Raw genomic sequence first — 230,686 nt, 5'->3', positions numbered from 1 at the left:
CAATGTTTCGAAGTTGACGGGGCGCAGCAGCAGCGTAGCGGGGAGCTCTTTCATTGCATCAGCAAACACCAGCAGCGCACTGGTCACCAGTGCGGGGCGCAGCAGGGGAAGGTGCACGCGGAAAAAGGTGACGAATTCACTTTCGCCCAGCAGACGCGATGCCTGTTCCATCACGGGGGGAATGCGCGTCAGTCCGGCATCAAGCGCACCAATCCCAATCGCCATAAAGCGAATGGCGCAGCAGATTACCAGCAGGATACCGGCGGAAAGCAGCGGCAATCCCTTATAACCTATCAATTCAGCGAGAAAATTATCCGTCGCCATACCGGGCGTCAGCATGCCAATCGCCAGTACCGTACCGGGTACAGCATAGCCCAGCGAGGCAATTCTCAATAGGGTGCGACGGCGTTCCGGTGAACGGTCAGCGATGGCGGAATGACGGGCATACCACGCAATAATCAGGCTGACGAACGTGACGACCAGCGTGACGCCAACGGCCAGCAGAAGTGAGTTCTGCAATGACTGTATCAGGCCTGCGGAGATCGTCACGCTATCGCCCAGCCGCTTAGCGCTTTCCCATGCCAGAAAGAGGGCGGGGGCGATGAAGCCGAGCAGGATAGGCAACGCGGTCGCACCGGTTGCCAGCCAGGCGCGTACTCCTTTCAGCGGGGCGGGCAGAATGCCACGCATCTGTCGGCTGGTGCCGTAGCGCTGGTTTTTCCGGCCGTAATATTCCAGCGTCAGCAGCAGGATAACCACCGTCAGCATCGTGCAGGCAATCTGCGCGGCGGCGGGTAAATCCGAACGGGTGACCCAGGTGGTGTAAACCGTCACGGTCAGCGTATTGACCCCAAGGAATTCGGAGGCGCCAATATCATTCAGCGTTTCCAGCAAGGCCAGGCTGGTGCCAACGGCCAGCGCAGGGCGCGCCATCGGTAGGGCAACGTGCAGGAAGGTGCCTGTTGCGCTCAACCCCAGCGTGCGTGCGGCTTCCAGCAGGTGTGCGGGCTGGCTGATAAACATCGCACGCATCGTCAGATAAACGTACGGATAGAGCACCAGCCCGAGCAGCAGAATAGCGCCCGTCATGGAGCGCAGATCCGGCAGGCGGAACTGACGCGGGCTGTCATAGCCCAGCACACTGCGGATCGCTTCCTGAATCGGCCCTATAGGATGCAGCAGATCGAGCCAGGCAAAAGCGACAATATAGGTTGGCATCGCCAGCGGCAGCAGCAGCGCCCAGCTAACGAACTGTCTGCCGGGGAAATCAAATGCCGTCACCAGCCAGGCGCAGCCTGCACCAATCACCATGACGAGCACACCTACGCCGACGAGCAGAATCAGCGTGTTGAGTGCGGCATCGGGCAGCACGTAGCGCATCAGGTGATCCCAATGGCCGACGCCCGCGCCAGCGGCTAGCCAAAGCAGGGAAACCAGCGGAGCCAGTACGCCGAGAGCAATGACAACGGCAGCGATGCGAAGCGGAGAAAAAAAGAGGCGCGGCCGCCCGAAGGCGCCGCGCATGGTTGACGAACCGGTCTTATTGATCGAATCCAACTTTATCTACCAACTGACTGGCCTGTTTACGGAATTTAACGATGTCGGTTAGCGGAATGCTATCCACAGTAACGTCACCAATCGTGCTGCTAATGGTGGAATCCAGCGTGACGCCTTTGCGAACCGGATATTCATAGTTTGCCTGTGCGTAGATCTGCTGAGCCGGCGCGGAGACCAGATATTCCATCAATTTCACGGCTTGATCTTTATGCGGCGCGTGACGTGCAACGGCTGCACCGCTGATATTGACGTGTGTGCCGCCGTTTTCAAAGGTAGGCTGAACGACTTTGATGGCATCGCCCCATTTGCGGGCGTCGGTGCCTTCTTTGGCGTTCTTCATGTGGCCGACATAATAAGAGTTCGCCAGACCTACATCGCAGATGCCGCCGAGGATATCGCGCGCAACGTCGCGGTCACCACCGGTGGCTTTACGCGCCAGATTGTCTTTCACACCGCGCAGCCAGGTTTCGGTTTTGGCTTCACCGTGGTGGGCAATCATCGCGGCAACCAGTGCGGTATTGTAAGGGTGTTGACCCGCGCGGATACACACTTTGCCTTTCCATTTCGGATCGGCCAGATTTTCGTAAGTAATGCCGGTCAGCGGCAGTGATTTTTCTGCATAGAGCACGCGAGATCGCATCGACAGACCAAACCATTGGTTATCTTTGTCACGCAGCGCTGCCGGGATAGCCTCGGTTAATGCACTGGACTGAATCGGCTGTGTGACACCGGCGTCTACCAGATCGATCAGGTTACCGGCATCAACGGTCATCAGCAGGTCAGCCGGTGAGTTTTGGCCTTCTGCCTTCACACGCTCCAGCATGCCGTCCTTGATGAACACGGTATTAACTTTAACCGACGTCTCTTTGGTGAACGCATCCAGCAGCGGCTGAATCAGGCCGGGTTCACGCGTGGTGTAAAGCGTCAGAGAGTCGTCTGCGGCAGCAGCAGGCAGGGCATAGGCAACCATTAGCGATGACGCTAATGTCAGCAGGCGCGCTTTTTTGCGCAGAACAGACAGCATTTTTGACATGTTATTATCTTCTCCAGAGTGAATGTGATGCGTAACTGAATAAAATAAGGAGATATTTTCGGCAGGTGACTAAAACAATATATGATAATCACTCTTGTTTGCAATCTCATTAACGCGGTTTATTCACTATCGTGATGTGAGTCAACATACTCACTCCTCAGGAGCGATCTCGGTTTTATTTGTCAGCATCTCGATAAAAACCGTAATGATTGGCTGTCTTGAGTAAGGTTATTGCTATGGCGTCTGGCTTTCGGCCAGCCTGCTGATATGCATGGTCAGCCAGGTAAGCTCTTCTTTCGGCAAGGCCATCTGGTATTTTTCCTGCACGTAATCCCTGATGGCCCAAGAGATCGCCATCGCTTCAGGATAGTGTTTCAGCAGTTCCTGATAGAAATCGTCCGTGCGTCCCGGTGCGATTTTGCGGGCAATCACTCGTTCGGAGAAATAACGCAGATGGGTGATAAAGCGCAGGTAATCGACGGCGTTGACATCGATATTCTTGTTTAATTTGTAGCGGACAATCTCAGCCAGACGATTCACCAGTTGAACCTGCTGGTGGGCATCGGCAATTTCGGCGCTGCCAGCGGCATTAATGAGGTGAAACGCGATGTTGATGGCTTCGTCATCGGGTAGCGCGACGTTAAAACGCACCGACACGCGATCTTTTGCCTGCACGCCGAGGGCGTACTCTTTTTGGTAATAGCGTTTCACTTCCCAACTGAGCTTATTGATGAAGTGGTTGCCCGTTTTACAGCGTTCAACTGCAAAATAGAGATGTTCCGCCAGCGTAAAGAACAGCACCGAATTCAGCTTTTCAGCGTACTGACTTTGTGCCAGCGTGACGATCTCATGGGTAATGTCAAAAAAAGCCGCAGGAATCGTGTCGGTCAATGAAAGAAAATGCCGTGATTTCAGGTTTTCCAGCGGAATGAAAACCTGCTCAACGTGCGTCACATCAATCAATGAACCGGGTTTGGCACCAAATCCGATGCCTTTACCCAACAGGATCATCTCCTGATGTTCATGGTCGACTAACAGCATGCTGTTATTTAACGCTTTTTTCACTTTAATCACGTTTTTCTTCCAATCATGCTGGTTTTCTCATTACGTTTTTCCAATCACAGTCATGTCCTGTCATTGCACACGTAGTCTGCGGTAGCGCTGTCTGTCAGGTGAGGTCGGCACCATTGGTCGCGATGACTTTCTGATACCAGTAGAACGAATCCTTCCTCAGTCGCGCCAGAGAACCGTTGCCCTTATCATCCTGATCGACATAGATAAAGCCATAGCGTTTGGACATTTGTGACGTGCCCGCGCTGATGATGTCAATTGCTCCCCAACTGGTGAACCCCATCAGTTCAACGCCTTCGCCAATCGCTTCACGCATTTGCTCGAAATGTGAACGGAAGTAGTCAACGCGGTAAGGATCGTGGATTTTGCCGTTTTCGACAACGTCTTTTGCACCCAGCCCATTTTCGACAATAAACAGCGGCTTCTGGTAGCGATCATAAAGCTCCAGCAGGGAGATTTTCAGCCCGACCGGGTCGATCTGCCATCCCCAATCTGAGGCTGGCAGGTACGGGTTTTTTACGCCCAGAACGGTATTCCCCGGGATTCTCTCGGCGTCTGGCTGCGTGGACTCGGTAAGTGACATGTAATAGCTGAACGACACAAAATCAACGGTGTGTTGCTTAAGAATGGCCAGATCGTCGGGCTGCATGGTGAGGTGAATGCCACGTCGCTCAAGGTCGCGCTTAATGAGCGGCGGATATTCACCGAACACCTGCACATCGGCATAAAAGTAGTTTTCGAGATTCTTTTTCAGCGCGGCTTCGACATCTTCCGGGCGGCAGGAATGCGGATAGGTCGTCAGCTTGGTCAGCATGCAACCGACCTGGCTGCCTGGGATCTTCTCATGGCAGTCGCGGGTGACGAGGGCAGAAGCAACAAACTGGTGGTGCAGCCCCTGATAAATATCCTGCTTGGCCTGTCTCGGCGCGCTTTTCTCTTCACGGATACCCGCGGTGGTAAACGGATGACGATGGATACTGTCGATCTCGTTAAAGGTCAGCCAGTAGCGCACGAGATCCTTATAGCGATCGAAGCAGACATTGCTGAAGCGTACGAAGGCATCCAACACGTTGCGGTGCACCCAGCCATTGTATTTCTCACTCAGCGCCAGCGGCATTTCGTAGTGTGAAAGCGTCACCAGCGGTTCGATGCCGTGTTTGCGCATCTCGCGGAACAGATCGTCGTAAAACTGTAAACCAGCCTCATTCGGCGCGCTGTCTTCTCCGGTCGGAAAAATGCGCGACCAGGCGATAGAGACGCGCAGCACCTTGAAGCCCATTTCGGCAAACAGCGCCAGATCGCCTTGGTAGCGGTGATAAAAATCGATGCCGCGTCGTTTGGGGTAGAACGCGTCATTTTTTCCGTTGAGCGCATCAGCGATATTTTCGTCCGTCAGCGCCATGTGGGCATGGTAATTTTTCAGATCGAGATTCGGCTTCCAGGTAATGGCGTCCGCGACCGACGGCCCCTTGCCGTCTTCATTCCATGCGCCTTCGGCCTGATTCGCGGCAATCGCGCCGCCCCATAAAAAGTGTTCCGGGAATGCGATGTTTTTATCCATTACACAGACTCCTTTAAGGTCATGATGATGGTGTGGGGATGGATGACGACGTCAGTGGCTTCTGGTATCACGCGAAAGCGCTCGCTGTTGGTGATAACCATCATGACGACGGGATCGTAACCGGCGGCGATGAGGCTATCGAGGTCAAATTCAACAAGGATATCGCCGGTATTAACCTGTTGACCGGCCGTGACTTTCGGCTCAAAGCCCTGACCATTGAGTTTGATGGTATCAATGCCGATATGGAAAATCAGTTCAGCGCCGCTGTCGGTGAGCATGCTGACGGCGTGGCCGGTTTCAAATACGTTCTCAATGGTGCCGTTTGCGGGTGCATAAAGCACGCCTTTCTCTGGGATGATGGCGATGCCGTCACCCATAATCCGTTTGGAGAAAATCTCGTCATTCACGTTGTCCAGCGGAATCACTTTTCCTTCAATCGGGCTGGTGAACTGGCATTCGGTAATCGTGTGATGACTTTCTTCTACGGTAGCAGGCTTCTCTTCTCGCCAGAGGAACAGCGCAGAGAGAAAGGCGATGACAAAAGAGAGCACGGCACCGGCGATGGCATAGACGATGTTCCAGCTGTTTTCCGGTGAGATAAACATGGAGATGCTAGCCAGACCGGGGCCAACGAGCGCAAAGGCTTCAATCGCCATCCAGCCGATAAACGCGCCGCCGACCAGGCTACCTGCGATCACGCTGTAGAGCGCCTTTTTATTCAGTAGCGTAATTCCGTACAGCGCGGGTTCGGTAATGCCGAACAGGGCGGAAATACCGGCTGAAAGCGCCGTCGATTTTAGCGTTTTGTCTTTACTCTTGAGCGCAATCGCCATACAGGCACCCGATTCGGCAATGTTATGCGCGAGTGATGCAGGCAGATAGAGCATTTCCTTACCAAACTGGCTCATGGAGGACACCGCATAAGGCAGCATGGGCTTATGCATCCCCGACGCTACCATGAATGGCAGTGCAGCGGCGAGCAATCCCGTTGCTACAAAACCCAGCTTGCTGTACAGCCAGAGGATCACGCTAGCCAGACCCGCACCGAGTTCATAACCGAGCGGGCCAAGAACCAGCAGTGTGACGGGAACAGTGACCAACAGCGACAGCATCGGTGACAGGAAAATACGCAGGGAGCTTGGTGAATAGCGGTTGAAGAGCTTTTCGGTTTGCGCATAGAAAATGACGCACAGAATCGCAGGGAAAACCTGCGACGCGTAAGCGACGTTTTTCAGGTCGAAGGAGAGAAATTCCGCACCGTCCGCCAACTGTTTAGACATGGCCGGCAGCACCATGACAGAGACGGCGGAAACGGCGACCAGCACATTCACTTTCAGCTTCATCGCGGTGGTGATCCCCACCAGAATCGGCAGAAAATAGAGCGGGGCGGAGCCGATATTATCCAGCACTTTATACGTTGAGCTGTCTTTGGTGAGCCAGCCGAGCAAATCCAGCAGCAGTAACAGCGACTTGAGCACGCCGCCACCGGCAATCGCAGGCACCAGTGGCTGAAAAACGCTGATGATAAAATCGATAACAAAAGCCGTGCGGTTGGTTTTTGCTGGCGCGGCACGGCCTGTTTCCTTCCGGCCTGCCGCGAGGTTCTGCACCGCCTCGTACACCTGCATCACTTCGCTGCCGATAATCACCTGACACTGTACGTTAACCCGAACGCCCAGCACGCCCGGTACCTTTTCCAGCTCGCGTTGGTTCACCTGACTGTTGTCATAAAGGCTTAGCCGTAGCCGTGTAGAACAGTGTTCAATATGCTCAATGTTGTCAATTCCACCGACTAACGTGATGATTTTTTCCGCAGTGGTGGTATAGGTTGTCGCGTTATTATCTGCTGCTGTATGGCTCATACGACGATTCCCCTGATCCAGAAACGAAAAAAGACCTGAAGCTCTTCCCATGATGTTGAGTGGGAGAACTTCAGGTCTTGCCTAGAAAACTAGTTACACGCCTGTGCTGCTGTTGTAAGTCCTCGTACGCGGGAAAGTCAAACAGATCGTGCAGTCTTAATAGGTAAGTGTGATGGCAATAGCAGAATGGAGGGCTTAGCCTGACAGCGCCGATGAATCTCAGGCATGTTGCATAAAATAGGGGGCTTTTTAACCGATTATAGAAAACAGAACGAGATAAACTCGCCGAGTGCAAATGGGTAAGCGAGAGGCGAAAAGCACGTAGGATTTCTGGTCGTATAGGGAAGTCACCCGTTTGCACAGACGATAGGTTGGCGTACGTCATTTTTAGGTAGTTGATTGTTTTTTATTAAAAATATACACCGTTAGGATTTGTTGTTATGACTGATAATTTGCTTTCTCACCTTTCGAACACATTACGTTCAGAGGCTTCCTTCGAGGGGCTCGTTCGCCAGTTATTAGTTATGCTGGAACTGGTCACCGATCTGGAATCGACCTACCTGACGCAGGTTGACACCGAAGCGGGTTTTCAAAATATCCTGTTTGCTCACAACACGAAAACGCTCAATATTCCTGAAGGGATCTCGGTTCCGTGGCATGACACGCTGTGCAAACGTGCGCTGGACGAAGGGCAAAGTTACACGCCTAACGTGGCCGAATGTTGGGGGGATTCTGAGGCGGCGCAAGCGTTGGGCATTATGACCTATGCCAGTACGCCAGTGCGCATGGAAGACGGGCAGTTATATGGCACCCTCTGCGCTGCAAGCTCCGACCATAAACCGCTGACAACCAAGGGTGAACAGATCCTGAGTTTATTCGCGCAGCTTATTGCTCAGCAGGTGCAAAAAGAGTGGCTGGTGCAGCAATTGACGGCCGCGAATGCCGCATTACATGAATATTCTTACACCGATTCACTGACCGGATTGCTTAATCGCCGCGGCGTGTTTTACTCGCTGGAAGCGCTGTTTTCTCAGGCCGAGAATGACCATCAGCAGGCGCTCATTGTATTCATTGACCTCGATGGCTTTAAGAAAATTAACGACCAGTTTGGCCACGAAGCTGGCGATATCTTCTTGCAAGAGGTGGGGCAGCGTTTGCTGGCGTGGGGGAACCCGGGGGATGTTGTCGGGCGTCTCGGTGGCGATGAATTTGTTTTTGCCCGTATGGTCAACGTTGCGCCTGGAGAGAATGATCGCGTGATTGCTTCCTTCAGAGACGACATTACGCCTTTGTTGCAGGGGAGCTATTCTCTCGGTAAGGCCAGTTCGCTCGGTACGGTCAATATTGACTATTTGGGTGCAAGCATCGGGATTGTCACGGCAGCTCCTTCCGTCGAGGAGCCTGATGGCGTGATTCGCCGGGCTGATGCTGCAATGTACGCCAATAAAATCACGCGAAAAAAAGATCAAACCCGCGCTTTTGGCGTCATCACAGCACAACCGTAAATGCCTGTGCAGGTGTAATTATCAGGCATCTTTGGTGGCATCCAGAGTGAGTTTGCCATCTTCTAAATGAAGTTTGGTGGAGGAAAGAAGTTCAAACAGGCGGTTGAACGGATCGGCGTCTTTGCCTGATTCCCCAGTCATAAAGTTGAAGTCCATTTCTATCAGGTACTTCAGACGTGGTACATAGCCTTCCGGTGCCTGCGCTTGTTCGATTAATGGCAGACTCTCATGGTGATCTAACACCATTTTGAAAAATTCGGTTTGTTTAAACTCGCCGCGACTCCACTCCAGTTTGCTTTGTGCTATGGCCATCGTGCGCCACACTTGCTCCTGGTCATAAGCCTCGCTCCAGGCCGCGCGCCGCTCATTCACCGTAAAGGTTCCGCTGTCGTCATAGGTAATCAGCGCCAACTGTTCACGAGACAGGCCTTTGAAGGGGTTACTTCCTTGACCATTGGTATACGCTGTAGCTTGTTTCGCTCTGGCTAATCGCTCGGGGTCATCGCTATTGGGGACTTCCGCATCGTGGGTTTTTCTGTTGTTGGCGTAATTCACTCCGAGAATTTCATTATGCGCACTTTTGGCTTTGGCCGCCAATGCATTGCGATCGTTTGTTGCATCTCTGGCTTCGGCCCTGACGGCGGCGTCGCTGAGCTGTTTTGCCAGCGTTGTAATGCCGATATTTTTTTTATTTGAATAACCATCAGACACTGTAGACGCGGACTGTGTGCCTTCGGATACGTTTTCCTGCTTTTTTATCGAGCGACTGTCATTGGTGGACTGCGCATCTGCCACCGTACTTTTTGAAAGGCCATTGAAGTTAATCATTCGTTCTTCTCACTCGTTGTGATTAAGGGGTAAGTAACGACTCATGTTGCTTACCTCTATTCATAAAAAATGTCTGAGTGGTTGCTCAGCTATTTTTCAATACGGGTGTTATCTCATGGTAATTTCTACATCTGAGTCGTGAGTATTGACGTTGGCATACGTCACCCTCAGGTCACAGCGTGCGCCGTTGCTAGGCGTGGTGCTCTTAGTCCATTGGGGGATTTTATTTCCCAACACATACTTCACAGTATACGTCATATCAAACTGGCAAACTTTGGCCCCAACTTTGTAACGAACATGCATTGAACCGACGTCACTGATTGGATTGGAGATCGTATATTGATTTGAATTCCCAGATTTGACGAATTCACTCGGTGTAGGTGACGCATTCGCCTGTGAAAAAACTTCTGCTGTCGTCGTTGGCGAAAAAATGGCATCCGGAGCGCTTGATGCACCAAGATTTTTAAAGGTGACATTAAATTTCGGGCCCGCATTAGCAGCTGCTGATGCAAAAAGGGCTGTCATGAACAGCGAAGACAACAGAATATTGCTTGATTTCATTTGAAAAAACTCCATGTATTTTCATCTGCGACTACAGTCTTTTTATTCTTTCTATCCTGCTACGTGGAATACGACGCTGTGTGCTGTAGCCATAAACGCAGGCAGACCACGTGATTTGATAATAAATCGGCATTATATAAAAAATGTTTAAGTATTTATGGTTATTTTAATAACGCTTTATAGACTTTGAACGTATATTTTCTTCTCGCTCTTAATTTACTCATGCTAATAATAATCATGATAACTATTAAGTTACATGTTCTGCTCATCCAGAATGGGATGGTTGTGTTAGACGAACCGCTATAGACAGATTTCATTTACTGAATGAGATAATCAGCTAATACCCATGTGGCTATGCTTTCCTGATTAGTGATCGAGTCGGATAAACAAAGTGGTGAAATCGATGGTTGCCGTTGATAAGCCTGCATTACGGCATGAATGGCTATTTTTAATAATCGAAGGATAGGTAGGGTACAGGGGCGCTTGTTAAGTCATAAGACATCCAGCGCCTTTTTTTAATGAGTAGGGTACTAAAGGTATATCTTAAATAATCCGCGCTGCGGGGGGAACGATATTACCAGCCGCAGACGTTAGTGTCTTCATCCGCATCGTAGCCACGTACGATATTAACCAGATCTTTTACTGCTTCAGCTGAAATCGTCTTGTCTTTTAATTCTTCGGCCGTGGCGAGATCTTTATCAACGGACACGCCATTATTATTATTCGTGATTGTCAGCAAGAACCCTTTTTTATTCTCATTGGCTGCAGGCAGCTCGTTGAGTAATTCCACGACTGCACCTGCGGCGAAATCTGGCACATAAAAAGCCATCGGTTTAAGATGAATTTTTTCTGATTTTTTATTATTTTCGCGGTTCAACAGTGTTAATGAATAGCCTTTATTTTCACTTGTCATTATGTTTCCCTCAACCTTCTATCAAAATTTTTGGATCGACATAAAAGTCCACGTTGAATAGCGTATCATCAGATAACGCTTCTATTCTGTGCCATTTTTCTGGCGGGAATACGCCAAATTGTCCGGCTTCAATAGTCAGCGTTTCGACGGGTTCAGGACTTGTCTCATCCGCGTAGCCATAATAACGAATCGTCCCTTGCATCACGCACAAGCGTGGGTAGACGCCTTGCCGCGTCCCTGCATCTAAATGGCGCTTCCAGATAGATGGCGGGGCTGTTTCTTTTGTCCAGAAAGGCGTTGTTCGGGTATGAACATAATTCGCGGGTATAACAATTCGTTGCATGTTTAGACCTCATGTTTTACTCAGCCACATTGCAGGGCGGGAAGGAAAAAAACATATGGTGTATATCATATACCTCTTTTAATGTTTGTGAATTACTTTCTGCTAATTAATTTTTTATAATACCGCGACACTTTGCGGAAAGACCGTGTTTTCAGGGATGAACGTTTCTCTTTTTGGTTATTTATCTCACCTGATTGGAAGTGAGATAAAATAACACTAAGGAATAGTTACATTAAGTTATTTTTTTGTATTCCCCTTATTAGGGGCTAAAATAACTTCATTGGTACTCAATTAGGGTTATTGTTAAAAATAAACCAAAAGAGTAAAAATGAAAAAATACAACGCCACTCGATGATGAGGTTTGAACTCAAATGAAAAAGAACGTAAAACTCAGTTCGTTTTATTATGGTTTCCCCGTTTTCCTTGTTACGACGACGGATAAGAACAACGGAAGTATCAATGTTGCTTCTGTATCGTCGTCAATTTCTCTCGGAGATAAAATTATTATCGGTGTCACAAAAGGAAGTAAGACCTGCAGTAATTTATTATCCGGATCTGATGTTGTGATTAATATTCCTGATTACAAACTGTGGGAGAAAGTTGAAGCGCTGGGTAAATTGACTGGGAGCAATACGCTGTCTGAAGGTCAGATTAAATGGGGCGTTCAGGTATGCCACGATAAATTCGCCAAAGTCGGCCTTCATACTGAATCTTCCAGCGATATTACGTCACCTCGGGTGATTGAATGTCCTATTCAGGCGGAATGTAAAACCGTCAGTACGACAGACAAAGGTCGTTTTATTCTCATCGAGCTGGACATTGTAAATGTCTGGGTGGATAGCGAGCTATTAGGAGCGAATGATGTTGTTGATTCGTCAAAATGGAAGCCCCTGATCTATAATTTTCGTGAATACGATACGACGGGTGATGCATTAGGCTTTAATTTTAAATACGGCCATTAATAACATCGAGAATAACCATTTATCGGATAACCATTTATCTGGCGATACAGCTGGCGTTAAAAAACGGAGTACACCAATCCAAAGTTGGTGGCTGGCGATGAACCTTTTTATTATTAGGTTTGGTAATCGTTTAGACGACCATCCCACTAAAATGATAATTACACGAAACTATTTACAACGTCTATTGGTGGGTCGTGCAGGGTTCGAACCTGCGACCAATTGATTAAGAGTCAACTGCTCTACCAGCTGAGCTAACGACCCAACGGGGAGGATTATTCTCCTCCCTGAGACATCTGTCAAACACTTCATATTAATTTTTAATACGCGATAATCATATTGTTAGCGATCGGTCAATTTGCTAACCTGCTCAGCCTATTTTATCTAGCCTCTCATTGTTTTATACCCCTTCATTTTAGGGTGAAAAGTATACAACACCGTTTTACATCATTATCTGTCCTCTTTATGCTTGGCTATCTCAGACATCCGCTGTAATAAGTATCGCAGTTGCGTTATCTTATTTATTTAGATTTTTGCAAACGAGAGCCGTCAAAGAGCTCAAAAAACATCACAGACAGAAACAGGAATGTGTACTTAAATGGTCGAAAAATCAAAAGAAGCCGCAGGTCCCGCCCCCGAACAAGGAGAGGGACTGCAACGGAATCTGACTAATCGTCATATTCAGCTCATTGCCATCGGTGGAGCGATCGGTACCGGGTTATTTATGGGCTCGGGCAAAACAATCAGCATGGCGGGTCCTTCGATCATCTTTGTTTATATGATCATTGGTTTTATGCTGTTTTTTGTCATGCGCGCTATGGGGGAGCTACTGCTTTCCAATCTCAATTATAAATCATTCAGTGACTTCGCGGCCGACCTGCTCGGGCCATGGGCGGGTTTCTTCACCGGCTGGACTTACTGGTTCTGCTGGGTTGTAACCGGAATTGCCGATGTTGTAGCCATTAGCGCCTATTCTCAATTCTGGTTCCCCGATTTATCTCAGTGGGTCTCTTCACTGCTTTGCGTCCTACTATTACTTACGCTGAATTTGGCAACGGTGAAGCTGTTTGGTGAGATGGAATTCTGGTTCGCGATGATAAAAATTGTTGCTATCGTTGCGTTAATCGTAGTCGGTGTGGCGCTGGTGATGATGCAATTTTCGTCTCCATCAGGAAACGTTGCCTCTTTTACTAACCTCTGGAATGATGGCGGCATGTTCCCTAAAGGGATAAGCGGTTTCTTTGCCGGATTCCAGATAGCGGTATTCGCGTTTGTCGGCATCGAACTGGTTGGTACGACTGCTGCTGAAACTAAAAACCCGAAAGTCGTGTTGCCCCGCGCGATTAACGCCATCCCGATTCGCATCATCATGTTTTATGTTTTTGCGTTAATCATGATTATGTCCGTCACCCCGTGGAGTGCAATTACTGCGGACCGTAGCCCTTTCGTGGAAATGTTCGTTCTGGTTGGTCTACCTGCGGCTGCCAGTATGATCAACTTTGTTGTCCTGACGTCTGCGGCATCCTCGGCTAACAGCGGCGTGTTTTCAACCAGCCGTATGCTCTTTGGTCTGGCAAAACAAGGTGATGCGCCGAAAAGCTTCGGTATGCTTTCTAAACGTGCGGTTCCTTCGACTGGGTTGATGTTTTCCTGTATTTGTTTGCTTTCTGGTGTGGTGTTGATCTACTTGATTCCTAACGTGATGACGGTCTTTACGCTGGTGACCACCGTTTCCGCGATTTTATTCATGTTCATATGGAGCATTATCCTATGCTCTTACCTGACATACCGTAAAAAACGGCCTCAGCTACATGCCGAGTCATCCTATAAAATGCCGTTGGGTATTTTCATGTGCTGGATATGTCTGGCCTTTTTTGTTTTTGTTATTGTATTGTTAACATTACAGCCAGATACACGACAGGCGCTTATTGTTACGCCGCTGTGGTTTATTGTTCTGGCTATTGCTTATCAATTTATTCGTCGGAAAAAGCGGACTGTCGACGTGACGTAAAACGTATAAACGCAAGAAAGGCGCGGACACCGTCGGCGCCTTCAACTTTTTTTTTCTGCAAAATCACGCATAGCACAAGTATTCTCTATTATATTATTGGATATAAACAATTTTCGATTTGGTATGCGAAAGTTAATATAATGTAGTCGCCATTGATATAAAGGTTATTCTCGTAATGAAACGGTTGTGATTCGATTGATGTTTTTTGCCAATAGTTCGAATGCTAAGTAGTTGTGTTCATCTTTCCGATGCGAAGCATCAGCAACCACACCTTCTATTTTTTTGTTTAACTCATTGATTTTACTGTCATCAAGTGTTGAAACAATAGCGGAAATCAGCATCTCTAACGATTCAATCTTCGCATTAAGCGCTTTTTCTCCAACTTCTTTTTCTGCCAGCTTTATTAAAAGATGAGAGAGGATATTATTCATTTGAACTCCTTAATCAAAAAAATAACCGTCATACACCCATAAGGCAATACCTGTTCTTGGTGCACAGGATTAGAGAAAGCATAACGAAGATTAATGTAACACTGTGAATGGCCTGACCGCTAGTGTCTATTGCCATTTTAAGGAAATCATACTCACACGCCAGTAATAAAATGAAGGTGCAGATAAATAAATCAAATAAATAAAAAAAATAAAAAGCCTTTTTATTTTAAAGGGCGAAATTTCTGTTTGAGGAAGAACGATAATACTATGAATTGTGATGCCCTTCACAAAAATAATAAATGGCACTGTTTTGATAGAATGTCTGGCAAGAAAGTCTGAACAGGAGCCAGCCATAAGAAAATGGCTGGCTCTATGGCTGGCGCCTACGCACTCATTGATTGCCGTGTGCCACTCACTGCATCCTTTGCCTGTTCGCACTGTAACAATATCGTCTGTGCATGAGAATAAAGAATTTTTCCCGCCTCGGTGGGTGTAACACCACGCCGACTTCGTACCAGCAGCTGTTTTTCAAGCTCACTCTCCAGCGTCGCGACCTGCTGGCTCAGCGCCGGTTGTGCAATGTGCAACAACTCAGCAGCCTGTGTCAGGCTACCGATATCAACGATTTTCACAAAATATTTGAGCCGTCTAAGATTCATGTCTGCCTCCTGAATAGTTACCCTAAAGAGGTAGCAAAAAACGCGCCATATTATATTTTCTACCTAAGAAAAAGTGATACCTTGTTGATAAATGACGGGTAAAATAAGGAAAAACAATGATTCAGCTAAGCAATAACTCCCATTTTGTATGGGGAATTCGTTATCAAACCAATGTTAGTCTGCACCACCTTAAAGCAATCCTTGCTATTTTAGGGTGCAAGTCTGCCCGCTGCTTAGCGCATTTCATTGTTTTCCGTGCTTAACTTGGGCAATAATTTCAACATGTTGGTTATTAGTTCGGCAATCAAACGCACCAAGCGATAACAGCCTTTGACAACCTGAAACGCTCCCGCTATCATCCACCGCACTTAACCGATTCCTCTGTAGTTCAGTCGGTAGAACGGCGGACTGTTAATCCGTATGTCACTGGTTCGAGTCCAGTCAGAGGAGCCAATTTAGAGAATCCCGCTTAAGGTAACTTAAGCGGGATTTTTGTTTTTATCATTTTATTCAATGCCTTCACGTGCAAAAGTATTTCCGGTACACATTCCGTCTGTATCCCGCATTGGGAGAATATGGTGGTCAGATTTGGGGTCACGTTGGTTCGATGACGGGATGACCCCCAAATGTCTCTTAACGACTCAAAAATCCGCAATTTAAAATCATCCGCGAAACCCTTCAATGTTTCCGATTCTCACGGTCTGTATCTTCACGTTAAACTTACTTATGTTATGCCGAACAACAAAACCAAAACCGCGCTCATCAGGCTGTTTGACAGTATCAGGACGGTGGTAAGGAACGGAATTTCGATTCCGTTTGATGCGAAAAACCGGGAGATGTTTCTCTTCCGAACGATAAACGAACTTGAACAGGCTCCCATCAACCACGATTAAAGGCATGCCTGTTTAACCGCATAGAAAGAAACGTCAGAACCCGTCGATGAGGAAGTCTATTGCCGCCTTTACCTGAGTGCGGTACTGCGAAGCATCACAAAACACCGCCCCCAGTGCCTGGACAGGGATACTTGCCAGTTCGTGGGTCATTACGGCGTATTCTTTGCCATCCGTCAGCCTGACGACGGGGATAAGGCGATCCGGTCGGCGGCCTGCCGGATACTTTTCAATAGGGAGCAATGGGATCACTATCCGACGATTCAATTGCCCGATAATATCGCTCGTGACATCGAGCAACAGCGGGTAAACGACGCTTTTCCCGGTATTACCGTATACAGTGAATTGCATGGTTAAAACGCCCTGTATTCATCGCTGAAACACCCCTGCTCATCATGAAAATGATTTAGTGCTGCGAGAGCCTCCCTGTTTTCTTCCTGCCATTTTTTCGCTTCATGATAGCGAAGCTCTGCATCCAGGGCGGTTGTCAGGGTAGCACTCAGATTAATACCCGCTTCACGCGCTCTTACCAGTAAGGCACGCTCTACTGTCATGGTCACGCTCTGCGTGTTGCGCTGTTTCGCGGTCATGGTTTCTCTCCTGCATGAAATACGTGCAAATTACACGGCATAATACACTTATCATAACACCAAAAACAGGCTAGGCTACCGTTGCAGTCCAGCAAACTTCACAGTCAGTCGTCATACCTGAGCCGTCGTTTACAGCAATTACCGCTGTACAAACGCCGTTTGCGGGATGCGTGGGCTCTTTGCCGCCCGCACCCGCAGCCTGCAAATTTTCCGGGCATCAGATGCCCGGAAAATTTGCAGGGAAATTTAAACATCTGTCACCTTCCCTACCCCATATAAGGGTAAAGCCGCACTCCTTTGCGGCTTATCATCTTCAACTCAAATCTTACCCATCAGATAACAATGCGCTTTTGAGGCGGTGCTGGCCGCTTTGAAAACATAGCGCTTGTCGTTTTTCAGCGCCTGGAGCCATGAGGCAATATAGTTTTCATGCTGCACCTCTCCAACAATCCCCAAATCTGCCATCAGAAAAGCACTTCCCAGCTCAGCCACTAATTCCTCCTCCGCATAATCTGCACTGCCAAATTTCCCTTTCATTTCACGGTTAAGCCGTTTTTTACCACCACTCCAGTGAACCAGCTCATGCAAGCCAGTAGCGTAGAAATTAGCTGCATCTGAAAACAGATGGCGCTCTGGTAGCCAGACTTCATCGGTTGAGGGGCTGAAAAAGGCGTTTTGTCCTTTCTCAATGATGGTTGCGCCGCTCTTCTGGAACAGATTTTCAGCCTCCGGCAACAGGCCAAAGGTTGCTTCCGGGCTGACGGTTTCAGTTGTCAGAGGCAAGCCGTCAATTTGCTGAACGTTAAACACGTTGAAAGTTTTCAGCATCGGGATCTGGTCGATTTTTCCGTCTTCATTTTCTTTCTCTAAGGTTGTGTCGAAAATGGCTGTCGTGCCGTGCTCGCCTTTGCGAACCTGCCCACCTACTGCCTGTGCTTGTTTGTAGGTCATCCAGCGTGAATCATCGAAGCCCTGTTCTGACGCTCTGCACCACAACAGCATGATATTCATTCCGCTATACGCGATACCGGTTGCGAAGTTGGAAGGCAACCCAGACATACCCGGCACTCGTTGCCACGGGCAAGACCACGGTTTTACACCGGCTTCAAGTGCTGCAATGATGTTGTCGGTGACGGTCTGATAAATATCTATTCTGGATTTGGAAAATTTCGTTTTTGAGGAGCCTGGCTGCTCCAGCAGTGAAGTGGGTTTGGAAACTGAATAGCTGTATTAGATCAGGCCCGAGTTATGAATTAGTAGTATGGCCTACCCCTATCCCTCAAAGTTACTCACTTATCTGCGTGTACACTATTTCTGGATAAGATCACTTTATAAATCTAAGTCTTATTGAGCGACTATGGAATAAGAATGAAAGATAAAATAATATTAGCAGTCGATCATAATCCTGTGAACTCTTGCTACAGTGCCGGTGCCTGATTATATTCCATTTTGTCTGGTGAAAACGAAAGCAACATTTCTTTAATAAAATTAAATAACCTCTTCCTTTTCATAAAACCTAGTGGCGTGCCTAAATTACCGATTTTAGAAAAGGCGGGGATTTTATCAGTCATCACAAATTTTAAACAAAAAGAAATTACAAATATTGATACATTCATTTGTAAGAAAATAAACAAAAATTTATTTATTTTTATTTTACTAGATCATTATTATATTACTTGCAGCGATAAATACCTAAAAAAACATTACTCCCACGATCTTTGTTTGATATATGGATGTAATTTAGAACAGCGTTATTTTCATGCATCCGACAACTTTCAAAAATGGAAAATACGCTCACTTTAAAATACCTTTTGACGAGTTAAAAAGCTCACAAGAAAACATTAAAATGAAGGACGGCAAGACATCATTAATCGCCTTCAATAGTCGTTGCGCAAATAACTCCGTTGATGATTTTAATAGTAAAACTTATAACATCATTAATGATTACATTATCAGTGATTGCCAAAATATATTACAAATGAATGATAGCTTTATCGCTGATAATGTCTTTGGTTTTCATCCTGCGAAAACATCTCTATGCAATGAGAGGGAACAGTGTATTTTGGGTATGAATGTTTATACCGAAATGCTAAGGAGAGTAACGTACTATCATAAAAAAACCATTGATATTAGACCTTTTCATCTTTTATGGAATAATAAGGAAGTCGTTCAATTACTATTGAATTATCTTATTAGAAACCAAAATATAAACGAACTTAAGCAGTTAATACCACTTAGCAAAATCATTGTTCAATACGCGTTCTTGAATCGACAGATGGCTATTAAATATAATATTACGTCTAATTCCTCTCTGCTTATAAAGATAGCTAATAACTTAGTTAAAATGAAAAATGCCGAACAAAAACTTCTTGATTCAATTATTAAACGACTTTATTGAATAAAATTAATTTTTCGAGATTATAGAAACAGAGCATGTATTTTTCTTCTCGTTCAATAGTGAAGACATGGCTAAAGTGAGTAAATTATCAAGCAAGAGGTTGGCTTTTCATAGCACTTGCTATCTCTGAAAAAGAGTAATTTTGAGTAACAAACACCGGAACAGATTTGCTTTGAATTCTGCGCTGAAATATCCTCTTTTCATTAGTAATCTATATTGTTCTGCGATGAGTACATCGCCTTTGTTTAGGTGGCCAAATTTAGTACGTCACTACAATAATGCCCCAAGGGAATGGTAAAGGATGGCACCAAAGCAGGCGCACTGTATTCGGATACAGGATAAGCCCATTACGTTGGTGACAGCAGCAAATGTTCTATTTATTTATCAATAGATTAGAGGCGCATACCAGCGAGCAAAACACTTACGGTAGTAGTAATAACTACATTATTAGTAAAAGCCGCGAAGTGGGGCGCTGACTGGAAAAAACAAGAAATTCCTGTTACTACTTATTCGCAATGGCTGAATCCGATAGAGTTGCTGTGGCTATCATTACACGAAACCATAACACGTAATACAGTTTCGTGTTCCCAGGCCCTATGCTTCAATAATTTTAGTATTTAAAATCTTTCGCAGCTATGACTGCGATAAAAATGGCTGGTAATCTTTACGGAAAATAAAAAGGTGGTCATTCCGGTGGCCTTGACAGGAAGTGGATTTTTCTTTAGCCTAAATAGTAACCATTTACTGGCAAAGGCGATCCCAGTCAGAGGAGCCAAATTTATGTTCTTATGCATCCTTGCGAATTGCTATCTATTCTAGATTCAACAGATTAGTGTGAGAATGTTCCCCGATGTATTATTACTTTCCTCCTCCGTATCGGGCGAATTTAGTGGCCAGATTTAGGATCTTTCCGATTCAATAAAGAGGGTATATATTTCCCTTAACGACAAAAAAATTTGCACCTTAAAACTTTCTGTTACCTCATAAAACTGCCCGGTTCTCACGATCTGTATCTTCGTGTTAAGCCGACAGGTTCGTGCCTCTGGTATTTCAGATAGTATTTCGGTTGCCAAGAAACCTGCATTGGGCACGTGTCTGTTAATTAATCTGTCTGAAGTGCGTCAAAAGTGCGATGTACTTCGCAAAGAATCAACACAGGACATATCAACCCGGTGCAGCAGCACATCGCTGAAAAAGCCGCTCACCCCTGAAAAATATTTTAAAACCGTCGCACTTGATTGGTGTGGCAGCAACAATCCATGGCTCGGAAAACTACGCCGCCCGACGGCTTGCCTGCATGAACAACCATATATTTCCGGCAATTGGCACCATGCTCGTGGCGGAGTTAAAAACGCAGCATTTCACTGTTTTACCCTATGCGTCAGGCGTTTTTTCCACCTCCGTACGCTATTCCTCTGGATTCTTCCTCAACGTCTGGCGATAAACTCGATATCTGTTCATTCATCATGTCTACCGCTTTTCCTATTGTTGATACAAAGATGTCGTTTTCCGTTGACGAGATTTTTGATATAACTTAATGATTTTATGATAAAAATAGAGTTGATAAGTGCTTCGGGAAGTGCGAATGGTGTCCCCGACTGGAATCGAACCAGTAACTAGCCCTTAGGAGGGGCTTGTTATATCCGTTTAACTACGGGGACGTGAAGCCCAACCATTATACGCATTTTTGCTCTGAGAATAAGCACTTAACGGCGTGTTTGCTCAAAGTATCGGCAATCAGCGTTGCTGCCGATGTTCTTCTCCCTCATTTCCTTGCACCTTCTGGCGTTTTCCGTGGGATGAACTGCTCATGTTGTTGCGGAGTTGTGTGTGGCTGATGAGTGCAAAAATAAAGATGCCGCCGATAATATTCCTTGCCAGCGTGGGCAGAGCAAACGACCAAATGAAGTCCTGCCAAAGTATGTGACCAATGAACACAAGATAGAAAATCTCTGAGGCACTGGGCATGATGTAGGCGGTGTAACTGAAAGCAATCATCTAGGTCATGATGACGATAACTCACAATAAGGTAAGGGCAGCCAAGACTGTACCCATCAGGTTACCAGCCAGCACGACGAACCATAATCGACCAAGCCGATAGATATTGCGGTGCGTGGGCTGGAAGCACTGCCGTGAATGAGATTCCCCATAGAGCTCCCTGCTGCAACGTCCTTTTCTTTCTTTTGCTGACTTTGCCTGGATTCTGAAGATGGATTCATAGCGATTCTTTCGATGAGAGGGGCGGTTGGCGCCTTGGCTGAGGTGGAAAGGTAAGTACCGATTCCTCCGATAATAAGCGCCGTCAGTTTTTACAACACGGTATGGCGTGGCGTGATTCACTGATTTCGGTTGGCAGCGCTATGCTGTGAGAGGAATAAGAAAATACCGTGCCGTCGCCCACGCGGGCTCGCGTGCTGCAACGATGCCTCGAGTTGCCCCCCATAAAAAAATTGGCAACCCTCTGAAAATGCACTAATACGTAAGCCAACGTAGCGATGGGGCCATAAAATGTTACACTATTGACCGATATCCCGTCCTTGTCGCTCAGCCTGATAGGCTGGGGCTGATACTGAGAATACCTATTTTCGGTCGCGGGTATATGCCCTAAATAATTCGCGTTACGAGCCGGTGGTAAGTGAAGGGTGCCCGGTGAGCTTACTCAAGTAAGTGATTTGGGTGAGTGATCAGCCAGAGGCAGATTTGAGCGCTGCTTGCTGCGACCCTAATGGGGCGAGGTGTATGCAAGTGTGCCGAATAGCGTAACCAACGCACATGCAATGTGAAGTATGACGGGTATAGCACACTATAAATCAGGGAGAACAGATATGAATTACCGCCTGAGTGGGGTGGTGTTTGCCAGCGTGTTACTGATCGGCTGCGCCAGTTCCGGGGATCGAGCTCAAGAAGGACGTTCTGATCCGCTTGAAGGCTTTAACCGTACCATGTTCAGCTTTAACTATGACGTTCTGGATCCTTATCTGGTGCGTCCTGCAGCTGTGGCCTGGCGTGATTATGTGCCGACGCCCGCGCGTAACGGACTGGGCAACTTCTTCAGCAACCTGGAAGAACCTGCAACGATGGTGAACTACTTCGTTGAAGGCAAGCCGTATAAAGCGATGATTCACTTTAACCGCTTCTTCCTGAACACCTTGCTCGGGATGGGCGGCTTGATTGACGTGGCCTCAATGGCGAATCCGAAACTGGCGAAAGAAGAGTCTCGCCGCTTTGGTAGCACATTGGGTCATTATGACGTGGGCTACGGGCCTTATGTGGTGGTGCCGGGCTACGGTAGCGTGACACCTCGTGAAGACGGCGGTGGCGTAGTGGATACGCTGTATCCGATGCTGAGCTATCTGACGTTCTGGATGTCCGCGGGTAAATGGGCTATCGAAGGGATAGAAACGCGAGCACAGTTGTTGGATTCCGACGGGTTGTTGCGTAACTCTTCCGATCCTTACCTGATGGTGCGTGAAGCCTACTTCCAACGGCACGATTTCCTTGCCAGTGACGGGCAACTCACCCCACAGAAGAACCCGAATGCGGCAGCAATTGAAGACTCGCTCGACGAGATTGATTCAGCGAAATAGTGCTGTATCGCTCATTTTACAGGCACCTGCGGGTGCCTTTTGCTTTTATAAAACACTGCTAAACTTATTTTTACCCTACTGATTCTGTGGTTTGTTTCTTAAAAGTTATTACTTTGTTGTCCATTTATTTACTTACTAAAATTTATTTCCTTTCGTCAGATAACAATAATGCAACGTCGTTAACTGCTACTGATGTCCATCATGGCTGAAATGTGTCAGCACGCTGATTTTTTTGTTAGCAAGGTGATTAACAAAAAGGTCATAAAAATGACGCCGTTGACTGATGGTGGTGCGGTCGTGTGTTAATGAATGTCTGGAATCCTATTTACCTGCACTGATAAAAATAGAGATATAAGCATGAAAAAACTACTTGCTATGTTCTTCTGCCTGAGCGTGGTGGTTAGCGCCCCACAGGCGATGGCTGAAGAGGCTAAAACGACAGAGAAGGCAACGGATGTGGTACTGATCGGCGGGGGCATTATGAGCGCTACGCTGGGCGTGTATTTACAAGAGCTGCAACCAGATTGGTCTATCGATATGGTTGAGCGTATGGATAATGTGGCGGAAGAGAGTTCTAACGGCTGGAATAATGCCGGTACGGGCCACTCTGCTTTCATGGAACTCAACTACACGCCGGATAATCCCGACGGCCCAATCAATATCAGCAAAGCGCTGGAAATTACCGAAGCGTTTGAAGTCTCACGCCAGTTTTGGTCCTATCAGGTGAAAAACGGCGTGCTGAATAATCCGCACTCCTTCATTAACAGTGTGCCGCACATCAGCTTTGTCTGGGGTGACGAGAACACAGCCTTCCTGAAGCATCGTTATGATGCGATGCAGCACAGCACACTGTACCGTGGCATGGAGTTCTCTGACGATCCCAATACGATCAAAGAGTGGGCACCGTTGGTGATGGAAGGTCGCGATCCGGCTCAGAAGATTGCGGCGACCCGTATGCCTATCGGTACCGACGTGAACTACGGTGAAATCACGCGTCAGCTGGTTAGCGCAATGAAAGCCAAGCCCAACTTTGCGCTGCACCTGAATTCAGAAGTGCGTGATATCAAACGTAACGTGGACAACACCTGGAGCGTGACTTACGCCGATCTCAAGAACGGCGAGAAAGAGAGCGTGATTAAGGCGAAGTTCGTCTTTATCGGTGCAGGTGGGGCGGCGCTGCCGCTGTTGCAGAAATCCGGTATTCCTGAGGCCGATCTGTACGGTGGTTTCCCGGTTGGTGGGGAATTCCTGGTAACAGAAAACCCGGAAATCGTGAAACGCCACATGGCAAAAGTGTACGGTAAAGCCTCCGTTGGTGCGCCACCGATGTCCGTTCCTCATCTGGATACCCGTATTTTTGATGGTAAACCCGTGCTGCTCTTCGGGCCATTTGCCACCTTCTCTAGCAAATTCCTGAAAAACGGTTCGCTGTGGGATCTGATTGGTTCCGTGACCTTCTCCAACGTGGTGCCGATGACGCACGTGGGTTTGGATAACTTCGATCTGGTGAAATATCTGGTCGGTCAGGTCATGATGGATGACGACGATCGTTTCGCTTCGTTGCAGGAATACTTCCCGAACGCGAAGAAAGAAGACTGGAAACTGGCGATTGCCGGCCAGCGCGTTCAGGTTATCAAGAAAGATGATGACAAAGGCGGCGTACTGAAGCTGGGTACAGAAATTGTCAGTTCGCAGGATGGTTCGATTGCGGCACTATTGGGGGCTTCTCCGGGCGCGTCTACTGCCGCGCCGATTATGCTGAGCCTGCTGGAAAAAGTGTTTAAAGATAAAGTGGCGACGCCGGAATGGCAGAACAAGCTGAAAGAGATTGTTCCGTCTTATGGTCAGAAGCTGGACGGTAATATTGAAATGACCAATAAAATCCGCAGTTATACCAGCAGTACGCTGGATCTGGACTATATTGAGGTTAAGCCTGAGTAATCGGTATTAACCGGAGCACACAATGTAAGGCCGCGTAAGCGGCCTTTTTTCATGCCGACTCAAGAATCGTAACTCGTCGGACTACGATAAGGAAAAATAAATTTTATCAATCCTTTAGATATAGTAACGCTCTGTCGAATTTTTCGAAATAAGTGATGTATTACATGACTTCCAGCCAGTGGATTATGTGGCTTAGGCTATCTCATAGCTAAAACCTGCCTGTATCCAGAATTACTCATTCACCACCACACATTTTTTTAACATTAAAAAAATAAATTTTGTCTGTTGCTTTTTTTTGAAAATGGCTCTAAAACTTAAATTACCTCTTTTTGGGGTAGTGTTTTATCTTCTCAAAAACCAACGTTATTATATTCTTTAAGGATAGCGATTATGCCAAGTAAAGGTGTGGATTTTGGTGTTTATGTTAATGGTCTTGGTCTTGGTGTATTAGGATTAAAATATGATGCAGGAAGTAAAAATCCTGATTTTAGAAAAGAATTTTTTGCAAACGATTTGTTTCAATTTAATCAACTTGAAGTCAATACAGATTTACCTTTCCATGTGACAGGATCGTTTTCTTGGGTTATTGGCAGTGCGCCTCCCCATAGTCGCAAAGCTGAAATAAATGGTCTCACTGGCAATATGAGTGGAGACTTTGAAGACATGATGAAAACGCCTTCAATAATAAATAGAACGTCTGCAATATCTTATGGTTTCTACGATGCAGGTTCTGGTTCTTCTGGCTTAACTAATAGGGATCAGACTTATGTGTATCTGACAGTTAATATGAATAATTGGATGGGGAGAGCCGCAGAAAAAAATCCAAGTTTTAAATCATCACCATTTTACAATTTTGCATTGGCTGGCTCTCATGATTCAGGCTCTTTCGATTTAAAAGCCTTGGATAAAATACTTAATAACAGCGCTCTGTTAACTGCATTTTTAGGTTTTTTGGCGCCTTTTTTCGGTGTGACTATTCCAGTTTTAGTGGCTTTAGGGCTGCCAAAAATTAGACGATTACTAATAAAGCTTGCTGTTACGCAAAAAGATGATATAGCGACCCAGCTAAATTTAGGATGCCGTTATTTTGATTTTAGGCCAGGAAAACTTCCCTCCCCATTCAACTCTGTAGCGCCTGATTTCTATCATATTCATTCAATTATACCGGGATACTCCCTGAATGATTTCCTGACTGACATATTCGGATGGCTTGAAAAGAATCCAACTGAGATTGTTGTAGTCAGCTTGAACGGACAGGGTTTCTCTGACTCAATAATACCACCAACAAAAGAACAGTTAGAATCAATTGTATCCACGGTAAATGATAGGTTCAAAAGTATAAAAATAGGGAATTCATCAGATCTAGGTGAGAGCTATGATGGCCTTATTTCTGTAAATAAACGATTAATTTTCCTAAATCAAATTGCAGACTGGAATGTAGCACCAAAATATGATTCATACAGCGATGCTGATTACAGCACATTAAACCCAGAAAATATTATTAATGCGCTAAAACGCATCAAACCAACGCCTCCAGCAGGAGACGCCTATACCGTTCTTCAACTTCAGGATACGGCAACTAGTGCAATTAGCATACCAGCGTATATCTCTGAATTCCTCTCCCTCAGCGATGCGTCTTCTGTGTTAATGTCAACAAAATTAAATTTTGATAAAGCAACTTATCCGTGGGTATCAAGTAATGCTGCCAAAATAGCACCTAAAAAATTACCATTAATTTTCCTAAATGATTTTGTTGATAATGCACTGGCATTTATTGCATCAAATGTAACATTACAGCGCATTGAACAGAGTAAAGAATATTTCACTATTGAATCTGTGAACTTCGAAAATGTATTTTTACGAATAGATGGTTCGGGAAGTAACCAACAAAATTCTGCAGGATTCGGCACCGTTAATGCACAGTATGGGCCTCCTGGAGAGTATGAGAAATTTTCAATTGAAACGGGTGAGAATAATATTAGCCGAATACGTTCCTTAGCGTTTCCTAATGTTTATTTACGTCTGGATGGAAATAATGTAAACGAAAATATTTATTCAGGATCTGGGATTGTTAATTGCCAATATACTCCTCCCGGCCCTTGGGATAGATTTTATATAGAAAAAAATAGTGAAGAAAACTTTACTATTAGATCAGTGCAGTTTCCGGATGTTTATTTACGTTTGGATGGATCAAATATAGACAAATTCAATCCTAATGGTGCTGGGGTTGTAAATGGCCAATATACTCCTCCAGGCCCTTGGGAAATTTTTAAAATTAAAAAATTTAGTGATAACCAATAGTTGCATCTTGAGACTGACACGGGTCTTTTGAGGTTCTTTGCCTTGTTATATTAGGGCAATAAAAAAGCAGGTAAGTTGACTTACCTGCTTTATCACGTTCTGAGTAGTAGAGAGTAGAGCGTGTATATTTATTTAGAACGCATAGTTAAAGTTCACGCCGTACAGCCAGGCTTTACCTTTAGAGCTGAAGTTGTAACTTGGAGAACCTGCTCTATCAGAGATAGGTTCGCTAATATCAACTTGCTTACCATGCATATAAGATACGCCAACATCAACAGACGCATCTTTATTGAAGGCATAGGTCGTGCCCGCGCTCAACCAGAAACGGTCCTGATCGGGGATAGAGATAGAACGTTTGTCGGCCGGTACTGGGCTGTCATCAAACGCGATACCGCTACGGAACGTCCAGTTATCGTCATAATAGTAGGTGGTGCCGAGTGCGATACGGTAGGCATCACGGAAGCCTTCCTCTTTCTGGAACAGCGTGTTGCCACTGTTACCTGTCGCTTTCAGCTCCTGGAAATGGCTCCAACTGGTGTAGGTCAGGCTGTAGTGAACCGCCCATTTCGGCGCTACACGGTGGTAGGCAGACGCTTCCCACATTTCTGGCAGATTAAGTGTTAATTGACCTGGTACTGTTGCGCCATTGAGGGCACCAGGTCCAGCGGACCGTTGGTTACTGTAATCGCCATTGAAATCGATATCGACTTTGGAACGATAGGTCAGGCCGACGCGGTTGTTTTCATCGATTTCGTACAGGATACCGGCATTCCAACCGTAGCCCCATTCTTTGCCTTCCAGACGAGCCATCTCTGAAGACGGACCAGCAACGGCACCCTGAGCGCCACCCGCACCGGCAGGGACATTAGCCAGTTCACCAGCGCGCCGAATAAATTTGGCATCGGCATAAACGGCGTTAACCCCTAAACCAAAACTGAAATGTTGGTTCAGGCGATACGCGGCGCTCAGGTTCAGGTTTGACGTCAACAGGTCGGTTTCTCCGCCGATAGAACCTGCTGCATAGTTATCATTAAATTTAGTTGCCAGACCATAGTTAGTGGTGGCGGAAGCACCAATCGCCCACTGTTCATTCAGCGGCATGATGAAATGCAGGTTCGGTACCCAGGCGTGTGGCGCGATATTTTTGGCGCTGGTATCTTGCCCAGTCAGGGAGTTTTTCCCCTGAACATCGATATCTGGGTTGATATAGGTGACACCACCGGAGAATGACGGGCGGTCAAACATGGTCATGGTCGCTGGGTTACGGCTACCGGAGGTCGCATTATCAGCGACGGCACCTTCACCAGAAAACGCACGTCCCAGACCCGATGATGAGTATTCATTTAGCTGGAAACCAGCTGCGGACACATTTGCTGAAAACAGGGCCACCGCAACAGCAATTGTGGATTGTTTGAACAGGTTTTTCTGGTTCATGACCAAAACCTCTTTATATGCTTGTTATTTAACGTTGTTACACGAGGTAACAAGGGACGCGCATTGTAGGGGGCGCACTCAGCCTGACAAATCAGACCAGTTGCCAAAGTATAAGTTGGGAATACAATAATGTTGCATTTGTGTATTCGAAATATTTCTAGAATGATGCAAAATTTAGATCTGCTTAACGTTTTGGTTAATTTATGTGAAGAGATATAACTCAATTTTACTGCCGCATAACACCATAATGTGATTGATATCACTAAAATTACTGGTCAGCATGAAGTGCTAGCACTGCTTCAGGATGAGGGAGTAAAATATAAGGAAGATAAAAATATTTGAACTTGATCATATACGCTAAATAATTCGAGTTGCAGGAAGGTGGCAAGAGAGGGAGTCCCGATGAGCTTACATAAGTAAGTGATTCGGGTGAGTGAACGTAGCCAACGTACATGCAGCTTGAAGTATGACGGGTATATATCTCCCGCGTCTTAAGTCTTAAGAGGAAAGTAGCATGACGAACGTAATCAACAAATGCAGTGCTGAAGAAACCGCAGCCTGCTGCTGTGTCGATGTCGGCACAATCATGGATAACACGGATTGCACGGCGTCTTACAGCAACGTTTTCGGCGGTCGTTCTGAGGCGGAAGCGGCACTGTCCGCGTTGACGGAAAAAGCGCGTGCGGTAGAGTCTGACCCTTGCGAAATCACCAGCATGCTGGAAGACGTAGACGGCGGCGTGAAACTGGATATTGATTTCACATTCAGCTGCCAGGCCGAAACGATGATTTTCCAGCTCGGCCTGCGTTAACTATGCTCCCGCAGGAGCCTTGATCGGCTCCTGTCTATTTCATGCCCTGAGCTGCGTTTAATTTATCCCCCTTCAAATCTCGCTGTTTTCACTCCTGCTTATTACTTATTAATGCAAAAAGTTATAACGCAAAAGGTCACACTTTTGTGTTGCGCAGCTTTGCGTAATGTAACTATCTGGTTAACAATGAAATCAGGTCTGACCTGTTGTGCGCGTACATTATTTTTAGTTAACGGGAATATTTTCGGTTAACAGGAGCGTTTATGAGCGAGGTATTACCTCTGATAACCCGGCGTGGCGATCGCATCGCGTTTGTGAGCGGATTACGCACCCCATTTGCCCGGCAGGCAACGGCCTATCATGGCGTATCTGCCATCGAATTAGGGAAGCTCGTCACCAGTGAATTGCTGGTCCGAGCTGGTATCGATCCTGAACTGATCGAGCTATTGGTGTTCGGACAGGTGGTTCAAATGCCTGAAGCGCCGAACATCGCCCGAGAGATCGTGCTCGGCACGGGCATGAGTGTGCATACCGATGCCTATAGCGTGTCGCGCGCCTGCGCCACCAGCTTTCAGGCGGTTGCCAACGTGGCGGAAAGCATTATGGCGGGTACGGTGGAAGTTGGCATTGCTGGCGGGGCAGATTCCTCTTCTGTGCTGCCGATTGGCGTCAGCAAAGCGTTGGCCAGAACGCTGGTGGATATGAACAAGGCTCGGACACTGAGCCAGAAATTGAAACTGTTAAGCGGCCTGCGCCCGAAAGACCTGCTACCGGTTGCGCCCGCCGTGGCGGAGTATTCTACCGGATTGCGCATGGGCGATACCGCCGAACAAATGGCAAAAACCTACGGCATCACGCGTGAAGAGCAGGATGAACTGGCGCACCGTTCGCACAAACTGGCGGCTCAGGCCTGGGAATCCGGCGTGCTGCGCGATGAAGTCATGACGGCTTATGTCCCGCCTTATGACAAGGCGCTGAGCGAAGATAACAATGTGCGGCATGATTCCGCGCTGGAGCAGTATTCCCGCTTACGCCCAGCGTTCGATCGCCGACACGGTACGGTCACGGCGGCGAACAGTACGCCGCTAACGGATGGCGCGGCGGCGGTGTTGATGATGAGTGAGTCTAAGGCCAAAAGTCTGGGGCTCACACCGCTGGGCTACCTGCGCAGCTATGCATTCAGCGCCATCGGCGTGCAGCGTGATATGTTGCTGGGGCCGGCTTATGCCTCCCCGCTGGCGTTGGCCAGAGCTGGTGTGACGCTGGCCGATCTGACGCTCATTGATATGCACGAAGCCTTTGCCGCCCAGACGTTGGCAAATCTCAAACTGTTTGCCAGCGATGAGTTTGCCCGGAATCAACTGGGTAGAAACGCCGCGCTGGGCGAGGTGGATCGCGCTAAGTTCAATGTGTTGGGGGGCTCCATTGCCTATGGACATCCCTTTGCCGCCACTGGCGCGAGGATGATTACCCAAACGCTGAATGAACTGCGCCGTCGTGGCGGCGGGCTAGGGTTAACCACCGCCTGCGCGGCTGGTGGACTGGGTGCGGCAATGGTACTGGAGGTGACGCCATGAACGATCAACAGCCTTTCTCCGTGACAACATCGTCTGCAACGGAAAAAACAGCGCCCGTAACGGAAATCCCCTCAGCCTTTTCCCTAACGATTCGGCCGGACAATATCGGCGTTATTTGCATTGATGTCCCCGGTGAGAAGGTGAATACGCTAAAAAGTGAATTCGCAGAACAAATTCTCTCGGTCTTCGAGCAGGCGCGGCAGCATGCGACGCTCCGAGGGCTGATTCTCATTTCCGCCAAGCCTGATTCGTTTATCGCCGGGGCGGATATCACCATGTTGAACCAGTGCAGCAGTGCCGAACAGGCAGAGAATCTGGCTAAACAAGGGCAGGAAACGTTCGATCAGATTGCCGCGCTGCCGTTCCCCGTGGTGGCCGCGATTCACGGTGCCTGTTTGGGCGGCGGACTGGAGCTGGCGTTAGCCTGCGACTATCGCGTCTGTTCGCTGGATGACAAGACGGTGCTAGGGCTACCGGAAGTGCAGTTGGGTCTCCTGCCCGGATCCGGGGGAACGCAGCGTTTGCCACGGTTGATTGGTCTGGATAGCGCATTGGATCTTATTCTGACCGGTCGTCATCTCCGAGTGAGTCAGGCGTTACGGCAAGGGCTGGTTGATGAAGCTGTCTCGCGCGATATCCTGCTGGAGACAGCAGTAGACATACTTAAAAAAGGAAAACGAAAAGCGATGCCGCTGGGTTGGCGTTCACGCCTGTTGAGCAGCCCAGGCATTCGTCATTTGTTTTTCAAGGTAGTGAAACGCAAGACCCGTGCGAAAACACACGGCAACTATCCAGCCACTGAAAAGATCATTCAGGTGGTACGCTGGGGAATCGAAAAAGGCCGTGAAGAAGGGTATCGGCAGGAGGCGCGAGCATTCGGCAAGCTGGTGATGACGCCGGAATCTGCCGCGTTACGCCATCTGTTCTTTGCCTCTAACGCCTTAAAGAAAACCACTGGAGCGGACGCTGATGTGAAGTCGATCCACCGCGTCGGTATTCTCGGCGGTGGGCTAATGGGCGGTGGGATCGCTAGCGTTACGGCGACGCGCGGGCAGTTGCCGGTGCGCATTAGAGATATCAATGAACAGGGCATTAACCATGCGCTGAAGTACAACTGGCAGTTGCTGACCAAACGTGTTCAGAGTAAGCGGATGAAGCCGACGGAGCGCCAGCGGTTGATGACGTTGATTTCCGGCAGTACGGACTACCGCGGTTTTGAACATGCAGATATCGTCATTGAGGCCGTTTTTGAAGATCTGGCGCTGAAGCGGCAAATGGTAACGGAGATTGAAGAGCACGCTGCACCGCACACGATTTTCGCATCGAATACCTCCTCGCTGCCGATCCACCAGATCGCAGAGGGCGCGCGCCGTCCGCAACAGGTTGTGGGTCTGCACTACTTTAGCCCAGTGGACAAAATGCCGCTGGTTGAAGTTATCCCTCACGCTCACACCAGCGCAGAGACGGTCGCAACGACGGTGGCTCTGGCGAAAAAGCAGGGGAAAACCGCGATCGTCGTGGGCGACAGCGCCGGTTTTTATGTGAACCGCATATTGGCGCCTTACATCAACGAAGCGGCATACTGCCTGCTGGAAGGAGAGCCGGTTGAATCGATTGACTATGCGCTGGTGCGTTTTGGTTTCCCCGTCGGTCCGCTCGCGCTGCTTGATGAAGTGGGTATTGATGTCGCGACCAAGATTGTGCCCGTGCTGAGTGAAGAGCTGGGCGAACGTTTTACCTCCCCACCAGCGTTTGATGCGATCCTGAAAGATGGGCGCAAAGGGCGTAAGAATGGGAAAGGGTTCTATCGGTACAATAAAACGCGCCGTTTCTGGCATACGGGGAAAGAGGTGGATAGCTCGGTTTATCCACTGTTGGATGTCACACCGAAGGCGCATATCGACCCCGCGCTAATCAGCCAGCGCGCCGTGATGATGCTGCTGAATGAGGCGGCGCGTTGTCTGGATGAAGGAGTGATTCAATGCGCTCGTGATGGTGATATCGGCGCGGTATTTGGTATCGGTTTTCCGCCTTTCCTCGGTGGACCGTTCCACTACATGGATCGTCTGGGGGTGGACACGGTAGTGAAAACGCTGCTGGTGCTACAACAACAGTATGGCGATCGATTTGCACCCTGTGAACGTCTGCTCACGATGCGGGAAGACCGGCGGATGTTTTATCCGCCAGCCAATGAAGACTAGTTGATCGTGACGTTGATCGTCACAGTGTCTTTATACGTCCCCGATGGCCGGCTAGGCTGGCTGGCGTTAACCCGGGCGGTGTACGGAATACTCTGCGTAATCCCCGTCCCCATTCCGCTGTAATCGTTAGTTTCGGTCCAGGCGATGTTCCCGGTGCGATAGAGCTGGTATTGCAAATAGTAAGGCGTGCCGCCGACGGTGGCCGTCATCCTGCGCCAGTTAGCATCGTCGGGGTGGGTACTGACCAGTTTTACTGTATACGCCCCCAGCAGCGTACAGCGAACGCCGAGGCTATTACTGACCACCGCGAAATCGGCGGGAAACGCCGCCGTACCAAAACTGATATTCGGCGCACTGGTGATCTGGCAATCATTGGTAATGTTCATGGTAATGTTGAGGGTCGAGGTCGTTGTTCCTTCCTCGTAAACGCAGAGACCTAATGCGCCCAGCGAACAAAGCCGGTAATCCCATTTGATGGTCACTGTATCGGTATAGGTGCCAGCGGAAACGTTGTTGCCTGTACTGGTGCGGATATAGATCGGCATCGTGCCGTCAGTGGAATTGAACAGACCGAGTATGTCCAGAAAGGTCGCCCGGCTCCAGGTATAGGTTGAACCGATGTTATAGAGTGTACCGCAGCCAGAATCCATACACAGGCTGTAGGGAACGTAGTCTGAGCTTGTTCCTCTGCGCATCCGCATGGTAGTACCGCTGGGGTTGCTGTCACTCTGTATCGTCGCAATGATGGTATTGGTGCTGGCTAAACTCAATAGACTTCCCGTGCAGCGAAACCCACTCCCCGATGCCACGACCTGTGGCGTGCCGTTAACGCCGACCACGGACGAGCCATAAGGCCCCAGCGTCGTGTTGCTGGGGGGCGTGGTACAGGCGGCGTAGCTAAAGGGGGCGTAATATAGCGCCATCAGCAAGAAAGCCAGACGCAGCCAGCGGGCGGCTCGCCGATTGGCGGGGAAGATGTGCTGGATTGCTGGTATCGTGGTCAGCATCATTTTATCCTTTTGGGTCAATCGTCTGGCAGGTGAGTGGGCCGATGGTCGCCATCATGGTCTGTGATTCCAGCAGTGAAAATTCCACTCGGCAAAGCCGCCCGTCCTCTTGTTTAAAGCGTAAGCGGTTAGCCGTTCCCAGATTGGTGAAATAGACCAGACCATCGTAGCCGCTGATGGTGGTGTCGCCGCTGACGTCGTCTGTTATCCAGGTGCCGATGGTGAGCGGGTTTCCATCCGTATTGCGCAGCTTAATGTTGGCGGATCGCACGGCATGAACGGGGAACGTAACGACGGTGCCGCTGCCTTCTTTGACCGACACGCGCGATTCCACCTGTGGGGTGGCGACGTTGGCTGGCAGCTGTAACGTATCGATTTCCACTTTCGCGGGGTAGTTGGACACGACCCACGGCACGAGTAAATGGCCGCGTTTGTTGGTTTTCCCCACCAGTTGGTTTTCATATTTTACCGGGACGTCAGGGTATCCCTCGGTATCGACCACAATAAAGGCGTCGTTGATACGGTTACTGGCGAAAAGCCCCCTGTTCATGTAGATCAGCGAGCCGCTCAGTTCCCCCCACTGCGTGGTATTTCCTTCATTGCCATACGTTCCACCAGCAAGCATGGCATAAGGGCCGCGCCAGTTCAGCGAGCCTTGGTGATAAGGGGTTTTTCCTGCGCCATACGCGGCGTTCCAGCCTAATCCACCTTCTGTCGGCACGGTACGGTTCACTCCGACACGCGGTGAATAATCGCCATTGCTGTCGCGCTGAACGCCGGCATTAATGCTGCCGTTTGTACCAAAAGGCATTACGAACTGGATCTGGGCGCTGTAGCCGTTTTCTCCCAGTTCTTTGTTAAAGGCGAGGTAAATAGAGCTGTCTTGCCAGACCTGACGGCTGAAAGAGAAATTCAGCAGGCGGGTACGGGTTGAATCGTACGTACGGATATCGAAATACCCCACGCCGAATGAGCCGTTGCCTTCACCGAAGAGTTGGCTGCTGAGCGTTGCCTGATAGCTTTCCCGGCTGAGGCGACCTTCCGTGAGTACGGCGGTTAAATCGCGGTAGGCTTCACTGCGTTTAGCGTGTTGAACGCTCAGGCCAAACGCGGAGGTGTAGTAGGAGTAGCCCGTAGTGTATTGGTGTCCGGTGGCTTCTTTTTCGCTTTGGCTGTAGGACGAACTCAGCGTGCCCCAGCGGCCGACGGTAAAATCCGCCCCTGCGCCGAGCAGATAGAGATCCTGTACCGCTTCGCCATGCGCTGATACCGTCAGTTTATTGGTCAACCCGTAGCGATAGATGCCGCTAACGGCAGGATCGTCAGTATAGGCGTTATTCTTTACCCCATAGTCCTGACGCAACACGCCAACGGACAGATCGAAATCACTTAATCCCTCCCTCAGCAACGAGTTGGAGACGTAAAAGGGGATCGTGGTGGAAACTTGCCGCCCCTGCGCATCCGTGGTGATGACGGTCGCTTCCCCTGCGCCGTTAAGGTAAGGCGTATTCGTAAGGGTGAAGGGGCCAGCATTCAGGCTGGTGCTGTTCGCTTTATAGCCGTTGATAAACAGATCCAGCGTGCTGGGTACGGCAGCCGTACCGGTATATTGCAACATCGGATAGGTCACGATATCCGGGCGGAGGGCGAAATTGCGAGCGATGCGTAGGCCACCCATGCGCACCGAGTTGCTCCACGTCAGGGAGTTGCTGATCAGATCGCCAACCTGATAGGTGAGCATGCGTTCGTTATCGTTATAGCGCCAATAGGTGTCGAAACGCTGATAGTCACCTTGCTGTGCGGTATTGCCGCTTGATGTGAAATAGTAGATCCCCGTGTTGGATAAGGTTCCATAGGGACTGAAAACGCGCTGTTCCATCCAACTGTTGAGTGAATCTGCATTGCCGCGGGATGAGGTGTAATAAAGGTTATAGTTGAACAACAATCCAGGGCTGCTGTGGGCGGGGATACGTGCCATGTCTTGCCCTCCGCCTTCAATGGACTGTTCTGGTAGCCAGAGTGTGGGCACAGTGAGTTTTAGCTGCTGTATGGCCTGATCGTAATCGGCAGTCACCTCTGGCAGAGCGCTAACATTGACCAGCCCCGTACTTTGCTCCGGTAAGCGGATGTGATTCGAACGCAGCGTTGCTGCATCCACATAATAGCTCCCGGCACGATACGTGACAGGGACAACCGTGTTATCGCTCTGTCCGTTAACGGAAAGCGTTAAATAATAAACGGACTCGCTGAGCGAGGGCATGGCGCTGGGGGGCGCGGGAAGATCGGTATAGTCTTCCGCGAGAATCGTCGCAGAATAAAACAGCGCAAATGGAGCGTATATAAGCAGGGGGAAGGCAATGGTTTTACACTTCATACCTGGTTTCACCATAGCTTCATGGCCAATAGACACGCTTCTGCCGTTAACCGAGCCATCATTCGCGTTTAATCAAAATGGGATCGGTGATATCGATCAGGTTGGTGAAGAGCTGCATCGCCGCACCCGGTGTAGATACGCCCGCAGGCAACGGCCAACGCATCTCTTGTCCCGGTAGCACATAGCCTAAAAAGCCGTCGGTTACCTTTACCCGGCTTCCTTTCCCGCTTTGGTCGGTTGACCAATAGACGTTACTCAGACGAGCATGGACCACGCCACGATTGCGGACATAAAGATAGTTTTTCCCCCCAACCGCACTGACTCGCCAACTGAGCACGGGCAGCGTTGGTTCTGCGTTGGCACGTCGTTTACCTGGGCGAATATGCGTCCAGACGCCTGCACCATCAAGGAACAACGGCAGCAGATAGCGCATCTGGAATTGCAGACCCATCTGTGGTGAGTTTTGCTGGTTGGGGGCAGCAATTTCATCAACGATGATGCGATAAGCCTGCTCGGTATTGGCAGACGCGGGGTTGACGCGAATCAGGCGCACCATATTGCGCTTACCCGGTTCCAGCGTCATGAACGGCGGTGTGGCAATCACGTTACTTTGTTCAGCATAACGATCCTGAAAATCTATCTGCTTCCACGACATGATGCGGATTTGCAAGCCGACGGGCGCATTACCCTTGTTTTCCAGCCACAGCGCTGAGCTGCTCTCATCGGACTCAATAACCTGATAGATCGGCCAAACAAGAATAGAGCTGGCGGCAAAGCAAGACGAGGCGAAACCGCTTAATAAAAAGACCATTGCCCGAATAAAAAACGTCATTTTCCTTTTCATCCTGTGTTCACCCTGTTTTGTTTTTAATAAGTCAGGCTGACGGTCACGTTATCGGTATAAACCCCTGCGGGAGGAAGAGGCGTGCCGCCAAAATAGCGGGCATAAACGGTGTAGGTCTGGGTTGTGGCCGGAAAAGAGGCGATGTTGAGTGCCAGACCTCCCGTTCCCCATACCTGTGTGCGTGCCGCATCGCGGTAGAGTTGATAAGCTAACAGGCGCGTTCCTGCTGCATTTTTCAGATAACGTTGTGTGCTGTCACCGCCATTAGTGCCGTAGCTCAGTTCAATAACGGCGCTGATGCCTGGCGTACAGGTCGCGATAATTGACCCACCGCCGCTGGTGCTGGCGATATCCACGTTGGTCGCCGTGGCGCTGCGTGTCCCAAAATTCAACGTCCCCATGTTGGGCTGGCTGCTTGCCGTGCTAGTGCCAAAAACACAGCCTTTTTGTATCGTTGCCGTGACATCGAATGTACTGCTCACTGTGAGCGCCATCGCCACCGTAGGGACGATGGTGCCCGACAGCAGAAATGACAAAATCAGAACCGACGAAAAACGCATCGCAATACCAGTGGTTACGTAAATTGAAGGGCGACACGAGAAACGTCTGAAGTCAAAAGGAGCGACGTGGCGTTGTCAGTAAACGCAACATCGCGTATGAGATGTGGTGACATAACGGCTCCTTTTCTTGTGGATCAATGACCCTAAAAAGGCCGACAGGTGGGCATGTCGGCCTGTAAAAACTTACCACTCGATCGTTGCAGCGACGGTGTCGGTATAAGCTCCTGCGGTGGGGGCGAGCACGGCCTGGTCTGACGGTTGGATACGCGCATAAATCGGAATCAGCTGTGGGTTGCCGGTTGCAACAATGGCAATGCCAGTGGCGCTAGCAAGCGGAATTTCTGTCGAGCGGGTTGAATCACTGTATAGGCGATAAGGTACGTTGTAGGTGCCTGTACTCGGAGCAAGCCTGCGTAGCGAAGCCGTGGCGTTTGCACCAGCACCTATCTTTAATGTTGCAGGTGTGCCAACAGAGCAACTGACCGTAATCCCGCTGCCCCCAGTGCTGCTAACCTGGCTGTCAATATTTTCCGTCAGGTCTGAATGAGGGCCAAAGTCGATGGTTCCCCATTGGGTGCCCGCGCCTCCCCCGTTGTTGACCGTACAGGCCGCATTAATGGTCAGAGATACGGGGATTTGACCAGTAATCGTCACGCTATTGGCAGTGGTGGAGAGGCCAAATGTGGTGAATAGTGTAGCCAGGATAGGTAATGTTATATGCTTAGAATTCATAACGATTCCTTTATATGCATCTCACTTATTTTCATCGAAAGTGTCTTCACGAAAGTACATTGATTTCCGTGAAAACTGCTCATTACGAGTAACTATTACAAAAGGAGTCATAACGAGTCGTTTTAGTCAGTACGGATATTTGTATGGAATGGGTTAACCGATCGGGAAAATACAGAGGGATTATCCTCTTTCCTGATGGTATGAACCACTGACACAAAAATGCCACACTGCTGAAATATATATCATTAATACTTTCAGTACTTTCCGTATGATAAAAGTAACGATATAAAGGAAACGTGTTGCTAATTTTCTCTTCCGTGATGATGAATAATTTCGAGCATATAAAAATAAAAGAAAGATTCTTCGAGTTTTATCCTGAACTGCATGATTGTCCATAAATAGAAGAGCAATCTAATTTTATTATATGATGCTATATTCCGTATTATTATCTTTTTTATATAAAATGAAGAACAAAAAATCACTATTTAAAATAAAGATAGAAGTAGAGTGTGTGTTTAACAATATTGTAAAATTGATATGTGTTAAAATAGTTTAAATTTTTGTTAAAATTACAATAGCTAGTGTTTTTTGCTATTATTTTAACTTAATTGGTTTTTTATTCCAATAAATTGACTTTTTTGCAGTGACTATGATCTTCACCTTAAACTCATGGTTATATATGCTTGAGGAAACACATTCTGTTGTCCCCCTTTAAACCTTTTATTTATCATGGGATTACTACGAGTAAATGAAATAAGGGTGTGTCACCTACCGAAACCGAGTGCTTGGTGAGTTTATCAACGTGAGAAACTCAGGTAACCTACAGTAATAAAACGGTTGATACCCTACATAACTTGAATGGCAGAAAAGCCAGCGTGTATGCGGCGTGAAGTATGAAGGATATGCCATATATTTCATTAACATAGCGGTATAATATGCAAGTGTTGATAATGCGTCATGGTGATGCAGTACTTGATGCAGCGAGCGACGCTGTCCGGCCGTTGAGCGACGGTGGTCGTGATGAGTCTCGTCAGATGGCATGTTGGCTGAACGAGCAAAATATCGATATTGAGCGCGTTTTGGTAAGTCCTTATTTACGTGCCCAGCAAACGCTCGAGGTAGTGAAAAACGCACTGCCGTTGCCGGAAGAAGCGGATTGTCTGAATGAGCTGACGCCCGGTGGTGATGCCCAGCTTGTCAGCTATTACCTGCAAACGCTGGCGAGAGAAGGCGTTGGTGCTGCTCTGGTTGTTTCTCACTTGCCGCTGGTGGGTTATCTGGTTGCCGAATTATGCCGGAATGAAACCGCGCCGATGTTCGCCACATCCGCTATTGCCTGTGTGCAGGTGGAAGCGGAGTCTGGTCATGGCGTTCTGCACTGGCAAGTCAGCCCGGCCCAGTTGAACGCGAAATCCTGATACGACTAGCCCCAAACTCCTGACTTCATACGGTATGAGGCGTGTAATGAACTTACACGCTTCATCGTTTTTTGAAGAAGAGCGAGCTTATTCAAGCGAAGGCGCCTCTAGCGCCACCAACACCAGCAGCGCGGCATTCCCACCAAATTCTTTCGGAGCCTGATGAAAAGCCAGCACGTCAGGGTGTTGTGCCAGCCAGAGCGGCGTTTGTTGCTTAAGGATATGTTTGCCGTGCCCGTGCATCACGCAGGCGCAGTAAACGTGCTCCCGCCGACAGGCCGCTAGCAGCGCGCCCAGTTCCTGCTTCGCTTGAAGCTGCGTCAGGCCATGTAAATCCAGAAAAAGCTCCGGTGAATAATCACCCCGTCGAAGCTTCTTCAATTCATAGTGGCTGGCACCCGGGCGGACATAACGTGTCGGGCCTTCTGCATCCAACTGTGGCTGAAATTCATCCGAAAAATAGAAACTGGCATCAACCTGCTCCTGCAATGCCCGTTTGGCGGGTAATTCACCTGGTTTTTTGCGCAGTGGTTTGTGGGTATAGGTATCCTGACGCAACTTTTTTGTGCCAGTGATTGACGTGCGAAAAAGCTGTAATTCGTCGTCGTTCAGCAAATATTTATTACTCATGTTTCATTCATCTTGCGCCAACATTCGATCAGTTTACCTTGTCTCCCCGCTGTCGCTAAATAAAAGTCTGTATCGGGGCGCGTTCAGTCGGTTATATCTGCTGATTTGTCGCGGGCTTCATGGCAAACTAAGCGCCAATTTCCCATTCAGAACAGTCTGCGGAGGACACCCTTGGACAAAATTTTCGTCGATGAGGCCGTCAGTGAACTTCATACCATTCAGGATATGTTGCGCTGGGCTGTCAGCCGGTTTAACGCAGCCAACGTCTATTACGGTCACGGGACGGATAATCCCTGGGATGAAGCCATACAGTTAGTCCTGCCTAGCCTTTATCTGCCGCTCGATATTCCTGAAGATATGTACACGTCCCGTTTGATCACCAGCGAACGGCAGCGCATTGTTGAACGTGTGATCCGCCGCGTCAATGAGCGTATTCCCGTCGCCTATCTGACCAACAAGGCCTGGTTCTGCGGCTTGGAATTCTATGTGGACGAACGGGTGCTGGTGCCGCGCTCTCCCATCGGTGAGCTGATCAATAATTATTTTGATGAGCAACTGCCAAAAACGCCAAGCCATATTCTGGACCTGTGCACGGGCAGCGGCTGTATTGCGATTGCCTGCGCTCAGGCGTTCCCGGAAGCGGAAGTCGATGCGGTCGATATCTCCAGCGAGGCGCTGGCGGTAACCGAGCAAAATATTCAGCAGCACGGCCTGGAATACCGCGTGACGCCGATTCGCTCCGATCTGTTCCGCGATTTACCGGCGATTCGCTATGATTTGATCGTGACTAATCCACCGTATGTGGATGAAGAAGATATGTTCGATCTGCCGCAGGAGTTCCGTTTCGAGCCTGAGTTGGGGCTGGCGGCGGGTAACGACGGTCTGGATCTGGTGCGTCGTATTCTGGCCTGCGCGCCAGACTATCTGAGCGACGATGGCGTGCTGATTTGCGAAGTGGGCAACAGCATGGTGCACCTGATCGATCAATATCCAGACATCCCGTTCACCTGGCTGGAGTTTGATAACGGCGGTGACGGCGTGTTTATGCTAACGCAGTCACAGCTAGTTGATTGCAAAGCGCATTTCAGCGCTTACCGTGATTAAACGGTCGTAACGATATTTATTCGCCTTACTGTTTAGACGGTAAGGCTGAAACAGAACACATGCGAAGGAGTTGTGATGGCAGGCAACAGTATTGGGCAATTTTTCCGCGTCACTACATTTGGTGAATCCCACGGTATTGCCCTGGGATGTATTGTTGACGGCGTACCGCCGGGGATCCCGCTGACGGAAGCGGATCTGCAACATGATTTGGATCGTCGCCGTCCGGGAACCTCCCGCTATACGACGCAGCGCCGCGAACCCGATCAGGTCAAGATTCTGTCCGGTGTTTTTGAAGGCGTGACAACAGGAACCAGCATTGGCCTGTTGATTGAAAACACCGATCAGCGTTCTCAGGATTACGGTGCGATTAAAGATGTCTTTCGCCCCGGGCACGCCGATTACACCTATGAGCAAAAATACGGCCAGCGCGATTACCGTGGCGGTGGCCGCTCTTCCGCGCGTGAAACCGCAATGCGCGTTGCCGCAGGGGCCATTGCGAAGAAGTATCTGCAACAGCAACATGGTGTGAAGGTACGTGGCTATCTGTCGCAGATTGGCGATGTAACCTGCGAGCTGAAAGATTGGGAACAGGTTGAGAAAAACCCGTTCTTCTGCCCGGATATCGACAAGCTGGAAGCCTTGGATGAACTGATGCGGGCGCTGAAAAAAGAGGGCGATTCCATTGGTGCGAAGGTCAGCGTAGTCGCGGAGTCGGTGCCTGTCGGATTAGGCGAACCGGTCTTTGATCGTCTGGATGCTGATTTGGCTCACGCATTGATGAGCATCAACGCCGTAAAAGGCGTCGAAATTGGCGATGGCTTTGCGGTTGTCACTAAGCGTGGCAGCGAAAACCGAGACGAAATTACGCCGGACGGTTTCCAAAGCAATCACGCTGGCGGCATTTTGGGCGGGATCAGCAGCGGCCAGAATATTGTTGCGCATCTGGCGTTGAAGCCGACCTCCAGCATTATGGTACCGGGCAAAACGATCAACCGTCAGGGCGAAGCGACTGAAATGGTCACGCGCGGGCGTCACGATCCGTGTGTGGGTATTCGCGCAGTGCCGATTGCCGAAGCCATGATGGCGATTGTGTTAATGGATCACCTGCTGCGCCAACGCGCACAGTGTGGGGATGTGAACAGTCAGGTTCCTCGCTGGTAAAAAATAATGAAACAAGGGTTAATCGGGGTTCTCGCGCTGGCACTGAGCGCGCCGCTGTTATCGAACGCCGCGTGGGCGAAAACGCCCTGGCAGGAGATAGCGCATCCGGTTGCGGGTACGCCGCAGGCCATTGGTAGCTTTTCCAATGGCTGTATCATCGGTGCCCAACCGTTGCCGCTGCAATCGCTGGATTATCAGGTAATGCGTATCGATCAGCGCCGCTATTTTGGTCATCCCGATCTTCTGGCGTTTATTCACCGCCTGAGCAACGAGGTTAAGCGCACGACCTCAGGTAATGTGCTGGTGGGGGATATGGGGATGCCTGTCGGGGGACGTTTTAGCAGCGGTCATGCCAGCCACCAATCCGGGCTGGATGTTGATATCTGGCTACAATTGCCCAGACAGCGCTGGAGCGAGCAGCAGTTGTTGAAGCCGCAGCCTATCGATTTAGTTAACGCCAGTGGGCTTAGCGTCAATCCACGCGTCTGGCGACCGGAAATCACCACCCTGATCAAAACCGCTGCGTTGGATAGCGACGTAACGCGGATCTTCGTCAATCCGGCGATTAAAAAACAGCTGTGTGTTGAAGCTGGCCACGATCGTGACTGGCTGCGTAAAGTTCGCCCTTGGTTTGCACACCGTGCGCATATGCATGTGCGCCTGCGCTGCCCGGCGGACAGCCTTGAGTGTCAGGATCAGGACGAACCACCTGCCGGTGACGGATGCGGTGCCGAGTTAACCAGCTGGTTCCAGCCAAAACAGCCGAGTACCGAAGCCCCAGAAAAAACTACGCCGCCGCCGTTGCCTCCGTCTTGTCAGGCACTGCTCGACAGACATTTTGCTGCGAGATAACGAGTAACTATCTGTGCGAGATAAAAAATAATTATGGACTGGTTAGTGCTTGGGCCAGAAATGCTGGCCGTGCTGTTTTTTGTCGGGGCGTTGGCAGGGTTTATTGATTCGATTGCGGGCGGGGGCGGTTTATTGACGATCCCAGCGTTGCTGGCGGCGGGTTTATCCCCAGCGCAGGCGCTGGCAACGAATAAACTTCAAGCCGTCGGTGGATCCTTTTCCGCCAGCCTGTATTTCATCCGCCGCCGCGCGGTGAATTTGGGCGAGCAGAAGCTGGCGATTGCGCTGACGTTTGTCGGCTCGACCTTTGGTGCCTGGCTGATCCAGCAGATCAATGCTGATTTTCTGCGCCAACTGCTGCCAGTACTGATTATTGGCATCGGCCTCTATTTCTTATTAACGCCAAAAATCGGTGATGAAGATCGGCAGCGTCGACTGTCGCCGCTTCCGTTTGCGATTGTGGCAGGCGGCTGCGTCGGTTTTTATGACGGCTTTTTCGGCCCCGGTGCCGGATCATTTTACGCGCTGGCCTTTGTCACTTTGTATGGTTTCAATCTGGCCAAAGCGACGGCAAATGCCAAGATCCTGAACTTTACCTCTAACTTCGGCGGGCTGTTGTTTTTTATGCTCAGCGGAAAAGTAGTCTGGGTGGTCGGCGGCGTCATGCTGATTGGGCAAATCCTCGGCGCGCGGCTTGGAGCCAAAATGGTGATGACGAAAGGGCAAAAGCTGATTCGTCCTATGCTGGTGCTGGTTTCCGCCGTTATGAGTGGCAAGCTGATTTATGACAGCCACGGGCACGAGATTGCCGTTTGGCTGGGACAGTTTTTATGACAACAAATGATGATAACAACAGATAACATGACTACGACGCACCACTATCAACAGCTGATTGATATTTTTAATGATTGCTTTGGCGATGAATACAATACCCGTCTGGTAAAAGGCGACGATGAACCGATTTATCTGCCAGCGGATGATGACATTCCGTATCACCGGATTGTGTTTGCCCACGGTTTTTATGCCAGCGCGCTACACGAAATTTCTCACTGGTGCATTGCCGGTGCCCAGCGGCGCTTACAGGTCGATTTCGGCTACTGGTACTGCCCGGATGGCCGCGATGCCTCGACGCAAAGTCAGTTTGAGGTAGTAGAAATCAAACCGCAGGCCTTCGACTGGCTGTTCTGTGTTGCTGCGGGCTTTCCGTTTAACGTCAGCTGCGACAACCTGAACGGCGACTGCGAACCGGACCGTATTGATTTCCAGCGGCGCGTGCATGCGCAAGTGATGCAGTATCTGGAAGAAGGGATTCCCGCGCGTCCGGCCAGCTTTATTCGTGCATTACAATCGTTTTACAATACGCCACCGCTGACGGCGGCGAGCTTCCCGTATCCAGCCGATCTGTGATGCACGGGAACTGCAAAAATTTGAGGATAAGAAATGATCGCAGAATTTGAAACGCGCATTCTGGCGCTGATTGATGACATGGTAGAGCATGCCAGCGATGACGAACTGTTTGCTGGCGGCTATTTGCGTGGTCACCTGACGGTGTCGGTGGCAGAAGCGGAAGAGAACGGTGAACAGACGCTTGAAGCATTGCATGTGCGTGTTAGCGATAGCATTAATAACGCCATCAAAAACGGTGAGCTGTCACCGCCAGATCAGGTGCTGGTTAACGGGATGTGGGAACGCTTGTTCCAACAGGCGCAGAATAACACCCACTGATTTCCATGTGTGCTAATCGTTAATCTGTCAGTGCTGGTTTAGTAGAACCAGCACTGCTTTCTTCCTCATTAATCCTTCGTTACAGGCTTACCTTTCAGCAGTTTCCTTATCCAGAATCGATTTGGGTTTAGCGCGGCGAGCGTGTCGCGATCCAGCGGTAGCGGTTCGCCATACATCTGCGAGGCCAGGATTTCTGCCGCGAGTGGGGCGGAGCACAGGCCGCGTGAGCCTAACGCGCCGATAATAAACAGATCCTGCCAATAGGGTGCGCTTGGCACCGTGTCAGCACGGTGTTGAGGATGCAGTCGCTCTTCATAGTCTGTCAGCGTTTGTTCATAGTTCGGCACTGCGCCAAGCAGCGGTAGATGGTCGCGCAGCGCGCAGCGGACGCCCTGACGCGCCTGCGCATCGCTAACATCGACCGTTTTCGCCCAGTCTGCGTCGGGCAAACAATTCAGCAGGCGCTGGCGATTTTCTTGCTGCTCGTCTTCTCGATAATCACAGTGTGTTTCACCCCGTAAATAGCTCGCTCCGATGCAGTGCGTTTGATGTTGCGGACTCACTGGCGTCAGGTAGCCGTCGTAGCACAAGACCTGTTTGAGCTTCCTCAACACCGGAGTGGTCGGAATATGGCTGACCTGCCCGCGCACGGCGTAAGCGGGTAAATGGGATGTCTGTGGCCAGTCGGTAATGTGATGACCATTTGCCAGCACCACGACCGCATGGTTTACCTGCTGGCCGCTGTTGAGGGTAAGCTCCCAGCCGTTATTCGTTTTATCCAGTGTGGAAATGGCAGTACTCATCTGTACCGATAGGCCGTTTTGCTCTGCCAGCTTCAGCGCCGAAGCCGTCAGCTCCGCCGGGCACAGCCAGCCGCCGTCGGGATAGGTGATGCCGTCTACGCCGGGATTCAGGCCGCTCTGTTTTTCCAATTGCTGTGCATCCACGCTGACGACCAGTTCTTCCGGCCATTCCCCTTGTAGAATCTTTTCGATTTTACGCGCACTTTTTTCATCCCAGGCGAGCTGGCTGACGCCGCACCACTGATGCTCAAATGCCAGACCCTGCTGTGCCAGCGCGGTGTAGCGACGATGGGCAAAGTCAAAGGCGAGAGAGAAAAAGCGGGACACGGCATCGTGCCGGTTATTCAACAGAGGATAAAGCGCACCCTGAAGATTGCCGGAAGCACCCGTAGCAGGCTGTGCGTCCGCGCAGTAGAGCGTGACGTTTGCACCGCGACGTTGCAGCGCCAGTGCAGTGAGCACGCTGGCGATGCCGCCGCCGATAATCGCAATATCGTCAGTCGTGGTGGCGGCGGGGCGTGTATACCACGGTGTTGGCGACGTGACCGGAAGCGCATCAGGAAGGATGCCGCTCAGCATTTCGCGTTTCTGCCCGAATCCTTTGATTTTGCTGACCTGAAACCCCGCTTGTTGCAGACCGCGACGCACAAAGCCTGCGGCGGTAAAGGTGGCGAACGTGCCTTCTTTACGGCACAAACGTGCCATTGCCTGAAATAGATTATCCGTCCACATGTCTGGGTTTTTGGAGGGGGCGAAGCCGTCCAGAAACCAGGCGTCGACCTGATGGTTCTGCGTATCATCCAGCTCAGGCAGTAAGACGTTAACGTCACCGAACCATAAATCGAGCGTGATAGTACCTTGCGCCAGAATCAGACGATGGCAGCCCGGCAGCGCTAGCGGCCATTGCTCTCGCAGTTCATCTGCGAATGCGGCCAGCTCCGGCCACTGTGCGTGTGCGGTAGCCAAATCATGCCGACGCAGGGGGAATTTCTCGAAGCTAATGAAATGCAGGTGTCGCAATGTTGCCTGTGGCTGCTGTTGATGAAAGTCGGCAAAAGCCTGCCACAGCGTCAGAAAATTTAGGCCCGTGCCAAAGCCGGTTTCTGCTATCACACAGGCTGCGCGCGAGTGTGTAGCGAAACGCTCAGGAAACTTATTGCCCTTTAAAAACACATAACGGGTTTCTGCCAGCCCATCCTGATTCGAAAAATAGACGTCATCAAACTGTTGCGATACAGGTGTACCCTGAGTGTTCCAACTTAACGACGCGTGTTGGATGGGGAGGTTGGTCACGACAAAAAGCTCATTATTCAAGTGATGATGAGATTCTATCGAGCTGAATATTGTGGCGCAAATTTAGCAATGATTTCGCGATAGTTTGGCTGATCGGACTTGTTCAGCTTACAACTGTACGCTAAAGTGCGAAGCGAAATCCCAAACTCTATAAGTGGAAGAAGAGGTATTACATGAAACGTGCAGTGATTACTGGCCTGGGGATCGTATCAAGCATCGGTAATAACCAGCAGGAAGTTCTGGCATCATTGCGAGAAGGCCGCTCGGGCATTACTTTCTCTCAAGAGCTGAAAGATTCCGGCATGCGTAGTCACGTCTGGGGGAATGTCAAACTGGACACCACTGGCCTCATCGATCGCAAAATTGTGCGTTTTATGAGTGATGCATCGATCTATGCCTACTTATCCATGGAGCAGGCGATTCAAGATTCCGGACTGTCTGATGAGGTTTATCAGAATAACCCACGCGTTGGCCTGATTGCTGGTTCCGGCGGTTCTGCGCGCTATCAGGTGTTTGGTGCTGACGCGATGCGTAGCCCGCGCGGCCTGAAAGCCGTTGGCCCTTACGTGGTGACCAAATCCATGGGTTCTGCGGTGTCCGCGTGTCTGGCAACCCCGTTCAAAATTCACGGCGTGAATTATTCCATCAGCTCTGCCTGTGCAACTTCCGCACACTGTATCGGTAACGCGGTTGAGCAAATTCAGATGGGTAAACAGGACATCGTGTTCGCTGGCGGCGGCGAAGAGCTGTGCTGGGAACTGGCCTGTGAATTTGATGCGATGGGCGCGCTGTCCACCAAATACAATGAGACACCAGAAAAAGCGTCCCGTACCTATGACGCTGACCGTGATGGTTTCGTCATTGCTGGCGGCGGCGGTATGGTTGTCGTAGAAGAGCTGGAGCACGCGCTGGCGCGTGGCGCGCACATCTATGCGGAAGTGGTCGGCTACGGCGCGACGTCTGACGGTGCGGATATGGTTGCACCGTCAGGTGAAGGCGCGGTACGTTGCATGAAGATGGCGATGCAGGATATCGATACACCGATCGATTATATCAACACGCACGGCACCTCTACGCCTGTGGGTGATGTGAAAGAACTATGGGCTATTCGCGAAGTTTTCGGTGACAATGTTCCACCGATTTCTGCGACCAAAGCGATGACCGGCCACTCTCTGGGTGCTGCAGGCGTTCAGGAAGCAATCTACACGCTGTTGATGCTGGAACACGGGTTTATTGCGCCGAGCATCAATGTGGAAACGCTGGATGAGCGTGCTGAAGGCATGAATGTCATCACTGAAATGACCGAGCGAGAACTGAGAACGGTTATGTCTAACGGTTTCGGGTTCGGTGGTACCAACGCCGCGCTGGTAATGAGAAAATTCGATAAATAATCGGTTTATCATTCGAACACTATTATTCAAATAAATAAAAACCCCGTAGGCGCAAGCCGCGGGGTTTTTTGTTGGCGCTGGTTTTGTTGGTGATGGGCATGAGCGATAAGTCTGGCCTTAACGGTATTAGCGCTTAGATCAATACCCAAAGCAAAAATGCAGCCACGCAGATGCTGACAATCACCAGGAACATCGGCTTATGGAACAGGGATTGCCAACTAAGCGGTAGTGACGCAATCAGCGGGTTAAACAGCGGATGCAGCAATTGTGAGGTCGTGGTCCAGTCCGTTTCCTGTGAGCGCTGAATGCGCTGCGTAAACAGGAACGTCAGCAGATCGCTGACCTGCATCGGCGTCAGTGGAGTTTGTAATCCAATATTGAAGCGGTTTTGCGTGTAATCCATCAGTAAATGCTGTTCCTGCGCGGTCATAGGCTGTTGTAGCAAAGCCTGCAACGGGGCGAGATTCGGGGAAAGCAGCGAATTCTGTGCCGGTGGCGGCTGTGATGACAGATTCGCGTTAGCCGTATTGGTGGTGTTGGTTGTTAGCGGTTCTGGCGATGTACCCGCTGTGCCTGCATTGGTCGGTGCTCCCTGTGGCGCTGGCGAGGTGGCGCGCAGCAGTGTCTGCGTCTGTTGTAGCTCAACCTGCGCTTGCAGGAACTGCGTGATCAGCGGCAGATGTTTTAACGGGATGGCGTCGCCCGGGCTAAGATTCTGCATCATCATCAGATTGTTCAGCACCCTTGCAGGCTGTTCCCCGATCATGGTCGCTAACCGGGTGACTAACTGATTCAAGCCGCGCTGTTCCGCAGGAGAGAGCGGACGATCGGGAGAGTTGGCTGCTTGAGCGGTTTGCGACGCGGTGGTTGATGTCGTTGACTGCGGAATTTGCCCGTTTTGCAGCAGCGTGACAACCTGTTGTAGCTGCGTTTTAGTCAACGCGCTTAGTGTGGTGCTACCGAACTGTTGCTGGATGAAATTGCTGACTGCCTGACGATTATTTCCCTGAGACAGCATATCGGTCAGACGCTGAAGCAGCTGTTGACGACCACCGCTATCTTGCGCCTGCGTTAAACGCGTCTGGAGTATCTGCTCGGCAGGCTGGTAGTGGCGGGATAGCAGTTCATTATTCTCTTCCAGCCCTAATCCCTGTTTTACCGTCGTCCAGACTTCCGCTGCCTTTGACGTGGTCAGCGCGGCAACTTTAAGCACCAGATTTTCCAGCGTCGTGCGCTGCGCCAGCGTCAGCGGTCGATCGCCGTTGGATGAACCTGCGGCGTTAGCTGATGATGTAGAGGTTGACGATGTGGTGGTCGGCGTAACCGAGCGTTCGCCGGGCAGCGGGGCACCTGGGCCACTTACAGGTTGCATATCGGTTATCCTCACTGCCGTCATGATTGAGATGAATCATAGCAATCTCCCGTGACGGCCGATAGTCATGCGTTGCCTAAAACGGCACTAATCTCATGGGGGATTATGAGCTACGCGCTAATGGAATGCGCAAGCGCTGGGCGAGGATCACGCCTAGTAGCGTGATGCCCCCACCAACCAGATGATAATGGTGCAAAGGCTCGTGCAAAAAGCCAATCGCGATCATCGCCGTAAAGATCGGTGTCAGGTTCATAAAGATAGAGGCTTTGCTGGCTCCCAGACGCATAACCCCCTGAATCCACAGAAAAGGGGCAAAGATTGAGGCCATGATGCCAGCGAAAATCACCAGCGGCAGATTGTTGGCATTGAGCTGTACATTGTCCGTCAGCAGGAAGTTTGGAATCAGTACGACGACGCCAAAGGCAATCTGCACATAGAGCGACACCCAGTTAGGCAACGGGATACTCCAGCGTTTGGTCAGCACGCCATAGAGCGCATAGGACAACGACGCACAAAACATCATGAATTCACCGGGGCCGATACCCTGCGCCAGAATCTGTTCTGGATGTCCCTCACCGATCAACCAGACAATCCCAGCCAGCGACAGCAGGCTACCGAGCACGACGCCCAGTGTGGGAGCCAGGCGCAGCAGCGGAATGCTGAGCAAGACGGTGAGTAGCGGTACAAGTGACCCCATGATCCCCATCATCACGGCGCTGATTGTGTGTGCCGCGTAATAGGCCAGACTTTGATACAGCACCATGCCAAGCAGACCCAGCACGAGCAGTTTCCAGGCGTGTTGACGAATGGCTACTGCATGATGGCGAAGCGTTGGCAGCATGAACGGCGTCATGACGAGGAACGCAAGAAGCCAGCGATAAAACGAGATAGCGGCCGGGTCAATAACGCTCGCGGAAAGCTTGTTGACGATGACGTTAATTGACCAGATCAGGACGGCAATGGTAGGAAATAGGGCGTTCAACGTTGGGTTTCTCATAACAGACCAGACGGAAAACGCACCAATTGCCAGTCTGGTCGATAAAAATGGGGCAAGTGCGGCAATGGCAAACAACATAACAGAGCCATGTGACGACTATCAACCATGTATGACGTCGGCTTTCTATGGCGACCATCTTGTAAGATCTTCACGGGTGTGAACTGATGATGGAAAGATATCGCGTTGTAATTGCCTTGGGTTTCTGCACCATTCGGTGGCAAAATATCTCCCCGCTTTTTTTGGCTGGCTACCGATGTCGGAGAAGACAATGAAGATTCTGGTTGATGAGAATATGCCGTATGCCCGCGAGCTATTTAGCCGTCTGGGTGAAGTGCAGGCCGTGCCGGGACGCCCTTTGCCACGCGATCTGCTGGCAGACGCGGATGCGTTGATGGTGCGTTCGGTCACGAAGGTAAACGCGGATCTGCTGTCTGGTTCGGCGGTAAAATTTGTCGGCAGCGCGACGGCAGGCACTGACCATGTCGATGACACCTGGCTTAACGCCAACGGGATCGCGTTTTCTGCTGCCCCCGGCTGTAACGCCATCGCGGTAGTGGAATACGTCTTTTCTTCTTTGCTGATGCTGGCCGAGCGTGATGGCTTCCAACTGCGTGATAAAACCGTAGGGATTGTCGGCGTGGGCAATGTTGGCAGACGTCTGGATGCGCGTCTGAAAGCCTGGGGCGTGAAAACACTGTTGTGCGATCCGCCGCGTGCCGATCGCGGTGAGGCGGGCGATTTCCTGCCGCTCGACACGCTGGTGCGCGATGCCGACATTCTGACGCTGCATACGCCGCTGTACCTCGATGGCCCGTACCGTACTCACCATTTGGTTGATGCCGCCGTACTGAACGCGTTTACGGACGGACGTATTCTGATTAACGCCTGTCGTGGCCCGGTGGTGGACAATGCTGCATTGCTTGAGGCGCTGCAACAGGGTAAAAAATTCAGCGTCATTCTTGACGTATGGGAGCCGGAACCCGCGTTATCGACCGATCTGCTGGCGCGGGTAGACATCGGTACAGCGCATATCGCTGGTTATACCTTGGAAGGGAAAGCGCGCGGCACCACGCAGGTGTTTGAGGCGTGGAGCGAGTTTATCGGAACCCCCCAGCAGGTGGCGCTTTCGTCGCTTTTGCCTGCGCCAGAGTATGCTGAAGTGACATTGACCGCACCACTGGATGAGGCGCTGCTAAAACGTCTGGTGCATCTGGTGTATGATGTGCGCCGGGACGATGCGTTGTTACGCCACGTAGCGCATCAGAAAGGCGAATTCGATCGCCTGCGTAAACATTATCAGGAACGACGCGAATGGTCGTCACTCCATGTTATCTGCGCCGATGCTGACAGCGCAGATTGCCTGAACGCGCTGGGATTCACGGCGTCAGTGCGGGATGCACGTTAACGGTGTTCCTCTGACGGCGGTGTTGCGCGAGTATCACACTTTTTTATTCATAAATTGACAGATGGCGTCACTATCGTCTGTCGGTTCCATTCATGATTTGTGTTTCATTCAAAATTTGGGAGAGAACCAAATGTCTGACGGCTGGAATATTGCTCTGCTGGGCGCAACGGGCGCAGTAGGCACGGCGTTACTGGAATCATTGCAGGAACGCGAATTCCCAGTGGGTGAACTGTATCCGCTGGCCAGTGAACGTAGCGCGGGTGAAACCATACGTTTTAACGGCAAATCCTGTCTGGTCACCGATGTGGCCGATTTTGACTGGTCACAGGCGCAGCTGGCATTTTTTGTCGCCGGTCAGGATGCCAGCGCCCGCTATGCGGAAGACGCAGGGGACGCGGGCTGTCTGGTTATCGACAGCAGCGGTCTGTTTGCGCTGGAGCCGGATGTCCCGCTGGTCGTACCCGGCGTGAATACACATACGCTGGCAGATTATCGTAACCGCAATATTGTCGCGGTGGCCGACAGCCTGACCAGCCAACTGCTGACGGTGATTAAGCCGTTGACTGATGCGGCTGGGCTCTCGCGTCTGCATGTCGTCAATATGCTGTCGGTTTCTGCACTCGGTAAAGCAGCGATAGACGATCTGGCCGGACAAAGTGCCCGTCTGCTGAATGGTGTTCCACCTGAGGCTGGGCTTTTCCCGAAGCAGTTGGCATTCAATTTGTTGCCTTTATTGCCTGATGATGCGGGCAGCGTGCGTGAAGAGCGCGTTCTGGTCGATCAGGTGCGTAAAGTCTTGCAGGATGACGGATTGCCGATTTCAGTGACCTGCATTCAATCCCCTGTGTTCTATGGTCACGCGCAGGTTGTTCATCTTGAATCACTGCGTCCGCTGTCTGCGGAAGAAGCGCGTGACGAACTGCTCAATGCTGGGAATATTGAGGTAAGCGACGAGCAGGATTACCCGACGCAGGTTGGCGATGCGTCCGGCAATGGGCAACTGAGCGTCGGCTGTCTGCGTAATGATTACGGTATTCCTGAGCTACTGCAATTCTGGTCGGTCGCCGATAACGCTCGCTTTGGCGGCGCGCTGATGGCGGTGGAAACGGCAGAATGTCTGGTGCGGGAGTATCTCGGGTAATGTCGGAAACCACTCAGGCAGAGGCTACTCAGGCCGATGCCGCTGCGGAAAACGAACGCGCCCCGCTGAAAATCGCGCTCGGCATTGAGTACGACGGTAGCCTCTATTATGGCTGGCAGCGCCAGATTGATGTCGCTAGCGTGCAGGCCTGTCTTGAAAAGGCGCTGAGCAAAGTCGCGGATGAACCGATAGAGGTGTTTTGCGCCGGGCGAACCGATGCTGGCGTTCACGGCACCGGGCAGGTTGTGCATTTCACCACGCATGCAATCCGAAAAGATGCCGCGTGGACGATGGGCGTGAATGCAAATTTACCGCCAGATATCGCGGTGCGTTGGGTGAAAACGGTGGATGAGGATTTCCATGCGCGTTTCAGCGCGACGGCACGTCGCTACCGCTATGTCATCTACAATCACCGCTATCGTCCTGCGGTGCTTTCGCGTGGTATGACGCACTTTTATCACCCGTTAGACGTGGAACGCATGGAGCGTGCCGGGCAATGCCTGTTGGGGGAGAATGATTTCACCTCTTTTCGGGCGGTGCAGTGCCAGTCGCGCACGCCGTGGCGCTATGTAAATCATTTAAAGGTTACACGTCACGGTGACTATATCGTGGTAGATATTAAGGCCAATGCGTTCGTTCATCATATGGTGCGTAATATCGTGGGTAGCCTGATGGACGTCGGCTGTGGCAATCGCCCCGAGTCGTGGATTGCAGAGCTGCTGGCGGCCAAAGATCGTACGTTGGCTGGTGCAACGGCCAGAGCCGAAGGGCTGTATTTGGTGGCGGTAGATTATCCCGCACGTTTTGCTTTGCCGCAGCCTACGATGGGGCCGCTCTTTTTAGCCGATTGACGTTTTTGTTGTAACGAGAGCGCCTTTTAGCTATTGCACGCTGCCAGATGACCGTAGGTCAAAAAGCAGGGTGCGATGCGTATTAAAGACGATGCTATTCAGCGTGCTATACGCAAGGCAACACGGATAGTGCGGCTGCTTTGCGTCTATCGACCGCGTGCGTTCGATAGACACTTTGGGGAGAAGAAGTTGTGATGGAGTTTATACAGTTTATTATTGATTTTATTCTGCACATTGACGTTCACCTGGCGGAACTGGTGGCGCAATATGGTGTCTGGGTTTATGCCATTTTGTTCCTGATTCTGTTCTGTGAGACCGGGCTGGTGGTGACGCCGTTTTTGCCGGGAGATTCGCTGCTGTTTGTCGCAGGGGCGCTGGCGGCGCTGCCGTCGAACGATCTGAATGTGCACACGATGGTGTTCCTGATGATCGTGGCCGCGATTACGGGCGATGCGGTGAACTACACTATTGGACGACTGTTCGGTGAGAAGCTGTTTAGCAACCCGAACTCAAAGATTTTCCGCCGCAGCTATCTGGATAAAACGCATGCGTTTTACGCGCGTCACGGTGGCAAGACGATAATTCTGGCGCGCTTTGTCCCGATTGTGAGAACATTTGCGCCGTTTGTCGCCGGGATGGGGCACATGAGCTATCGGCATTTTGCAGCCTATAATGTTATTGGTGCGCTACTGTGGGTGTTGTCATTCACCTATGCGGGCTACCTGTTTGGCGATTTGCCAGTAGTGCAGGAAAATCTGAAATTACTGATTGTCGCGATTATTTTTCTCTCTATCCTGCCGGGCATTATTGAGATTGCCCGTCACCGTAGAGCGGCTTCGCGCGGCAATGTGAAATAAGTGAAGTATTTTAACATCCGGTTTGACCAGTTTTTTATCCACAGTACCGGAACGTTATGGTTTAATGGGCAGCATTTATGGTCTGTTCTTGGGAACACCCTTGGTGCCGATGCCTTTGTACCGCGATTGTCGTGCGTCTCAGGCATTTTTTCATTGGCAATGTTGTCAGGGAATAACATGAACAGCGGACTGGCATTTGCCAGGTTCAAGCAGAAAGGTTATCAATGAGCTGGATTGAACGAATTCTTAACAAAAGCAATATTACACCGACCCGTAAAGCGAACATCCCTGAAGGGGTCTGGACAAAATGTGATAGCTGCGGTCAGGTTCTTTATCGTGCTGAGTTGGAGCGCAATCTGGGTGTCTGCCCGAAGTGCGATCACCATATGCGCCTTTCCGCGCGCGCCCGTCTACAGGCTTTTCTGGATAAAGAAAACACTGTCGAGTTGGGAAGCGAACTGGAACCGAAGGATGTCCTGAAATTCCGGGATTCCAAAAAATATAAAGATCGTCTGGCTTCTGCACAGAAACAGTCCGATGAGAAAGACGCGCTGGTCGTGATGAAAGGCACGCTGTACGGCATGCCGATTGTCGTCGCGTCTTTTGAGTTTGCTTTCATGGGCGGTTCAATGGCGTCTGTTGTGGGCGCGCGCTTTGTACGTGCCGTTGAGCAGTCGTTGGAAGACGGTTGTCCGCTGGTGTGCTTCTCCGCCAGTGGCGGTGCGCGTATGCAGGAAGCGCTGATGTCGCTGATGCAAATGGCGAAAACCAGTGCCGCATTGGCCAAAATGCGCGATCGTGGCTTGCCTTACATTTCAGTACTGACCGATCCAACTATGGGCGGTGTTTCCGCGAGTCTGGCGATGCTGGGTGACCTGAACATTGCCGAGCCGAAAGCGCTGATCGGTTTTGCCGGCCCACGCGTTATCGAACAAACCGTGCGTGAAAAACTGCCGCCGGGCTTCCAGCGCAGTGAATTCCTGATTGAGAAAGGGGCGATCGATATGATCATTCGTCGTCCGGAAATGCGCTACAAGCTGGCCACTATTCTTGCCAAACTGACGAACCATCCAGAACCGGGCAACGATGACGTGGAAATCCGCAGCGATGCGCCGTCTGAATCATCACAGGATGACGCATAATTGACATGATGGGCAGGACGTGTGGTACTCGACCACGTCGTTCTCGACCGAGTAGTAATACGCACGCTCTGCCCGCAATGAACCGTAAGCTAGTGAACGGGACTCATGGATACTCTTCAAATACCTCAAGCCACGTCACCTTTGGTCACGTGGCTTCATTATCTTGAGCACCTGCACGCTCAGGCCATTGATTTAGGCCTGGATCGCGTTAAGCAGGTTGCCGAACATCTCCAACTGCTCCAGCCTGCCGCCACGATTTTCACCGTCGCGGGGACAAACGGCAAAGGAACGACTTGCTGTACGTTGGAGTCCATTCTGTTAGCTGCCGGGCTACGGGTGGGGGTGTACAGCTCTCCCCATCTTGTTCGCTATACCGAGCGAGTGCGTATTCAGGGCAAAGAATTGCCTGAAGCGCTGCATACTCAGGCCTTTGCGGATATCGAAGCCGGAAGAGGGGCGGTATCGCTCACCTATTTTGAATTCGGTACGCTGTCGGCGCTGCAACTCTTTAAGCAGGCGAATCTGGATGTCGTTATTCTGGAAGTCGGGCTAGGCGGGCGGTTGGATGCCACCAATATTGTGGATGCGAATGTATCCGTGGTAACCAGTATCGCGATCGACCATACCGATTGGTTAGGTAACGATCGGGAAAGCATTGGCCGCGAGAAAGCCGGGATATTTCGGCAGGGTAGACCAGCCGTTGTTGGCGAGCCGGATATGCCAGAAACGATTGCCGACGTTGCCGTTGAGAAAGGCGCGCAGCTGCGCCGCCGTGGTCGCGACTGGGAATATTCAATGCAGCGTGAGACGTGGAGCTGGCAGGATAAACAGCGCGAGCTGTCACGGCTGCCGTTACCCAACGTTCCGTTAGCCAATGCCGCCACGGCACTGGCTGCATTGCACTATTCTTCACTCAACGTGAGTGAAGAGGCGATTCGACAAGGCTTGCAGCACGCCGCATTACCCGGTCGTTTTCAGACCGTGCAGGCGTCACCGCGATTGATTCTTGATGTTGCGCACAACCCTCATGCGGCGGCGTATTTGGCAAACCGTTTGGTCGGGCTGTCGAAAACCGGAAAAGTGCGGGCTGTCGTCGGCATGCTGTCGGATAAAGACATCGCCGGTACGCTGGCCCACTTAACACCCGTAGTGGATGAGTGGTATTGCGCACCGCTGGAAGGGCCGCGTGGTGCAACGGCGCAGCATATTGCTGAGCACCTGACGCGCAGCCAATCGTTCCCCGATGTCGTGACCGCCTGGCAGCAGGCGATGTCCGAGGCGACGGAGCAGGATATCGTCATTGTGTGTGGATCTTTTCATACGGTAGCGCATGTGATGGAAGCGCTGGATGAGGAGAAGGCGAATGGCGAGTAAATTTCAGAATCGGCTGGTCGGTACGGTTATTCTGGTCGCGCTGGGCGTGATCGTCTTACCCGGCCTGCTGGACGGTAAGAAAAAGCATTACGAAGACGAGTTTGCATCGATTCCGCTGATCCCCAAACCGGGTGACAGCAATGAGATGGAAGCGCTGCCTGCGCTGAACCCGTCGTTGCCGAGTCAGCCGCCGGAAGGGGCGGAAGCGGCGATGCAAAACAGCGCGGAAGCCGAAGCGAGATCATCCACATCATCTACAACTACAGCACCTGAAACCACGACGCAGGCGCCGCCATCGTCCCATTCTGGCACGAATACGCCAGCCATGATGGCACCGCCAGTGGTGGTTGAGCGTCCGCCAGTTCAGACGCCCGCGCCAGTGACGCCGAAGCCTCAGCCAAAACCTGAGGTGAAGCCAGAAGTGAAACCAGAGGTGAAACCGAAGCCAGAGCCTAAACCGGAACCCAAACCGGAAGTGAAGCCTGAAACGCAGCCGACGCAGCAAGCGCCTGTCGGACAGGCCTATATTGTGCAGCTTGGTGCGCTGAAAAACGCGGATAAGGTGAACGAGATTGTCGCTAAGCTTCGTCTCTCTGGCTACCGCGCGTATACTGTGCCATCAACGCCGGTTTCGGGCGAAATCACCCGTATTTACGTGGGGCCGGATGCCTCGAAGCAGAAGCTGGAGTCTTCATTGGGCGAGCTGAAGCAGCTCAGCGGATTAAGCGGGCAGGTGCGAGCACATTCCGTTCGTTAAGGTCGTCGAGCGGATGATTACGTGATGGATGGTTCGCAGTCGAGCACGTAAATAAGCAAAAGCAGGCCGCGGGGACGAGGTTCACATCAGTGATACGTCGCCCCGCATCTGTTTTAAGATGCCTGCTGTGAGTTTTGAGATGCCGAGAGTTAATAGAATCAGGCATGACGTCTTGTCGGTTTTTTCGCCTGATTATCTATCGATGAAATCGGCGGAAATACGCTACGCAAACGTTTTCTTTTTCTGTTAGAATGCGCCGCGAACAGGATGACGTAGCGGCTTATCGGTAGCATCGTTCATTATTAGGATAGTTCATGGTTTGGGTTGATTACGTCATTATTGGCATCATCGGATTTTCGGCTTTGGTTAGCCTGATCCGGGGGTTTGTTCGCGAAGCGCTGTCGTTAGTAACCTGGGGATGTGCTTTTTTTGTCGCCAGCCATTACTACGCTTACCTCGCGGTCTACTTCACCCGTTTTGATGATGAGCTGGTGCGTAACGGCATTGCGATTGCCATTCTGTTTATTGCAACGTTGATTGTGGGAGCTATCGTCAACTATGTGATTAGTTCACTGGTTGAACGCACCGGATTATCCGGCACCGATCGCGTTCTGGGCATCTGTTTTGGTGCGCTGCGCGGGGTGCTGATCGTTTCCGCACTGCTATTCTTTCTGGATACGTTCACCGGTTTTTCACAAAGTGATGACTGGAAGCAATCCCAGTTAATCCCGCAGTTCAGTTATATTATCAGGTGGTTTTTTGACTACCTGCAAAGCACGTCAAGTTTCTTGCCGCAGCATTTACCGCTGCGGTAGCGCTGATGAGGAAAAGACACCATGTGCGGTATTGTCGGTATCGCCGGTTTTACACCGGTCAACCAGTCGATTTATGACGCGTTAACGGTGTTGCAACACCGTGGGCAGGATGCTGCGGGTATTGTGACCATCGATGCCTTTAATTGTTTTCGCCTGCGTAAGGCCAATGGCCTGGTGAAAGATGTGTTTGAAGCGCGGCACATGCAACGCTTACAGGGCAACATGGGGCTTGGTCATGTGCGTTATCCGACCGCGGGCAGTTCCAGCGCTTCGGAAGCACAGCCTTTCTATGTTAACTCTCCGTTCGGTATCACGCTGGCTCACAACGGTAACCTGACTAACGCCCACGAACTGCGTAAAAAGCTGTTCGAGCAGGAGCGTCGTCACGTTAACACCACGTCTGATTCTGAAATTCTGCTGAATATTTTCGCCAGAGAGCTGGACCGTTTCCAACACTACCCGCTGGAAGCCGATAATATTTTTGCGGCCGTTGCCGCGACCCACCAGCAAATTCGCGGTGCTTATGCCTGTGTTGGCATGATTATCGGTCACGGAATGGTGGCTTTCCGCGATCCAAACGGGATTCGTCCTCTGGTGATTGGTAAGCGCGATCTGGAAGATGGCCGCAGCGAGTATATGGTGGCGTCAGAAAGCGTCGCGCTGGATACGCTGGGCTTTGAATTTTTACGCGATGTGGCGCCGGGAGAAGCGATCTACATTACGGAAAAAGGGCAGCTGTTTACCCGCCAGTGTGCAGAGAATCCAAAGAGCAACCCGTGCCTGTTCGAATATGTCTACTTCGCTCGCCCGGATTCTTTCATTGATAAAATCTCTGTCTACAGCGCACGCGTTCGCATGGGCCAGAAGCTCGGTGAAAAAATTGCGCGCCAGTGGGAAGACCTCGATATTGATGTCGTGATCCCGATTCCTGAAACCTCTTGTGATATCGCGCTGGAAATCGCGCGCATTATCAACAAGCCGTATCGTCAGGGATTTGTGAAAAACCGCTATGTTGGTCGCACGTTTATCATGCCGGGACAGCAGGCGCGTAAGAAATCGGTACGCCGTAAGCTGAACGCCAACCGTGCTGAGTTCCGTGACAAGAATGTACTGCTGGTGGATGACTCCATCGTGCGTGGTACAACGTCGGAACAGATTGTGGAGATGGCGCGTGAAGCAGGAGCCAAGCGTGTTTATCTGGCCTCGGCAGCACCGGAAATTCGCTTCCCTAACGTGTACGGCATCGACATGCCAAGCGTCAATGAGCTGATTGCCCACGGTCGCGAAGTGGATGAAATCTGTAAGATTATTGGTGCCGATGAGCTGATATTCCAGGATCTCGACGATCTGATTGAAGCCGCGCGTGAAGATAACCCGGATATCGCTCAGTTTGAATGTTCGGTGTTTAACGGGATTTACGTGACGAAGGATGTCGATCAAGGCTATCTGGATTATCTGGAAGTCTTGCGCAATGACGATGCCAAAGCGCTGCGTAGCCAGAATGAAGTCGAAGATCTGGAATTGCACAACGAAGGTTAACAGCTAGTCGCACATTAAGGCTGTATTGAAGGGGGAGGGAGCGAAAGTGTCTTCCCTCTTTTTTTGTATCTGGAAAACAGTTGTATAGAGAAAATCGGATTTCGGTGCTTATCCTTGCTTATCGCTAATCAATGCGGCAAAGTTTGCGCAGATGATTTTTCCGCGTTTCTGCTTACGCGGCCAGCCAGAGGCAGTATGAATGAAGCGACTCATTGTAGGAATTTCCGGTGCCAGCGGCGTCATTTATGGCATCCGGCTGCTACAGGTTTTACAGACGCTGGAAGGTATCGAAACGCATCTGATCATGAGTCAGGCCGCCCGGCAGACGCTGGCGTTAGAAACGGATTTTAGCCTGCGTGACGTGCAGGCGCTGGCCGATGTGGTGCATGACACACGTGATATTGCTGCCAGCATCTCTTCGGGGTCGTTTAAAACGGCAGGCATGGTGATTTTACCCTGTTCGATAAAAACCCTGTCCGGCATTGTGCACAGCTACAGCGACAACCTATTGACCCGCGCGGCCGATGTGGTGTTGAAGGAGCGTCGTCCTCTGGTGCTGGGGGTACGTGAAACGCCGCTGCACTTAGGGCATTTGCGGTTGATGACCACCGCCGTTGAGCTGGGTGCGATAATCATGCCGCCTGTGCCTGCGTTTTATCATCGCCCAGAAAGTGTGCAGGATATTGTCGATCAGACGGTGAATCGTATTCTGGACCAGTTTGATATCGACCTGCCAAAAGATCTCTTTATCCGCTGGCAAGGTGCGTCCTAGCAGGATAGAGACCCAGGCACGCTATTTTTTTCTCTCAGGGCTGTAAACTTTTACTGCCCTTTTTTTGTGCCTTTTTATCACATTGCACTAATTTTGTGCACAAAAGCACCAAAATAGTGCAATTGAGTTTTTGTATTCATGCCAATGTTATCTATTCTTATTACTATGCGCCAAAAAAATCCTCTTAAAATATTGCAGAATCAAATGGTTAACTATTATTTTCTGTGCGCTTCGCTCATGAGTTTTTTACGACATCCCTACGTTCATTGTGGCATGAAAACTGCTACAAAAACTGTAATGGTCGGCGTAGAAAACAAATAGCACTCATATCGTTCATTTTTAAAGCAATACACTCTAAATAATTCCGACATTGACGACACATGACATCAATCACTCATGATAAGGGTAGCAATATGAAGAAACTGATCAAAGTCTTGCCGTTGGCACTCATTCTGGCTGCGGGTAGCGCGATGGCGGAGATTCCTAAGAATATTAAAATTGGTACCGATCCTACCTATGCTCCCTTTGAATCCAAAAACGCCAGCGGTGAACTGGTTGGGTTTGATATCGATCTGGCGAAAGAGCTGTGCAAGCGTATTCAGGCTAACTGTACGTTTGTAGAAAGCGACTTTGATGCGTTAATTCCGTCCCTTAAAGCTAAAAAAATCGATGCCATTATCTCTTCTCTATCCATCACCGAAAAACGCCAGCAGGAAATTGCCTTCACCGAGAAGCTGTATGCGGCCAATTCACGCCTGATTGCGAAGAAAGGGGCGAGCATTGAACCTACGTTAGCTTCTCTGGGCGGTAAACGTGTTGGCGTATTGCAGGCATCAACACAGGAAGCCTTTGCTAATGCTAACTGGCAGCCGAAAGGCGTTGACGTTGTTGCTTACCAAAATCAGGATCTGATTTATGCCGATCTGGCCGCAGGCCGTATTGATGCAGCCTTTCAGGATGAAGTCGCCGCAAGTGAAGGTTTCCTGAAGCTTGATGCGGGTAAAGACTATGAATTTGCTGGCCCGGCGGTAAAAGATGACAAATTCTTCGGTGTGGGGACCGGCATGGGTCTGCGCAAAGCGGATACTGAGCTGAAGGCCGCGCTGGATAAAGCCTTTGAAGAAATGCGTAAAGACGGTACCTACGATACCTTCGCGAAAAAATACTTCGATTTTGACGTCTACGGCGGCTAATGTCGCCAGTGTGACTCTCATTTCTTTATCACATGTGTAGCGGGATCGTAGGGCATGCGGCACGGGATCGTTCCTCTCGTGCCGTATTCCTGACTGATGACGCAGCGTGCCATTAACCGCTATTTCAACGGATATCATTGATGCTCTATGGCTATTCCCAGCTAATTCTGGATGGTGCCATCATGACGCTGGAGCTGGCCGCGAGTTCGTTACTGCTGGCGCTGGCTATCGGCCTGATTGGTGCGTCGGCGAAGCTGTCTTCCAACCGTCTGATGGCGGGGTGTTTTTCCTGCTATACCACGCTGATTCGCGGCATTCCCGATCTGGTACTGATGCTGCTGATTTTCTATGGTCTGCAAATTGTCTTAAATGGCGTGACGGAATCGATCGGTCTGGATCAGATTGACATCGATCCGTTGACTGCCGGGATTATTACACTGGGCTTTATTTACGGCGCGTATTTCACGGAAACCTTTCGTGGTGCCTATCTTGCCGTGCCGCGTGGGCAAATCGAAGCTGCCGTCGCGTTCGGTTTCTCTCCTATGAAAGTGTTCCGCCGTATTCTGTTTCCTTCCATGATGCGCTTTGCGCTACCGGGCATCGGCAATAACTGGCAGGTGATCCTGAAAGCGACGGCGCTGGTGTCATTGCTTGGCCTGAATGATGTGATTAAGGCGACGCAACTGGCCGGTAAGGGCACACACGAACCGTTTTATTTTGCGCTGGTTGCCGGGGCGATGTACCTGATTTTTACCACCATTTCTAACGGCGTGTTGTGGTGGCTGGAAAGGCACTATTCGCAGGGAGTCAAAAAAATAAATTATGAGTGAGATCCTGCAACAATATTGGCAGCCGCTCCTGTGGAGCGATGGTTACCGCTTAACCGGGCTAGCGATGACGCTCTGGCTGCTCATTTCTTCGGTAGTTATCGGCGGGCTGATGGCGCTGCCGCTGGCGATTGCCCGGGTGTCGCCGCGACGCCGGTTCAGCTTTCCGGTTTGGCTATTCACCTATGTATTCCGCGGTACGCCGCTCTACGTGCAGCTTCTGGTGTTCTATTCTGGCGTGTATAGCCTGGAGATTGTGCGCGGCACCGACATGCTGAATGCTTTTTTTCGCAGCGGGCTAAACTGTGCCATTTTGGCGCTGGCGCTGAATACCTGTGCGTACACGACAGAGATTTTTGCGGGAGCAATCCGCGCGGTACCTCATGGGGAAATTGAAGCGGCCAGAGCATACGGTTTCTCCCGCTTTAAGCAGTATCGCTGCATTATTTTGCCGAGTGCGCTGCGTATTGCGCTGCCCGCCTACAGTAACGAAGTGATTCTGATGCTGCATTCAACGGCGCTGGCCTTTACCGTAACGGTGCCGGATATTTTGAAGATTGCCCGTGATATCAATGCCGCAACCTACCAGCCGTTTTATGCCTTTGGCATTGCGGCGGTCATCTATCTGGCGATCTCGTTTGTGTTAATTGGGCTGTTCAGAAAGGCGGAACGGCGCTGGTTACGTCATCTTTATACCCGTTCATCTCATTAAACGCAGGAAAAAAGAGTATGTCGAATAACAAACTGATGGTGACGGAACTGCGTAAACGTTATGGCCAGCATGAGGTGCTGAAAGGGATCTCATTACAGGCGAAAGCGGGTGACGTTATTTCGATTATCGGGTCGTCCGGTTCGGGGAAAAGTACCTTACTGCGCTGCATTAATTTTCTGGAAAAACCCTGTGAAGGGGCGATTTACGTCAGCGATCAGGAAATTCGCATGGTGCGCGATACTGACGGACAGCTGAAGGTATTTGATAAAAAGCAGCTTCAGATGCTGCGGACGCGTCTGACGATGGTATTTCAGCACTTCAACCTGTGGAGCTTCATGACGGCGTTAGAGAACGTGATGGAAGCGCCAATTCAGGTGTTAGGGCTCAGTAAAGCGGAAGCGCGTGAGCGGGCGGTGTTCTATCTGAACAAGGTCGGGATCACAGATGCTGCCCAACAGAAATATCCGTCGGATCTCTCCGGTGGTCAGCAGCAGCGCGTTTCCATTGCACGGGCGCTGGCGATGGAGCCGGAAGTCTTGTTGTTTGATGAGCCTACGTCAGCGCTCGATCCCGAACTGGTCGGCGAGGTGCTGCGCATCATGCAGCAGCTTGCGGAGGAAGGGAAAACGATGGTGGTGGTGACGCATGAAATGGAATTTGCCCGCCATGTTTCCAGCCACGTTATCTTCCTGCATCAGGGCGTGATTGAAGAAGAAGGGCCACCGGATCTGCTTTTCGGTAGCCCGAAAAGTGCACGTTTGCAGCAGTTTTTGTCTGGGGCATTGAAGTAGGTTTGGGGGCTGATGATGTGCATTGAGCGATGATAATGGGTAGATCGTAAAGACGCTGTGAATACATCCCTGTACGCTCGAGCCGCGCCATCCTTGGCGCGGACGCTTTACTCTTCTATCCCATTATCATCGTTCTCGTTCTGCGAAAAGGCTACCAGCAACCTGAGATGGATAGTTATCAGCTCGGTTTCTTGATGACGTCCTGTAGGGCTTCTTCCAACTCAAGGAAGCGGAAAGTAAAGCCTGCGGCTTCTAACCGCTGCGGAATGGCGCGCTGTCCGCCCAGTACCAGCGTCGACGCTTCTCCCATCAGTAGTTTGATCACAAAAGCGGGAGCCCGCAGGAAACCGGGACGATCCAATACGTGTGCCAGCATGGCAGAAAATTGTTCATTATGAACCGGGTAGGGCGCAACCATATTGAAAGGGCCGTTCAGTATCGGCTGGTTCAGCAGATAAATAATCCCGTTCACCATGTCATCAATATGAATCCACGGCATATATTGCTTACCGGAACCCATCGGCCCGCCAAGTCCGAGGCGGAAAATCGGCAGCATTTTTGCCAGCGCGCCGCCCTGTGCTGACAGCACAATGCCGGTGCGCAGCAGGCAGACGCGGGTTTTATCACTTTCGGCGGACTGCGCCAGCGCTTCCCAGCGAGCGCACAGATGATGTGTGAATTCATCGACTGGGGATTCATCTTCCGTGACCAGCGCTTCTCCCTGATCGCCATAATACCCGACAGCGGATCCTGAGATAAAAACCGCTGGCGGCTCACTGCTGGCCTTTATCAGCGTGGCAAGCTGTTCGGTGATGTTCCAGCGGCTCTTTGCCAGACGCTGTTTTTGCTGTGGCGTCCACCGTTTGTCGGCGATAGGTTCACCCGCCAAATTGATGACGCCGTCAAAGTCGTTCAGTGAGGTGACATTACTCAGCGTGGACCAATATTCCACCTGATTGCCGAGAACGCCTCGAGCGCGCTCAGGATCGCGTGTCAGTACCGTGATGTCATGGGAAAGCAGCTGTAATCGTTGGATAAGATGGCGGCCAATAAGGCCGGTTCCGCCTGTTATGAGTAGTTGCATCGCTTCCCCTTATCTTTATGCCTTGTGATAACGCAGGGTCATGGAAACCGAATCGGCGTATCGCAAGGCAAACGGTTTATCTACTTCTACTTCAGCATAGGTTATCCATTCGTGATCGCTGGCGATGTTGAGCACATCCTGCGTTAATTTTTCCAGCAAAGCGAAGCGGTTATCTTCTACGTGGCGAATAATGTTTTTGGTGATGGTGCGGTAGTTCAGCGCATCGGCAATATTTTCGCTGTTGCGTGCTTGTTCTGCTGGGTAGTGAATCACAACGTTGATGATCACATCCTGCTTATTCGTGATTTCCTCATCTTTGATACCGATGAAGGTGCGCAGCCGCAGATTTTTTATACGAATAATGGCGTCAGAAGGATGATGTGGCATTGCTCGGCCCTCGGTTGCTTCTGTTGCTGCGACTAAACCGCAGCGTCAGGGGTATCGTTAACGACAATATGTTGATTACCATAGCAGAAGATACCCAAAGGCCGAATGAGATGATGCCAGAATTTTATTGCTCGGCGAGCTGGTAAGCCCGTTGCGTTGCCGGGCGCTCACTGATACGCGTATACCACGCCTTCACCGCTGGGTAATCATCAAGGTTGACGCGCTGGCGAGCATAAGAAACGACCCACGGGTAGGTTGCGATATCGGCAATGCTGTAATTTTCTCCTGCTAGCCAAGGGCTGTCTTGCAGGTGTTTATCCAGCACACGATACAGGCGCTGCGTCTCCTGCTGATAGCGTTCAATGGCGTAAGGCACTGGCTGAGGGGCATAGTGGTTAAAATGATGATTCTGCCCCAGCATTGGCCCGAAACCGGCGACCTGCCAGAACAGCCACTGTAGTGTGGCTGTACGCTCACGTAATGACGTGCTCAATAGCACGCTGTGCTTTTCCGCCAGATAGAGCAGAATCGCGCCAGATTCAAACAGGCTAATTGGCGTGTCACCTTCCGCGGGCTGCGTATCGACAATCGCGGGAATTTTGTTGTTAGGCGAGATAGCCAAAAACTCCGGTTTGAACTGTTCGCCTTTGCTGATATTCACGCGGTGGAGCTGGTAGGGGAGATTAGCTTCTTCCAGAAACAGGGTGATCTTGTGCCCGTTAGGGGTTGGTGCGTAATACAGGTCAATCATGAATCAAGTCTCCGTTTTAATTCAGAAAAACATCATGGACTGTATGGCAGTTGATCGCTTCAGAGAGCGATGCGCTGTCAGAATAGCGTATTGAGGAACGGGCCCTTACCCTACCACTTCTACGAGTGAAAAATAAACGATGGCGCACCTCGTTATACGATCTTTACCGGAAGCGTGCTGCCAACTTTGGTAGACTACGTCCGATGAAGGATGCGGGCGTTGTGGGTGTAGCATTGTTGATATAAACGTTGTGGAGATAACGATGAAGTTGATGTTTGCGTCCGACATACACGGTTCCCTCAGTGCGACGGAGCGCGTGCTGGAAATCTTTGAGCAGAGCCAGGCTGACTGGCTTATCTTGCTGGGCGATTTTCTCAATCATGGCCCACGCAACCCGCTGCCGGAGGCGTATCAGCCTGCGGAAGTGGCTACCCGGCTGAACGCTTATGCGTCACGTATCATTGCCGTACGGGGGAATTGCGACAGCGAGGTTGATCAGATTCTGCTGACCTTTCCGATAACGGCACCGTGGCAACATGTGCTATTGCCGCAGAATCGCCTTTTCCTGACGCACGGTCATCTTTATCATCCAGAGAATATGCCACCGCTACACGCGGGGGATGTGCTGGTATATGGTCATACTCATATCCCAGTTGCTGAGCAACGCGGGGAATATTACTTTTTCAATCCCGGCTCAGTGAGCTTGCCGAAAGGGGGATACCCCGCGAGCTACGGTTTACTTGAACAAGACGAACTGCGGGTTCTGCCGTTACACGGCGGCGAACCTATTGCACGGGTCACGATTAGGCACTAATTTAGCGTATACCCTGTTTTTGACCTTGAATAACAGCAAGGCAGCAGGGAATATTCACAGCAAAGTTCGATCATTTAAAACAGACGCGCGTAGCAACGTGCCAATACTAAAGGGTTTCAGAGGATGGCGGAACAAAGTCAGGCAGCAGGCACAGAGTGGGTTGATATCGTCAATGAAAACAACGAGGTAATTGCTCAGTCAAGTCGTCAGCAGATGCGTGCTCAGAGTCTTCGTCATCGTGCTACTTACATTGTTGTGCATGATGGAATGGGTAAAATTCTGGTGCAGCGCCGGACGAAAATCAAAGATTTCTATCCAGGCTGGCTGGACGCGACCGCTGGCGGCGTAGTGCAAAGCGGTGAGCAGATGCTGGAATCCGCACGCCGTGAAGCCGAAGAAGAGCTTGGCATTGCGGGCGTGCCGTTCGCAGAGCACGGCTTGTTCTATTACGAAGGCGAGAATTGCCGGGTATGGGGCGGGCTGTTTAGCTGCGTCACCCACGGGCCGTTTGCGCTACAGGAAGAAGAGGTTGATGAGGTCAGCTGGCTGACGCCGCAGGAAATCACCGCTCGCTGCGATGAATTTACGCCGGACTCGCTAAAAGCCCTGTCGCTGTGGCTGACGCGCTATAGCGATCAGGATTATGGCAAGCCGATTTCACGTAAGCTGAACGAGGCGCTAGACGCTGCTGAGACACCTGCTGTTAATAATAAAAATATTCATGATGAAAATGCTCATGATGAAAACGACAGCAACGTCGTTGCTCCATCAGACGCTGATTCACAGAAATAATTTCTTCCCTGTCTCGCCGCTGCTTTTTCTCCGCTGCGGCGTCTATTTTTCCGAGTGATAAACTGCGGGTTATCACTCGGGAACATGGATACTCTTCTTGATGTCCTTCAGGTAAATCACGATGGTGAACGTCATGATCACCAGCAAAGCCCACGAGCTCCATTTCCCTACGTGAACCATCGACCAGGCTCCGAGCTGTTCTGGATAGCTCCAGACACTGAAAAGCGTACTGATATTTTCAGCCAGCCAGATAAAAAAGCCGATCAGAATAAAGGCCAATGACAGCGGCATTCGTCGTTCCCGATCGTAAGGCGTAAAAATGACGGTGGTGCGTGCATAGAGCCCGACAGCCAGTGCGGCAATGTACCAGCGATAGTCGCCGATGTAGTGGTGGGTGAAGAAATTGGCATAAATGAGTAGTGCGACCAGCGTTGCCAGCCAGTAGGGCGGGTGATGGCGAATTTTAAGATCGAATAGCCGCCAGGACTGAATGATATAGCTACCGACAGAGGCGTACATGAATCCGGCAAATAGCGGCACACCCAGTACCTTGGTGTAGGCGAAATCAGGGTAAGACCAGGAACGAATACCTGATGAGGTTTTAAACACCTCAAGCGCAAAACCTACGAGGTGAAACAGCGTAACGGCTTTTAACTCATCCCAGGTTTCCAGCTTGCTGGCGATCATCCACCCCTGAATCACAATGGCGAATATCAACAGCAAATCATAGCGAGGGATAGCGAACCAGCCCGCTTTCGGCACGCTGAAAACAGCAAGAAAGAACAGGCCAACGAAGATACAGGCGCGGGCTTCTTTGACGCCGAAATAGAGAAATTCAATCAAAAAACGGGTTAACCCTTTTGGCGATGAAGGCGTGATCCCTTTTTCCAACTGCTGCTGAAAGTGTTGATCCAATAGTCGTATTACAGTCATCCATAGACCCTGTTTATGGTTATTTTTGTGTCTGCTGGTGTGATTTTTCGTGCGGATAGCAATAAAAAATGCCAGCGCTGAGGCTGGCATAGAAGATAACAGAATTAGTCTGAATATATTAGAGCTGTGTAGCCTGAATAGCGGTCAGGGCAACGGTGTAAACGATGTCATCTACCAGTGCGCCACGAGACAGGTCGTTAACCGGTTTGCGCATGCCTTGCAGCATTGGCCCGATGGAGATCAGGTCGGCAGAACGCTGTACCGCTTTGTACGTGGTGTTACCGGTGTTCAGGTCAGGGAAGATGAACACGGTGGCTTTACCCGCAACGGGTGAGTTCGGTGCTTTGGACTGTGCAACGTCTGCCATGATGGCGGCGTCGTACTGCAATGGACCATCGATGACCAGATCAGGGCGTTTTTCCTGCGCCAGACGGGTCGCTTCACGCACTTTCTCGACATCGCTACCCGCGCCGGAGTTACCGGTAGAGTAAGAGATCATCGCAACGCGTGGGTCGATACCGAATGCGGTAGCGGAATCAGCAGACTGGATAGCGATTTCAGCCAATTGCTCTGCGGTTGGATCTGGGTTGATGGCGCAGTCGCCGTAAACCAGAACCTGCTCAGGCAGCAGCATGAAGAACACAGAAGACACCAGCGAGCTGCCCGGTGCTGTTTTGATCAGCTGCAACGGTGGACGGATGGTGTTAGCGGTGGTATGAACGGCACCAGAAACCAGACCGTCAACTTCGCCCTGTTCCAGCATCAGCGTACCCAGAACCACGTTGTCTTCGAGCTGTTCGCGTGCAACCACTTCGGTCATACCCTTGCTCTTACGCAGCTCAACTAAGCGCGCAACATAGCGCTCACGCACGACAATCGGATCGACGATTTCGATGCCTTTGCCCAGTTCTACGCCCTGAGCGGCAGCAACACGTTGAATTTCTTCTGGGTTACCGATCAGTACACAGTGAGCAATACCGCGTTCAGCACAGATAGACGCTGCTTTAACGGTACGTGGTTCATCACCTTCTGGCAGAACGATACGCTTGCCTGCTTTACGCGCCAGCTCAGTAAGCTGATAGCGGAACGCTGGCGGAGACAGGCGACGTGAACGCTCAGATTCTGCGCTCAGTGAATCTATCCACTGGGTGTCGATGTGGCGTGCAACATATTCCTGCACTTTCTCAACACGTTGACGGTCATCAGCCGGAACCTCAAGGTTGAAGCTTTGCAAGCTGAGTGAGGTCTGCCAGGTGTTGGTGTCGACCATAAATACTGGCAGGCCAGTCTGGAAGGCACGTTCGCACAGCTTGGCAATGCTCGGATCCATTTCGTAGCCGCCAGTCAGCAGCAGGGCACCGATTTCCACGCCATTCATGGCAGCCAAACAGGCGGCAACCAGAACATCAGGACGGTCAGCGGAGGTCACCAGCAGTGAACCCGGACGGAAATGCTCCAGCATATGAGGGATGCTGCGTGCGCAGAAGGTTACAGACTTAACGCGACGCGTCTGAATGTCACCTTCGTTGACGATACGGGCATTCAGGTGCTTCGCCATATCGATGGCGCGCGTAGCAATCAGGTCAAAGCTCCACGGGATGCAGCCCAGAACCGGCAGCGGGCTGTTAGCAAACAGCTGCTTCGGATCGATGTTGGCTACGCTGGCTTTCGTGGAGTCATCAAAGATTTCAGACAGGTCAGGGCGAGTACGGCCCTGGTCGTCTACTGGCGCATTCAGTTTGTTGATGATCACGCCAGTGATGTTTTTGTTTTTGCTGCCGCCGAAGCTGGAACGCGCCAGTTCGATACGGTCTTTCAGCTGTGCCGGGGAATCGTTACCCAGCGCCAGTACAAAGACGATTTCTGCATTCAGCGTTTTGGCGATTTCATAGTTCAACGCGTTAGCAAACTGGTGCTTACGGGTGGGAACCAGACCTTCAACCAGAACGACTTCAGCGTCTTTGGTGTTTTCGTGGTAGCGCGCGATGATTTCTTCCATCAGCACGTCTTGCTGGTTGGAGCTCAGCAGGGTTTCAACGCGGCTCATCGCCAGCGGCTCGGCGGCGCTGATGGCGGAATTAGCACGAATAATGGTGGTCGTTTGATCTGGCGTATTGTCGCCACTGCGCGGCTGGGCAATAGGTTTGAACACGCTCAGGCGGACGCCTTTCTGTTCCATGGAGCGGATGACACCCAGGCTGACACTTGTCAGACCAACGCTAGTGCCAGTTGGGATCAACATGATTATACGGGACACGGCCGAACCTCTTTACGGTTGCTCGTTAGTCAAAAACAACACCGTCAGCCTTGGCTGACGGTGTTGGGAGTTACGTGTTTTACGCGGTCAGACGGTAAGCGTCTTCGGCGATGACCAACTCTTCATTGGTCGGGATAACCAGCGCCGCGCGGGTGCCATCTTTAGCGATGTTGCCACCTTTACCGAAGCGTGCAGCCAGGTTGCGTTCGTGATCGACGTCGAAGCCCAGCAGACCCAGTTTTTTCAGTGACAGCTCGCGAACCATTGCTGCGTTTTCACCGATACCACCAGTGAAGATCACTGCGTCCAGACGGCCTTCCATCAGTGCAGCGTAAGAACCGATGTATTTAGCCAGACGGTGGCAGTAAACGTCCATTGCACGTTTAGCATCTGCTTTCGTCTCGTAGTTATCTTCAACGTAGCGGCAGTCGCTGGTCACTTCAGTCAGACCCAGCAGACCAGATTCTTTGGTCATCAGGGTGTTGATGCGATCAATGTCCATGCCCAGTGCGTCGTGCAGGTGGAAAATCACAGCCGGGTCGATATCGCCACAGCGCGTACCCATCACCAGACCTTCCAGCGGAGTCAGCCCCATTGAGGTGTCAACGCATTCGCCATTACGGATTGCAGTAACGGAACCACCGTTGCCCAGATGGCAAGTGATGACGTTCAGCTCTTCTACTGGTTTGTTCAGCACTTTAGCGGCTTCACGAGAAACAAAGTAGTGGCTGGTGCCGTGGAAGCCGTAGCGACGGATGTGGTTTTCTTTATACAGTTTGTACGGCAGTGCATAAAGGTAGGATTCTTCCGGCATGGTCTGGTGGAACGCCGTGTCGAAAACAGCGACGTTTTTATCAGCCAGGTGTGGGAAAGATTTCAGTGCTTCGTCGATGCCGATCAGGTGCGCCGGGTTGTGCAGAGGTGCAAAAGGTACGGAATCTTTGATACCCTGAAGAACATCATCAGTGATGATCGCGGATTGGGTGAACTTCTCACCGCCGTGAACGATACGGTGACCAATAGCAACCAGTTGAGCTGACAGCTCCGGTTTCTGAGACAGAATGGTATTGACGATGAAGTTCAGCGCTTCGCTGTGAGCTGCACCGGCACCCAGTTCGGCGTCTTGTTTACCGCCGTCCATTTTCCATTTGATGCGGGCTTCAGGCAGGTTGAAACACTCGGCTAAACCAGACAGGTACTCTTCTCCGTTAATCGCATCGATGATAGCGAATTTCAGGGATGAACTACCGCAGTTAAGAACCAGTACTAACTTACTCGACATGGAAGTACCTACTTGTTATACATGGTTAAAAAAATGTCATACAGGGCATAGCGTATCGCATGCCGCCGCTGGCATTTATGATTAACATCATACCTTGGTGTGATACACCAGACACGATGATGAAATAGGGTCGATACTATGATGTAGGTTATATCGGATAATCGATACACAATTAATCGATATAACTAATCTCTATAACAACGTGACATCGACCTGATGTAAACCGCAGCTTTTAAAGCGATGGATAACCGCGTTATGGCCGTTGGCTGCGCTTATGTCGCGAAGGGAATTATACTCCTTGCGTGTAGTCATACTACTTTAGGTATACAGTATACAGCGGCCAAAAGGCCGATCTAGGATACCGATAGCGTAGGCTAAACACAAAATATATTTTAACCTTATCAACTTGAGTTGTTGATTTGCGCAAAAGTTTTATTTTTTATCTGTAAAGTTGAGGTGTGGCTATGGCGACGAAACCAGACAGTAGAATCAGTTGGCTACAGCTACTCCAACGTGGGCAGCATTACATGAAAACGTGGCCAGCAGAAAAACGGCTGGCGCCCGTATTTCCTGAAAACCGCGTAGCACGAGCGACGCGATTCGGTATCCGCATCATGCCGCCGCTGGCGGTGTTTACCTTAACGTGGCAGATTGCGCTCGGTGGCCAGCTCGGCCCGGCCATCGCCACCGCGTTGTTTGCCTGTAGCCTGCCGTTGCAGGGGCTTTGGTGGCTGGGTCGCCGTTCTGTGACGCCTTTACCGCCGACGCTGGCGCAGTGGTTCCATGAGATTCGCCATAAGCTATTGGAGTCAGGCCAGGCATTAGCACCATTGGAAGAAGCGCCGACTTACCAAGCGTTGGCGGATGTGCTGAAGCGTGCGTTTAACCAGCTCGATAAAACCTTCCTGGATGATTTGTGATCGGCGTCAGGCTGTGTGCGGGTTGATGGCTATTTTGTTCTTTCCCCTGTTTCAAATCAAAGAAGCGGTGGCTACCGCTACCGTGACACGATTCAGTATGCGATTCTGAGGCCAATACCTATTTAGCGATATTGGCTTACACCAAAGAGGTTCAGGAGAGCGACATGGAAATGACAAATGCCCAGAGATTGATCCTTTCAAATCAATATAAAATGATGACGATGCTCGATCCCGACAATGCCGAGCGCTATCGCCGGTTACAAACGATTATCGAGCGTGGTTATGGTTTGCAGATGCGCGAACTGGACCGTGAGTTTGGCGAGCTGACCGAAGAGGTTTGCCGCACCATTATTAACATCATGGAAATGCATCATGCCTTGCAGGTGTCGTGGACCAATCTGAAAGATAAGCAGGATTTGGATGAGCGACGTCTGACCTTCCTTGGCTTTGATGCCGCAACGGAAGCGCGCTACCTCGGTTTTGTACGCTTTATGGTACATGTCGAGGGGCGCTACCCCCACTTTGATGCGGGCACGCATGGGTTTAATGCTCAGACGAAGATGTGGGAAAAATACAACAGAATGCTGGCTGTCTGGCAATCTTGCCCGCGCCAGTATCACTTGAGTGCGGTGGAGATCGCTCAGATCATCAACGCCTGATTAATGAAAAAGGGGCTTTCTGTGGAGTGTAAAGGTTTTCTGTTCGATCTCGATGGTACGCTGGTCGATTCACTGCCAGCGGTAGAACGTGCGTGGATTAACTGGGCAAAAGATCACGATATTGAACCACAGGAAGTGCTGGATTTTATTCATGGCAAGCAGGCCATCACATCCCTGCGTCACTTTCTTCAAGGGCAAAGCGAAGAAACGATTCAACAAGAGTTTGATGCGCTGGAGAAAACAGAAGCCTCTGATACGCAGGGTATTGTTGCCATGCCAGGGGCGAAGGCGCTGTTGGATCGTTTGGATGCACTGGATATTCCCTGGGCGATAGTGACATCCGGCACGGTGCCGATTGCCAGCGCCCGTCATCATCGCGGAGAACTGCCTGCTCCTCGTGCCTTTATTACAGCGGAGCAGGTTGCTAAAGGTAAACCTCACCCCGATGCCTATTTACTTGGCGCACAGCAGCTAGGGCTGAAGCCAGAAGAATGTGTGGTCGTTGAGGATGCGCCAGCAGGGGTATTGTCGGGTTTGGCCGCGGGCTGTAAGGTTATTGCGGTGAAGGCACCCGCGGATACACCGAAACTGGATCTGGTCGATCTGAGTCTTGATTCGCTGGAGCAGATAGAAATAGAAAAATTATCGAACGGCGCTAAGGTGCTTCTGCGCCAGTAGGTTGTCTGTAACATAATGACAAAACTGTGACTAAATATGATCAAACCTCGCATCCGCGAGGTTTTTTTATGGCAGACTATCCCCGTCATACTTCAAGCCGCATGTGCGTTGGTTTCTCTTTTATGGCATGCGGAACCTATACCTCTCAATATGCATTTTTCCGTCAGGGGAACCGTTTTGAATAGCGAACTTCTCTGGGTTTTATCCCTGTTGCTGATCGCCATTGTGTTGTTTACCACCAATAAATTACGCATGGACGTCGTAGCGCTGTTGGTCATTATCGCGTTTGTACTGAGCGGCACGCTGACGCTATCTGAAGCGTTGGTGGGGTTCAGCGATCCTAACGTGATATTGATTGCTGCCCTGTTTGTGATTGGTGAGGGATTGGTTCGTACCGGCGTTGCTTATCAGGTCGGTGATTGGCTGGTTCGCGTGGCGGGCAGCAGTGAGATCAAGATGTTGATCTTACTGATGGTCACGGTTGCGCTGCTGGGGGCTTTCATGAGCTCCACTGGCGTTGTCGCGATTTTTATTCCCGTGGTGCTGAGTGTCTCCGCACGGATGAAAATTTCCCCCGGAAGGCTGATGATGCCGCTGAGCTTTGCTGGGTTGATTAGCGGCATGATGACGCTGGTGGCGACGCCGCCGAATATGGTGGTGAGCAGCGAGCTGATGCGTGAGGGTGTCGCGGGTTTTGGCTTTTTCAGCGTGACGCCGATAGGGATGGTTGCGCTGCTGTTGGGCGTGGCATATATGATGGTGGCGCGCTACTGGCTTGGCGACGCGGAAACGGCAACAGCAAAAGAGATATGGAAGCGAAGAACGTTTCGCGATTTGATTCGTGATTACCGGTTGACGGGTAGAGCACGCCGGCTGGCGATTCGCCCGGGATCGCCTTTTATCGGCCATCGTCTGGATGATTTACACCTGCGTCAGCGTTTTGGTGCGAATGTCGTCGGGATTGAGCGCTGGCGTAAGTTTCGACGAGTGATGGTCAGTGTGGCGGGCAATACCGAACTTCGTCTGAATGATGTTTTACTGATCGACATGTCGGCGTCTGAGGTGGATTTACGCGAGTTTTGCACCGCGCAGCGGCTTGAACCGATGGTGCTGCGCGGTGAATATTTTTCTGAGCAGGCACGTGATGTGGGGATGGCGGAAGTCTCGTTGATCCCTGATTCCGAGTTGTTGGGAAAAACGCTGTACGATGTCGGCTTCCGAAGCCGCTATGGCCTGAGCGTCGTGGGGATCCGTCGGGCAGGTGAAGCGATAGACGGTATTCTCGCCGATGAACCGCTCCAGCTCGGTGATATTCTGCTGGTGATGGGCGACTGGCGCATGATTCGGCAACTGCACACGCAGAAAAATGATTTTCTTTTGCTTAACCTTCCTGCCGAAGTGGATGACGTTGCACCTGTGGTAAGTCAGGCTCCGCACGCGCTGTTTTGTCTGGCGCTGATGGTGGCAATGATGCTGACGGATGAAATACCGAATGCGGTCGCCGCGTTGATCGCCTGTTTACTGATGGGGAAATTCCGCTGTATCGACATGGAAAGCGCCTATCGATCCATTCACTGGCCGAGCATTATTCTTATCGTCGGGATGATGCCCTTTGCGCTGGCGTTGCAACAAACTGGCGGTGTGGCGCTGATCGTTAAAGGGCTGATGGACATTGCTGGGAATGCCGGGCCGCATGTGATGTTGGTGTGCTTGTTTGTACTGTGTGCGACGATTGGTCTGTTTATTTCGAACACCGCCACAGCGGTGCTGATGGCACCCATTGCGATTGCCGCAGCGAAGCAGATGGGCGTGTCGCCTTATCCTTTTGCGATGATCATCGCCGTGGCGGCATCTGCCGCATTTATGACCCCTGTGTCGTCACCGGTGAATACGTTGGTACTGGGACCGGGCGGTTATAAATTCGGGGACTTTGTACGCATTGGTGTCCCCTTTACCGTTTTGGTGATGTTGGTCAGTGTGGTGATGGTGCCGTGGCTGTATCCGTTCTGACGAGGTTTGCCCGTTATAGCGGCGAATCCTGGCTGATTTCGTCAAGCGACAGGCTAAAGCTGGGAACGAACACCGTCATAAAATAGTCCATTTCTGGGCTGTGACGCTGTTGCAAGGTTTTTTCCAGCCGCGCTTTGGCAAGCGTGAATTCCGCGTTGCCTGCCGATAATTCTTCCAGACATTTCAGGTAGGCGCAGAGCGCGTCTGCCTGTTTAACGATGACGCGTTCTTCTTCGCTGGTGTAGTGGTCATCCAGCAGCATGCGATAATCCTGCTGTAACTCTTCCGGCAACATCTCAACCAGTTTCTGCTGTGCAATCTTCTCTATCTTCTTGTACTCATGTGCGATCTGCGCGTTGTAGTACTTGATGGGCGTCGGCATGTCACCGGTTAGTACCTCGCTGGCATCATGGTACATCGCCAGTAGTGCGATGCGTTCTGCGTTCAGGTTACCCTCGAATTTGCGGTTTTTGATTACCGCCAGCGCATGGGCGACAAAAGCGACCTGAAGGCTGTGCTCGGAGACGTTTTCCGTACGTACATTGCGCATTAGCGGCCAACGGCTGATGAGTTTCAGACGGGATAAGTGGGCGAAAAAGTGGCTCTGATTCATGGCGATCTCTCAGACAACAGTACGGTGAAATAGCGATATCGTGGGCGTCTATTGTGGCACTTGACGGAGATTATGCAAACGAAGGTCAGATTTTCGCCGGGCGACGATGGCCCGGCGAGAGTAGGTTCGATGACTGCTGGGCTATTGGTGATAATGCCCCAGAAATCGCCCTAATTTGTGGATTGCCATGTCCAGTTCATCAATACGCGGCAGCGTGACGATGCGTACGTGATCCGGGTAAGGCCAGTTAAACGCGGTTCCCTGCACCAGCAACACTTTCTCCTGCAACAGGAGATCCAGCACCAGTTTTTGGTCGTCGTGGATATTAAAACGCTTGGCATCAATGCGTGGGAACATATAGAGCGCGCCGCGTGGTTTTACGCACGATACGCCGGGGATCTGATTGATCAGTTCCCAGGAACGGTTGCGCTGCTCGTACAGGCGTCCGCCGGGCTGAATAAATTCGCTGATGCTCTGATAGCCGCCCAGCGCGGTCTGAATCGCATGCTGCATCGGCACGTTGGCACACAAACGCATAGAGGCCAGCATTTCCAGCCCTTCAATATACCCTTTTGCGTGCTTTTTCGGGCCGTTCAGTACCATCCAGCCTTGACGGAAACCCGCCACACGGTAGGTCTTGGAAAGCCCGTTGAACGTGACGGTCAGCAAATCCGGCGCGAGTGCGGCAATAGAGTGGTGCTGCGCATCGTCATACAAAATTTTGTCGTAAATTTCGTCGGCGAAAATGATCAGGTTATGTTCGCGTGCAATCGCCACGATATCCAACAGCAACTCTTTGCTGTAGACCGCACCCGTTGGGTTATTCGGGTTGATGATGACAATACCGCGAGTATTGGACGTGATCTTTTTGCGGATATCATCCAGATCGGGGAACCAATCGGAGGACTCATCGCAGAGATAGTGAACGGCATTGCCGTTAGACAGGGAAACTGCGGCGGTCCAAAGCGGGTAATCCGGCGCTGGAACCAGCATTTCATCGCCTGGGTTAAGCAGCGCCTGCATGGATTGCACGATGAGTTCGGAAACACCGTTACCAATATAGACGTCTTCAACCGTAATATCGCGCATATCCCGCGCCTGATAGTGCTGAACGATGGCTTTGCGGGCGGAATACAGACCTTTGGAATCACAGTAGCCCTGTGCGGTAGGCAGATTACGGATCACATCGACCAGAATTTCGTCCGGTGCCTCGAAGCCGAAAGGGGCAGGGTTGCCAATGTTCAGTTTAAGGACTTTATTACCTTCTTCTTCAAGCCGCTTGGCTTCCTTTAAGACTGGGCCACGGATGTCATAGCATACGTTCTCCAGTTTCTTGGATTTTTCAATCGGAGACATAAATAGTACGAGCCTTCTGCAGAGAGCGCATATTCCCAGACGGAATAGCATAACCTGCTTAATGTACTCTTCCTGCAGTACCTTTTGAAGAATGATTATCGCTTTTGCTGCAAATGGTTGCGCATCTGCACTATATGGTTGTGTACTCGTTGGATGGTGCGATATGGTAGGAGCGGACAACTGTTCATGCCGCACTTTTTTAGCGCCAGAATAGGGTGACAGGGAGAGCGTGTTTATTTAAGTGTGGAGCGTATTTATTTCGCAAGATGAAATAAAGGGAAGGTGCCGTTGTTATTGAATTAAGGATTAAGGCTGGTGAGCCATTTAATTAGTGATGTATTACCAATGGAAAGGCGATAGTGGTAACGAAATATAAGTATTTTTTTGCCCTTATCGTGCGTCTGCGATAGTGTCTTTAAATGTATCGGTCATTACCTGTACATGTAATAAAACACCAGGAATATTTTGTTAAAATTAAAATAGATAAGTGAAAAATCGTATGACCAGTGCAAATCGACCAGTACTTAATCTCGATCTTGATTTACTGAGGACGTTTGTTGCCGTTGCAGATTTAAATACATTTGCAGCGGCGGCGACCGCAGTCAATAGAACCCAATCGGCTGTCAGTCAACAGATGCAGCGGCTGGAGCAACTCATCGGAAAGGAGCTTTTTGCCCGACACGGGCGTAATAAATTGCTGACCGAACATGGTATCCAGTTTCTGGGTTATGCCAGAAAAATATTACAATTCAATGATGAAGCTTGTATTTCATTAATGTACAGCGATATTCAGGGTACGCTGACCATCGGGGCGTCTGACGATACTGCAGACACCATCCTTCCTTATATTTTGCATCGGGTGACATCCGTATTTCCTAAACTCTCCGTCAATGTCAGCGTAAAACGTAGCGCTGAAATGATGGAAATGTTGAATCAGGGGAAAATAGATCTGGTTATTACCACAATGAACGGTGTGGTGTTTCCGCATGTGTTATTACGCAGTTCCCCAACGTTATGGTATTGCGCGGCGGATTATCAGTTCCGATCGCAAGAACCTGTACCTCTGGTTGTTCTGGATGAGCCAAGTCCTTTCCGTACGTTGGCTACGCAGCAACTGACGGCCGCTGGGATCCCCTGGAGAATTGCGTATGTGGCTTCAACGCTGTCTGCTGTACGCGCCGCGGTGAAGGCCGGAATGGGTATTACCGTGCGGTCGGTGGAAATGATGAGCCCGGAATTGCGGGTGTTGGGCGAAGAGGAAGGGTTGCCGAGATTGCCTGAAACTCGTTATTTCCTCTGCCAGAATCCTAATCAGGAGAATGAGCTGGCAACGGCAATTTTCAATGTGATTGAATCAGGGAAGCCCTCTCACATTATGCCTGTCAGCATGTTAGCAAACAGCACGAATGAAAAACTGTCTTCCGACCCATCGCTGAAGGATGCGATCTAATCGTAATGGGTAGTTAACTATTATTCGGGGAGGGTAGGGACGCACCCCGAATGATGATGATTTATGACTAAGGTGTTAAACCCACATCGGCAGCGCCTTCTTGGCCTGATTTCTTCATGTCGATCCCACTTTGCGTTTTCCATTCCACATCAATAGGCTAGGCGCGGCGAGATTAATGATCATTTCTATGTTATAAAACACCGGTTCTATTTTTTTAAAATAATGTTATGGAAAATAGCGTCAAACCTTGTCCAGCATCATCTTGATTTTTTTACTAACTAAATTGGTAAAAATGTGTGCTGGATCAAAAAATACCCCTAATAACCACATGGGGGAACAGGCATTTTCTGTGAAAATGGTATAGTGACGCGGTGAACTTGCTTCCTGTGCTGCTACACACTGGTTAACTAACAAAAGTACTGACTCGATTTAGCTGCGGGTGAGAACACAAAATGTTAACAAAACAGCGTGCATGTAAAGTAATGTACTGTTATTTTTAGTAAGGTTGAAAAAAAGGTTACAAATTTAGGGGCTCAACCATACCAAGCAAGGCTTACCTGATACGTTTCCGTGCTTTTTTGTGGTTATTAATCCTTCCTTTTAATCGATGTGGCGCATTAACTGCCGATAATAGAGCAGAGATGTTACCCGCCACTTTTGATGAGTAAGCAAAGAGAATGTCAACAACTACTGAAATCCTCGCCCATCATTGGGCATTTGGGCTATTCCTTATCATTGCCGTAGGCCTTTGCGTCTTCATGCTGACCGGTGGATTCTTGCTGGGGGGGAGAGCAAAAGGCAGGGCCAAAAACGTACCTTATGAATCCGGTATTGACTCCGTAGGTTCAGCGCGGTTACGCCTGTCTGCTAAATTTTATCTTGTCGCTATGTTCTTCGTGATCTTCGACGTTGAAGCCCTCTATCTCTACGCTTGGGCTGTGTCTATCAAAGAAAGCGGCTGGATTGGCTTCATTGAAGCAACCATTTTCATTTTGGTGCTGTTGGCTGGTTTGATTTATCTGGTACGCGTTGGGGCACTTGACTGGACCCCGGTACGTTCCAAGAGACAAGTCGTTAAATCAGACATCATCAACACTACCAACAATCATCCGCAGTAACAGCGAGGCATTTTAAGATGGACTATACGCTCACCCGCATAGAGCCGGACGGTGAGAATGACCGTTATCCCCTGCAACGTCAGGAGATCGTTTCCGACCCTCTGGAGCAACATGTTCACCGCAGTGTCTATATGGGCAAACTGGAACATGCATTACACGATACGGTGAACTGGGGGCGTCAGAACTCCCTGTGGCCGTACAACTTCGGCCTGTCTTGTTGCTACGTAGAAATGGTGACGTCATTTACCGCCGTTCATGACGTGGCGCGTTTTGGTGCTGAAGTTCTGCGTGCGTCGCCACGTCAGGCCGACTTCATGGTAGTCGCGGGAACCTGTTTTACCAAAATGGCCCCCGTTATTCAGCGTCTGTACGAGCAAATGCTTGAGCCTAAATGGGTTATCTCTATGGGCGCATGTGCTAACTCCGGCGGCATGTACGATATTTATTCCGTCGTTCAGGGCGTAGATAAATTCCTGCCTGTTGATGTATATATTCCGGGCTGCCCGCCGCGTCCTGAAGCCTACATGCAAGCGCTGTTGCTGCTGAAAGAATCCATCGGTAAAGAACGCCGCCCTCTGTCATGGGTGGTGGGTGAACAGGGCGTTTACCGCGCCAACATGCAATCTGAGCGTGAGCGCAAACGCGGCGAGCGAATCGCTGTGACTAACCTGCGTTCGCCTGATGAGATTTGACCTGTAGATGATAAACCCGGTGACCGTGTAATACCTCGATAATAGTGTGCGGTCATTATCAGCTACAGAAATAGCACATTTAATGTGGTGACATATTTATGACAGATTTAACGACACACGATCTCGCTCAGCCAGGCTGGCAAACCCGCGATCACCTTAACGATCCGGTCGTTGGCGAACTGTGTAACCGTTTTGGACCAGATGCATTTACTGTACAGGCAACCCGCACAGGGATCCCTGTTGTGTGGGTCAAGCGTGAGCAATTACTGGATGTTGTCGCATTCCTGAAAAAACAGCCGAAGCCTTATGTCATGCTGTTTGACCTGCACGGTATGGATGAGCGTCTGCGCACCCATCGTGAAGGTTTACCTGCCGCCGACTACTCCGTCTTTTATCACATCATTTCCATCGAGCGTAACCGTGACATCATGCTGAAAGTCGCGTTAGCCGAGAGCGATCTGCATGTACCGACCGTGACCAAACTGTTCCCGAATGCCAACTGGTATGAGCGCGAAACGTGGGAAATGTTTGGTATTACGTTCAATGGTCACCCGCACCTGACGCGCATAATGATGCCGCAGACGTGGGAAGGGCATCCGTTGCGTAAAGATTATCCGGCGCGTGCGACCGAATTCGATCCTTTCGAGCTGACCAAGCAGAAAGAAGATCTGGAAATGGAATCGCTGACGTTCAAACCGGAAGAGTGGGGAATGAAGCGCGGTACTGAAAATGAGGACTTCATGTTCCTCAACCTCGGTCCGAACCACCCGTCTTCACACGGTGCCTTCCGTATTATCCTGCAACTGGACGGTGAAGAAATCGTCGACTGCGTGCCAGATGTGGGTTACCACCATCGCGGCGCGGAGAAAATGGGCGAGCGCCAATCCTGGCACAGCTACATTCCTTATACCGACCGTATTGAATACCTCGGCGGCTGCGTTAACGAAATGCCGTACGTACTGGCCGTGGAAAAACTGGCAGGCATTGAGGTGCCGGATCGCGTCAAGACGATTCGCGTAATGCTGTCTGAGCTGTTCCGTATTAATAGCCATCTGCTGTACATCAGTACCTATATTCAGGACGTCGGTGCGATGACACCGGTGTTCTTTGCGTTTACTGACCGCCAGAAAATTTACGATTTGGTTGAAGCGATTACAGGCTTCCGTATGCACCCGGCGTGGTTCCGTATTGGCGGTGTGGCGCACGATCTGCCACGCGGTTGGGAACGTCTGCTGCGTGAATTCCTTGATTGGATGCCAGCTCGTTTGGACACCTATGTCAAATCCGCGTTGCAGAACACCATTCTGAAAGGCCGTACTCAGGGCGTCGCCGCCTACAATGCGAAAGAAGCATTGGATTGGGGCGTAACGGGTGCGGGTCTGCGTGCCACGGGTATTGGTTTTGACGTACGTAAATGGCGTCCGTATTCCGGTTATGAAAACTTTGACTTTGAAGTGCCAGTGGGCGATGGCATCAGCGATTGCTATAGCCGCGTGATGCTGAAAGTCGAAGAACTGCGTCAGAGCTTACGTATTCTGGATCAGTGCCTCAAGAATATGCCGGAAGGCCCGTTCAAAGCGGATCACCCGCTGACGACGCCGCCACCAAAAGAGCGCACGTTGCAGCATATCGATACGCTGATTAACCACTTCCTTCAGGTTTCCTGGGGACCGGTGATGCCTGCCAATGAATCATTCCAGATGGTTGAGGCAACGAAGGGCATTAACAGCTATTACCTGACCAGTGACGGCGGCACGATGAGCTACCGTACCCGTATTCGCACGCCGAGCTATGCGCATCTGCAACAGATTCCTTCTGTAATTCGCGGATGTCTGGTATCCGACCTGATCGTTTACCTCGGCAGTATTGATTTCGTAATGTCAGATGTGGACCGCTAATTATGCATGATCATAACAATCACGATCATATTGACGCTCAGGGACAACCTGCTGACGATTCGCTGACAAAAGACAATGCTTTTGTATTGAGTGACGCCGAACGTGACGCCATTGAGCACGAAAAACATCACTACGAAGATGCACGCGCCGCGTCGATCGAAGCACTGAAAATTGTGCAAAAAGAACGCGGCTGGGTACCGGATGGGGCGATCCATGCGATTGCCGATCTGCTGGGTATTCCTGCCAGTGACGTGGAAGGCGTGGCAACGTTCTACAGCCAGATTTTCCGTCAGCCTGTCGGGCGTCATGTTATTCGCTATTGCGACAGCGTCGTGTGCCACATCAATGGCTATCAGGGCGTTCAGGCTGCACTTGAGCGTAAGCTCAGCATCAAACCGGGACAGACAACGTTCGATGGACGTTTCACGCTGTTGCCGACCTGCTGCCTGGGGAACTGTGACAAGGGGCCGTCAATGATGATTGACGAAGATACCCATACCCATGTGACGCCGGAAGGAATTGAATCGTTATTGGAGCAGTATCAATGAGTAAAGACATTGTTCTGACTGCTGAGCAGCATCCTCTGACCTGGCGTTTACGTGCAGACAAACAGCCGGTATGGCTGGATGAATATCGCAGCAAAAACGGCTATGTCGCCGCGCAAAAAGCGTTAACCGGCATGGCGCAGGATGAAGTGGTCTCACTGGTTAAAGACGCTGGCCTGAAAGGACGTGGCGGCGCGGGCTTTTCGACAGGCTTGAAGTGGAGCCTGATGCCGAAAGACGAAAGCATGAACATCCGCTACCTGCTGTGTAACGCGGATGAGATGGAGCCCGGTACTTATAAAGACCGCCTGCTGATGGAGCAAGAGCCCCATCTGCTGGTTGAAGGCATGCTGATCAGCGCCTTTGCACTGAAAGCCTACCGTGGTTACATCTTCCTGCGCGGCGAATACATCGAAGCTGCTGTTCATCTGCGTCGCGCAATCGAAGAAGCGAAAGCGGCTGGCCTGCTGGGCAAAAATATTCTGGGCAGCGGATTTGATTTCGAGCTGTTCGTGCATACGGGCGCTGGGCGTTACATCTGCGGTGAAGAAACCGCACTGATTAACTCACTGGAAGGCCGTCGTGCCAACCCACGTTCTAAGCCGCCGTTCCCGGCGTCTGCGGGTGTTTGGGGCAAGCCGACCTGCGTCAACAACGTGGAAACGCTGTGTAACGTACCGGCGATTATCGAGCACGGTGCAGCGTGGTATCAGGGGCTGTCTGCGGGTAAAAGTAAAGATGCAGGCACGAAACTGATGGGCTTCTCCGGCCGCGTCAAGAATCCGGGTCTGTGGGAACTGCCGTTCGGTACGACTGCGCGTGAAATTCTGGAAGACTACGCGGGCGGTATGCGCGATGGTCTGAAGCTGAAAGCCTGGCAACCGGGTGGTGCAGGTACGGATTTCCTGACGGAAAGCCATCTCGATCTGCCGATGGATTTTGAGCACATTGCGAAAGCTGGTAGCCGTATGGGTACCGCACTGGCGATGGCCGTCGATCACGAAATCAATATGGTTTCGCTGACGCGCAATCTCGAAGAATTCTTCTCCCGTGAATCCTGTGGCTGGTGTACGCCGTGCCGCGATGGTCTGCCGTGGAGCGTGAAGATTCTGCGTGCGCTGGAGAAGGGTGAAGGTCAGCCTGGCGATATCGAAACGCTGGAGCAGCTTTGCCGTTTCCTCGGGCCGGGCAACACCTTCTGTGCACATGCGCCGGGTGCGGTCGAGCCGCTGCAAAGTGCCATCAAGTATTTCCGGGAAGAATTCGAAGCGGGTATCTCTAAACAGTATTTAGGCAATGTCAAAGCGATTGGCGGTATTCAGCCTAACCTGTTGAAAGAGCGCTGGTAAGCTATCGCTCAACACGTGCGAGATGCAGTGAATGTATCCGCAGGGTGGCGCAAATAAGCCACCCTCATAAACCCAATAGATTTCAAGGCGCAGGTAGCCAACGCATTTGCGATTTGAAAGTGAGGGTATACAGAATTTTTGATTAGCGCTCGTGGTGACACGGGCCATTATGGAAGCATGCTGACTATGGCTACTATTCATGTAGACGGCAAAGAGTATGAAGTAAACGGAGCAGACAACCTTCTGGAAGCTTGCCTGACTCTGGGACTTGATATTCCTTACTTTTGCTGGCACCCCGCGCTCGGGAGCGTCGGATCCTGCCGCCTCTGTGCGGTAAAACAGTACCAAAACGCGGAAGACACCCGCGGTCGTCTGGTGATGTCTTGTATGACACCAGCAACCGAAGGAACGTTCATCGCGATTGAAGATGAAGAAGCGAAGCTATTCCGTAAGACGATAGTTGAGTTTCTGATGACCAACCACCCGCACGATTGTCCGGTGTGTGAGGAAGGCGGTAACTGTCATTTGCAGGATATGACGGTGATGACGGGGCAAAACTTCCGTCGCTATCGCTTCACCAAACGTACCCACCGCAATCAGGATCTCGGGCCGTTCATTTCTCATGAGATGAACCGTTGTATCGCGTGCTATCGTTGCGTGCGTTACTACAAAGATTACGCGGATGGCAAAGATCTCGGCGTTTACGGCGCACACGACAACGTCTACTTCGGTCGCCCGGAAGATGGCACGCTGGAAAGCGAGTTCTCTGGCAACCTGGTTGAAGTGTGTCCTACCGGTGTATTCACCGATAAAACGCACTCCGAGCGCTATAACCGTAAATGGGATATGCAGTTTGCACCGAGCGTCTGCCAGCAGTGCAGCATCGGCTGTAATACCAGCCCCGGTGAACGCTATGGCGAACTGCGCCGTATCGAAAACCGTTTTAACGGTAGCGTAAACCACTATTTCCTGTGTGACCGCGGTCGTTTTGGTTACGGCTATGTCAACCAGAAAGACCGTCCGAACCAGCCGCTGCAACGTCGCGGTAATGACTGGATCGCGCTGAATGCCGATCAGGCATTGCAAGGTGCGGCGGATGTGCTGCGTCAGGCGAAGAAAACGATCGGTATCGGTTCACCGCGTGCCAGCATTGAAAGCAACTTCGCCTTGCGTGAGCTGGTGGGTGCAGAGAACTTCTACACCGGTATCGCGCAGGAAGAACAAAATCGTCTGCAACTGATCCTGAAAGTGCTGCGCGAAAGCGGTGTGAGAACACCGGCGCTGCGTGAGATCGAAGGCTACGATGCAGTTCTGATTCTGGGTGAAGACTTGACGCAGACGGGCGCGCGTATCGCACTGGCCGTTCGTCAGGCCGTTAAAGGCAAAGCTCGTGAAATGGCGGCCGCACAGAAAGTGGCTGACTGGCAGATTGCGGCGATCATGAACATTGGTCAGCATGCCAAGCACCCGCTGTTTGTCACCAACGTCGATAACACCCGTCTGGACGACATCGCTGCATGGAACTACCGTGCGCCGGTTGCCGATCAGGCACGTCTTGGTTTTGCCATTGCACATGGTCTGGATAGCAGCGCTCCGGCAGTTACCGATCTGGCTGCGGGTCTCGACCAGAAAGTCGATATCATCGTACAGGCGCTGGCCGGTGCGAAAAAACCACTCATCATTTCCGGCACCAATTCAGGTAGCGAGGAAGTGATCTCTGCGGCGGCAAACGTTGCCAAAGCGCTGAAAAATCGCGGTTCTGACGTCGGTATTACCTTTGTTGCTCCTGCTGCTAACAGCATCGGGTTGTCAATCATGGGTGGCGGTTCGCTGGATGACGCGCTGGCGCAGTTGGAAAACGGCGACGCTGACAGCTTGGTGGTTCTGGAGAACGATCTCTACCGTCATGCCCCAATCGCTCGCGTTGACGCGGCGCTGGAAAAAGCTGAGAACCTGATTGTGGTTGACCATCAGCGTACTCGCATCATGGATAAGGCCAGCATCATTCTGTCTGCTGCCAGCTTTGCTGAAAGCGACGGTACGTTGGTGAATCAGGAAGGCCGCGCTCAGCGCTTCTTCCAGGTTTATGACCCAACGTACTACAACGACAAGATTGTGATGCTGGAAAGCTGGCGCTGGCTGCACTCGCTGTATATCACCTATAACAGCCGTCAGGTTGACTGGACGCAGCTGGATAACGTGATTGATGCGTGTGTTGCTGCTCTGCCGCAGCTTGCTGCAATCAAAGATGCCGCACCGGACGCGTCGTTCCGTATTCGTGGTCAGAAACTGTCACGTTCACCGATTCGTTCCAGCGGACGTACGGCAATGCGTGCCAATATCAGCGTGCATGAACCACGTCAGCCCGTCGATAAAGACACGATGTTTGCCTTCTCAATGGAAGGGAACAACAGCCCGACAGCTAATCGTCAGCAGATTCCGTTTGCTTGGGCACCAGGCTGGAACTCACCACAAGCCTGGAACAAATTCCAGGACGAAGTGGGCGGACATTTGCGTCATGGCGATCCAGGTGTGCGTATGATCGAAGCCGGCGAAGGTTCGCTGGCGTATTTCGATAACATTCCTGCGGCTTTCGTCCCACAAGCGGGTCAATGGCGCGTTGCGCCGTATTATCACCTGTTTGGTAGTGATGAAATGTCACAGCGTTCTGACGTGATTCAGCAGCGTATGCCAGAGCCTTACGTGATGGTGAACCCGGCTGACGCGGCAACGCTGGGCGTGAACGCTGGTGCGTTGCTTGAGTTGACCTGTGCAGGACAAACGCTACGTCTGCCACTGCGCTTAAGTGCGGCATTGAGTCAGGGACAGGTTGGTTTACCGCTGGGCTTACCGGGTATTGCACCGGTGCTGGCGGGTGCAACCGTTGAAAATCTGCGGGAGGCCGCACAATGAGTTGGTTAACGCCGGAATTAATCGAGATTCTGATCTCCGTCGGAAAAGCGATCGTGATTCTGCTGGTTGTGGTGACCTGTGGCGCATTCATGAGTATGGGTGAACGTCGACTGCTCGGTCTCTTCCAGGGACGTTATGGACCGAACCGGGTAGGTTGGGGCGGTTCATTGCAGCTTGTCGCTGACATGATCAAGATGTTCTTCAAAGAAGACTGGGTGCCTAATTTCACCGATAAAGTGATCTTCACGCTGGCACCGATGATCGCGTTTACGTCAATGCTGATTGCCTTTGCGATTGTGCCGATCACGCCAACCTGGGGTGTCGCCGATCTGAACATCGGTATCCTGTTCTTCCTGATGATGGCGGGTTTGGCCGTTTACGCGGTGCTGTTTGCCGGCTGGGCGAGTAACAACAAATACTCGCTGCTGGGTGCGGTACGTGCTTCTGCTCAGACCGTAAGCTACGAAGTGTTCATCGGCCTGTCGCTGATGGGGGTTGTCGCGCAAGCGGGCTCGTTCAACATGCGCGACATCGTCGATTCTCAGGAACACCTGTGGAACGTTATCCCGCAGTTCTTCGGCTTTATTACGTTTGCCATCGCAGGCGTGGCGGTGTGTCACCGTCACCCGTTTGACCAGCCTGAAGCTGAACAGGAACTGGCCGATGGTTACCACATTGAATACTCCGGTATGAAATTCGGTCTGTTCTTTGTCGGGGAATATATCGGGATCGTGACTGTTTCCGCGCTGATGGTGACCTTATTCTTCGGTGGCTGGCATGGTCCAATCCTGCCTCCGTTTGTCTGGTTCGCGCTGAAAACAGGCTTTTTCATGATGATGTTCATCCTGATTCGTGCTTCGTTACCCCGTCCGCGTTATGACCAGGTGATGTCTTTCGGTTGGAAAGTCTGTCTGCCGATAACGCTTTTGAATCTGCTGGCGACAGCGGCCGTCATTTTGTACAACGCTTAAGAAGGGGTGAATAAACCATGACATTGAAAGAGTTAGTGGTTGGTTTCGGCACCCAGATACGCAGTATCTGTATGGTGGGATCGAATGCTTTTAAGAAGCGCGAAACCAGAATGTATCCAGAAGAGCCTGTGAATCCACCACCGCGCTACCGTGGTCGTATCGTGCTGACGCGCGATCCAGATGGTGAAGAGCGTTGCGTTGCCTGCAACCTGTGTGCGGTGGCCTGTCCGGTCGGCTGTATCTCATTGCAGAAAGCGGAAACCAAAGATGGTCGCTGGTATCCAGAGTTCTTCCGCGTCAACTTCTCGCGCTGCATTTTCTGTGGCTTCTGTGAAGAAGCCTGCCCGACAACCGCTATCCAGCTGACGCCGGATTTCGAGATGGGCGACTACAAACGTCAGGATCTGGTGTACGAGAAAGAAGATTTGCTGATATCGGGGCCGGGTAAATATCCGGAATATAATTTCTACCGGATGGCTGGTATGGCAATCGATGGGAAAGACAAAGGCGAAGCTGAAAACGAAGCCAAACCCATTGATGTCAAAGGCCTGTTGCCCTAAGGAGCTAGCATGGAATTCGCTTTTTATACCACAGGTTTGATTGCGATACTGGCGACACTGCGCGTCATTACGCATACCAATCCTGTGCATGCATTGTTGTATATGGTCACCTCGCTCATGGCGATTGCGGGCGTATTTTTCTCGCTGGGGGCTAATTTTGCCGGCGCGCTGAGCATCATCGTGTATGCGGGTGCCATCATGGTGCTGTTTGTGTTCGTGGTCATGATGCTCAACCTCGGTAATTCCGTAGAAGAACAAGAGCGGAATTGGCTGAAACCCAGCGTCTGGATCGGTCCGAGCATTCTTTCACTGGCGTTACTGGTGATTGTCGTCAATGCCATTCTTAGCCTGAAAGAGCAGGGCATCACGGGTACGCCTGTTGAGGCGAAAGCCGTGGGTATCAGCCTGTTTGGGCCTTATGTTCTGGCCGTTGAATTAGCATCAATGCTGCTGCTGGCGGGATTGGTTGTCGCTTTCCACATTGGTCGTGAAGATAAACGTGGTGACGTTGTCAGTAAAGAAGGCGCGAACCAGGACGTTGAGAAGAAAATAACGGGGGAACGCGCATGATTCCGTTACAACATGGATTGATTTTAGCCGCTATTCTGTTTGTTCTGGGGCTGACTGGTCTGTTGATTCGTCGTAACCTGCTGTTTATGTTGATCAGTCTTGAAATTATGATCAACGCTGCCGCGCTGGCCTTTGTGGTCGCAGGCAGTTACTGGCAGCAGCCGGATGGTCAGGTGATGTACATTCTGGCGATTACGCTGGCAGCGGCTGAGGCCAGTATTGGTCTGGCACTGTTGCTGCAAATGTATCGTCGTCGTCAGACCCTGAATATTGATACAGTCAGTGAGATGCGCGGATGAACTTACTCTATTTAACAATACTCTTCCCGCTGCTCGGCTTTCTGTTGCTGGCATTTTCCCGCGGTCGCTGGTCTGAAAATACGTCCGCGACCGTCGGTGTTGGCTCGATTGGTCTGGCAGCGTTGGTTACCGCTTGGGTTGTGGTCGATTTCATGGGCCAACAGCACGGCGGTGTAACCTTCTTTAATCAGCATCTGTGGACATGGATGGCCGTCGGCAACTTCGACATCAGCGTCACGCTGACGCTCGATGGCCTTTCGGTGACGATGCTGTCCGTTGTAACGGGTGTCGGCTTCTTTATCCACCTGTTTGCCTCTTGGTACATGCGTGGGGAAGAGGGATATTCCCGCTTCTTCGCCTACACCAACCTGTTTATCGCGAGTATGGTTGTTCTGGTACTGGCTGATAACCTGTTGTTGATGTACCTCGGTTGGGAAGGGGTGGGGCTGTGCAGTTACCTGCTGATCGGTTTCTACTACACCAATCCGAAGAACGGCGCGGCGGCGATGAAAGCCTTCATCGTTACGCGTGTGGGTGACGTCTTCCTGGCCTTTGCGCTGTTCATCCTTTACAAAGAGCTGGGTACGCTTAACTTCCGCGAGCTGATGGTATTGGCACCGCAGAAACTGGCTGAAGGTTCACCAGAAATCACCTGGGCTACGCTGATGTTGCTGGGTGGTGCGGTCGGTAAATCGGCACAGCTGCCGCTGCAAACCTGGCTGGCGGATGCGATGGCTGGTCCAACTCCGGTATCTGCACTGATCCACGCCGCCACGATGGTTACCGCGGGTGTTTACCTGATTGCGCGTACTAACGGCCTGTTCCTGATGGCCCCGGATGTTCTGCATCTGGTAGGGATTGTGGGTGCAGTCACGCTGGTGCTGGCAGGTTTTGCCGCTCTGGTTCAAACCGACATCAAGCGCGTCTTGGCTTACTCTACGATGAGCCAGATTGGTTACATGTTCCTGGCGCTGGGCGTTCAGGCATGGGATGCCGCGATTTTTCACCTGATGACGCACGCGTTCTTTAAAGCGCTGCTGTTCCTCTCTTCTGGTTCGGTGATTTTGGCCTGCCACCACGAGCAGAACATCTTCAAGATGGGCGGCCTGCGTAAAACGATTCCGCTGGTTTATGTTTGCTTCCTGGTCGGGGGCGCGGCGCTGGCTGCACTGCCGCTGGTTACCGCAGGCTTCTTCAGTAAAGACGAGATTCTGGCTGGCGCATGGGCAAATGGTCACATCAATCTGATGGTGGCTGGATTGGCCGGTGCCTTCATGACCTCGCTGTATACGTTCCGTATGATTTTCATCGTGTTCCACGGTGAAGAGAAAACCAAAGCGCATGCAGGAAAAGGCATTTCTCACCACTTACCGCTGGTTGTGCTGATGATTCTGTCCACCTTTATTGGTGCGATGATTGTTCCGCCGTTGCACGGTGTATTGCCAGCGACGACTGAGCTTGAACATGGCCAGTTGATGACGCTGGAAATTACCTCTGGCGTGGTGGCGATTGCCGGTATTCTGCTTGCTGCTGTGCTGTGGCTGGGTAAACGTCAGGCGGTGAGCAGCATCGCGAAGAGTGCTCCAGGTCGTTTCTTCTCGACCTGGTGGTTCCACGCGTGGGGCTTCGACTGGTTGTACGACCATGTCTTTGTTAAACCGTATCTGGCTATCGCGAAGCTGTTGCAGCGTGATCCGTTAAATGCATTGATGACGCTTCCGGCTACGATTACTCGTTGGGGTAACCGTGGGCTGGCGCTCAGTGCGAATGGTCAATTGCGCTGGTACGTTGCTTCAATGGGCTTTGGTGCCGTGCTGGTGCTGGCCTTGTTACTGCTGGTCTAAGGCAGTATCCGGTAACGTACTAAAAGGTAGGGCATTCCGCAGACAGGGATGCCCGCCACGGCAAGTTTTCAGATTTCTTTAATTTAGGGACACAAAACGCCATGCTACTACCTTGGCTAATTCTTCTCCCCTTTATCGGCGGTCTGCTGTGCTGGCAGTTAGAGCGTTTTGGTACGAAAGTACCGCGCTGGATAGCGTTGATTGCAATGGGGCTGACACTCGCACTGTCTCTGCAACTGTGGTTGCAAGGCGGTTATTCGCTGACCGCACCGACAGGCGTGCCACAATGGCAATCTGAGTTTTATGTGCCATGGATCCCGCGCTTCGGCATCGGTATTCATCTTGCGCTGGACGGCCTGTCACTGCTGATGGTGGTGCTGACGGGGTTGCTGGGCGTGTTGGCAATCCTCTGTTCCTGGAATGAAATTCAGCGCTATCAGGGCTTCTTCCACCTGAACCTGCTGTGGATTCTGGGCGGCGTTATCGGTGTGTTCCTTGCCATCGACATGTTCCTGTTCTTCTTCTTCTGGGAAATGATGCTGGTACCGATGTACTTCCTGATTGCGCTGTGGGGCCATAAAGGCTCCGACGGTAAAACCAGAATTACGGCGGCGACCAAGTTCTTCATCTATACCCAGTCAAGCGGACTGATCATGCTGATCGCGATTCTGGCGCTGGTCTTTGTGCATCACAATGCCACTGGCGTTTGGACGTTCAACTATGAAGACCTGCTGAAGACGCCGATGTCATATGGTGTTGAATATCTGCTGATGCTGGGCTTCTTCATCGCGTTTGCTGTAAAAATGCCTGTCGTGCCGTTGCACGGTTGGCTGCCAGATGCACACAGTCAGGCACCAACTGCGGGTTCTGTTGACCTGGCAGGGATCCTGTTGAAAACGGCGGCCTATGGCCTGCTGCGTTTCAGCCTGCCGCTGTTCCCTAACGCCTCCCATGCTTTTGCACCGATCGCTATGTGGCTGGGTGTGATTGGTATCTTCTACGGTGCCTGGTTGGCGTTCAAACAGACGGATATCAAACGTCTGATTGCTTACACCTCTGTGTCCCATATGGGCTTCGTGATGATTGCCATCTATTCCGGTAATCAGCTGGCTTATCAGGGTGCGGTGATTCAGATGATTGCGCACGGCTTGTCCGCTGCCGGTCTATTCATTCTGTGTGGTCAACTGTACGAACGTCTGCATACCCGTGACATGCGTGAAATGGGTGGCCTGTGGGCGCGCTTGAAGTTCCTGCCTGCGCTGTCTCTGTTCTTTGCTGTGGCAACCTTGGGGATGCCGGGTACGGGTAACTTTGTCGGCGAATTCATGATTCTGTTCGGCAGCTATCAGGTTGTGCCGGTGATTACGGTGATCTCAACCTTCGGTCTGGTATTTGCGTCGGTCTACTCACTGATCATGATTCAGCGTGCTTATTACGGTACGCCTAAATCTGATGAACCATTGAAGAGTATGTCGCTCCGCGAATTGTCTATCGTGATGCTGTTGGTGGTATTACTGGTGTTGTTAGGGGTTTACCCGCAACCGATTCTGGATACCTCCAGTGCCGCGATGTCAAATATCCAGCAGTGGTTTATGTCGTCTGCTCCAGATTCAATTATTTCAACAACAAGGCCGTAATTCGCCATGACAATAACTCTTCAACAACTAATTGCGCTATCGCCGCTGTTGATCGTCGGATTGACGGTAGTGGTTGTGATGCTGTGCATTGCGTGGCGACGCAACCATTTTGTCAACGCAACCATGACGGTTATCGGCCTGAATATTGCGTTGCTGTCACTGTACTTTGTCGGCCAGGTTGGCCCAACGGACGTGACGCCGCTGCTGCGTGTTGATGGCTTCTCGATGTTCTATACCGGACTGGTTCTGCTTGCCAGTCTGGCAACCAGCACGTTTGCCTACCCGTGGCTGCAAGGCTACCCAGACAATCGTGATGAGTTCTACCTGCTGGTTCTCATTGCCGCGTTGGGTGGGATTTTGCTGTCGAGCGCCAACCATCTGGCTTCGCTGTTCATCGGGATCGAACTGCTTTCTCTCCCGCTGTTTGGTTTGGTCGGCTATGCCTTCCGCCTGAAACGTTCGCTGGAAGCCAGTATTAAATACATGCTGCTGTCGGCAGCCGCGTCTTCCTTCCTGCTGTTTGGTATGGCGCTGATTTATGCTGAATCAGGCGATATGAGCTTCGCCAGCCTCGGTAAGAGCCTGAGCGATCACCAAATCCATGAGCCGCTGCTGCTGGCAGGCCTGGGGATGATGATTGTCGGTCTGGGCTTCAAGCTGTCTCTGGTTCCGTTCCAGCTGTGGACGCCTGATGTGTATCAGGGTGCACCTGCGCCCGTGTCTACGTTTCTGGCGACGGCCGGTAAAATTGCCGTTTTCGGTGCAGTCATGCGTTTGTTCCTGTACGCGCCGATGGCTGACAGCGAGTCCGTCAGAATTGTGCTAGGTGTCATCGCGTTCGCGTCTATCCTGTTCGGTAACGTGATGGCGGTATCGCAAACCAACATCAAACGTCTGCTCGGTTACTCTTCTATCGCACACTTGGGCTATTTGCTGGTTGCCCTGATCGCGGTTCAGAGCCATCAACTGGCGCTGGAAACCGTCGGTGTTTATCTGGTGGGTTACCTGTTCAGCAGCCTGGGCGCGTTCGGTGTGGTTAGCCTGATGTCTAGCCCGTACCGTGGCCCGGATGCCGATTCACTGTTCTCTTACCGTGGTTTATTCTGGCATAAACCAGTCCTGTCTGCGGTGATGACGGTGATGATGCTGTCGCTGGCGGGTATCCCGATGACGCTGGGCTTCTTCGGCAAATTCTATGTGCTGGCGGTCGGTGTTAATGCTGAACTGTGGTGGCTGACTGGTGCTGTCGTGTTGGGTAGTGCCATTGGTCTGTACTACTATCTGCGCGTGATGGTGAGTTTGTTCCTGAATGCGCCGCAGGTGTTGCAGCGTGATACGCCAAACAACTGGGCTTTAACTGCGGGTGGTGTGGTCGTGCTGATCTCCTCCATCGTGGTACTGTTCTTTGGTTTGTATCCGCAGCCGCTTATCTCTCTGGTGCAATTGGCGCAGCCAATGATGTAACCGCTGACGAGAGTCTGCTTGAGTAATGAAGCGCCGTTGATGAGAATCAACGGCGTTTTTTTATGGCGAGCTTCCTGCTCGCCACTCTTCGGGCCGTCGCAAGCGATGTTGAAAAACGCTCCTGCATTTTTTTATGGAAGCAAAATACGTTTTAGGAATGATCTGGTCTGTTGCAGCCGTAGAAGTCGCACAAACTTGTCTATAGTTAATCAGGCAACGATTTATAACTAATGACTTTTCATAACAGAAGGGAGCACTTTATGGCAGCGACCAAAAAACAGCCTGAAGAAATTCGTGTCGATGATGATTTAAAACTTCTGTCTGAAACGCTGGATGAGGTATTGCGCTATACGGGCGATCAGGCAGACCAAGCCTACCTTGATTTGAAAAAGGGCGCGGAAAAAGCGCTGCTGGAAGTCAAAGCCCGCATTGGTGTGACTGACAGCTATTATGCGCGCGCCAAGCAGGTGGCTGACAAAGCCGACGTCTATGTGCATGACAAACCCTGGCACGGTATCGGTATCGGTGCCACAGTCGGTCTGGTGTTGGGATTGCTGCTGGCTAAGCGCTAGTTCCTGCCAATCTAGTTTCTGGTAATTGAGTTTCTGGTAATAATGTAGCGGGGTTACCCGCTACATCTCACGGTATCCTCTAGCCCTGAATCTTATCCTCTTTCTCCGGCATTCCTTGTACCCAATAGATGGCTTCAAACGGGCGTAGCGCCAGTATGGCGGGCTGAGGCTGTGCATCAGAGTAATTGCTGAATAACAGTCGCCAGCGGCGGTCATGAGTATCAATTGGAGGCTGCCAGCGCTGAGTCTGTTTGCTGAGATTTGCCAGAACCAGAAGCCGCTGTCCCTCCCAGATGCGCTGATAGCACCAGACGTTAGGGTGATCGGGGAGCAAATCCTGATAGTCCCCATACGTCAGCAGCGGAAGTGCTTTACGCATAGCAATAAGCTGCTGGTAGGTATAGAAAACGGAGTCTTTATCCGCCAGCGCCTGTGCTGCGTTGATGTGGTCGACATTCTGGCATGGGGTTATCCACGGCGTGCCGGTCGTAAACCCAGCATGATGGCTGTCATCCCACTGCATCGGCGTGCGGCCGTTATCGCGTGATTTGCTGGCGAGGATTGCTAAGGTTTGTTCGTCCGGCTGACCCCGTTCGCGCTGTTCAGCAAACTGATTCAGGCTTTCAATATCGCGGTATTGTTCAATCCGCGTATAGCCTGGATTGGTCATACCCAGTTCTTCACCCTGATAGATATAGGGCGTGCCTTGCATACCGTGAAGCACCATCGCCAGCATCTTGGCGGATTGCACACGGAATTTGCCTTCGTCACCAAAGCGCGACACGATGCGCGGCTGGTCGTGATTACACCAGAACAGCGCGTTCCAGGCATGGTTGTGCATCCCCTGCTGCCAGTGATTAAAGATCTGTTTGAGTTGGATAAAATCAGGTTCCGTCAGCGTCCATTTTTCCCCATTCGGATAATCGACTTTCAGATGATGGAAATTGAACGTCATGGAGAGTTCATTGCCGTCCAGCGCGGCGTAGCGGCGGCAGTGCTCCAGCGAGGTGGATGACATCTCACCGACGGTCATCAAGCCACGGGGCTGAAAAACATCCCGGCTGAACTCCTGCAGGTAATCATGAATCAGGGGACCATCGGTATAGAAACGGCGTCCATCGCCCTGAGCATCAGACGGGAAATCCTGCTGCTTGGAAACCAGATTGATGACATCCAGCCGCAGTCCGTCCACACCTTTATCCGCCCAAAATGCACAGACCTGCTTTAATTCATCCCGTACGCGCGGGTGTTCCCAATTCAGGTCGGCCTGTTCAGTGGCGAAAAGATGCAGATAGTACTGTTTGCTTTCTTCGTGCCACTGCCAGGCCGGGCCGCCAAATTTTGAACGCCAATTATTAGGTAGCGCTCCGTCATTACCATCACGCCAGATATAAAAATGACGGTACGGACTACGGCGATCCTGTGCGTTCTGGAACCAGTGGTGTTGCGTAGAGGTGTGGTTGAACACCATGTCCATGACGACACGTATACGGCGCTGATGCGCTTCCGCGATCAATGTTTCCATATCGGCCATCGTGCCATAGGCTGGGTCGATGGCGCAGTAGTCGGCGACGTCATAGCCGTTGTCAACCTGAGGAGAGAGGTAAACTGGTGTCAGCCAGATCGCATCGACGCCCAGCTGTTGCAGGTAATCGAGCCGGGCGGTGATGCCAGCGATGTCGCCAATGCCATTGCCGGTACTGTCCTGAAAGCTCTTCGGGTAGATTTGATAAATCACGCCATTTTGCCACCAGGGAAGCGAGGCGTTCATGGTCATGAGGTCGCTCCTTTATTACAGTGGGCCGTGCAAGCACGGCCTGAGTTGAGACAATAATTATATGCCGCTATGTAGGATCGAGTGTGCCATTGCGGGTTTTGCGCTTATAGACCAGCGATGTCAATACAATCGGAATGACGGTGGCAACCAGCGTGGCAAGGGCGAAGATTCCCCAAAACTGTGGCTTGATGGAGAGAATACCCGGTAGCCCACCTACGCCGATGCCGTTTGCCGTTACGCCGTACAGCCCGCAGATGAGTGCAGCCGCAGCGGAGCCAATCATGGCGCACAGCATCGGAAAGCGGTATTTGAGGTTGATACCGTACATGGCGGGTTCGGTCACGCCAAGAAAGGCGGAAATCGCCGCAGGAACAGAAATTTCGCGCTCGTTGGCTTTCCGGCTGACGAGAATCACCCCGACGACGGCAGCCGCCTGTGCAATGTTGGACAATGCGATGAGCGGCCAGACGGGGGTGCCGCCCATGCTTTGAATCATCTGCATATCAATCGCGAGGGTAGTTTGGTGTACGCCTGTGATGACCAGCGGTGCATACAGGAAGCCAAACAGCGCGGCGCCAATGGGAGCGAAACTGCCTGTCATGACCGCCTTAACGGCCCAGGCGACGCCATCGCCAATCATACGACCAAAGGGACCAATCAACGTGTGTGCTAGGAAAACGGCCAGAATGAGCGAGGTTACGGGCACGACCACCAGATAGAGGTAATCCGGCACGATTTTTTTCAGTCGCATTTCGATCAGGGCCAGCGCCATCCCAGCCAATACGGAAGGGATGACCTGTGCCTGATAACCTATCTTCTCGATCGTGAACCAGCCGAAATTCCACACTTCAGGCGTTTGTTGGCCAATAAGATAGGCGTTCATTAACTGTGGCGATACCAGCGTGATACCGAGTACGATGCCGAGGATGGGCGTGCCGCCCATTTTGCGTACGGTTGACCAACAGACCGCAACGGGAAGATAGAAGAAGATGGCTTCGCCCAGCAGCCAGAGGAAATCGTAGATGGTTTGCCAGGTCGGGTAGAGCTGTACCAGCGTTTGCCCGTCGCGCATCGGAATATCGCCAATTACGTTACGGGCTCCGAGGATCAAGCCCCCGCTGATGAGCGCGGGAAGCAGCGGAAAAAAGATCTCGGCAAAATGTGAAATGCTGCGTTCAAACCAGCTCATGTTCTGGCGAGCGGCGACTTTGGCTTCTTCTTTATTAATTTCGCCTTTTCCCGTGGTGGCGAGCAGCGCTTTGTAATACTCATCCACGTTGGTGCCGATCACGACCTGAAATTGTCCGGCGTTCGTAAAACACCCTTTAACAATACGCAGCTCTTCAATGTTCTTGGGATGGGCTTTGGATGAGTCGTGCAAGACGAAGCGGAGACGAGTAATGCAGTGCGTGACCGCCGCGATGTTCTCACGCCCGCCGACCAGTTCGATCAGACGGTCAATATCCTGTTGTTTAACTTTACTCATAGTCATGTCCTTTTTATACCCGTCATACTTCAAGCTGCTTGTGCGTTGGCTGCCCTTACTCACCCCAGTCACTTACCTGTGTAAGCTCCTGAGGATTCGCTCGGTTGCTGCCTTCACGCAACTCGAATTATTTAGGGTATATCTTTTAGCGCAGACGTCGTGGACGCGAAGCAAGTACAGCCAGAGAAAAGCATAGTCTGTTAACGGTGGTTTTGCCGTGAAAGAAAAACGCATTGGGCTGTTTTTAAAAGAGAATGTTCAGGCATGCGGTGTGCTGCACAAATCGGCGACGTGTGGGTAGACAAAAAGGAAAGGGGGATGAATAGGTATGAGAGAGGATGAAAAAACAAAAGCCGCCTGTAGGAGGCGGCTTCAGAGATTGTTTATATCACAATCAGAACGGGCTGATGATTGACCCAATACGTTCACAGTAACTGACATAAACATCTCCCATTCTTTTAAAGAATTTGCTGATTCTGCGCATCATTTTCATTATCAGGCTCCTCTAACGGGTTAGTTAAGTGTGATGTTCATCACGTTTTTAATGGTAGCGAAGATGAAATTGGATTTCAACATTTTTGTGATATCAGTCACAAAAATATAACGATATGGCAAAGGTAATGCGTCGTGAAGAGAAAGAATCTGATGCGCAGCCGGGAGGTCAGCGCATCAGGTGATGGAAGGTATACGGGGTAATATCAGGCAGGATAGTGATAAATATTGTGATTGAACCACTGCTCGCCAATCTGCTCGGCGTCTTTCTCTGTGTGGTGAAAGTGGAAGCCAAGCCGTTGAGCGACAGCGTTGCTACGCGTGTTGGCGGTTGAGGCTCTGATGACGCAGCGGTCAATGAGGCTCGCACCGGTATAGGCCGTTATCAGCGTGCTGACGGCCTGAGAAACGATGCCTTTGCCTTCAAATGCTTCGGCGATCCAATAACCGATGACTCCTTCTTTGTCTTGAATCGTGTTGAAGGAGACGATGCCAGCCAGCGCGTCGTCCCAGCGGATAAGATACACGGCGGCTGATTTGGCGAGAAATTCTTCTCTGTTGGCGCGAATGGTTTCACGTGTGTCATCGACGGTCTTAACAGAATCCGGCCAGGGTAACGTACGCCGCAGACGCGCTTTTTCCTGCTGAATCAGGGTAAAGAGCGCATCGGCATCGCTTTCTTCCTGGATCGTGAGGCACAGATGAGGCTGATGACGCAATGCATACAGTGCATCTGTAAATGACGTATCGGCAAATGGCGTTGCCATAAAATCCCTCCTTATCCCTGTAACGTACCGTCAACAATCGTGACGCTGTGCCCGCCGATCCACGGTTCATCGTTCAGGTAAGTGACGGTAATCTGGCCATCGCGCTGTAGCATAGTGCCCTGTCGCGCAAGGTAGCTAAGTGGTGCGGTGACGTTATTCGTCGAGTGCTGCTGGCGAAGCAGTGCAGCCAGACAGGCATTGGCACTGCCAGTAACCGGATCTTCCTTGAGATGACCGCGTTCGATGTAGAAGGCACGAATCTCATAGCCGGCAGGCGTTGCGCCATCGTGTGGGCCATAGACAGCGATGCCGTTGGTCTGGCTGAGGTTTTGCACGGCTGAGAGTGCTTCAGCATCTGGTGTGATGTTCAGACAGGTGTCGGCGCTGTCTACGCGAATCACGAGCCAGCGAATGCCCATGTGTACTGCGGTGGGCGGGTAGCGGGTATCGATAGCGGCACGATCAAAACCAGTAATGCCCAGCGTTTTTTCCAGCAGTGGCAGGTGTTCATCGTCAAAGGGAACGAGGGTGGCCTGAGGCGCGTGAAAAGCGAGGCTCTTATCCTCACCGATGTTGATCGGTACGAGGCCAATACCGCATTGTTGCACCAACTGGCCCGGAGATTTAGGGCGCAATCCTTCTTCCAGCAGGGCATGTGCAGTGCCTAGCGTAGGGTGTCCGGCAAAGGGCAGCTCCGATTCTGGCGTAAAAATGCGGACGTGGTAATCCGCTAAAGGATCGGTGGCTGGCAGGACAAACGTGGTTTCTGACAGGTTTGTCCAGCGAGCGATCTCCTGCATTTGCGCATCGGTTAATCCTTTCGCCTCCATAATGACGGCAAGCGGATTGCCCTTGAAAGGCTGCTGGGTGAAAACGTCGACCTGTTTGAAACGACGTAGTATAGGCATCGCATTTCTCTCCTGTATGCGCTATCGCTTAAATATTACTCAAAACTAACCGCGATCCTATCGCGCGCTTGTGGCATAATGCGCGCCAAATCACATTCCGACTCGAGTATAAGTGCTGTGTTAAGTACCAACAATATCACCATGCAGTTCGGCAGCAAGCCGTTGTTTGAAAACATTTCCGTTAAATTTGGCGGCGGCAACCGTTACGGTTTGATTGGCGCGAATGGCTGCGGAAAATCCACATTCATGAAGATTCTCGGCGGCGATCTGGTGCCGAGCGGCGGTAACGTCTTCCTCGATCCTAATGAACGTCTGGGTAAACTGCGTCAGGATCAGTTCGCTTTTGAAAAATACAGCGTGCTGGATACCGTTATCATGGGCCACGGTGAGCTGTGGGCGGTAAAAGAAGAGCGCGACCGTATCTATTCATTGGCTGAAATGAGCGAAGCCGACGGCTATAAAGTTGCCGATCTGGAAGTGCAATACGGTGAGATGGATGGCTACAGCGCAGAATCACGCGCGGGCGAGCTGTTGTTGGGCGTGGGGATTCCCGTTGAGCAGCACTATGGTTTGATGAGTGAAATTGCTCCCGGTTGGAAACTGCGTGTCCTGTTGGCGCAGGCGCTGTTTGCCGATCCTGATATCCTGCTGCTCGACGAACCGACCAACAACCTGGATATCGATACGATCCGTTGGCTGGAGCAGGTGCTGAACGAGCGTAACAGCACCATGATCATCATCTCGCATGACCGTCACTTCCTGAACATGGTGTGTACGCACATGGCGGATCTGGACTACGGTGAGCTGCGTATTTATCCCGGCAACTATGACGAATACATGACGGCCGCGACGCAGGCTCGTGAGCGCCTACTGGCCGATAACGCCAAGAAGAAAGCGCAGATTTCCGAACTGCAATCGTTCGTCAGCCGCTTTAGCGCCAACGCCTCTAAATCCAAGCAGGCGACATCGCGCGCACGCCAGATCGATAAAATCCAACTGGATGAAGTGAAAGCGTCCAGCCGTCAAAACCCGTTTATCCGTTTTGATCAGGATAAGAAACTGTTCCGTAATGCGCTGGAAGTTGAAGCGTTGAGCAAAGGTTTTGATAATGGCCCACTGTTTAGTAAGCTGGGTCTGATGGTCGAAGTGGGTGAGAAAGTCGCTATTCTGGGTGCCAACGGTATCGGTAAATCGACATTGCTGAAAACGCTGGTCGGTGATTTCGAGCCGGATAGCGGTACGGTGAAATGGTCTGAAAACTCAAAAATTGGCTACTACGCGCAGGATCACGAATACGAATTCGATGAGACGCTGACCGTTTTTGACTGGATGAGCCAGTGGAAACAGGAAAAAGACGACGAGCAAGCTGTGCGTAGCATTCTCGGTCGTTTGCTGTTCAGCCAGGATGATATCAAGAAGAAAGTGAAGGTGTTATCCGGCGGTGAAAAAGGCCGCATGCTGTTCGGCAAGCTGATGATGCAGCGTCCGAATATTCTGGTGATGGATGAACCGACCAACCACCTTGATATGGAATCCATTGAATCGCTGAATATGGCGCTGGAAATGTACGAAGGGACGCTGCTGTTCGTCTCTCATGACCGTGAATTTGTCAGTTCGTTGGCGACCCGCATTCTGGAAATTACGCCAAATAAAGTGATCGATTTCACCGGTAACTATGAAGATTACCTGCGCAGTCAGGGTATTCAGTAAGCGTTGTAATACGGCCTCATTATTGAGGCCGTATTGTTTAGGGATGTATTAGTCAGGATAGAAGCCACGATTCAGCGCTTGCACCGCCTCGGCGACGCGTGGTCCCATTCCCAATAAAATCGCCTGATCGAGCGCGATAATACGTTGGTTTTTCCAGGCTGCGGTTTGCGTCAAACCGGGTACAGCCGCCAGCGCCTCCACGCCGTTTTCCACACTTTGCGTCGTCACCACAACCACCTCAGGATTCGCCGCAATCATTGCCTCACCGCCGTAAATACGATACTGGCTATGTGTGGCAATATTCTTTCCGCCTGCCAGCGTTATCAGGCTATCCACCACGGTATTTTTCCCCGCGACCTGCGCTGCGGAGCTGCCGACACTCAGCAGAAACACGACGCTGACGCGATCCTTCCGCGTTGCCAGCCGCTCTGAGACTGCACTCAGTTGCTGAGAAAGGCGAGTAACCAACTGCTCAGCTGCCTCAGAACGATTGAGCAGTGCGCCAGCCTGACGAATATTGCTAAGCAGCTGCGTTGGCGTACTGGGCGTGCGGGTAAAACGCGCCACCTTTACGCCCGCCTGCTCAAGCTGATTAAGCACCTGCGGCGGATTGGCATCCTGCCAGGTCATCAACAGCGTTGGGTGAAGCGACAAAATGCCTTCGCTCGTTAACTGTTGCCAGTTGCTGACCTTTGGCAGCGTTGCCGTTTGTGGCGGGTAAGTGGTAGTCTGATCCACGCCCACCACCGTATCGCCTGCGCCGAGCGCATAAACGATTTCCACCAGCGATCCACCGGCAATCACCACGCGCGGCTCAGCCGCGCAGGTGAAGGAAGACAGCCCGAAAAGCATTAACGCGATTATCGCCTTCATCATCATGACTCTTAGAATGAGAACGCTGCGCCGATCGCGGTGCTGAAGCCGGATGCAGGAATACTTTCATGCGCGGTGGTATAGCGCTTATCCAGCAGGTTATTCCGCGCCAGCGTGACCTGATACTGATTCTCGCTACCGAAGGTGCTGGTAAATTCCAGATTGGCCGTTGCCCAACCGCTGCGCTGAACGGCAGTATCAGCCGTTTCATCCTTCGCTCGTGAGGCCGCCCGGAGGTAGAGATCGGATTCCAGCTCCATGCGCTCGAACAGCATGATGTTTTTGACCCCGACGCGACCGGTAAAGGTGGGTTCACCCGTGCGATAGGTGCTGCGAGTCGGCAGTTCCAGCTCACGGCGGATGATATTGCCGTTAACGTAAGGAGATAGCGTCCAGCCGAGGTATTCTGCATACATTTCCATCCCGTACGTGGTCGCACGGTTGGCGTTGGCGTAATAACGGCTACTGCTGTCCGTGCTGCCGGAACAGACTGCGTTACCGGCGCAGTTCAGCGTGGTGATGTAGTCTTTGGCGCGTGAGTGGTAGATCGCGCTGTCCAGCAGCCAGCTATCGTCTTTATAGCGCATGCCGACTTCATAGTTATCCGACTTTTCCGCCTGTAGATTGGCGTTGCCGTAAGTGGTGCTCCCGCCTGCCGCCGTATCGTAAAATTTATGCGTCAGGGTAGGGTAGACATAACCTTGCGCAAAGGAGGCGCGCAGTTGGATATTGTCAAAGCCGGAATAGCGCAGGCTGCTGGCGGTGACTAATGTGCTGTCACTTTCCTTCGCGGCGGCGGACGTACTGTTGTTTGGCATCACCATACCGTTCATTCTCACGGTGCCTGTCTTTTGTCCACCGTAGGAGAGTGATTCAACCCAGTATTGGCGCGCACCCAGCGTCCACGTCTAGTCCGGCGTTATTTTCCATTCATCCTGTGCGAACAGTGCCCAGCTATTCTGCCGCCAGTGGTTATTGGATATCGAGCTGGGGTTGACCGACAGAGAAGGCATTCCCATCGGCGATAATGATCCCTCTACCCAGACATCAGAAAAGGCATTTTGCTTCACGACATCGGAGAGCCATTGTCCCCCGGCAATCAGTGTGTGTCCGGCTAATGGCGTGATATCCGCCTGTAAGGTCAATCCCCGACTGGTCTGTTTGTCGTCGGTTCCTGTGCTCATCGCCATTTTGCCTTGATAAAGCGCCATGCCGTTATAGCGCAGCGGATTACCGCTCTGCGACAGATCGTTGCGGAATTCGCGTTTAATATTTTGCTGATAGGCGTCCAGATGCAGGTTTTTCAGCACATCGCCGCCGAGCTGCCAGTCATAAAACAGGCCGACCTTCTTTCTTTCCAATTCAGGAATGCGCACGCTGAAGCTGTCGTATTCAGTCGAATCGGTGTAGGTCTGCGTGCTGAGTTTGAAACTGTCCAGCGACAGGCCAAATTTATGATAGCCAAGGCGATAGCCGAGCCAGGCGGACTGCCCGCTGTTGCGGAAATGAGTATCCGGCAGACGGCCATCTGGCGTGCTGCGGTTGCCCTGATCGCTATAGCTGCCGCTGAGGCGATAGTCGAAATTGCCGATGGAGCCGTAGGCTAAACCCGATTCCTGCCAGCCTACGGTCACGCTGTCATAAACGGCTTTGATTTTGCCGCTCAGCGGTTTGTCTCCGCCTTTGCGGGTAATAAAGTTGATCACGCCGCCGATAGCTTGCGAGCCATATAATACCGAATGCGGGCCTTTCACGACTTCAATGCGTTCAATATAAGATGGATCGATTAATAATCCGAGGCTGTAGTTTGGCCCAGCGCGCTGATAAGTGACTTCCTGACCGTCAATTAACACTAATACGCGTGAGGCTTCTTCGCCGCGAATGCGTATTTGTTTACGACCGGCTAATGCGGTATCGGTAATATCGACGCCGGGAATATCACGCAGCGCTTCAGCAATAGAATCGCCGGTATATTTATTCAGCTTTTCATTATCGATAACCTGCATCGTGACCGGACTTTCCCATAAATTCTGTTCCGTTCTCCCTGCACTAATAACGGTTATTTCATCGCTGTTTGTGGTCGAATGATTTGTAGATGAATCGTTTGGCGCTGCATTAATTGCGCCGCTATAAATAGCAGGCAGCATAAAGAGAGCCCAGTGTGTGGCCTTTTTATTCATGGCTTTTTCTCTGAAAAGTTAATGATTATCATTTGGGCGGGGGCGGAGATAATTTAATTTGAATGAATATTAAAAAATGTGACTGCAATCTCATTTATTATTAAATAATGACTTGCAATATTTTATCGGTTGTTAAATTAACGAATTTTAATGTAGTGATTTTTGTTTTCATTTATTTAACATTTAAAGTGAGTGAAGTGGATTAATGCTATGAAAGTAATGAGAAATAACCGTGTTTATTTATATCGGCAATTTTAACCAAAATAAGCAAATCGGTTAATTTAAAGAGAAAATAACGCGAAAAAAATAACCCGCCTCCTTTCTGCCTACCGGGCAGGTTGCCAAATAAAAATAATTATCATTTAATTTATTTTATTGATTATTTGGGGGCCGTTAATGAACATCGATTTGACGCCGTATTATGCCGAGCCCGGTGAGCAGCCTTTTGGCGCCCGACGTATGGCAATGCCTTGGCGCAACCATGTGCCGCTTTCACCAGAACAGATTCCGGCCGGTTGGCAGACGCTGAAGCAGCAGACCGTGCCTGCGCGTAAGCGTCTGCTCTATCTGCACATTCCTTTCTGCGCCACGCACTGCACGTTCTGCGGTTTTTATCAAAACAAACTGCGTGATGACAGCACGGCGACCTATACCCGCTATTTGTTGCAGGAATTGGCGATGGAAGCGGACAGCCCGCTGCATCAGTCTGCGCCGATTCATGCGGTGTATTTTGGCGGTGGTACGCCAACGGCGCTGGCGGCCGATGAGCTGTCACAGATCATTCGCGCGATCCGTACCTCTCTGCCGCTGGCACCAGACTGTGAAATCACGGTGGAAGGGCGGGCGATGGATTTTGACGATGAGCGAATCGATGCCTGTCTGGATGCGGGAGCGAACCGTTTCTCCATTGGGATTCAGACGTTCGATACCCGTATTCGTCAGCGTATGGCGCGTACGTCGGATAAGCAGCAGTCAATTCGCTTCCTTGAGCGCCTGTGCGAGCGAGACAGAGCCGCCGTAGTGTGCGATCTGATGTTCGGCCTGCCGGAACAAACGCCGGAAATCTGGCGCGAAGATCTGGCGATCGTCAGTGATTTACCGTTAGACGGCGTCGATCTGTATGCGCTTAATCTGTTACTGACCACGCCGCTGGCGAAAGCGGCCGAAAACCAGCGTGTCGCGCTGCCTGATGTGGTGGCCCGTCGTGATTTTTACCGGACTGGCGCGGCATTTCTGGCCGATGCTGGTTGGCACCAGCTTAGCAACAGTCACTGGGCGCGCACCACGCGTGAACGCAACTTGTACAATCTGCTGATTAAACAGGGCGCGGACTGTCTGGCAATGGGAAGCAGTGCGGGCGGCAATATAAACGGGCAAGCCTACATGATGGAACGCAGCCTGGAGCGCTACTACCAGCAGATCGACCAGGGGCAAAAACCGATCATGATGATGACGCCAGCCAGTCCTACCGGGCCGTGGCAGCATCAGCTTCAGGCGGGAATTGAGGTTGGTCGTATCAAGTTGCCTCAACTGACTCGACATGCCCGTGAGCTTCAGCCATTGCTGAGTCAATGGCATCAGGCCGGCTTGACCTGTGACGATTCCACCTGCCTGCGTCTGACCAATGATGGCCGCTTCTGGGCGAATAACCTGATGCAGGCACTACAACAAATTATCCCTCAGCTTAATGCCGAAGAGCATGCGCACTAACCGGAGACGCAACCATGACCATGGCACTAAATGAATTACTGGCAACCAACCCTGATGGCACACTGGAAGAGATTGCCGGAAAGTATAATACCTCGCTGTTTGCTGTCGTAGAGGCCTTGCCTGCGGCGCAGCGTACGCTGGCAACGGGCGATCGTTTCGATCAGGTCTGGGACACGATTGCGACCTGGGGTGAAGTGACGCTCATCAGCCACACGGCAGACGCGATTCTGGAATTCAAGAGCGAGCTGCCAACCGGTACGCACCGCCACGGTTACTTTAACCTGCGCGGCAAAAATGGCCTGAGCGGGCATATCCGTGCAACGAGCTGTCAGCACATTGCATTTATTGAGCGTAAGTTCATGGGGATGGACACCGCGTCCGTGGTGTTCTTTAATGCCAGCGGTGCAGCGATGTTTAAAATTTTCCTTGGACGAGACAGCCACCGTCAGCTGCTGAGCGCTCAGGTTGAGGCGTTCCGCGCGCTGGCGAGTGAATTACAACCGGAGCAGGTATGACGTGGTTACTTTTCGGCGCAGGCAATGGGGTCGGCGCCTGCTTATTACAGCGCGCCATTGAGTGCGAGCAGGCGGTCGTACTCGTCTTGCGTAATCCTGAACAGGCCAAACACTGGCGTGAGCAGGGAATGACGGTAGTGGAAGGCGATGCCTGCGACCCGGAAACGGTAGCGGAAGCCTGCCGCGTGGCGGGGCCTTCTGCCATTGTGGTATCAACAATGGGCGGTGGCACGGTAAATTATCAGGGCCATCGCACGGTGATCGATGGCGCAGAGCAGGCAGGCATCAAACGTATGCTGCTGGTGACATCACTGGGCTGCGGCGATAGCTGGCCGCTGTTGTCGCCACGCGCCAGAGCCGCGTTTGGCTTCGCGGTACGTGAGAAATCGCTGGCAGAAAGCTGGTTGCAAAGCAGTACGTTGGATCACTGTATCGTTCGTCCTGGCGGCCTGCTGGACGTGGTCGCGACGCACAATGCAAAACTGACGCAGGGTGCTGCTACGCTGGGATTGGTGTCACGCTGGGATGTCGCGCTGGCGGTTGATCAGCTGTTGCAGCAACCCATGTTTGGCAATCACATCTACAATCTGATCGATCCCGATCTCACAATGCCCGCCATTCCGTAACCTTCGCTATTTTGTCGTCAATGTTGCCGGGAGAATTCATCCCGGCATCAGTCAAACTGTTATAGTCAATCTGTCGAAAACTGTATCTGTTATCTCTCATGTGGCTATGTTCTAATCGATGCAAGCAGTGTTGTATTCCTCAAGCACGATGGTGATGACGATGGATGAAGTAAAACGCCTTCTGACCGAAGAGATCGAACGTATTAATCGGGAAGAAAAACGCGACAATAAAATACGTTTTAGCCGCAAATTCATGCAGTCTCACCCCTATCTGTTTGCCGCGATGCTGGTGAGCTACGTGCCAGTCGCGATCATCCTTTTTTATGCTCCTTATTTTGGTTTGCCCTACCTGATCGGCTTTACCGTTTTCCTGCTGGTGATGACGCTGGCCCTCTCAGTGGATATCAACCCGACCTATCGCTTTGAAGACATTGATACCCTGGATCTCCGCGTTTGCTATAACGGAGAGTGGTTTACTGTCCGCCACGTGTCGCAGGACACGCAGGATAAGCTGTTACACAACGAGCAGGTGCCGTCAGCCGTGAAAGCGGGGATAGAGAAAATTCGACGCACGAAAGGTGACGTTGATTTCTACGACGTCTTCTCGCTGGCCTACCACCAACAGCCTTCCCGTTAGCAGGCTCTTTCTGTTTCTCACTACACTGTTCGCATTTTTTGTCTGGGCGATCGTTTGAATTTGCGAGGTCGCGCTAAATTTCACCCCGCGTCTTACCATGGAAGAGCGATTTGTGATTAAATTCAATGTATAGGATTATTTTTCTCAGGGCTGATTACATTGAGTTTTCGTTTTGCTTTTTGGAACTGTGCGATATCGCCTCCTGGTGTAAAAGATTGGCAAAATCGGGGTGATATCGCTGATGCCGTTGAGATCATCAGACATCTTTTTACTCATGAACACATTGATCTATTAGCGGTTTGTGAAGTGAATCAAACCTCTTTCCAATTACTGGTTGAAGGGCTTCTGGATATCGGTATTGCATCTGAATTTATGGATGACACTACGCCAACTGGAGGCCAATTTGATATCGGCTATTTTTATCGTTCAACTCGCATAGCGGTCACCCAAGGGAAGACCCATACTGGCCGAATTGGCAGCTCATCGCTCAAAATTGCACAGCAATTAAAAATAGCGTTTAAAGCGGAAGCGTCTTACGAAATAAACATGTTGGTTTCACACTGGCCGAGTCAGTTACGAACCATTGCCGAGGATTTTAGAAATAAATGCTCTATCGGGCTAAGAAGTTTTGTTGAGTCTCTTCTTGCTGATAAGAAGCAGGTGATTTTAATGGGCGATTATAACGATGAACCCTATGCCCACAGTCTGTTTAAAAACATGTCGGCAACCAACGATCGTGCACTGGTGCTCTCTCAGCCTGATTATTGGCTCTATAATCCCTACTGGAAAACGCTCTCGGCCCGAGTGCCATTCTCAATTGAGGAACAGCAACATGATTTTGGAACCTGTTATAGTAAAGCGGGAAATCGTAACGGTTGGTCGGCTTTCGATCAGATCATTTTTTCGGGTGATTTCCTCAGCACGGGGCCTTGGTATCTGGATGAAGCGGCGACAGGTGTTGTGCTAACGGATGTATTACGTGCTGCTATTTTGGATAGTCAGCATTATTTCGATCATATGCCTGTTATCGGTTGTGTCAGAAAAAAAGGGGCAGCGAATGTTTCAATTTAAAGAATTTATTAAGGCAGGACAGGAATCTGCCTCCCATGTTGAAAAAAATCACAAAGATATTGGGGATGTCTTTCGCTTATTAAATAAAGAGTTAGAAAGCGAGCTGAATGGGCATTTAACAATAAATCGAGTTCGTAAAGTCAACCCGTTTTCTGAATGGGAAAAAATAGAAGAATATGACAACGACTGTGAACTTAGCATCCGACCAAAAGGGGGCTTGGGCATTATATATGATGGTGTTATTTCAAATATTGCCATATGGGAACAACATGCCGATGGTTACCCTTTTACGATTGAGTATCAAGGGGAAAGAGTCGATTGTTGGGATCAGGAGTCATTAGCTAATGCGTTGGGGAAGATCGTCTCTTCCGCACAGTTTTGGTTGAAGGTTAAGGAGCTATCTTCCCGCGTTCAGGCAGATAAATCCCCTTTCTGATTTGCCAGGCTTTTGATCCTCAAATACGTTCATTATAAGCAGCGAACGCCGCATTCTTGTGATTTTTCAGACCGATGGTTTTTCAGGTTGATAGTTTTTCAGGTTGATGGTTTTTCAAATACGGGCAGAACAGGACGATGAGCGAAAAGGTATTGCTGGTGATTCAGTTGGGCCCACCGCCGGAAGGCATTGCGTCTCAGGTGGGACAACAGGGAAAGTGGTTTACCGATGCGGTGCAGGGTAAGACGCAGCCGGTGCAGGTGGTTCGTCCCGATCTTGGGGAGCCGTTACCGCCGTTTGATACGCTAGCGGCGGTGGTGATCTCAGGCTCGTGGTCGATGGTTACGGATCGGCTGGACTGGAGCGAATACACCGCTGGCTGGCTGCGTGAAGCGTATTACGCGGATGTTCCGCTGCTGGGCGTGTGCTATGGGCATCAACTGTTAGCCGATGCGCTGGGCGGCAAAGTAGGGGATAACCCGAACGGCAAGGAAGTCGGCGTTCAGGTTGTGACAACCCATGAAGCTGCTGCGCACGACATCTTACTGCGTGATTATCCGCAGCAGTTTGGCGCTTATCTTACCCATCAGCAATCCGTGCTGGAACCGCCTGCGGGCGCGCAGGTGCTGGCGAGTTCAGAGATGGATGGCTGCCAGATTATCCGCTACAGCGATAAAGTGTTGACCGTACAATTCCACCCGGAATTCAGCGCGGACATCATGCTGACGTGCCTGCGTCATAATGAAACGGCCCTGCGACAGGGCGGTTGGGATGTCGATCGGATGATGGATATTCCGCAGGAACCCGTCTGGGCGCGCAAGATCCTGCTGGATTTTGTACAACGCTACGCGGCGAAATAGCCCTCGAACAACGCATTATTGTCGATAAAGCGTCCTTCTCGATCGTCACTCCTCGGTGATGATCGAGCCAAAATCATGACAGACTCATCCACCGAAACCGTAGCGCTATGGCAAAGTTTGAACAGCTCGCTCACCAGATCCGTGAGCAGCTTCAGGAAGGGATCTGGCAGCCGGGCGACAAACTGCCCTCGCTGCGGGAAAAATCACTGCACTCGGGCATGAGCCTGATGACCGTGCTGCACGCCTATCAACTGCTGGAAAGTCAGGGGCTGATTGTGTCGCGTCCACAGTCGGGCTATTACGCGGCACCGCAGCTGTCCGCATTACCGGCAGACAGCCTGCATTTGCCCGTTGGGCAGGAGCGCGTTCAGTTGACCGAAGACGTGGACGTCAATGCGTTCATTTTTGATGTGCTTCAGGCCAGCAAAGATCCGGCGGTGATGCCGTTCGGATCGGCGTTTCCCGATCCGCAGCTCTTCCCACAGCGTCAACTGACGCGCTCGCTGGCCTCGGTGGCGCGTCATATGCAGCCACAGAGCGCGCTGGATAATTTGCCGCCGGGTAATGAGAGCCTGAGGAAGAACATCGCCCAGCGCTATGCGTTGCAGGGGATTGCCGTCTCGCCCGATGAGATTGTGATTACGGCGGGTGCGATGGAGTCCCTCAATCTCAGTCTTCAGGTACTGACGGAGCCGGGCGATTACGTGGTGATTGAATCTCCGGCTTTTTACGGTGCGCTACAAGCGATTGAGCGCCTTAAACTCAAAGCGATTGCGATAGCGACCGATCCGCAGCAGGGCATCGATCTTGAGGCGTTGCAGCAGGCGCTGAATGATTACCCGATCAAAGCCTGTTGGTTGATGACCAATTTTCATAACCCGCTTGGCTGCACGCTGTCCTGGGAAAAGAAACAGCGGCTGGTGGCGATGCTGGAGACACACGGTGTCGGGCTGGTAGAAGATGACGTCTACAGTGAGCTTTACACTGGCCTGCAACGTCCGCTCCCCGCGAAGGCGTTGGATAAAAAAGGGACGATTTTGCACTGCTCCTCGTTTTCTAAAAATCTGGTAGCAGGGTTCCGCATTGGCTGGGTGGCGGCAGGGAGCCATGCGGGCAGCATTCAGCGTTTACAACTGATGAGTACCTTATCAACCAGCGCACCGATGCAGCTGGCGATTGCAGATTATCTGGCGACCAGCAGCTATGACAGCCACCTACGTCGCCTACGGCGAGCGCTGGAGCAGCGCAAACATGCGGCATTACAGTCGCTACGCCGACACTTTCCGGGCGACGTCCGCATTAATCATTCGCAAGGCGGTTATTTTCTCTGGCTGGAGTTGCCTGAAGGTGTCAGCAGCACGGAGCTATACCGTCGTGCGCTGGAGCGGGGCGTCAGCATTGCGCCGGGGAAAATGTTCACGACCGGCGACAAATACGATCGCTATTTCCGCTTTAACGCGTCCTACGAATGGGACGATCGCTGCGAACAAAGCGTGATCGTCTTAGCAGCGCTGATTCGGTCACAGATAAGCGAGCGTTTGACCCGATCACCCCTTTAGAGGTGTGGAGATGTTTGCCGCTTTTCTGCTACTGTTTCCGTCATGGTGGAAGGTGACTGAATGGATGGCGAAAAACAGCCATAACCTTGCCGGAAATCAGGAAGTCGCCAGGCACGATGCGTATAATCCCGACTAAAGCTGAGCGATACCCGAATGCTGATTATTTAAGCTCGTTTTTAGGGGAAACACAGGGGGAGGTTCCCGCAGGGAGGCCTCACCCCTGTGGTCGCCCCGTGTATCTCGATCTTTAAGCGATTGGCATTAGCTATTATACCCGGACCGCGCTGGCGGCCTTCCTGCACCCCGAAACCTATCGGATAGACAACGTAAATAACAGGAAAAACCACCCTGATGAGTATTCGCATTGTTCCTCAGGAACAGTTAGAACAGAACGAAAAATCGATGCCGGAAGGGAACATCCCTCCGCTGCTTTTTGCTAATCTGAAAAGCCTGTACAGCAGCCGCGCGGCGCGTCTGCGTCAGTTAGCTGAAGCGCACCCTTTGGGGGATTATCTCACCTTCGCCGCAGGCGTGGTGGAAGCCCAGCAGAAGGTATTGCACGATCATCCGTTGAAGCTTGACCTGAGTGATGTGCTGAAACCGTCCGGTGAACGTCCACCGCTCGATATCGCGGTGTTCCCGCGTGATGCGCACTGGCATACGCTGCTGCGGGCACTGATTGAAGAATTAAAACCGGATGCCAGCGGACAGGTGTTATCCACGCTGGAGAATCTGGAAAAAGCCTCAGAGCAGGAGCTGGAAGCACAGGCAACGGCACTGTTGCAACACGAGTTTCGTGCCGAGAGCAATGATAAAGCCCCGTTCATCTGGGCGGCGCTGTCGCTGTTTTGGGCGCAGATGGCAAGCCAACTGCCCGGTAAAGCGCGTGCAGTACCCGGCGAGCATCGCCAGTTCTGCCCCGTGTGTGGCAGTATTCCGGTATCGGGCGTGGTGCAGTTAGGCACCTCCAGCGGGCTGCGTTATCTGCACTGTAATCTGTGCGAGAGCGAATGGCACATGGTGCGGGTGAAATGCAGCAACTGTGAAGAGTCGAGCGAGCTGAACTATTGGTCGCTGGATAGCGAAAATTCCGCTATCAAAGCGGAAAGCTGTGGTCACTGTGGCACGTATCTGAAACTGTTGTATCAGGAAAAAGATCACCGTGTAGAAGCCGTCGCTGACGATTTGGCATCGCTGGTGCTGGATGTGAAAATGGAGGAAGAAGGTTTTTCTCGCAGTAGCATCAATCCCTTCCTGTTCCCGGAAAGTTCGATCGAATAGCCAGTCTAATCGGTGAAGCACGTTCGGGCTTCACCGCCTTTCTTGCAAAAAACCTATCCTTGCCACACGCCGCTGAAGTGCAGCAACAAGACCAGCGCAGTTATCGCGATTGACGATGACGTAAGGGCGATCAGCCCGTGGCTGACGCGTGATAGCACCGGTTGGCAAGAGGCGTTAAAGCGGTAGCGCAGAATCGCCAGCACCGACATCAGAGCGGAGACGCACAAAAGCAGGATGGCGCAGGCAAAAACAGCGTGGCTGTCATCTACCATGCTTAAACGAAAACACAGCAGGCTATTTATCAACATCACAAACAGGGTGCGTGTCCAGGCCATGCCGGTTCGCTGCGGCTGTAAACCGGGATCGCGTGTTGTCTCCATGTGCTACCCGAACAGGATCATGGCGGCAAGCGCGATGGCAATGAGGGTGATAAACAGCGTCACGATCAGCAGCATTGGTGTGTACGGCATATCACTTTCCTGACGCATCGCCTTCTCATTGCTGACCCAGCGACGATAGGCCAGGCCGCCGAGCAATGCCGCGCAGACGACCAGCAGCAGAGCCAGCCCCTGACGCACCAGCGGATCGATATGCACGGTAAATTGATCGATACCCACCGCACCCGCAAGAAACGCCAGCGCGGTGCGAATCCACGCCAGAAAAGTGCGCTCATTTGCTAATGAAAAGCGGTAGTCCGGGGTTTTCCCCTGACTCCACCACGGCGTTTTGTCCTGTCTGGGTGTTGTCATGTCGTCGTCTGATTTCAGGTTAAAAGAGGGCATCCGATTGGGCGCAGCGTCTGCATTCTAGCGCCCTTGGCGAGTTTCGTCTGCCCTGATGACTGTCTCAGTACGAAATGATGAAGCGCCCGATGGCGGCGCTTCGTTCTCTCAAGGGGCGTCTTTGCCCGCTTCATGGTTCTCAACGGCCAGCGCGGTGACCAGCGCGAACGCGCAGGCCAGCAGCGTGCCCAGTATCCAGGCGAAATACCACATTTTCTTTCTCCTCAAATCGTTAGTAAACGGAGTGCTTATTTTCTTCGATGTAACGTGCATCGACCCGACCGAACATCTTGTAGTAACACCAACTGGTATAAAGCAGGATAGTGGGGACAAAAATGCAGGCCAGAATGGTCATCACCTGAAGCGTAAGCTGGCTTGACGTCGCATCCCAGATGGTCAGGCTGACATTGGGATCGAAGCTGGAGGGCATCACAAATGGGAACAGCGTAATTCCTGCCGTCAGAATCACGCAGACAATCGTCAATGACGAGGTCAGAAAACCCCAGCCGCAGCGGTTCACGCGCGAGAAGAGACAGGTGAACCACGGCAGAACCACACCCAATGCGGGGATCGCCCACAGCGCGGGATGCGCATTAAAGTTGGTTAACCAGGCACCGGCCTGCTGGACCACGTCTTTATTCAGTGGATTAGATGGAGCCGCTTTATCCAGCGTCGAGGTAATCAGGTAGCCGTCGATTCCGGTAACGACCCACAGGCCAGCCAGTAAGAAGGTGAGGCTCATCAGCGCGCTGGCTATTAGGACGGTTTTTTGCGCGCGACGCTGAAGTGCATCTGTGGTGCGCATTTGCAGGTAAATCGCGCCGTGTGCGACGATCATCGCGACACTTACGACGCCTGCCAGCAGCCCGAACGGGTTCAACAGGCCAAAGAACCCGCCGTGGTAGGTGAGGCGCAAATACTTATCGACGCTCAGCGGCACGCCTTGCAATAGGTTGCCTAATGCGATGCCGAACACCAGCGTGGGGACGAAGCTGCCGATGAAAATGCCCCAATCCCACATGTTGCGCCAGCGGTGGTTTTCCAGCTTGGAGCGATAATCAAAGCCAACCGGGCGGAAAAACAGAGCGGCCAGCACCAGAATCATAGCGAAGTAGAAACCGGAAAACGCGGCGGCATAAACCATCGGCCAGGCGGCGAACAGTGCGCCCGCCGCGGTGATCAGCCAGACCTGATTACCGTCCCAGTGCGGGGCGATCACGTTAATCATCACCCGCCGTTCGGTATCGGTCTTGCCCAGCAGGCGCAGCAGAATGCCCACGCCCATGTCAAAGCCGTCAGTGATGGCGAAGCCGATGAATAACAGGCCAATCAATCCCCACCAAATCAGACGTAATGTTTCATAATCCAGCATTATTATGGCTCCCGTTAAGGTTTTGCAGGTGTCGCGAGGGATTGTGTCATCGGTTGTTCAAAGTGGTAGCGGCCGGTTTTCAGGCTGCTTGGCCCCAGTCGGGCAAACTTGAACATCAGATACATTTCTGCGATCAGAAACAGCGTGTACAGTCCGCAAATCAGTCCCATCGACAGCAGGATGTCGTGTGCTTCCAGAGACGAATTGGCGATGGCGGTAGGCAGAACTTCACCGACTGCCCACGGCTGGCGGCCATACTCGGCGACGAACCAGCCGGATTCAATCGCGATCCAGGGCAGGGGGATGCCGTACAGCGCCACGCGGTGCAGCCATTTGCGCTGCCCCATGCGGCCGCGTATGACGCTCCAGAATGACAGCGCAAAAATGCCGAGCATCAGCACGCCACAGCCCACCATCAGGCGAAAAGCGATATACAGCGGCGCGACGCGAGGAATCGAATCTTTGGTTGCCTGCTGAATCTGATTTTCGCTGGCGTTGGCGACGTCGTCGGTATAGCGCTTAAGCAGCAGACCGTAGCCAAGATCGCGCTTGGCGGCCTCAAATTGTGCGCGAACGGCGGGATCGGTGTTACCTGAACGCAGTTCCTCCAGCAGGCCATAAGCCGTCATGCCGTTGCGAATGCGGATCTCATGCTGTGCCATCAGGTCTTTAATGCCGACGACGGGTTTGTCGAGCGAACGGGTAGCGATGAGCCCCAGCAGGTAGGGAACGTGGATCGCATAATCATTCTGCATCGTTTCCTGATTGGGGATGGCGAACAGCGTGAAAGAGGCGGGTGCAGGTTGTGTTTCCCATTCGGCTTCGATCGCGGCCAGCTTGGTTTTCTGCACATCGCCCATCACATAGCCGGATTCATCGCCCAGAACGATAACGGATAGCACCGAGGCCAGACCAAAACTGGCGGCAATCGCGAACGAGCGTTTGGCAAAGGCGATATCGCGGCCTCTCAGCAGATAGTAAGAGCTGATCCCGAGTACAAACATCGCGCCAGCGGTGTAGCCCGCTGCCACGGTGTGGACGAACTTCACCTGTGCGACCGGGTTAAGCACCAGTTCGGCGAAGCTCAGCATTTCCATGCGCATGGTTTCATAATTGAATTCGGCGGCAATCGGGTTTTGCATCCAGCCGTTGGCGACCAGAATCCACAGTGCGGAAAAGTTGGAGCCTAGCGCGACGAACCAGGTCACCAGCATGTGCTGGACTTTGGTCAGGCGATCCCAACCAAAAAAGAACAGGCCGATGAGTGTAGATTCGAGGAAGAACGCCATGAGTCCTTCCATTGCCAGCGGCGCACCAAAAATATCGCCCACATAGTGAGAATAGTAAGACCAGTTGGTGCCGAACTGGAATTCCAGCGTCAGACCGGTTGCCACGCCCAGCGCAAAGTTGATGGCGAACAGCTTGCCCCAGAATTTGGTCATATCCTTATAGATTTGCTTGCCGGTCAACACATAAGTGGTGTTCATAATGGCCAGCAGGAAAGACAACCCCAGCGTCAGCGGGACGAAAAGAAAGTGATACATGGCAGTCAGGGCAAATTGCAGCCGCGACAGCTCAACGACATCAAACATGTTAGGCTCCTAGCTTCAGGCAGGAAAATGCTGTTATTCCGATGCTTGCCGGAATAAATAGTGATGAATAAAATGCGAATAAATTACCGCCGACGGTATTTGCATCCGTCAGAAATTAACGTCACTGATTGAAGTGAGATAAGAATGAATAGTGAATAAAACGTGCGGGGATTATAGCGTGCAAAAACTGAAGGATAAATAGTACAGTTTGTTGATTCGGATTTTTTATCTTTAATGTTATTATTTTGGCTTTATATTTTAATTTTAATTTTCTTCTTGGTTTTTAATTTTATTTAACTTTGGTTTCTGGGTTTTTATTCTGCATTATTATTGGTGTTTAAAATTTAATTTAATTAAAATAGTACAGATTTGAGATGTATAAATATAACAGTTTCATTTTTTATTTAATTTTACATTTGGCGATAAAAATAATTGGGGATTATCAGAATATCCTTACTAATGATGCGGATATGATGCGCGTGTGCCGTATGCTAAATACGGCACACCTAATTGATATGATGAAATACGGGTGCCAGCGATTACACGGAAGGGGCTACCGGCCACACGACTGATGCTGCGGTGAGATCAATGCGGTTCAACGTCACCAGATAAATTTTCCATTGGGTTAGCCGCTCTTGCTCTTCATCCGTGGCAATAGCCAAATCCACTGCGTAGTTCAGCTCGGCAATTCGGGTATTTGCTGTCGCGCGCCGTGCTGCCAGTTCCTGCTGTAGGCTTTTGGTTGTAGCAAGCTGTTGCGCCTCCAGATTTGTCACCCAGGCAGCCCCATTCCACTGATCAAACTCGGTTGCTGGAGCCAGAAATGTCATGTTGTCAGGCAGTTCACCGAACTGCGTCACCGTCTGCACCTGTCGTGTTTCCGTACTGTAAACCGTCTGGCCGCGATAGTCTGGCACTGGTTCCCATGTCTTACCGTCTGCACTACGGCGCAAGGCTTGGCCGACAGGCGGCAATTGCGGTTCGTCTGCGTAGCTGTCGGCTGGCAGGCCAACACCTTGCATAACATATTCATAGCTCGCTGACAGGTATTCCCGTGTCTCGGAATTAACGTGATAAACCGTAATCCAGCCGGAATTGATTGCCAGCCCACGTTCGTTCAGTTCTGCGTTTTTGATTTGTGTTGAATAGTTGCTCATTATGCTGCTCTCACGATGTAGTTAAAGGCGATATTGCGGGGACGGTTTTCTGATGCTGTCGGAACGACTGTTGATGCGTCAAATGTGATTAACGCAGAATCATGAAATTGACCATGGTTCGATCCCCGCGTGTCGCCGCGAGAAAATACACCATCAGCGGTAATTCCCCACCCGCCAGGGTTAAATGTTCCTGTTATATTTCTGATTGCGTCGCCCTGCGCTGACATCAACGCACGCCCCGCATCAGCCCCGCGCCCGTCATCCCAACCGCGTACAAATTCTCCGCGTAGATCGGGTAAAAAACCGCTGGGATAGCGAGAGGTAAGAATGGGATACTGCGTTTTGTCGAATTGCTGACCGTTGCATTTCAGCCAACCAGCGGGCGCGACAGCACCGGGGAATAACTGCGGAAGACCCGCGATTTCACTGGCAGTTACGGGGGTTATTTCTGCGCTATTCGGTGTTTTATAATACCCGTTAGCATCTGCTACTACGTTATTTCCCGTAACAAGTGCCGTTCCTGTAGCTGCAGTTGGTATCGATATTACTGTTTGCCCTGTGATTGTTTCGCTATCTGTGCGGCTGTATATTTGAATAAGCGTAGCTGTGGGGGATGTCAGCAGCTTGTATCGCCCAACCACATTCGCTACTACAGACGAATTGGTAAATTCTATACCCGGAAATCCTGCACGAACGATGCTTGGGTTTGCTGTCAGGGTTTTCACGCCGCTAATTGTCTGCGCTGTGTCTGTCGTCATCGGGTTAGTGAGGTTTGCACTAGTCCAATGCTCAACCCATGCAGACCATGCATCGTTGTTTGTTGCTTTAAACCGAATAAATACGCGATTGCTCGCATGAGTAGTATATCGCTGAACAACTCCGACCCCTGTAGCCGCGTTGTAAATAACTTCCAGGCTACCTGCACTTGGAATGGGGTAATTTCTAGCTACGGTCGCGTTTGCTGTTGTACCCTGATCCCACACCCCGCGATACGCTGCTCCGAAAACCGTGTCCAAATCGACTGTTCCTAACGGGCCTCGATTACCGTACATATCAGCCGAGGTTAAATTTCCATCATGCCAAACTGTGCGCCAACCAGACCATTCACCAGCGCTGAGTGCTCTAAACGCTATAACGCCTAGCGCGCCAATCCCCATGGCAATTAGAAATCCATTATTGCTATCATGTCGTATCCATTGATAATCACAAATCGGTGAAAATGTTCCCGTAATATTTGAGCCAGCACGATAAAAACCGGTGGGGCGACTGTTAAAATATCCGGGTATTGCTGAACCGGCAGGTATAGCGATCGCCGCTCCACCCAACCCAAAAGACCCTTCACCATTCTCTGCTATGTTTAATATTCTATTAACAGTTGTGTCGGTTGGTGATGTCTGTTTCACCAATCCAACATTTTCACGAAACAGCGGTTTATTTGGTATATCCGCCCCATTCTGGTCTTTTGCCAGCTTCCCCGCCAGCGCATTCAACACCGTTGTACTGAAGTTCGGATCATTACCCAGCGCGGTAGCCAGTTCTTGCAGCGTATCGAGCGCCGCAGGAGATCCATTGACCAATGCAGTCACGGTGGCTTTCACAAAGGCCGTTGTCGCCAGTTGTGTGTCATTAGAACTGGATGCAGCCGTTGGCGCGGTTGGCGTGCCCGTGAATGCAGGGCTGGCTTTCGGGGCATACTGCGGATGCGCATCGAGGATGGAAGCATGGGCATTCAGCTTATTGGCTACGTCAGTTTTCACATCAGCAATGGCATTCACCACGGTGGTACTGAAGTGCGGATCGTTGCCCAACGCGTTCGCCAGTTCTTGCAGCGTATCCAGTGCTGCCGGAGAACCATTAACCAGTGCGGCAAGGGCCGATTTCACAAAGGCCGTGGTGGCAATTTGCGTGTTGTTTGCCGTTTGCGCTGTCGTTGGCGCGGTGGGTGTTCCCGTCAGCGTCGGGCTATTTTTTGGGGCATATTGCGAATGCGGGTCGCTGGCAGCGAGATGTACCTGCAAACTCTCACCCGTGGTTTCCTGCATTTTTTTCAGGTAAGCCGTGCGGCTGGCTAATTGCTCAGCCTGACGGTTAGAGATACCCCCTGGGCCTGCGACAACGGGATCCGATGTCTCAAGCTGATAAATTCCATCAATCCAGCTTTCTTGTTCAGATAAATTCGCCATGCTCATGCGCTCCTATGGTTGTGACGTCGCTACGATGCGGCTTTAACAGCGATTCATTCTGTTTTCACGCCGATGTCAGCATCATGCCGATGGCTATAAAACAGTTTTAGTAACGATGATGAGAATACCTTTTGCGATGGGGTTGGTTTAGTAACGGAGTTTAAAAATTGAAGTGAAACGTGTACGAACTCGGCAGCCATCGTGCGGACAACATGCCCTTGCTTCCCGCTAAATGTGAATGAGTGCAAATGGCGCGCTAATTGCATATTCCTGACTGTGGTTTTTTCAGGAGAGACGGCAATGGTGGCGGAGCCTTCAACGACAATTCGATTTTTACTTGCCTCGCGCCAGTGTGAGCTGAACAGCCTGCGTTACCTGCTGCAAAGTGGTGAGCTGGTGGGCAAAATCAGCCAACTCGTCCATCTATTGCAGCGTGAACGGGGAACGGCCAACCTGTTTCTTTGCTCCGATGGTCGACTGTTCGCCGACGAACTGGCGCTACGTGAGAAAGACGCGCAGGTGGCACAGATGCACTTGATGACACATCTGGCTGGATTGGAAAAAATGACGGCGGAATTACCGCAGGCGAGCCGTTTATTCAGCCGTGTTGCCAGCGTGGTTTATGCGCTGAGCCTGCTGCCCGCGCTGCGCCAGCAGATTCGCCAGCGTTTGCTGCCTCAGCCGCAGGCGATGACGTTTTTCAACGACATTATCCGCAACCTGCTGGCGCTGGTTTTTGAGGTCTCGGATACGGCAGCCGATCCGGGAATTTCCCGCGCGTTGATTGCCATGTTCAGCTTTATGCAGGGGAAAGAACTGGCGGGGCAGGAGCGAGCTATCGGCGCGGCGGCCTATGCGGCAGGCAGCGTCGATGAGGAAACTCGGCAAAAGCTGCTGGATTTGATTGAACGGCAGGATCGCTGTTTCGATACCTTTCTGAGTTTTAGCGATGAAGAAAACCAGCAGCGCTGGCGTGCTATCACGGTAGACAGCGAGTTTGAGCGCCTGCGCCGCATTGTCTGCACCCGCAGCCCGATAGAAAAGCTGCCGGAAGCCGATAGCCTGCACTGGTTTTCGATTGCCACGCGGCGCATTGATGAAATGAAGCAGATGGAGGATGAACTGGAGCAGACACTGATGCAGCGCTGCCGTACCCGTATTGCGTCAGCGGAGAAGGCATGTAGCGATCAGCGCGCAGATCTCGACGCACTGATGGCACAGCAGGAGCATGACGATCCCGGTTATTCGATATTTATCGCCGGTCATGGCGTGGAAGGACAACGTGCGCAGCCCGGCTGGCTACATAGCGATGGCGTCAGCCCACAGCTGGGGCGCTCGCTGCTGTCGTTGGTGCAGCAACAGTCGCGTCGCTTACAGGCGCAGGATCATGAATTAGCTGCGCTGCGAGCCACGTTGAATGAAAGAAAACAGATCGATCGTGCGAAGGGCTTGCTGATGCAACACCGTGGGTTAAGCGAAGAAGACGCCTACAAAACCCTGCGGCGCATGGCGATGAGCCAGAACAAAAAGCTGATTGACATCGCGACGGCGATGCTCGCGGTGGCCGATGTATTTGGTGATACCCCTTAAGAGGTATATGCACATGAACTGTGCGTGTTCTGCCAGTTGGCGGTGCAAGGAGTGCCCTCGTGGGAGGTAAAATAATGGAGTACCAACAGTATGAGGTGGTTTCGTGCGTAGCTGGTTCTCGCTGTCGTTGTGCTGTGATAAGCGTAAATAACGCTGAAGAAAAAACAGGCTTAGGATGAGCGGCAGGGAAGCCGCGAAAGCCGTTGCCGCGTCGGGAACGCGTCAACGGCGGTCCGTTAAGAGGCTGTTTTTTATGAAGGTATCGCGTAGCGACGTTATTTCTCGCGAAAAAGCCACGGGTCACGGGGCGGCGGCGACTGAGCGCCCCGTGTCGGGCGCGTGCTACGATGTAGCATAGAAATGGCAATATTCTGGCGCACGAAACAATAACCTTAAATTACATATTGTTACCTAAATTTCAGTTCACCTCACGATTAAACCACTCCCCTTGGCAATATGTAAAACTGTGATATCTGGCACAAACCTTGCTTTAACTCATTAGCAACAACCAAACATTCATAATGCGTTTCGGGCCAACGGCGGTGCGGAAGGTGTTAATCGGACAACGGCGTCCATAAGCGTGCAGATTCTGCATGGGCTTGTGGACGCCGTTTTTGTTTTTACCGCCTGAAAAGGTGTTTTGCGCAAGGGTGTCGTTGATGAGTGATTCCAAAACCAAAAGCATGACCGTCTCTCGCCGCCAGTTTCTGTTGGGGAGTGCTGCACTGGGAGGCAGCCTGATGCTGCCGGGGTTGATGAATAGCGCCTGGGCTGCCGGTTCCGACGCACCGGAGAAAAAGGAAATTCGGGTCGGGTTTATCCCGTTGACGGACTGCGCCTCGGTCGTGATGGCGGCAGTGAAAGGTTTCGATAAGAAATACGGCATCACCATTGTTCCCAGCAAAGAGGCCAGTTGGGCCGCGGTACGCGACAAGCTGGTATCGGGCGAGCTGGATGCCGCCCACATTCTGTACGGGCAACTGTACGGTCTGCAAATGGGGCTGTCTGGATCGCAGAGCAACATGGCTGCACTGATGACGCTCAACCAGAACGGACAAGGCATCACGCTGGCGAACCAGCTGCGTGCAGCCAACGTCACGGATCTCGCCGCACTGCAAAAGTATATCGCAGCTAGCCCTGCGGGCACTTATACCTTCGCGCAAACCTTCCCAACCGGCACGCACGCCATGTGGCTCTATTACTGGCTGGCCTCCGCCAGCATTCATCCGCTGAACGACGTGCGCACCGTGGTGGTGCCGCCGCCGCAGATGGTGATGAACATGAAGATTGGCAACATGGTTGGCTATTGCGTCGGCGAACCGTGGAACCAGCGTGCCATCAGCGAAAACATCGGCTTTACTGCCGCCACCTCGCAAGACATTTGGCCGGATCACCCGGAAAAAGTGTTGGGCACCCGCGCTGACTGGGTAAACGCCAACCCGAATAGCGCCCGCGCGCTGACCGCCGCGATCCTCGATGCCTCACGCTGGATTGATGCCTCTGATGACAACCGCCGCGAAACAGCAGGCGTGGTTGCCGGACGTGCGTACATCAATGCCAAAGAAGAAACCATCGTCGGACGTATGCTGGGCCAGTACGAGAACGGGCTGGGGAAAAGCTGGAAAGACGAACACGCGATGCGTTTCTACCACGACGGTTCCGTGAACTACCCGTACCTGTCCGACGGCATGTGGTTCCTCACCCAGCACAAACGCTGGGGCTTGCTCACCGAAGAGCCGGATTATCTGGCTGTCGCGAAGCAGGTTAACCGTATTGATATCTATAAGCAGGCAGCCGACGCCGTGGGGAATGTGCCATTGCCCGGTAGCGACATGCGCAGCAGCGTGCTCATCGATGGCCGTCGCTGGGATGGCAGCGATCCAGCGGGTTATGCCAACAGTTTTAGCGTGAAGAAATAAGTGAGGTTGATGATGAAAAACCAGGCCCAGGTCATTCCAATTACCTCGGATAACGCCCCGGAAACCGTACACAGCGCCGACATTACGCCGCTGCCAACTAAACCCGCAACGCCTGCAAAAGCACCGGCGGCACCGGCTTTCGCCTACCGCCCGCTGCTGCGCAAGCTGTTTCAACAACTTTTCCCTGCGGTACTGGGGCTGGGGCTGCTGGTTGCGGTCTGGCAAATTGCCGCGCTCAACAGCGAAAACTTCCCGACGCCGTGGACGACCTGGCTTGCGGCGCTCAGCCTCTTTGCCGATCCGTTTTACATCGCAGGGCCGAACGATCAGGGCATCGGTTGGAACGTATTGGCCTCGCTGCAACGTGTTGGTATTGGCTTCGGACTGGCGGCACTGGTTGGCATTCCTGCTGGTTTCCTGATTGGTCGTTTTACGTTTCTGGCCAACATGCTCAACCCGATCATTTCGCTGCTGCGTCCGGTCAGTCCACTGGCCTGGCTGCCTATCGGCCTGCTGCTGTTCCAACGTGCCGAACCGGCATCCAGTTGGACCATTTTTATCTGCTCCATCTGGCCGATGATCCTCAACACCGCTGAAGGCGTGCGCCGTATCCCGCAGGATTACCTGAATGTGGCGCGGGTGTTGAAGCTCTCTGAGTTCACCATCATGCGTAAGATTCTGCTGCCGGCGGTGCTGCCTAACGTATTGACTGGCGTGCGTCTGTCGATTGGCGTCGCCTGGCTGGTGATTGTGGCGGCGGAAATGCTGACTGGCGGCGTCGGTATCGGCTTCTGGATTTGGAACGAGTGGAACAACCTGAACGTGGAAAACATCATCATCGCCATCGTGGTGATTGGCGTTATCGGTCTGCTGCTTGAGCAGGGACTGGTGTGGATTGCTAACCGTTTCAGCTATGACAACCGCTAAGGAGCCGACGATGCGTACAACACCGATTATTCAAGTGCAGCAGGTGAGCCAGCGTTTCAATACCGCCAGCGGTGAATTTCTGGCGCTGGATCAGGTGAGTTTTGATATTCACACCGGTGAGACGATCAGCCTGATCGGCCATTCTGGCTGTGGCAAGTCCACGCTATTGAACCTGATTGCGGGTCTGACGCTGCCGAGCAGCGGCGGCCTGCTGTGTGACAACCGTGAAATTGACGGTCCTGGGCCGGAGCGCGGCGTGGTCTTTCAGAACCACTCGCTGCTGCCGTGGCTGACCACCTATGAAAACGTGGCGCTGGCGGTACGCCAGGTGTTTCGCGGTCAGATGAACAAACGCGAAATGCACGAATGGATTACCCACAATCTTGAACTGGTGCATATGGAGCACGCGCTGAACAAGCGGCCGAATGAGATCTCCGGCGGGATGAAGCAGCGTGTAGGTATCGCCCGCGCGCTGGCCATGAAGCCGAAAGTCCTGCTGATGGATGAACCGTTCGGCGCGCTGGATGCGCTGACCCGAGCACATCTTCAGGATGCGGTGATGGAGATTCAGCAGCGGTTGCAAACCACGATTGTGCTGATCACTCACGACGTCGACGAAGCGGTGCTGCTGTCGGATCGCGTGCTGATGATGACCAACGGCCCAGCGGCGACGGTTGGTGAAATTATGAAAGTTGAGCTGGAACGTCCGCGTTCACGCGTCGTGCTGGCCGACGATCCACGCTACCACCACTACCGTCAGCAGGTGCTGCATTTCTTATATGAAAAACAGCCTAAAGCAGCCTGACAGCGAGGCCGGAACGATGATGAAACCGCATCTGATTGTGATTGGTAACGGGATGGCGAGTGCGCGATTCGTCGATGTGCTGCGCCAACTGGCTGCAACGCGCTTCCGAATCACCGTGATTGGTGATGAACCGCGCGCCAGCTATAACCGTATCCTGCTGTCGCCGGTATTGGGCGGCGAAAAAGCGTTTACGGATACGCTGTTGACGCCAGCGACTCTCGACGACGATGCGGCGCTGCCGGTGAGTTATCTGCTGGGTGAGCGGGTAACCCATATCGATCGCCAGCAGCGTGAGGTGACAACGACGCAACGGCAACTGCATTACGATCATCTGGTATTGGCGACCGGCTCCACGCCGTTTATGCCGCCGATGCCCGGTATCGATCTGGCGGGCGTGTGCGGCTTCCGCACGCTGGATGATGTCGAACTGATGCTAACGACGATTCGCCAGTCCGTCCCAGCGGTAGTCATTGGCGGTGGCCTGCTCGGCATTGAAGCCGCAGCGGCGCTGCAACTGCGTGGTGCCGACGTCACGTTGCTGCATCGCGTCCCGGTTCTCATGGAGCGTCAACTCGACGCCACGGCGAGTAACTTGCTGTGCGACAGCCTGCGAGAACGCGGCATTGCTTGCGAAACGGATGTGCAGGTGGTGGCGCTGCATGGCGATGAACGCGGGGTGACGGCGGTCGCGCTGGCAGATGGCCGCACGATTCCGGCGGGGCTGGTGGTGGTGACCGCGGGCGTGATTCCTGCCAGCCAACTGGCGCGCGAATGCGGCTTGCCCTGCAACCGTGGCGTGCTGGTGGATGGACAACTGCAAACTGCCGACCCGTATATCAGCGCGATCGGCGAATGCTGCGAACTCAATGGCGAAACCTTTGGGCTGGTTGCCCCGTGTTTCGCGCAGGCCACGCTGGTAGCACAGCGCCTTGCCGGACATGCACCGAAAGACTACCAGCGTGAGCAGGCGGCGACGCGACTGAAGGTCACCGGTATTGGCGTGGTCAGCGGTGGCGATATTAACGTTACACCGGATGATGAGGTGTACACCCTTTCTGATCCGCAGACGCAGCACTATCGTCGTCTGCTCGTTCGCGACGGTCGGCTGAGCGGTGTCCTGCTGTATGGCGACACTGACGACAGCCAGCGCCTGCTGGCCGCGATGGATAGCGCGACAGAAGGCGAGATGATTCCGCCTGCCTCGCTGCTTTTCGGCCTTTCTTCCCCTGATTCTGACCCACAGCCTGAAGCTGTAAGGATTCCTGTCATGAGCAAACCTATTTTGGTGGTCGTCGGCCACGGTATGGTCGGCCACTATTTTCTTGAACAGCTGGTTGAACGCGACCTGCATCAGCATTACCACATCGTCGTATTTGGCGAAGAACGTCATGAAGCCTATGACCGCGTTCACCTCTCCGAGTATTTCTCCGGCCGCAGTGCCGCTTCGCTGTCGCTGGTGAAAGACGGCTTTTTTGCCGAGAGCGGCATTGAGCTGCGCAGCGCCAGCGAGATCGTGGCTATCGATCGTGAACGTCAGTGCGTGTGTGATGCGCAGGGCAGAGAAACCGCCTACGACAAACTGGTGCTGGCGACGGGATCTTATGCGTTTGTTCCGCCGATTCCCGGCAATACGCGCCCCGGCTGTCTGGTGTATCGCACGCTGGACGATCTGGATGCGATTGCAGCACAGGCTAAAAAGGGCAAGTCTGGCGTGGTGATTGGTGGCGGCCTGCTGGGGCTGGAAGCCGCAAACGCCCTGCGTCAACTGGGGCTGGACACGCATGTGGTGGAGTTTGCTCCGCGTCTGATGGCGGTACAGCTGGATGACGGCGGTGCCACCATGCTACGCCGCAAGATTGAAGCGCTGGGCGTACAGATTCATCTCAGCAAAGAAACGCGGGAAATCACCGACGGCGAGCAGGCGCTGCATCGCCTCTGCTTTGCTGACGGCAGCATATTGGAAACCGATTTGGTGCTGTTTTCCGCCGGGATTCGTCCACGCGACAAACTGGCGGATAGCTGCGATTTAGAGAAAGGGCCGCGTGGCGGTATCGTGATTGATGATCGCTGCCAGACTTCCGATGACGCGATTTTCGCCATCGGCGAGTGTGCGCTGTGGAAAGGGCAAATTTTCGGGCTGGTGGCACCAGGCTACCAGATGGCTCGCAGCGTGGCGGATACGCTGGCGCAGCGCGATACGCCATTTACCGGTGCGGACATGAGCACCAAGCTGAAATTGCTGGGCGTGGAAGTGGCTTCGATTGGCGATGCGCATGGGCGCACGGCGGGAAGCCAAAGCTACCAGTGGACGGACGGCCCGAACGAGGTCTACAAGAAAATCGTCGTGTCTGCCGACGGCAAGCGTTTACTGGGTGCCGTATTGATTGGTGACAGCAGCGATTACAGTACGCTGCTGCAAATGATGCTCAACGATATGCCGTTGCCTAAACAGCCGGAAGGATTGATCTTGCCCGCGCGTTCCGGTGATGCGCCGAAAGGGCTGGGCGTGGCAGCGTTACCCGCTAGCGCACAGATTTGTTCCTGCCATAACGTCAGCAAAGGCGATATCTCGGCGGCGGTGGCAGGTGGCTGCGGCGAACTGGGTGCGCTGAAAACCTGCACCAAAGCGGGAACAGGCTGCGGTGGCTGTGTGCCGTTGCTTAAGCAGGTGATGGAGTACGAACTGACGCAACTGGGCGTCGAAGTGAAGAAGGATATCTGTGAGCACTTCGCCTATTCACGTCAGGAGCTGTACCACCTGATTCGCGTGCATGAGATCCGTTCGTTCGACAGCCTCCTTGAGCGTTACGGCCATGGTTTGGGCTGCGAGGTGTGTAAGCCGCTGGTGGGGTCGATGCTGGCCTCCTGTTGGAATGACTACCTGCTGCAACCGCAGCACCTGCCGTTGCAGGATACCAACGATCGTTTCTTTGCCAACATCCAAAAAGACGGCACCTATTCCGTTGTGCCGCGCGTTCCGGCGGGGGAGATCACGCCAGAAGGCCTGATCGCTATCGGGCAGGTTGCGCAGCGCTATAACCTGTACACCAAGATCACCGGCGGCCAGCGGGTGGATTTATTCGGCGCTCGCTTAGAACAGCTTCCAGCGATCTGGCGTGAGCTGATCGATGCTGGATTTGAAACCGGCCATGCCTACGGTAAATCGCTGCGTACCGTGAAATCCTGCGTGGGTTCGACCTGGTGCCGCTACGGCGTGCAGGATTCCACCGGGTTAGCGATCCAACTGGAGCACCGTTACAAAGGGCTGCGTTCGCCGCATAAAGTTAAAATGGCGGTTTCTGGCTGTACTCGCGAATGTGCGGAGGCACAAAGCAAAGACATCGGTGTGATTGCCACGGACAAAGGTTGGAATCTGTATGTGTGCGGCAATGGCGGCATGAAACCGCGTCATGCGGATCTCTTCGCCAGCGATCTGGATACGGAAACCCTGCTGCGCACTATCGATCGGGTATTAATGTTCTATATCCGCACCGGCGATCGCCTCCAGCGCACCAGTACCTGGATGGATAATCTGGAAGGCGGTATCGACTATCTGCGTCAGGTGATTCTGGAAGACAGCCTGAATATCGGTGAAGAGTTAGATAAAGAGATGCAGCGCGTGGTGGATGCCTACCAGTGCGAATGGCAAACCACGCTGGAAAGCCCGGAACGTCTGGCGCTGTTCCGCGGCTTCCTGAACAGCGATAGCCCGGATGAAGCAGTGGTGATGGTGCCTGAGCGTGGGCAGATCCGTCCGGCACAGGATCATGAGAAAGCGATATCGCCAGAACCCGCGGTGCTGAAACCTGCCGCTCATGAAGCGGAGTGGGTGCTGGTCGCGACGCTGGGTGATATTCCGCGTCATGCTGGCATGGCGGCGCGCCTCGGACAGCAGCAAATCGCGCTGTTCCACCTGCCGGGTAGCGAGCAGCAGGTGTACGCGTTAGAAAACCACGAACCGGGCAGTGGGGCGAACGTGCTGTCGCGTGGGCTACTGGGTGACGTGGCGGGTGAGCCAGTCGTGATTTCTCCGCTGTACAAAAAACGATTCAAACTGCGAGACGGCGTCAGCCCGGATGACAGTGCGCTGTACGTGCGTGCCTGGCCGGTGCGTGTGGAAGACGACGAGATTTGGGTATGCCGTCAACCGCTGGCCGTGCCTGAAAGTGTCGCTCTGGCAGACACTGCGATGGCGAAAGCATCATGAATGCGCACGTCTGTCGGACAACCTGTCCGTATTGTGGCGTCGGCTGTGGCGTGCTGGCAGAACACGATGGGCAAGGTGGGGTAAAGATCAGCGGGGATCCCGTACACCCAGCGAATTTGGGGCGCCTGTGCGTCAAAGGATCCGCGCTGGGAGAGACGCTGGATTTGAAAGGTCGGCTGCTATGGCCGCTGGTGGAAGGGCGTCGCGTGAGCTGGGAGCAGGCGCTCGATACAGTGGCCGAACGGTTGCTGGCGACTATGCAGCAACACGGCCCACAGTCGGTGGCGTTTTATGGGTCAGGCCAGCTGTTGACGGAAGATTACTACGTCGCCAACAAGCTGATGAAGGGCTTTATTGGCGTCGCCAATATGGATACCAACTCGCGGCTGTGCATGGCGTCGGCGGTCATCGGCTATAAGCGCGGACTAGGGGCGGATGCCGTTCCCTGTAATTATGAAGATATCGAGCTGGCGGATGTGGTAGTGCTGGTCGGTTCTAATACCGCCTGGGCACATCCGGTGGTGTATCAGAGGCTGGTGCAGGCGAAACAGCAGCGGCCACAGATGCAGGTGGTGGTGATCGATCCTCGACGTACCGCGACCTGCGACATTGCCGATCTGCATCTACCACTGCAACCCGGTAGCGATGCCGGGCTGTTCAACGGCCTGCTGCATTGGATTGCGCAGGATCCACGTATCGATCGCGCCGAATTGGTTGAGCGTTTTTCCGGCGTGGAAGAGGCATTACAGTCAGCGCAGGCGTGGTCGGTAACGCAGGTGGCGGAGTTCTGTCGGTTAGATGAAGCCGATATCGAGTGTTTCTATCACCTGTTCAGCACCAGCGATAAAGTGGTCACGCTCTATTCGCAGGGCGTAAATCAATCGTCTTCGGGCAGTGATAAATGCAACGCCATCATTAATGCGCATCTGCTGAGCGGTAAAATCGGCGTGTCGGGTTCCGGCCCCTTTTCGATAACCGGACAGCCAAATGCGATGGGTGGACGGGAAGTCGGCGGGTTAGCTAATCAGCTTGCCAGCCACATGGGTTTTACGCCACAGGACATTGAGCGCGTAGGGCGCTTCTGGCAGAGCGATAATGTGGCGACGCAGCCCGGTCTGAATGCGGTAGACCTATTTCGCGCGGTTGAACGCGGCGATATTAAAGCGGTGTGGATCATGGGCACTAATCCGGTGGTGTCGATGCCGGATGCCGACCGGGTGAAACAGGCGCTGGAACGCTGCCCGCTGGTGATCGTCTCCGAGGTGATGCGTCATACCGATACCGCAGAAACCGCTGATATCTTACTGCCTGCGTTGGGCTGGGGAGAAAAAGACGGCACGGTGACCAATTCCGAACGCCGTGTGTCTCGTCAGCGCGCCTTTCTGCCCGCGCCGGGGGAAGCCAAAGCCAACTGGTGGATACTGAGTCAGGTGGCACAGCGTATGGGATTTGCTGAGGCATTTGCTTATCAGCATCCGGCGGAAATCTTTCGTGAACATGCGGCGTTGTCTGGGTTTGAGAATAATGGCAGCCGCGCGTTTGATATCAGCGGGCTGGCGACGCTCAGCAATCAGCAGTGGCAGCAGTTGGAGCCGATACAGTGGCCGGTGAATGCGGCATACCCACACGGGCGCGCCCGACTGGGTGACGATGGCCGATTCTGGCATGCCGATGGCAAAGCGCGTCTGGTGGCGGTAACACCGTCGCTGCCGCAAAGTCCGTGGAGCGCGGCTTATCCGCTGATACTGAACACTGGGCGTATTCGCGATCAGTGGCACACCATGACGCGGACTGGCAAAGCGGCTCGGCTGATGCGTCATATCAGCGAACCTTATTGCGAACTGCATCCACAGGATGCGCAGATGCATGATATTCAGGCGGGCGATCTGGTGCGTCTGTCGTCGGTGCACGGTTGGATGCTGGCGCGGGCGCGACTCGATGCCGGACAGGCACGCGGCAGCGTGTTTGTACCGATGCATTGGAATCAGCAGTTCAGCGCTCAGGCACGGGCTGACAGTTTAGTCGCACCGATTACCGATCCGTATTCCGGGCAGCCGGAAAGCAAACACAGCCGGGTGCGTATCCAGCCCTGGCATACCGCCTGGCAGGCAACGCTGTTTTTTGCCGACGAACCCGTTCCAGCGACATTAACCTTACCCGCAGAGCATGACGTTCTGCCGCCGCCCGCTACCTACTGGAGCAAAGTGCCTCATGAAGGCGTGACGCAGTATCTGTTTGCCGATCGTGTGCCGGTAGACGACTGGCAGGCATGGCTGACTGAACATTATGGGTTGGAAAATATGCAGTGTCAGGTTGCGCAGGGCAATGGTGTGTTTCACCTGATTGGCTGGTGCGATGGCCGCGTGGTGTTGGCCTGCTATGTGAGTGCACAGGCGCTGCGTATCGACAGCGATGCGGTGCGTCAGGCGTTTGCTACTCCACCGCAGCTACCGCACGAGCGCCATGCGCTGCTGGCGGGTCAGGCTCCACAAGGACAGGTGAAGCAGGGAGCTACGATTTGCAGTTGCTATAGCGTTGGCGAAGCGATCATCGTCGGTGCGATTCGTAAGGGGTGTCACAGCGTGGCAGCGTTAGGTGGCACGCTGAAATGCGGCACCAACTGTGGTTCCTGTATCCCCGAACTGAAGGCGTTATTGAGTCAGCATGTGCCGATAACGGTCAATGAATTGAAAAAAGCAGGTTGAGCGCCACGGCGTAATGAGGTGTGACATGATGACAACACAATCAATATTGGCGAAGGGCCAGGGGCGTCAGCCTGTACTCGGCGGTGAAATCTGGCTGGTAGGCGCGGGGCCGGGCGATGTAGAACTGCTGACGCTGAAGGCGCTGCGGGCAATCCAGCAGGCGGATGTGGTGGTCTACGATCGGCTGGTGTCGGCGGAGATTATGGATTTGGTGCCGGAGCAGGCGCTGTGTATCGATGTCGGAAAAACGCGCGGCTGCCACCGTTTGTCGCAGGAGAAAATCAATCAGCTGTTGGTTGAACTGGCGCAGGCTGGGCAGCGGGTGATTCGTCTCAAGGGTGGCGACCCCTTTATTTTTGGTCGCGGCGGCGAAGAGATGGACTATGCCCAGCAGGCCGGGATTGTCTGTCATGTGGTGCCCGGTATTACTGCCGCGACAGGCTGTGCGGCAGCAGTGGGGCTACCGCTGACGCACCGGGCCTGTGCGCAGTCGGTACGCTTCGTGACCGGCCATTCGCGCGATGGCGAACCGCAATTGGACTGGCCGACGCTGGCGGACAGCCAGCAAACGCTGGTGTTCTATATGGGGCTGAGCCACAGCAGTCGACTGTGCCAGCGCCTGATCGAACACGGTCTGTCCGCGCAGACGCCCGTCGCGATTATCGAACGCGGCACCCAGCCGGATCAGCGATTATTAACGGCAACGCTGGAAACCTTACCCGCATTGTTGGCTCGCTATCAGCCACAGTCGCCGAGCCTGCTGGTGGTGGGTGACGTCGTTCGCTTCTGCCGTCATCCTGCGCTGCACGTCGACGCTGCTCCTGCGCGCTTGACGATGGAAAAACATGCAGCCGCCTGACGGCAACGACTCCCTGCCTACAGCCAGCGCCTTGTTTTAAAAATGAATAGTTTTGCACGTGACTGGTACAGAAGCATATTCGTACCCGTGATATGCTGGAGTTGGCGCGGGAGATTGGGTTACTATTTGAACGCTGGTCGGTGCCGCTGACGCAGCGTCGGGCGCTGTTATTTTATATTGCACAAGCGGGAAACACATCCAAGCCCGCAGATTTCATTGACGCACTGGCTGCACCGCTATCAACCGGTCAGGAGGACATTATGACGATCGCCGAACAATTGAAAAAAATGGGATTCGAGGAAGGCATCCAACGCGGTATTCAGCAAGGATTGGAGCAGGGCATTGAACAAGGGATGAAAAACAGTGCCAGACAAATTGCCCGTAATTTATTGCTAACGGGAATGGATAAGAACAGCGTGCAGCAGGTCACTCAGCTTGAGGAAGAAGAGCTGGAGCAACTGGTCGCGGCCATCTTGCATGACACACAGCATTGATACCGTCCTAAACGATATCGCACTAAACAATACCGTCCTAAAAACCGAGCGTTGCTGATGCCTTTACAAGAAAAGGTCCGTCAGGCAACGCCCACGTCTTTCGTTAACGGCGCTTTTAGCCTTTGCGTACTCGTGCCGTCAGCCCTTTCAGGAAGTAGCGGATCACCTGATCGCCGCAGGTGCGATAGTTTTTATGGTCAGGCGCGCGCATCATCGCGGTGACTTCCGGCACTGAAATGCGAAAATTTTGTGCCAGCAGGATCGCCTGAATATCATCCGTTTTTAGTGAAAACGCGACACGCAGCTTTTTCAGAATAATATTGTTGGTCATCTTGCGCTCAAACTGCGGTGCAGGCTGGTTTTCATCTTGACCGCGTTTTTGCAGAATCAGCCCGTTCAGGAAATAACTCATCACGATGTCCGGGCAAGGCTGATAGCCTTCCTCTCCCTCTTTTTTGACGTAGCTCGCCAACTGCAGGGGAGGGACGGTCATCTCCACCAGCGCCAGGATCTTCAGCAGGTGGTCATTATTGAAATTCAGCATATAGCGCACGCTGCGCAGGACATCGTTGTTCATCATTACGGAGGGGGTCTCGCCATTCGTCTTCGTACAAAACGCACAGTATAAAGGGAACGGCGGAGAAATGCAGAAACGATCGTGGAATTAGTGAAACGGTTTTGATAGCGGTTCACTATGTGGATTTAGTCGTGCTATCTCTACGCCCTTCGTAACTTTACTCGGCAGGTTGAGACAAAATGGCGTCGAGCAGGCCGGGAAAGCGCTGTTGCATGTCGCTGTGGCGCAGTCGGTTGATGTGCGTGGTGCCGATGTTGGTGGTATGCAGCAGGCCCGAGTCACGCAAGACGCGAAAATGGTGCGACACGCTGGATTTTGGGCGACCGCCGTCAAGTTCGCTGCATGTTGCCTCGCCCTGCATAGCCAGACGGCGGACGATTTCCAAGCGCAGGGGATCGCTTAAGGCGTACAGGACGCGCTCAAGGGTAAACTCATCGGGGGTAGGGTGCTTAAAAGGTCTCATGGGCGAATTATAGTGTCAGGGTTGTCTAAAATCCATTATTCGAATAATATCGAAATATCGAATTAACCAAACAAGGTAGGAAATGTTATGTCCGCACTGTTTCAACCCTTCAAGCTGAAAGATATTACGTTACGCAACCGAATTGCTGTTCCACCGATGTGTACCTATTCCGCGAATGATGGCCTGATCAACGAGTGGCATCAGGTGCATTATGCCTCACTGGCGCGCGGCGGTGCCGGGTTGGTTATCGTGGAAGCGACGGCTGTCGCACCCGAAGGCCGCATCACGCCGCACTGCACGGGTATCTGGAACGATGAGCAGGCGCAGGCGTTTGCCAAGGTCGCTAAATCCATTAAGGATGCAGGCTCCGTACCGGGAATTCAGATTGCGCATGCTGGACGCAAAGCCAGCGCGAATATTCCTTGGGAAGGCGACGATCATATTCCTGCTGGCGACTCACGCGGTTGGCAGACCATTGCCCCTTCCGCAGAAGCTTTCGGCGCGAACCTGTCCAAACAACCGCAGGAAATGACGCTGGAAGATATCGCCCGCGTTCGTGATGATTTTGTCGCGGCGGCTCGCCGTGCACTGGAAGCTGGATTTGAATGGCTGGAGCTGCACTTTGCTCACGGCTATCTGGCACAGAGCTTCTTCTCCGTTCATTCCAACAAGCGTAACGATCAGTACGGCGGCAGTTTTGACAACCGCAGCCGTTTTCTGCTGGAAACGCTGGCTGCCGTTCGCGACGTATGGCCACAACACCTGCCGCTGACCGCCCGTTTCGGCGTAATTGAATTTGACGGCCGTGATGAAGAAACCTTGCAGGAATCCATTGAACTCACGCGCCGCTTTAAAGCCGCAGGGCTGGATATGCTGAGCGTCAGCATTGGTTTTTCTACGCCGGAAGCGAATGTTCCGTGGGCTCCTGCCTTTATGGGGCCGATTGCTAAACAGGTACGCGAGCAGGCCGATCTTCCTGTCTCTTCCGCCTGGGGCTTCGGCACGCCGGAACTGGCTGAACAGGCTGTCGCATCGGGTCAGTTGGATCTGGTGATGGTAGGCAAAGCGCATTTGGCGAACCCACACTGGAGCTATCAGGCCGCCCGCGAGCTGGGCATCGAGCGCGCCTCGTGGACGTTGCCAGCACCTTACGCCCACTGGCTGGAGCGTTATTAATCCCTGTCATTGCGGAGCAATATCTCTGTGGCAGTGATACGCATTCCAATATAAGAAATAATCGGGTTTTGTGGTGATAAACAGGGCTATTTTTCTGTCGCACTGATGCCACGCCCGACTGAGGGCGCCCAATCGCCGGCGCCCTAAAAATCCTGAATTTTGCATGAATGATGCCGCTAACGCGGTCCCTTCAATGCCCATACCCGCCTTCCGGACCGTCAGTGGTGCGCACCAGATGTATTAGATCTGAGCTGACCCCTTTGTTTCTCTGAATCATTCCTAATCCGACAGACTGCTTTGCCAGAAGAGCGGACGTTCTCATATCGCGGTCTATTGATTTAGGGGAGGGGAACTCACTCTCCCACACGTGTTGCACGCGTCACTTTTTGAAAAATGTTTTCAGGCTGATGCTTGACTAGGTAGAACGATCGTTCCACCATTAATTTATGAACAAAAAGCCGAACGATACCCGAGAAAAAATCCTGGCGACCGCTGAGCAACTTATCTATCAGAACGGCATTCATGCCACAGGCATGGACCTTCTGGTCAAGACCTCTGGCGTCGCAAGGAAAAGTATTTATCGCTATTTCGCGACCAAGGATGACGTGGCAGCCGCCGCGTTGAATGCGCGTGATGCCCGCTGGATGCACTGGTTCAGAACTGAATGTGATAAAGGCACTACCCCTCAGGAGCGCATCCTGAATATGTTCACTGTACTCAAAGGCTGGTTTGAGTCAGATGGCTTTCGTGGTTGTGCCTTTATTAACACGGCTGGAGAAGTCGGTGACCCTGCCGATCCCGTTCGCCAGATCGCGAAGCTTCATAAACAAAAATTGCTGGATTACGCGCTTGAACTCACAGGGCAATTAAACATCGAGCGACCGTCAACCCTGGCCAGACAGTTGCTGATTCTGATGGAGGGCGCTATCACCATGTCACACGTGATGGGTGATGACAGCGCGGCCGATAGCGCAAGAGAAGTGGCGCAGCTGCTGTTGAAACAGGCCTCTCACTAAGGCCTGAGTTTCAAAAAATCCCGTTCTACTGATGTATCTAAATTTTCTGGAGGCTTGAAGTGGTTTACTGAATTTGGCCACCTGAATAGAGGTGATATGCTCATCTCAGAACAACACAGGTGCACCAATGAAAAGAAAAAATTTTAGTCCTGAATTCAGACGTGAACCAGCCCAGTTGGTTGTCGATCAAAATTACACAGCCGCTCAGGCAGCTAAGGCCATGGACGTTGGCCTTTCTACGATGACTAAATGGGTAAAACAGCTGCGTGATGAACGGCTGGGAAAAACGCCAAAAGCCTCCCCTATTACACCGGAACAAACCGAAATACGTGAGCTAAAGAAAAAGCTACAACGTATTGAAATGGAAAACGAAATATTAAAAAAGGCTACCGCGCTCTTGATGTCAGACTCCCTGAACAGTTCTCGTTAATCGGGAAACTCAGGGCGCGTTATCCAGTGGCATCTCTCTGCCACGTATTCGGGGTTCATCGTAGCAGCTACAAATACTGGCAAAACCGTCCTGAAAAACCAGACGGCAGGCGGGTTGTATTACGAAGTCAGGTAATGGAGCTGCATAACATCAGCCATGGTTCTGCCGGAGCAAGGAGCATCGCCACAATGGCAACCCAGAGAGGCTATCGGATGGGACGCTGGCTTGCTGGCAGACTGATGAAAGAGCTGGGGCTGGTCAGTTGCCAGCAGCCGACTCATCGATATAAACGTGGGGGTCACGAACACGTCGCTATTCCGAATCATCTTGAGCGGCAGTTCGCGGTGACAGAGCCAAATCAGGTGTGGTGCAGCGACGTGACGTATATCTGGACAGGTAAGCGCTGGGCATACCTTGCAGTTGTTCTCGATCTGTTCGCGAGGAAACCTGTGGGTTGGGCAATATCGCTCTCCCCGGATAGCAAACTGACGGCCAAAGCGCTTGAAATGGCATGGGAAGCTCGCGGAAAGCCAGACGGAGTGATGTTCCACAGCGATCAGGGTAGTCATTATACAAGCAGGCAGTTCCGACAGTTACTGTGGCGGTACCGGATCAAACAGAGTATGAGTCGACGTGGAAACTGCTGGGATAACAGCCCGATGGAGCGCTTCTTCAGGAATCTGAAGAATGAGTGGGTGCCAGTGACTGGTTACGTAAGCTTCAGCGATGCTGCCCATGAAATAACAGATTATATCGTTGGGTATTACAGCGCGCTCAGGCCGCATGAATATGACGGCGGGTTACCCCCCAACGAATCGGAAAATCGATACTGGAAAAGCTCTAAAGTGGTGGCCAGTTTTTGTTGACCACTTCAAAACTAATATTAGGCTCCAAGTAAAGCGTTACCTGCAGGGCAAAGAACTAGCTGGCGATTCCGGGCGCACAGAACAGCATTAGCATCAGTGAAAAACATCGCCATCAGGTATATTTTTCTTACTGCCCGCCCACTATAAGCCGTGCCTCGGCAATGAACTTACTTAGCTTTTCCTGCTGGAACCCATTTTCGTCGAAGTTAGAAGGTGAGAGCCATTTTTCGTAAGCATTGCACAGCGCTATGTATTCACTATTTATTATGGAATGCCAGGCTGTGTCACGGTTGCGCCCATGGATGACGACTGCCTGGCGGAAAACACCTTCCAAGGTAAAACCATAGCGTATGGCGGCATCTCTTGAAGGTGCATTCAATGAATCACATTTCCACTCAAGCCGTCGATAGCCAAGCTCTTCGAAAACGTAGTTGAGCACGAGGTAGGTGATTTCTGTTGAGATCCGTGTACGTTTCATGAGAGAAGAATAGGTTACATAGCCCATCTCAATGACTCCGTTAGACGCGTCAATACGCATTAGAGCAAAAGTACCCACAGCTTGATCCGTGGCTAAATCGATGACGGCATAATGCATAGGGTCCGTCGCTTTCTCGATGTTCCTCAGATAAGCACACCACGATTCAAATGTTTCGAAAGGTCCTGCCGGGAGATACGTCCAGTCACGTCCATCTGTTGCTTCACCGTAAGCCTCGTAAAGTTCAGCAGCATGGCGTTCAACATTGATGCGCTCAGCGCGGCAGTAGCGTCCTTTCAGGTTTTTCCCATCGGGAACGTTCGCGCTGCGCCAGTCTGGCAGCTCTGCACCGACTGGCTGTTGAAAATTATTTACTCTCTGATTCATGAATATTATTAACTCCTCTATCACCGTAAGGAAATCACCAAATAAAGAGAATGAAGTATTTGTGGTATTATAAAAAGGTCCACAAAGTCTCATTTTTATGGGGCCATAAAATGTTTGATATAACTGAACCTCTGCATCCGGGAGCGACCACTGCGGATGGTGAGCGGATATCCTTACAGAAACAGCTCAAAGAGCGTATCCGTCATGCGATCCTGAGCGGTTTTCTGCCTCCGGAGAAAGAGCTTTTGTCCTCCCGTGCGCTTTCGAAAGAGCTGGGCATATCTCGTAATACTGTTGTGAATGTTTATGATCAACTGGCGGCTGAGGGATATATCCTGGCCGACCGCCAGGGTACACGTGTGGCTGCTCTGTCTGGTTCCGAGCGTGTAATAGCACCCGCGTTAAAACTGCACATGTCTGACGTTAAGCTAGCCGAACGTCTGAGCCCGTTTGTGGATAATGCCCGTAGCCTGCCAGCAGATGCCCTTCTGTCCCCCGGTATGCCTGCGCTCAGGGAGTTTCCTCTCTCTGCCTGGCGACGCTCCCTTGACCGCGCAGCCAGGCAACTGTTACCAAGCTCCTTGGGCTATGCCGAGCCAATGGGCGAACGCATCCTTCGTGAAGCACTCGCAACGCATCTCTTTATTGCGCGAGGGGTTCGCTGTGAGGCATCCTCTATAATCATTACCGAAGGGGCAAGGCAGGCACTGGAACTCTGCGTGAATTTGCTGACGGACCCCGGTGATACGGTTTGGATGGAAGATCCGGGTTATTACGGTGCCAGAGCGGCATTCAATGCGGGCAAGCTCAGGACGGTTATGATGGCCGTTGACGAGGATGGCATGCGGGTGCCTGATGAAGCCTGGCAGACTCCTATTCCAAAACTGATCTATACCTCGCCAGCACATCAATATCCCACTGGCGCTGTGCTGTCCGTTTCGCGAAGGCTTGCGCTTATCTCTGAGGCAGAAAAGACTGGGGCCTGGATCATTGAGGACGATTATGATGGTGATTTCAGGCACTCTGGCAGTCCAATATCGTGTATGCAGGGACTGCTTGAAAACGCGCCCGTCCTTTACATAGGGTCGTTCAGTAAAACTATGTTTCCCTCGTTGAGAATTGGATTTGTAGTGCTACCAGCAAGCATCATTGAGCAAGCAGGAAATATTCTTAATGAAGTACTGCGAAACGGCCAACATCTTCAACAACTGGCTCTGGCTGATTTTATGAAAAGCGGAGAGTTTGGCCGCCATCTGGGAAGAATGCGTCGCCTCTACCGGGAGCTTCAGCGGATTTTACGGGATGCGCTGACAGCAAATTTCGCTCATGATCAGATACTCGGTGGTAAATCAGGCATTCACCTGACGTTGAGGCTCGCACCGGGAACTGATGATAAAAGGATCGCCGAACTTGCCCGTCAGCGAGGCCTTGGTGTTCAGGCTCTGTCTTCATACTGTGAGAGTACCGGCTCAGCTAGCGGACTGGTCATAGGTTACGGAAATACCTATTCAGAAAACATCCCGGCTGCAGTCAACGTCCTTACATCGCTGATCAAACTAGTTAATGGTGAAAGAATGCGCTGACTCTATTATCTCCCTTAGCGTTTAATTCTGGCGCACCGCAACACTCGATTTTTTACTCATTGTCATATTAATGCCTTTATCCCGAGCCGCTGACGTCCGCTCTTCGCTCAAAGCAGACCTAACAACTCCTCGCTTTGGCCGCCTAGTGCCAAAACAGACGCTGTAAACATCACGGCGAGTTAGATCCGATTTGCCAAAAGCGGATGGGGCGGTTTGACGGGAGACTTACACTCTGAGTAACAGGGCATAAGCAGGGCGAGTGGGTGAGCTGAGTACCGCCCCATCATCTGAACTGGGGCGGTTCGAATGTGTACTGATTGACAGTGCATAGCCACAAGCTGCCTGGAAGCATGCGTCTAATAACGATCAGAAGCTATATGTCACCTTCAGGCTTCCGGTAGGCGATGCTTTTCGTTGAACAATTGGGCTATTGCGTGCATCACCAGTCAACTGCGTAAAGCCTGCTGCGGCAACCATGCTCCAATTTTGGTTGAACTTGTGCGTCCAGTCAGTGTTCAGTGAATAGGCATAAATCCCCGATCCGGCATCATGTTGGGCAAACCCCGATGCGGCCGACTGTGATGCATTTACCCCGTAGTAAGTCTGCATGTACTCGCTAGTCCCCCAACTGCTGGTCAGCGCCAGCGTGATGGAATTTTTCGATGACGTATAGAGCGGGCTGATAATGCCAAAATGCAGGGCTTCACCATTGCTTCGTTGAGAAACCGGCACCTCAGCCTGCAATTGCAAATTAAGCCAGTCCGTCACCTTATACCCCAGACCAAGCACACCGATGGCCGATCCTTTGATGTCACCCATACCTCGCAAGTGGTCGCTACCGTAGTTGATCGAGTCGCTGTCCACGTCACGGTCCTTACGGCCTGCGCGATAGCTCAGCGCCGCGCTGTAATCCAACTTGCCGATGTTGTTACCGTAACCGATACCACGCGTAGTGCTGACGAAGAAACCATTTACCATAGAGTAATCAATCACCAGGGCAGTCGTGACGCGGTTTTCATCCGAACCAGAATAACGTGGCGCAACATCCACGCCTCCTCCCAGGGTCAACTCGTTGCCCTGTTTCTGTTCTGCTGCCAATATTGGGGTGGCCAGTAACGCCAGGACAGCGCCCGACAATAATTTTTTCAGGGTACGCCCCGAGAGCGAATGAAGGAACTTATGATGCAGTTCGATGTTTCTCATTAAAGAAGTCCTTGTGGATTCAACTGATTACGATACAAGCGGTTTTAAACACCAGAACGCGCAGTTTGAATGCTCACCCTGAAGTTCTCATGAGCCAAAAATGAAGAAATACTGAAGTTAGCACCGGGTGGCAAATCTGGTAGATTTCCTGATACCGTTTTTTCTTCAGACGTTCTTCATTCACTGTTGATAAAGTAACTATTGTGAACATTCTCCTAATTGAAGACGACCTCGATCTCGGCAATGGCGTACGTATTGCCCTTGAAGATCAAGGATTAGATGTCATATGGGTGCGCCGTAAAGTGGATGCGCTGCATCAACTCGCTCTCTGCGTGCCAGAACTTGTATTGCTCGACCTCGGCCTGCCTGACGGTGATGGCATGAGCCTGATGGCGAACCTGCGTCAGCAGTTCAAGGGGATCCCCGTTATCATCCTGACTGCCCGAGGCACTCTGCAAGATCGTCTGGCTGGGCTGGATGCCGGTGCAGACGACTATCTCGTCAAACCTTTTGTTCTCGCTGAATTGTTGGCTAGGGTGAGAGCCCTTGCGCGGCGCAGTTACGGTTTTCAGAATGAGGTGATAGAAATTCGAGGATTATCTCTCCATGTGCCGACGCGACGCGTGACGGTGGGGGCACGTAATATTGATTTGACGGCAAGTGAATACGCGCTGCTTGAAACGTTAATGCTGCGCACTGACCGCGTGCTTACACGACGGTTTCTGGAAGAAAAGATATTCGGTGCAAAAGAAAACATGAGCAATCCTCTCGATGTGCATATGGGCAATTTGCGTCGCAAAATCGGCGAGGGCTATGTGCGAACGGTGCGGGGCGTAGGGTATGTCATTGATACCGTACCGATTCAGAAGGGGGCAGGTTGATGCGCAATTTTTGGCGCCACCTAAGAATCCCAACGCTCGTACGGAGAATGATGATCGCCCAAATGCTATTGCTTACGCTGCTTTGGTGTCTTTTTCTGACCTACATTTTATGGGAGAACTTGCGTAGCCCCTCTATGCTATTGGGCAATAAGACTTACGAAACCATTCTTACATTGGTTGATCGTATGGGGGATCGCCCGCAGGATCTAACCGATGTGCTGGAAAAGTTCAGCAAGGCGTTGCAGGAAAGTTATGGCGGAGGGGAAGATCCAGAACTGTCAATCAGCCTAATCGTTCGGAACAATAAAGAGATAATTTATTCATCTGATGGCGCTCCGGCAGGGGTGACAAACACCCGATATGGGAAAATACAGAGTATTCAGAGCGATGGTCGTACCTGGACTAGCCGTACGCTAAAGTCCGGGAGCTCCGACGCGGAGGTAACGCTGGTCACCCCTGCCGGAGGCTGGAACTTCTTTATATACCTGAACTCGCGTGGATACTACATATTGCCGCTGCTGGTATGCATTCCTTTTCTTTTGTTTCCCGCGTGGCTGTCAATCCGCATTGCAATGCGACCCTGGAACAAGGTGGTAAATGAAATTGCCTTACGAACTCCAGAAGATCTCTCCCCCTTAAAAGAAGTACCAAAGCACAGGGAGCTTCGCCAAATGGTGGACGCTATTCATATATTTCTTGCCAGGGTGCGAGAAAGTGCTGAAAGGGAAAGGGTTTTCATTGCCGATGCCGCTCATGAGCTGCGTACCCCCCTGGCTGCGATGCGAATCAATGTTGAGGCTTTGCAGGCCTATATAAGCAGCGATAATCAACAGGCGTTGCTTGCAGGGATTATCCGCAGCAATGGCCGTGCTGCTCGTCTCGTCAATCAACTGCTGCTGCTGATGCACAGCGAAGCACGCATTGACACGGTTATGGAGCCAGCGCCGCTGACGACGCTCATACAAGAGCGAATGGCCGTGTTGGCACCGCTAGCGGCTGGGCGCAGGATTGAGCTTGAATTCTACTCCCATGATGAAATATGGATTACAGGTGTTAGGGAACGCCTGATGTCGCTGATTGACAATGTCATTGAAAATGCCGTGAAGTACAGTCCTGAGGGCGGACGGGTTGAGGTAGATCTTCGATCATTAGATAAATCCACGCAGTTACGTGTCTCAGATGCAGGGCCCGGTATTCCAGTTGAATTGAGGGAGCGCGTGTTCGATAGATTTTTTCGCGATCCCAATCAGATGCAAAGCGGGAGTGGACTGGGACTGGCAATAGTCAAAGCGGTTGCCCAGCAACACAACAGCAACGTATACCTAAGTACATCTGCAGAAGGCGGGCTTATGGTAACGGTTGACTTTCCACACCACAATTCCGTCTGAAAGAAAACACAATGTTGTCCTTTTCCTTATTACTTGAGAAATCAGTCGCGCATTGCGGATCCAGCATCAGTGCCTCATCCGCTTCCGCCTGCAACGTCTGGATGAGATTAAGCCAAAGCGGCTTTCTGGCAATCCGGCAAAAAATGGTGACCGGATACTGAAAAGTGCACCGTCATATGTGGTTGGTTCAGTAAGTCCAACACGTGCACTGGTGCAAAAAAGCGTGTTCAGTGACGAACCGCCGAGCACCGGGCAGGTAGTCTGGATGGCAGGAGCAGACAGAATACTGTGCGTTTCTCCCTCTGGGCTGTAACGAACAACCCGACTGCCGCCCCATTCGGCGTTCCACAGATAACCCTGTGCATCAATGCAGGAACCATCAGGCGCGCCGCCACCTTCGACTTCAGTAAAAATTCGCTGATTGCGGAGCGAAGGATAATCACAGCAAAAGATTCGTCCCTGCATGGAGTCGCTGTAATACATAGTGCTTCCATCTGGGCTAAAGCAGATGCTGTTAGGAATGGCAACAGCGGGCAGGTCGAGTGTTTCCGTTTCCAGACTGACAGAATTTAGCCTGTGAAATTTACCGATCGGCTCCACCGGATAGCCGTCGTGCATCGTGCTGAAGACAAAGTTTCCGGCACGATCGCAGCGGCCATCGTTAATACGCGTTCCTGGTGCGCCGGGAGAGGCGGCAACCAAGGTAAACATGCCGCTCTGAAGATCGTAATAGCCCAGGCAGGATTCGAAACCCATCAGCAGAATGTGTTCTTCATCGGTCAGCGCAAATGAGCCGAGGCGCTCCGGTAAGGGCCATCGGCTGATTTCTTCACTGTCTTCCTGTATAGCGAGTAATTCACTCCCCTCAATATCTGTCCAGTACAGGCGATGTGTCCTTTCGCACCAGAGGGGACACTCTCCCAGTTCATTGCTGGCATAAGCTGCAATAGTAAGCATTGTTTATTACCTTAGAGAGGCGGGGATTCCCTGCCGTAAAGTGGATTAGTTTCTGACGCCACGGGCGTATGAGTTTTCTCTGTCAGCTCAGAAAACGTTGTGACAGGCGATCGCCAAAGAGCATGACGGCAAGCCCGGCCAGCATGACCAGCATTCCACCCAGTCTGAGCAACGAAACCGGCCTTCGTATGGCACCCAGCAGACCAAAATGGTCAATCATCTGTGATGAAAGTAACTGTCCGACAATCGCCAACCCGAGCAGGGCTGAAAATCCGATTTTTGGCGCGAGTACGACATAGCTGAACAGAGCGCAGGCCCCGATCAGGCCTCCCGCCAGACTCCACAACGGTTGTGACGAAATGGCTGCAAGAGAAGTCAATAATCCCCCGCGCAGCAGTGAATAAATCCCAAGGCTGAACGCTCCGGCAGCGAAGGAAAACAACGCGGCGGTGACAGGATCGCCCCCGAGCCCTCGCGCCAGCTGGCTGTTCAGGGTGGTCTGCAGAGTGATCTCGAGACCAGCTGCAAAAGCGATGGCGTAATAAATCATGCTCATGCGTTTACCTGTCAGTGTGCTTGCTTCAGGGGCAGGAAGGTTTCCGCAAAAATGTCAGGCTCATATCCGGCGGCGGCAAACAGATGCTCACGCGATTCATCAATGACTGCACGAAGACGTGTGCTGTCCACGCCCAGGACTTTGCCGTTCTGCTTGACGATGCGCCCGCCGATCATGACGGTATCGATGTTGCTGCGCTCCGTCGCATGTACCACTGTGCCAAAGGCATTCCCGGACGGGTAGAGGTTGATGTCGCCGGCGTTAATCAGGATCAGATCGGCCTGTTTGCCCGGCGTCAGGCTGCCAACTTTGTCCTGCAACCCTGCACAGGCCGCACCGTCGAGGGTCGCTGCTTTAAGGAGCTGTGCTGCCGGAAGAGTTTTCAGCGAATGTGCGGGATCGCAGCAGTGCTGCTGGTGCATGCCCATCACCCTTTGCAGGTAAAATGCCACGCGCATTTCCATAAACATGTCGGTACTGTAGGACGTTTCGTTATCAACGCTGAGTCCCGGGCTGATGCCGTGGCGATGCGCAGCCTCAATGGCATACATACCGCCTTCGATGCCATAGTGTGCATCGGAGCGGGGACAGACGTTCACGCGAACACCCGCTTCCCGCAGGATCTTCCATCCCTCGTCAGGCAGTGACGTGCAGTGATTGAAAATATTGTCCGGCCCAAGAAGCCCCTGCTGATGCAGCGATTCAAGCTCAGAGGCCATTTCAGCGCCAAAGAATTCAGTGACGATTGGCAGTTCCAGCCTGCGGGCCTCGGCCCACAACTCTGGCTCCAGCTGTGCCATGACGCCAAGAGTAACAAGCCCTTCGGGGTTGTTTTTGAAATATTTCTCCTGCAGGCGTTGCCAGTTGCCCGGCCAGTGCGCTCTGTCCCATTCGCCCGAGACCGGTGCACCGGAGGCGTGGATGGCGCGAATACCCGAATCAAGCAGGGCCTCTACGGCGGCGTCCGAATGCGCAGCGGTGCGGCTATTGTGCGAATTATCAATCACGGTGGTAATACCCGCGTCAATAGCCCCCAGAGCGGTAAGCAGGTTACCAACATAGATATCGGCAGGGTGGTAGTATTTGGCGAAAGAGAAGTGCGTGGCGTTACTGTAGTCGTCTAGGCAGGTGGTATTAGGGTTGATGCGGCGCAACTGACCTTCCCATGCGTGACGATGAGAATCCACCATCCCCGGCATGACAATCATGTTCGTGGCATCTATTACGTGCGCATCCTGTACGTCCAGGTTCTGACCTACAGCGGTAATGGTTGAACCACTGATAAGAATGTCGCCGCGTTCAATGTTACCCACGCTGTCATCCATGCTCAGGATTGTTGCGCCCCGAACCAAGGTTACAGGCGGGTTTACAACCTGGTTATTAACAATGTTTCTGATGTAATCGGTCATTTATACAGCCTCTTTCCTGAAAATCAGGAAAACGATACGTCACTCAATTAACCTTAAAAAGGTGCTCAAACCGTTTTCATAATTCATAATCTGCGAATAATAAGAGTCACTGATTGCCGGGGAGAGGAAAAATGGATCGTATACAGGCTATGCAGATCTTTATACGAGTGGCTGAAGCCGGAAGCTTCGTACGGGCGGCAGAAGCGCTTTCACTGCCTGCTTCAACGGTTACCAGTACCATTCAAAGTCTTGAGAAATATCTGCAGGTACGTCTGCTTAACCGGACAACGAGACGGGTCAGCCTTACCCCGGAGGGTTTGCAGTATCTCAGTGAGTGCAGAGAAATTCTCTCATTAATCGAACATGCGGAATCCGGCCTGAAGGATTCCGTCAGGCGACCACAGGGGCGTCTGCGAGTTGATATGCCGGGTGGGATAGCCCATTTCATCGTTATGCCAAATCTGAAAGACTTTTACCGGCTTTATCCTGATATTTACCTGATGATTGGGGTAAGCGATCGACAGGTCAATCTCGTTCAGGAGGGTGTGGACTGCGTAATCAGGACGGGGGAGCTGAATAACTCTACGCTTGTGGCCCGTCCGCTTGGTCGTTTTCGGTGGATCACTTGCGCCTCACCGAACTATCTCAGGGAGTATGGTATTCCTGATAGCCCAGAAGAGTTGTCACAGCATCGGGCCATTCACTACTTTTCCGGTTCTGCCAGGCGCGCGGATGAACTGCATTTCCTGCGTGGCACTGAGACTTTGTCCGTGCCAGTAAAGGGAAATGCCGCCGTTAACGAAACGGGGCTCTATATTAAAATGTGTCTTGACGGTTTTGGGCTGGCACAGCTTGCTGAAAGCATCGTCTTTGAGAATCTTCAGGAAGGGAGACTTGTCGAGGTTATGGCTGACTGGCAGCCGCCATCAGTCCCGCTCACATTACTTTATCCGCATCAGCGTTTTCTTTCACCGGCCGTTCGCGCGTTTGCTGACTGGGTTGCCACTATTCTATGAAGCACTCGTGCCAGCGCTATGAATGTCCGCTTCGCTCAAAGCGGACTGTGCCACGTTCGCAATGACTGCATTGTGCTAGGGGCGGACATCATTGCCTGACTATCCCTTTCTCTTAAATAATTGTAACAGTCCTTTTACTGTAACATCCAATTGACTCCCCTCATTATACAAAGCAGGAACAACATAATTAGCTCTCTCTTCAGCGATTAACTTCTCAACTTTTTCTTGCGTAGTCTGATTATTCCATTTTTTATTGTCAAATACAGCCAAAGAAACTCCGCCTTGATATCGAACCATTTTCATTGCTGGAATGTCTGTGTCTCCATCTCCAAAGTATATCATTTTTTGGAAAGGGATCTCGCGATCTTCAGGCTCAATAAATTTATTGATGGCTGCATTATCCCATGAGTTAGGAATGCCTTTATTTATTCTAAATAAAAATTGAGTTTTTGTAGTGTAATTGATTGCTTGTGCTGGCCATGTAACGGATTTACCATCAGGAGAATAATGATATTTACATGCATAGATATCACGGAATTTACAGCCTATGGATGTCCCTCTAATCATCGCATCTAAACCACTGGAAATTATGTAATGATATAATTCCAAACCGTGTTGTTGAGCATAATCATTTATTCGCTCAAACCAGCCTTCAACACCGGGGAATAGCGGGATTGATTTTCCATGTTTTTCCAAGTTGGCTTCAGTTAACTCTTGGGAACCAAGTTCACTTGCTTTCTCAGCAAGAAGTCCAAGATAAGACAATATTTCATCGCCATCATCATTCTTGGCCCGTTGTTTAACGGACTGCCAAAAAGAAGCAACATCATCAATTCCTAAAGCGGGCATAAGTCCGTGTTGGGCACAATCACCTTCTGCTAGAGTTCCATCAAAATCATAAATTAACGCACATTTCATTGGTTATACCTACTTAACGTAACGCAAAACTATGAAACATAGTATGCAATGGTTGGAGGCAACGCAGTGATGCCAAAGATCAACACTATATTAATAATGCTTCAGAGAATATATGCCAAAATATTAAGACCGATTTAAAATCGGTCAATAGAGATTTGAGCAATATGTCAAAACTATGCTCCACCAACTGACTATTTCCTTTTGATTAATACAACCAGATGTTATTGATGCCCTAACTAATTGGACAAATAACAGTGAACTTCCGCTGTTCGCCCAAAGCAGACAACTCCCGACGAGATCTTAAGCCTGAGTCGTCGTTGAATAATACCACTGAGCGACCTATAAACCTCGGCGACTCAATTTCCCCAAGAAAACGGCGGGGCTTATCGTTGTCCCATTGAGTGAGTCATGGAAAGCTCCTGCCTCCATATAACCTCACTCAACGCGGTGCCACTTTCGAAAGGATATGAATCATCCGCACATCCATGCAGAATCATCGATTACTGAGCGTTTCTCCTGTGTGGGATCTCATTGTTCATACTCCCATTTCGGAATCACGCAGCCTTTAGGGCCGGGGGCGGTCTGTTTTCCATTTTCATCGAAACGTGTTTCACAGCCTGTGGTTAGTCTGCCGTCTTTCCAGACCCCGCTGCTTTTGACTTTGCCATCGGGGTAATAACAGGCGCTTTCGCCTTGGCGCAGCGCGCCCTGATAATCTTTGTACTCTTTGCCATCGACCACCAACGGTTTGAAACCCTGCGCGCGACTAATGCATTGCATCTGGCCGTTAGGGTAATAGCTGATTTGGGTGTAGCTGTCATCGGTGCCGATACGCGTTTCATCCTGACGCTGACCGTTCGCATACCAGGTATTATTGGTTTGCTGGCGGTTGAACAGATAATCGGCTTCGGTGAGGGGCGTGCCGTCAGGGTTGAAGGTTTGCTGTTTACCGCAGTAGCCGCGACCGCTCATCGACAGAGGGCAGTAATTGCGCTCGGTAATTTTGACGCCAGTGGCGGTAAATTCCTGCATCAGTCCGACTTCATAACCGTGGTCAAGGGTTGATATGGACTTCGGTTTTCCGTCGGGGAAATTATAGATATTCAGGCCGTCGAGTTCGCCATTGCGGTAGCCGCGATCGGCGCGCACAGTGGTGCCATCGTCATAATATTCGATTTCACGGCCCTCCAGTTTGCCCATGACATAGTCAGCCTGATAAACCATTTTTCCGGCAGCGTTGAACTTCTGGTACAAACCGTGGGGAAGATTATCTTTATAATGAATGATTTGTGTCAGATGGCCTTTCTCATCACTCCAGCGAAGTTCTCCCTGCTTTACGCCAGCGATCAGTTCAACCTGTTGGTTCTCGCCGTCAGCCGTCTTTAGTTTCCACACACCATTAGCCACGCCTTTCACAAACGGGCCCTCGCCGTTTTCGGTGATCCACATGCCTTCAGGCTGGTCATCAACATAATCGCCTTTCGAGCGCAGCACACCCGCCAGACGGCGCTCGCTTGGGCCATGGCGCTGGCCATTGAGGTAAGTATCGAAGCCACCCAACTCTGGTGTATTGCCATCCATGCCGTCGGTGATCTCCCAGCGGCCTTCACGTTCATCGTCTTTCATCAATCCCGTTGCCGTTTCTTGCCCATCGCTGATGGTCCACTGGCCTTGCTGTTGTCCCGCTATATAGCTACCTGAACTGCCGAAGTTCTCGCCGACGGTGGTCCATTTTCCGTCAGGAACGCCATGCAGGAAAAAACCTTTTACTAAGCCATATTGCGGTGAGTAATAGGCATAAGGCCCATTCTCGCTGCCGCTGAATTTAGCCGGGTCAGCTTGCCAACTGATGGCTGTCGCGCGAAATCCGGGTGTTGCGCTGTCTTCCACGCGACGGAAGGTTACAGTAAGAAATAAACCGTCTTTTTCCGCGAAGGTTTTTTTATAGGCGTAGACGTTGTCTGCTGGCTGTTTCGCAGCATGAGAAGGTGTGCCATCGTCAAGATACCAGCCGACAACGTCACCCTGAGTAAAGTCGATGTTATCGAAATCGTGATTATCGAACTTAGGGTACTGCGCGCTGTAGTCATAAGGTGGAAGCTTGGCGAGGGCGCGTTTTACCGACGTTGAATTGAGATCCTTATTCTCGCGAACCAGCTTGTCCAGAACCGGCTGTAAACTCAGTACTGGAATATAGCTGCCGTCTTCAATGTAACGCCAACCGCGCAGGGCGAACTTGCCATTGCTTTTACTCAACACCAGCGTGATTTGACCCGCCTGGTCTACGTCGACATAAAATACGGATTCAATGGTGGAATCAGGGAAGGTACCGAGCAGATGGGGAAGGTGATCGACACTATGATCCTCTTCGCTACAGAAGCAATAATAGCCTTTGACCACCTGGTTTTCCTGAATGAAAACCAGAAGGGCGCTGCTGTCGCGTGCGCCCGAAATGATCGGATGCGCCAGCGTTTTACCCGCGTAAAAAGGGTGTGCGGTGTCGTCTGGGGCGGCGATAGCCGTGCTGACCCCTATGACCATATTCAGTAGTAGGATGCCAAACAGTAACTTTACGGCTTTCATTCCCTGACCTGCTCTTTTGAAAAAGTGGCGCTTAGGTTACATGAAATGTTTCTGGCGGTTAATATTTCGTTGAATCAATTCGTTGTTGAACGTAGCGCCTCAATCACTACGCGTGCAGATACGCCTCATACCAGCGGCTGAGCTGTTCGGTCACCGGGCGGTGTTCGGGGTTAAACGGGCGGCCATCCAGCGCTTTTACTGGGGTGATGCCCGCCAGCGTGCCGGTGACAAAGGCTTCATCGGCGGTGAGGGCTTCTGCCAGCGTAAAATCCTGAGCCCTGACCTTCAGCCCGTTGGCCTCTGCGAGGTTGATAAGGGTCTGGCGGGTAATGCCGTTGAAGCAGTAACATCCCGATGACGTCCACAGTTCACCGCGGCGGACGATAAAAAAGTTGGTGGAGTTACAGCTGGCGACAAAACCGTGTGGATCCAGCATCAGCGCCTCATCGGCACCGGCCTGCAACGCCTGTAGCAGTGCCTGAATAAGATTGAGGCGACTGTGCGAATTCAGCCGCAGATCGAAGACGTCTGGCGTGCTGGTGCGGTAAGTGGAGGTAAACAGCGCCAGTCCGCGTTTTTTCGCTGCGATATCGACGACTTTGTACTCCGCCACGCACACGATGGTTGCGCCGCCGATGATGAAGCGGGGATCCTGATTTGGCGTATGCTTTTTCCCACGGGTAATCATCAGGCGGATATGCGCGCCATCGGTCATGCCGTTGACGGCCAATGTCTTGTAGAGAATATCGGTCAGCGCCTCCCGGCTATGGCCGATATCTAACTGGATCGTGGCGGCACCCTCAAACAGGCGATCCAGATGCACCTCCAGCGCAATCAGGCGGCCGTTAACCAAACGCAATCCTTCCCATACGCCGTCACCGCACACGTAACCGGAATCAAAGATCGACACCACCGCGTTATCGCGATGAACAAATTCCCCATTCACATACACCTGTACGTCGTTGTTACGTGGATCTTGCAAATAAGCCTGACTGCTCTGGCTGGATAATGTGGGTTGCATCGTGCTGTTCCTGAATGTGAATGATGAGCTAAAAGGATCGCTCGGCAAAGCGAGCAAGGAAGGCTTGCGTACGAGGTTGCTGCGGATTTTTGAGCACCTGTTCGGCGCTGCCCATTTCATGGATCACGCCATTCTCGATAAAGATGACGCGGTCGGCGAAGTGATAGGCAAATCCCAGTTCATGCGTGACCAGCAGCAGCGTGCGGCCTTCCTCCGCGAGCGCCCGGATTGTGTGCAGCACTTCGCCCACCAGTTCTGGATCCAGCGATGAGGTGGGTTCATCGAACAGCATGATCTCCGGCGACATCGCCAGCGCACGGGCAATCGCCACGCGCTGCTGTTGCCCGCCGGACAGGCTGGCGGGACGAGCCTCTTGCTTATTGCCCAGCCCGACTTTTTCCAACTGTGCTTTGGCGATGTTATCCGCGTCATGCCGTGGCATTTTCTTTACCGACAGCAGTGCTTCACGCACATTCTCCAGCACGGTCAGGTGGGGAAACAGATTGAATTGCTGAAACACCATCCCTACGCGTTCCCGCACGGCGCACAGCTGTTTTTCCGGGTAATCACGCTGGCCTTTGGCATCCGTTTTCCCCAGAACCACACCATCCAGTTCGATGGTGCCAGCGCTGGGGATCTCCATGAAATTCAGGCAGCGCAGCAGCGTACTTTTCCCCGAACCGCTGCCGCCGATGATGGCGATTTTTTCACCGCGCCGCACATCCAGATCGATACCTTTCAATACCTCAACGGCACCGAAGCGCTTCTGGAGTCCGCGGATGCGCAGAACGACATCCTCATTCAGGTCTATATCTTCACGCAGAACTTTATCTTCACTCATAGCAATCCTGTGTTGCTGTCAGGCTAGGGGGTGGAACGGAAACGACGTTCAAGTCGTGCGGCAAGGTAGCTCCCCGGCCAGATCAAAACGAAATAGAGCAGTGCCACCACCGTCAGAATTTCCAGCGGACGATAATAGGTGCTGCTCAGCAGTCGCCCTTGGTACATCAGTTCATTGACGGCCAGTATCGAGGCCAGCGAGGTGACTTTAGCCAGCTCGATCATCCGGTTGGTTAAGGCGGGCAGCATGTTACGCAGTACCTGAGGCAGAACCACACGCCGCAAAATGACCGAGTGACGCATCCCCAGCGCTTTCGCGCCTTCCCACTGCCCGTGATCGATGGATTGCAGCCCGGCACGGAAAATCTCCGTACAGTACGCCGCGCTATAGAGCGTCAGTGCCAGCGCGGCGGCGCCAAACGTACTGAACTGCAAACCAACCAGAACCGGAAAGGCGTAATAGAACCAGATCAGTTGGATCAGAACGGGCGTATTACGGAATATTTCGACAAAGCATCTGGCAGGCAGCGATAGCCAGCGTTTGCCAAATACGCGAAACAGACCGAGAACCAACCCCAGCGCGGTGCCCAGCGCGCCGGCCAGCAACCACAGTTCGAGCGTGACGCCAAGGCCTTTCAGCAGCACGGGAATGTTGTGCCAGACCAGCGAGAAATCCCATTGATAATGCATGCTGTTCCTTACGCGAGTCGACGGTCTGCCAGTGACAGCCGTTTCTCAATATGTTGACTGAACAGGCTAATCAGCAGCAGCAGGGTGAAATACATCACCGCCACGAGACTGTAGACTTCCAGCGGTCGGTAGGTTTGGCTGTTGATCTGCATCGCCTGATAAAGCAGTTCGCTATAGGCCAGTGATGACGCCAGCGACGTGGATTTGATGAGTTCAAACGAGCGCTCAATAAAGGGTGGGATCATCCGGCGTAACGCCTGCGGAAGAATAACCCGTCGCAGCGCGGTCGATTTCGGCATCCCCAGCGCTTTTGCGCCTTCCCATTGCCCGGTGTGAATAGAAGAGATCGCGCCACGGTAGACTTCGGCGTAGAACGCGCCGGACTGTGCAGACAGCGCGATCACGGCAGCGGTGAAAGGCGAAAAGGTTAAGGGCGTAATGACGGGCAGGGCATAGTAAATCCAGAAAAAATGCACCAGCGCAGGCGTATTACGGTAAAAGCCGATCAGCATCACGGCGGGCAGACGCATCAGTCGTCGGGGCGACATTTTCATCGCGGCGAGAACCATGCCTGCCACCATACCGATCAGGACGCTGGTCGCACCGATCTTTATTGTTCCCCATAGCCCCTCCAGCAGTAGCTGGTGGTAAGGCCAGATGGCGGAAAAATCCCACTGATACGACATAAATATAGCGCCCCTGAAAAGTGCGTAATTAGGAAATACGTTTCTTATTTTGTTAGAACCTATGCATCTTAGCAGGTCGAAAAAATGATAAATAAATAATAAAACGTGGTGCTAATATTCCTTTTATGTATAACAAATGACGATTTTTTGATGACTCACTCTGCCGTATTACCTCTGACGCTGTGTCTGGCGACCTTTGCTCATCGGTTGACGATTCAGGACATTCCCGCGGCATTAAGAAGAAAAATCGTGCTGCATTTTATCGACAGTCTGGGCTGTGGCATTGCTGGCGCAAACAGTCAGGTGGTGCGGGACTGCGCGCGCGTCACCCGCCTGCACTACGCAGCAGGTAACAGCCCAATAGTGGATGGCGGAGCGCCGCTAGCCGCCATCGGCGCGGCATTTTTGAATGCGGCGGCGATCAATGCGCTGGATTACGATGATGGCTATGAGGTTGCTGGGCGCGGCATGGGGCACCCCGGTGCCACACTGGTTGCTGCCGCGCTGGCAGCATTAGGAACGCGCCCGATCGACGGCGAAACGCTGATTTGTGCGCTGGCTGCGGCGTATGAAATCAATGGGCGAATCATTCAGTCTCAGCAACCGACTCAGGCGCGTTTTCAGCAGGTCTATGGCGTGTGCCAGCATGAATCCATCGGGGCGGCGGTAGCCTACGGATTACTGACGGGATGTGATGCCGAAGGAGTAGAGAACGCAATCGGTCTGGCCGCGTCGTTGACGCCGTTGCCCAGCTTACACAAATACAACTGGCAGCAGCGACCGCTGGTGTCTTTCAAGGATTACAACGCCCCTGCGGCGGAATCGGGCGTCCGTGCTGTCGAGCTGCATCGTGGCGGGATTATCGGCCCAAGAGATGTGCTGTCCGGCGAGCACGGGTTCTGGCGCATGATGGGATCTGACCACTTTGATGAAGCGGCATTGATTACCGGTCTGGGAGAACAATGGGCGCTTCAGCACGCCAGTTTCAAAGCGTATCCGGCCTGTCGCTGGATACATACTGCGCTGGAATCCTTCGAGCGCCTACAGCACGAATTGGCGTTATTGCCGCAGGACATCGACGTTATTCGGGTAAAAGGAAGCCAGAGGCTGGCCGCTGATTTTATGGATACGCGACCGCAAAATGAAACGGATGCACAGTTCAGCCTGCCGTTTGCGCTGGCCTGTCTTGCCCACCGTATTCCGCGCCATCGCTGGAGTGCCGATGAGACCTTAGCCAACCCGGTGCTTCAAGCGCTGGCTGATAAGGTTCACGTTGAGGTGTCGCCCGAGCTTGACCAGCTTATGGCGCAGGAACGTCGTCCGGTGTTGCAGGTTGATGTTGTTACGCAGGGAAAGGTGGTGAACGGTGAACGCATTGCGTTTCCGCTGGGGTGTGCGGAACATCCGTTAGCGGAAAGCCGCATCATGGCGAAATTTGCGGAGAACCTATCGTCCCGACGTGCCCCAACACATGTTGCGGAGGCAACGGCGGCGTTATCCGAACTTGAGCACTGTCAGGATGTCGCCGCGCTGCTGACCCCGCTAATAAGTGTGTCCTGAATCCGTTCAGGACCGTTCTGTTATCCGATGCCAATTATTTCCAGTCTTCTTTAATGACCGATGGCACTTTGCTGACGTCCACGCCGCGCAATTTGAGCGCCTGCTCATAGTAGTGCTGCGTCTTGCCGGATTTATACAGTTTGGCAAATTCGTCATTTAGAAAGTTATGGAAGGTCTGGTCGGTTTCTTTACGGATGGCTCCGCTGGTGCTGACCTCGATAATCGGTTTCGGCAGAATCAAATTACCTTTACCGACTTTGGCCTGCTGCAATGCCAGAGCGGGGTGGAAGTAAGACAGAGCATCGACACGACCGGCATAAAACGCCGCTACGCCTTCATCCATATTCGGGAAACGTACCAACTGTGCCTTGGGCAGGCGTTTGGTCAGAATCAGGTCCGGGCTGGAACCCAGCGTCACGCCGATCTTAACATCTTCCCGATTGAGGTCGTCCCAGTTGGTCACAGCGATACCATCGCGAATCAGCACGCCTTGCGCATACCAAAAGAAAGGCTGCTCAGGAAAATCGACCGCTTTTTTCCGCTCTTCCGTCGGGTCGAGCACCAGCATGGTATCGATCTGGCCGGTTTGTAAGGCAGCGATAGCATTGCCCCACGTGGTTTCCACCGTCACCAGTTTTACCCCCAGATCGTTTGCCAGCTCTTTGCCGATGTTATAGCCGATGCCGTCCCATTCTCCGGTCGAGGGATTTTTAAAGTACCACGGCTCACCCTGTGCCACGCCGATGCGTAATTCACCGGTCTGTTTGATGTGCTGCCAGGTTGAGGTTTGCGTTTCCGCAGCCTGACTAAAGAAGGAGGCGCTAATCAGCGTTATCGCCATGAATACCTGGTGAAGAGAACGTTTCATTATAATTACCCTGATGGTTGAGTTTTAATCGAGGCGATATATTTCGCTCATGCAGAGTAGCGAAATACTTATAGCGAAATTAGTTCTTTTCGCCTTATCTCATTCCAGATAAATATAACGATTCATTGAGAGGACAATCACGTTGGCATGCGGTCAGCCCCCGCTGTAGCGCGTGGCGTCTGAGGTTGTTCTGTTTGTCTCGCCATGTAGCCGATGAGTATTGCCACGATCTACCATGTTTTTTCCCTGCGGCAGGGCATAGCAATAATTTCGCTATGCTTTTTAGTTATTGGCAATTGCCGACGGTACGCCGCTCTGTCATGCCGTACGCGGCAGGGTCATGATGATAACCAATCCACCGTTCGCCCCTCGTTCTGCATGACTTTTTGCATGGGATTCAGCCTTAATCGTGCCGCCATGTGCGGTGATAATGGCCGACGCGATGGAAAGCCCCAGCCCGCTACCGCCGGAGTGCCTTCCGCGTGAATGCTCGGCGCGCCAGAAGCGGTCGAAAAGCAGGGGCAATGATTCTGGCTCAATGCCCGGCCCGCGATCGGCAACGGTAATCTGCCAGCACGGTGCGCTTTCTCGTACCGCTATTTCGCGCACCTCAATCGCCAAATAGCGGCCGTCGCTGGCGTAGCTTAAGGCATTCTCGATCAGGATAGAGAACACCTGTCCCAATCTCTCGCGGTCGGCAATACAAAAGTCACTCTGTTCGATATCAACATGTATCTGAAACCCAGCTTGCTCTAACTGAGGCCGATACCACGTCAGCCGTTCCGTGATCAGTTCGTCGAAGTAGAAAGGCGTGTGCACCAGTGGCAGTTGTCCGGCTCTGGCCAGTGACAGGACGTGTAGATCCTGAATCACGTGATTGAGCTGTTCGAGCTGTTTAATGACCATTGCCAACTGTGATTTATCCTGCGGGAAGACGTCATCCATCATGCCCTGAACGCGGCCCATCGCCGCATTTAACGGTGTACGCAGTTCATGGGCTAACGCCGCGCTGGATTCGCGCAGTTCTCGCTCGTAGCGCTCCAACTGTGCGGTCATGTTGTTAAAGTCGTCCGCCAGCGTAATTAACTCCATCGGTGCCTGCTCAACGCGCTGTGTGCGGGTATCGAATTTCCCCTGTGCGACGTCGCGCGCGGCGTTGGCGATATTGGAAAATTGCTGTGATAGCGGGCGCGCTCGCCATAGCACCACAACCACCATGGTGGGTAAAGCGATAAGCACCATAATCGCGAGCACCAGCCAGTCGCTGCTGGCAATATTAGGGGCGAAGGCTTCTGGGCCATAGAACTGATTGATAATCTCTTGGTAGCGAGGGTTACCGTAATCTTTTTGTGCAGTGAATTGCTGAAATTCAGTACGTACTGCGTCCGGCATGTGTTGTTCAATATAGATGCTGTAGATGGCAAAGCGCAGCCACATTAGACCCGCGATGGTGATCACGGCGGCGAGCAGCAGAGAAATGATGCGAAAGCACAGCCAGCGCCACAGCGACATGTTTTCTGACAGAAAGAGCGACTTTTTCATCATACTCACCGGAATCGATAGCCGACGGAGCGGACGGTGACGAGCACATTGACGATGTTGTACTGATTGAGTTTTTTTCTCAGGTTGTGGACGTGGGTATCCACCACGCGTTCCAGCGCGTCGCTTTCTGGCAGACAGGCTTCGAGTAATTCTCCCCGAGTGAAGGCGCGGTTCGGCGTTTTGAGCAGCGTCACCAGAATATTGAACTCGGTTGGCGTCAGGTCGAGAAAGACGGAGTCTGATGGCGATACCGCAATGCTGGCCGTCACGGAGGTCGGATCAACCGAGAGATTTTCGAATGTCAGGATAGCGTCTTCCCGGATGGCGTAACCGGTTCGTCGCAACACGGCCTGCACCCGTGCGATCACCTCCTGCGGATTATAGGGTTTGACGACATAATCATCCGCACCGTAACGCAGTGCGCCAATTCTTTCCGGGTCGTCACCGATGGCTGAAACCATAATCACTGGGATATTGCTGCGCTGCCGCAGGGCGGACAGCACCTCGGAACCGTTCATCTTCGGCAACATCACATCCAGCAGAATCAAGTCGGGTTTACTGGTCAGCGCCATGTGCAGGCCCCGTTGTCCATCAGACGCAATAGACACCTGATAGCCATCGCGCCGGAGATAGGCTTCTAGCACGCTGGCTGCATCCATGTCGTCTTCAATAATCAATACCCGTTTTTCCGCCATCGCGAACCTCTTGATGAAATCTTAAAAAACCACACAGCGTTTCTTGACTATGCATCAGCATAATCCGCCACGGTGCTGAAAAGCCAATAACTGTTGTACTAAAAAGTGTACTGAAAAATGTGTGCTGACAATTCGGGAAAAGATGGCGGATGCACGATTACTGCATAAAAAGAGGTGCTGTGTGAACATAACAAAAATGATTTTATCCACCTGTCTGTCTACCGTCGCGCTGTCCAGCGCGGCATTTGCTGAGGCGGCGGAAGATGTACCTGCGTCATTTTGGGGCGACCATACGGACGTTACCGTGGGGGCTGTTGGACAGAATGCACCACGTTACTCGGGGAGCAAAGACCGTCAGGCCCGTTTGATGCCTACCCTGACCGTGCAGCGTGGCGCACTTTATGCGGATTCTTCGCACGGCATCGGCTGGCAATACCAGTCTCCTTCCGGTTTTTATTTCGATAACGCGGTGGGATATGACAGGGGAAGGGATGACAAAAAAAGTAGTTGGCGTGCGGGTTCGAACCACCTGAAAGGCATGGGGAAAATTAAAGGATCGGTAACAACCACCGTCACGGCGGGGTATCAGTTTGCACCCTGGCTGGCGCTGGAGGCGAGTGGCGAATTTGCACTGAGTGAGCGCGCGCGCGGTAATCAGTATCGCGTCGGGGCAAAGAGTACCGTGTGGCAATCAGCAGAAAAGGATGACGTGCTGGCACTGTCGGCGGACATGCTGATAGGGGATGCACGCTTTAACCAAACCTATTACGGCGTGACGCAGCAGCAGAGCGCTCGCTCTGGGTTGGCTGCTTATCATGCGGGAAAAGGCGTCTATGGCTATGCGCTGGGGGCAAACTGGACGCATCAATTTAGTCCCGCGTGGTCAACTAACGTGGCGGTGACGTCAACCTGGCTCACCGACAAGGTAGCGGATAGTCAGGTTGTGGAACGACGCAATGATACGGGCGCCACGTTGGCCGTTCTGTATTCGTTCTGATGCCATTTACTGAGAGGTTGTAATGATGGTTAGCCGTTTTGCCTTCTGTCTGCTGTCAGCCGTGTTCCTGAGCGGCTGCGACGGTGCTGATGATGCGCCCGTGCCTCCGCCTGTCAGGCCGGTGAAAACGCAGCTCGTCATGCCGGCGATGAATCGTGAACCTGTGTCGTTGACGGGAGAGATTCGTCCGCACGAAGAAACGGTACTGGGTTTCCGTCTGGATGGACGCGTGCTTAATCGTCTGGTGGATGTCGGTGCATCCGTGAAGCGCGGCGATGTGATTGCGACGCTCGACGCGCGCGACAGCGAAAACCAGTTGCGCAGCGCACAGGCGGATTTAGCCAGCGCAGCCTCGGCAGAACGGTTGGCGAAAAGCAATTTCTCCCGTATGAAGGTGCTGGCACCGGGTGGGGCAATTGCGCGGGTACAGCTTGATGAAGCACAGGCAAACTGGGATGCCGCTGTTTCCCGACGTGAAAGTGCACAGGCTATCGTCAAAGGTGCGCAGGAGCGCCTCAGCTACACGCAACTTACGGCAGCACAGGATGGCGTGATCACGACGGTTAGCGTGAACCCCGGTCAGGTGGTGAGCGCCGGGCAGGAGGTGGTCCGGCTGGCTTCGCTTGACGGGCGCGATGCGGTGTTTGATGTGCCGGAGCGTCTGGTCAATCCGTCGCTGCCTTCGCGCGTTATCCGCGTTTCACTGCTGTCTGAACCGAGCGTTCAGGCAGAGGGGCGCGTACGCGATATCAGTCCGCAGGCCGATCCCGTTACGCGAACCTTCAGGGTGAGAGTCACCTTAACCTCGCCACCGGCGGCGATGGTCTTGGGTGCCAGCGTGAACGGTGCGATACAGCAGTCCGACACGGCTGTCATTGAACTTCCCGCGTCTGCGCTCACGCGTCAGGGGGACAAACCTGCGGTTTATGTCGTGAACGTGGAAACTCAGACCGTGCGTTTGCAGCCGGTGACCATCGCGCGCTACAGCGACACGGCGATTTTCGTCGCCGAGGGGCTGAAACAAGGCGACCGCGTGGTGACCGCAGGCGTCAGTAAGCTGCGACCGGATGAAAAAATTCGGCTGGATGAAGAGGGGCGTCGCTAATGGCACAAGAACCGCAATCGGCCGCACGCTTTAATCTGTCCGCCTGGGCGCTGGCGCACCAGCAGTTTGTCGCGTTTATGATGCTGGTGATTATGGCGGCAGGCGTGATGAGCTATCAACGCTTGCCCCGTAACGAAGATCCGGCATTTACCATCAAATCTGCCGTGGTGTCTGCGGCCTGGCCGGGAGCCACGGTGAACGATACCGTGAATTTCGTCACCGATAAGCTGGAGAAAAAATTACAGGAAACGCCGTATCTCGATTATGTCGAGAGCTATACCCGCGCCGGGGAATCGGTGGTTTTCGTTAACCTGCGTGATGATACGCCGCCTTCCGCCGTGCCGAATATCTGGTATACGGTGCGTAAGAAAATGACCGATATCGCCAGTTCGTTGCCTGATGGTGTCAGCCCACCGGCCGTGAATGACGAGTTTGATGATACGTTTGGCACCATCTACGGCTTCACCGCCGACGGTTTTTCACCACGGGAACTGCGCGACAAGGTTGACGATATTCGCTCTGCGTTACTGAGCGTGCCGGATGTTGGTAAGGTCGACATGCTCGGCGTGGAGGAAGAGCAGATTGTGGTGACGTTCTCCTCCCGACGGCTGGCTGGGCTGGGGTTAGATCCGCAACAGGTGATTGATTCACTCAAGGCGCAGAATGCGGTCACGCCCGCCGGCATTATTCGCACCGATGATGAGAAGGTCGCCGTGCGCGTCAGCGGGGCGTTTACCTCCGAGCAGAGCCTGCGCCAGATTACGTTACGCATCGGTGGGAAATTTGTTCCGCTGACCGATATCGCCACCATTAGCCGTGAAACGGCGGAGCCGCCGTCGCCGACGTTTCGGGTGAATGGTGAGAAAGCGATTGGGCTGGCAATCTCTATGGCACCCACCGGCAACATGCTCAATTTCGGTCAGGCCATTCGCGATAAAATGAACGTGATTGCGACGCAGTTGCCGCATGGGATTGACATGACGCGCGTGGCCGATCAATCGGAAGTGGTGAAAGGGGCGGTCGGCGGCTTTATCAAAGTGCTGCTGGAAGCCGTTGCCATCGTGTTGGCGGTCTCGTTCGTCTCTCTTGGCAGCCGCGCCGGATTGGTCGTTGCCGCGTCCATCCCGATTGTGCTGGCGATGACCTTTATTGGTATGGAGATAACCGGTATTGGTTTACAGCGTATCTCACTCGGGGCGCTGATTATTTCGCTGGGGCTGCTGGTGGATGACGCCATGATTACGGTGGAAGCGATGGTGTCGCGGCTGGAAGAGGGCTGGGATCGCAAACGGGCGGCTGCCTGGGCGTATGAAAGCACAGCCTTCCCCATGCTGACAGGGACGCTGGTGATGATTGCCGGGTTTATTCCCGTCGGGTTTGCCTCATCAAGCGCGGGCGAATACTGCTTTTCACTCTTTGTCGTGGTGCTGATCGCCTTGCTCAGTTCTTGGATCGTGGCGATTCTCTTTTCCCCGTTGCTCGGCGTCTGGCTGTTGCCAAAAACGTTTCGTCACCAGCATAACGAACCGGGACGAGTGGGCCGTTTTTATCGCCAGTGGCTGCAACGGGCGTTGGCAAAGCGGGGAATGACGTTACTCATCGCGGTGCTCTTGCTGGTTGTTGCCCTGTTTGGTGCCACCCGACTGGAGGGCGAGTTTTTTCCCGCGTCGGATAGGCCGGAACTGCTGGTCAGCCTGACGCTGCCCGCGAATGCCTCACAGACGGCGACGGAAGCGCAGGCAAAACGGCTGGAAGCCATTCTGAAAGATGACCCAGACGTTGACCATTTCTCTACCTATGTTGGGTCGGGGGCGGTGCGCTTTTATCTCCCGATGGATGTGTTGCTGAGTCACGAAAATATCGCGCAACTAGTGGTGGTGGCAAAAAATCTGGAGGCGCGGGATGCGCTGGCGGCAAAACTGAATCAGGTACTTGAGCGCGATTTCAGCAACATTGTGGCGCGCGTGTCCGCATTGGAATTGGGGCCGCCGGTCGGCTGGCCGCTTAAATATCGGGTTGCGGGGCCGGATATTCATCGCGTCCGAGATATTGCCCAAGGGCTTGCCAGTCTGGTGGGCAATCAGGCCGATGTGCGCGAGGTCAACCTGACGGCGGGAGAGCCGGAACGTTCGGTGAACGTGGTGCTGAATCAGACTGAAGCCCGCGCGGTCGGTATCAGCTCACAGGATGTGGCTAGCATGCTGGCGGCGATATTCTCCGGTTCAACGCTGACCTCGGTACGTGATGACAATCGGCTGGTGGATGTGGTCGTTCGCGGTACGCCGCAGGAGCGTCGGGACGTTGCGACGATCGCGAATTTGCAAATCCCGATTGCAGATGGGCGTTCCGTACCGCTAGGGCAGATTGCTACCGTGGCGTACGGCGTCGACGATCCCATTATCTGGCGACGTCAGCGTGAACCGTTCATTACGGTGCAAATGGATGTCGCACCGGGCGTGCGGGCACCTGCTCTGTCTGAAAAACTGGCACCTGAAATTGAACGCTATCGCGCCGCGTTGCCTGCGGGGTATCACATCACGGAAGGCGGCGTGGCGGCGGAGTCTGATAAAGGTAATGGCTCAGTATATGCGGTGTTGCCAGTAACGCTGTTGGTCATGCTGGTGCTATTGATGATTCAGCTCCAGCGTATTTCCCGCATGGTACTGGCCTTCCTGACTGCGCCGTTCGGCCTGATCGGTATTGTCGCCGCCATGCTGCCGACCGGCACGCCGATGGGGTTTGTGGCGCTGCTGGGGGCGATTGCACTGGCGGGAATGATTATTCGTAATGCCGTTATTCTGATTGGCGAGGTCGATCTGAATGTGAAAAACGGACAGCCTGCGACAGAGGCGATTGTGAATGCCGCCCACCATCGTTCACGCCCGATAGTATTAACCGCGCTGGCGGCGATCCTCGGCATGATCCCGATTGCGCATCAGGTGTTTTGGGGGCCGATGGCGTACGCAATTATCGGCGGATTGATGGTGGCGACGCTGCTGACGCTGCTGGCACTGCCTGCCGCGCTGAGCCTGTTGATGCAGTGGGAAGGGCGGAAAGCGGTTAATCCTACGCAGTAGGTGAAACGCGAAAGGTCGTGGCGCGATGCGTGGTCGCCACGACCTTTCGATATGCCGCTATTGATCGACGACGGAACCGTCAACGTGCAGTCGGGTTTTCAGGCCGCGACGGCGATAGGGGAAGCGGTTCTCCAGATCGTCCGCCAGTTCGATACCGATGCCGGACTGCGTCGGTATTTCCATAAAGCCATCCACGCATTTGAAGGTGTTCTTCACCACGTCTTTTTTCCGCACGCCGTTCTCGACGCCCGTCGCACCAAATTTTTCCGACAGCGCCGGTTGGTCATCTCCCGGATACTCCAGCAGGGCAAAATTTGGGATGCTGACGGCGATCTGCAAACAGGCAGCGGTAGACACCGGGCTAAGCGGGTTATGCGGCACCACCATCAGATCATTGGCTTCTGCCAATGCGGCCACTTTCTTCGCACCGGTAATCCCGCCGCACATGCAGACGTCAGGACGCACATAGGCGACCGCGTTGCGGCGAATCAGCATCGCGAACTCCTGCGGGTTATTCAGGCGTTCACCGGTGGCGATAGGAATATTGATTTTGTCGGCCACTTCCGCCATCGAATCGAAGTTATCCGCGCCGATAGGGTCTTCAATAAAATAGGGGTAAAACGGCTCAATGCCGCGGGCGAACACCACGGCATCGGCGGGCTTCAGGCGGCGATGGACTTCAATACACAGGTCGACATCGTTCCCGACCGCTTCCCGATACAGGCCGATACGCTCGATGGCTTCACCGATTTCTTTGGCGTGGGTGGTGAAATAAGGCGTATCACGCGACTCATCCAGAAACGGTGTGAGATGACCAATCGCGGTAAAACCATCGGCTTTGGCTTTTTTCAGATTGGCGATGGTCTCTTCCGTGGTTCGTCCTCCCGCGTGGGCATAAACGCGCGCCTTGTCGCGGCAGCGGCCGCCTAGCAGGTTATAAACCGGCGTGTCGTAATACTTGCCCGCGATATCCCACAGGGCAATATCAATCGCGCTGATGGCACCCATGATGGCGGCACCACGGAAATGCCAGCAGCGATACATATACTGCCAGTGATGTTCGATGCGCAGCGGGTCTTGCCCAATCAGATACGTACGCAATGCCTCAACGGCACCTTTGGAGGCATCGAGAAAGCCCCAGGCACCGGATTCGCCAATGCCCGTCAGTCCCTCGTCAGTGGTGACCTCAACAAACATATAGCGGTTCGCGAGAATCACGCGCACGTCGGTAATTTTCATCAATCCTTTCCTTAAGTTAGCCTGCTTAGCATTGAGTCTAATCACAGAGGCGTGCGGGTTGTCAACGTTGACGTCAGCAGTGTGGTGAGCGTATCCGGTGCGTCGATCATCGCATCGTGATCGCTGTCGATCGTCAGAAATCGCCAGGTCGGATCGGTCTGAGCGCGTTGTACTGAGGTGGTGAGATAGTTGCCCGCCGCGCGCGTGCAGCGGATGTAGGTCTTCTTCAGCGTCGCTGGCGCAGGTGGTAAGGCTATTGGTTCAAAATAGGTGTTTACTGGCTGCGGTGTCAGGCGGGAATCGACCCACTCGCGATCGGCTTCGTTCACGCCAAACAGCAGTGACGGAAGCGGGGGAATGTGCCATGTGGGGTCGCGCGCCGCCTGTGTCTGGTAGGCAGCGATGAGATCGGGCGCGTGATCCAGCAGCTTTTCGCCCGATGTGGGTAAAAACGCATCCAGCAGAATCAGGTGGCTGACGGTGTCAGGCAATTGATACGCGGCGGCCGTAGCGGGAAAGCCGCCGTAGCTGTGGCCGACCAACGTCACATCGCGCCAGCCCTGTTGGCGGATCGTGTCGGTAATATCGTGAATGTGGGTGGACAGGTTAATACCGCGCGATAGCTCGTCACGGCGTTCTGCCAGCCCGGTGAGCGTCAATGCCGAAGAGGCAAAGCCTGCGGCGGTAAGCCGCTCGGTCACTCGCGACCAGCACCAGCCGCCGTGCCAGGCACCGTGTATCAACACGAAGGTGGTGGGCGATGCGTCAGCAGACATCGCGACTCTCTGGCGCGCTATCTGTTACAAGGTCGTTTTCTTGCAAAATCAGCGTTGTGGTCATGCTTTCCTCCTTTCAATGAGGAGATAAGATAAAGCATCTACCCGTCACGCTTTAGTTTGATTCCTGGTATTCATATCTACAGAAGATATATACGCCGGTTATTTTTGGTCATCAGCTGCCGCCTTGACCCCGCATAAACGCATGGGACAAGGCGGGTTCGAGCGGTTAGGTTAGAGATGTCCTGACAGGCGCTGGTGGATTTTGGTGCTGTTGGTATCTAGCCCGATGATAGTGACCTTCGCATCGTAGCGGTGATAGCGGGTTTCGATCGCGTCAAGCGCTGCCACGCTGGAGGCATCCCAGATTTGGGCGTGCGTCAGATCGATGGTGACGTCTTGCGGGTCTTGTGCATAAAGAAAGTGCTCGAAGAGATCGTTGCTGCTGCCGAAGAAGAGCGGCCCGCGTACCGTGTAGTGCACCGACTGTCCGTCTTCGCTCACCTGACGCTCCGCGTGAATGACGTGCGCCACGCGGCGCGCAAACAGCAGGATGGCAAAGATCACGCCGCCCGCCACGCCGATAGCGAGGTTTCCCGTAGAGACGGTCGCGACAACCGTCACGATGACCACCAGCGTTTCCGATAGCGGCATACGCTTCAGCGTGGTTGGGTGCAGGCTATGCCAGTTCATGGTTTTTAGTGCGACGATCATCATAATGCCCGCCAGCACCACCATCGGAATCTTCGCCATGATTTCGCTCAGCCCGGTCACCAGCAGCAACAGCACCAGCGCGGCAGCGAGGGTGGAAATGCGTGTTCGCGCTTTGCCCAACTCCACGTTGACCACGGTCTGCCCGATCATTGCGCATCCGGCAATCCCACCATAGAACCCGGCGAAAATATTGGAAACGCCGAGTCCCCAGCATTCGCGGCGCTTGCTGGACGGGGTATCCGTGATGTCGTCAACCAGTTTGGCGGTTAACAGCGATTCCATCAGCCCAACAAAGGCGATACTCAGCGCGGTTGGCCAGATGATGTGCAGCGTTTCAAAATTGAACGGCACCAGCCACTGGGTGAAACTCGGCAATCCGGGTTGCATAGGGCCTGCATCGCCGACGTTAGGCACCGTGATGCCGGTAAACATGGCAATCGCGGTCACCGTCACAATGGCAACCAGCGGTGCGGGAATGCTTTTCACCACATAGGGCAGCAGCAAAACGATCGCCACCGTTAGCGCAAACAGCAGCCAGACGAGCGAGGATTGCCCATAAACATGTGGCACCTGCGCGGCAAAAATCAGGATGCCCAGCGCGTTCACGAAACCGATCATCACCGAGCGGGGGATATAGCGCATCATCCTCGCTAACCCTGCTAGCCCAAACAGAATCTGGATGATCCCCGCCATGATTACCGCAGGCAGAATATAGGCTACGCCGTGTACGTGTACCATCGGGCCGATCACCAGCGCCACAGCGCCCGCTGCGGCGGTTACCATCGCCGGTCTGCCGCCGAGAAAAGACATGGTAAAACACAACACGATGGAGGCGAACAGGCTGACTTTGGGATCAACCCCCGCGATGATGGAAAAGGAAATCACTTCTGGGATAAGCGCCAGTGCGGTGATGGTGCCCGCCAAAACTTCGCGCATCAGCAGCGAGGGCGAGCGTAATACAGCAAGCGCTGACGTCGCAGATGGCACTGGCGTCGGCGTTGCGTCGGGTGATGAGATCATAAGTGCAGGCTCTGATTTTTTCTTATTTATCGGTCGATGACGAAAGGCGGGAGAGGATAAATTATTGGCAGGATAAAAGATACTTTCCGTCATCTGAGCTTATCTGGTAATGGTGGATACGAGATGGAGTGCTTAAATTCATTAACGGAGGAGATTCGCATGGAAAAACCAGCATCAGCTAGCAAGAAGCCGCGCAAACATCACACGCCTGAATTTAGATAGGAAGCCCTGGAATTTACCGAGCGTATCGGTGTGGTCGCCGCTGTCTGCGTGCTCAGCCTTTATACAGATTATGTCAGTCAATCTAAAAGTTCTGTCCCGTAAGAGTTGTCAATGGTACATAGCCATTTACCATCAGATTCTTGTCGGAAAACATAGGTAGCGCGGCGCGTTATTTGAGATATGGTTCCATCAGCGGCAGGTATATCAAGTACAGTTTCCATGATGACTAATGCATTTCCTGCACCCTCAATGACTTTCATCTCCCCTCAGCACACCAAGCAGCGTCAGAAAATCAACAAATCGGTCCAGAATACCGATGACGGAAAGAAACGTGCCGATAAAGCCAACCACCAGCGTTATTGACATGTAGCTGAGTTTTCTTCCTGTACTGCCTTCAACCGCATTGGCGATACCCAATGAGGAAGAGTACAGATTGATGTCATTAATGCGCAGAGTAGAGAAGACAACGGCGATTAGCCCGATACCGCCTGCGGCCTGTGACATGATATTCACGATATCGGCAGTGTTGAGTGCACGGGCGATCAGAATAGCCAGACCATTGACAAGGAATTCACCAACAACAATCGTCAGCATCGTTATCTAAAATACATTGCGTCCACTACGCACATACCGTGTTAAGTCCGGTGTGATGATACTGGCAACAATGCAGCCCCCCACAACCATGGTCGCCCCTGCACTGACTGAAATGGATTCACTGGCTGGTAATGAATTGAGCAACCCGGCAATGTTATGCCCGGTCAGCGTCATGACTGAGATGTATCCAATGGTCAGAATAAACAGCGGCACGGCTATTTTGGCAGTAAACTTCAACGCCCTAAAGCCAAAGGCAACGAGGATCGTCAGTGCTGCCCCTGAGAGCGCAGCCGACCAGCCAAAACCCAGTTTATCACCCATTGCAAAATTGAGTGCTTTGGCGAAAACGGCATTTTGTAACCCAAACCAGCCCAACAGACTGATGGCGATCACCACACCGATCATGACAGAACCGACACGTCCAAACCCGCACCACCTTGCCAGCAGACTACCAGACAGACCTTCTTTCATTCCGGCATAACCTAAACCTACGGTCACAATACCAAAAATTGTGCTGCCGATGAGAATAGAGAGAAATGCATCGGTCAATGTCATTGAGTTACCCAATACCGCACCGAGCATGAACTGATCCAGTGCGGTCAACATACCCAGATAAACCAGCGCAACATTCAGGAATGGCAATCTTGCCGTCACTGGTACCCGACTGACTGGGTAGTCATTAATACTTTCCATATTGTTTCGTTCCTGCTGTTGCTGATTATAAAAATAATGAACCTTTGCTGAGAAAATTTTGCGGAATATATCCCTGTAATTCATTTTGATAGCAATACTCTTCAAACTGTCTGAGATTATGCACCCCGATTTTTTGATACATTCTCTGGATCCGATTATCAATAGTTCGTTTTGACAGGTTCATTTTTGCTGAAATCACATAAGAGTAAGAATAGGGTTTCCATTTCCGTTTTCGTAAAAGGTCCTTCATAACGGCTTGTCCATTCCACGACAGGGGGACGTTGTTTGGCAGATAGGTAGACTGGGGAAATGCTGCGTAGGGGACGGGATGTCCAGAGCGTCCCTATCAGCGTTTTTTTATCAGAAAAAAGAGGGATTTTTTCACACAAATAAGGCGCTAACTCACTGCTGTCAAACCAGTTATAGGTTTCAATGACGGTAACGCGCTCTTGGCTTTGCTCGGTACGACGATCGTGCTCAACCATCTCGCCTGCAAACTCAGACCACCCAACGGGAAACTCTGCGTCATGTTTACCTTCCACACTGAAATGCGTTGGGGTGTTGGTATACGCATAGGCCGCTGCATTCATGTAGATATGCTGGGAGTCGAGATTTTTTATCCCCCAAGGCTCGCGTAAATTATCCAGCGTCGCAATTATTCCTATAGGTCGTCCTTAATTGAATAATTATGGTCATGATTGATTAATATTTTATATTAAAAATATTGTTATTATATAGAGTAGTAACAATATTTTTCTATGATTTTAAACTCGTTATTATCATCTTTCAAAAACATTTCACCGGAATTACGTTATTATTTTAATGTGATTTAATTAGCCTATTAATTAATGTAATGGAGTGATTTCTATATGGAAACGAAAAAAGATTGGCATAAAGCGGATATCATTGCGGCAGTGCACAAAAAGAATACAAACATCTCAGAAATGTCGCGCAAAGCAGGATTGAGTTCAACAACACTCGCTAATGCACTGTCACGCCCATGGCCCAAGGGTGAGTGGCTCATCGCACAGATTATCGGTGTACCTCCTGAGCAAATCTGGCCCAGCCGATACTATGAGAACGGTGTTTTTAAAGACAGGCAGAGGAAAAAACGGAAATAGAATCTATGGTGCATCACCAGTCTAAACAGATGACCCCATGTGTTGGATAACTCACGGGGCGTCATACTTATAAAAATCAGTATACGGATATGTTTACTGAGCAAGGGAAATCAGCCATCCTTAATTATTATCTCATCCTCCAATAGTCTTATGCTATCGATGTTGTTTCTGGTATATGAAAGGTACGAAATAATAGGTCAAGCCGTTCCCACAGCACGAAGATCAAAATCTATTTTCCCTTGGGTTCATCCAGTTCAACAACAGCGTAAATCAATGCCCGACAGTGATTAAAATAATTCAGAGAATTGTAATAAATTTGATTTCTATGAATTAACATGATAATTGTTTAATGCTAATTTTCTGGAAACTGAATGTCAATATTTTAAAACATTAAGAGAATGAAAAATTTCTCCATATTACTGAATGTCATGCTAAAAAAGTGAGAACAGCGAAATACGCTTTCTTACTGTGTGCTTTTTTTTTTGGGGTGGATTTACTAACTATTGTTATTTTAAAATGATTGATAATGAATCTGAGTGTCGGGTTGTTCTCAATGTTATAATAAAAGAGAATGATTCGGCGAATATTAATGAAAACCGCTTATCAATCAAATCTGAAGATTATGGTTCAAGTCAAGCTGCTTATGATTACTTAATCATGCTCAAAAATTGAAAATAGATGGGATACGCTCTAAATAATTAGAGTTTCAGGCAAGCGGTAAGATAAGAAATTCTGATGAGCTTACTCAGGTAAGTGATTCGGGTGGCTGACAAACCTGCCAGAGGCAAGTTTGAACGCTACTTGCAGCGACCCCAACGGGGCCAGGCACACGCACGTGTGCCGAGTAGCGTAGCCAACGCATATGCAACTTGAATTATGACGAGCATATATAAAAATAATTACTAACAAATAATCAAGTGTTTAAATGAAGATGGGATAGTTTATCATTCATACGTGAATATGCCTTTTATTACATGCGAAGTTTTGAACTAATCTGTACAATTTCAAACAGTCTGTAATATTTTCATGGCTGGAATTCAGTAATAATCATTTTCCTTTTGGTGCTTAAAGCCAGAGACAATATAACGTCCCTGAGTGTCAATGAAATAACAGTATTCATAGCCCGAATCACCATAAGGGATAATGACCTGATATAAAAAATCATCATCGTCTTCTTCGTCAGAGATAAAGCCAGTGCACAGCTCTTTTTCAAGATTGTCCAGACTGTCTGCGATGGTGCTCTTAACGTCATTAATGACGTAGCCTGCGGAATTATTTTCGAGGAAGGCCAGACAGCGATTGATACCCTGCCGGGCTTTTTCTGTAATGATTACTTGTGGCATTCAGGAAGATCCCCGTTTTTGCCACTACGCAGAAAATCAACGACTTCTTTGCCCGTTAAATGATCACCTGCGTTGAGGTAATTCGAGTATGAAGACTGTGCTTGCTGGCGTAAACGTTCTTTCTGCTCTTCTGTATCAACATAAGAAATGATAGCCTGCTTCATCAGGTAGTGCTTTGTTCTCTTGCGATTAGCCGCCAGACGTGCAAGCCTTTCTTCGAGTTGTACATCGAGTTTCACGGAAACCGCCATGCTGACCTCCCAGAGTCATGTTAGGTAATAAAAGGTATTACCTTTTATTACTCTGCTTTGGGTGAAAAGTCAAATAGCCTCAGATCACATGGCGACTAAAAAGCTTCTCTATTTATGCCCCCAGCAATTTGATGTGTCATCCCTTCTGCGCAAACTCAAATGCCCTGATCATATCGTTGCTGTTAGCATCCAGAAAATCATCCCACCATTGCAGCATCAGGCGACGTTATTCGCGTGTTGTTTTTGCCAGTCCTTTAACGCATTCAGTGCGTCGGTTAATACGGCGTAATTGAGTGATGGGATCATGATTCTGTTTCTCCCTTCAGCGAATTAAGCGGTTAGATAAAAAGATAAACTTGCGAGCGCTTGAGGCCGGTTTTTACTTCAACTTGTTTCAGACGTAATAACTGATGAGATGTCACGGTGTTCTCCTATGGCAGAGAAAGGTGATCCTACCCACGTAATGTGGACACAGCCCTAAGCGAGGTTCTGGTTTTCATATTGTTCCGGGCTGAGCCCGCCACATGCACTGTGGCGACGCCAGCGATTGTAATCGCACTCGATATAATTAAACACCGCCGTTCGCATTATTTCGCGGCTGGCAAAGTACTCTCCGTGGATACATTCCACTTTCAGCGAGTGGAAAAAGCTTTCCGCACAGGCATTGTCGTAACAGCATCCCTTTGCGCTCATACTGCCTCGCAGTGATAGTCTGCTGAGCAGTACTGACCGCCACGAGCAGTGTGAACAATGGCGTCTTGAGGCCGTTTTCGTCGCCACAGTGCCATCTGTAGGGCATTACATGCCAGCGCCGCCGTCATTCTCGATGACATCGACCAACCGACAACGGCACGCGACCACAGGTCAATGACCACTGCCAGATACAGCCAGCCTTCATCTGTACGTAAGTAAGTGATATCTCCCACCCATTTTTGATTCGGGCCGCTGGCGATAAAATCTTGCTTCAGCAGATTTTCAGACTGTGCTGGATTGATATTCTGCGCCAGCAGCTTGCGTATGCCATCGCGTTGCTGCCGGGCATAAGCCAGAGAAACATCGGGATAAGTCCCTAAGCCAAGGCGGGATTCTTTACCATTGATACGATATTTGAGATACCAGAGACGTGAACCACCTGGATTGATTAAAAGGTACAGGCCATGAGAATCGGAAACTTTGAAAGATTTAATGGATGATTTTAAGCTGCGGATTTTAGTGTCGTTCAGAGACATACGGTGGTCACTCCATCATCGAACTGAAATGACCCTAAATCAGACCACCAATCTTGCCCGATGCGGAGGGGGAAATGAAAATGCATCGGGAAGATATTTCACGCTAACTTATTGAATCAGCATCACATAAGGATTCGCAAAGTGGCATGAAACAAGAATTTGGCTCCTCTGACTGGGATCGCCTTTGCCAGTAACTGGCTAATAAATAGGCTAAAGACTAATTGCGTCCCTGTCAAGACCACCAGAATGACCACCAAGCTGTGATTTACGTAAATCTGCTTTGAGTGTTCATGACCTCCAGCCCTTTGACGCAGGGCGTAAGGTTCTCATGACACGCTGTAGCGTCGATCTGAGTGCACTTTTCACACAGGTTTCAATGCAGAGGCTGTTGGGCGTCACCATTAGCGGTCGGAGTGGCCCCTTCTGGAGTTGCACCAGTACAGCTGGCAGGGCCCAGTTCTCGAAATTTCTTGCTAAGTCTCTTTACTGCCTTGCCGGCGAGTCTTGGGGGCGCTAAGGAACGCCCACTATGTGGCTTTAGCGGCCCACATAGTGGGGCAGATAGGAATTGCTCAGTGCATCAATTGATTCCTGATTATCATTTTTTGACCTCACATCTAATGCTTTATTGACACAAGTTAAAAGGTACGCGTATCATTGTACCATTAAGGGATTGGATTGTAATCAACAGGATATACTGAGGTAATAAAGGCTATGGATATCAACTTCGAGAAAGTTGTACGAAGTGCAATTGCGGCAACCGCTATTTTGGTCATGTCGGCACCTGTAGTGTTGGCCGCCGAAACACCAGGCAATATTGAAGCGGCAAATGTTCAGGTGCCAGGCTACTATCGAATGGCGTTGGGAGATAAGGTAACCGTAACGGCTTTTTATGATGGTCCAGTTTATCTGAAGACTGCTGTACTTCAGGGGGGCAAGGGCATGGACTTCGACGGTCTGTTGAGGGAAATGGCCGTTCCAACGACTAAAGATGGCGTGCAAACCTCGGTGAATGCATACCTGGTTCAGCAAAAGGGACGGATGACCCTGATTGATTCCGGCGCCTCGGATTGCTTCGGTGAGACGTTGGGTAATTTGGTCAGCAATATCAAGGCATCCGGCGTCAGTCCCGATGACGTCGATGCTGTGATTGTGACCCATATGCACCCTGATCACGCCTGCGGTGCAACGAATCCCGACGGTACTGCCGTGTTCAAGAATGCGGAATTCATTGCCCCCAAAGTCGATGCGGACTACTGGCTCAGCGACACGGCCGCTAGTTCAGTGCCAAAGAGTGAGCGTAGTTTCTTCAAAGCGGCGCAGCGTACTGTCGCACCCTATAAAGCATCGGGGCGCTTCCGAACCTTTGCCAAAGGCGAGTCGCCAGTTCCTGGGATTGACAGCGTTGATGAAGCGGGTCACTCGCCAGGTATGGCTGGTTACCTGATCAATGGCGGTGATAAGAAACTGTTGGTCTGGGGCGATGTAGTGCATAGCCATGCTGTGCAATTTAAGCGCCCAGAAGTTTCTGTTGTCTTTGACCACGATCCTAAAGCTGCGATCGAAACACGCAAGCGGATATTCACCGATGCGGTGAAAGGCAATCTCTGGATTGCAGCCGCACACTTGCCGTTTCCAGGACTTGGTCGCGTAGTTGTGGATGGTTCTGCTTATCGCTGGGTGCCTGTCGAATATGGGGCAGTCCGTTAGTTATAGATGGGTTGATCGCCTGGCATCTTAATATTGGGCGATCATCTGCCTATCTTGGGGCAGTATGAAGAGTGGCCCAGGCATCGAAATTGGCGTATAAGTCCTAATTGCTAGGCTGGATTAGCGCTCATCTTCTTCAGCATTTATCGCCGGTGGCGCGTCAACTGGGCGGTAGCAATATGATTGATATGACACTATCGATACTTCGCGATCGTATAAAGTAGCAGACATTATCAATCCCCTCCCATTGCTTACATTATTTGAGGGGGAACTCTTGCGTCATTTCTCCTCATTGTTTTCTGAGTAATAGCATAATCAGCGCCCTTATCAGGGGCGCTTCATTGCAATGAATGGCGATTTTTTGCGAACTCAAAGGGGTTGATGACTTTTCTTTATTTGCATTAAGAAAACCAGCCTACCATTGCAGCATCAGCCTACGTTCGTCCAGAAACTCCACCTTATGAATGTAAACTGCACGTACGCCATTAAGTTCCTGATGGTACATCTGACGCTCTACTGCATCTCGCGACTATCATCCTGACTCAATCAGCGAACTACAGGTCATTGCCCTGAAGCCGTGACCACAGATATAGACCTTCGTCTCGTAGCCCATCGGGTGCAATGCGTTATTTCTGGTATTTTTACTCATGGGGTTCCAGGGAGTGTGGGCGCCAGTGAAAATCAGGTCATGTTCACCGCTGATAGTCGATATCTGTTTCAGAATATCCAGTGCCTGACACGAGAGTGGAACCTGCGAGTTGACTCCCTCGATAGGCTTTCTCTACAGAGAAATGGTCCACATGGCGTTTTCAACCTCGATCTCGGACCATCACGCAAAACGGGTGTTACAGGAACGGATGAAGATAACCAGGGTGAGTCTGGTTGCCAGCCGGGTGAAGGGTTACGGGTGTATGTGCGGGATGACTAAAACGCCGGGTCATTACAACCGCCGACGATGTGGTTCAGCTACTCGCTGGACAGAAAGGGATGCCACTCCATCCCGGTAATCTAGGTTTACGAGAGCTCTTCGAGCATGAACAGCGTTATAAATTCACAAGACCGGAGAAAGCGAGTCGTATGGCTTGATACGCAGATAACGCCGCGCTTTAGCGCTGGCACTGTCAACTCTCAGGCCTTGAGAAGGGTGGCGAGTCAACTAATTTTTCTTGTCTCCCAGTTTTTTCGCGACCATGTCGATGAAAGCAAAGACCGCCGGCGGAAGATGATGTCGACTGGGGTACACAAGATTCAGGCCGTGGCCCTTCCGGGAGTACTGGGGGAGTACACGTATCAACGCGCCGGATTTTATGCCGTCCATAGTCATGGTCGATGGTAACAGTGCGATGCCAAGTCCAGACAACGTCGCTTTGCGCAAAGCCTGTGCTGTGTTAGCGCTGAAGCGTCCTGCCACACGCACTTCGTTCTCGCTGCCGTCAGCCGCAGTCAATCGCCAAAGTCCCTGACCGCTGGGATGACTGAAGAACAGACAGTCGTGGTCGGCCAGATCCTGCAGAGTCTGAGGCGCACCACGTGCAGCCAGATAGTCCGGGCTGGCCACGAGGCCATCGCTCCCTGCGTTAAAAACCTTGCGCGCAAAGAAGCTTGAGTCCTCCAGGATCCCTCCGCGAACGGCCACGTCGATGCGCTCGGCGATCAAGTTGGCCCTGGAGTCGTTCAGTACGAAGTCCAGGCGCACCCGGGGATATGAGGCCATGAACTCGTTCATCCACTCCATGGGGAAAAAATCGAAGAAGTCGGCTGGCGCAGCTACCCGAACCAGGCCACTGGGCTCGTTGTTGCCCGATATCAGCTCTTGTCCGGCTTCGAACAGACCATCCACCGCATCAGCACAGCGATCGTGGAAGGCCTGGCCCGCAGCCGTGAGCGCCAGGTGGCGGGTCGTGCGTTGCATCAGGCGCGTTCCCAGCTGTTCTTCTAACTGCTGTACGCGGCGGCTTAGGGTGTTGGGTGGCACGCCCAAGCGCCGTGAGGCCTCGGCAAAGCTGCCGCAGCGCACGACATGAACGAACGTTGAGACATGGTTGAGATCGAGCATTGGTAATTGATTCAATTTATGGACGAGTTAAATCATATTAAACCATCTAGTTAATCAATGCCAAGGGGCATAAAGTAGCTTCATCGGCAATCACTGGAGTCAATGTCATGAGCGCAATCCAACCCCGTATCGGCATCATCATCGGTTCCACGCGAGAGGGCCGCTTCGGCGACAAGCCCGCTCAGTGGATTTACAACATCGCCAAGGAGCGGGCCGACCTGAGCTTTGAGCTGGTCGATCTGCGTGACCATCCGTTGCCGTATTTCGCGGAGTCGGTGTCCCCTGCCTGGGGACCGGTGAGCAACGTGGAAGCGCAACGTTGGGCGCAGAAGCTCGATACCCTCGATGGCCTAATCGTCGTGACCCCGGAGTACAACCACGGTCCGACTGCAGTGCTGAAGAACGCCTTCGATTACGCGTACAAGGAATTCGCCCGCAAGCCAATTTCCTTCGTCGGCTACGGTGGCGTGGGTGCTGCGCGCGCCGTTGAACAGCTGCGACTGGTCGCAGTCGAGTTGCAGATGGCGCCGGTGCGTAATGCCGTGCACATCGGCATGGTGGAGTTCATGGGCATTTGGCAGCAGGGCAAGCAGTTCGAGGACTTCCCGCATCTTACACAGGCAGCTGGCGGCATGCTGGATGACCTGGCCTGGTGGGCCAAGGCACTCAAGTCTGCAAGGAGCGCAGCATGAGCACCGTACTTTCAGCCCGGGTCCGTTCGGTCGTGCACCGTACCCGTGGTTCCACGCACGGTCCTGTTACGCGCCTGATGAGTCCCTTGGATCTCGGAAAACACCTGAAGCCTTTCGTGTTCCTGGACCTGGTGCACTTCCGCCCGGGTGGCGCCAACCAGAATTTCGGCATGCATCCGCATTCCGGGATCGCCACTGTGACCTTCATGGAGGAAGGTGATATTCGCTATGAGGACACGACAGGCGAATCCGGCGTACTGCCCGCCGGGGGTGTCGAGGTGATGGTAGCGGGGGGCGGGGTATGGCATACCGGCACGCCCATTGGCGAGAAGATGGGGCGCGGTTTTCAACTCTGGGTGGCACTGCCTGCCACACAGGAAAACCAGCCAGCGTACAGCCAATACCTGGCACCTTCGCAAGTGTCTGAGGTTGGACCTGTGCGCGTGCTGGTTGGCGAATACGGCGGGGTACACAGTACCGCCGAACTGCCTGCGGGTATGACCTATCTGGGGGTTCGTCTGCGCAAGGGCGAACGCTGGTCGTACACGCCGCCGCAAGGCCATACCGTGGCATGGGTGGCGTTGGCGACCGGTCGTCTGGCGACGGACGAATCACTGGAGGCTGGCGAGCTCGTGGTGTTCGAGTTGTCCAATGAGGCCATCGATTTTGTCGCGCAGGAAGACTCGAGTTTCGTGCTTGGGTCGGCCGTGCCCCATCCTTATGATCTGGTGTTAGGTCACTACTCAGTGCATACCAGCAAAGAGGCTCTGGCCCGTGGCGAAGCCGGGATCCAGCGCATAGGTCAGGAGTTGCAAAAGGCGGGACGGCTTTCCTGAAGCCCTCCTGGTTCGGCCGTCCAGTACGTCAAGCCGAGACGCCAGTTTTCAATTAAGTAATTCAGGTACCGAGCGATTAGCGACCGGGCCTTTCACAGAAAAGGAAAGAATCATGACTATCGGTATCATTGGCTCAGGTGCTCTCGGCTCCAACGTAGCACGTGCCCTGGCAAAAAGCGGCCAGTCGGCCATAATTTCGACCCGCCGCGGCCCTGAGTCGCTCGCATCGCTGGTCGCTGAGCTAGGCCCTACCATCAAGGCCGGCACGGTTGTAGACGCCGCCGCCGCAGACATCGTCCTCGTGGCGGTGCGTTGGATGGATCTGGAGCAGGCTCTGGCAGAGTTGCCTAACTGGAACGGACGTATTGTCATCGATGGTACCAACCCCGTGGCGTTCCTCGATCCGGATTCGCCCGAGCGCAATGATGCGAGCAATCCGCTAGCCGCGTACGGTATCAAACCCATCGACCTTGGCGGTAAGTACTCCAGCGAAGTCTTCCGCGAGTTCGTTCCGGGTGCCCGTGTGGTCAAGGCGCTGAACCACCTGGATGTGAACGTGCTGGGGCAAGTCGAAGTCTCCGGCGGGCAACGTGTGCAGTTCTACTCCGGCGACGATGCCGCCGCGAAGGCGGAAGTGAAGAATATTCTGGATACCATCGGCTTCTTCTCCGTCGACCTGGGATCGCTGGATGTCGGTGGTCGCCTGGCTCAGCTTCCGTTCGGCCCCCTGTCGGGCACCAATTTCATCAAGATCTGACCACCTGGGGTGCGCTGTTCATATCAGAGCGCACCCGTTCTTGTATAGTTGCCCTTAGGCTGGACTGTCCACCCCATGCGCAGATAGTCGGGGTATCCTATGTCCACTTTTCCTGTCACCCGTCCGTGGCGCTTGCGCCGTAATGAGTCCCTGCGCACGCTGTTTCAGGAGACCGAATTCCGTCTGGAAGCTCTCATCCTACCGAGCTTTATAGAAGAAGGTATCGAAGATTTCGTCCCCCATTACCAGCATGACTGGCGTCAAGTGTATCCCCGAAAAGCCGCTAGCTCACGAAATTGAACGCTACGGCTGTGGGGACATCCGTTCAATAATGGCCTTCGGTGTCTCGCATCACCTTGACGAGACCGGGAGCGGTACCTGGAATGAGAACGGTCTCGTACCGCATATGGCACATCTGCAAAGATGCTGCGCAGGAAGTGGTGGTAACGTCCGATACCTGCTTCTGTGAGCACACCTGTCATGGCCATTGTGGCGTGCAGCACATGCACGGGAATAATGCGACGTAAGTCAATCTGTGCAAGCAGGCCGTGGTTGCCGCAGCCGCTGGTGCAGATTTCATTGCCCCATCGGCACAATAGATGGTCAGGTCCAGACAATCCATATCTTTTGTTTTCCGGAAAGTTTACGTTTTTTCAACGACCAGGCTTTCCTGCCAATATTCGCTCAACGTCTCAAGTGTCAAAGGATCATCGCTCAAGGGACCGAGAATGGCATCAAGTAAGCCAGGGAAACGTGCATTGAGGTCATCACGGCGCAGCGAGAGGCGGTATTCCTGGCCAATCCTTCGCTGCCACACGATGCCGCTGTCACGCAGGATCCGGAAATGATGAGTCATGGTTGATTTCCCCACGGTTGGCAGCACTCCGCAGCACGGATGCTCGCCGCCTTCGGCGATCATCCGGACGGCAGCCAAGCGCAGTGGATTGGAAAGCGCGCTCAGAACGCTCTCTAAACGTATTTCGTCGGTATGTGGATGATTGGCAAGTTTCATGATTACCAATGGTATGCAAATCCACGTATCCTGTCGATATCTTTTGTTTTCGTGTGCTCCGTAATCCCATAGCTGCTCGATCTTGTTTTGATCACCGGGCGCTCCTTTCGTAGAGTGTTTATCTGTTGATCGTCCGCTGCGCCGTTCTGCGCAGTGACGACCACCTTAACGCCGCAGCGCTGACCAAAGATGGACAGTTGTTGCTCATTGGTTTTCTGGGTGGAGTGGTTGAAGCCAATGTCAACCTGCTCACCCTTGCCGTCAAGCACCTGACCGTGACTGATTCAAGGTTGCGTGCACGATCCCGACGAGAAGGCCGAGATCGCACGCGACCTGAACACAAAGGTCTGGTCCTTGTTAGAGGCGGGCGATGTCTGCGAACAGTCCATGCAAAGTTTCCACGGGCACGTGCTGCCGATGCGCACCGCATGATGGAGAGCAACGACCATATCGGGAAAATTGTTCTGTGCATGGCCAACAAAGAACAGTCTTGGTGGGACAGACAGAGGCTAGGTGTTACTTAGACACAATGGCGGACGAGCGGTAATGCCGTTCGAAATGCGACGTCACGCTCGGGTGAATGTCAGCGGCGAGTTTCGTCCGCTTCATTTAGGTTGAAACTCGCCGCTGCAGAAAACACCTCGGCAACCTCATCAATGATCGCTTTGATCTTGACGGTGTGTCGTAGGTCGGTGTGAGTTACCAGCCATACCTCGTAAGAAGCGGCGCTCGTGCGCTCGGGCCACACACGGGTCAAACCGTCACACCTCCCCATGTAGAGCGGGAGTTCGCCGAGACCAATGCCAGCCGCAATGGATCGCCGAACAAGCAAGCTGGAACTTAGCGTGGACACAACTCTTCCATTGCGTAGCGACTCACCCACCAGCGTCAGATCCTTGATGCGCTCAAAATGGGGTTGGTACAACACCAGATCGTGCCCCTGGAAGTGCTTACCCTGCTCAGGCATGCCGCGTGTCTTCAGGTAGGTCTTCGATGCGAACAGCCCGACTGGCCAGCGTGCCAGGCGACGGGCGATGAGATCGGGGTTGTCCGGACGCGCATTGCGCACGGCAATGTCAACCTCGCGCCTGGAAATGTTGAGCATCTGTGTGGACGCGTCCAACTGCACCTGGATATCGGGGTGTTTGTCGTGCAGGCGGGCAATAGCAGGGATCAGAAAGTCAACCGCGAAAGAGTCTGTGGTGCTTACACGAACAACGCCAGTTAGTCGTTCATCCACTCCCTGCACCTGCCGCTCAAGTTCAAGGGCAGCGTGTTCCATCTTTTCAGCATTCCTGAAAGCCATTTCACCAGCCGCAGTGAGCGCGTAGCCATCTGAGGTCCGCAGAAATAGTGTTGCATTCAACGACTTTTCGAGTGCCGCGATCCGTCTCCCAACCGTGGCCTGGTCTATGCCTAGTGAACGAGCAGCCGCCCGCAGGGTTGAGCGGCGGGAAAGCGCGAGAAAAATGCGTGCGTCACCCCAGTCCATATATCCTCATGTGATGCAGAAATGCAGCCCTGATATTCAATCATGCTGCACGACAGCATCAACGATCACCTATATGCTGCTAATAGTCAAGTTAATAGGTATTCAGCATGTCAAATTTAGAGCCGCCCGCTAAATCAGGGCACCCGAACGTCGCGATGACGATATTTGCAGGTTTCTGCGCCAGCTTAGTCAGTATTGGTCTCGCACGCTTCGCCTACACCCCGTTGATTCCTCGCCTGATCTAGGCGCACTGGTTCGTGGCCAGCGATGTGGTCTATCTGGGGGCAGCCAATTTGGTCGGCTACCTTGTTGGCGCGCTTCTGGGTCATCCGCTGGCCCGCCGTTTGAGCAACAAGACCGCGCTGCGCCTGATGATGGCTGTGGTGACTCTCTCGTTCTTTGCCTGCGGCTTTCCGCTTTCCTTCAGTTGGTTCTTCTTTTGGCGCCTGCTTTCCGGCATCGCCGGGGGAGCGGTCATGGTGCTGGTCGCAGCTACAGTGCTGCCACATGTGAGGCCATCCAGTCGCGGCCTTGCCAGTGGTGCCATTTTCCTCGGTATTGGATTGGGCATCGCCGGTTCAGGGACGATAATTCCCCCCTTGCTGAGCATGGGGCTGCAACAAACGTGGTTTGGACTGGGCGTCGTTTCGTTGATTCTGTCAGCAGCCAGCTGGTTCGGCTGGCCTACCGTGACATCTCACCGCGTAGCCTCTGCCCACACCGACGTTTCACAACCTGTGCGTAACAACAGCGTCTATCTGCTCTATGCCCAATACGGTTTGATGGCTGTGGGGCTGGTGCCCGCCATGATGTTCCTGGTTGACTATGTTGCTCGTGGGCTCGGTGCAGGTGCACATGCCGGGGCTGTCGTCTGGATCATGTACGGTCTGGGGGCAATCGTCGGGCCGGTGACCTATGGCTTCATCGCAGACAAGCTCGGCGCACAGACGGGTATTCGCTTGGTACTGGCCGTACAGGCTATAACCCTTGCCTTCATGCCCTTCACGACATCGCTCACACTACTGGCTACTTTGGCGGCGATCATCGGGTCGTTCCCTCCCGGTATTGTCCCCTTAACGTTGGCACGGGTGCATGAGTTGCTCCCCGAACATCATCAGCAGCAGATCGCATGGAGCCGCGCAACTGCGTCTTTCGCCACTGCACAGGCCTTGGCCGGGTTCGCGTATTCCGCCTTATTCGACGCAACCGGTGGGCACCACGCGGTACTGTTCATGGTCGCATGCGGTGCCATTGCCCTGGCACTTCTTCTGGAACAAGGCCAGCACCTAATGTCTGCAAGAAATTAGCACAACAGCTGGGTAACATCATCTGAGCTCTGACTTACTTTGCAGGGACATCACCCAAGGTGATGTCCAGTTTCTTGGTACCGATGAAAGTCGTACTTATGAAGCTCGCACAACTCGAGCATATCAGCCTGCCCTCTTGGATAGTTGAGGTCAACTGTGCGATTTTTCCGCGCATCTGCCTGATATCGACTCTGATACCCGTTCGGCCAGCGAAAGACACTGGGGCTCGTTCCCCTTTCGGTATTACGAGCAGACCGGTCAGTTAGGCAGTCAGCCTGCGACACAAACGCCTGGTGGCGAACTCGCGAATTTCGCCAATGAGCCTCGTCAGCGTAGATGCTGCGGGCAACAATACTATATTCTGGAGCAGCCATGTCGCGGCAAAATCGAACATCAGGCCGGAGCGCTCGTAACTGAGCCAGGTGCGGATATACGACAGACGTTTATGGAAAATCGCCAAAATCATGGTAGCCATAGTGCTGCCAGGTGAACTTCTGATGCTCCCAGCGGGTGTTTTCCCCGGACTATGATTTCATGGGTGATGAATGTTCAGCTGTAATGCAACGTAAAACTGGACGCCGGAGGGTATTTGCAGGGAAGCGGTCTGAATGATTCCTGGAAAACGGGCAGTGGTCAGTTGAAGTGTAATCCCCAGCCAGTTATGTTCCCTCCGGCACTGTTTGATAAAAAACAAGATCGCACTCATTGAGATGAAGATACCGGGCCAACTGAATTTCGTTTGTCTCTGCGTCATATCGTCCGTAGCTTTCGGTCTGTTCACCGGTCAGGAAGTCGTCGCTAGACCCGCATCTTTTCGCAAATTATTTGCGCAATTTTTGGCAGTCTCAGATGTTAAAACTTTTGAGACTGTTTAAAATGGCTCTAAACTTGAATATCACAAATCGTTATTTATGCTTAATGATACTACGCAGTATAAATAACGATTTGTGAGACTAATATGGCATTACTGGGTAATGCGAGAATATCAACCAGCTTTCAGAAAATGACTGCGCAGATTTCTGAGCTGAAATCTGCTGGGGTCAGGGACGTTCGCATTTTTACTGACATGTTGCCGGGAGATACGGACGAGCGAGAAGGACTGCAACGACTGCTGGCCCGTGCAGAAAAGGAGGACATTATCCTCTGTACCAAAGTAGGCTGAGTACTGAAGGAACGATTGGGGAAAATGGTTATTCAGCTCCTTGCCGCCATTGCAGAAGCAGAGCGCGAAAGAAGAGTAGAACGTACCAACAATGGCAAAGTGGTCGCGATGGCGGCAGGGGTCAAGTTTGGGCGAAAACCTCATCAGAGTTCGGGAATGGCTCTAGAACTTATCCACTTTGATATTCTCATTAAGGTGATGATGGGGAAAACCGGCATTTCACGGGCAACTTACTTTCGGTTAAAATTATCCTCGCAGTCCCTGATGGCTAGACGCTACAAATTAATAGCTTCAGGCTGCTGCCTCGAAAGTTCTAAACATCCTCACATAAATAACCGGGGACATGATGGATAATTATAATCAGTTGCTTGCATTCATATGGGCATATGAATACGGCAACTTTTCTGCCGCCGCGCGGGCAAACGGATTGACGCCTTCAGCAATGAGTAAACTCATCAGCCGGCTGGAGGCGAGATTGCAGGTAAGACTCTTCCATCGCGGGACGAGAACGTTAACGCTGACCGAGGAGGGGCACGTTTATCTTAATAGTGCTCGGGCAGTCGTTGACGCAATGATGGAGGCTGATTCACTGGCTGAAGATATGCCATCACGTATCAGCGGACAGCTGAAAATCCGTACCATGACCACCTTTGCCCGTTATCATATCCTTCCATGGTTGCCCGAGTTTATTGAAGCCTACCCTGAGCTCAACATTGATATTGAAACGGGGCCGGTTTACCGTGATGACTTTGACAAAGGGCTGGATCTGGCCATTTATGGTGGGGTACTTGCGAGTTCTTCCCGTATCGCCCGCCGTATCGGTGAGAGTCAGTGGATTACCTGCGCTTCGCCGGCCTACATCAGCAGGTACGGTATCCCCTCACATCCCCGTGAACTGATGGCGCATCGCTGTTTTCACTTTAATTTTGATAGCCACTGGAATCAATGGGTATTCGAAGAAGACAACCAGAGCATCATATTTCCGGTGAAACCGGTTGCCTCGCTTTCGCAGGGCGATTTGTTGCGCGATCTGGCCATTCAGGGAGAAGGTATCGTCCGGCTGGCTGACTTCCACGTTCACCGGGATATTAGAGAAGGCAGATTAGTACCGCTTCTGAAGGCATTCCAGTCTCCTGTCAGGGAGCCGCTCTATATAATTTACGCGAAAAGGCAGCATCTCAGCCCACGCATCCGCTGTTTTATTGAATTCATGGAAAAACAGATAGCCCTGCATCCCTGGAGCATTTGAGTTTTCAGTCAATACTCTTAACTAGTTGTCTCCCCGGTCATATTTAATTCTCCACTGTGAAACTGCGTCACAGTGGGTATTCCTGCTGCTCGAATCCCCTCAATCATGGATCGTGTTACTGTTTTATGAATTTCCACAGAACGTATCCATTTTCCAAGACAGAAGATATTACTATGTCAGATAGACACACATCACGGGCAGGGATGGCACTGGCCCTGGCTTTCTTTGCCGGCATGCTGAGCAGCAGTCTTCCCACTCCTCTCTATCCCGTATACATCAGTTTATATGGCTTCAGCGCTTCTCAAATAATGACGGTATTTGGCGTCTACGCCGTCGGTGTCCTTTTCGCGCTGGCATTCACCGCCAGTATTCATCTCAGGTCAGACCAATATACACGACCTCTCTATGCAGGTTTGGGCTGCGTTTTGCTGTCATCACTACTAATGATGTTTGCTGATAAATTTATCATACTTATTCTCGGCCGGTTTGTTACAGGTTTGGGTTCAGGTATTTTAATGGCCTATATTAATCGTTCGCTGATTAAAATATTTGATACGGAAGTAAGTAATACAGCAGCATTGACGGCTTCTGCCTCGTTGATCCTAGGACAGGCTATCGGTCCATTAATAACGGGGGAGATCGTACATTATAGTTTTTATACACTTAAGGCCCCATACATAATTCTTTTTATTCTGGTTTTAATGTCCTCATTCGGGATCTGGCGTAGTCGTCAGGTGATTAACAGGCACAGTACGTCAGTAACTATTGAACGGGAAAAGGTCTGTACTCAAAGTTATAAGGCGCTCTCTTTCCGGGACGTCATCGTCTGCTGCATGGCCATATTTCTCTCATGGGCAATGGCATCTACGTTTATGTCTCAGGGGCCTACCCTCGCTCGCACCTATTTCAATGTTGCCAGCGTGCAACTGGTAAGCTATTCACTGTCAGCTTTCCTGCTGATCGCCGGTATCACCCAGATAGTGATGAGAAAAAAGCATCATTATTCGTCGCTGAAAATGGGGATAGTAACCCAACTTGCTGCGGTTTTTCTGGCCCTCTACAGTGTACACCTAACGGATCCCTACCTTCTTTTCATATCCGTTATGTTGGAAGGATTCGCCTATGGGGCAATACTGGTCGGTGCTGCCACTATCGTTAATATGGTCGCCAGACAGAGTCAGCGGCACCATCTGATAAACCTGCTTTATATTGTAGGATACGCGGGTAACTGGCTGCCGTTTTCGCTGAGTGTGATGATGGATCGTTTCCCCCAGGAAACAGCCCTGAATGGCTATCTTTCTTTGTGCAGTGTTTTGAGTGCGTGTATTGCCTTATCAGCTTATTTCGCGGGAAGAAGCAAGACAAAATTACGGGTCGGATCATATAACACTAAATGACATTGACGAAACAATTAATCATCCGGGTCCATTTATACATGGGGCTGGAAATTGAATGTGAAAAATTCAAACTCAGAATCCAAATCAAATAAAGGAGTTATTATGAATACTAATTTCCCGGCAATACGACCACGCCGTCTGAGGAAGACTCCTTCCTTACGAATGCTTTTTCAGGAAACAGCGTTCAGCCTTGATGACCTAGTTTTGCCTATTTTCGTGGAAGAAGAGACGTCTGCATTTGCAGAAATTGCCACGATGCCCGGCGTGCTGCGTATTCCTGAATCAAAGCTGGCATACGAAATCGAACGTTACGCCCAGGCAGGTATTCGCTCGGTGATGACCTTTGGGATCTCTCATCATATGGATGCGGCAGGTAGCGATACCTGGAATGAAAATGGCCTTGTGGCGCGCATGACGCGTATCTGCAAAGATACCGTTCCGGAAATGATCGTGATGTCTGATACCTGCTTTTGTGAATACACCACGCACGGCCACTGTGGGGTGCTGCATGACCACGGTGTGGACAATGATGCGACACTCATAAACTTAGGACGCCAGGCCGTGAATGCTGCTGCTGCCGGTGCTGATTTTATTGCACCTTCCGCCGCTGCTGATGGTCAGGTGCGGGCTATTCGCCACGCGCTCGATAAGGCCGGATTTATGGATACCGCTATTATGGCTTATTCCACAAAATTATCGTCTTCACTGTACGGACCTTTCAGGGAGGCCGGAGGCAGCGTACTACAGGGAGATCGTAAACAATATCAGATGAACCCAATGAATCGGCGGGAGGCGGTACGGGAATCGCTTCTGGATGAATATGAAGGTGCCGATGCGCTGATGGTCAAGCCTGCCGGGACCTGTCTGGACATGATGAGTGATATTCGTGCTGCATCAAAATTACCGCTGGCGGCTTATCAGGTCAGTGGTGAATATGCGATGATCAAGTTTGCTGCCAGAGCCGGAGCCATTGACGAACGCAAAGTCGTTCGCGAAACGCTCGGTGCTATTAAGCGGGCGGGGGCTGATATTATTCTCTCCTATTTCGCAATGGATATTGCTGAAAATGGCGTTGAGTGCTGATGCATCCGGTAGAGAAATAGGCCCAAAATGCAGGCCCTGCAAAGATGCCGTGCCTGTATAATATCAGCGAATAATATGAGTCAGATATGATTCAGGAACACCGGTTTCTGCATAATATTTACGCGTCATTTCCAGCTTGGTAAACATGTCCTCATAACCCACCGCATTTCCCTGCGGATCGACATACGTATAACCGCCGCGCACGGTGAAGAGCGTTATCATTTCCTTAACATCCTCAGGCACGAAAAGCGTGTGGGTTTCACCCGACGGTTCATAGGCAAATGAATTTTCTTCCGCCACCCAGTCGTGTTCAAGGTAATACCAGCGTCCCTTCAGTACAAAGGCATGTACCTCACCACTGTGCCGATGGCGGGATAAGACACCACTTTTTTTTACCCTCAGGAGGTTGATGTAGTATCCCGACGTTGTGTTGAGTAACAGGGGCTTAAAGCTAAGACTTTCAGTTACCGGCACCCAGAGTCGGTCGTCTTTAAGATAGTCATTCAGTACGCCCGGCAGGACAAGATCCGCCGCCATAAACGGAACCTGCGGTTTCTGGTAGGGGATCAGCTTTTCGCTGTTAATCGCCATATTATCGGTCACTGAATTATCTCAGTATTTCCCATGAATATCGGCATTAATATTAACAGGTGGTGAGGAATTAACTAGGGGCATGGATTCATAGCCACTGTGAAAACCAGGAACAGAACATTCAGGTCTGTTTTACAATCAGACCAAATCGATCGATTAGCTGAGGAGATATTTGGCTTGAATAGTTGTCTGGAAATTATTTTTTCATGGTGTCATCTGTATTTGTCTGTGGTGAACACATCAATTCTGTTCATGTTGCAAAATTCAGTAAAAAACTTAACCTTCTAATGAGCACATTCACCGCTCTTTATCTTTCTCCATCAATATATTTAAAAATGAGCGTACCTTTATTGGGCGAAATCGAGAAGGGGGGAAAACGGCATGAATCTCACCTGAAGGCAGTTCCCATTCTGGGAGCACCTGAATTAAGCGGCCGGAAATCAGATCCTCACTAACAACGTAATCCGGCAACACAGAGATTCCCGCACCTTCTCTCACCGCTTCATGCACCGCCAGCGTGGTATTAATGAGTATTGAGGGCTGCACGTTGATACTTTGTCGATCCGTACCATTCCGCGTGAAATGCCATTGTGAAGGTTCGCGCAAAGCAGTATTGGCAATAAAAGGCAGTGGTTTGATATCTTGTGGTTTATTAATTTTTTCTACCTGCGGCTGCATATTGCGCGGGGCTATCAGCAGCTGCCGGAAGTGCCCGATTTTTCTTGCCTGCAAATGTGAGTCATCTAACCAGCCCACACGTATGGCTATTTCTATATCTTTGGCCACGATATCAAACTTGTTATCACTTATCACGGCATCAACTTTGCAGTCTGGATAGCGCTGACTGAATGCCGTGATAGCTGGAACGACGACGCTGATCCCATAGTCAAAAGGGGCTGTCAGCCTCAATGTCCCAGAGGGCTCAGCCACCAGTGCGTCTAACTCCGCAAAGGCTTCCTCTGTATCACGTAGAATAGACGCACAGTGCTCATAAAAGACTTTCCCCGCATCCGTTAAGCGAATGGTACGAGTAGTACGGATAAGAAGAGTGGTGTTCAACTCCTCTTCAAGACGCGCGACCTGATGACTGACTACCGCTTTAGTTATACCCAAACGCTCGGCAGCTGCAGTAAATGAGCCAGCCTCAACCACGGAGACAAAGTAGGCAAGGCGTCTGATATTTCCCAGTTTTCTCACTACCGCATTCCAATTGTATGTTTTTAGATGACAAGCTGTTTACCATGGATGTATTTAATATCCAATAAAAGTTTTCTATGATGAGTTACTTTTAAAAATAGGGGGCACCTGTGAACATGATTCTTAATTACTTATTCGATCCGCTTTGCGGTTGGTGCTACGGCGCGTCACCTGTGCTTACTGAACTAAATGACATTCCGGGCATTAAACTTGAGTTCATGCCAACCGGCCTGTTTTCAGATGCCGGCGCACGTCCCATGAACAATGAATTTGCTGCTTTTGCGTGGGAAAACGACCAGCGAATTTCTAATATCACCGGGCAGCCTTTTTCCGAGATTTATCGCGAAAAAGTGCTTCATGGCCAGCAGAAAAAATTTGACAGTGGTTCAGCCACGCTTGCGATTACTGCAGTATCACTGTCAAACCCTTCGCGGGAAATTGAAGCGCTGAAAGCAATACAACACGCTCGTTATGTTGAGGGGCTTGACGTCACGTCATTGTTGGTTCTTGCGGGTGTGTTAAGTTCTCAGGGTCTGGAAAATGCGGCGAAGAAAGTGTTGGATCCTGCAGCAGACTTGCTCGAAGCAAACCATACTCGTACTGAACGTGCGAAACGATTAATGCGGGAATTTGGCGCACGCGGTGTTCCCACTTTTATTGCCGAATCCGGCTCAAAGCGCTGGATGCTAAACTCAAGCATATTGTTTTCAAACCCTCATGAATGGGTACGTCAGTTAGTGGATTCATAACGTCTGGTGAAAGCAATGCTCACCTAATTACCACTTTAACAGAAGGCGAAAAATACGATGACACTACAAACCAACGTCCCTGATGCAGGGAGGGACATTCCCCTGAGTTGGACACATTTTCCTGCCGGCGAGCACGGTTTTTATCGCTCGCCAGTGCTGATCTCTGGCGATAAGGAAGCCGTACTTATTGACGGTGGTTTTACGCTCGCCGATGGCAGACTGCTGGCAGAGGCTATCCAGAAAACAGGTAAAAAGCTGACCACAATCTATATTAGCCAAAGCGACCCTGATTACTACTTTAGCCTCGGTCCGGTAAGAGCAGCCTTTCCGGAAGCTCGTGTCGTTGCCGCATCGTCGACAATCGATGCCATTAAGAAAAGTGTTGATAAGAAACTGGCAGTGTGGGGCCCACAACTCCAGGACAACGGCCCGCAAACGTTGTCAGACATCGTTATGCCCGAGGTATTTGACGAGGATGCGTTATCTCTCGAAGGCCAGGCCCTCGAAATTATTGATGCTGATGGCCTCGCTAACCGTCGTTATCTCTGGGTACCTTCGCTTAACGCCATTTTTGGCGGTGTACTGGTGTTCTCTGGTACCCATGTGTGGACCGCCGACACTCAAGGTCCAGAGGGTCGCGCACTTTGGATAAAAAATCTGGACACCATGGCATCCAGACATCCCACTACGGTCATCGCAGGGCATATGTTACCTGAGGGTGCTACCGATATTTCAGCAATAACCTATACCCGCGACTATCTTCTGGCTTTTGAGAACGAGCTAAGTCTGGCCAGCGACAGTAGCGAACTGATTGCAGCCATGACAAAACGTTATCCTGATGCTGGCATGAGTGTCGCTTTACAAATTGGTGCAAAAGTCGCCAAGGGCGAAATGAGTTGGGGATAGAATAATGAAGAGTAATGTGGAAATTATACGCGCGACTTATGAAGGTACCTCTGAAGAAAATGGAAAGAACCTGCTTGCTGTCCTGTCCCCCAATGCGACATGGACTGAAGCGGCTGGGTTCCCCTATGCAGGGACTTACACCGGTGCAGAAGAGATAATCGCTAACGTATTTCAGCGACTGGCAACTGAGTGGACAGACTATCAGGCAAAGACGCATACGTTTCTCGCCGACGGTAACTATGTTGCTGCTTTTGGGGTTTACTCCGGCGTTTATAATAAAACCGGCAAAGCGATGACGGCATCATTTGCACACCTTTATCGCCTTGAGGATGGGAAAATTATGACCATGGAGCAGTACGTCGATAGCGCGCTGGTTATGTCGGCGTTAGCATAAGGTTAAAACTCCTGGTCTGTCTCTACACACTTGTAGTGATGCGATGTTACTGCCGGATTAGTGCTGTCAGTAAAAGTATGGCACTGACTTTATTCGAAAAGGGCGTCCATCACATCACTACAATTGCAATCTGACTAAGCCAAAACTTTCTTCAGCCATAGGCTTAAATCATGAAGTTCATCATCAATTATTGTGTGTCCCACTGGATAGGTCTTCCATGTAACTTCATGCCCCGCATTTCGCAGGATATCCCGCGCTGTTAATGCCAGCGCGGGTAATACAATGTTGTCTTTTTCTCCATGAGCCAAAAAGACAGGCGTTCTTCGATTTGCATCATGCTGCTCAGTTGAAGAAGCAGAGGCAAGAGGCAGATAGCCAGACATACCAAAAATTCCGGCCAGACCATGCCCGAAACGGATGCCTGTCATCAGGGATAACGCGCTGCCCTGAGAGAATCCCCCAATGACTATCCGATTAGCTTTAATACCTCGCGAAATTTCCCGGTGTATCAGGCTTTCATAATATGCCATTGCATTGCGCAGTCCTGACTCGTCTTCCTGACGAGAAAAATCAGAATGACGTAAATCGTACCAGGCTGGTAAGTGCTGTCCACCCGCCCATGATACTGCTTGAATTGGGGCGTGCGGCAGCACAATGCGGATGTCGCCTAACGCAGTTAAATCTAAACTACGCGCAAGAGGTAAGAAGATTTCCCCACTTGAACCCAGACCATGAAGCAAAATAATCGTAGCCTTTGGGTGTAGGCCGGTTTCAAATTCACGAGGGGGGCGAGGGGATGTCGCAGATATCATTGTGATCTCACGCTGAGGTTAGTACGGGTTGACTTTAAAACTATGGTACGAGTATGATCGTATCATTGCAAGGGGATTATCCTCTGTCATTTCTACTGGAGAACAATGATGAAAATTGAAGTATGGTCTGATTTTGCCTGCCCTTATTGCTATATCGGTAAGCGTCATCTTGAACAGGCACTCTCCGAATTTACACATTCCGATGATGTCGACGTGGTATTTAAAGTCTTTGAATTAGATCCCGGCGCAGAGAAAAAAGTGACAACCTCAACGCAGGGCAGGATTGAGCGTAAGTACGGGAAAAGCCCGCAGCAGGCAAAGGAAATGATCGACCACATAGTTTCAATGGGTGGTCGTGTTGGGCTGAACATGCGCTATGAAAGCGTGTTGTATACCAACACATTTGATGCCCACAGGCTGACAAAATTTGCTGAAACGAAAGGCAAAGGCGCTGCAATGAGCGAAAGATTATTTCGGGCTTATTTTACTGATAATCTTCCCCTGGCTGACCATGATGTATTAGTAAAAATTGCAGTTGAACTTGGACTCGATCGTGATGAAACTTTAAGTATGTTGCGGTCCGAAGCTTTTGTCCTGGAATCCAGGCAAGATGAAATTCTTGCAGGTAAGGCCGGGGTTAATTCCGTCCCCTGTTTTGTAATAGATGGCAAAGAAACGCTTTTAGGCGCACAACCCAAAGAGTACCTTCTGAAAACAATCGAAATGTTGTGGGCTGATAAAGAAGCTGCGGAGATAACGTCTGAAGGTAACGCTAGTGCGTGTGGGAAAGATGAGTGCTCAATTTAGTAGGCGTTCTCAGTAAAAGCCTAAATAATCGGGATAGCCAATATAATATAGGCTATCCCGATGTTATTTTTGATATTGCATGATGGTATTTGCAGTCAGTGTATCCTTGGTCAACGGTTGCAAAACTGCCTCCAACAGCCCCGGGAAACGCTCGTCCAAATCCTCACGTCGCAGTGACAATCGATATTCGCGTCCTACCCGTCGTTGCCATACCAGACCGCTGTCGCGCAGTATTCGCCAGTGATGAGTCATTGTTGATTTGGGGATCTCAGACAATATGTCACAGCATAAAAATTCACCGCCATGCGCAATCATGCACAGCGCAGCAAGTCTGATAGGATTACCTAAGGCTACGAAGACATTTTCAAGGCGTATCGCATCACGGGAAGGGTGGTTGGGTAGCAGTGGTTCTGAAATCGTATTTTTATTCGTCATGGTATGACCGTACGCGTACCTAAATATCATGTCAAGTCGACATATAATCTATTGATCAGCATATCAGGAGGCCAGCTTCCTGATATAGTTATATTAACATGAAATCCTTATGGATTGTTGGGCCGACAGAGCGCCGGAAGATAGTGAGGCCAGGGGGGCGGCATCAAGTGTTCCCAAATCTACCGGGGAAAACCGCTGTTTTCGGTGGATTTATATATCACCGCCTTGGCAGATACGTTATCGCCAGAATAGAACAGCACCGGCTTCCCACCGGCCACTTCAGGCTCAGACAGAACGTTAAATCAGTATGGTTAAAGGCTTTTACAACCTGTGCTTCTGAAACGAACTGGTTCAATACCTCGTTTGAGTATTTACCCTCTAAATGAACCGCTTTAGTACCTGTGTTTTCTGAGATGAATACATCAATTCAATGCCTACAGAAAATTCCAGGAACAGGAAAACGACAAAAATCTCACCTGAAGGCATCTTCTGGATAGCCAGTAATACGAGTATCATTTTCAGAGAATTACTCCCAGGGTAACCCTTGCTCCCAGCTTTCCACAAGCAGGTCTATAAAGGCCCGAATTCGCGGTGATAAATGTCGTTTACTGGGATAAATGACCCGAATAGGCTCAGGAGGGAAAGGGTATTTCTCAAGCACAGGTATCAATTTACCGCTACGCAAATCTTCCCCAAGCAAATAGGTCGGTAAATGAACGATACCAAATCCAGAAATAGCCGATGCCCGCATGGCTTCCGAACTGTCGAGGTTAAGCCGCCCGGGTCCTTCATAAACAAAAGTGCCTTCCGGAGTTGCAAACCGCCAACTGCGTCTCTTTTCTGCACTCAGAAGAAAGATAGTGTCATGCCCGGTTAAGTCTGCGGGTGTTTCTGGAACGCCCCGTGAGGATAAATACTCGGGAGATGCACAAGTGACAATGTGCTGCGAAGCAATCGTTCGGGTAAGAATGCGGGAGTCATCGCGAGGTTCACCGATGCGAATGGAAATATCAAAGCCTTCTTCAATAAGATCAACAAACCTGTCGCTAAAGGACACCTCCGCACGAAGTTCCGGCCACTTTTTCAGATAAATATCCAGAACAGGAAGGATATGTCGCTGCCCAAAAGAGAGCGGCGCACTCAGCCTGAGAGTCCCCGTTGGCTTAACCCTGCGCATGGCCATGGCAGTATCGACCTCTTCCAGGTCCTCGAGTATCTGGCGGCAACGGTCGAACATGACCCTGCCTTCATCGGTCAGACTCAGACTCCGGGTGGTACGGTTAAGGAGACGAACCCCCATTCGTGTTTCGAGCCTGACAATACTCTTGCCAATGGCAGACCGTGTGAGCCCGAGGGAACCCGCGGCGTGGGTGTAACTCCCGGCTTTTACAGCCGCGACGAACGCGGCGATATCACCAATGCTGTTGATCTCCATACATTATTTATCTCATCCAATATGGGCGTTAACGTACCCTGATATGGGAAACACATTCCCTTAATGTTTATATATTATAGGTTCCTGTTATTTTTTAACGCAAATAGAAACAGGAATAAAAATGCTGAATCAACAAACCAAGCAAGCCGTAAAAGAATGGTCAGAAAGCCTGGCCGGCCTGGGGCCAATCCTTACGGGTGAGGATACCGTAACGCCTATGAGTGAGGTGCGTGACGCCTATACCCGTATGCTGGCTAAAAATCCCGCACCTGCCGGTGTCAGTTTTACCGAGGTCGATATGGGGGGCGTACCGGGAACGCTGGTAACCCCTGACAACCTTGAAACTGATGCCATCGTTATGTATATCCACGGCGGGGCCTATATTGTCGGCGAACCGGCGGGCTATCACGGTATTGGTGGTAACTACGCCAGCATGCTGGGCGCACGGGTTTACATGCCGGATTACCGTCTGGCGCCGGAGTATCCTTTCCCTACGCCCGTTACCGATACCGTTCGTGCGTATGAGTGGTTAATTGAACAGGGATTTGACGCCAGCAAAATCGTACTGGCGGGCGAGTCTGCGGGCGGAGCGATGGTGGTTACCGTTATGGTTGCTGCACGCAATAAAGGCCTGCCACTTCCAGCCGGGGGGGTTTCTATTTCCCCATGGGCCAACCTTGAGCATACGGGCGTCTCCATGACCAACCGGGAAGGCCTTGATCCTCTGAACACCAAGGCCGGTCTGGATTTTCTGGCACGCACCTTCCTGGGCGATGCGTTGCCTAATCACCCAATGGCATCACCGGTGTTTGCCGATGTGACGGGCCTGCCGCCGGTGCTGGTTCAGATTGGCGAAAACGAACTGATGCTGAGCGACGCGATGCGGCTCGCAACTCATCTGGGTGATAACCGGGTTCGCGTAAATCTGGAAGTCTGGCCGGGTATGTTCCACGCCTGGCATTTCTTCTCCACGTTGCAGCCAGAAGCCGTACAGGCTCTGGAGAGCTCCGTCGTCTTTATGAAGCAGGCCCTGCGGGATGCAGCGAAGTAATCATCAGTGATGATAAATAACGGGCGCGACTGACTGCGCCCGTCAGGAGTGAAAATGCCCCCTCTACAGACACAACCAACCTATCCGTCGGATCTTGCCTCACATAGCGCATATAAGCGCGTATTTCGCCCGGGTAGTCTGACATTCGGCTTTATTATGCCGCTTGAAGGTTATCCGGATTCGCCTTTTCCGACTCTGCAGGATCATCAGGCGCTGGCACAATTTGCTGATGACGCCGGTTTTTCCGCTCTGTGGATGAGAGATGTGCCCTTTTATGATCCACGGTTTGGTGACACAGGACAGATGCTTGACCCCATGGTCTACCTAGGATTCCTTGCCTCTCAAACCACACGCATAACGCTGGGTACCACCGGTATGGTGTTACCCCTGAGGGAGCCGATTATATTGGCCAAGCAGGCAGCCTCAGTGGACCAGCTAAGTGGTGGACGCCTTTTGCTGGGGCTATCCAGCGGGGATCGCGCTGTTGAATACCCTGCGTTTGGTGCCGATTACGATAACCGGGCCGAACGTTATCGCGAGGCGTTTGGTCTGATAAAAACCGTCTGTGAGACGTCCTTCCCGGTGGCTGAAACGGCGTACTACGGCAAGCTTTCAGGCAACCTTGATCTTATTCCCAAACCCTTTAAATCCCGCATTCCAATGATTGTGGTTGGTCGCGCACGGCAGGACCTGAGCTGGATAGCAGAGGAAAGCGACGGATGGATATGGCATCTGAGTGATTTCTCAACGCTCCCAGAACTGCTTGAATTCTGGCGTGGCGGTTACGACGACAATCGTTTCCGACCTTATGGCTATGCCACCTTTTTTGACCTGGATGCTAACCCTGACGCGCCTCCTCGCAGATTGATGAATGGCATTACTGTCGGCCGCAATGCGCTGATAAAGCTATGGAAGGAGCAGCAACGCCAGGGAGTAAACCACGTTGCGTTAAATCTGAAACCGCTGACACGGCCAGCAGCCGAGGTGATGGCTGAAATGGCAGAATTTGTGTTACCCGAGTTTCCTTCTGAATAAATGCAGGCTAATAAATGAACTGTTTATTTCATTCTTCGGTGCAGAGCCTGAATACGTTTTGTGAAGCCTGGTCCGGTAACGCTTGCTCCGACAATAGCCAATGGCTGGACCCCTCGGTCAGATTAGTCAGCAGTCATCGTGGAACAGTTTCCGGCCGTGAAAATGTCACCGCCCTTTTGCAAAATGACTTTGCTGACCTAGACAACGTATCCGTTACGCTGACAAACACCGTTGAGCGCAGGAACGATAAAGATTACGTCGCCAGTGCATACCTGTACGGACAGGCTTCGCGCACAGGTTCCGGACGCCATAACCCGGTACGGTTTGGGGGGACGGTCGTGATGAGGGCAGGCACAGATGAAGCCCAACCTGTGATCCATACCCTTCACCTCCAAATAAACTGGACCTCAGGCGCAAGGCAGTTGTTATCGGGATGGCAGCTTCCGGCTGAAGAGTCCGGCTGGCATCAGGGATTTCCGCCAGTCGCCATTATCAGTGAACTTGATGCCCCCTGGCATATTGTGCCAGAAAACCACTGTGCTACGGGTGACGAACAGGAGGTGATCGATATCTGGTATCGCTACGCGTGGGCGCTGGACCAGGCAGATTTCACACTTTTCAGCACATGCTTTAGTGAAAACGCCGCGGGTAACTTTACGCCCCTGGGCTATATATCAGGTAGACGAAATATCATTGCCGCCATGAAAGCCTTCCGGCTTCTGTGGCCCTGGATGCAGCATTTTGGTAAGCCTCTGAAAGTATGTGTCCACCCCGATAACCAATTGGCATTCCTGATAATAGGCCGGATTATCGCGGAGAAAACGCATGACCCAGAAGGACGCGAAATCTACGGCGCTTATTACCGGGTAGGAATGGAAAAAGACGTTCACAATCAGTGGTCGATTTGCTGGAGCGAATATAATCCTGGCTGGCTTTCAATAGATGATGTATCCGGCATTGATACTTCATTACCGCGCAACAGATGAACGCTGCGCGCTCGACAAGCGTGCCGGCAACTCTTTTTTCAGCTCTTCAATCAAGGCTCTCACTTTAGGAAGGACCGCGTGAGTCCTGGGCCACATTGCAGAAATGGGGGTGGGCGGTGCCTGAAAGGTGGGTAGAATTGCACGAAGCTGCCCCCTTTTGATGGCATCACCGCATAACCAGTCCGGAAGTTGCGTCACCCCACATCCGGCAATAGCCGCCTCCAGCATGGCTTGACCATTATTAAAACGGTAGGCTGAGGAAACGACATGCCTTACAACGTGTCCCTCTTTGCCCCGGATTAGCCAGTAAGTTTGCCCGTCTGACGGTAACCCTGAAATGCATCTGTGTGATGAAAGCTCACGAAGATCAATGGGGATGCCTGCTCGTTCCAGATAGCCCGCTGAGGCGCAAATGATAAGCCTTTGCTCGCCCAGGCGTGTGGCAACCAAATCACCTGAGTCAGGCAGGGGGCCAAGCCTCAGTGCGAGATCAAAGCCGTCTGTCGCCGGGTCGCGAACCCGATCGCTGAAATCAACTTCGATGTTCAGGGCCCGGTATTTTAAGGCCATGATATTGAGTAAGGGCATAATGAAAAGATGCCCAAAGGCCACGGGAACCGTCAGCCGCATCAGTCCAGACGGCTCCACTATCCCCGCCTCTATTCTGCTTTCGGCATCTGAAATCATATCCAGAGCAGCAGTGCAGCGATTGAAATAGATCTCACCTTCCGGTGTCAGCGACAGGCTTCTCGTACTGCGGTTGAGTAAGCGAACCCCCAGGCGGATTTCCAGACGCTTGATGCTTTTGCTGAGCGCAGAACGCGTCACGCCTAAACCCTCAGCTGCAGCGACGAAACTGCCTTTTCTGACGACTTCAGTAAATTCTTGCACACCATTGAGTTGTCCGCTCATAAAGATTGGTTCCTTTATATCAACACTGCGGGGCTTTTCGACTAGGTAATCATGACCTTTGAAAGAAGGTAAGATCATTATTGACAGACTTTTACCACGAAATGACTACAGGAGACAGCATGAGAAAATTATTCAATACGTATTCGATGAATGGAGTAAATCTTAGTAATCGTGTCGTTATGGCACCAATGACGCGTTCGCGGGCTTATAACCTTATTCCTACTGACAGTATGGTCACCTATTATCGTCAGCGCGCCACAGCAGGTTTAATTGTTTCCGAGGGTTCACCTGTTTCAATGGAAGGTCGTGGGCAAGCTTACACGCCGGGAATCTACACTGACGAACAGATAAAGGGCTGGAAAAAGGTGACTGAGGCAGTACATACGGAAGGTGGGAAAATATTCATTCAGCTTTGGCACGTAGGACGTTCCTCTCACATTGCTCACCAGCCTGATGGATTGGCACCGGTCAGCTCAGTTTCGTGTATTGCAGAAGGCTGCACCACTCACATCCCCGGGGATAACTATCAATCTGTGCGCGCATTTCACAGTCAGCCACGTGCATTAACAACGAATGAAATACCGCGGGTGACTCAGGATTTTGTTCAGGCGGCAAAAAATGCTATCGAAGCGGGATTTGACGGTGTGGAGATCCATGCTGCTAACGGCTACATCTTTGAGCAATTTATCAATGGTGGACTTAACGACAGAACAGATCGTTATGGCGGTAATATTGCCAATCGCCTTCGGTTTACGCTGGAAACGGTGGATGCGATCTCTACGGCCATCGGGGGGCATAGGACAGGTATCCGTATTGCACCCTTTGGCCGCCTGCAGGATATGCATGGTTTTGATGATGAGCAGGATACCTGGCTAGCCTTAGGTATTGAACTGACTCGTCGTCATCTCGCTTATGTGCATTTGAGCGATCAGGAATCTCTTGGAGCTCAGGCCATTCCTGCCGGCTTCCTGGCAAAGTTTCGCGAAATCTACGAGGGAACCCTCATCGTCGCGGGCAGCTATACGCAGGAGCGTGCAGAACTGGCACTCAGGGAAGGTTTTGCCGACTTGATCGCATTTGGGCGTCCTTTCATAGCCAATCCAGATCTCGTTAAACGCATGAAGAATGGATGGCCGATTGCTGTTCCTGATAAGGATACGTTCTATACCGGGCGAGATGCAGGTTATATAGATTATCCCACGTATCACGTGGATTAAGTTCCCAGACGCTGGAACGTATCCGAAATGCCTTTGTAGTGGCACACTGAATTTGGCCACCTGAATAGAGGTGATATCATCACCTCACAGTCAAAACAGGTGACATTATGACCGGACGTAACAGACGTAATTTTAGCCCCGAGTTTCGCCTCGAAGCTGCCCAGCTTGTACTCGATCAGCACTACACCGTTGCCGCCGCTGCTACGGCAATGAATGTCGGCAAATCCACGATGGACAAATGGGTTCGACAACTGAAAGAAGAGCGAGCGGGAAAATCACCCACTGCTTCACCCATGACACCTGAGCAGATTGAAATACGTGAGCTAAAGAAAAGACTTCAACGCGTTGAAATGGAAAGGGATATATTAAAAAAGGCTACCGCGCTCTTGATGTCAGACTCCCTGAACAATTCTCATTAGTTGAGAAACTCAGGGCGCGGTTTCCTGTTGCCGTTGTGTGCAACGTGTTTGGGGTTCATCGCAGCAGTTATAAATACTGGCGGCAGCCCAGGAAGCCTGACGCCACGAGAGTGGCATTACTGAGCCTTGTGCGTGAAGTTTATCGCGAAAGTAACGGCTCAGCAGGAGCGCGAAGCATTGCCGCGATGGTCACCACCAAAGGTATAAAACTGAGCCGCTGGCGGGCAACAAAGCTGATGAAAGCGCTCAATATTATCAGCTGTCAGCAACCTGGCCATCGTTATAAGAAGGCGTCTAAGGAACACATTGAGATCCCTAATTATCTGGATCGCCAGTTTGCTGTTACCGAGCCTAATCAGGCCTGGTGCGGTGATGTGACTTATATCTGGACGGGAAAACGCTGGGCTTATCTGGCTGTAGTACTCGATTTGTTTTCCCGTAAACCGGTTGGCTGGGCGATGTCATTTTTCCCTGATTCAGCACTGACAGGTAAAGCCCTGTCGATGGCCTGGGAAGCACGGGGAAAACCGGCTAATTTACTGTATCACTCGGATCAAGGCAGTCACTATACCAGCAGGAATTTCAGGCAGTTACTGTGGAGATATCAGATAAAGCAAAGTCTGAGTCGCCGGGGAAATTGCTGGGATAACAGCCCAATGGAACGGTTCTTCAGAAGCCTGAAAACAGAGTGGGTACCGGATAATGGCTACGCGAATTTTAGCGAAGCCAGCACGGCAATAACGAATTACATCACAGGATATTACAGCCAGCTCAGACCTCATCAATATAATGGTGGTTTGACGCCGAATGAATCAGAAAGATTGTTCTGGAAAAACTCTAAAGCCGTGGCCAGTTTTTGTTGACCACTACAGTTGGCTTATCTCGGTTGTGGTGGCGATAAATCTTATGCTGGTCCTTCCACACCACAACCGGATTATTATCAACCAACCAAAGAGTATGAGACGCAATCGCAAATTGACTACGACCTTGCTGTAAAAGGGGGAAGTATTCTGTCTGATCCTAATCTGAGTATCGTTGAGCAACAGCGTTATCGTGATGCTCTAGAGAATAAAGATAAATCTTAAAATGCTAATATCGATTGGGTTAAATTTGTAAATTATTTTTTATAGCAAAGCAACATTCATATTGGATATTTTTAAAAATATGAATGTTGCACATCGAGTTATAATTTCTTAACGCATGATGCAATAAGGTGGTTTATAGGGGAAGCTTTTGAAAAATAATCAAGAATGTAATTTCTTTCTCCGGGTTTCAGGTTTCTTGACCCTATTGCTGATGACCATGACAACCAATCTGACTGGCCTGTTTTAAGGTAGTCATTTCTTATTTCTTTTAAACCAAATCCATTTTCTGGAATCTCTAATATTTTTGCTCGTGAAATCTTAAAATCACCGGATAGTTCAAATAACTTCAGTAAAACAGAACCATATTCACCTTCACCTAATAAATAATCTTCAACAATGGCACCAATCCAGAATAACTGATATTCTAAAAAATTACTGTTTGCGTTTAGATAATCGAGTAATACATTTACTAATTCTTTTTTATCTTTGATACCGGAGCAAACGGTATAGATATGTTTTATTAAGTTGGGGAATCTTGTCAATAGCATAGGTATCTGGCTAAGTAAGCTATCGTTGTGTGTTCTCAGAAAACCAAGTATTAAATCCGCATCTGCTTCTTCCAAGTTTTCATCTTTCAGAAGATCAATTAATGCGTTAACCTGAGTGATATCAAGATTCTTGATTACCTCAATATTCATTTCAACTAGTTCAACACCAGAGGCTGTGGGGATTTCTTCATATTCAGTCACAATCTCTTTTAGTGATGATTTTATCTGACTCAAGGTATCTTTAACATCACCAACTGAATTATCAAAGGAGGTCTTGGATGGATTAACATTAAGTGAAACCTGTCCAAGTAATTGTTGAATTTTAATGAAATCACTGTTTAATACATTTATATCATCATCAAATAGTGTAAAGTCATCCATAAATCTCACTATTTTTGCCGATTTAAGTTGTCCATGCAGATCAATGAATTTTAAGAATTCATTACCTATCATTTTTGTCGGGTAAATACCGTGTGGCATAAAGTCAATACTTCTACCTGCATTGATTTCTCTAAAAAATTGTCCCAGAGCAACTACATCGGTTGCTGTGACGGTATCTTTTGATTCAAACCAATGAACTAAGTCATGATGATATAAACTATTAAAATAAGATGCTATATCAAAATGAATGTTGTGTGCATATTCTTGAGAGCAAGAACGCAAATGTTGTTTATATTCATTATACGATATATGAACTGGTATGCGACTACCATCTTTAAATCTATAACCGAAACTTTTTCTTCTCTCACTTACTTCTGGTCTAAATATAACTCTGTTCCGATAAATTACATCATAGATAAAATATTCAGCGATGGGATCTAATTTTATAGTTCTACGAAGATGACCCTTCGGTTTTGTTGCAAAAACTTTATGTTGAGAGAGGAAATTATCTGCCGGGCACGATGGGTTTATTACTTTCTGATATATATAATCAGACATGTCAGCTGCATGATTTTTGAATAAAATTAAATTCGTTTTTAATGGGTAAAGTGTCGCGGAGAAATCTGTCTCAAAAAAATCTACGGTTGATGTCATTGGCTAAATCCTTATCAAGCGTTCCATGTTTTGCTGAATTGGTCAAAATAATTTCAAATGGATTTCTGATAAATTAATAAATTGTATCTTACATATACTATTTTTTTTAAAATATGAAAAATATTTATTTTGTGTATCATGCTAATAATTAATCATTTTAACTATATCTGCTAAGGCACTTAAGCTATTTCCAGCCGGGTGGAAAACTTGGTGGTACTAACTTAGGCGCTTTTGGGGGCTTATCAGTTGAAAGTGTAGGTATGTAGTCAAGATCGCTATCAAGCTGTGTTGACTTAATCGGGCGGCTTGGAAAACGTCTGATCTCATCAGGTGTTGGAGTATAAGTGCCACTGTTAAGTCTGGCTCGTCTCTCATGCTCAACGCGTAGAACATAGTTCCCCAACACCTCATCAAACACATAGTTTTCGGCAATACGTTTATCGTGCTCAACATCAGGATCAACGGGCTTCTTCTTGGCCCAGACGAATTTCTCTTTTATGTATTCAATTACCAGTAAGGTAAAACGTTTAAAAATCCCATCATGGCGAGGTTTGACCTGCTTCCTCTTACTTTTAACAGGAGCGCGTTTAATCGCTCTGTCAGTTGAAGAGTGAGAGGTTTTCAATTTAGTGCGTGTATGAAGCGCAGGAGCAACCAGAACAGGCTTTTGGCCTTCTGATGATGTCTGTGAACCTGTTGCAGGTAAGACAATTTCAATAGGCTCAGGCAGTTCGGATACGGTGAAACTTCTGAGGTCAACAACGATTTGCAGATCTAAATCTTTGAAGACACCATATGTGGCCTGAGCTTCTTGTTTCATCTCATCACGAACAGCCTGTTCAGCAGCACGATTCTCCTGAACGTGCTTACTGTTCCACTTGGCACGATGAACACGTTGCATAGCTAGACGGCTGGTTGCTGTTGCCTTGGCAAGCCATAGTGCTTTTTCTTCAACATCTAAGGTGATAGCGGCGTTTTCGAGTGCTTCATTATGTTGAGCCTCAATAGAGCGATGATCAATACGTTCTGATACGCCTGATGCCTCAAGATAGCGGTTGGCAAGAGCAGACCACGCTTCACGCCATAGGATTACGTTTTTCTTGTCGTTCCAGCTTCTTTCTTTTTTGCCGAAGCCATCAGCAGTGATCGGTTTTAATGTCAACATCACATGCGCATGAGGATTATTACCATCAAGATCGTGAAAAGCGATATCGGCAATCATCCCCTTATCAACGAAATTCTTCTGGCAGTATTCTACAACCAGTTTTATTTTATGTTCATTGTCCAGTTCACAGGGAATAGCCACATCAAAATAACGGGCTGTTTGACCGTCCTTCTGACGTTCAACCCTTTCAACTTTATTCCACAAGGAGCTTGAGTTTTCGACAATATCAGCAGGTGCGGAAACAGGCGCTAATATCAGATGATGGAATAAATCTGTTCGGTGGCTGAAATCGTAGGTATTGCCAGTGCGATCATCTGTTATTCTGCAACGCGCATGGTAAGCAGCCTTCCTGCAGGAAGACATACCCTCAGAACGTTTCACAATTTTAAACTCCAGATGAAATATCGCCATTAACTTATACAACCTCAATATAAAATAAAACCAAAATATAAAATGCAACGATAACTATGTTGCTGTTAGTTTTTCGCAAGAAAAACTTTGGGGTTGACGTTGACTTTGTTTCCGAAGGAAACGGTGTTAGCCTGCGGCAGGCAACCGTCGGTAGACCCCACATGCTGCGTAGCAGTGTATAAGTGGGCATTGTTTTTTCTAACAATGTAAAACCCTCTACTTAATTAATACGAAATATATTAATGCCTGTAAAATAAAACACCGAATTAAGCGGCGCATTCTAGATGAAAGGGCGAAGTATTCCGCGATATTACATCAGTGGGGTTTAGATGGTGTCCGAAGGACGAAAAGAGTGTTAATTTATCCCGCCGTAAGGCGGGAAAGCACTAAAACAAGAAAATAGTAGCTTTTATGTGTAGTTTTCCCTGTTGCACAATTCACAAGTTATGATGGAATATCAGAATGAAAATTTGACAAGTGAAATCAAAAACACTAACAACCAAAAATAAGTAACGCGGAGAGTATTAGATAAACAAGTTAGTAATTATTATTGGTTTGTGTTGATGAATTTAGTTTTGAGTGGGTTAGACGGTGTTATTATTTACTACAACAACGCCTTTTATTAGTGTGCATTGAAAAAAGAGTGTTAGGTTAATATTGTCAAATGGTTTTTATTTATTAATGTCTTCTATTTTATATATACGGCTAAGCGGTATTATCCCATATGTTTCTTTTGGTGATGAAGGTTGGTTATTTTTAAATGTTTTTTTGTAATGGAGCATATTGGGAGTCTGTAATACTATAAAAAGTTCTTCACTGTAATAATTTTTCTCATGCATTACTAATGCGGGAATTTCACCGCCGACATTAAACTCAGCAAGCCCTTTACCATATAATCTGGATAGAAATTGATTCGGAAAAATACAGAACAAACCAACTGTCATGACTACAGCGAGCTGATATATTAGCTTTGTTTTTAGTGTTGTTCTAAGTAGACTGGTTAAATAAATAACTATCCCAATCATCATGGCTACCACTTGCAATGATTGCTTTATCTGTTCATACCCCATGTTTTTTAGTGCATTAAAACTTGAAGTTATGAACAAAAACAACATGAATAAATTCACTACTGATATTATAAATGTTGACTCAAATCCAATTTTTTGCTCTCTCTTAATTTTTTTTGGCAATTTTATGATAAAGAGTACGCCAAAAAAAGACATTGAAATAAAGATTAAAGTGCTAATTTCAGTCATTACAAAGATACTATTTGCGCTATATAGTTCACCAATCATGTCAAAGTCAAATGAATTTTTATCTCTCATGTAATTTAGCAATAAAAGAAATGATAAAGCTGGAAATGTTATCAAATGAGATATGGATAGTGATATGAAAATTTTTATTCCATTATGTAAATTACGGCGGCCAGATGGTCTTTTCAACTTCATAAAACAAACCAAGAAATCAAGGGCTTTAATATATGCAATTCTAGCAGTTAAGATTTTCATTCTCTTACTCTATGATAAAAATTATTATTCTATAACATTATAAACATCTTTATCTGCATTGATGTTTGATAAATATCAATATTAAAGTTTATTGATATATTTTTGTATAATTTAAATTTTCCACCCTCCTTTTTTCTGTGATTGGTTTAAAATTAGATTATTTTCTTTTTATCAAATTAAACCCTCTGTTGTATTGATAATTATTAAAAATATGGTAAAGAATAACCTATAACAAATACAAGGAGGTGTAATGTATAAAAATAACGATGAAGCCATTGATTGGGAAGCCAAGAGACTTCTTGATGATGGTATCTATACCGATAAAGAACAAGCCTATTTAGAAGCAGAAAAGATAGTAATAAATATTAGGGAACAAGCAAAGCAACGCCAGATAAAGCAACAGTTTAAGATGAAAATAAAATCAATCAAGAAACAAATCAGTAATGGTTATGACTATGCTGACATCCCTTATGCCAACAAGAGAAAAAATTGGGGAGAACATAAATGACCAGAAAAGATATCAAACAACAAATGGCTTCAGCACAAGAACGTCTATATTTCTTAGAAGCTAAAAAGAAACAACAAACAAAAAAAGAAAATACTCGCCAGAAAATTATTTTCGGTGCAGAGGTTGCCAAAGTCTTAGGATGTGATATTGGTTATGTAGATAAAGAATTAGTCTTTGGTGTTCTGCTTAACATATCTAAACTATCTGAGCGTGATATTGAAAGGTATAGAGCACAAGGTCAAGTCTATATCGAAAATGTTATAAATAAGTCCAAATGTTAATTATGTTTTTCACGTCCGAACGGTGAACCGACCTAAAACTTGCTTTTAGGTCGGTGAGCTGTTGAGCAAGCCCCAGAGGGCGCGGTAGCTAATTTATCCCCACCACTATCTCAGGAAGAGATTCGCAGCATATTCACCATTAATAAAAACATCACATTCATGATCTGGTGCTGAAAATGCGTGGGTTTCTCTTTTGCATCGAGCCATGACTTTTTTGCCGTTGTAGGTAGCTGTATAGACATTAGTGTAACTATTACTAAAGACCCCAGCTAAACTTTTATCTTGATTCAAGAACGATTCATTTATAATTAGCGTTTCATTTATCCATAGTTTTAAAACACCGTTTGGCATGTTTGCGCTAATTAGAAGTTGTTCGCCATCCTGAGTTCGGTAAGGTTGTTTTGCGGAAAAATTGGTACAGCCTACCAGAAAAAATATTCCCAGAAGTAAGACTCTGCCTGTCATTTACTATCCTTAAGTTAAATTTTTATATTTAGTCTTAGAAAAATCCCCTTTAAATAAAATTCAAAGGGGGAGGGTTTTATCAGATCTCAAAATCTTCCAGCGTTTTACCATTTTCAAGCGCAGCAGCGATAGCTTTAGGTGTACGCCCCTGACCCGTCCATAACTTTTCGTTGCCATTTTCATCGATGTATTTATATTTGGCAGGACGAGGTTCACGTTTAGATTTTACAGACTTGGATGATGCACCGCCAAGTAGCTCTGATGGATCAATACCATCTTCTAACAGTTTTGCACGTAAGGCTTCGATTTTGGCCTGACGTTCAGCGTTTTGTTGCTGTGCGTTGGCTTCTTCTTCACGACGATCTTCAACAATAACAGTCAACTTTTCCAGCATTTCTTCCAATGTTGCCAAATCGGTTTCACGCGCCTGAGCACGTAGGGTGCGGATATTGTTTAATACTTTAAGTACTTCACTCATAGCTTATTATCCTGATGGTGATAAAAAATCATCGATAGGGTGTCTGAATTTGACATATGTCAGAAATAAATTGTATATCAATATGGATACGGAGGAAATAATGAAAAAGAGAAAATCAAAGAAAAATCCACTTGAGGATACAGTAGTGTTAAGTCGAATTGCTCAGGCAGCATCACAAAAAGTGATTAAAGAAGCGTTCGCCGCAGGAATGGCTATCCACTATATTTCAGAGGGGAAGTTGATCAAAGCATATCCTGATGGAACAAAAGAGTGTGTCAAAAATCTGGAGATGGAGCCTATTTCTTTCGCATCAGCCGTTCGTCAGTTAACCCGCTAATTACATACCGCTATCTATTGTTTTATTTTATGTAATTGTTTATCTGTTTTTCATCGTTTGGATGAAAAGGAGTTAAACATGGCGTTATTGAAAAACAGAAAATATAAAAAAGGGTTCTCTCTGCTGGAGCTGTTTTTAGTTTTAGGTGTTATTGCCGGATTGATTGTCAGTGCGTTTATTATTTACCCCAAGGTTCAGGCATCACAACGGGTAGAAATGGAGAGTAAGAACATCGCTGCAATTCAAGCCGGAGTGAAAGCGCTCTATGCCTCTGCGCCTAATTACAGTGGATTGAACAATACCGTTGCGCTTAATGCCAGTATTTTTCCTGACAGCATGTTAAGTGGTGAGGGAGATGAAAGAACGGTTGTGAATTCATTCAAAGGTGATGTTGAGCTGGTTGCTTCGGGGATCAATCAGAATGGCAATATTATTGCCGATGCTGCTTTTCCTATAACTTATTATGGTGTACCAAGTGCTGAATGTATCAGGTTGATTTATGCTGTTCGCAATAATTTTTACTCTGTGTTGATAAACAGGGTAGCTGTTCCTCAAGACGATTATGAATTTTCTTCAAGGCGATGCAGTTCAACAACAAGCAACAGGATCACATTCATTTCATTATAATTAACTGCTATTAATATTTTCTATGTTCCTCCTTTGGTCAATAAAGATAAATGATATCTTGACCGATTTTTTATTTTTGCTAATTAACATGTATGTAAATAAAAAAGGACGATGAAAATGAAAATAACAAATCAAAAAGGGTTTTCCCTATTGGAAGTCACATTGGTGTTAGGTATCGGCACAGCAATGGCTTTCATGAAGTTTCAGGACATGAAAAGCGATCAAGAGAAAATAGTGGCGAATACCGTTGGTGCTCAAATGAAACAGATGGGTGAGGCGGTTAATCGTTATATCAGTATCCGTTATGACAAACTTTCAACATTAACTTCAAGCAGCAGCCAGAGCAGCGATCCGGGACCAAGAACCTGTTCTGCTAATGGTTGTGAAATCACTTATCAAACATTAGTGAATGAAGGGCTGTTGCCTGTTAGCTATACCGGAATCAATGCGCAGAAATCATCTTATAAAATCATGTTAAAGCGCGATGGGGGTTCACCTAATTACGTTATTAACGGACTGGTTATCACCACATTGCCGTGGTCAGAAGGGAACAGTGTTCGCTATGACTTATTAGGCCGTGCTATGCAGGCGGCTGGCATTGATAGTGGTATGACGCAATCCGCTACGGTGGCATCGGGAACCGCTGGTCAATGGACTGAGAGCCAAAATAGCTACAGTGGGATTAATGCAGCGGGATTGCTGGCCTACCGTGTTGGATATGACAGTTCTATGTATTCGGTTTATCTACGTCGTGATGGAACATTACCAATGACGGGTGATCTGAATATGGGCGGTCATAGTATTAATAACGCAAAAGATATAACAGCTTCTGGAAATTTAAGTGTTGCTGGCGTGGTTTCTGCTGGACAAGGACTTATTTCTAATAACCATTTAACTGTAAAAAATGAAGGTTATTTTGGTGGTAGGATCGCTACTAATGGCTTAAATCCTCATGATTTACCTGATGGATGGGGAGGTGGTATAAGAACATGGGATATTTATGCCGTTGGAACTATAGCAACAGGTTCTGATAGAACCATTAAATCTTACTTAAATAGTAATGGAGATATCGGCGCTTCGAGGCATATTTCAGCAGGTGGAAACATAACTTCATCAGGAACGATATCTGGTCAATATTTTCAACCCACATCAACATCTGTAGTCGGATCATCGTGCGCTTCAGACGGATTGATAAGTAAAAATAGTGAGGGAGCAATCCTATACTGCCAGAATGGGGAATGGAGGGGCATCGGAGGAGGAAGTATCACCCGAACAGCCACTGACAGTTTACGTTTTCAGTCCACTGGGGATTTTAAGTATCTTAATGTGTTTGTGACGTCAAAATTTTATCCGGCAGATGGTACACACACCGGTTCAGCCACGTTTAATGTTCTGGTTGGGGGTAAGACGGTGGGGCAAATCACGACCTCAATTACGGTCTGGAAAGCGGGAAGCCGTGGACATTACTGGGGTTATGAAAATACGGGCGCGACATTGCGTATGTTTACTACCGCAGTAAAACAGGGCGATGTTGTTCAGGTGGTTATGGCAAGTTCTGGATTTCATAGCAGCAGTGATATCAGCGTTTCATTATCTCAGTAAGAGTAGGGGGAATAGGGATTTTTTGACAGGTTTATGACTTAATAAGAAATAATATCTGACCCTAAATAAAAATCTTATCCATCATCTCTGTATCGACACCTGATACGGGTTTCGGTATTGAATCATCCATAAAAAGCGCCCAACATTCAGCCCTCAGAAGGAATGTTTTACTGTCAAAGGAAAATGACAATGCCGGGTGCTGCCCGTCTTAATGATATCGGAAGTGGTCATGACTGCTTCCCTGAAACCCCGATAATCGAAGGCAGTCCTGACGTGATTATTAATGGTCAGCCTGCGGCTCGTAAAGGCGATACCGTTCTGCTTCACGGTTGTCCCTGTCCTAATGCACCACATGGTGTTCATCCGCGAAAAATTGCTGAAGGTTCATCGACCGTCATTATTAACGGTAAAAATGCTGCGCGTATTGGGGACAGCATCAATTGTGGTGGAGTCATCACGTCCGGCAGTGGCAACGTCATTATTGGTGATACACCCCATCGTTCTCCGGTTCAGGAATGCGCTAAACAGGCAGCATTAACCCGTGCGCCATTACTGGCACTAACACCAATGCTGGCAGTTGAACCTGTTTTTGCCAAATCCTGTCTACGTGGCGCGGGTTGTACCGATGCGGGAAAGGAAGACGAGCCACAGGGCAACATCGGGGACATGAGTTTTTATGTCGCTGAACCTGTTGAGCAGGCTAATCCCTCGCAAGAAAAATCAGTTGAGGTAAAGCAGTATGCGCAGGCAGCGAAAAAGAAAAATACGTCTTCTGCTGTTTCTCCTCCTCAGTCATTTGCCGGAAAAAACGAACCGTTACCCAAGACCCCGCCCGATGGGATTAACAAGCCTCAGATACCCCCGATGGAGCCGTGGTATAAAACAATATTCGACCTGTTAGTGGGTAAAGCGGATGCGGCAATGTTGCCGCCACCTCAACAACTGGTAATGGCAGGAACGGCAGCACAGGCGGGGGCGACCGCAGCAGCAGGGGGAGCGGTAGCGCAGGCTAATCAGGATGCCGCAAAGGCACTGACACATCAGGTGAAACGTCTTTCTGGTCCATCAATCTGGCAAGGACAGTTGCAGATGGCGCAGAGTTTCTTGCTGATGGGGGCATTGATTCAGCAGCACCTGAAAGGTGAAAAAGACGATTTGCTGACACAGGAAAAGCTACTGGAGGTAGCGAAGAAACAGGGAACGGTGCCCAGTCGGGTTCGTTATCAGTGGATTGAAGATGAGGAAACCGGCAGGCTGAAGGCGGTTGGCTACCACACCAGTATGGAAAGTGGTCGTGATCAGGTTCGCGTCAGATTACTGAAACATGATTTCCCCAATAACCGTTACGAGTTCTGGGAAGAGGGCGCAACCGGACCGACGATTTTATGGACACCGGACAATCCGGGCATGGAATTACCCACAGATACGGCACACGGTGAACAGCCTGTTATTCCGTCAGCAGTGCCGGGATTTGAAATTCCAGAGATGGGTGATGTTAGCATTCTTGCCACACCGATGCCGGACGAGAAGGATTTTCGGGATTACATTCTGGTGTTCCCTGAGAATGCGTTTCCACCGATTTATGTTTATTTGAGTAAAAAGATTGATACGCCTATTTGGACAAAAACGGAAGATTTAACCCCAGTATCTAATGCTTATACGCATTGGATAAAACATCGGAAGGAGTTTTCTGAAAAAAACTATAACAATTCTAAGGAATATGTTAACGATACACATGATTTTGTTAACAATCCTCCTGCGGGGGTTTTAATAAAAAAACGTGGCAATGGTGATACTTTATATTATCATCCAGAATCAAATACATTCGCTGTAATGAATAAACATGGTGTTCCGAAGACAATGTTTAAGCCAAAGAATAAAATGTTATATTGGGAGAAGCAATGAGCAACAAATTCTTGTGTCCATGTTGTGGGGAGAGAACAATTTACGCTTTGGGCGATTATGAAATTTGCCCTGTATGTAATTGGGAAGATGACCCAGTGCAGTCGCGAGAACCTGATTGTGCAGGAGGTGCAAATCAGATGAGTTTAAATGAAGCCAGAGAAGCTTTTAAAAATGGCCAAAAAATTAAATGATGTAATAGTAGGGATACATGGCGAGTTATTCTTTATTTGATGTTATTTATTTAAAAAATGATCTTCCAGAGAAAGGATTAAAAAAAGGAATGTTAGGGACTATTGTTCACATTTATGACGAACCATCCCCTGCATATGACATAGAGTTTTGTGATGATAATGGTGAGACACTGGCTTGGATCACATTAACACCAGACTGTTTCAGTAAGGTTGATTTTAAAAAATAGTCTGATTATTTACTTATTAAAATAAAAATCTCATAACGACGAACTGTAATCAAAAAAATTAAATAGCAGCACAACAATCTGTATGTGCTGCTCTACTTCCCACACAATTAAATTTGTGGCCTTAATACGTTATCCTCATGCCAGTTTCCTTAGCCTACGGGTATCACTTCTGGCGTATGAAAAGTACGGAATAACAGATCAAGTCGTTCCCAAAGAATGAAGGTCAAAATCTCTTTTGCCTTGGGTTCATCCAATTCAACAATCGCGTAAATTAATGCCCGACATTGATCGATAATTTCCTCCAGTTCCAGTGGTGTGTTATCGAACATGATAAACCTCCGTTGCTGGATGCTGGTATGTGGCAAAAAAAGCAGTAGCCAGATGCAGATTTTCAGGAAGGGAATAGGTAAACTGACAGACAGCCATAGCGTTATCCTTCTAACGTTGAGGTTAGCCCTTGTCTGGTATTGCAGTACCTTTCAGGGGCGAAACTGGTTCATAGGTAGCCTTGTATGCAGACGTGAACCTTTTCGGCTGCAATTTAAGGCTAGGAGTAGTGCTAGTCAATTGTTAAGCGTGATACTGGAAAATCTACGGTAGATAAGTTTCCGATCTTTAAGATACCCGTAGTCTCAGAACTGAGCGAGGTGTTGGATGAAGTTGCTGCCAATGCAAGTATTAGTCTGGGAGCTGGTTTAAGGAATTGGCTAAGCAGAAGCTGAAAAAGCTGGGGGAGCTGAAAGGATGACATGTTGATGCATGGGATATTCACTGCTTATTGGGTTTCGAAATTGATAATCTATATAGCATTTTTGGATTAAAATGGCGATGCGTATTTGGTTTGTTTTTTTATATATGTATGTGAAATATTTGAAGAATCAAACCCTAGGTTAGGGATTATTATGACTGCTAAACTTAGGCTTTTCAGTGACTTTCATCAAAGCGAAATTGGTAGACTTATTCCTACATTAAGAGATTTAATTATCAACGGGGTTAATGATACGAAACGAGTCATTTTTATCTGTGGAAAGGATAAATCTGATAAAAATAGTTTCAGGTTTAAAATTTCTGATGTTTTAGAAAAAAATACTAACTATCAATTGGCATATCCAGAGGATTTATTTGAAGATTTATTGGAGGGGCAAGCTTCTAATAGCCTGTTATCATTAGAAGCTCAGTTAGCTAATGCAGTTGATTTAATAATTTTGATTCCTGAAAGTCCCGGATCATTTGCTGAGTTAGGTGCATTTTCTATGCTTAAAGAGTTGGCTGCTAAGATGCTTGTTCTTCGGCAGGGAAAATACAAAAGTGATAAAAGTTTTATAAATCACGGGCCTATTCGATTGGTTAAATCTTATAAGGGGAAAATTATGGATTTGCCATTTGATTTTAATCATTCTGACCCTGAACATTTCAAACCGATTTTGAGACAAATCAAAAAAATGATACCGCATGGAAGAAGGAAAAAATCAATAAATAATATACTATTATATCAAAATCATATTTTGCTTTTTATATACATTTTTGATAGGTTGGATGTTTCATCAATTTATAAAATTCTTTCATTATTAATAGAAAGTAAGCTTACTTCTCAAGAAGAAGTCGGCTGTAAAGCAGCCATTCACTCATTAATCCGTTCTTTATATATAAATAAAACAGGTAGTTATTTTTCATTGACGGCACAAGGTTTCGAGGAGATATCTGAAAGGTATTTTGCGCTTGCTAAGATCAATGATTTCCGCATCGAAGTAATGAACATGCAAATGTAAAAAACCTAGACATCCAGTGTGTTGTGTGTAGTATAATGCGCTTAGCTCCTAAGCGGGTCCTAAACATTGGCGCAAGGCCTTTAGCACTGTGTAAGGGATCAGTGGATAAAGAATCTTTAACTTTATGCCCACAATTTAGCTTTGCCATGATAAGGCGATCGACCCACCAAAACCACGCCCCGTAGTTTTGGTGTCTCGTACGCCTTATAAGAGATTCAGAGCATAAATCCCTCCCGGGATTTACGCTCCAAATCTCCTCTTTAGCCGTTAGGAGCTATCTCTAAGCTATCTCTATCTTATAACTACTTCTGGTTCTAAAATGAGGCATATTCTTGGTTAATCATTCTCAAAGCCTTTATACCCAACGATTGCTTTCATTACCAATCTTACAATCTTTAGAAGATCTATCAGTGACTATGAGATTGCCTGTCTCGCTCATCTCACAATATGTTAATAACAATACTCGTTATTATTACAATATCCCTCTTGCTAAAAAAAATGGTGGGTTGAGATCTATCGATAGTCCTAATCGTCAACTCAAAGCAATACAACGATGGATTCTTCGAAATATACTTGAGAATTTGTCACCATCTGGGTATGCAAAAGGATTTGTTCCGAAACTCTCATTGCTTGACAATGCATTGCCGCATGGCGGAAACCAATATGTTTTGAAGATTGATCTAAAAGATTTTTTCCCTTCGATAAAAGCTACCCATGTATACTCTGTATTTAGAGCTGTTGGGTATTCTAAAAATATATCATATTACTTAACATCGTTCTGTACACTTAATGGATATTTACCCCAAGGCTCTCCTTGTTCTCCGTATTTATCAAATTTAGTATGCCTTAGATTAGATCAGCGGGTGGGAAAGTATTCTGATAAGAACGCTCTGATATACACACGTTATGCTGACGATATAACAATATCTGGCAATAAGTTAAGTACGATAAAAAGGGCATGGAAAGTTATTCGTATGATTATTGAAGATGAAGGGTTTGTAATTAATAAAAATAAAGAAATGTTATCAGGTCCTCGTTCAAAAAGGGAAGTTACAGGATTAATTACTCATCCTGTTGTTGGGTTAGGAACTAAGAAATATAATTTTTATCGAAATAAAATATTTCATTTAACTAAAAAAAATAGCTGCGAAAGTCATGAAGTCATAAATGGCATCCTTGCATTTGTAGCAAGCGTTGATTCAAAAAAATATGAAAAGTTAAAGCTTTATTATGATGGTTTAAACATTTAATTAAGCTAACCTGATAGGTTTAATTTTTAAATGCTATTAATAAATAGTGACTTGGTCATCGCTGTTAACCTCATTGGAGAGAGGGCTCTGTTCTTATATTTGTTAATTTATACCTGCTCTGGTTATTATTTTTTCTCTATTGGTGTCTGATGGTTATATCAGAGTTCAGTGTGTCTATGAAGCATCTTTCAAATTACTGTTGCAGCTCTGGTCGTTATTAACATGAATAATCCGCAGCGTTGCGATGGTATGTTACTTTTATCTTGAGTGTTAATTATTTATATTCTTATTAACTTCGCATATTTTTCCATGCTTCCTGTTTCTATAAATATAGGTTCTAATTTAAAAGTTGGGTTTTTAGGGATCCAAATGGCTCTAAATTCGTTTTGATAGCTATATTTAAAATGTTTACAGTAAAACAAATCAACATCATTTGGTTCACAATTTAATGGGTCAAGATATTTAACAGGTGATGCAAAGTAATCATAATTAGGTAGATGTTTCTTTGCGTGTTTAAATAAACACTTGATAAATTGGCGAGGTTCTTTGATTACTATACAGGCATCAGCTTCAAAATCATCGTATTCACGAAAGTTATAGCCAGAGGAAAAACAATGTACATAATAATTCGTGTTGCTTTTCAATGAAAATTGAACCACTCCGAAAGTAGGTGTTACTTTTCTCTTGGAATTTAAAACTACAACATTATTGAACACTCGTTTTATATCAAATGATAACTCATCATCTCTAATGGCTTTATTTAATGATGGGTCATTATATGATGATGCAGGGGATATCCTCATTATCCCATTTTTAAACATTTTTGATAGATACTCGTAGCGTCCAAACTTATATAATTGATTTCTCTCAACTCCACCTATACTATCTATTGCCACTTTTGAGTTAGGAGGCGATGGGTATGTTGGTTTGACAATATCTGCATTTTTAATAAATTCATTAGTAAATCCATTTGGGTATGGGCCATATCGGAGATTGAATTCCTTTAGTAGGTGTGTCCATAGAATTAACCAATAATGTCCATTTTCTTCACTACAATGTAATCCTAATTGTCCTTTCTCTGTCAAAGTGGTAATATTATCTATTATGTCTATTGTTCTTTCTTGGAGTTCTTGCTCTGAAAGATGCTTCATATATCTATTGTTTAGATATTCTAACTCCCAATACTCTTGATTTCTCATCTTACACTCTTTTTTTGATGAAATATTTTTATGCTAAAAAGCATGGTGCATCAGTAAAAAATTAAGAAAAAATAACCGATGGTTATGCTTTACCTTTCTTTTGGAAAAATTCAAATGTTATAACTAAAATCGATTGCTAATATATTAGACTCAATATTATCGCCTCTACAATGGCGGAGTCTACGCCTTTTTATTATCCTTTCGTCCGCTTATGCCATATGCCATATGATATGGAACTCACATTATGTATGGTTACAATGGCTGTATAGCCTGAACTTCATGCTGGAAAACATAAGGATCAGATAAAAGGCAAAATCTATCATCTTCATGGTAGGTCACGGCGATATGATAATCCTCACCAGCAAAAGCCTTAACTGCATCAATGTCAGTCCAGTAAGTAGCAAGGAAAAAATGTTCCCAGTTCCCCTGAGTGACTCGCTTAACAAAAGCACCTTTATTACCTTTGATGCCTTGCGAATGTTTAACCCCCGTTAATTGAAGATGAGTTGCAAAGCCTTCTGCATGTTCCAGTGGTACACAACCATGCCATGTTCTTACTATCATTGCTCGACTCCTGTCGCAGTAAAGTCAATAAATTAATCAGATGAACAAATAACGGGAAAATATTATCATTGTTCTCGCTACATCTTCTGAAAAGATGCGGTAGAGTAAATTTAATACTACTATTTGACATATTAATAATATATAGGCCATCCGTGACCTTTCGCTATCATCCCTTCTGCCCAAACTCAAACGGCCTAACCATCCCGTTGCTGTTAGCATCTAGAAAATCAGCCCACCATTGCAACATGAGGCGGCGTTGCTCAAGGTGCTTGGCCTTGTGAGTGTAGGCAGCGCGAACGTTGTTCTTTTCCATGTGGCTCATCTGAAGTTCAACCACATCTTCAGGCCAGATACCCGATTCAATTAAGGCACTACACGCCAGCGTTCGGAAACCATGACCACACAGGTCGGTTTTGGTGTCATAGCCCATTTTGCGTAGCGCTTTGTTGATGGTGTTTTCACTCATCGGTTTCATCGCATCATAACAGCCAGTCAGGATAAAGCCGTCATCACCGTTAACGTCATAAGTTAGGTCTTTAAGTTCTTCTAAAATTGCCAGTGCTTGATCGCATAGAGGAACATAGTGTTTTCTGCGCATTTTTGCACCACGGCCTGAATGCTTGATCCCTTCAATGGCTTCACGTTGTTCAGGGATAATCCATAAGGCACTTTTGAAATCGATCTCTGACCAACGGGCAAAACGGAGTTCACTGGAACGGACAAAAATCAGCAAATTGAGTTTTATCGCCAATTGGGTCAGCCTGCTACGGCCTTTATAGGCTTCAATACGTTCCAGTAGGGTAGGTATCTCTTCCAGTTCAATAGCGGGGCGGTGTTCCGTTTGTGGTTTCTGAACCGCACCTTCCAAGTCATAGGCAGGATTGAAACGGATCATCTTTTGCTGGACGGCATAACGCATGATGGCAGTGGCGTACTGTTTCACCCGCATAGCAATTTCCAGATAACCCAGCTTCTCTATCTTTTTGATAGGAATCAGCAGATCGCCTGTATCCAGTTCAGCAATATCTTTATTGCCAATATCAGGGAACAGGTAAGTTTCGAGTCGCGTCCAGACAGAACGCTGATAATCTTCCGACCATGTGGTTTTGGTGGCAAACCAGCTCTTAGCAACAGTTTTGAAAGCGCGGGTATTGTTACGCTTTTCCTGAACTATTTTGTTGTCAGCCTGCTTTTTAGCGCTAGGATCAATTCCAGAAGCTAACAGCTTTTTCGCTTCATCCCGGCGTTGCCTTGCATCAGCCAGTGAAACAGCAGGGTAGACACCAATGGAAAACACCTTCTGTTTCCCTTCAAAGCGATAGCCTAACTGCCAGTATTTGGAACCGTTGGGATGTATCAGCAGGTAGAGGCCAAACCCGTCAGTCAGCTTCACCGCCTTTTCTGACGGCTTGGCATTTTTTACTTTAGTATCAGTAAGTGACATGACGATTCCCTCCGATTGCTGGTAAAAACGAAATCGAACCAGCTTTACCAGTATTTTTACCAGCAAAAGGGTATGGCTTCGAGTGTTTTTTGGTGAACGAGGGCGAACCTGAAGAAGGGGGTAACCAATTGATAAAAAGCAAAAAAGCAGACGTCAGTGAACGTCTGCTTTCTTTAATTTGGCTCCTCTGACTGGACTCGAACCAGTGACATACGGATTAACAGTCCGCCGTTCTACCGACTGAACTACAGAGGAATCGTGTGAACGGGGCGGATGATATCTGGCACCCGGGATACTGTCAACGGCAAAATCAGCTTTATCGTCTGACTGTTTAGGCTATGTACAATTTGCTGTTTTTTTATGAATTAGTAAATGGATGGCGCATGGTAGTTGATGCTACTTTGCCAGTTTTTTAGTCGGGTAAGCGGATCCTGTTGGTAGAATTTTTGGAAGCAATGGTACAGATCGGGGAAGCGCTCTTCGAGAAGTTCAGGGGCGCTGAAGAAGTATTCCGATAGCACCGCAAAGCACTCTGCCGGATCGTGGGCGGCATAGGGATCCATGCTGGTGGCCTCCTCACCCACCAGATCGATTTCTTCCTGCAAAGCATCCATTGCGCTGTGCAGATGCTGTTCCCAGGCAGTAACCTCACGCAGTGGAATCAAGGGAACGCCCGTTGCTTCTCCACTGCTGCGAATATCCAACTTGTGCGCGACTTCGTGAATGATGAGGTTGAAACCGGAGAGGTCGAAGGAATCCTGCACTTCCTGCCAATTGAGGACAATCGGCCCCTGAGCCCAGCTTTGCCCGGATTGTACCATTTTCTCTGTATGCACAAGCCCGATGTCGTCCTGCCACTCTTCCTCTACAATAAACGGGTCGGGATAAATCAGCACTTCGTGAAATCCATCCAATGCGTTCATTCCCAATGACAATACTGGCAGAGAAAACAGCAGGCCGATGCGTTGTTGCATGATGTCTGTCAATACCAGTTCCTGCAACGGAATCAGGCGTTTTTGCTTCAAAAACTGATCGGCAAGGGCAACCAACTGTCGGAGCTCTTCGTCGCTTAAGGGCGCGAGAAGCGGGATAGAAATCGCAGCTTGCCAGTGTTCAAGCGTCTGCATTTGAGGTTGAGTGTTTTTCCACGGCCATTTAATCATTGTTATTGCTCGTTAAGTCGTCACTTGAATTCAAAGGCGAGGGCGGGTACTGTTAAAATGCCGCAAAAATGGGCATTATAGCAACAGTTTAAACGAAGAAATGCCGGAGCGGCTGAACGAACCCGTCTCGAAAACTGGAGTAGGGGTAATGTCCCTGAGGGGCTCTGCTACTGATTTAATAAAATCAATAAATTGAATGTTTATCTTGGCTTCATCATGCATAAAATGGCTCATTGGTAATGGCTTTTGCTGACCCACTCATTTCTATCATGTTGTATTCTGCCAAGCATTCACTTTTACTTCCTCTAGCTCACATTCTCAAAACAATTTATCTTTAGGTTCTTGTTGGCCTAAGAAAAGTGATGTACGTAATAGCTCTGTTTAAACCGTACACGTCACCAGTAAGATTGCTCTTACCCACGGAAATGGCTTCAGTGCAGGAACGTTTGTACTTTTTAAAGGCTAAAAAAATGAACGAAAAAATAGAATACTCATCAGAAAATTATTCTCGGTACAGCGGTTGTCAACACCTGCAGAACATAGGATAAAATTTATATCGGCACTGTTATAAATCAATTCCAATATTAATCATGTATTTCATGTCTGAACTAACTGGTCTAAAATTTGTTCTTAGGTTGGTGAGTAAACGTCAGAGGGCGCGGTAGCTAATTTTGTCGAAATTGAAGATGGATTAGTGGGTAAGGGCGTCCTCGGTTATCAACCTCAGAACGTCCAACACGTTCAAAACCAATATGTTCATAGAACTCTACAGCTAGCGTATTCTGCTCGTTTACATCAGTAGTTAATCGAGCATATTGTGAAAGCGCTGTGCGCATCAGCGTTTTGCCTATACCTTGTCCATGATAATCAGGATCTATAAAAAGTGCTTCCATATGTCCATTATGTAAATACATAAAACCAATTGCTCGCCCTGTGGGTTCACATGCAAGCGTAAGCTCGACTGTCGGAAGGAATGAAGAAAGCTCTTTTTCTATAGCCAAACGATCTTTTATCGCTAAAAAATGGTGAGTTGAATCAACAGCTTTACACCATATTTCCATAATGCGCAGGGTATCTTGTTTTGTCGATGAGCAGATTTTAAACATGTATGGCTTTGATTTATCAGACAACCGTCAGCAGTGAGTTTTGCTAACGGTTTTTGGGATGACGTGTATTATTTTTATATCAGATAGCAAAATCTTCCAGGCTCTTGCCATTATCAAGCTCTGCTTTAATCGCTTTTGGCGTCCGACCTTGACCTGTCCATTTCTGCTCATTTCCGTTTTCATCGATGTATTTATATTTGGCAGGACGGGGTTCACGTTTGGATTTTACAGATTTGGATGATGCTCCACCAAGTAATTCTGATGGATCAATACCATCTTCTAATAACCTAGCACGTAAGGCTTCGATTTTGGCCTGACGTTCAGAGTTTTGCTGTTGTGCACTGGCTTCTTCTTCACGACGATCTTCAACAATAGTTGTTAGCTTCTCCAGCATTTCTTCCAGTGTTGCCAGATCAATTTCACGCGCCTGAGCACGTAGTGTACGAATATTATTTAGTACTTTAAGAGCGTCACTCATTGTTTTCCCCAATAGATTGATTTAGGTGATGTGTCAAAATTTGACAACAGCCGATGAGAATCATATATCAGTATTGTCAATGAGTAAATAATAAAGTATGCCAATATCATGGGATTAAATACTCGGCTAGTTTAAAATTGCATGTTCATGTATTAGTGAGCAAGATGCGGAACTCTAGACTGAGTGTTGTTTTTGTTTCAGAGGGGTATTATCGGGTAGATTGCTAGTGCCTCTGTTATTTAACCTAAAAATCAGGCACCTCAGCGAGTAGAAATGAAAAGTAAGAATATATACCTTAAATAACTGGAATTTCAGGAAAGTGGCACGCGAGGGGCAGATTCGCCGGGAACGAATTTTTCCAGCCAACGGCTGGCCTTCGGTGAGATATTGGCAATATACCACCTATCGGTGATGGATTAAGTGTATTTCATCATAGTATGTTTTTCGATTTTTAACGCGTCGATGTCAACTGCCCGTATCTTAAAACCAACTGGCTCATAGGGAACCGCTACGACTTATTAAATATCTGTGTTACCAAGAGCGATTTAGCCCCCCCTCTCCACCACTATTCAAACCGTTCCCGCGCGTTTAGTCTGCGACGCTCCTCACACTTGGCTATGGCTTAAAGTGGACAGCTCAAATCCCCTTCTTCACAACGTAGCATGGTTTTGAACTCTTCTACGCGCTCGGCGGTTTTCTCTGTCAGGCACTGGGAATACACCATGCCATGCACCGATCCTCCGGTTGTCGGGAAAGTCTGAAACTCACAGTCAGCATCACGATACGCGATCCATTTTCTCTGGGCTGACTTGAGTAATGCCTTGTGTTCTTCAATAACGACCCGCTTTACGACATCCTGATAAAGCCGATTCAGCTCGCCATCCACTTTTTTATATTCCTGAACCGCGCACTGATTCATATCGAGTTGCGTGTTGGCGTTAACACAGTCTGCGGCGGAGGCTTGAGTGATGGGCAGTAGAGCAAAGACAGCAATAGCGAGTTTTTTCATTATTTATCCTGAGCAAACAAATACTGTGCATGAGTATTCATTATATCCGCCATGTGGTTAGCTGCACATAAGTCGAGTGAATAGGGTGCTGGAAATTTGAGCATACTGACGTTTGCGGTGCTATGCCACCAATCAAACAGGGTCATTTTCATCGAAAATCCTGTACTGAAAGCGCTGAAATATTGTTTGCTTGGATGCATTGAATCGTTATAGCGACTGAGAGGGAAGGATATGAAAATTGAGACTGGAGAGAATGGCCTTTTTTGCGCATCGTGCTTCTCTCGCTAACAATTATTTCGACGAGTGCTGACAAATCCCAAACGCTGAACTATTTTCAAAAGTAATTATCACGTTACGGAGGTTGATATGGGATTTTGGCGTATTGTACTGACTATTCTCCTGCCACCGTTAGGCGTGTTACTGGGGAAAGGCATTGGTGGGGCATTTATTCTGAATATTATTCTGACGCTGTTAGGCTATTTTCCTGGGTTGGTGCATGCGTTTTGGGTGCAGACGAAAGATGATGGCATTTAGTGGCTGAAAAGTTGAATAACGGTCATGAAGAAATAACGGGAGGCAAATGGCCTCCCGTTATTTTTGTGGACGTATAAGACAGGCGATCAGTAATAGCCAATCAGTTTCCACCACGCTAAGCCGACGATAAAAATCAGGGCGACGTTAAACGTGACGATGCAGAAATTGATTTTATAGAAACGGTGCCGTTCAAAATATCCCTGAGCAAAATAGATCGGGCCGGGGCCACCGCCGTATTCGGTATTTCCCCACATCAGGTTGCTAAAAATCCCAAAACAGATGGCAACCATCATGGGCGGCGCGCCAGCGGCTATTGCGGTGGCGGCGAAGGGCGCATAGAGCGCGGCTACGTGACCAGAGGCGGTTGCAAACAGATAATGCACATAGATATAGAGGATGCCGAGAATAACGAAGGTTTCCATCGCGCCGAAACCCTGTATGGAATTACCCAGCTTAACGGTCATCTACTTGATGAAGCCGAGGTCAGACAATCCTGCGGCGAGGTTGATAATGACGCTGAACCAGATGACCGTATCCCAGGCTGCGCGATCGCTAAGTACGTCTTTCCACTGGACGGCCTGAGTGACGAACAGATAGGCAACCAATGCCAACCCGACGGAGGTGGCGGAAAAACCGGTGATCAGGCTGGTGCCCCAGCCAAGCAGAGCGAGAACAAAGCCAAATGCGACTTTTTTCTCTGCCGATTTCATGTTGCCCAATTCCGCCAGCGACCGGCGTCCCATCTCTTTGGCTTCTGGTGTTTTTTTCAGTTCCGGGTTCAGTATTTTGTACACCAGCAACGGCATCAGACAGAAGCAGCACATGGCGGGTACGACAGCGGCAATAAACCAGCCGCCCCAGGTAATATCTACGCCTAATGAGGTTTTCGCCAGGCTGCCGACGAGCGGGTTGGCGGCCATGCCGGTGAGGAAGATCGCGCCGGTGATCGGAGTAAACTGAAAGCAGACCATGATCAGAAAGTCCCCGATCTTTTTACCGCTAACGCCGGGTGTTGAGCCTAATACTTCATTAATGGAACGCGCGATAGGAAAGATAATTCCCCCTGAACGCGCCGTGACGGATGGCATGGCGGGCGCCATGATGAGATCGGAAACGCCCAGTGAATAAGCAATCCCCAAGCTGCTTCCGCCGAATAGCGACAGCATTTTGTAGGCGATGCGTTTTCCTAATCCAGATGTCACAAAACCCAGAGAAAGAATATAGGCACAAAAAATGAGCCAGACGGTGCCGCTGGAAAAACCAGCGAGTGCTTTGGCTTCGGTTAAGGTTCCAGTGAAGATGGTCACGCAAAGGACAAGCAGCATAATCGCGCCCGACGGCAGCGGTTGCATCAATATCGCTGCGATGGTGGCGGCAAAAATCGCGAACATATGCCATGCCTGCGGCGTAAGGCCATCGGGCACCGGTGAAAACCAGATAATCAGACCCAGCAGGAGAGGAATAATAACCGCGACTATTTTTTTCTTGGTGGATGATTCGGATGACATAATGTCCCCTTAATCGTACAAGTCATGGTTATCCGCCATCATTCCCGGCAACAGAGAGCCTGCCCAGACGCGTTATTATCTTGCGTCTGGGAACGTATCGATCTCAGTCTGTTAATAAGGGTGATAACGGATAATCACCGAGGATTAATATTTTCTTTCCGTTTTATTTAATACCTGATCCACCATTTCAGGAGCGCTCCCCAAATAGTTGACAGGGTTGGTGAGATCGTCGATTAACTTAGGATCGAGGCGGCTAGCGACACTGGGCATAGCATTAAGAACATCGGCCAGGGTGCCGCCTTTCTCATTCACGACACGGCAGGCATCGTAGACGATGTCATGCGCTTCCTGACGGCCAATATAGGGTGCCAGCCCCATCATAACGGCTTCTGCCACAATCAGGCCGTTGGTCATATTGAGGTTTTTCAGCATCATTTTCTCATCAACAATAAGACCGTTTAGCATGAACTTGGCCTGATGAAGTGCGCCCGCAGAAAGAATGAAACTTTCCGGAATAGCGATCCATTCTGCGTGCCATGGGCCTGTGGCACGTTCCAGATCTTGCACCATCGCATCCAGCATTAACCCAGCCTGTTGGCGAACGCCCTTGGAACAGGCCTGCATCAGTTCGCTGGAAATAGGGTTACGTTTTTGCGGCATGGTGCTGCTGGCTCCGCGGCCTTTGACAAACGGTTCATACAGTTCGCCGAATTCGTTGGAGGCCATCAGCATGACGTCATAGCCAATTTTCCCCAACGAACCCGTGATTACTGCCAGCAGGTTGACGGCTTCGGCAAATCCATCACGAGCAACATGCCAGGTTGAGGTCGGTACGCCTAGGCCAAGCTCGGCCATCAGTGCTTTTTGTACCGCCAGTCCTTTGTCGCCCAATGACGCCAATGTCCCCGCAGCACCCGCGAATTCGCCTACCAGTACGCGAGGACGCATCTGGGCAAGGCGCTCGGCATGACGGTCGAACATATCCAGCCAGATGGCGGCTTTGTAGCCGAATGTAATCGGTAATGCCTGTTGTAAATGGGTTCGTCCAGCCATTGGCGTATT

Annotated in this window: 199 protein-coding genes, 4 tRNA genes and 19 pseudogenes (2 of these 222 cut by a window edge); 119 read left to right on the top strand and 103 right to left on the bottom strand. The window is 50.6% G+C overall.

The annotated features are described in order from the left end of the window. The 5 genes from JFY74_14405 to JFY74_14385 all read right to left on the bottom strand — a co-directional run. A protein-coding gene (locus JFY74_14405) for an iron ABC transporter permease (GenBank protein ID QQG27285.1) crosses the window boundary here: on the bottom strand, window positions 1–1,557 show its 5' portion. Its footprint begins 141 nt before the window's first position; 1,557 of the gene's 1,698 nt are visible here — the first part of the coding sequence; the start codon lies at window positions 1,555–1,557; its stop codon lies off the left edge, out of view. After that, window positions 1,541–2,590, bottom strand: coding sequence for a Fe(3+) ABC transporter substrate-binding protein (locus JFY74_14400; protein QQG27284.1), 1,050 nt, complete (start codon window positions 2,588–2,590; stop codon window positions 1,541–1,543). Before JFY74_14400 ends, JFY74_14405 begins: the two co-directional genes overlap by 17 nt. A gap of 234 nt (window positions 2,591–2,824) precedes the next feature. After that, the gene (locus tag JFY74_14395; GenBank protein QQG27283.1) at window positions 2,825–3,664 is read right to left on the bottom strand and encodes a PRD domain-containing protein; all 840 of its coding nucleotides are present in this window, start codon (window positions 3,662–3,664) and stop codon (window positions 2,825–2,827) included. A gap of 94 nt (window positions 3,665–3,758) precedes the next feature. Continuing rightward, entirely contained in the window at window positions 3,759–5,222 is a 1,464-nt protein-coding gene (locus JFY74_14390; GenBank protein QQG27282.1) for a family 1 glycosylhydrolase, read from the bottom strand. Beyond that, a complete protein-coding gene (locus tag JFY74_14385) occupies window positions 5,222–7,084 on the bottom strand; it encodes a PTS glucose transporter subunit IIA (protein QQG27281.1) in 1,863 nt (620 codons plus the stop codon). The genes JFY74_14390 and JFY74_14385 overlap by 1 nt, the downstream gene beginning before the upstream one ends. Before the next feature lie 440 nt (window positions 7,085–7,524). On the opposite strand from JFY74_14385, the gene JFY74_14380 reads away from it, so the two are divergent. Continuing rightward, window positions 7,525–8,589, top strand: a complete 1,065-nt coding sequence (locus JFY74_14380; protein QQG27280.1) for a sensor domain-containing diguanylate cyclase — start codon at window positions 7,525–7,527, stop codon at window positions 8,587–8,589. A 21-nt stretch (window positions 8,590–8,610) separates the two neighbouring features. On the opposite strand, the gene JFY74_14375 is transcribed toward JFY74_14380, so the two are convergent. The 4 genes from JFY74_14375 to JFY74_14360 form a co-directional block, all read right to left on the bottom strand. Then, window positions 8,611–9,417: a hypothetical protein gene (locus JFY74_14375; GenBank protein QQG27279.1), complete on the bottom strand. Its 807-nt coding sequence runs from the start codon at window positions 9,415–9,417 to the stop codon at window positions 8,611–8,613. Between the two features lie 108 nt (window positions 9,418–9,525). After that, window positions 9,526–9,978, bottom strand: coding sequence for a hypothetical protein (locus JFY74_14370; protein QQG27278.1), 453 nt, complete (start codon window positions 9,976–9,978; stop codon window positions 9,526–9,528). Window positions 9,979–10,552: 574 nt separating this feature from the next. Then, window positions 10,553–10,891: a DUF1869 domain-containing protein gene (locus tag JFY74_14365; GenBank protein ID QQG27277.1), complete on the bottom strand. Its 339-nt coding sequence runs from the start codon at window positions 10,889–10,891 to the stop codon at window positions 10,553–10,555. A 10-nt stretch (window positions 10,892–10,901) separates the two neighbouring features. Next, on the bottom strand, window positions 10,902–11,234 hold the full coding sequence (locus JFY74_14360; protein QQG27276.1) for a DUF1971 domain-containing protein: 333 nt from the start codon (window positions 11,232–11,234) through the stop codon (window positions 10,902–10,904). Window positions 11,235–11,605: 371 nt separating this feature from the next. On the opposite strand from JFY74_14360, the gene JFY74_14355 reads away from it, so the two are divergent. Continuing rightward, window positions 11,606–12,196: a flavin reductase family protein gene (locus JFY74_14355; GenBank protein ID QQG27275.1), complete on the top strand. Its 591-nt coding sequence runs from the start codon at window positions 11,606–11,608 to the stop codon at window positions 12,194–12,196. A 185-nt stretch (window positions 12,197–12,381) separates the two neighbouring features. On the opposite strand, the gene JFY74_14350 is transcribed toward JFY74_14355, so the two are convergent. After that, window positions 12,382–12,457 (bottom strand) — tRNA-Lys (locus JFY74_14350). Window positions 12,458–12,791: 334 nt separating this feature from the next. Here JFY74_14350 and cycA point away from each other — a divergent pair. Then, window positions 12,792–14,204, top strand: coding sequence for a D-serine/D-alanine/glycine transporter (gene cycA / locus JFY74_14345; GenBank protein QQG27274.1), 1,413 nt, complete (start codon window positions 12,792–12,794; stop codon window positions 14,202–14,204). A gap of 164 nt (window positions 14,205–14,368) precedes the next feature. Here the strand turns inward: cycA and iraP are convergent, their stop codons facing one another. Both iraP and JFY74_14335 read right to left on the bottom strand, forming a co-directional pair. Then, window positions 14,369–14,635, bottom strand: coding sequence for an anti-adapter protein IraP (gene iraP, locus JFY74_14340; protein ID QQG27273.1), 267 nt, complete (start codon window positions 14,633–14,635; stop codon window positions 14,369–14,371). A 410-nt stretch (window positions 14,636–15,045) separates the two neighbouring features. Beyond that, window positions 15,046–15,294: pseudogene (locus JFY74_14335) on the bottom strand (LysR family transcriptional regulator). 377 nt (window positions 15,295–15,671) lie between these two features. On the opposite strand from JFY74_14335, the gene JFY74_14330 reads away from it, so the two are divergent. Then, window positions 15,672–15,747, top strand: a tRNA-Asn gene (locus tag JFY74_14330). A 473-nt stretch (window positions 15,748–16,220) separates the two neighbouring features. Here JFY74_14330 and JFY74_14325 read toward each other — a convergent pair. From JFY74_14325 to JFY74_14315, 3 genes and pseudogenes are all read right to left on the bottom strand, one after another. Next, on the bottom strand, window positions 16,221–16,535 hold the full coding sequence (locus JFY74_14325; GenBank protein ID QQG27272.1) for a CcdB family protein: 315 nt from the start codon (window positions 16,533–16,535) through the stop codon (window positions 16,221–16,223). Between the two features lie 2 nt (window positions 16,536–16,537). After that, window positions 16,538–16,774 (bottom strand): type II toxin-antitoxin system CcdA family antitoxin, encoded by a 237-nt coding sequence (locus tag JFY74_14320; GenBank protein ID QQG27271.1) that lies wholly within the window; start codon window positions 16,772–16,774, stop codon window positions 16,538–16,540. 318 nt (window positions 16,775–17,092) lie between these two features. Continuing rightward, window positions 17,093–17,959, bottom strand: a pseudogene (locus JFY74_14315) (DUF1738 domain-containing protein). 574 nt (window positions 17,960–18,533) lie between these two features. Here JFY74_14315 and JFY74_14310 point away from each other — a divergent pair. Next, a complete protein-coding gene (locus JFY74_14310) occupies window positions 18,534–19,172 on the top strand; it encodes a hypothetical protein (protein QQG27270.1) in 639 nt (212 codons plus the stop codon). A gap of 1,297 nt (window positions 19,173–20,469) precedes the next feature. Beyond that, on the top strand, window positions 20,470–20,616 hold the full coding sequence (locus tag JFY74_14305) for a hypothetical protein (GenBank protein QQG27269.1): 147 nt from the start codon (window positions 20,470–20,472) through the stop codon (window positions 20,614–20,616). Window positions 20,617–20,758: 142 nt separating this feature from the next. Here the strand turns inward: JFY74_14305 and JFY74_14300 are convergent. Both JFY74_14300 and JFY74_14295 read right to left on the bottom strand, forming a co-directional pair. Then, window positions 20,759–20,833, bottom strand: a tRNA-Arg gene (locus JFY74_14300). 76 nt (window positions 20,834–20,909) lie between these two features. Continuing rightward, window positions 20,910–21,293, bottom strand: a pseudogene (locus JFY74_14295) (hypothetical protein). Window positions 21,294–21,997: 704 nt separating this feature from the next. Here JFY74_14295 and mlaA point away from each other — a divergent pair. From mlaA to JFY74_14280, 3 genes are all read left to right on the top strand, one after another. After that, entirely contained in the window at window positions 21,998–22,759 is a 762-nt protein-coding gene (gene mlaA / locus JFY74_14290; protein QQG27268.1) for a phospholipid-binding lipoprotein MlaA, read from the top strand. A gap of 357 nt (window positions 22,760–23,116) precedes the next feature. Continuing rightward, window positions 23,117–24,700: a malate dehydrogenase (quinone) gene (gene mqo, locus JFY74_14285; GenBank protein ID QQG27267.1), complete on the top strand. Its 1,584-nt coding sequence runs from the start codon at window positions 23,117–23,119 to the stop codon at window positions 24,698–24,700. Between the two features lie 390 nt (window positions 24,701–25,090). Further along, a complete protein-coding gene (locus JFY74_14280; GenBank protein ID QQG27266.1) occupies window positions 25,091–27,001 on the top strand; it encodes a hypothetical protein in 1,911 nt (636 codons plus the stop codon). A gap of 132 nt (window positions 27,002–27,133) precedes the next feature. On the opposite strand, the gene fadL is transcribed toward JFY74_14280, so the two are convergent. Continuing rightward, window positions 27,134–28,435 (bottom strand): long-chain fatty acid transporter FadL, encoded by a 1,302-nt coding sequence (gene fadL, locus JFY74_14275; protein ID QQG27265.1) that lies wholly within the window; start codon window positions 28,433–28,435, stop codon window positions 27,134–27,136. A 514-nt stretch (window positions 28,436–28,949) separates the two neighbouring features. On the opposite strand from fadL, the gene JFY74_14270 reads away from it, so the two are divergent. The 3 genes from JFY74_14270 to fadJ all read left to right on the top strand — a co-directional run bounded on the left by JFY74_14270 (window position 28,950) and on the right by fadJ (window position 33,024). Next, window positions 28,950–29,246 carry a YfcZ/YiiS family protein gene (locus tag JFY74_14270; GenBank protein ID QQG27264.1) on the top strand — a complete coding sequence of 99 codons (297 nt, stop codon included), beginning with the start codon at window positions 28,950–28,952 and terminating at the stop codon, window positions 29,244–29,246. A 263-nt stretch (window positions 29,247–29,509) separates the two neighbouring features. Then, window positions 29,510–30,823 carry an acetyl-CoA C-acyltransferase FadI gene (gene fadI, locus JFY74_14265; GenBank protein ID QQG27263.1) on the top strand — a complete coding sequence of 438 codons (1,314 nt, stop codon included), beginning with the start codon at window positions 29,510–29,512 and terminating at the stop codon, window positions 30,821–30,823. Next, on the top strand, window positions 30,820–33,024 hold the full coding sequence (gene fadJ / locus JFY74_14260; GenBank protein ID QQG27262.1) for a fatty acid oxidation complex subunit alpha FadJ: 2,205 nt from the start codon (window positions 30,820–30,822) through the stop codon (window positions 33,022–33,024). The genes fadI and fadJ overlap by 4 nt, the downstream gene beginning before the upstream one ends. Here fadJ and JFY74_14255 read toward each other — a convergent pair. The 5 genes from JFY74_14255 to JFY74_14235 form a co-directional block, all read right to left on the bottom strand. Continuing rightward, window positions 33,021–34,031, bottom strand: a complete 1,011-nt coding sequence (locus JFY74_14255) for a spore coat protein U domain-containing protein (GenBank protein ID QQG27261.1) — start codon at window positions 34,029–34,031, stop codon at window positions 33,021–33,023. The genes fadJ and JFY74_14255 overlap by 4 nt on opposite strands. A gap of 4 nt (window positions 34,032–34,035) precedes the next feature. Then, on the bottom strand, window positions 34,036–36,405 hold the full coding sequence (locus JFY74_14250) for a fimbrial biogenesis outer membrane usher protein (protein ID QQG27260.1): 2,370 nt from the start codon (window positions 36,403–36,405) through the stop codon (window positions 34,036–34,038). A 58-nt stretch (window positions 36,406–36,463) separates the two neighbouring features. Beyond that, window positions 36,464–37,237: a molecular chaperone gene (locus JFY74_14245; GenBank protein ID QQG27259.1), complete on the bottom strand. Its 774-nt coding sequence runs from the start codon at window positions 37,235–37,237 to the stop codon at window positions 36,464–36,466. Between the two features lie 35 nt (window positions 37,238–37,272). Next, on the bottom strand, window positions 37,273–37,809 hold the full coding sequence (locus JFY74_14240; protein QQG27258.1) for a spore coat protein U domain-containing protein: 537 nt from the start codon (window positions 37,807–37,809) through the stop codon (window positions 37,273–37,275). Window positions 37,810–37,992: 183 nt separating this feature from the next. Continuing rightward, entirely contained in the window at window positions 37,993–38,541 is a 549-nt protein-coding gene (locus tag JFY74_14235; GenBank protein QQG27257.1) for a spore coat protein U domain-containing protein, read from the bottom strand. Between the two features lie 935 nt (window positions 38,542–39,476). On the opposite strand from JFY74_14235, the gene sixA reads away from it, so the two are divergent. Continuing rightward, window positions 39,477–39,959, top strand: a complete 483-nt coding sequence (sixA, locus tag JFY74_14230) for a phosphohistidine phosphatase SixA (GenBank protein ID QQG27256.1) — start codon at window positions 39,477–39,479, stop codon at window positions 39,957–39,959. Between the two features lie 87 nt (window positions 39,960–40,046). On the opposite strand, the gene smrB is transcribed toward sixA, so the two are convergent. Then, the gene (smrB, locus tag JFY74_14225) at window positions 40,047–40,589 is read right to left on the bottom strand and encodes an endonuclease SmrB (protein QQG27255.1); all 543 of its coding nucleotides are present in this window, start codon (window positions 40,587–40,589) and stop codon (window positions 40,047–40,049) included. Window positions 40,590–40,760: 171 nt separating this feature from the next. On the opposite strand from smrB, the gene prmB reads away from it, so the two are divergent. From prmB to JFY74_14195, 6 genes are all read left to right on the top strand, one after another. Next, window positions 40,761–41,693: a 50S ribosomal protein L3 N(5)-glutamine methyltransferase gene (gene prmB / locus JFY74_14220; protein QQG27254.1), complete on the top strand. Its 933-nt coding sequence runs from the start codon at window positions 40,761–40,763 to the stop codon at window positions 41,691–41,693. Window positions 41,694–41,768: 75 nt separating this feature from the next. Continuing rightward, complete coding sequence (gene aroC, locus JFY74_14215) at window positions 41,769–42,854, top strand: chorismate synthase (GenBank protein ID QQG27253.1); 1,086 nt, start codon at window positions 41,769–41,771, stop codon at window positions 42,852–42,854. A 6-nt stretch (window positions 42,855–42,860) separates the two neighbouring features. Next, the gene (gene mepA, locus JFY74_14210) at window positions 42,861–43,706 is read left to right on the top strand and encodes a penicillin-insensitive murein endopeptidase (protein ID QQG27252.1); all 846 of its coding nucleotides are present in this window, start codon (window positions 42,861–42,863) and stop codon (window positions 43,704–43,706) included. 33 nt (window positions 43,707–43,739) lie between these two features. Then, window positions 43,740–44,540, top strand: coding sequence for a sulfite exporter TauE/SafE family protein (locus JFY74_14205; protein QQG27251.1), 801 nt, complete (start codon window positions 43,740–43,742; stop codon window positions 44,538–44,540). A gap of 27 nt (window positions 44,541–44,567) precedes the next feature. Continuing rightward, on the top strand, window positions 44,568–45,113 hold the full coding sequence (locus JFY74_14200; protein ID QQG30552.1) for an elongation factor P hydroxylase: 546 nt from the start codon (window positions 44,568–44,570) through the stop codon (window positions 45,111–45,113). 33 nt (window positions 45,114–45,146) lie between these two features. Further along, window positions 45,147–45,431, top strand: coding sequence for a YfcL family protein (locus tag JFY74_14195; protein QQG27250.1), 285 nt, complete (start codon window positions 45,147–45,149; stop codon window positions 45,429–45,431). A gap of 68 nt (window positions 45,432–45,499) precedes the next feature. Here JFY74_14195 and mnmC read toward each other — a convergent pair whose 3' ends face one another. Continuing rightward, window positions 45,500–47,527 (bottom strand): bifunctional tRNA (5-methylaminomethyl-2-thiouridine)(34)-methyltransferase MnmD/FAD-dependent 5-carboxymethylaminomethyl-2-thiouridine(34) oxidoreductase MnmC, encoded by a 2,028-nt coding sequence (mnmC, locus tag JFY74_14190; protein QQG27249.1) that lies wholly within the window; start codon window positions 47,525–47,527, stop codon window positions 45,500–45,502. A gap of 173 nt (window positions 47,528–47,700) precedes the next feature. On the opposite strand from mnmC, the gene fabB reads away from it, so the two are divergent. Next, entirely contained in the window at window positions 47,701–48,918 is a 1,218-nt protein-coding gene (fabB, locus tag JFY74_14185) for a beta-ketoacyl-ACP synthase I (protein QQG27248.1), read from the top strand. 133 nt (window positions 48,919–49,051) lie between these two features. Here fabB and flk read toward each other — a convergent pair whose 3' ends face one another. Beyond that, window positions 49,052–50,290 (bottom strand): flagella biosynthesis regulator Flk, encoded by a 1,239-nt coding sequence (gene flk / locus JFY74_14180; protein ID QQG27247.1) that lies wholly within the window; start codon window positions 50,288–50,290, stop codon window positions 49,052–49,054. Between the two features lie 103 nt (window positions 50,291–50,393). Continuing rightward, entirely contained in the window at window positions 50,394–51,365 is a 972-nt protein-coding gene (locus JFY74_14175; protein QQG27246.1) for a DMT family transporter, read from the bottom strand. A 190-nt stretch (window positions 51,366–51,555) separates the two neighbouring features. Between JFY74_14175 and pdxB the strand changes: the two genes are divergently transcribed. The 14 genes from pdxB to hisP all read left to right on the top strand — a co-directional run bounded on the left by pdxB (window position 51,556) and on the right by hisP (window position 65,463). Continuing rightward, window positions 51,556–52,692, top strand: a complete 1,137-nt coding sequence (gene pdxB / locus JFY74_14170) for a 4-phosphoerythronate dehydrogenase PdxB (protein ID QQG27245.1) — start codon at window positions 51,556–51,558, stop codon at window positions 52,690–52,692. A gap of 130 nt (window positions 52,693–52,822) precedes the next feature. After that, a complete protein-coding gene (locus JFY74_14165) occupies window positions 52,823–53,833 on the top strand; it encodes an aspartate-semialdehyde dehydrogenase (GenBank protein ID QQG27244.1) in 1,011 nt (336 codons plus the stop codon). Then, window positions 53,833–54,684 carry a tRNA pseudouridine(38-40) synthase TruA gene (gene truA / locus JFY74_14160; GenBank protein QQG27243.1) on the top strand — a complete coding sequence of 284 codons (852 nt, stop codon included), beginning with the start codon at window positions 53,833–53,835 and terminating at the stop codon, window positions 54,682–54,684. Before JFY74_14165 ends, truA begins: the two co-directional genes overlap by 1 nt. A gap of 194 nt (window positions 54,685–54,878) precedes the next feature. Continuing rightward, window positions 54,879–55,541, top strand: a complete 663-nt coding sequence (locus JFY74_14155) for a DedA family protein (protein QQG30551.1) — start codon at window positions 54,879–54,881, stop codon at window positions 55,539–55,541. A 224-nt stretch (window positions 55,542–55,765) separates the two neighbouring features. Next, window positions 55,766–56,683: an acetyl-CoA carboxylase, carboxyltransferase subunit beta gene (accD, locus tag JFY74_14150; protein QQG27242.1), complete on the top strand. Its 918-nt coding sequence runs from the start codon at window positions 55,766–55,768 to the stop codon at window positions 56,681–56,683. Window positions 56,684–56,788: 105 nt separating this feature from the next. Then, a complete protein-coding gene (gene folC, locus JFY74_14145) occupies window positions 56,789–58,057 on the top strand; it encodes a bifunctional tetrahydrofolate synthase/dihydrofolate synthase (GenBank protein ID QQG27241.1) in 1,269 nt (422 codons plus the stop codon). Continuing rightward, window positions 58,047–58,814 (top strand): cell division protein DedD, encoded by a 768-nt coding sequence (gene dedD, locus JFY74_14140; GenBank protein QQG27240.1) that lies wholly within the window; start codon window positions 58,047–58,049, stop codon window positions 58,812–58,814. The genes folC and dedD overlap by 11 nt, the downstream gene beginning before the upstream one ends. 314 nt (window positions 58,815–59,128) lie before the next feature. Further along, complete coding sequence (cvpA, locus tag JFY74_14135) at window positions 59,129–59,629, top strand: colicin V production protein (GenBank protein ID QQG27239.1); 501 nt, start codon at window positions 59,129–59,131, stop codon at window positions 59,627–59,629. Between the two features lie 21 nt (window positions 59,630–59,650). After that, a complete protein-coding gene (gene purF / locus JFY74_14130) occupies window positions 59,651–61,168 on the top strand; it encodes an amidophosphoribosyltransferase (GenBank protein QQG27238.1) in 1,518 nt (505 codons plus the stop codon). 199 nt (window positions 61,169–61,367) lie between these two features. After that, on the top strand, window positions 61,368–61,940 hold the full coding sequence (locus JFY74_14125; GenBank protein ID QQG27237.1) for a UbiX family flavin prenyltransferase: 573 nt from the start codon (window positions 61,368–61,370) through the stop codon (window positions 61,938–61,940). A 413-nt stretch (window positions 61,941–62,353) separates the two neighbouring features. Continuing rightward, window positions 62,354–63,133 (top strand): transporter substrate-binding domain-containing protein, encoded by a 780-nt coding sequence (locus JFY74_14120; protein QQG27236.1) that lies wholly within the window; start codon window positions 62,354–62,356, stop codon window positions 63,131–63,133. A gap of 140 nt (window positions 63,134–63,273) precedes the next feature. Continuing rightward, the gene (locus tag JFY74_14115; protein QQG27235.1) at window positions 63,274–63,963 is read left to right on the top strand and encodes a histidine ABC transporter permease HisQ; all 690 of its coding nucleotides are present in this window, start codon (window positions 63,274–63,276) and stop codon (window positions 63,961–63,963) included. Then, complete coding sequence (locus JFY74_14110; protein QQG27234.1) at window positions 63,956–64,672, top strand: ABC transporter permease; 717 nt, start codon at window positions 63,956–63,958, stop codon at window positions 64,670–64,672. The genes JFY74_14115 and JFY74_14110 overlap by 8 nt, the downstream gene beginning before the upstream one ends. A gap of 17 nt (window positions 64,673–64,689) precedes the next feature. Continuing rightward, window positions 64,690–65,463 (top strand): histidine ABC transporter ATP-binding protein HisP, encoded by a 774-nt coding sequence (hisP, locus tag JFY74_14105; protein QQG27233.1) that lies wholly within the window; start codon window positions 64,690–64,692, stop codon window positions 65,461–65,463. Window positions 65,464–65,641: 178 nt separating this feature from the next. Here hisP and JFY74_14100 read toward each other — a convergent pair whose 3' ends face one another. From JFY74_14100 to yfcG, 3 genes are all read right to left on the bottom strand, one after another. Beyond that, window positions 65,642–66,547 (bottom strand): TIGR01777 family oxidoreductase, encoded by a 906-nt coding sequence (locus tag JFY74_14100; GenBank protein QQG27232.1) that lies wholly within the window; start codon window positions 66,545–66,547, stop codon window positions 65,642–65,644. 15 nt (window positions 66,548–66,562) lie between these two features. Then, window positions 66,563–66,934 carry a dihydroneopterin triphosphate 2'-epimerase gene (gene folX, locus JFY74_14095; GenBank protein ID QQG27231.1) on the bottom strand — a complete coding sequence of 124 codons (372 nt, stop codon included), beginning with the start codon at window positions 66,932–66,934 and terminating at the stop codon, window positions 66,563–66,565. Between the two features lie 124 nt (window positions 66,935–67,058). Then, window positions 67,059–67,685: a GSH-dependent disulfide bond oxidoreductase gene (gene yfcG, locus JFY74_14090; GenBank protein ID QQG27230.1), complete on the bottom strand. Its 627-nt coding sequence runs from the start codon at window positions 67,683–67,685 to the stop codon at window positions 67,059–67,061. A gap of 262 nt (window positions 67,686–67,947) precedes the next feature. On the opposite strand from yfcG, the gene yfcE reads away from it, so the two are divergent. Then, on the top strand, window positions 67,948–68,499 hold the full coding sequence (gene yfcE, locus JFY74_14085) for a phosphodiesterase (GenBank protein QQG27229.1): 552 nt from the start codon (window positions 67,948–67,950) through the stop codon (window positions 68,497–68,499). A 123-nt stretch (window positions 68,500–68,622) separates the two neighbouring features. Then, window positions 68,623–69,291 (top strand): NUDIX hydrolase YfcD, encoded by a 669-nt coding sequence (gene yfcD, locus JFY74_14080; GenBank protein ID QQG27228.1) that lies wholly within the window; start codon window positions 68,623–68,625, stop codon window positions 69,289–69,291. Between the two features lie 72 nt (window positions 69,292–69,363). Here yfcD and JFY74_14075 read toward each other — a convergent pair whose 3' ends face one another. The 3 genes from JFY74_14075 to ackA all read right to left on the bottom strand — a co-directional run bounded on the left by JFY74_14075 (window position 69,364) and on the right by ackA (window position 73,763). Continuing rightward, window positions 69,364–70,224 carry a DUF817 domain-containing protein gene (locus tag JFY74_14075; protein QQG27227.1) on the bottom strand — a complete coding sequence of 287 codons (861 nt, stop codon included), beginning with the start codon at window positions 70,222–70,224 and terminating at the stop codon, window positions 69,364–69,366. A 118-nt stretch (window positions 70,225–70,342) separates the two neighbouring features. Then, window positions 70,343–72,481 carry a phosphate acetyltransferase gene (gene pta / locus JFY74_14070; GenBank protein QQG27226.1) on the bottom strand — a complete coding sequence of 713 codons (2,139 nt, stop codon included), beginning with the start codon at window positions 72,479–72,481 and terminating at the stop codon, window positions 70,343–70,345. Window positions 72,482–72,560: 79 nt separating this feature from the next. Continuing rightward, window positions 72,561–73,763 (bottom strand): acetate kinase, encoded by a 1,203-nt coding sequence (ackA, locus tag JFY74_14065; protein ID QQG27225.1) that lies wholly within the window; start codon window positions 73,761–73,763, stop codon window positions 72,561–72,563. Between the two features lie 464 nt (window positions 73,764–74,227). On the opposite strand from ackA, the gene JFY74_14060 reads away from it, so the two are divergent. The 4 genes from JFY74_14060 to JFY74_14045 all read left to right on the top strand — a co-directional run bounded on the left by JFY74_14060 (window position 74,228) and on the right by JFY74_14045 (window position 78,030). Continuing rightward, a complete protein-coding gene (locus JFY74_14060) occupies window positions 74,228–74,683 on the top strand; it encodes a DUF412 domain-containing protein (protein ID QQG27224.1) in 456 nt (151 codons plus the stop codon). A 164-nt stretch (window positions 74,684–74,847) separates the two neighbouring features. Continuing rightward, window positions 74,848–75,342, top strand: coding sequence for a YfbU family protein (locus tag JFY74_14055; protein ID QQG27223.1), 495 nt, complete (start codon window positions 74,848–74,850; stop codon window positions 75,340–75,342). 21 nt (window positions 75,343–75,363) lie between these two features. Beyond that, entirely contained in the window at window positions 75,364–76,020 is a 657-nt protein-coding gene (locus tag JFY74_14050; protein QQG27222.1) for a sugar phosphatase, read from the top strand. Window positions 76,021–76,197: 177 nt separating this feature from the next. Beyond that, window positions 76,198–78,030: an SLC13 family permease gene (locus JFY74_14045; protein QQG27221.1), complete on the top strand. Its 1,833-nt coding sequence runs from the start codon at window positions 76,198–76,200 to the stop codon at window positions 78,028–78,030. Between the two features lie 13 nt (window positions 78,031–78,043). On the opposite strand, the gene yfbR is transcribed toward JFY74_14045, so the two are convergent. Beyond that, window positions 78,044–78,643 (bottom strand): 5'-deoxynucleotidase, encoded by a 600-nt coding sequence (yfbR, locus tag JFY74_14040; protein ID QQG27220.1) that lies wholly within the window; start codon window positions 78,641–78,643, stop codon window positions 78,044–78,046. 141 nt (window positions 78,644–78,784) lie between these two features. Next, on the bottom strand, window positions 78,785–79,999 hold the full coding sequence (locus tag JFY74_14035; protein QQG27219.1) for a pyridoxal phosphate-dependent aminotransferase: 1,215 nt from the start codon (window positions 79,997–79,999) through the stop codon (window positions 78,785–78,787). Window positions 80,000–80,498: 499 nt separating this feature from the next. On the opposite strand from JFY74_14035, the gene lrhA reads away from it, so the two are divergent. The 15 genes from lrhA to elaB all read left to right on the top strand — a co-directional run bounded on the left by lrhA (window position 80,499) and on the right by elaB (window position 97,881). Continuing rightward, entirely contained in the window at window positions 80,499–81,449 is a 951-nt protein-coding gene (gene lrhA, locus JFY74_14030) for a transcriptional regulator LrhA (protein QQG27218.1), read from the top strand. A gap of 677 nt (window positions 81,450–82,126) precedes the next feature. Next, window positions 82,127–82,567, top strand: a complete 441-nt coding sequence (locus tag JFY74_14025; GenBank protein ID QQG27217.1) for an NADH-quinone oxidoreductase subunit A — start codon at window positions 82,127–82,129, stop codon at window positions 82,565–82,567. 17 nt (window positions 82,568–82,584) lie between these two features. Further along, entirely contained in the window at window positions 82,585–83,259 is a 675-nt protein-coding gene (locus JFY74_14020; GenBank protein QQG27216.1) for an NADH-quinone oxidoreductase subunit B, read from the top strand. A gap of 98 nt (window positions 83,260–83,357) precedes the next feature. Continuing rightward, a complete protein-coding gene (gene nuoC / locus JFY74_14015) occupies window positions 83,358–85,157 on the top strand; it encodes an NADH-quinone oxidoreductase subunit C/D (GenBank protein QQG27215.1) in 1,800 nt (599 codons plus the stop codon). A gap of 62 nt (window positions 85,158–85,219) precedes the next feature. Next, a complete protein-coding gene (gene nuoE, locus JFY74_14010; GenBank protein ID QQG30550.1) occupies window positions 85,220–85,705 on the top strand; it encodes an NADH-quinone oxidoreductase subunit NuoE in 486 nt (161 codons plus the stop codon). Then, window positions 85,702–87,051: an NADH-quinone oxidoreductase subunit NuoF gene (nuoF, locus tag JFY74_14005; protein ID QQG27214.1), complete on the top strand. Its 1,350-nt coding sequence runs from the start codon at window positions 85,702–85,704 to the stop codon at window positions 87,049–87,051. Before nuoE ends, nuoF begins: the two co-directional genes overlap by 4 nt. 186 nt (window positions 87,052–87,237) lie before the next feature. Continuing rightward, window positions 87,238–89,964, top strand: a complete 2,727-nt coding sequence (gene nuoG, locus JFY74_14000) for an NADH-quinone oxidoreductase subunit NuoG (protein ID QQG27213.1) — start codon at window positions 87,238–87,240, stop codon at window positions 89,962–89,964. Then, window positions 89,961–90,935, top strand: coding sequence for an NADH-quinone oxidoreductase subunit NuoH (nuoH, locus tag JFY74_13995; GenBank protein ID QQG27212.1), 975 nt, complete (start codon window positions 89,961–89,963; stop codon window positions 90,933–90,935). Before nuoG ends, nuoH begins: the two co-directional genes overlap by 4 nt. Before the next feature lie 17 nt (window positions 90,936–90,952). After that, window positions 90,953–91,495, top strand: coding sequence for an NADH-quinone oxidoreductase subunit NuoI (nuoI, locus tag JFY74_13990; protein ID QQG27211.1), 543 nt, complete (start codon window positions 90,953–90,955; stop codon window positions 91,493–91,495). Window positions 91,496–91,504: 9 nt separating this feature from the next. Continuing rightward, on the top strand, window positions 91,505–92,065 hold the full coding sequence (gene nuoJ, locus JFY74_13985) for an NADH-quinone oxidoreductase subunit J (GenBank protein ID QQG27210.1): 561 nt from the start codon (window positions 91,505–91,507) through the stop codon (window positions 92,063–92,065). Continuing rightward, on the top strand, window positions 92,062–92,364 hold the full coding sequence (gene nuoK / locus JFY74_13980; GenBank protein ID QQG27209.1) for an NADH-quinone oxidoreductase subunit NuoK: 303 nt from the start codon (window positions 92,062–92,064) through the stop codon (window positions 92,362–92,364). The genes nuoJ and nuoK overlap by 4 nt, the downstream gene beginning before the upstream one ends. Next, window positions 92,361–94,208, top strand: coding sequence for an NADH-quinone oxidoreductase subunit L (gene nuoL / locus JFY74_13975; protein ID QQG27208.1), 1,848 nt, complete (start codon window positions 92,361–92,363; stop codon window positions 94,206–94,208). Before nuoK ends, nuoL begins: the two co-directional genes overlap by 4 nt. A 101-nt stretch (window positions 94,209–94,309) precedes the next feature. Beyond that, window positions 94,310–95,845, top strand: a complete 1,536-nt coding sequence (nuoM, locus tag JFY74_13970; GenBank protein QQG27207.1) for an NADH-quinone oxidoreductase subunit M — start codon at window positions 94,310–94,312, stop codon at window positions 95,843–95,845. Window positions 95,846–95,851: 6 nt separating this feature from the next. Then, the gene (nuoN, locus tag JFY74_13965) at window positions 95,852–97,309 is read left to right on the top strand and encodes an NADH-quinone oxidoreductase subunit NuoN (GenBank protein ID QQG27206.1); all 1,458 of its coding nucleotides are present in this window, start codon (window positions 95,852–95,854) and stop codon (window positions 97,307–97,309) included. A 260-nt stretch (window positions 97,310–97,569) separates the two neighbouring features. Then, entirely contained in the window at window positions 97,570–97,881 is a 312-nt protein-coding gene (elaB, locus tag JFY74_13960) for a stress response protein ElaB (GenBank protein ID QQG27205.1), read from the top strand. Window positions 97,882–97,960: 79 nt separating this feature from the next. Here the strand turns inward: elaB and treC are convergent, their stop codons facing one another. The 4 genes from treC to JFY74_13940 form a co-directional block, all read right to left on the bottom strand. Next, the gene (gene treC / locus JFY74_13955; GenBank protein QQG30549.1) at window positions 97,961–99,652 is read right to left on the bottom strand and encodes an alpha,alpha-phosphotrehalase; all 1,692 of its coding nucleotides are present in this window, start codon (window positions 99,650–99,652) and stop codon (window positions 97,961–97,963) included. 73 nt (window positions 99,653–99,725) lie between these two features. After that, the gene (treB, locus tag JFY74_13950) at window positions 99,726–101,144 is read right to left on the bottom strand and encodes a PTS trehalose transporter subunit IIBC (protein ID QQG27204.1); all 1,419 of its coding nucleotides are present in this window, start codon (window positions 101,142–101,144) and stop codon (window positions 99,726–99,728) included. Window positions 101,145–101,842: 698 nt separating this feature from the next. Beyond that, on the bottom strand, window positions 101,843–102,403 hold the full coding sequence (locus JFY74_13945; GenBank protein QQG27203.1) for a GNAT family N-acetyltransferase: 561 nt from the start codon (window positions 102,401–102,403) through the stop codon (window positions 101,843–101,845). Window positions 102,404–102,414: 11 nt separating this feature from the next. Further along, window positions 102,415–103,311, bottom strand: coding sequence for a PhzF family phenazine biosynthesis protein (locus JFY74_13940; protein ID QQG27202.1), 897 nt, complete (start codon window positions 103,309–103,311; stop codon window positions 102,415–102,417). A 117-nt stretch (window positions 103,312–103,428) separates the two neighbouring features. Here JFY74_13940 and JFY74_13935 point away from each other — a divergent pair, with 117 nt between their 5' ends. Continuing rightward, window positions 103,429–105,021 carry an ABC-F family ATPase gene (locus JFY74_13935; GenBank protein QQG27201.1) on the top strand — a complete coding sequence of 531 codons (1,593 nt, stop codon included), beginning with the start codon at window positions 103,429–103,431 and terminating at the stop codon, window positions 105,019–105,021. Between the two features lie 48 nt (window positions 105,022–105,069). Here the strand turns inward: JFY74_13935 and JFY74_13930 are convergent, their stop codons facing one another. Further along, entirely contained in the window at window positions 105,070–105,894 is an 825-nt protein-coding gene (locus JFY74_13930) for an ABC transporter substrate-binding protein (protein QQG30548.1), read from the bottom strand. Window positions 105,895–105,905: 11 nt separating this feature from the next. Continuing rightward, window positions 105,906–108,074: pseudogene (locus tag JFY74_13925) on the bottom strand (TonB-dependent receptor). 396 nt (window positions 108,075–108,470) lie between these two features. On the opposite strand from JFY74_13925, the gene JFY74_13920 reads away from it, so the two are divergent. The 9 genes from JFY74_13920 (at window position 108,471) to fdhE (ending at window position 116,769) form a co-directional block, all read left to right on the top strand. Then, window positions 108,471–109,784: a heme anaerobic degradation radical SAM methyltransferase ChuW/HutW gene (locus tag JFY74_13920; GenBank protein ID QQG27200.1), complete on the top strand. Its 1,314-nt coding sequence runs from the start codon at window positions 108,471–108,473 to the stop codon at window positions 109,782–109,784. A 14-nt stretch (window positions 109,785–109,798) separates the two neighbouring features. Beyond that, complete coding sequence (gene hutX, locus JFY74_13915; GenBank protein QQG27199.1) at window positions 109,799–110,299, top strand: heme utilization cystosolic carrier protein HutX; 501 nt, start codon at window positions 109,799–109,801, stop codon at window positions 110,297–110,299. Beyond that, window positions 110,296–110,925 (top strand): NAD(P)H-binding protein, encoded by a 630-nt coding sequence (locus JFY74_13910; protein QQG27198.1) that lies wholly within the window; start codon window positions 110,296–110,298, stop codon window positions 110,923–110,925. The genes hutX and JFY74_13910 overlap by 4 nt, the downstream gene beginning before the upstream one ends. A gap of 160 nt (window positions 110,926–111,085) precedes the next feature. Beyond that, a complete protein-coding gene (locus JFY74_13905) occupies window positions 111,086–111,562 on the top strand; it encodes a YlaC family protein (GenBank protein QQG30547.1) in 477 nt (158 codons plus the stop codon). A gap of 159 nt (window positions 111,563–111,721) precedes the next feature. Continuing rightward, window positions 111,722–112,633: an endonuclease/exonuclease/phosphatase family protein gene (locus JFY74_13900; protein QQG27197.1), complete on the top strand. Its 912-nt coding sequence runs from the start codon at window positions 111,722–111,724 to the stop codon at window positions 112,631–112,633. After that, window positions 112,620–113,069 (top strand): hypothetical protein, encoded by a 450-nt coding sequence (locus JFY74_13895; protein ID QQG27196.1) that lies wholly within the window; start codon window positions 112,620–112,622, stop codon window positions 113,067–113,069. Before JFY74_13900 ends, JFY74_13895 begins: the two co-directional genes overlap by 14 nt. A gap of 137 nt (window positions 113,070–113,206) precedes the next feature. Next, window positions 113,207–113,929 carry a glutamine amidotransferase gene (locus tag JFY74_13890; GenBank protein ID QQG27195.1) on the top strand — a complete coding sequence of 241 codons (723 nt, stop codon included), beginning with the start codon at window positions 113,207–113,209 and terminating at the stop codon, window positions 113,927–113,929. A gap of 107 nt (window positions 113,930–114,036) precedes the next feature. Further along, on the top strand, window positions 114,037–115,488 hold the full coding sequence (locus JFY74_13885; GenBank protein ID QQG27194.1) for a PLP-dependent aminotransferase family protein: 1,452 nt from the start codon (window positions 114,037–114,039) through the stop codon (window positions 115,486–115,488). A 351-nt stretch (window positions 115,489–115,839) separates the two neighbouring features. Beyond that, window positions 115,840–116,769, top strand: coding sequence for a formate dehydrogenase accessory protein FdhE (fdhE, locus tag JFY74_13880; protein ID QQG27193.1), 930 nt, complete (start codon window positions 115,840–115,842; stop codon window positions 116,767–116,769). A gap of 53 nt (window positions 116,770–116,822) precedes the next feature. On the opposite strand, the gene JFY74_13875 is transcribed toward fdhE, so the two are convergent. The 8 genes and pseudogenes from JFY74_13875 to JFY74_13840 all read right to left on the bottom strand — a co-directional run bounded on the left by JFY74_13875 (window position 116,823) and on the right by JFY74_13840 (window position 123,855). Continuing rightward, window positions 116,823–117,149 (bottom strand): DUF202 domain-containing protein, encoded by a 327-nt coding sequence (locus tag JFY74_13875; GenBank protein QQG27192.1) that lies wholly within the window; start codon window positions 117,147–117,149, stop codon window positions 116,823–116,825. Window positions 117,150–117,152: 3 nt separating this feature from the next. Further along, window positions 117,153–117,518, bottom strand: coding sequence for a DUF202 domain-containing protein (locus JFY74_13870; GenBank protein ID QQG27191.1), 366 nt, complete (start codon window positions 117,516–117,518; stop codon window positions 117,153–117,155). 141 nt (window positions 117,519–117,659) lie between these two features. Continuing rightward, complete coding sequence (gene cydX / locus JFY74_13865) at window positions 117,660–117,764, bottom strand: cytochrome bd-I oxidase subunit CydX (protein QQG27190.1); 105 nt, start codon at window positions 117,762–117,764, stop codon at window positions 117,660–117,662. Between the two features lie 19 nt (window positions 117,765–117,783). Then, the gene (gene cydB, locus JFY74_13860) at window positions 117,784–118,923 is read right to left on the bottom strand and encodes a cytochrome d ubiquinol oxidase subunit II (protein QQG27189.1); all 1,140 of its coding nucleotides are present in this window, start codon (window positions 118,921–118,923) and stop codon (window positions 117,784–117,786) included. A 14-nt stretch (window positions 118,924–118,937) separates the two neighbouring features. Beyond that, window positions 118,938–120,515, bottom strand: coding sequence for a cytochrome ubiquinol oxidase subunit I (gene cydA / locus JFY74_13855; GenBank protein QQG27188.1), 1,578 nt, complete (start codon window positions 120,513–120,515; stop codon window positions 118,938–118,940). A 539-nt stretch (window positions 120,516–121,054) separates the two neighbouring features. After that, window positions 121,055–121,672 (bottom strand): tail fiber assembly protein, encoded by a 618-nt coding sequence (locus JFY74_13850; GenBank protein ID QQG27187.1) that lies wholly within the window; start codon window positions 121,670–121,672, stop codon window positions 121,055–121,057. After that, a pseudogene (locus JFY74_13845) lies at window positions 121,672–122,130 on the bottom strand (tail fiber protein). The gene JFY74_13850 and the pseudogene JFY74_13845 overlap by 1 nt, the downstream one beginning before the upstream one ends. A gap of 963 nt (window positions 122,131–123,093) precedes the next feature. Further along, window positions 123,094–123,855 (bottom strand): annotated as a pseudogene (locus tag JFY74_13840) (phage tail protein). A gap of 300 nt (window positions 123,856–124,155) precedes the next feature. On the opposite strand from JFY74_13840, the gene JFY74_13835 reads away from it, so the two are divergent. The 8 genes and pseudogenes from JFY74_13835 (at window position 124,156) to JFY74_13800 (ending at window position 137,361) form a co-directional block, all read left to right on the top strand. Next, a complete protein-coding gene (locus JFY74_13835; protein ID QQG27186.1) occupies window positions 124,156–125,445 on the top strand; it encodes a nitrate- and nitrite sensing domain-containing protein in 1,290 nt (429 codons plus the stop codon). Window positions 125,446–126,104: 659 nt separating this feature from the next. Further along, complete coding sequence (locus tag JFY74_13830) at window positions 126,105–127,364, top strand: ABC transporter substrate-binding protein (GenBank protein ID QQG27185.1); 1,260 nt, start codon at window positions 126,105–126,107, stop codon at window positions 127,362–127,364. 12 nt (window positions 127,365–127,376) lie between these two features. Further along, complete coding sequence (ntrB, locus tag JFY74_13825) at window positions 127,377–128,291, top strand: nitrate ABC transporter permease (protein ID QQG30546.1); 915 nt, start codon at window positions 127,377–127,379, stop codon at window positions 128,289–128,291. Between the two features lie 10 nt (window positions 128,292–128,301). Continuing rightward, on the top strand, window positions 128,302–129,096 hold the full coding sequence (locus JFY74_13820; GenBank protein QQG27184.1) for an ABC transporter ATP-binding protein: 795 nt from the start codon (window positions 128,302–128,304) through the stop codon (window positions 129,094–129,096). Window positions 129,097–129,115: 19 nt separating this feature from the next. Continuing rightward, window positions 129,116–133,303, top strand: coding sequence for a nitrite reductase small subunit NirD (gene nirD, locus JFY74_13815; GenBank protein ID QQG30545.1), 4,188 nt, complete (start codon window positions 129,116–129,118; stop codon window positions 133,301–133,303). Beyond that, window positions 133,300–136,008 (top strand): nitrate reductase, encoded by a 2,709-nt coding sequence (locus JFY74_13810; protein ID QQG27183.1) that lies wholly within the window; start codon window positions 133,300–133,302, stop codon window positions 136,006–136,008. The genes nirD and JFY74_13810 overlap by 4 nt, the downstream gene beginning before the upstream one ends. Window positions 136,009–136,033: 25 nt before the next feature. Next, entirely contained in the window at window positions 136,034–136,867 is an 834-nt protein-coding gene (cobA, locus tag JFY74_13805) for a uroporphyrinogen-III C-methyltransferase (GenBank protein ID QQG27182.1), read from the top strand. Window positions 136,868–136,929: 62 nt separating this feature from the next. Next, window positions 136,930–137,361 (top strand): annotated as a pseudogene (locus JFY74_13800) (transposase). A 115-nt stretch (window positions 137,362–137,476) separates the two neighbouring features. Here the strand turns inward: JFY74_13800 and JFY74_13795 are convergent. Further along, window positions 137,477–137,941, bottom strand: a complete 465-nt coding sequence (locus JFY74_13795; protein ID QQG27181.1) for a DUF1456 family protein — start codon at window positions 137,939–137,941, stop codon at window positions 137,477–137,479. 154 nt (window positions 137,942–138,095) lie between these two features. Continuing rightward, on the bottom strand, window positions 138,096–138,401 hold the full coding sequence (locus tag JFY74_13790) for a helix-turn-helix transcriptional regulator (GenBank protein ID QQG27180.1): 306 nt from the start codon (window positions 138,399–138,401) through the stop codon (window positions 138,096–138,098). Between the two features lie 87 nt (window positions 138,402–138,488). Between JFY74_13790 and JFY74_13785 the strand changes: the two genes are divergently transcribed. The 3 genes from JFY74_13785 to JFY74_13775 all read left to right on the top strand — a co-directional run bounded on the left by JFY74_13785 (window position 138,489) and on the right by JFY74_13775 (window position 141,889). Continuing rightward, window positions 138,489–139,577: an NADH:flavin oxidoreductase/NADH oxidase gene (locus tag JFY74_13785; protein QQG27179.1), complete on the top strand. Its 1,089-nt coding sequence runs from the start codon at window positions 138,489–138,491 to the stop codon at window positions 139,575–139,577. A gap of 446 nt (window positions 139,578–140,023) precedes the next feature. Continuing rightward, entirely contained in the window at window positions 140,024–140,593 is a 570-nt protein-coding gene (locus JFY74_13780; GenBank protein ID QQG27178.1) for a TetR/AcrR family transcriptional regulator, read from the top strand. Between the two features lie 127 nt (window positions 140,594–140,720). Beyond that, window positions 140,721–141,889, top strand: a protein-coding gene (locus JFY74_13775; GenBank protein QQG27177.1) for an IS3 family transposase whose coding sequence is annotated in 2 segments (ribosomal slippage) — window positions 140,721–140,970 and window positions 140,970–141,889 — 1,170 coding nt in all. Because the reading frame shifts where the segments join, the coding sequence is not laid out codon by codon here. A 127-nt stretch (window positions 141,890–142,016) separates the two neighbouring features. Here the strand turns inward: JFY74_13775 and JFY74_13770 are convergent. Next, window positions 142,017–142,751, bottom strand: a complete 735-nt coding sequence (locus JFY74_13770; protein QQG27176.1) for a GNAT family N-acetyltransferase — start codon at window positions 142,749–142,751, stop codon at window positions 142,017–142,019. A gap of 110 nt (window positions 142,752–142,861) precedes the next feature. On the opposite strand from JFY74_13770, the gene JFY74_13765 reads away from it, so the two are divergent. Then, complete coding sequence (locus tag JFY74_13765) at window positions 142,862–144,334, top strand: PLP-dependent aminotransferase family protein (GenBank protein QQG27175.1); 1,473 nt, start codon at window positions 142,862–142,864, stop codon at window positions 144,332–144,334. Window positions 144,335–144,700: 366 nt separating this feature from the next. Here the strand turns inward: JFY74_13765 and JFY74_13760 are convergent, their stop codons facing one another. Then, entirely contained in the window at window positions 144,701–145,537 is an 837-nt protein-coding gene (locus JFY74_13760) for a MipA/OmpV family protein (GenBank protein QQG27174.1), read from the bottom strand. Between the two features lie 203 nt (window positions 145,538–145,740). On the opposite strand from JFY74_13760, the gene JFY74_13755 reads away from it, so the two are divergent. Next, entirely contained in the window at window positions 145,741–146,418 is a 678-nt protein-coding gene (locus JFY74_13755) for a response regulator transcription factor (GenBank protein QQG27173.1), read from the top strand. After that, a complete protein-coding gene (locus tag JFY74_13750) occupies window positions 146,418–147,806 on the top strand; it encodes a sensor histidine kinase (protein QQG27172.1) in 1,389 nt (462 codons plus the stop codon). Before JFY74_13755 ends, JFY74_13750 begins: the two co-directional genes overlap by 1 nt. Window positions 147,807–147,872: 66 nt before the next feature. Here the strand turns inward: JFY74_13750 and JFY74_13745 are convergent, their stop codons facing one another. The 3 genes from JFY74_13745 to JFY74_13735 all read right to left on the bottom strand — a co-directional run bounded on the left by JFY74_13745 (window position 147,873) and on the right by JFY74_13735 (window position 150,728). Next, window positions 147,873–148,763 (bottom strand): SMP-30/gluconolactonase/LRE family protein, encoded by an 891-nt coding sequence (locus tag JFY74_13745; GenBank protein QQG27171.1) that lies wholly within the window; start codon window positions 148,761–148,763, stop codon window positions 147,873–147,875. A gap of 82 nt (window positions 148,764–148,845) precedes the next feature. Next, entirely contained in the window at window positions 148,846–149,319 is a 474-nt protein-coding gene (locus JFY74_13740) for a DMT family transporter (protein ID QQG27170.1), read from the bottom strand. 11 nt (window positions 149,320–149,330) lie between these two features. Continuing rightward, window positions 149,331–150,728 (bottom strand): amidohydrolase family protein, encoded by a 1,398-nt coding sequence (locus JFY74_13735; GenBank protein QQG27169.1) that lies wholly within the window; start codon window positions 150,726–150,728, stop codon window positions 149,331–149,333. A 131-nt stretch (window positions 150,729–150,859) separates the two neighbouring features. On the opposite strand from JFY74_13735, the gene JFY74_13730 reads away from it, so the two are divergent. Further along, window positions 150,860–151,744 carry a LysR family transcriptional regulator gene (locus tag JFY74_13730; GenBank protein QQG27168.1) on the top strand — a complete coding sequence of 295 codons (885 nt, stop codon included), beginning with the start codon at window positions 150,860–150,862 and terminating at the stop codon, window positions 151,742–151,744. Window positions 151,745–151,843: 99 nt separating this feature from the next. Here JFY74_13730 and JFY74_13725 read toward each other — a convergent pair whose 3' ends face one another. The 6 genes from JFY74_13725 to JFY74_13700 all read right to left on the bottom strand — a co-directional run bounded on the left by JFY74_13725 (window position 151,844) and on the right by JFY74_13700 (window position 158,482). After that, window positions 151,844–152,662: a haloacid dehalogenase-like hydrolase gene (locus tag JFY74_13725; protein QQG27167.1), complete on the bottom strand. Its 819-nt coding sequence runs from the start codon at window positions 152,660–152,662 to the stop codon at window positions 151,844–151,846. A gap of 528 nt (window positions 152,663–153,190) precedes the next feature. After that, window positions 153,191–155,245: a hypothetical protein gene (locus tag JFY74_13720; protein ID QQG27166.1), complete on the bottom strand. Its 2,055-nt coding sequence runs from the start codon at window positions 155,243–155,245 to the stop codon at window positions 153,191–153,193. Window positions 155,246–155,351: 106 nt separating this feature from the next. Beyond that, window positions 155,352–156,266, bottom strand: coding sequence for an aminotransferase class IV (locus JFY74_13715; protein QQG27165.1), 915 nt, complete (start codon window positions 156,264–156,266; stop codon window positions 155,352–155,354). Between the two features lie 28 nt (window positions 156,267–156,294). Further along, window positions 156,295–157,107 (bottom strand): amino acid ABC transporter ATP-binding protein, encoded by an 813-nt coding sequence (locus tag JFY74_13710; protein ID QQG27164.1) that lies wholly within the window; start codon window positions 157,105–157,107, stop codon window positions 156,295–156,297. A 23-nt stretch (window positions 157,108–157,130) separates the two neighbouring features. After that, window positions 157,131–157,796: an amino acid ABC transporter permease gene (locus tag JFY74_13705; GenBank protein QQG27163.1), complete on the bottom strand. Its 666-nt coding sequence runs from the start codon at window positions 157,794–157,796 to the stop codon at window positions 157,131–157,133. 8 nt (window positions 157,797–157,804) lie between these two features. Beyond that, entirely contained in the window at window positions 157,805–158,482 is a 678-nt protein-coding gene (locus JFY74_13700; protein QQG27162.1) for an amino acid ABC transporter permease, read from the bottom strand. 150 nt (window positions 158,483–158,632) lie between these two features. Here JFY74_13700 and JFY74_13695 point away from each other — a divergent pair, with 150 nt between their 5' ends. Next, on the top strand, window positions 158,633–160,042 hold the full coding sequence (locus JFY74_13695; GenBank protein ID QQG27161.1) for an MmgE/PrpD family protein: 1,410 nt from the start codon (window positions 158,633–158,635) through the stop codon (window positions 160,040–160,042). A 34-nt stretch (window positions 160,043–160,076) separates the two neighbouring features. Here the strand turns inward: JFY74_13695 and JFY74_13690 are convergent, their stop codons facing one another. The 3 genes from JFY74_13690 to JFY74_13680 all read right to left on the bottom strand — a co-directional run bounded on the left by JFY74_13690 (window position 160,077) and on the right by JFY74_13680 (window position 163,147). Beyond that, window positions 160,077–160,910, bottom strand: coding sequence for a transporter substrate-binding domain-containing protein (locus JFY74_13690; GenBank protein ID QQG27160.1), 834 nt, complete (start codon window positions 160,908–160,910; stop codon window positions 160,077–160,079). A 318-nt stretch (window positions 160,911–161,228) separates the two neighbouring features. Further along, the gene (locus JFY74_13685) at window positions 161,229–162,452 is read right to left on the bottom strand and encodes a HAMP domain-containing histidine kinase (protein QQG27159.1); all 1,224 of its coding nucleotides are present in this window, start codon (window positions 162,450–162,452) and stop codon (window positions 161,229–161,231) included. A 5-nt stretch (window positions 162,453–162,457) separates the two neighbouring features. Beyond that, entirely contained in the window at window positions 162,458–163,147 is a 690-nt protein-coding gene (locus JFY74_13680) for a response regulator transcription factor (GenBank protein ID QQG27158.1), read from the bottom strand. 181 nt (window positions 163,148–163,328) lie between these two features. Here JFY74_13680 and JFY74_13675 point away from each other — a divergent pair, with 181 nt between their 5' ends. Genes JFY74_13675 through JFY74_13665 form a run of 3 tightly spaced genes read left to right on the top strand, consistent with a single transcriptional unit; the run spans window position 163,329 to window position 168,326 of the window. Continuing rightward, complete coding sequence (locus tag JFY74_13675) at window positions 163,329–164,144, top strand: MipA/OmpV family protein (GenBank protein ID QQG27157.1); 816 nt, start codon at window positions 163,329–163,331, stop codon at window positions 164,142–164,144. 22 nt (window positions 164,145–164,166) lie between these two features. Further along, a complete protein-coding gene (locus JFY74_13670) occupies window positions 164,167–165,249 on the top strand; it encodes an efflux RND transporter periplasmic adaptor subunit (GenBank protein QQG27156.1) in 1,083 nt (360 codons plus the stop codon). Next, window positions 165,249–168,326, top strand: coding sequence for an efflux RND transporter permease subunit (locus JFY74_13665; GenBank protein QQG27155.1), 3,078 nt, complete (start codon window positions 165,249–165,251; stop codon window positions 168,324–168,326). The genes JFY74_13670 and JFY74_13665 overlap by 1 nt, the downstream gene beginning before the upstream one ends. A gap of 57 nt (window positions 168,327–168,383) precedes the next feature. Here the strand turns inward: JFY74_13665 and JFY74_13660 are convergent, their stop codons facing one another. The 3 genes from JFY74_13660 to JFY74_13650 form a co-directional block, all read right to left on the bottom strand. Further along, window positions 168,384–169,565 (bottom strand): mandelate racemase/muconate lactonizing enzyme family protein, encoded by a 1,182-nt coding sequence (locus JFY74_13660; protein ID QQG27154.1) that lies wholly within the window; start codon window positions 169,563–169,565, stop codon window positions 168,384–168,386. Between the two features lie 41 nt (window positions 169,566–169,606). Next, on the bottom strand, window positions 169,607–170,341 hold the full coding sequence (locus JFY74_13655; protein QQG27153.1) for an alpha/beta fold hydrolase: 735 nt from the start codon (window positions 170,339–170,341) through the stop codon (window positions 169,607–169,609). Window positions 170,342–170,575: 234 nt separating this feature from the next. Next, on the bottom strand, window positions 170,576–172,075 hold the full coding sequence (locus tag JFY74_13650; protein QQG27152.1) for a SulP family inorganic anion transporter: 1,500 nt from the start codon (window positions 172,073–172,075) through the stop codon (window positions 170,576–170,578). A 159-nt stretch (window positions 172,076–172,234) separates the two neighbouring features. Here JFY74_13650 and JFY74_13645 point away from each other — a divergent pair. Continuing rightward, window positions 172,235–172,360 (top strand): annotated as a pseudogene (locus JFY74_13645) (IS3 family transposase). A gap of 14 nt (window positions 172,361–172,374) precedes the next feature. Here JFY74_13645 and JFY74_13640 read toward each other — a convergent pair. The 3 pseudogenes from JFY74_13640 to JFY74_13630 all read right to left on the bottom strand — a co-directional run bounded on the left by JFY74_13640 (window position 172,375) and on the right by JFY74_13630 (window position 174,249). Beyond that, a pseudogene (locus JFY74_13640) lies at window positions 172,375–172,563 on the bottom strand (DUF4440 domain-containing protein). Between the two features lies 1 nt (window position 172,564). Beyond that, window positions 172,565–173,584 (bottom strand): annotated as a pseudogene (locus tag JFY74_13635) (cytosine permease). Window positions 173,585–173,609: 25 nt separating this feature from the next. After that, window positions 173,610–174,249, bottom strand: a pseudogene (locus tag JFY74_13630) (PAS domain-containing protein). 204 nt (window positions 174,250–174,453) lie between these two features. On the opposite strand from JFY74_13630, the gene JFY74_13625 reads away from it, so the two are divergent. Continuing rightward, entirely contained in the window at window positions 174,454–174,705 is a 252-nt protein-coding gene (locus JFY74_13625) for a helix-turn-helix domain-containing protein (protein ID QQG27151.1), read from the top strand. 1,037 nt (window positions 174,706–175,742) lie between these two features. On the opposite strand, the gene JFY74_13620 is transcribed toward JFY74_13625, so the two are convergent. The 4 genes and pseudogenes from JFY74_13620 to JFY74_13605 form a co-directional block, all read right to left on the bottom strand. Beyond that, the gene (locus JFY74_13620; GenBank protein ID QQG27150.1) at window positions 175,743–176,048 is read right to left on the bottom strand and encodes a hypothetical protein; all 306 of its coding nucleotides are present in this window, start codon (window positions 176,046–176,048) and stop codon (window positions 175,743–175,745) included. Further along, a complete protein-coding gene (locus tag JFY74_13615) occupies window positions 176,036–176,299 on the bottom strand; it encodes a ribbon-helix-helix protein, CopG family (GenBank protein ID QQG27149.1) in 264 nt (87 codons plus the stop codon). Before JFY74_13615 ends, JFY74_13620 begins: the two co-directional genes overlap by 13 nt. 341 nt (window positions 176,300–176,640) lie before the next feature. Continuing rightward, window positions 176,641–176,721 (bottom strand): annotated as a pseudogene (locus JFY74_13610) (AlpA family phage regulatory protein). 55 nt (window positions 176,722–176,776) lie between these two features. Next, window positions 176,777–177,528 (bottom strand): annotated as a pseudogene (locus tag JFY74_13605) (IS3 family transposase). A gap of 714 nt (window positions 177,529–178,242) precedes the next feature. Between JFY74_13605 and JFY74_13600 the strand changes: the two are divergent. Then, window positions 178,243–179,238: an MBL fold metallo-hydrolase gene (locus JFY74_13600; GenBank protein ID QQG27148.1), complete on the top strand. Its 996-nt coding sequence runs from the start codon at window positions 178,243–178,245 to the stop codon at window positions 179,236–179,238. 418 nt (window positions 179,239–179,656) lie between these two features. On the opposite strand, the pseudogene JFY74_13595 reads toward JFY74_13600, so the two are convergent. After that, window positions 179,657–180,010 (bottom strand): annotated as a pseudogene (locus JFY74_13595) (tyrosine-type recombinase/integrase). Between JFY74_13595 and JFY74_13590 the strand changes: the two are divergent. Next, window positions 179,903–180,166 carry a hypothetical protein gene (locus JFY74_13590; protein ID QQG30604.1) on the top strand — a complete coding sequence of 88 codons (264 nt, stop codon included), beginning with the start codon at window positions 179,903–179,905 and terminating at the stop codon, window positions 180,164–180,166. The pseudogene JFY74_13595 and the gene JFY74_13590 sit on opposite strands and share 108 nt — an antisense overlap. Window positions 180,167–180,394: 228 nt before the next feature. Here JFY74_13590 and JFY74_13585 read toward each other — a convergent pair whose 3' ends face one another. Then, window positions 180,395–181,294 carry a LysR family transcriptional regulator gene (locus JFY74_13585; GenBank protein ID QQG27147.1) on the bottom strand — a complete coding sequence of 300 codons (900 nt, stop codon included), beginning with the start codon at window positions 181,292–181,294 and terminating at the stop codon, window positions 180,395–180,397. Window positions 181,295–181,401: 107 nt separating this feature from the next. Between JFY74_13585 and JFY74_13580 the strand changes: the two genes are divergently transcribed. The 4 genes and pseudogenes from JFY74_13580 to JFY74_13565 all read left to right on the top strand — a co-directional run bounded on the left by JFY74_13580 (window position 181,402) and on the right by JFY74_13565 (window position 184,178). Next, the gene (locus JFY74_13580; protein ID QQG27146.1) at window positions 181,402–181,986 is read left to right on the top strand and encodes an NAD(P)H-dependent oxidoreductase; all 585 of its coding nucleotides are present in this window, start codon (window positions 181,402–181,404) and stop codon (window positions 181,984–181,986) included. Further along, window positions 181,983–182,822 carry a pirin family protein gene (locus tag JFY74_13575; GenBank protein ID QQG27145.1) on the top strand — a complete coding sequence of 280 codons (840 nt, stop codon included), beginning with the start codon at window positions 181,983–181,985 and terminating at the stop codon, window positions 182,820–182,822. The genes JFY74_13580 and JFY74_13575 overlap by 4 nt, the downstream gene beginning before the upstream one ends. A gap of 112 nt (window positions 182,823–182,934) precedes the next feature. After that, window positions 182,935–183,579, top strand: a complete 645-nt coding sequence (locus JFY74_13570) for an NAD(P)-binding domain-containing protein (GenBank protein QQG27144.1) — start codon at window positions 182,935–182,937, stop codon at window positions 183,577–183,579. Between the two features lie 99 nt (window positions 183,580–183,678). Further along, a pseudogene (locus JFY74_13565) lies at window positions 183,679–184,178 on the top strand (hypothetical protein). A 44-nt stretch (window positions 184,179–184,222) separates the two neighbouring features. Here the strand turns inward: JFY74_13565 and JFY74_13560 are convergent. From JFY74_13560 to JFY74_13550, 3 genes are all read right to left on the bottom strand, one after another. Further along, window positions 184,223–184,591: a helix-turn-helix transcriptional regulator gene (locus JFY74_13560; protein QQG27143.1), complete on the bottom strand. Its 369-nt coding sequence runs from the start codon at window positions 184,589–184,591 to the stop codon at window positions 184,223–184,225. A gap of 2 nt (window positions 184,592–184,593) precedes the next feature. Further along, window positions 184,594–184,860, bottom strand: coding sequence for a hypothetical protein (locus JFY74_13555; GenBank protein ID QQG27142.1), 267 nt, complete (start codon window positions 184,858–184,860; stop codon window positions 184,594–184,596). Window positions 184,861–185,174: 314 nt separating this feature from the next. Further along, window positions 185,175–186,083: a LysR family transcriptional regulator gene (locus JFY74_13550; GenBank protein ID QQG27141.1), complete on the bottom strand. Its 909-nt coding sequence runs from the start codon at window positions 186,081–186,083 to the stop codon at window positions 185,175–185,177. Window positions 186,084–186,190: 107 nt separating this feature from the next. Here JFY74_13550 and JFY74_13545 point away from each other — a divergent pair, with 107 nt between their 5' ends. Then, the gene (locus JFY74_13545) at window positions 186,191–186,328 is read left to right on the top strand and encodes a hypothetical protein (GenBank protein ID QQG27140.1); all 138 of its coding nucleotides are present in this window, start codon (window positions 186,191–186,193) and stop codon (window positions 186,326–186,328) included. Between the two features lie 12 nt (window positions 186,329–186,340). Then, on the top strand, window positions 186,341–187,390 hold the full coding sequence (locus tag JFY74_13540) for a YbfB/YjiJ family MFS transporter (protein QQG27139.1): 1,050 nt from the start codon (window positions 186,341–186,343) through the stop codon (window positions 187,388–187,390). 265 nt (window positions 187,391–187,655) lie between these two features. Here JFY74_13540 and JFY74_13535 read toward each other — a convergent pair. Beyond that, window positions 187,656–188,178 (bottom strand): annotated as a pseudogene (locus tag JFY74_13535) (DUF4158 domain-containing protein). Window positions 188,179–188,348: 170 nt separating this feature from the next. Here JFY74_13535 and JFY74_13530 point away from each other — a divergent pair. The 4 genes and pseudogenes from JFY74_13530 to hemB all read left to right on the top strand — a co-directional run bounded on the left by JFY74_13530 (window position 188,349) and on the right by hemB (window position 192,281). After that, window positions 188,349–188,906, top strand: a pseudogene (locus JFY74_13530) (recombinase family protein). After that, complete coding sequence (locus JFY74_13525; protein ID QQG27138.1) at window positions 188,899–189,801, top strand: LysR family transcriptional regulator; 903 nt, start codon at window positions 188,899–188,901, stop codon at window positions 189,799–189,801. Before JFY74_13530 ends, JFY74_13525 begins: the two are co-directional and overlap by 8 nt. 173 nt (window positions 189,802–189,974) lie before the next feature. Then, entirely contained in the window at window positions 189,975–191,198 is a 1,224-nt protein-coding gene (locus JFY74_13520) for an MFS transporter (GenBank protein QQG27137.1), read from the top strand. Window positions 191,199–191,300: 102 nt separating this feature from the next. Beyond that, window positions 191,301–192,281, top strand: a complete 981-nt coding sequence (gene hemB, locus JFY74_13515; protein ID QQG27136.1) for a porphobilinogen synthase — start codon at window positions 191,301–191,303, stop codon at window positions 192,279–192,281. Between the two features lie 63 nt (window positions 192,282–192,344). Here hemB and JFY74_13510 read toward each other — a convergent pair whose 3' ends face one another. Both JFY74_13510 and JFY74_13505 read right to left on the bottom strand, forming a co-directional pair. Further along, window positions 192,345–192,872, bottom strand: a complete 528-nt coding sequence (locus JFY74_13510; protein QQG30544.1) for a 2,4'-dihydroxyacetophenone dioxygenase family protein — start codon at window positions 192,870–192,872, stop codon at window positions 192,345–192,347. A gap of 297 nt (window positions 192,873–193,169) precedes the next feature. Further along, window positions 193,170–194,069, bottom strand: coding sequence for a LysR family transcriptional regulator (locus JFY74_13505; protein QQG27135.1), 900 nt, complete (start codon window positions 194,067–194,069; stop codon window positions 193,170–193,172). A gap of 110 nt (window positions 194,070–194,179) precedes the next feature. Here JFY74_13505 and JFY74_13500 point away from each other — a divergent pair, with 110 nt between their 5' ends. The 3 genes from JFY74_13500 to JFY74_13490 all read left to right on the top strand — a co-directional run bounded on the left by JFY74_13500 (window position 194,180) and on the right by JFY74_13490 (window position 196,118). Then, a complete protein-coding gene (locus JFY74_13500) occupies window positions 194,180–194,818 on the top strand; it encodes a DsbA family protein (GenBank protein ID QQG27134.1) in 639 nt (212 codons plus the stop codon). 102 nt (window positions 194,819–194,920) lie between these two features. Further along, window positions 194,921–195,724: an MBL fold metallo-hydrolase gene (locus JFY74_13495; GenBank protein QQG30543.1), complete on the top strand. Its 804-nt coding sequence runs from the start codon at window positions 194,921–194,923 to the stop codon at window positions 195,722–195,724. 4 nt (window positions 195,725–195,728) lie between these two features. After that, window positions 195,729–196,118, top strand: a complete 390-nt coding sequence (locus JFY74_13490; GenBank protein QQG27133.1) for a nuclear transport factor 2 family protein — start codon at window positions 195,729–195,731, stop codon at window positions 196,116–196,118. Between the two features lie 134 nt (window positions 196,119–196,252). Here the strand turns inward: JFY74_13490 and JFY74_13485 are convergent, their stop codons facing one another. Further along, window positions 196,253–196,930 (bottom strand): dienelactone hydrolase family protein, encoded by a 678-nt coding sequence (locus JFY74_13485; protein ID QQG27132.1) that lies wholly within the window; start codon window positions 196,928–196,930, stop codon window positions 196,253–196,255. 108 nt (window positions 196,931–197,038) lie between these two features. On the opposite strand from JFY74_13485, the gene JFY74_13480 reads away from it, so the two are divergent. Further along, the gene (locus JFY74_13480) at window positions 197,039–197,737 is read left to right on the top strand and encodes a DsbA family oxidoreductase (protein QQG27131.1); all 699 of its coding nucleotides are present in this window, start codon (window positions 197,039–197,041) and stop codon (window positions 197,735–197,737) included. 63 nt (window positions 197,738–197,800) lie between these two features. On the opposite strand, the gene JFY74_13475 is transcribed toward JFY74_13480, so the two are convergent. Together JFY74_13475 and JFY74_13470 are read right to left on the bottom strand one after the other, a co-directional pair. Then, complete coding sequence (locus JFY74_13475; protein QQG30542.1) at window positions 197,801–198,142, bottom strand: helix-turn-helix transcriptional regulator; 342 nt, start codon at window positions 198,140–198,142, stop codon at window positions 197,801–197,803. A gap of 556 nt (window positions 198,143–198,698) precedes the next feature. Further along, the gene (locus JFY74_13470; GenBank protein QQG27130.1) at window positions 198,699–199,607 is read right to left on the bottom strand and encodes a LysR family transcriptional regulator; all 909 of its coding nucleotides are present in this window, start codon (window positions 199,605–199,607) and stop codon (window positions 198,699–198,701) included. A 121-nt stretch (window positions 199,608–199,728) separates the two neighbouring features. Here JFY74_13470 and JFY74_13465 point away from each other — a divergent pair, with 121 nt between their 5' ends. The 3 genes from JFY74_13465 to JFY74_13455 are packed head-to-tail and all read left to right on the top strand — an operon-like array spanning window position 199,729 to window position 202,679. Further along, the gene (locus JFY74_13465) at window positions 199,729–200,658 is read left to right on the top strand and encodes an alpha/beta hydrolase (protein ID QQG27129.1); all 930 of its coding nucleotides are present in this window, start codon (window positions 199,729–199,731) and stop codon (window positions 200,656–200,658) included. A gap of 54 nt (window positions 200,659–200,712) precedes the next feature. Next, window positions 200,713–201,693 (top strand): TIGR03571 family LLM class oxidoreductase, encoded by a 981-nt coding sequence (locus JFY74_13460; protein ID QQG27128.1) that lies wholly within the window; start codon window positions 200,713–200,715, stop codon window positions 201,691–201,693. Window positions 201,694–201,707: 14 nt separating this feature from the next. Then, window positions 201,708–202,679, top strand: coding sequence for a nuclear transport factor 2 family protein (locus JFY74_13455; GenBank protein ID QQG27127.1), 972 nt, complete (start codon window positions 201,708–201,710; stop codon window positions 202,677–202,679). Here the strand turns inward: JFY74_13455 and JFY74_13450 are convergent. Then, window positions 202,662–203,591 carry a LysR family transcriptional regulator gene (locus JFY74_13450; protein QQG27126.1) on the bottom strand — a complete coding sequence of 310 codons (930 nt, stop codon included), beginning with the start codon at window positions 203,589–203,591 and terminating at the stop codon, window positions 202,662–202,664. The genes JFY74_13455 and JFY74_13450 overlap by 18 nt on opposite strands. A 119-nt stretch (window positions 203,592–203,710) precedes the next feature. On the opposite strand from JFY74_13450, the gene JFY74_13445 reads away from it, so the two are divergent. The 3 genes and pseudogenes from JFY74_13445 to JFY74_13435 all read left to right on the top strand — a co-directional run bounded on the left by JFY74_13445 (window position 203,711) and on the right by JFY74_13435 (window position 206,312). Continuing rightward, a complete protein-coding gene (locus tag JFY74_13445) occupies window positions 203,711–204,808 on the top strand; it encodes an alkene reductase (GenBank protein ID QQG27125.1) in 1,098 nt (365 codons plus the stop codon). Between the two features lie 107 nt (window positions 204,809–204,915). Continuing rightward, window positions 204,916–206,090, top strand: a protein-coding gene (locus JFY74_13440; protein ID QQG27124.1) for an IS3 family transposase whose coding sequence is annotated in 2 segments (ribosomal slippage) — window positions 204,916–205,174 and window positions 205,174–206,090 — 1,176 coding nt in all. Because the reading frame shifts where the segments join, the coding sequence is not laid out codon by codon here. A 9-nt stretch (window positions 206,091–206,099) separates the two neighbouring features. Next, window positions 206,100–206,312, top strand: a pseudogene (locus JFY74_13435) (hypothetical protein). 98 nt (window positions 206,313–206,410) lie between these two features. On the opposite strand, the gene JFY74_13430 reads toward JFY74_13435, so the two are convergent. From JFY74_13430 to JFY74_13420, 3 genes are all read right to left on the bottom strand, one after another. Then, the gene (locus JFY74_13430) at window positions 206,411–207,895 is read right to left on the bottom strand and encodes a hypothetical protein (protein ID QQG27123.1); all 1,485 of its coding nucleotides are present in this window, start codon (window positions 207,893–207,895) and stop codon (window positions 206,411–206,413) included. Between the two features lie 184 nt (window positions 207,896–208,079). After that, complete coding sequence (locus tag JFY74_13425) at window positions 208,080–209,471, bottom strand: MobA/MobL family protein (GenBank protein ID QQG27122.1); 1,392 nt, start codon at window positions 209,469–209,471, stop codon at window positions 208,080–208,082. Window positions 209,472–210,142: 671 nt separating this feature from the next. Further along, entirely contained in the window at window positions 210,143–210,979 is an 837-nt protein-coding gene (locus JFY74_13420; protein QQG27121.1) for a hypothetical protein, read from the bottom strand. Between the two features lie 250 nt (window positions 210,980–211,229). Between JFY74_13420 and JFY74_13415 the strand changes: the two genes are divergently transcribed. Continuing rightward, window positions 211,230–211,487 carry a hypothetical protein gene (locus JFY74_13415; protein ID QQG27120.1) on the top strand — a complete coding sequence of 86 codons (258 nt, stop codon included), beginning with the start codon at window positions 211,230–211,232 and terminating at the stop codon, window positions 211,485–211,487. Next, entirely contained in the window at window positions 211,484–211,768 is a 285-nt protein-coding gene (locus JFY74_13410; protein ID QQG27119.1) for a conjugal transfer protein TraD, read from the top strand. Before JFY74_13415 ends, JFY74_13410 begins: the two co-directional genes overlap by 4 nt. Window positions 211,769–211,873: 105 nt before the next feature. Here JFY74_13410 and JFY74_13405 read toward each other — a convergent pair whose 3' ends face one another. Together JFY74_13405 and JFY74_13400 are read right to left on the bottom strand one after the other, a co-directional pair. Next, window positions 211,874–212,233, bottom strand: coding sequence for a hypothetical protein (locus JFY74_13405; protein QQG27118.1), 360 nt, complete (start codon window positions 212,231–212,233; stop codon window positions 211,874–211,876). Between the two features lie 79 nt (window positions 212,234–212,312). Beyond that, the gene (locus JFY74_13400) at window positions 212,313–212,711 is read right to left on the bottom strand and encodes an H-NS histone family protein (GenBank protein QQG27117.1); all 399 of its coding nucleotides are present in this window, start codon (window positions 212,709–212,711) and stop codon (window positions 212,313–212,315) included. 100 nt (window positions 212,712–212,811) lie between these two features. On the opposite strand from JFY74_13400, the gene JFY74_13395 reads away from it, so the two are divergent. The 6 genes from JFY74_13395 to JFY74_13370 all read left to right on the top strand — a co-directional run bounded on the left by JFY74_13395 (window position 212,812) and on the right by JFY74_13370 (window position 217,600). Next, window positions 212,812–213,048, top strand: a complete 237-nt coding sequence (locus JFY74_13395; protein QQG27116.1) for a hypothetical protein — start codon at window positions 212,812–212,814, stop codon at window positions 213,046–213,048. 78 nt (window positions 213,049–213,126) lie between these two features. After that, the gene (locus JFY74_13390) at window positions 213,127–213,675 is read left to right on the top strand and encodes a type IV pilin (GenBank protein QQG27115.1); all 549 of its coding nucleotides are present in this window, start codon (window positions 213,127–213,129) and stop codon (window positions 213,673–213,675) included. A gap of 117 nt (window positions 213,676–213,792) precedes the next feature. Continuing rightward, entirely contained in the window at window positions 213,793–215,277 is a 1,485-nt protein-coding gene (pilV, locus tag JFY74_13385) for a shufflon system plasmid conjugative transfer pilus tip adhesin PilV (protein QQG30541.1), read from the top strand. Window positions 215,278–215,466: 189 nt separating this feature from the next. Next, a complete protein-coding gene (locus JFY74_13380) occupies window positions 215,467–217,182 on the top strand; it encodes an S-type pyocin domain-containing protein (GenBank protein QQG27114.1) in 1,716 nt (571 codons plus the stop codon). Continuing rightward, a complete protein-coding gene (locus JFY74_13375) occupies window positions 217,179–217,373 on the top strand; it encodes a hypothetical protein (GenBank protein ID QQG27113.1) in 195 nt (64 codons plus the stop codon). The genes JFY74_13380 and JFY74_13375 overlap by 4 nt, the downstream gene beginning before the upstream one ends. Before the next feature lie 17 nt (window positions 217,374–217,390). Beyond that, window positions 217,391–217,600: a DUF4926 domain-containing protein gene (locus JFY74_13370; GenBank protein ID QQG27112.1), complete on the top strand. Its 210-nt coding sequence runs from the start codon at window positions 217,391–217,393 to the stop codon at window positions 217,598–217,600. Window positions 217,601–217,749: 149 nt separating this feature from the next. Here JFY74_13370 and JFY74_13365 read toward each other — a convergent pair whose 3' ends face one another. After that, window positions 217,750–217,929, bottom strand: coding sequence for a hypothetical protein (locus tag JFY74_13365; protein ID QQG27111.1), 180 nt, complete (start codon window positions 217,927–217,929; stop codon window positions 217,750–217,752). A 573-nt stretch (window positions 217,930–218,502) separates the two neighbouring features. Here JFY74_13365 and JFY74_13360 point away from each other — a divergent pair. Both JFY74_13360 and JFY74_13355 read left to right on the top strand, forming a co-directional pair. Beyond that, on the top strand, window positions 218,503–219,369 hold the full coding sequence (locus JFY74_13360) for a retron St85 family effector protein (GenBank protein ID QQG27110.1): 867 nt from the start codon (window positions 218,503–218,505) through the stop codon (window positions 219,367–219,369). Between the two features lie 332 nt (window positions 219,370–219,701). Next, a complete protein-coding gene (locus JFY74_13355; protein QQG27109.1) occupies window positions 219,702–220,619 on the top strand; it encodes a retron St85 family RNA-directed DNA polymerase in 918 nt (305 codons plus the stop codon). Between the two features lie 278 nt (window positions 220,620–220,897). Here the strand turns inward: JFY74_13355 and JFY74_13350 are convergent, their stop codons facing one another. The 8 genes from JFY74_13350 to JFY74_13315 form a co-directional block, all read right to left on the bottom strand. Continuing rightward, window positions 220,898–221,818, bottom strand: coding sequence for a hypothetical protein (locus JFY74_13350; GenBank protein QQG27108.1), 921 nt, complete (start codon window positions 221,816–221,818; stop codon window positions 220,898–220,900). Window positions 221,819–222,070: 252 nt separating this feature from the next. Continuing rightward, window positions 222,071–222,382: a hypothetical protein gene (locus tag JFY74_13345; GenBank protein QQG27107.1), complete on the bottom strand. Its 312-nt coding sequence runs from the start codon at window positions 222,380–222,382 to the stop codon at window positions 222,071–222,073. Window positions 222,383–222,548: 166 nt separating this feature from the next. Then, entirely contained in the window at window positions 222,549–223,826 is a 1,278-nt protein-coding gene (locus tag JFY74_13340) for an integrase arm-type DNA-binding domain-containing protein (GenBank protein QQG27106.1), read from the bottom strand. Window positions 223,827–224,005: 179 nt separating this feature from the next. Then, window positions 224,006–224,081, bottom strand: a tRNA-Asn gene (locus tag JFY74_13335). Window positions 224,082–224,191: 110 nt separating this feature from the next. Then, window positions 224,192–224,989: a DgsA anti-repressor MtfA gene (gene mtfA, locus JFY74_13330; GenBank protein ID QQG27105.1), complete on the bottom strand. Its 798-nt coding sequence runs from the start codon at window positions 224,987–224,989 to the stop codon at window positions 224,192–224,194. A gap of 665 nt (window positions 224,990–225,654) precedes the next feature. Continuing rightward, window positions 225,655–226,095: an acetyltransferase gene (locus tag JFY74_13325; GenBank protein ID QQG27104.1), complete on the bottom strand. Its 441-nt coding sequence runs from the start codon at window positions 226,093–226,095 to the stop codon at window positions 225,655–225,657. Between the two features lie 79 nt (window positions 226,096–226,174). After that, on the bottom strand, window positions 226,175–226,573 hold the full coding sequence (locus JFY74_13320; protein ID QQG27103.1) for an H-NS histone family protein: 399 nt from the start codon (window positions 226,571–226,573) through the stop codon (window positions 226,175–226,177). A 622-nt stretch (window positions 226,574–227,195) separates the two neighbouring features. Continuing rightward, window positions 227,196–227,582 (bottom strand): lysozyme inhibitor LprI family protein, encoded by a 387-nt coding sequence (locus JFY74_13315; GenBank protein QQG27102.1) that lies wholly within the window; start codon window positions 227,580–227,582, stop codon window positions 227,196–227,198. A 366-nt stretch (window positions 227,583–227,948) separates the two neighbouring features. Between JFY74_13315 and JFY74_13310 the strand changes: the two genes are divergently transcribed. Then, entirely contained in the window at window positions 227,949–228,116 is a 168-nt protein-coding gene (locus tag JFY74_13310) for a YqaE/Pmp3 family membrane protein (protein ID QQG27101.1), read from the top strand. An 86-nt stretch (window positions 228,117–228,202) separates the two neighbouring features. Here the strand turns inward: JFY74_13310 and JFY74_13305 are convergent. Both JFY74_13305 and JFY74_13300 read right to left on the bottom strand, forming a co-directional pair. After that, window positions 228,203–229,624, bottom strand: a pseudogene (locus JFY74_13305) (DASS family sodium-coupled anion symporter). 144 nt (window positions 229,625–229,768) lie between these two features. Then, window positions 229,769–230,686 carry the 3' portion of an adenylosuccinate lyase family protein gene (locus JFY74_13300; GenBank protein QQG27100.1) on the bottom strand. It continues 435 nt past the right edge of the window, so 918 of the gene's 1,353 nt are visible here — the last part of the coding sequence; its start codon lies off the right edge, out of view; its stop codon occupies window positions 229,769–229,771.

The organism is Pectobacterium carotovorum (assembly GCA_016415585.1).
In the GTDB taxonomy this organism is placed as follows: Bacteria; Pseudomonadota; Gammaproteobacteria; order Enterobacterales; family Enterobacteriaceae; genus Pectobacterium; species Pectobacterium carotovorum_K.
This window is presented reverse-complemented; position numbering and strand designations above follow the sequence as displayed.

What these genes read in the sequence shown, in the direction of transcription:
- JFY74_14400 (QQG27284.1), bottom strand. Translation starts at nt 2,590, where the DNA reads ATGTCAAAAATGCTGTCTGTTCTGCGCAAAAAAGCGCGCCTGCTGACA.
- JFY74_14390 (QQG27282.1), bottom strand. Translation starts at nt 5,222, where the DNA reads ATGGATAAAAACATCGCATTCCCGGAACACTTTTTATGGGGCGGCGCG.
- JFY74_14385 (QQG27281.1), bottom strand. Translation starts at nt 7,084, where the DNA reads ATGAGCCATACAGCAGCAGATAATAACGCGACAACCTATACCACCACT.
- JFY74_14380 (QQG27280.1), top strand. Translation starts at nt 7,525, where the DNA reads ATGACTGATAATTTGCTTTCTCACCTTTCGAACACATTACGTTCAGAG.
- JFY74_14375 (QQG27279.1), bottom strand. Translation starts at nt 9,417, where the DNA reads ATGATTAACTTCAATGGCCTTTCAAAAAGTACGGTGGCAGATGCGCAG.
- JFY74_14370 (QQG27278.1), bottom strand. Translation starts at nt 9,978, where the DNA reads ATGAAATCAAGCAATATTCTGTTGTCTTCGCTGTTCATGACAGCCCTT.
- JFY74_14365 (QQG27277.1), bottom strand. Translation starts at nt 10,891, where the DNA reads ATGACAAGTGAAAATAAAGGCTATTCATTAACACTGTTGAACCGCGAA.
- JFY74_14360 (QQG27276.1), bottom strand. Translation starts at nt 11,234, where the DNA reads ATGCAACGAATTGTTATACCCGCGAATTATGTTCATACCCGAACAACG.
- JFY74_14355 (QQG27275.1), top strand. Translation starts at nt 11,606, where the DNA reads ATGAAAAAGAACGTAAAACTCAGTTCGTTTTATTATGGTTTCCCCGTT.
- cycA (QQG27274.1), top strand. Translation starts at nt 12,792, where the DNA reads ATGGTCGAAAAATCAAAAGAAGCCGCAGGTCCCGCCCCCGAACAAGGA.
- iraP (QQG27273.1), bottom strand. Translation starts at nt 14,635, where the DNA reads ATGAATAATATCCTCTCTCATCTTTTAATAAAGCTGGCAGAAAAAGAA.
- JFY74_14325 (QQG27272.1), bottom strand. Translation starts at nt 16,535, where the DNA reads ATGCAATTCACTGTATACGGTAATACCGGGAAAAGCGTCGTTTACCCG.
- JFY74_14320 (QQG27271.1), bottom strand. Translation starts at nt 16,774, where the DNA reads ATGACCGCGAAACAGCGCAACACGCAGAGCGTGACCATGACAGTAGAG.
- JFY74_14310 (QQG27270.1), top strand. Translation starts at nt 18,534, where the DNA reads ATGCATCCGACAACTTTCAAAAATGGAAAATACGCTCACTTTAAAATA.
- JFY74_14305 (QQG27269.1), top strand. Translation starts at nt 20,470, where the DNA reads ATGAACAACCATATATTTCCGGCAATTGGCACCATGCTCGTGGCGGAG.
- mlaA (QQG27268.1), top strand. Translation starts at nt 21,998, where the DNA reads ATGAATTACCGCCTGAGTGGGGTGGTGTTTGCCAGCGTGTTACTGATC.
- mqo (QQG27267.1), top strand. Translation starts at nt 23,117, where the DNA reads ATGAAAAAACTACTTGCTATGTTCTTCTGCCTGAGCGTGGTGGTTAGC.
- JFY74_14280 (QQG27266.1), top strand. Translation starts at nt 25,091, where the DNA reads ATGCCAAGTAAAGGTGTGGATTTTGGTGTTTATGTTAATGGTCTTGGT.
- fadL (QQG27265.1), bottom strand. Translation starts at nt 28,435, where the DNA reads ATGAACCAGAAAAACCTGTTCAAACAATCCACAATTGCTGTTGCGGTG.
- JFY74_14270 (QQG27264.1), top strand. Translation starts at nt 28,950, where the DNA reads ATGACGAACGTAATCAACAAATGCAGTGCTGAAGAAACCGCAGCCTGC.
- fadI (QQG27263.1), top strand. Translation starts at nt 29,510, where the DNA reads ATGAGCGAGGTATTACCTCTGATAACCCGGCGTGGCGATCGCATCGCG.
- fadJ (QQG27262.1), top strand. Translation starts at nt 30,820, where the DNA reads ATGAACGATCAACAGCCTTTCTCCGTGACAACATCGTCTGCAACGGAA.
- JFY74_14255 (QQG27261.1), bottom strand. Translation starts at nt 34,031, where the DNA reads ATGCTGACCACGATACCAGCAATCCAGCACATCTTCCCCGCCAATCGG.
- JFY74_14250 (QQG27260.1), bottom strand. Translation starts at nt 36,405, where the DNA reads ATGAAGTGTAAAACCATTGCCTTCCCCCTGCTTATATACGCTCCATTT.
- JFY74_14245 (QQG27259.1), bottom strand. Translation starts at nt 37,237, where the DNA reads ATGACGTTTTTTATTCGGGCAATGGTCTTTTTATTAAGCGGTTTCGCC.
- JFY74_14240 (QQG27258.1), bottom strand. Translation starts at nt 37,809, where the DNA reads ATGCGTTTTTCGTCGGTTCTGATTTTGTCATTTCTGCTGTCGGGCACC.
- JFY74_14235 (QQG27257.1), bottom strand. Translation starts at nt 38,541, where the DNA reads ATGAATTCTAAGCATATAACATTACCTATCCTGGCTACACTATTCACC.
- sixA (QQG27256.1), top strand. Translation starts at nt 39,477, where the DNA reads ATGCAAGTGTTGATAATGCGTCATGGTGATGCAGTACTTGATGCAGCG.
- smrB (QQG27255.1), bottom strand. Translation starts at nt 40,589, where the DNA reads ATGAGTAATAAATATTTGCTGAACGACGACGAATTACAGCTTTTTCGC.
- aroC (QQG27253.1), top strand. Translation starts at nt 41,769, where the DNA reads ATGGCAGGCAACAGTATTGGGCAATTTTTCCGCGTCACTACATTTGGT.
- mepA (QQG27252.1), top strand. Translation starts at nt 42,861, where the DNA reads ATGAAACAAGGGTTAATCGGGGTTCTCGCGCTGGCACTGAGCGCGCCG.
- JFY74_14205 (QQG27251.1), top strand. Translation starts at nt 43,740, where the DNA reads ATGGACTGGTTAGTGCTTGGGCCAGAAATGCTGGCCGTGCTGTTTTTT.
- JFY74_14200 (QQG30552.1), top strand. Translation starts at nt 44,568, where the DNA reads ATGACTACGACGCACCACTATCAACAGCTGATTGATATTTTTAATGAT.
- JFY74_14195 (QQG27250.1), top strand. Translation starts at nt 45,147, where the DNA reads ATGATCGCAGAATTTGAAACGCGCATTCTGGCGCTGATTGATGACATG.
- fabB (QQG27248.1), top strand. Translation starts at nt 47,701, where the DNA reads ATGAAACGTGCAGTGATTACTGGCCTGGGGATCGTATCAAGCATCGGT.
- flk (QQG27247.1), bottom strand. Translation starts at nt 50,290, where the DNA reads ATGCAACCTGTAAGTGGCCCAGGTGCCCCGCTGCCCGGCGAACGCTCG.
- JFY74_14175 (QQG27246.1), bottom strand. Translation starts at nt 51,365, where the DNA reads ATGTTGTTTGCCATTGCCGCACTTGCCCCATTTTTATCGACCAGACTG.
- pdxB (QQG27245.1), top strand. Translation starts at nt 51,556, where the DNA reads ATGAAGATTCTGGTTGATGAGAATATGCCGTATGCCCGCGAGCTATTT.
- JFY74_14165 (QQG27244.1), top strand. Translation starts at nt 52,823, where the DNA reads ATGTCTGACGGCTGGAATATTGCTCTGCTGGGCGCAACGGGCGCAGTA.
- truA (QQG27243.1), top strand. Translation starts at nt 53,833, where the DNA reads ATGTCGGAAACCACTCAGGCAGAGGCTACTCAGGCCGATGCCGCTGCG.
- JFY74_14155 (QQG30551.1), top strand. Translation starts at nt 54,879, where the DNA reads ATGGAGTTTATACAGTTTATTATTGATTTTATTCTGCACATTGACGTT.
- accD (QQG27242.1), top strand. Translation starts at nt 55,766, where the DNA reads ATGAGCTGGATTGAACGAATTCTTAACAAAAGCAATATTACACCGACC.
- folC (QQG27241.1), top strand. Translation starts at nt 56,789, where the DNA reads ATGGATACTCTTCAAATACCTCAAGCCACGTCACCTTTGGTCACGTGG.
- dedD (QQG27240.1), top strand. Translation starts at nt 58,047, where the DNA reads ATGGCGAGTAAATTTCAGAATCGGCTGGTCGGTACGGTTATTCTGGTC.
- cvpA (QQG27239.1), top strand. Translation starts at nt 59,129, where the DNA reads ATGGTTTGGGTTGATTACGTCATTATTGGCATCATCGGATTTTCGGCT.
- purF (QQG27238.1), top strand. Translation starts at nt 59,651, where the DNA reads ATGTGCGGTATTGTCGGTATCGCCGGTTTTACACCGGTCAACCAGTCG.
- JFY74_14125 (QQG27237.1), top strand. Translation starts at nt 61,368, where the DNA reads ATGAAGCGACTCATTGTAGGAATTTCCGGTGCCAGCGGCGTCATTTAT.
- JFY74_14120 (QQG27236.1), top strand. Translation starts at nt 62,354, where the DNA reads ATGAAGAAACTGATCAAAGTCTTGCCGTTGGCACTCATTCTGGCTGCG.
- JFY74_14115 (QQG27235.1), top strand. Translation starts at nt 63,274, where the DNA reads ATGCTCTATGGCTATTCCCAGCTAATTCTGGATGGTGCCATCATGACG.
- JFY74_14110 (QQG27234.1), top strand. Translation starts at nt 63,956, where the DNA reads ATGAGTGAGATCCTGCAACAATATTGGCAGCCGCTCCTGTGGAGCGAT.
- hisP (QQG27233.1), top strand. Translation starts at nt 64,690, where the DNA reads ATGTCGAATAACAAACTGATGGTGACGGAACTGCGTAAACGTTATGGC.
- JFY74_14100 (QQG27232.1), bottom strand. Translation starts at nt 66,547, where the DNA reads ATGCAACTACTCATAACAGGCGGAACCGGCCTTATTGGCCGCCATCTT.
- folX (QQG27231.1), bottom strand. Translation starts at nt 66,934, where the DNA reads ATGCCACATCATCCTTCTGACGCCATTATTCGTATAAAAAATCTGCGG.
- yfcG (QQG27230.1), bottom strand. Translation starts at nt 67,685, where the DNA reads ATGATTGACCTGTATTACGCACCAACCCCTAACGGGCACAAGATCACC.
- yfcE (QQG27229.1), top strand. Translation starts at nt 67,948, where the DNA reads ATGAAGTTGATGTTTGCGTCCGACATACACGGTTCCCTCAGTGCGACG.
- yfcD (QQG27228.1), top strand. Translation starts at nt 68,623, where the DNA reads ATGGCGGAACAAAGTCAGGCAGCAGGCACAGAGTGGGTTGATATCGTC.
- JFY74_14075 (QQG27227.1), bottom strand. Translation starts at nt 70,224, where the DNA reads ATGACTGTAATACGACTATTGGATCAACACTTTCAGCAGCAGTTGGAA.
- ackA (QQG27225.1), bottom strand. Translation starts at nt 73,763, where the DNA reads ATGTCGAGTAAGTTAGTACTGGTTCTTAACTGCGGTAGTTCATCCCTG.
- JFY74_14060 (QQG27224.1), top strand. Translation starts at nt 74,228, where the DNA reads ATGGCGACGAAACCAGACAGTAGAATCAGTTGGCTACAGCTACTCCAA.
- JFY74_14055 (QQG27223.1), top strand. Translation starts at nt 74,848, where the DNA reads ATGGAAATGACAAATGCCCAGAGATTGATCCTTTCAAATCAATATAAA.
- yfbR (QQG27220.1), bottom strand. Translation starts at nt 78,643, where the DNA reads ATGAATCAGAGCCACTTTTTCGCCCACTTATCCCGTCTGAAACTCATC.
- JFY74_14035 (QQG27219.1), bottom strand. Translation starts at nt 79,999, where the DNA reads ATGTCTCCGATTGAAAAATCCAAGAAACTGGAGAACGTATGCTATGAC.
- lrhA (QQG27218.1), top strand. Translation starts at nt 80,499, where the DNA reads ATGACCAGTGCAAATCGACCAGTACTTAATCTCGATCTTGATTTACTG.
- JFY74_14025 (QQG27217.1), top strand. Translation starts at nt 82,127, where the DNA reads ATGTCAACAACTACTGAAATCCTCGCCCATCATTGGGCATTTGGGCTA.
- JFY74_14020 (QQG27216.1), top strand. Translation starts at nt 82,585, where the DNA reads ATGGACTATACGCTCACCCGCATAGAGCCGGACGGTGAGAATGACCGT.
- nuoC (QQG27215.1), top strand. Translation starts at nt 83,358, where the DNA reads ATGACAGATTTAACGACACACGATCTCGCTCAGCCAGGCTGGCAAACC.
- nuoF (QQG27214.1), top strand. Translation starts at nt 85,702, where the DNA reads ATGAGTAAAGACATTGTTCTGACTGCTGAGCAGCATCCTCTGACCTGG.
- nuoG (QQG27213.1), top strand. Translation starts at nt 87,238, where the DNA reads ATGGCTACTATTCATGTAGACGGCAAAGAGTATGAAGTAAACGGAGCA.
- nuoH (QQG27212.1), top strand. Translation starts at nt 89,961, where the DNA reads ATGAGTTGGTTAACGCCGGAATTAATCGAGATTCTGATCTCCGTCGGA.
- nuoI (QQG27211.1), top strand. Translation starts at nt 90,953, where the DNA reads ATGACATTGAAAGAGTTAGTGGTTGGTTTCGGCACCCAGATACGCAGT.
- nuoJ (QQG27210.1), top strand. Translation starts at nt 91,505, where the DNA reads ATGGAATTCGCTTTTTATACCACAGGTTTGATTGCGATACTGGCGACA.
- nuoK (QQG27209.1), top strand. Translation starts at nt 92,062, where the DNA reads ATGATTCCGTTACAACATGGATTGATTTTAGCCGCTATTCTGTTTGTT.
- nuoL (QQG27208.1), top strand. Translation starts at nt 92,361, where the DNA reads ATGAACTTACTCTATTTAACAATACTCTTCCCGCTGCTCGGCTTTCTG.
- nuoM (QQG27207.1), top strand. Translation starts at nt 94,310, where the DNA reads ATGCTACTACCTTGGCTAATTCTTCTCCCCTTTATCGGCGGTCTGCTG.
- nuoN (QQG27206.1), top strand. Translation starts at nt 95,852, where the DNA reads ATGACAATAACTCTTCAACAACTAATTGCGCTATCGCCGCTGTTGATC.
- elaB (QQG27205.1), top strand. Translation starts at nt 97,570, where the DNA reads ATGGCAGCGACCAAAAAACAGCCTGAAGAAATTCGTGTCGATGATGAT.
- treC (QQG30549.1), bottom strand. Translation starts at nt 99,652, where the DNA reads ATGAACGCCTCGCTTCCCTGGTGGCAAAATGGCGTGATTTATCAAATC.
- treB (QQG27204.1), bottom strand. Translation starts at nt 101,144, where the DNA reads ATGAGTAAAGTTAAACAACAGGATATTGACCGTCTGATCGAACTGGTC.
- JFY74_13945 (QQG27203.1), bottom strand. Translation starts at nt 102,403, where the DNA reads ATGGCAACGCCATTTGCCGATACGTCATTTACAGATGCACTGTATGCA.
- JFY74_13940 (QQG27202.1), bottom strand. Translation starts at nt 103,311, where the DNA reads ATGCCTATACTACGTCGTTTCAAACAGGTCGACGTTTTCACCCAGCAG.
- JFY74_13930 (QQG30548.1), bottom strand. Translation starts at nt 105,894, where the DNA reads ATGAAGGCGATAATCGCGTTAATGCTTTTCGGGCTGTCTTCCTTCACC.
- JFY74_13920 (QQG27200.1), top strand. Translation starts at nt 108,471, where the DNA reads ATGAACATCGATTTGACGCCGTATTATGCCGAGCCCGGTGAGCAGCCT.
- hutX (QQG27199.1), top strand. Translation starts at nt 109,799, where the DNA reads ATGACCATGGCACTAAATGAATTACTGGCAACCAACCCTGATGGCACA.
- JFY74_13910 (QQG27198.1), top strand. Translation starts at nt 110,296, where the DNA reads ATGACGTGGTTACTTTTCGGCGCAGGCAATGGGGTCGGCGCCTGCTTA.
- JFY74_13905 (QQG30547.1), top strand. Translation starts at nt 111,086, where the DNA reads ATGGATGAAGTAAAACGCCTTCTGACCGAAGAGATCGAACGTATTAAT.
- JFY74_13895 (QQG27196.1), top strand. Translation starts at nt 112,620, where the DNA reads ATGTTTCAATTTAAAGAATTTATTAAGGCAGGACAGGAATCTGCCTCC.
- JFY74_13890 (QQG27195.1), top strand. Translation starts at nt 113,207, where the DNA reads ATGAGCGAAAAGGTATTGCTGGTGATTCAGTTGGGCCCACCGCCGGAA.
- JFY74_13885 (QQG27194.1), top strand. Translation starts at nt 114,037, where the DNA reads ATGGCAAAGTTTGAACAGCTCGCTCACCAGATCCGTGAGCAGCTTCAG.
- fdhE (QQG27193.1), top strand. Translation starts at nt 115,840, where the DNA reads ATGAGTATTCGCATTGTTCCTCAGGAACAGTTAGAACAGAACGAAAAA.
- JFY74_13875 (QQG27192.1), bottom strand. Translation starts at nt 117,149, where the DNA reads ATGGAGACAACACGCGATCCCGGTTTACAGCCGCAGCGAACCGGCATG.
- JFY74_13870 (QQG27191.1), bottom strand. Translation starts at nt 117,518, where the DNA reads ATGACAACACCCAGACAGGACAAAACGCCGTGGTGGAGTCAGGGGAAA.
- cydX (QQG27190.1), bottom strand. Translation starts at nt 117,764, where the DNA reads ATGTGGTATTTCGCCTGGATACTGGGCACGCTGCTGGCCTGCGCGTTC.
- cydB (QQG27189.1), bottom strand. Translation starts at nt 118,923, where the DNA reads ATGCTGGATTATGAAACATTACGTCTGATTTGGTGGGGATTGATTGGC.
- cydA (QQG27188.1), bottom strand. Translation starts at nt 120,515, where the DNA reads ATGTTTGATGTCGTTGAGCTGTCGCGGCTGCAATTTGCCCTGACTGCC.
- JFY74_13850 (QQG27187.1), bottom strand. Translation starts at nt 121,672, where the DNA reads ATGAGCAACTATTCAACACAAATCAAAAACGCAGAACTGAACGAACGT.
- JFY74_13835 (QQG27186.1), top strand. Translation starts at nt 124,156, where the DNA reads ATGGTGGCGGAGCCTTCAACGACAATTCGATTTTTACTTGCCTCGCGC.
- JFY74_13830 (QQG27185.1), top strand. Translation starts at nt 126,105, where the DNA reads ATGAGTGATTCCAAAACCAAAAGCATGACCGTCTCTCGCCGCCAGTTT.
- ntrB (QQG30546.1), top strand. Translation starts at nt 127,377, where the DNA reads ATGAAAAACCAGGCCCAGGTCATTCCAATTACCTCGGATAACGCCCCG.
- JFY74_13820 (QQG27184.1), top strand. Translation starts at nt 128,302, where the DNA reads ATGCGTACAACACCGATTATTCAAGTGCAGCAGGTGAGCCAGCGTTTC.
- nirD (QQG30545.1), top strand. Translation starts at nt 129,116, where the DNA reads ATGAAACCGCATCTGATTGTGATTGGTAACGGGATGGCGAGTGCGCGA.
- JFY74_13810 (QQG27183.1), top strand. Translation starts at nt 133,300, where the DNA reads ATGAATGCGCACGTCTGTCGGACAACCTGTCCGTATTGTGGCGTCGGC.
- cobA (QQG27182.1), top strand. Translation starts at nt 136,034, where the DNA reads ATGATGACAACACAATCAATATTGGCGAAGGGCCAGGGGCGTCAGCCT.
- JFY74_13795 (QQG27181.1), bottom strand. Translation starts at nt 137,941, where the DNA reads ATGATGAACAACGATGTCCTGCGCAGCGTGCGCTATATGCTGAATTTC.
- JFY74_13790 (QQG27180.1), bottom strand. Translation starts at nt 138,401, where the DNA reads ATGAGACCTTTTAAGCACCCTACCCCCGATGAGTTTACCCTTGAGCGC.
- JFY74_13785 (QQG27179.1), top strand. Translation starts at nt 138,489, where the DNA reads ATGTCCGCACTGTTTCAACCCTTCAAGCTGAAAGATATTACGTTACGC.
- JFY74_13780 (QQG27178.1), top strand. Translation starts at nt 140,024, where the DNA reads ATGAACAAAAAGCCGAACGATACCCGAGAAAAAATCCTGGCGACCGCT.
- JFY74_13770 (QQG27176.1), bottom strand. Translation starts at nt 142,751, where the DNA reads ATGAATCAGAGAGTAAATAATTTTCAACAGCCAGTCGGTGCAGAGCTG.
- JFY74_13765 (QQG27175.1), top strand. Translation starts at nt 142,862, where the DNA reads ATGTTTGATATAACTGAACCTCTGCATCCGGGAGCGACCACTGCGGAT.
- JFY74_13760 (QQG27174.1), bottom strand. Translation starts at nt 145,537, where the DNA reads ATGAGAAACATCGAACTGCATCATAAGTTCCTTCATTCGCTCTCGGGG.
- JFY74_13750 (QQG27172.1), top strand. Translation starts at nt 146,418, where the DNA reads ATGCGCAATTTTTGGCGCCACCTAAGAATCCCAACGCTCGTACGGAGA.
- JFY74_13745 (QQG27171.1), bottom strand. Translation starts at nt 148,763, where the DNA reads ATGCTTACTATTGCAGCTTATGCCAGCAATGAACTGGGAGAGTGTCCC.
- JFY74_13740 (QQG27170.1), bottom strand. Translation starts at nt 149,319, where the DNA reads ATGAGCATGATTTATTACGCCATCGCTTTTGCAGCTGGTCTCGAGATC.
- JFY74_13735 (QQG27169.1), bottom strand. Translation starts at nt 150,728, where the DNA reads ATGACCGATTACATCAGAAACATTGTTAATAACCAGGTTGTAAACCCG.
- JFY74_13730 (QQG27168.1), top strand. Translation starts at nt 150,860, where the DNA reads ATGGATCGTATACAGGCTATGCAGATCTTTATACGAGTGGCTGAAGCC.
- JFY74_13725 (QQG27167.1), bottom strand. Translation starts at nt 152,662, where the DNA reads ATGAAATGTGCGTTAATTTATGATTTTGATGGAACTCTAGCAGAAGGT.
- JFY74_13720 (QQG27166.1), bottom strand. Translation starts at nt 155,245, where the DNA reads ATGAAAGCCGTAAAGTTACTGTTTGGCATCCTACTACTGAATATGGTC.
- JFY74_13715 (QQG27165.1), bottom strand. Translation starts at nt 156,266, where the DNA reads ATGCAACCCACATTATCCAGCCAGAGCAGTCAGGCTTATTTGCAAGAT.
- JFY74_13710 (QQG27164.1), bottom strand. Translation starts at nt 157,107, where the DNA reads ATGAGTGAAGATAAAGTTCTGCGTGAAGATATAGACCTGAATGAGGAT.
- JFY74_13705 (QQG27163.1), bottom strand. Translation starts at nt 157,796, where the DNA reads ATGCATTATCAATGGGATTTCTCGCTGGTCTGGCACAACATTCCCGTG.
- JFY74_13700 (QQG27162.1), bottom strand. Translation starts at nt 158,482, where the DNA reads ATGTCGTATCAGTGGGATTTTTCCGCCATCTGGCCTTACCACCAGCTA.
- JFY74_13695 (QQG27161.1), top strand. Translation starts at nt 158,633, where the DNA reads ATGACTCACTCTGCCGTATTACCTCTGACGCTGTGTCTGGCGACCTTT.
- JFY74_13690 (QQG27160.1), bottom strand. Translation starts at nt 160,910, where the DNA reads ATGAAACGTTCTCTTCACCAGGTATTCATGGCGATAACGCTGATTAGC.
- JFY74_13685 (QQG27159.1), bottom strand. Translation starts at nt 162,452, where the DNA reads ATGAAAAAGTCGCTCTTTCTGTCAGAAAACATGTCGCTGTGGCGCTGG.
- JFY74_13680 (QQG27158.1), bottom strand. Translation starts at nt 163,147, where the DNA reads ATGGCGGAAAAACGGGTATTGATTATTGAAGACGACATGGATGCAGCC.
- JFY74_13670 (QQG27156.1), top strand. Translation starts at nt 164,167, where the DNA reads ATGATGGTTAGCCGTTTTGCCTTCTGTCTGCTGTCAGCCGTGTTCCTG.
- JFY74_13665 (QQG27155.1), top strand. Translation starts at nt 165,249, where the DNA reads ATGGCACAAGAACCGCAATCGGCCGCACGCTTTAATCTGTCCGCCTGG.
- JFY74_13660 (QQG27154.1), bottom strand. Translation starts at nt 169,565, where the DNA reads ATGAAAATTACCGACGTGCGCGTGATTCTCGCGAACCGCTATATGTTT.
- JFY74_13655 (QQG27153.1), bottom strand. Translation starts at nt 170,341, where the DNA reads ATGTCTGCTGACGCATCGCCCACCACCTTCGTGTTGATACACGGTGCC.
- JFY74_13650 (QQG27152.1), bottom strand. Translation starts at nt 172,075, where the DNA reads ATGATCTCATCACCCGACGCAACGCCGACGCCAGTGCCATCTGCGACG.
- JFY74_13625 (QQG27151.1), top strand. Translation starts at nt 174,454, where the DNA reads ATGGAAACGAAAAAAGATTGGCATAAAGCGGATATCATTGCGGCAGTG.
- JFY74_13620 (QQG27150.1), bottom strand. Translation starts at nt 176,048, where the DNA reads ATGCCACAAGTAATCATTACAGAAAAAGCCCGGCAGGGTATCAATCGC.
- JFY74_13615 (QQG27149.1), bottom strand. Translation starts at nt 176,299, where the DNA reads ATGGCGGTTTCCGTGAAACTCGATGTACAACTCGAAGAAAGGCTTGCA.
- JFY74_13600 (QQG27148.1), top strand. Translation starts at nt 178,243, where the DNA reads ATGGATATCAACTTCGAGAAAGTTGTACGAAGTGCAATTGCGGCAACC.
- JFY74_13585 (QQG27147.1), bottom strand. Translation starts at nt 181,294, where the DNA reads ATGCTCGATCTCAACCATGTCTCAACGTTCGTTCATGTCGTGCGCTGC.
- JFY74_13580 (QQG27146.1), top strand. Translation starts at nt 181,402, where the DNA reads ATGAGCGCAATCCAACCCCGTATCGGCATCATCATCGGTTCCACGCGA.
- JFY74_13575 (QQG27145.1), top strand. Translation starts at nt 181,983, where the DNA reads ATGAGCACCGTACTTTCAGCCCGGGTCCGTTCGGTCGTGCACCGTACC.
- JFY74_13570 (QQG27144.1), top strand. Translation starts at nt 182,935, where the DNA reads ATGACTATCGGTATCATTGGCTCAGGTGCTCTCGGCTCCAACGTAGCA.
- JFY74_13560 (QQG27143.1), bottom strand. Translation starts at nt 184,591, where the DNA reads ATGAAACTTGCCAATCATCCACATACCGACGAAATACGTTTAGAGAGC.
- JFY74_13550 (QQG27141.1), bottom strand. Translation starts at nt 186,083, where the DNA reads ATGGACTGGGGTGACGCACGCATTTTTCTCGCGCTTTCCCGCCGCTCA.
- JFY74_13545 (QQG27140.1), top strand. Translation starts at nt 186,191, where the DNA reads ATGTCAAATTTAGAGCCGCCCGCTAAATCAGGGCACCCGAACGTCGCG.
- JFY74_13525 (QQG27138.1), top strand. Translation starts at nt 188,899, where the DNA reads ATGGATAATTATAATCAGTTGCTTGCATTCATATGGGCATATGAATAC.
- JFY74_13520 (QQG27137.1), top strand. Translation starts at nt 189,975, where the DNA reads ATGTCAGATAGACACACATCACGGGCAGGGATGGCACTGGCCCTGGCT.
- hemB (QQG27136.1), top strand. Translation starts at nt 191,301, where the DNA reads ATGAATACTAATTTCCCGGCAATACGACCACGCCGTCTGAGGAAGACT.
- JFY74_13510 (QQG30544.1), bottom strand. Translation starts at nt 192,872, where the DNA reads ATGGCGATTAACAGCGAAAAGCTGATCCCCTACCAGAAACCGCAGGTT.
- JFY74_13490 (QQG27133.1), top strand. Translation starts at nt 195,729, where the DNA reads ATGAAGAGTAATGTGGAAATTATACGCGCGACTTATGAAGGTACCTCT.
- JFY74_13485 (QQG27132.1), bottom strand. Translation starts at nt 196,930, where the DNA reads ATGATATCTGCGACATCCCCTCGCCCCCCTCGTGAATTTGAAACCGGC.
- JFY74_13480 (QQG27131.1), top strand. Translation starts at nt 197,039, where the DNA reads ATGAAAATTGAAGTATGGTCTGATTTTGCCTGCCCTTATTGCTATATC.
- JFY74_13470 (QQG27130.1), bottom strand. Translation starts at nt 199,607, where the DNA reads ATGGAGATCAACAGCATTGGTGATATCGCCGCGTTCGTCGCGGCTGTA.
- JFY74_13465 (QQG27129.1), top strand. Translation starts at nt 199,729, where the DNA reads ATGCTGAATCAACAAACCAAGCAAGCCGTAAAAGAATGGTCAGAAAGC.
- JFY74_13460 (QQG27128.1), top strand. Translation starts at nt 200,713, where the DNA reads ATGCCCCCTCTACAGACACAACCAACCTATCCGTCGGATCTTGCCTCA.
- JFY74_13455 (QQG27127.1), top strand. Translation starts at nt 201,708, where the DNA reads ATGAACTGTTTATTTCATTCTTCGGTGCAGAGCCTGAATACGTTTTGT.
- JFY74_13450 (QQG27126.1), bottom strand. Translation starts at nt 203,591, where the DNA reads ATGAGCGGACAACTCAATGGTGTGCAAGAATTTACTGAAGTCGTCAGA.
- JFY74_13445 (QQG27125.1), top strand. Translation starts at nt 203,711, where the DNA reads ATGAGAAAATTATTCAATACGTATTCGATGAATGGAGTAAATCTTAGT.
- JFY74_13430 (QQG27123.1), bottom strand. Translation starts at nt 207,895, where the DNA reads ATGACATCAACCGTAGATTTTTTTGAGACAGATTTCTCCGCGACACTT.
- JFY74_13425 (QQG27122.1), bottom strand. Translation starts at nt 209,471, where the DNA reads ATGGCGATATTTCATCTGGAGTTTAAAATTGTGAAACGTTCTGAGGGT.
- JFY74_13420 (QQG27121.1), bottom strand. Translation starts at nt 210,979, where the DNA reads ATGAAAATCTTAACTGCTAGAATTGCATATATTAAAGCCCTTGATTTC.
- JFY74_13415 (QQG27120.1), top strand. Translation starts at nt 211,230, where the DNA reads ATGTATAAAAATAACGATGAAGCCATTGATTGGGAAGCCAAGAGACTT.
- JFY74_13410 (QQG27119.1), top strand. Translation starts at nt 211,484, where the DNA reads ATGACCAGAAAAGATATCAAACAACAAATGGCTTCAGCACAAGAACGT.
- JFY74_13405 (QQG27118.1), bottom strand. Translation starts at nt 212,233, where the DNA reads ATGACAGGCAGAGTCTTACTTCTGGGAATATTTTTTCTGGTAGGCTGT.
- JFY74_13400 (QQG27117.1), bottom strand. Translation starts at nt 212,711, where the DNA reads ATGAGTGAAGTACTTAAAGTATTAAACAATATCCGCACCCTACGTGCT.
- JFY74_13395 (QQG27116.1), top strand. Translation starts at nt 212,812, where the DNA reads ATGAAAAAGAGAAAATCAAAGAAAAATCCACTTGAGGATACAGTAGTG.
- JFY74_13390 (QQG27115.1), top strand. Translation starts at nt 213,127, where the DNA reads ATGGCGTTATTGAAAAACAGAAAATATAAAAAAGGGTTCTCTCTGCTG.
- pilV (QQG30541.1), top strand. Translation starts at nt 213,793, where the DNA reads ATGAAAATAACAAATCAAAAAGGGTTTTCCCTATTGGAAGTCACATTG.
- JFY74_13380 (QQG27114.1), top strand. Translation starts at nt 215,467, where the DNA reads ATGCCGGGTGCTGCCCGTCTTAATGATATCGGAAGTGGTCATGACTGC.
- JFY74_13375 (QQG27113.1), top strand. Translation starts at nt 217,179, where the DNA reads ATGAGCAACAAATTCTTGTGTCCATGTTGTGGGGAGAGAACAATTTAC.
- JFY74_13370 (QQG27112.1), top strand. Translation starts at nt 217,391, where the DNA reads ATGGCGAGTTATTCTTTATTTGATGTTATTTATTTAAAAAATGATCTT.
- JFY74_13365 (QQG27111.1), bottom strand. Translation starts at nt 217,929, where the DNA reads ATGTTCGATAACACACCACTGGAACTGGAGGAAATTATCGATCAATGT.
- JFY74_13360 (QQG27110.1), top strand. Translation starts at nt 218,503, where the DNA reads ATGACTGCTAAACTTAGGCTTTTCAGTGACTTTCATCAAAGCGAAATT.
- JFY74_13350 (QQG27108.1), bottom strand. Translation starts at nt 221,818, where the DNA reads ATGAGAAATCAAGAGTATTGGGAGTTAGAATATCTAAACAATAGATAT.
- JFY74_13345 (QQG27107.1), bottom strand. Translation starts at nt 222,382, where the DNA reads ATGATAGTAAGAACATGGCATGGTTGTGTACCACTGGAACATGCAGAA.
- JFY74_13340 (QQG27106.1), bottom strand. Translation starts at nt 223,826, where the DNA reads ATGTCACTTACTGATACTAAAGTAAAAAATGCCAAGCCGTCAGAAAAG.
- mtfA (QQG27105.1), bottom strand. Translation starts at nt 224,989, where the DNA reads ATGATTAAATGGCCGTGGAAAAACACTCAACCTCAAATGCAGACGCTT.
- JFY74_13325 (QQG27104.1), bottom strand. Translation starts at nt 226,095, where the DNA reads ATGTTTAAAATCTGCTCATCGACAAAACAAGATACCCTGCGCATTATG.
- JFY74_13320 (QQG27103.1), bottom strand. Translation starts at nt 226,573, where the DNA reads ATGAGTGACGCTCTTAAAGTACTAAATAATATTCGTACACTACGTGCT.
- JFY74_13315 (QQG27102.1), bottom strand. Translation starts at nt 227,582, where the DNA reads ATGAAAAAACTCGCTATTGCTGTCTTTGCTCTACTGCCCATCACTCAA.
- JFY74_13310 (QQG27101.1), top strand. Translation starts at nt 227,949, where the DNA reads ATGGGATTTTGGCGTATTGTACTGACTATTCTCCTGCCACCGTTAGGC.